The organism is Aquimarina amphilecti, assembly GCF_900109375.1.
GTDB lineage: Bacteria > Bacteroidota > Bacteroidia > Flavobacteriales > Flavobacteriaceae > Aquimarina > Aquimarina amphilecti.
The window spans coordinates 230,685-461,370 of sequence record NZ_FOAB01000004.1 but is presented as its reverse complement, the minus strand read 5'-3'; the positions used below and the strand labels follow the sequence as shown (position 1 = coordinate 461,370).

Annotated in this window: 198 protein-coding genes (2 of these 198 only partly in view); 132 read left to right on the top strand and 66 right to left on the bottom strand. The window is 32.0% G+C overall.

Going from position 1 to position 230,686, the window contains the following annotated elements; genetic code table 11:
• From BMY33_RS12680 to BMY33_RS12670, 3 genes are all read right to left on the bottom strand, one after another.
• Positions 1 to 542 carry the 5' portion of a DUF4159 domain-containing protein gene (locus BMY33_RS12680; RefSeq protein WP_091409014.1) on the bottom strand. It extends 79 nt beyond the left edge of the window, so the window shows 542 of its 621 coding nt (coding positions 1-542); the start codon lies at positions 540 to 542; its stop codon lies beyond the left edge, outside the window.
• A gap of 199 nt (positions 543 to 741) precedes the next feature.
• Positions 742 to 2,058: a TldD/PmbA family protein gene (locus BMY33_RS12675; protein ID WP_091409010.1), complete on the bottom strand. Its 1,317-nt coding sequence runs from the start codon at positions 2,056 to 2,058 to the stop codon at positions 742 to 744.
• 31 nt (positions 2,059 to 2,089) lie between these two features.
• Positions 2,090 to 3,730 carry a TldD/PmbA family protein gene (locus BMY33_RS12670; RefSeq protein WP_091409008.1) on the bottom strand — a complete coding sequence of 547 codons (1,641 nt, stop codon included), beginning with the start codon at positions 3,728 to 3,730 and terminating at the stop codon, positions 2,090 to 2,092.
• 539 nt (positions 3,731 to 4,269) lie between these two features.
• On the opposite strand from BMY33_RS12670, the gene BMY33_RS12665 reads away from it, so the two are divergent.
• Both BMY33_RS12665 and BMY33_RS12660 read left to right on the top strand, forming a co-directional pair.
• A complete protein-coding gene (locus tag BMY33_RS12665) occupies positions 4,270 to 4,845 on the top strand; it encodes a uracil-DNA glycosylase family protein (RefSeq protein WP_091409006.1) in 576 nt (191 codons plus the stop codon).
• Positions 4,846 to 5,195: 350 nt separating this feature from the next.
• A complete protein-coding gene (locus tag BMY33_RS12660) occupies positions 5,196 to 5,450 on the top strand; it encodes a hypothetical protein (protein WP_091409004.1) in 255 nt (84 codons plus the stop codon).
• A gap of 101 nt (positions 5,451 to 5,551) precedes the next feature.
• Here BMY33_RS12660 and BMY33_RS12655 read toward each other — a convergent pair whose 3' ends face one another.
• A complete protein-coding gene (locus BMY33_RS12655) occupies positions 5,552 to 6,073 on the bottom strand; it encodes a DinB family protein (RefSeq protein WP_091409001.1) in 522 nt (173 codons plus the stop codon).
• Between the two features lie 414 nt (positions 6,074 to 6,487).
• Here BMY33_RS12655 and BMY33_RS12650 point away from each other — a divergent pair, with 414 nt between their 5' ends.
• Positions 6,488 to 6,709, top strand: a complete 222-nt coding sequence (locus tag BMY33_RS12650) for a hypothetical protein (protein ID WP_027391981.1) — start codon at positions 6,488 to 6,490, stop codon at positions 6,707 to 6,709.
• A gap of 74 nt (positions 6,710 to 6,783) precedes the next feature.
• Here BMY33_RS12650 and BMY33_RS12645 read toward each other — a convergent pair whose 3' ends face one another.
• The 6 genes from BMY33_RS12645 to BMY33_RS12620 form a co-directional block, all read right to left on the bottom strand.
• A complete protein-coding gene (locus BMY33_RS12645) occupies positions 6,784 to 8,622 on the bottom strand; it encodes a YfiR/HmsC family protein (RefSeq protein WP_091409000.1) in 1,839 nt (612 codons plus the stop codon).
• Complete coding sequence (locus BMY33_RS12640; protein WP_244543013.1) at positions 8,619 to 11,324, bottom strand: TonB-dependent receptor; 2,706 nt, start codon at positions 11,322 to 11,324, stop codon at positions 8,619 to 8,621. Before BMY33_RS12640 ends, BMY33_RS12645 begins: the two co-directional genes overlap by 4 nt.
• 127 nt (positions 11,325 to 11,451) lie before the next feature.
• Positions 11,452 to 11,862, bottom strand: coding sequence for a response regulator (locus tag BMY33_RS12635; protein ID WP_091408998.1), 411 nt, complete (start codon positions 11,860 to 11,862; stop codon positions 11,452 to 11,454).
• Complete coding sequence (locus BMY33_RS12630; protein ID WP_091408997.1) at positions 11,828 to 12,280, bottom strand: response regulator; 453 nt, start codon at positions 12,278 to 12,280, stop codon at positions 11,828 to 11,830. Before BMY33_RS12630 ends, BMY33_RS12635 begins: the two co-directional genes overlap by 35 nt.
• 181 nt (positions 12,281 to 12,461) lie before the next feature.
• Positions 12,462 to 12,863 carry a response regulator transcription factor gene (locus BMY33_RS12625; RefSeq protein WP_091408994.1) on the bottom strand — a complete coding sequence of 134 codons (402 nt, stop codon included), beginning with the start codon at positions 12,861 to 12,863 and terminating at the stop codon, positions 12,462 to 12,464.
• 48 nt (positions 12,864 to 12,911) lie between these two features.
• Complete coding sequence (locus BMY33_RS12620; RefSeq protein WP_091408993.1) at positions 12,912 to 13,337, bottom strand: response regulator; 426 nt, start codon at positions 13,335 to 13,337, stop codon at positions 12,912 to 12,914.
• Between the two features lie 267 nt (positions 13,338 to 13,604).
• Between BMY33_RS12620 and BMY33_RS12615 the strand changes: the two genes are divergently transcribed.
• Positions 13,605 to 14,792, top strand: a complete 1,188-nt coding sequence (locus BMY33_RS12615; RefSeq protein ID WP_091408991.1) for a hypothetical protein — start codon at positions 13,605 to 13,607, stop codon at positions 14,790 to 14,792.
• Positions 14,793 to 14,794: 2 nt separating this feature from the next.
• A complete protein-coding gene (locus BMY33_RS12610) occupies positions 14,795 to 15,808 on the top strand; it encodes a metal-dependent hydrolase (RefSeq protein ID WP_091408988.1) in 1,014 nt (337 codons plus the stop codon).
• 54 nt (positions 15,809 to 15,862) lie between these two features.
• Here BMY33_RS12610 and BMY33_RS12605 read toward each other — a convergent pair whose 3' ends face one another.
• Together BMY33_RS12605 and BMY33_RS12600 are read right to left on the bottom strand one after the other, a co-directional pair.
• Complete coding sequence (locus tag BMY33_RS12605) at positions 15,863 to 16,363, bottom strand: DUF1761 domain-containing protein (protein WP_091408986.1); 501 nt, start codon at positions 16,361 to 16,363, stop codon at positions 15,863 to 15,865.
• A 57-nt stretch (positions 16,364 to 16,420) separates the two neighbouring features.
• Entirely contained in the window at positions 16,421 to 17,020 is a 600-nt protein-coding gene (locus BMY33_RS12600) for a LysE family translocator (protein WP_091408983.1), read from the bottom strand.
• Positions 17,021 to 17,279: 259 nt separating this feature from the next.
• On the opposite strand from BMY33_RS12600, the gene BMY33_RS12595 reads away from it, so the two are divergent.
• The 4 genes from BMY33_RS12595 (at position 17,280) to BMY33_RS12580 (ending at position 21,225) form a co-directional block, all read left to right on the top strand.
• Positions 17,280 to 17,765, top strand: a complete 486-nt coding sequence (locus BMY33_RS12595; RefSeq protein ID WP_091408981.1) for an acyl-CoA carboxylase biotin carboxyl carrier protein subunit — start codon at positions 17,280 to 17,282, stop codon at positions 17,763 to 17,765.
• Between the two features lie 48 nt (positions 17,766 to 17,813).
• Positions 17,814 to 19,256, top strand: coding sequence for an acetyl-CoA carboxylase biotin carboxylase subunit (gene accC / locus BMY33_RS12590; RefSeq protein WP_091408979.1), 1,443 nt, complete (start codon positions 17,814 to 17,816; stop codon positions 19,254 to 19,256).
• Between the two features lie 3 nt (positions 19,257 to 19,259).
• Positions 19,260 to 20,801 carry an acyl-CoA carboxylase subunit beta gene (locus tag BMY33_RS12585; RefSeq protein ID WP_091408976.1) on the top strand — a complete coding sequence of 514 codons (1,542 nt, stop codon included), beginning with the start codon at positions 19,260 to 19,262 and terminating at the stop codon, positions 20,799 to 20,801.
• 67 nt (positions 20,802 to 20,868) lie between these two features.
• The gene (locus BMY33_RS12580) at positions 20,869 to 21,225 is read left to right on the top strand and encodes a hypothetical protein (protein WP_091408974.1); all 357 of its coding nucleotides are present in this window, start codon (positions 20,869 to 20,871) and stop codon (positions 21,223 to 21,225) included.
• Positions 21,226 to 21,227: 2 nt separating this feature from the next.
• On the opposite strand, the gene BMY33_RS12575 is transcribed toward BMY33_RS12580, so the two are convergent.
• Complete coding sequence (locus BMY33_RS12575; protein WP_091408971.1) at positions 21,228 to 22,118, bottom strand: hydroxypyruvate isomerase family protein; 891 nt, start codon at positions 22,116 to 22,118, stop codon at positions 21,228 to 21,230.
• Between the two features lie 334 nt (positions 22,119 to 22,452).
• On the opposite strand from BMY33_RS12575, the gene BMY33_RS12570 reads away from it, so the two are divergent.
• Genes BMY33_RS12570 through BMY33_RS12540 form a run of 7 tightly spaced genes read left to right on the top strand, consistent with a single transcriptional unit; the run spans position 22,453 to position 30,080 of the window.
• Entirely contained in the window at positions 22,453 to 24,144 is a 1,692-nt protein-coding gene (locus tag BMY33_RS12570) for a GMC oxidoreductase (RefSeq protein WP_091408969.1), read from the top strand.
• 10 nt (positions 24,145 to 24,154) lie between these two features.
• Positions 24,155 to 24,793: a gluconate 2-dehydrogenase subunit 3 family protein gene (locus tag BMY33_RS12565; RefSeq protein WP_170837069.1), complete on the top strand. Its 639-nt coding sequence runs from the start codon at positions 24,155 to 24,157 to the stop codon at positions 24,791 to 24,793.
• A gap of 25 nt (positions 24,794 to 24,818) precedes the next feature.
• On the top strand, positions 24,819 to 25,805 hold the full coding sequence (locus tag BMY33_RS12560; RefSeq protein WP_091408965.1) for a sugar phosphate isomerase/epimerase family protein: 987 nt from the start codon (positions 24,819 to 24,821) through the stop codon (positions 25,803 to 25,805).
• Positions 25,806 to 25,818: 13 nt separating this feature from the next.
• Entirely contained in the window at positions 25,819 to 27,051 is a 1,233-nt protein-coding gene (locus BMY33_RS12555) for an MFS transporter (RefSeq protein WP_091408963.1), read from the top strand.
• A gap of 2 nt (positions 27,052 to 27,053) precedes the next feature.
• Positions 27,054 to 28,199 carry a Gfo/Idh/MocA family protein gene (locus BMY33_RS12550; RefSeq protein WP_091408960.1) on the top strand — a complete coding sequence of 382 codons (1,146 nt, stop codon included), beginning with the start codon at positions 27,054 to 27,056 and terminating at the stop codon, positions 28,197 to 28,199.
• Positions 28,200 to 28,204: 5 nt separating this feature from the next.
• Positions 28,205 to 29,257, top strand: a complete 1,053-nt coding sequence (locus BMY33_RS12545) for a sugar phosphate isomerase/epimerase family protein (RefSeq protein ID WP_091408958.1) — start codon at positions 28,205 to 28,207, stop codon at positions 29,255 to 29,257.
• A gap of 16 nt (positions 29,258 to 29,273) precedes the next feature.
• Positions 29,274 to 30,080: a 3-keto-disaccharide hydrolase gene (locus tag BMY33_RS12540; protein ID WP_091408956.1), complete on the top strand. Its 807-nt coding sequence runs from the start codon at positions 29,274 to 29,276 to the stop codon at positions 30,078 to 30,080.
• Here the strand turns inward: BMY33_RS12540 and BMY33_RS12535 are convergent, their stop codons facing one another.
• The 12 genes from BMY33_RS12535 to BMY33_RS12480 all read right to left on the bottom strand — a co-directional run bounded on the left by BMY33_RS12535 (position 30,081) and on the right by BMY33_RS12480 (position 41,909).
• On the bottom strand, positions 30,081 to 30,962 hold the full coding sequence (locus BMY33_RS12535) for a carbohydrate kinase family protein (protein ID WP_091408954.1): 882 nt from the start codon (positions 30,960 to 30,962) through the stop codon (positions 30,081 to 30,083).
• Between the two features lie 177 nt (positions 30,963 to 31,139).
• Positions 31,140 to 32,417 carry an argininosuccinate lyase gene (gene argH / locus BMY33_RS12530; RefSeq protein ID WP_091408951.1) on the bottom strand — a complete coding sequence of 426 codons (1,278 nt, stop codon included), beginning with the start codon at positions 32,415 to 32,417 and terminating at the stop codon, positions 31,140 to 31,142.
• Positions 32,414 to 33,478, bottom strand: coding sequence for a M20 family metallo-hydrolase (locus BMY33_RS12525; RefSeq protein WP_091408949.1), 1,065 nt, complete (start codon positions 33,476 to 33,478; stop codon positions 32,414 to 32,416). The genes argH and BMY33_RS12525 overlap by 4 nt, the downstream gene beginning before the upstream one ends.
• Positions 33,479 to 33,480: 2 nt before the next feature.
• A complete protein-coding gene (gene argB / locus BMY33_RS12520; protein WP_091408947.1) occupies positions 33,481 to 34,263 on the bottom strand; it encodes an acetylglutamate kinase in 783 nt (260 codons plus the stop codon).
• A gap of 2 nt (positions 34,264 to 34,265) precedes the next feature.
• Positions 34,266 to 35,210: an N-acetylornithine carbamoyltransferase gene (locus tag BMY33_RS12515; RefSeq protein ID WP_091408945.1), complete on the bottom strand. Its 945-nt coding sequence runs from the start codon at positions 35,208 to 35,210 to the stop codon at positions 34,266 to 34,268.
• On the bottom strand, positions 35,203 to 35,997 hold the full coding sequence (proB, locus tag BMY33_RS12510) for a glutamate 5-kinase (protein WP_091408943.1): 795 nt from the start codon (positions 35,995 to 35,997) through the stop codon (positions 35,203 to 35,205). Before proB ends, BMY33_RS12515 begins: the two co-directional genes overlap by 8 nt.
• Positions 35,975 to 37,171 (bottom strand): glutamate-5-semialdehyde dehydrogenase, encoded by a 1,197-nt coding sequence (locus tag BMY33_RS12505; RefSeq protein WP_091408940.1) that lies wholly within the window; start codon positions 37,169 to 37,171, stop codon positions 35,975 to 35,977. The genes proB and BMY33_RS12505 overlap by 23 nt, the downstream gene beginning before the upstream one ends.
• A 2-nt stretch (positions 37,172 to 37,173) precedes the next feature.
• Entirely contained in the window at positions 37,174 to 38,313 is a 1,140-nt protein-coding gene (locus BMY33_RS12500; RefSeq protein WP_091408938.1) for an aspartate aminotransferase family protein, read from the bottom strand.
• Positions 38,314 to 38,319: 6 nt separating this feature from the next.
• Positions 38,320 to 39,114, bottom strand: coding sequence for a pyrroline-5-carboxylate reductase (proC, locus tag BMY33_RS12495; RefSeq protein WP_091408935.1), 795 nt, complete (start codon positions 39,112 to 39,114; stop codon positions 38,320 to 38,322).
• Between the two features lies 1 nt (position 39,115).
• Complete coding sequence (argC, locus tag BMY33_RS12490) at positions 39,116 to 40,093, bottom strand: N-acetyl-gamma-glutamyl-phosphate reductase (protein WP_091408933.1); 978 nt, start codon at positions 40,091 to 40,093, stop codon at positions 39,116 to 39,118.
• A complete protein-coding gene (locus BMY33_RS12485; RefSeq protein WP_091408931.1) occupies positions 40,090 to 41,280 on the bottom strand; it encodes an argininosuccinate synthase in 1,191 nt (396 codons plus the stop codon). Before BMY33_RS12485 ends, argC begins: the two co-directional genes overlap by 4 nt.
• The gene (locus BMY33_RS12480) at positions 41,268 to 41,909 is read right to left on the bottom strand and encodes a GNAT family N-acetyltransferase (protein WP_091408928.1); all 642 of its coding nucleotides are present in this window, start codon (positions 41,907 to 41,909) and stop codon (positions 41,268 to 41,270) included. Before BMY33_RS12480 ends, BMY33_RS12485 begins: the two co-directional genes overlap by 13 nt.
• An 877-nt stretch (positions 41,910 to 42,786) precedes the next feature.
• Between BMY33_RS12480 and BMY33_RS12475 the strand changes: the two genes are divergently transcribed.
• The 14 genes from BMY33_RS12475 to BMY33_RS12410 all read left to right on the top strand — a co-directional run bounded on the left by BMY33_RS12475 (position 42,787) and on the right by BMY33_RS12410 (position 62,494).
• Entirely contained in the window at positions 42,787 to 43,500 is a 714-nt protein-coding gene (locus tag BMY33_RS12475; protein ID WP_091408926.1) for a FadR/GntR family transcriptional regulator, read from the top strand.
• A gap of 322 nt (positions 43,501 to 43,822) precedes the next feature.
• A complete protein-coding gene (locus BMY33_RS12470) occupies positions 43,823 to 46,969 on the top strand; it encodes a SusC/RagA family TonB-linked outer membrane protein (RefSeq protein WP_091408924.1) in 3,147 nt (1,048 codons plus the stop codon).
• Positions 46,970 to 47,053: 84 nt separating this feature from the next.
• Entirely contained in the window at positions 47,054 to 48,547 is a 1,494-nt protein-coding gene (locus BMY33_RS12465; protein ID WP_091408921.1) for a RagB/SusD family nutrient uptake outer membrane protein, read from the top strand.
• Positions 48,547 to 50,964, top strand: a complete 2,418-nt coding sequence (locus BMY33_RS12460; RefSeq protein WP_091408919.1) for a chondroitinase-B domain-containing protein — start codon at positions 48,547 to 48,549, stop codon at positions 50,962 to 50,964. The genes BMY33_RS12465 and BMY33_RS12460 overlap by 1 nt, the downstream gene beginning before the upstream one ends.
• Positions 50,965 to 50,982: 18 nt before the next feature.
• A complete protein-coding gene (locus BMY33_RS12455; protein ID WP_091408916.1) occupies positions 50,983 to 52,533 on the top strand; it encodes an IPT/TIG domain-containing protein in 1,551 nt (516 codons plus the stop codon).
• Between the two features lie 38 nt (positions 52,534 to 52,571).
• Positions 52,572 to 54,833 carry an alginate lyase family protein gene (locus BMY33_RS12450; protein ID WP_091408914.1) on the top strand — a complete coding sequence of 754 codons (2,262 nt, stop codon included), beginning with the start codon at positions 52,572 to 52,574 and terminating at the stop codon, positions 54,831 to 54,833.
• A 4-nt stretch (positions 54,834 to 54,837) separates the two neighbouring features.
• The gene (locus BMY33_RS12445; protein WP_091408911.1) at positions 54,838 to 55,206 is read left to right on the top strand and encodes a cupin domain-containing protein; all 369 of its coding nucleotides are present in this window, start codon (positions 54,838 to 54,840) and stop codon (positions 55,204 to 55,206) included.
• A 7-nt stretch (positions 55,207 to 55,213) separates the two neighbouring features.
• Complete coding sequence (locus BMY33_RS12440; RefSeq protein WP_091408910.1) at positions 55,214 to 56,488, top strand: MFS transporter; 1,275 nt, start codon at positions 55,214 to 55,216, stop codon at positions 56,486 to 56,488.
• Between the two features lie 71 nt (positions 56,489 to 56,559).
• The gene (locus BMY33_RS12435) at positions 56,560 to 57,321 is read left to right on the top strand and encodes an SDR family NAD(P)-dependent oxidoreductase (protein ID WP_091408907.1); all 762 of its coding nucleotides are present in this window, start codon (positions 56,560 to 56,562) and stop codon (positions 57,319 to 57,321) included.
• An 18-nt stretch (positions 57,322 to 57,339) separates the two neighbouring features.
• Positions 57,340 to 58,344: a sugar kinase gene (locus BMY33_RS12430; RefSeq protein WP_091408905.1), complete on the top strand. Its 1,005-nt coding sequence runs from the start codon at positions 57,340 to 57,342 to the stop codon at positions 58,342 to 58,344.
• A 1-nt stretch (position 58,345) separates the two neighbouring features.
• Complete coding sequence (locus BMY33_RS12425) at positions 58,346 to 59,026, top strand: bifunctional 4-hydroxy-2-oxoglutarate aldolase/2-dehydro-3-deoxy-phosphogluconate aldolase (protein WP_091408903.1); 681 nt, start codon at positions 58,346 to 58,348, stop codon at positions 59,024 to 59,026.
• Between the two features lie 180 nt (positions 59,027 to 59,206).
• The gene (locus tag BMY33_RS12420) at positions 59,207 to 60,418 is read left to right on the top strand and encodes a T9SS type A sorting domain-containing protein (RefSeq protein ID WP_091408900.1); all 1,212 of its coding nucleotides are present in this window, start codon (positions 59,207 to 59,209) and stop codon (positions 60,416 to 60,418) included.
• A 105-nt stretch (positions 60,419 to 60,523) separates the two neighbouring features.
• On the top strand, positions 60,524 to 61,645 hold the full coding sequence (locus tag BMY33_RS12415; protein WP_091408898.1) for a T9SS type A sorting domain-containing protein: 1,122 nt from the start codon (positions 60,524 to 60,526) through the stop codon (positions 61,643 to 61,645).
• Positions 61,646 to 61,675: 30 nt separating this feature from the next.
• Positions 61,676 to 62,494: a heparin lyase I family protein gene (locus BMY33_RS12410; protein ID WP_091408896.1), complete on the top strand. Its 819-nt coding sequence runs from the start codon at positions 61,676 to 61,678 to the stop codon at positions 62,492 to 62,494.
• Positions 62,495 to 62,511: 17 nt separating this feature from the next.
• Here BMY33_RS12410 and BMY33_RS12405 read toward each other — a convergent pair whose 3' ends face one another.
• A complete protein-coding gene (locus BMY33_RS12405) occupies positions 62,512 to 63,363 on the bottom strand; it encodes a DUF5777 family beta-barrel protein (protein WP_091408891.1) in 852 nt (283 codons plus the stop codon).
• Positions 63,364 to 63,395: 32 nt separating this feature from the next.
• Positions 63,396 to 63,779, bottom strand: a complete 384-nt coding sequence (locus BMY33_RS12400; RefSeq protein ID WP_091408888.1) for an OB-fold protein — start codon at positions 63,777 to 63,779, stop codon at positions 63,396 to 63,398.
• Between the two features lie 128 nt (positions 63,780 to 63,907).
• Here BMY33_RS12400 and BMY33_RS12395 point away from each other — a divergent pair, with 128 nt between their 5' ends.
• The 9 genes from BMY33_RS12395 (at position 63,908) to BMY33_RS12355 (ending at position 73,403) form a co-directional block, all read left to right on the top strand.
• The gene (locus tag BMY33_RS12395) at positions 63,908 to 64,273 is read left to right on the top strand and encodes a hypothetical protein (protein WP_091408887.1); all 366 of its coding nucleotides are present in this window, start codon (positions 63,908 to 63,910) and stop codon (positions 64,271 to 64,273) included.
• Positions 64,274 to 64,287: 14 nt separating this feature from the next.
• The gene (locus BMY33_RS12390; RefSeq protein WP_091408884.1) at positions 64,288 to 64,827 is read left to right on the top strand and encodes a YceI family protein; all 540 of its coding nucleotides are present in this window, start codon (positions 64,288 to 64,290) and stop codon (positions 64,825 to 64,827) included.
• Positions 64,828 to 65,116: 289 nt separating this feature from the next.
• A complete protein-coding gene (locus BMY33_RS12385) occupies positions 65,117 to 66,016 on the top strand; it encodes a nucleotidyltransferase (RefSeq protein ID WP_091409466.1) in 900 nt (299 codons plus the stop codon).
• Entirely contained in the window at positions 66,009 to 67,472 is a 1,464-nt protein-coding gene (locus BMY33_RS12380) for a B12-binding domain-containing radical SAM protein (RefSeq protein WP_091408882.1), read from the top strand. Before BMY33_RS12385 ends, BMY33_RS12380 begins: the two co-directional genes overlap by 8 nt.
• Positions 67,465 to 68,256, top strand: a complete 792-nt coding sequence (locus BMY33_RS12375) for a class I SAM-dependent methyltransferase (protein ID WP_091408878.1) — start codon at positions 67,465 to 67,467, stop codon at positions 68,254 to 68,256. The genes BMY33_RS12380 and BMY33_RS12375 overlap by 8 nt, the downstream gene beginning before the upstream one ends.
• Positions 68,253 to 69,629, top strand: coding sequence for a B12-binding domain-containing radical SAM protein (locus BMY33_RS12370; RefSeq protein WP_091408875.1), 1,377 nt, complete (start codon positions 68,253 to 68,255; stop codon positions 69,627 to 69,629). Before BMY33_RS12375 ends, BMY33_RS12370 begins: the two co-directional genes overlap by 4 nt.
• 27 nt (positions 69,630 to 69,656) lie before the next feature.
• Positions 69,657 to 70,643 (top strand): glycosyltransferase family 2 protein, encoded by a 987-nt coding sequence (locus BMY33_RS12365; RefSeq protein WP_091408872.1) that lies wholly within the window; start codon positions 69,657 to 69,659, stop codon positions 70,641 to 70,643.
• Between the two features lie 28 nt (positions 70,644 to 70,671).
• Positions 70,672 to 72,354 (top strand): ATP-binding cassette domain-containing protein, encoded by a 1,683-nt coding sequence (locus tag BMY33_RS12360; RefSeq protein WP_091408870.1) that lies wholly within the window; start codon positions 70,672 to 70,674, stop codon positions 72,352 to 72,354.
• Positions 72,351 to 73,403 carry a glycosyltransferase family 4 protein gene (locus BMY33_RS12355; protein ID WP_091408868.1) on the top strand — a complete coding sequence of 351 codons (1,053 nt, stop codon included), beginning with the start codon at positions 72,351 to 72,353 and terminating at the stop codon, positions 73,401 to 73,403. The genes BMY33_RS12360 and BMY33_RS12355 overlap by 4 nt, the downstream gene beginning before the upstream one ends.
• On the opposite strand, the gene BMY33_RS12350 is transcribed toward BMY33_RS12355, so the two are convergent.
• Positions 73,376 to 74,479 (bottom strand): glycosyltransferase family 4 protein, encoded by a 1,104-nt coding sequence (locus BMY33_RS12350; protein WP_091408866.1) that lies wholly within the window; start codon positions 74,477 to 74,479, stop codon positions 73,376 to 73,378. The genes BMY33_RS12355 and BMY33_RS12350 overlap by 28 nt on opposite strands.
• 209 nt (positions 74,480 to 74,688) lie before the next feature.
• Here BMY33_RS12350 and BMY33_RS12345 point away from each other — a divergent pair, with 209 nt between their 5' ends.
• Positions 74,689 to 75,819, top strand: coding sequence for an SGNH/GDSL hydrolase family protein (locus BMY33_RS12345; RefSeq protein ID WP_091408863.1), 1,131 nt, complete (start codon positions 74,689 to 74,691; stop codon positions 75,817 to 75,819).
• 33 nt (positions 75,820 to 75,852) lie between these two features.
• Here BMY33_RS12345 and BMY33_RS12340 read toward each other — a convergent pair whose 3' ends face one another.
• From BMY33_RS12340 to rpmH, 9 genes are all read right to left on the bottom strand, one after another.
• Complete coding sequence (locus tag BMY33_RS12340) at positions 75,853 to 76,533, bottom strand: sulfotransferase domain-containing protein (RefSeq protein ID WP_091408862.1); 681 nt, start codon at positions 76,531 to 76,533, stop codon at positions 75,853 to 75,855.
• 64 nt (positions 76,534 to 76,597) lie between these two features.
• Positions 76,598 to 77,131 carry an adenylyl-sulfate kinase gene (gene cysC, locus BMY33_RS12335; protein WP_091408859.1) on the bottom strand — a complete coding sequence of 178 codons (534 nt, stop codon included), beginning with the start codon at positions 77,129 to 77,131 and terminating at the stop codon, positions 76,598 to 76,600.
• A gap of 54 nt (positions 77,132 to 77,185) precedes the next feature.
• On the bottom strand, positions 77,186 to 77,344 hold the full coding sequence (locus tag BMY33_RS23795) for a DUF5989 family protein (protein ID WP_256439425.1): 159 nt from the start codon (positions 77,342 to 77,344) through the stop codon (positions 77,186 to 77,188).
• A gap of 2 nt (positions 77,345 to 77,346) precedes the next feature.
• Positions 77,347 to 77,754 (bottom strand): SxtJ family membrane protein, encoded by a 408-nt coding sequence (locus BMY33_RS12330; RefSeq protein ID WP_091408856.1) that lies wholly within the window; start codon positions 77,752 to 77,754, stop codon positions 77,347 to 77,349.
• Positions 77,741 to 79,492 (bottom strand): carbamoyltransferase family protein, encoded by a 1,752-nt coding sequence (locus tag BMY33_RS12325; protein ID WP_091408855.1) that lies wholly within the window; start codon positions 79,490 to 79,492, stop codon positions 77,741 to 77,743. The genes BMY33_RS12330 and BMY33_RS12325 overlap by 14 nt, the downstream gene beginning before the upstream one ends.
• 3 nt (positions 79,493 to 79,495) lie before the next feature.
• Positions 79,496 to 80,482, bottom strand: coding sequence for a hypothetical protein (locus BMY33_RS12320; protein ID WP_139195648.1), 987 nt, complete (start codon positions 80,480 to 80,482; stop codon positions 79,496 to 79,498).
• Positions 80,483 to 80,559: 77 nt separating this feature from the next.
• Entirely contained in the window at positions 80,560 to 81,066 is a 507-nt protein-coding gene (locus BMY33_RS12315) for a nuclear transport factor 2 family protein (RefSeq protein WP_091408851.1), read from the bottom strand.
• 120 nt (positions 81,067 to 81,186) lie between these two features.
• Positions 81,187 to 84,039, bottom strand: coding sequence for a carbamoyl-phosphate synthase large subunit (carB, locus tag BMY33_RS12310; RefSeq protein WP_091408848.1), 2,853 nt, complete (start codon positions 84,037 to 84,039; stop codon positions 81,187 to 81,189).
• 110 nt (positions 84,040 to 84,149) lie between these two features.
• Positions 84,150 to 84,308 carry a 50S ribosomal protein L34 gene (rpmH, locus tag BMY33_RS12305; protein ID WP_081414554.1) on the bottom strand — a complete coding sequence of 53 codons (159 nt, stop codon included), beginning with the start codon at positions 84,306 to 84,308 and terminating at the stop codon, positions 84,150 to 84,152.
• Between the two features lie 174 nt (positions 84,309 to 84,482).
• On the opposite strand from rpmH, the gene BMY33_RS12300 reads away from it, so the two are divergent.
• Both BMY33_RS12300 and BMY33_RS12295 read left to right on the top strand, forming a co-directional pair.
• A complete protein-coding gene (locus BMY33_RS12300; protein ID WP_091408845.1) occupies positions 84,483 to 84,998 on the top strand; it encodes a hypothetical protein in 516 nt (171 codons plus the stop codon).
• A gap of 149 nt (positions 84,999 to 85,147) precedes the next feature.
• Positions 85,148 to 85,972, top strand: a complete 825-nt coding sequence (locus BMY33_RS12295; protein WP_091408842.1) for a TlpA family protein disulfide reductase — start codon at positions 85,148 to 85,150, stop codon at positions 85,970 to 85,972.
• Between the two features lie 19 nt (positions 85,973 to 85,991).
• On the opposite strand, the gene BMY33_RS12290 is transcribed toward BMY33_RS12295, so the two are convergent.
• The 3 genes from BMY33_RS12290 to BMY33_RS12280 all read right to left on the bottom strand — a co-directional run bounded on the left by BMY33_RS12290 (position 85,992) and on the right by BMY33_RS12280 (position 88,110).
• On the bottom strand, positions 85,992 to 86,360 hold the full coding sequence (locus tag BMY33_RS12290; RefSeq protein WP_091408839.1) for a sulfite exporter TauE/SafE family protein: 369 nt from the start codon (positions 86,358 to 86,360) through the stop codon (positions 85,992 to 85,994).
• Between the two features lie 70 nt (positions 86,361 to 86,430).
• Positions 86,431 to 87,378: a lytic transglycosylase domain-containing protein gene (locus BMY33_RS12285; protein ID WP_091408837.1), complete on the bottom strand. Its 948-nt coding sequence runs from the start codon at positions 87,376 to 87,378 to the stop codon at positions 86,431 to 86,433.
• A gap of 72 nt (positions 87,379 to 87,450) precedes the next feature.
• Entirely contained in the window at positions 87,451 to 88,110 is a 660-nt protein-coding gene (locus tag BMY33_RS12280; protein WP_091408835.1) for an alpha/beta fold hydrolase, read from the bottom strand.
• A 292-nt stretch (positions 88,111 to 88,402) separates the two neighbouring features.
• Here BMY33_RS12280 and BMY33_RS12275 point away from each other — a divergent pair, with 292 nt between their 5' ends.
• Positions 88,403 to 88,705 (top strand): N-acetyltransferase, encoded by a 303-nt coding sequence (locus tag BMY33_RS12275; protein WP_027392050.1) that lies wholly within the window; start codon positions 88,403 to 88,405, stop codon positions 88,703 to 88,705.
• Between the two features lie 114 nt (positions 88,706 to 88,819).
• Here the strand turns inward: BMY33_RS12275 and mtaB are convergent, their stop codons facing one another.
• The gene (gene mtaB, locus BMY33_RS12270) at positions 88,820 to 90,133 is read right to left on the bottom strand and encodes a tRNA (N(6)-L-threonylcarbamoyladenosine(37)-C(2))-methylthiotransferase MtaB (RefSeq protein ID WP_091408833.1); all 1,314 of its coding nucleotides are present in this window, start codon (positions 90,131 to 90,133) and stop codon (positions 88,820 to 88,822) included.
• A gap of 242 nt (positions 90,134 to 90,375) precedes the next feature.
• Here mtaB and BMY33_RS12265 point away from each other — a divergent pair, with 242 nt between their 5' ends.
• Both BMY33_RS12265 and BMY33_RS12260 read left to right on the top strand, forming a co-directional pair.
• Positions 90,376 to 91,896, top strand: a complete 1,521-nt coding sequence (locus BMY33_RS12265) for an ABC transporter substrate-binding protein (protein ID WP_091408830.1) — start codon at positions 90,376 to 90,378, stop codon at positions 91,894 to 91,896.
• Between the two features lie 115 nt (positions 91,897 to 92,011).
• Positions 92,012 to 93,091, top strand: a complete 1,080-nt coding sequence (locus BMY33_RS12260; RefSeq protein WP_091408827.1) for a hypothetical protein — start codon at positions 92,012 to 92,014, stop codon at positions 93,089 to 93,091.
• A 64-nt stretch (positions 93,092 to 93,155) separates the two neighbouring features.
• On the opposite strand, the gene BMY33_RS12255 is transcribed toward BMY33_RS12260, so the two are convergent.
• From BMY33_RS12255 to BMY33_RS12245, 3 genes are all read right to left on the bottom strand, one after another.
• Complete coding sequence (locus BMY33_RS12255) at positions 93,156 to 94,334, bottom strand: GlmU family protein (protein WP_091408824.1); 1,179 nt, start codon at positions 94,332 to 94,334, stop codon at positions 93,156 to 93,158.
• Between the two features lie 107 nt (positions 94,335 to 94,441).
• A complete protein-coding gene (locus tag BMY33_RS12250; RefSeq protein ID WP_027392055.1) occupies positions 94,442 to 94,693 on the bottom strand; it encodes a type B 50S ribosomal protein L31 in 252 nt (83 codons plus the stop codon).
• A 94-nt stretch (positions 94,694 to 94,787) separates the two neighbouring features.
• Positions 94,788 to 95,276 carry a hypothetical protein gene (locus tag BMY33_RS12245; protein WP_091408821.1) on the bottom strand — a complete coding sequence of 163 codons (489 nt, stop codon included), beginning with the start codon at positions 95,274 to 95,276 and terminating at the stop codon, positions 94,788 to 94,790.
• A gap of 234 nt (positions 95,277 to 95,510) precedes the next feature.
• Here BMY33_RS12245 and BMY33_RS12240 point away from each other — a divergent pair, with 234 nt between their 5' ends.
• The 9 genes from BMY33_RS12240 to BMY33_RS12200 all read left to right on the top strand — a co-directional run bounded on the left by BMY33_RS12240 (position 95,511) and on the right by BMY33_RS12200 (position 104,633).
• Positions 95,511 to 96,041, top strand: coding sequence for a DUF4199 domain-containing protein (locus BMY33_RS12240; protein ID WP_091408819.1), 531 nt, complete (start codon positions 95,511 to 95,513; stop codon positions 96,039 to 96,041).
• Positions 96,042 to 96,151: 110 nt separating this feature from the next.
• Positions 96,152 to 96,679, top strand: coding sequence for a DUF4199 domain-containing protein (locus tag BMY33_RS12235; RefSeq protein ID WP_091408817.1), 528 nt, complete (start codon positions 96,152 to 96,154; stop codon positions 96,677 to 96,679).
• A 119-nt stretch (positions 96,680 to 96,798) separates the two neighbouring features.
• On the top strand, positions 96,799 to 97,308 hold the full coding sequence (locus BMY33_RS12230; RefSeq protein ID WP_091408815.1) for a DUF4199 domain-containing protein: 510 nt from the start codon (positions 96,799 to 96,801) through the stop codon (positions 97,306 to 97,308).
• A gap of 1 nt (position 97,309) precedes the next feature.
• Entirely contained in the window at positions 97,310 to 98,257 is a 948-nt protein-coding gene (locus tag BMY33_RS12225; protein ID WP_091408812.1) for a glycosyltransferase family 2 protein, read from the top strand.
• A 143-nt stretch (positions 98,258 to 98,400) separates the two neighbouring features.
• A complete protein-coding gene (locus tag BMY33_RS12220) occupies positions 98,401 to 100,128 on the top strand; it encodes a phospho-sugar mutase (protein WP_091408809.1) in 1,728 nt (575 codons plus the stop codon).
• Positions 100,129 to 100,159: 31 nt separating this feature from the next.
• Entirely contained in the window at positions 100,160 to 101,986 is a 1,827-nt protein-coding gene (locus BMY33_RS12215) for an ABC transporter ATP-binding protein (RefSeq protein WP_091408807.1), read from the top strand.
• A gap of 980 nt (positions 101,987 to 102,966) precedes the next feature.
• The gene (locus tag BMY33_RS12210; RefSeq protein ID WP_425284222.1) at positions 102,967 to 103,506 is read left to right on the top strand and encodes an RNA polymerase sigma factor; all 540 of its coding nucleotides are present in this window, start codon (positions 102,967 to 102,969) and stop codon (positions 103,504 to 103,506) included.
• Between the two features lie 31 nt (positions 103,507 to 103,537).
• Positions 103,538 to 104,179, top strand: a complete 642-nt coding sequence (locus BMY33_RS12205) for a hypothetical protein (protein WP_091408803.1) — start codon at positions 103,538 to 103,540, stop codon at positions 104,177 to 104,179.
• Between the two features lie 10 nt (positions 104,180 to 104,189).
• Positions 104,190 to 104,633, top strand: a complete 444-nt coding sequence (locus BMY33_RS12200; RefSeq protein ID WP_035084715.1) for a hypothetical protein — start codon at positions 104,190 to 104,192, stop codon at positions 104,631 to 104,633.
• A gap of 40 nt (positions 104,634 to 104,673) precedes the next feature.
• Here BMY33_RS12200 and BMY33_RS12195 read toward each other — a convergent pair whose 3' ends face one another.
• On the bottom strand, positions 104,674 to 105,753 hold the full coding sequence (locus BMY33_RS12195) for a sialidase family protein (RefSeq protein WP_091408800.1): 1,080 nt from the start codon (positions 105,751 to 105,753) through the stop codon (positions 104,674 to 104,676).
• 76 nt (positions 105,754 to 105,829) lie between these two features.
• On the opposite strand from BMY33_RS12195, the gene BMY33_RS12190 reads away from it, so the two are divergent.
• The 9 genes from BMY33_RS12190 (at position 105,830) to BMY33_RS12150 (ending at position 123,472) form a co-directional block, all read left to right on the top strand.
• Positions 105,830 to 107,038 carry an RsmB/NOP family class I SAM-dependent RNA methyltransferase gene (locus BMY33_RS12190; RefSeq protein ID WP_091408798.1) on the top strand — a complete coding sequence of 403 codons (1,209 nt, stop codon included), beginning with the start codon at positions 105,830 to 105,832 and terminating at the stop codon, positions 107,036 to 107,038.
• 20 nt (positions 107,039 to 107,058) lie between these two features.
• A complete protein-coding gene (locus tag BMY33_RS12185) occupies positions 107,059 to 108,909 on the top strand; it encodes an endonuclease (protein ID WP_091408795.1) in 1,851 nt (616 codons plus the stop codon).
• 154 nt (positions 108,910 to 109,063) lie between these two features.
• Entirely contained in the window at positions 109,064 to 112,729 is a 3,666-nt protein-coding gene (gene purL, locus BMY33_RS12180; protein WP_091408793.1) for a phosphoribosylformylglycinamidine synthase, read from the top strand.
• Between the two features lie 167 nt (positions 112,730 to 112,896).
• Positions 112,897 to 115,296, top strand: coding sequence for a M14 family metallopeptidase (locus tag BMY33_RS12175; protein ID WP_091408791.1), 2,400 nt, complete (start codon positions 112,897 to 112,899; stop codon positions 115,294 to 115,296).
• A gap of 275 nt (positions 115,297 to 115,571) precedes the next feature.
• Complete coding sequence (locus BMY33_RS12170) at positions 115,572 to 117,344, top strand: AMP-dependent synthetase/ligase (protein ID WP_091408790.1); 1,773 nt, start codon at positions 115,572 to 115,574, stop codon at positions 117,342 to 117,344.
• Positions 117,345 to 117,537: 193 nt separating this feature from the next.
• Positions 117,538 to 117,993, top strand: coding sequence for a MarR family winged helix-turn-helix transcriptional regulator (locus BMY33_RS12165; protein WP_091408787.1), 456 nt, complete (start codon positions 117,538 to 117,540; stop codon positions 117,991 to 117,993).
• An 18-nt stretch (positions 117,994 to 118,011) separates the two neighbouring features.
• Complete coding sequence (locus BMY33_RS12160) at positions 118,012 to 120,417, top strand: 3-hydroxyacyl-CoA dehydrogenase/enoyl-CoA hydratase family protein (RefSeq protein ID WP_091408784.1); 2,406 nt, start codon at positions 118,012 to 118,014, stop codon at positions 120,415 to 120,417.
• A gap of 15 nt (positions 120,418 to 120,432) precedes the next feature.
• Positions 120,433 to 121,623, top strand: coding sequence for an acetyl-CoA C-acyltransferase (locus tag BMY33_RS12155; RefSeq protein WP_091408782.1), 1,191 nt, complete (start codon positions 120,433 to 120,435; stop codon positions 121,621 to 121,623).
• 31 nt (positions 121,624 to 121,654) lie between these two features.
• On the top strand, positions 121,655 to 123,472 hold the full coding sequence (locus BMY33_RS12150) for an acyl-CoA dehydrogenase family protein (RefSeq protein WP_091408779.1): 1,818 nt from the start codon (positions 121,655 to 121,657) through the stop codon (positions 123,470 to 123,472).
• 112 nt (positions 123,473 to 123,584) lie between these two features.
• Here BMY33_RS12150 and BMY33_RS12145 read toward each other — a convergent pair whose 3' ends face one another.
• A complete protein-coding gene (locus BMY33_RS12145; RefSeq protein ID WP_091408778.1) occupies positions 123,585 to 124,376 on the bottom strand; it encodes a DUF8213 domain-containing protein in 792 nt (263 codons plus the stop codon).
• A gap of 767 nt (positions 124,377 to 125,143) precedes the next feature.
• On the opposite strand from BMY33_RS12145, the gene BMY33_RS12140 reads away from it, so the two are divergent.
• Positions 125,144 to 127,438, top strand: coding sequence for a starch-binding protein (locus BMY33_RS12140; RefSeq protein WP_091408776.1), 2,295 nt, complete (start codon positions 125,144 to 125,146; stop codon positions 127,436 to 127,438).
• A 221-nt stretch (positions 127,439 to 127,659) separates the two neighbouring features.
• The gene (locus BMY33_RS12135; protein WP_244543012.1) at positions 127,660 to 128,454 is read left to right on the top strand and encodes a sugar-binding protein; all 795 of its coding nucleotides are present in this window, start codon (positions 127,660 to 127,662) and stop codon (positions 128,452 to 128,454) included.
• Between the two features lie 45 nt (positions 128,455 to 128,499).
• Here BMY33_RS12135 and BMY33_RS12130 read toward each other — a convergent pair whose 3' ends face one another.
• Positions 128,500 to 130,302, bottom strand: a complete 1,803-nt coding sequence (locus BMY33_RS12130) for a glycoside hydrolase family 15 protein (protein ID WP_091408774.1) — start codon at positions 130,300 to 130,302, stop codon at positions 128,500 to 128,502.
• 92 nt (positions 130,303 to 130,394) lie between these two features.
• On the opposite strand from BMY33_RS12130, the gene BMY33_RS12125 reads away from it, so the two are divergent.
• The 17 genes from BMY33_RS12125 to BMY33_RS12045 all read left to right on the top strand — a co-directional run bounded on the left by BMY33_RS12125 (position 130,395) and on the right by BMY33_RS12045 (position 150,327).
• Positions 130,395 to 132,608: a bifunctional alpha,alpha-trehalose-phosphate synthase (UDP-forming)/trehalose-phosphatase gene (locus BMY33_RS12125; protein ID WP_091408772.1), complete on the top strand. Its 2,214-nt coding sequence runs from the start codon at positions 130,395 to 130,397 to the stop codon at positions 132,606 to 132,608.
• Entirely contained in the window at positions 132,595 to 133,782 is a 1,188-nt protein-coding gene (locus BMY33_RS12120; RefSeq protein ID WP_342028435.1) for an MFS transporter, read from the top strand. Before BMY33_RS12125 ends, BMY33_RS12120 begins: the two co-directional genes overlap by 14 nt.
• 61 nt (positions 133,783 to 133,843) lie before the next feature.
• Complete coding sequence (locus BMY33_RS12115) at positions 133,844 to 135,025, top strand: nuclear transport factor 2 family protein (RefSeq protein ID WP_091408766.1); 1,182 nt, start codon at positions 133,844 to 133,846, stop codon at positions 135,023 to 135,025.
• A 142-nt stretch (positions 135,026 to 135,167) separates the two neighbouring features.
• The gene (locus BMY33_RS12110; protein WP_139195647.1) at positions 135,168 to 136,244 is read left to right on the top strand and encodes a helix-turn-helix domain-containing protein; all 1,077 of its coding nucleotides are present in this window, start codon (positions 135,168 to 135,170) and stop codon (positions 136,242 to 136,244) included.
• Between the two features lie 120 nt (positions 136,245 to 136,364).
• The gene (locus tag BMY33_RS12105) at positions 136,365 to 137,834 is read left to right on the top strand and encodes a serine hydrolase (protein ID WP_091408761.1); all 1,470 of its coding nucleotides are present in this window, start codon (positions 136,365 to 136,367) and stop codon (positions 137,832 to 137,834) included.
• Between the two features lie 19 nt (positions 137,835 to 137,853).
• Entirely contained in the window at positions 137,854 to 139,485 is a 1,632-nt protein-coding gene (locus BMY33_RS12100; protein WP_091408759.1) for a serine hydrolase domain-containing protein, read from the top strand.
• Positions 139,486 to 139,533: 48 nt separating this feature from the next.
• The gene (locus BMY33_RS12095; RefSeq protein WP_091408757.1) at positions 139,534 to 139,740 is read left to right on the top strand and encodes a hypothetical protein; all 207 of its coding nucleotides are present in this window, start codon (positions 139,534 to 139,536) and stop codon (positions 139,738 to 139,740) included.
• A 107-nt stretch (positions 139,741 to 139,847) separates the two neighbouring features.
• Complete coding sequence (locus BMY33_RS12090) at positions 139,848 to 140,519, top strand: DUF6624 domain-containing protein (protein ID WP_091408755.1); 672 nt, start codon at positions 139,848 to 139,850, stop codon at positions 140,517 to 140,519.
• A 126-nt stretch (positions 140,520 to 140,645) separates the two neighbouring features.
• Positions 140,646 to 141,578: an NAD-dependent epimerase/dehydratase family protein gene (locus tag BMY33_RS12085; protein WP_091408752.1), complete on the top strand. Its 933-nt coding sequence runs from the start codon at positions 140,646 to 140,648 to the stop codon at positions 141,576 to 141,578.
• A 132-nt stretch (positions 141,579 to 141,710) separates the two neighbouring features.
• Positions 141,711 to 143,249, top strand: a complete 1,539-nt coding sequence (locus tag BMY33_RS12080) for a tetratricopeptide repeat protein (protein ID WP_091408750.1) — start codon at positions 141,711 to 141,713, stop codon at positions 143,247 to 143,249.
• A 72-nt stretch (positions 143,250 to 143,321) separates the two neighbouring features.
• On the top strand, positions 143,322 to 143,657 hold the full coding sequence (locus BMY33_RS12075) for an avidin-fold protein (RefSeq protein ID WP_091408748.1): 336 nt from the start codon (positions 143,322 to 143,324) through the stop codon (positions 143,655 to 143,657).
• A gap of 113 nt (positions 143,658 to 143,770) precedes the next feature.
• Positions 143,771 to 144,331 carry an outer membrane beta-barrel protein gene (locus BMY33_RS12070; protein ID WP_091408745.1) on the top strand — a complete coding sequence of 187 codons (561 nt, stop codon included), beginning with the start codon at positions 143,771 to 143,773 and terminating at the stop codon, positions 144,329 to 144,331.
• A gap of 220 nt (positions 144,332 to 144,551) precedes the next feature.
• Positions 144,552 to 145,322: a toxin-antitoxin system YwqK family antitoxin gene (locus BMY33_RS12065; protein WP_091408743.1), complete on the top strand. Its 771-nt coding sequence runs from the start codon at positions 144,552 to 144,554 to the stop codon at positions 145,320 to 145,322.
• Positions 145,323 to 145,347: 25 nt separating this feature from the next.
• Complete coding sequence (locus tag BMY33_RS12060; RefSeq protein WP_091408741.1) at positions 145,348 to 146,487, top strand: helix-turn-helix domain-containing protein; 1,140 nt, start codon at positions 145,348 to 145,350, stop codon at positions 146,485 to 146,487.
• A 93-nt stretch (positions 146,488 to 146,580) separates the two neighbouring features.
• Positions 146,581 to 148,218 (top strand): serine hydrolase domain-containing protein, encoded by a 1,638-nt coding sequence (locus BMY33_RS12055; RefSeq protein WP_091408738.1) that lies wholly within the window; start codon positions 146,581 to 146,583, stop codon positions 148,216 to 148,218.
• A 258-nt stretch (positions 148,219 to 148,476) separates the two neighbouring features.
• Positions 148,477 to 149,388 carry a DUF6892 domain-containing protein gene (locus BMY33_RS12050; RefSeq protein WP_091408736.1) on the top strand — a complete coding sequence of 304 codons (912 nt, stop codon included), beginning with the start codon at positions 148,477 to 148,479 and terminating at the stop codon, positions 149,386 to 149,388.
• Positions 149,389 to 149,451: 63 nt separating this feature from the next.
• On the top strand, positions 149,452 to 150,327 hold the full coding sequence (locus tag BMY33_RS12045; RefSeq protein WP_091408734.1) for a sulfurtransferase: 876 nt from the start codon (positions 149,452 to 149,454) through the stop codon (positions 150,325 to 150,327).
• A 7-nt stretch (positions 150,328 to 150,334) separates the two neighbouring features.
• Here BMY33_RS12045 and BMY33_RS12040 read toward each other — a convergent pair whose 3' ends face one another.
• Positions 150,335 to 150,745 carry a DUF6326 family protein gene (locus tag BMY33_RS12040; RefSeq protein ID WP_091408731.1) on the bottom strand — a complete coding sequence of 137 codons (411 nt, stop codon included), beginning with the start codon at positions 150,743 to 150,745 and terminating at the stop codon, positions 150,335 to 150,337.
• Positions 150,746 to 151,141: 396 nt separating this feature from the next.
• Between BMY33_RS12040 and BMY33_RS12035 the strand changes: the two genes are divergently transcribed.
• The 8 genes from BMY33_RS12035 (at position 151,142) to BMY33_RS12000 (ending at position 159,316) form a co-directional block, all read left to right on the top strand.
• Positions 151,142 to 151,777 (top strand): DUF6624 domain-containing protein, encoded by a 636-nt coding sequence (locus BMY33_RS12035; protein ID WP_091408728.1) that lies wholly within the window; start codon positions 151,142 to 151,144, stop codon positions 151,775 to 151,777.
• 239 nt (positions 151,778 to 152,016) lie between these two features.
• Positions 152,017 to 153,777, top strand: a complete 1,761-nt coding sequence (locus BMY33_RS12030; protein WP_091408725.1) for a type VI secretion system Vgr family protein — start codon at positions 152,017 to 152,019, stop codon at positions 153,775 to 153,777.
• A gap of 18 nt (positions 153,778 to 153,795) precedes the next feature.
• Positions 153,796 to 154,725 (top strand): hypothetical protein, encoded by a 930-nt coding sequence (locus tag BMY33_RS12025; RefSeq protein WP_091408723.1) that lies wholly within the window; start codon positions 153,796 to 153,798, stop codon positions 154,723 to 154,725.
• A gap of 4 nt (positions 154,726 to 154,729) precedes the next feature.
• Positions 154,730 to 155,293, top strand: coding sequence for a YjgN family protein (locus tag BMY33_RS12020; protein ID WP_091408721.1), 564 nt, complete (start codon positions 154,730 to 154,732; stop codon positions 155,291 to 155,293).
• Positions 155,294 to 155,300: 7 nt separating this feature from the next.
• Positions 155,301 to 156,647, top strand: coding sequence for a DUF4280 domain-containing protein (locus BMY33_RS12015; protein ID WP_091408719.1), 1,347 nt, complete (start codon positions 155,301 to 155,303; stop codon positions 156,645 to 156,647).
• Positions 156,648 to 156,840: 193 nt separating this feature from the next.
• Positions 156,841 to 157,344 carry a hypothetical protein gene (locus tag BMY33_RS12010; RefSeq protein WP_139195646.1) on the top strand — a complete coding sequence of 168 codons (504 nt, stop codon included), beginning with the start codon at positions 156,841 to 156,843 and terminating at the stop codon, positions 157,342 to 157,344.
• The gene (locus BMY33_RS12005) at positions 157,341 to 157,640 is read left to right on the top strand and encodes a hypothetical protein (RefSeq protein ID WP_091408715.1); all 300 of its coding nucleotides are present in this window, start codon (positions 157,341 to 157,343) and stop codon (positions 157,638 to 157,640) included. The genes BMY33_RS12010 and BMY33_RS12005 overlap by 4 nt, the downstream gene beginning before the upstream one ends.
• Positions 157,641 to 158,269: 629 nt before the next feature.
• Positions 158,270 to 159,316 carry a beta/gamma crystallin-related protein gene (locus BMY33_RS12000; protein ID WP_091408712.1) on the top strand — a complete coding sequence of 349 codons (1,047 nt, stop codon included), beginning with the start codon at positions 158,270 to 158,272 and terminating at the stop codon, positions 159,314 to 159,316.
• 119 nt (positions 159,317 to 159,435) lie between these two features.
• Here the strand turns inward: BMY33_RS12000 and BMY33_RS11995 are convergent, their stop codons facing one another.
• Positions 159,436 to 159,816, bottom strand: coding sequence for a Fur family transcriptional regulator (locus BMY33_RS11995; protein ID WP_091408710.1), 381 nt, complete (start codon positions 159,814 to 159,816; stop codon positions 159,436 to 159,438).
• A gap of 133 nt (positions 159,817 to 159,949) precedes the next feature.
• Between BMY33_RS11995 and BMY33_RS11990 the strand changes: the two genes are divergently transcribed.
• The 11 genes from BMY33_RS11990 to BMY33_RS11945 all read left to right on the top strand — a co-directional run bounded on the left by BMY33_RS11990 (position 159,950) and on the right by BMY33_RS11945 (position 170,726).
• Positions 159,950 to 160,858: an NAD(P)/FAD-dependent oxidoreductase gene (locus tag BMY33_RS11990; RefSeq protein ID WP_091408708.1), complete on the top strand. Its 909-nt coding sequence runs from the start codon at positions 159,950 to 159,952 to the stop codon at positions 160,856 to 160,858.
• A gap of 88 nt (positions 160,859 to 160,946) precedes the next feature.
• Positions 160,947 to 162,761 (top strand): T9SS type A sorting domain-containing protein, encoded by a 1,815-nt coding sequence (locus tag BMY33_RS11985; RefSeq protein WP_091408706.1) that lies wholly within the window; start codon positions 160,947 to 160,949, stop codon positions 162,759 to 162,761.
• Between the two features lie 47 nt (positions 162,762 to 162,808).
• Entirely contained in the window at positions 162,809 to 164,149 is a 1,341-nt protein-coding gene (locus BMY33_RS11980) for a M28 family peptidase (protein ID WP_091408704.1), read from the top strand.
• A 44-nt stretch (positions 164,150 to 164,193) separates the two neighbouring features.
• Complete coding sequence (locus tag BMY33_RS11975) at positions 164,194 to 165,132, top strand: alpha/beta hydrolase (protein ID WP_091408702.1); 939 nt, start codon at positions 164,194 to 164,196, stop codon at positions 165,130 to 165,132.
• Between the two features lie 11 nt (positions 165,133 to 165,143).
• Positions 165,144 to 166,784, top strand: coding sequence for a M1 family metallopeptidase (locus BMY33_RS11970; RefSeq protein ID WP_091408699.1), 1,641 nt, complete (start codon positions 165,144 to 165,146; stop codon positions 166,782 to 166,784).
• Complete coding sequence (locus BMY33_RS11965) at positions 166,784 to 167,593, top strand: arginase family protein (protein ID WP_091408697.1); 810 nt, start codon at positions 166,784 to 166,786, stop codon at positions 167,591 to 167,593. Before BMY33_RS11970 ends, BMY33_RS11965 begins: the two co-directional genes overlap by 1 nt.
• A gap of 5 nt (positions 167,594 to 167,598) precedes the next feature.
• On the top strand, positions 167,599 to 167,895 hold the full coding sequence (locus BMY33_RS11960) for an ankyrin repeat domain-containing protein (protein WP_091408695.1): 297 nt from the start codon (positions 167,599 to 167,601) through the stop codon (positions 167,893 to 167,895).
• 72 nt (positions 167,896 to 167,967) lie between these two features.
• Positions 167,968 to 168,693 carry a sulfite exporter TauE/SafE family protein gene (locus tag BMY33_RS11955; protein WP_091408692.1) on the top strand — a complete coding sequence of 242 codons (726 nt, stop codon included), beginning with the start codon at positions 167,968 to 167,970 and terminating at the stop codon, positions 168,691 to 168,693.
• An 85-nt stretch (positions 168,694 to 168,778) separates the two neighbouring features.
• Positions 168,779 to 168,946 carry a Lacal_2735 family protein gene (locus tag BMY33_RS23275; protein WP_139195645.1) on the top strand — a complete coding sequence of 56 codons (168 nt, stop codon included), beginning with the start codon at positions 168,779 to 168,781 and terminating at the stop codon, positions 168,944 to 168,946.
• Positions 168,947 to 168,964: 18 nt separating this feature from the next.
• Positions 168,965 to 169,498, top strand: a complete 534-nt coding sequence (locus BMY33_RS11950; protein ID WP_244543011.1) for a CIA30 family protein — start codon at positions 168,965 to 168,967, stop codon at positions 169,496 to 169,498.
• 97 nt (positions 169,499 to 169,595) lie between these two features.
• Positions 169,596 to 170,726 (top strand): glycoside hydrolase family 26 protein, encoded by a 1,131-nt coding sequence (locus BMY33_RS11945; protein ID WP_091408690.1) that lies wholly within the window; start codon positions 169,596 to 169,598, stop codon positions 170,724 to 170,726.
• Positions 170,727 to 170,754: 28 nt separating this feature from the next.
• Here BMY33_RS11945 and BMY33_RS11940 read toward each other — a convergent pair whose 3' ends face one another.
• Positions 170,755 to 172,392 carry an ABC-F family ATP-binding cassette domain-containing protein gene (locus BMY33_RS11940; RefSeq protein ID WP_091408688.1) on the bottom strand — a complete coding sequence of 546 codons (1,638 nt, stop codon included), beginning with the start codon at positions 172,390 to 172,392 and terminating at the stop codon, positions 170,755 to 170,757.
• Positions 172,393 to 172,759: 367 nt separating this feature from the next.
• Between BMY33_RS11940 and BMY33_RS11935 the strand changes: the two genes are divergently transcribed.
• The 9 genes from BMY33_RS11935 to BMY33_RS11895 all read left to right on the top strand — a co-directional run bounded on the left by BMY33_RS11935 (position 172,760) and on the right by BMY33_RS11895 (position 185,808).
• Complete coding sequence (locus BMY33_RS11935; RefSeq protein WP_091408685.1) at positions 172,760 to 173,629, top strand: hypothetical protein; 870 nt, start codon at positions 172,760 to 172,762, stop codon at positions 173,627 to 173,629.
• 123 nt (positions 173,630 to 173,752) lie between these two features.
• On the top strand, positions 173,753 to 174,331 hold the full coding sequence (locus BMY33_RS11930) for a YdeI/OmpD-associated family protein (RefSeq protein WP_091408684.1): 579 nt from the start codon (positions 173,753 to 173,755) through the stop codon (positions 174,329 to 174,331).
• Between the two features lie 115 nt (positions 174,332 to 174,446).
• Entirely contained in the window at positions 174,447 to 177,743 is a 3,297-nt protein-coding gene (locus tag BMY33_RS11925) for an amidohydrolase family protein (protein ID WP_091408681.1), read from the top strand.
• Positions 177,744 to 177,773: 30 nt separating this feature from the next.
• On the top strand, positions 177,774 to 178,235 hold the full coding sequence (locus BMY33_RS11920; protein ID WP_091408679.1) for a DUF3291 domain-containing protein: 462 nt from the start codon (positions 177,774 to 177,776) through the stop codon (positions 178,233 to 178,235).
• Positions 178,207 to 179,619, top strand: coding sequence for an amidohydrolase family protein (locus tag BMY33_RS11915; protein ID WP_244543010.1), 1,413 nt, complete (start codon positions 178,207 to 178,209; stop codon positions 179,617 to 179,619). Before BMY33_RS11920 ends, BMY33_RS11915 begins: the two co-directional genes overlap by 29 nt.
• A gap of 62 nt (positions 179,620 to 179,681) precedes the next feature.
• Positions 179,682 to 180,698: a pirin family protein gene (locus tag BMY33_RS11910; RefSeq protein ID WP_091408674.1), complete on the top strand. Its 1,017-nt coding sequence runs from the start codon at positions 179,682 to 179,684 to the stop codon at positions 180,696 to 180,698.
• Positions 180,699 to 180,829: 131 nt separating this feature from the next.
• Positions 180,830 to 182,914 (top strand): hybrid sensor histidine kinase/response regulator, encoded by a 2,085-nt coding sequence (locus tag BMY33_RS11905; protein ID WP_091408672.1) that lies wholly within the window; start codon positions 180,830 to 180,832, stop codon positions 182,912 to 182,914.
• A 3-nt stretch (positions 182,915 to 182,917) separates the two neighbouring features.
• A complete protein-coding gene (locus BMY33_RS11900; protein WP_091408669.1) occupies positions 182,918 to 184,978 on the top strand; it encodes a response regulator in 2,061 nt (686 codons plus the stop codon).
• 8 nt (positions 184,979 to 184,986) lie between these two features.
• Entirely contained in the window at positions 184,987 to 185,808 is an 822-nt protein-coding gene (locus tag BMY33_RS11895) for a DUF1853 family protein (RefSeq protein ID WP_170837068.1), read from the top strand.
• Positions 185,809 to 185,813: 5 nt separating this feature from the next.
• Here BMY33_RS11895 and BMY33_RS11890 read toward each other — a convergent pair whose 3' ends face one another.
• Both BMY33_RS11890 and BMY33_RS11885 read right to left on the bottom strand, forming a co-directional pair.
• Positions 185,814 to 187,277, bottom strand: a complete 1,464-nt coding sequence (locus BMY33_RS11890; RefSeq protein ID WP_091408664.1) for a magnesium chelatase — start codon at positions 187,275 to 187,277, stop codon at positions 185,814 to 185,816.
• A gap of 38 nt (positions 187,278 to 187,315) precedes the next feature.
• Positions 187,316 to 188,446 (bottom strand): vWA domain-containing protein, encoded by a 1,131-nt coding sequence (locus tag BMY33_RS11885; RefSeq protein ID WP_091408662.1) that lies wholly within the window; start codon positions 188,444 to 188,446, stop codon positions 187,316 to 187,318.
• A gap of 192 nt (positions 188,447 to 188,638) precedes the next feature.
• Here BMY33_RS11885 and BMY33_RS11880 point away from each other — a divergent pair, with 192 nt between their 5' ends.
• The 3 genes from BMY33_RS11880 to BMY33_RS11870 all read left to right on the top strand — a co-directional run bounded on the left by BMY33_RS11880 (position 188,639) and on the right by BMY33_RS11870 (position 191,895).
• Positions 188,639 to 190,105 (top strand): M28 family peptidase, encoded by a 1,467-nt coding sequence (locus tag BMY33_RS11880; protein WP_091408660.1) that lies wholly within the window; start codon positions 188,639 to 188,641, stop codon positions 190,103 to 190,105.
• Positions 190,106 to 190,129: 24 nt separating this feature from the next.
• Positions 190,130 to 191,275, top strand: a complete 1,146-nt coding sequence (locus tag BMY33_RS11875) for a serine hydrolase (RefSeq protein WP_091408657.1) — start codon at positions 190,130 to 190,132, stop codon at positions 191,273 to 191,275.
• Between the two features lie 266 nt (positions 191,276 to 191,541).
• Positions 191,542 to 191,895 carry a hypothetical protein gene (locus BMY33_RS11870; RefSeq protein WP_091408655.1) on the top strand — a complete coding sequence of 118 codons (354 nt, stop codon included), beginning with the start codon at positions 191,542 to 191,544 and terminating at the stop codon, positions 191,893 to 191,895.
• A gap of 10 nt (positions 191,896 to 191,905) precedes the next feature.
• On the opposite strand, the gene BMY33_RS11865 is transcribed toward BMY33_RS11870, so the two are convergent.
• Positions 191,906 to 192,139, bottom strand: a complete 234-nt coding sequence (locus BMY33_RS11865; protein WP_091408652.1) for a hypothetical protein — start codon at positions 192,137 to 192,139, stop codon at positions 191,906 to 191,908.
• Positions 192,140 to 192,250: 111 nt separating this feature from the next.
• Here BMY33_RS11865 and BMY33_RS11860 point away from each other — a divergent pair, with 111 nt between their 5' ends.
• The 6 genes from BMY33_RS11860 to BMY33_RS11835 all read left to right on the top strand — a co-directional run bounded on the left by BMY33_RS11860 (position 192,251) and on the right by BMY33_RS11835 (position 200,738).
• Positions 192,251 to 193,024 carry an MBL fold metallo-hydrolase gene (locus BMY33_RS11860; protein WP_091408650.1) on the top strand — a complete coding sequence of 258 codons (774 nt, stop codon included), beginning with the start codon at positions 192,251 to 192,253 and terminating at the stop codon, positions 193,022 to 193,024.
• Positions 193,025 to 193,041: 17 nt separating this feature from the next.
• Positions 193,042 to 196,260: a WD40/YVTN/BNR-like repeat-containing protein gene (locus BMY33_RS11855; protein WP_091408648.1), complete on the top strand. Its 3,219-nt coding sequence runs from the start codon at positions 193,042 to 193,044 to the stop codon at positions 196,258 to 196,260.
• A 12-nt stretch (positions 196,261 to 196,272) separates the two neighbouring features.
• Positions 196,273 to 198,225 carry a S9 family peptidase gene (locus tag BMY33_RS11850; protein ID WP_091408646.1) on the top strand — a complete coding sequence of 651 codons (1,953 nt, stop codon included), beginning with the start codon at positions 196,273 to 196,275 and terminating at the stop codon, positions 198,223 to 198,225.
• Between the two features lie 25 nt (positions 198,226 to 198,250).
• The gene (locus tag BMY33_RS11845; protein ID WP_091408643.1) at positions 198,251 to 198,928 is read left to right on the top strand and encodes a DUF2490 domain-containing protein; all 678 of its coding nucleotides are present in this window, start codon (positions 198,251 to 198,253) and stop codon (positions 198,926 to 198,928) included.
• Positions 198,929 to 199,069: 141 nt separating this feature from the next.
• Positions 199,070 to 199,639: a cysteine hydrolase family protein gene (locus BMY33_RS11840; protein ID WP_091408641.1), complete on the top strand. Its 570-nt coding sequence runs from the start codon at positions 199,070 to 199,072 to the stop codon at positions 199,637 to 199,639.
• Positions 199,640 to 200,018: 379 nt separating this feature from the next.
• The gene (locus BMY33_RS11835; RefSeq protein ID WP_091408639.1) at positions 200,019 to 200,738 is read left to right on the top strand and encodes a DUF547 domain-containing protein; all 720 of its coding nucleotides are present in this window, start codon (positions 200,019 to 200,021) and stop codon (positions 200,736 to 200,738) included.
• 81 nt (positions 200,739 to 200,819) lie between these two features.
• Here the strand turns inward: BMY33_RS11835 and BMY33_RS11830 are convergent, their stop codons facing one another.
• From BMY33_RS11830 to BMY33_RS11820, 3 genes are read right to left on the bottom strand one after another with little or no spacing between them, the layout of a single operon-like run.
• Entirely contained in the window at positions 200,820 to 202,613 is a 1,794-nt protein-coding gene (locus BMY33_RS11830; protein ID WP_139195644.1) for an autotransporter outer membrane beta-barrel domain-containing protein, read from the bottom strand.
• 7 nt (positions 202,614 to 202,620) lie between these two features.
• Positions 202,621 to 204,429, bottom strand: a complete 1,809-nt coding sequence (locus BMY33_RS11825; protein ID WP_091408634.1) for a hypothetical protein — start codon at positions 204,427 to 204,429, stop codon at positions 202,621 to 202,623.
• A gap of 4 nt (positions 204,430 to 204,433) precedes the next feature.
• Positions 204,434 to 204,919: a T9SS type A sorting domain-containing protein gene (locus BMY33_RS11820; RefSeq protein WP_091408633.1), complete on the bottom strand. Its 486-nt coding sequence runs from the start codon at positions 204,917 to 204,919 to the stop codon at positions 204,434 to 204,436.
• 200 nt (positions 204,920 to 205,119) lie between these two features.
• Here BMY33_RS11820 and BMY33_RS11815 point away from each other — a divergent pair, with 200 nt between their 5' ends.
• The 4 genes from BMY33_RS11815 to BMY33_RS11800 all read left to right on the top strand — a co-directional run bounded on the left by BMY33_RS11815 (position 205,120) and on the right by BMY33_RS11800 (position 208,817).
• Positions 205,120 to 205,899, top strand: coding sequence for a HipA family kinase (locus tag BMY33_RS11815; RefSeq protein WP_091408630.1), 780 nt, complete (start codon positions 205,120 to 205,122; stop codon positions 205,897 to 205,899).
• The gene (locus tag BMY33_RS11810) at positions 205,889 to 206,272 is read left to right on the top strand and encodes a DUF3037 domain-containing protein (protein WP_091408628.1); all 384 of its coding nucleotides are present in this window, start codon (positions 205,889 to 205,891) and stop codon (positions 206,270 to 206,272) included. Before BMY33_RS11815 ends, BMY33_RS11810 begins: the two co-directional genes overlap by 11 nt.
• A 114-nt stretch (positions 206,273 to 206,386) precedes the next feature.
• Complete coding sequence (locus BMY33_RS11805; RefSeq protein ID WP_091408626.1) at positions 206,387 to 207,496, top strand: serine hydrolase domain-containing protein; 1,110 nt, start codon at positions 206,387 to 206,389, stop codon at positions 207,494 to 207,496.
• Positions 207,497 to 207,605: 109 nt separating this feature from the next.
• On the top strand, positions 207,606 to 208,817 hold the full coding sequence (locus tag BMY33_RS11800) for a bifunctional alpha/beta hydrolase/OsmC family protein (RefSeq protein WP_091408624.1): 1,212 nt from the start codon (positions 207,606 to 207,608) through the stop codon (positions 208,815 to 208,817).
• A gap of 85 nt (positions 208,818 to 208,902) precedes the next feature.
• On the opposite strand, the gene BMY33_RS11795 is transcribed toward BMY33_RS11800, so the two are convergent.
• Together BMY33_RS11795 and BMY33_RS11790 are read right to left on the bottom strand one after the other, a co-directional pair.
• Positions 208,903 to 209,301 carry a hypothetical protein gene (locus tag BMY33_RS11795; protein ID WP_091408622.1) on the bottom strand — a complete coding sequence of 133 codons (399 nt, stop codon included), beginning with the start codon at positions 209,299 to 209,301 and terminating at the stop codon, positions 208,903 to 208,905.
• Between the two features lie 197 nt (positions 209,302 to 209,498).
• Positions 209,499 to 211,772 (bottom strand): fibronectin type III domain-containing protein, encoded by a 2,274-nt coding sequence (locus tag BMY33_RS11790; RefSeq protein ID WP_091408619.1) that lies wholly within the window; start codon positions 211,770 to 211,772, stop codon positions 209,499 to 209,501.
• Positions 211,773 to 211,936: 164 nt separating this feature from the next.
• Here BMY33_RS11790 and BMY33_RS11785 point away from each other — a divergent pair, with 164 nt between their 5' ends.
• A complete protein-coding gene (locus BMY33_RS11785; RefSeq protein ID WP_139195643.1) occupies positions 211,937 to 212,830 on the top strand; it encodes a DoxX-like family protein in 894 nt (297 codons plus the stop codon).
• Between the two features lie 7 nt (positions 212,831 to 212,837).
• On the opposite strand, the gene BMY33_RS11780 is transcribed toward BMY33_RS11785, so the two are convergent.
• The gene (locus BMY33_RS11780; RefSeq protein WP_170837067.1) at positions 212,838 to 216,041 is read right to left on the bottom strand and encodes a M36 family metallopeptidase; all 3,204 of its coding nucleotides are present in this window, start codon (positions 216,039 to 216,041) and stop codon (positions 212,838 to 212,840) included.
• A gap of 499 nt (positions 216,042 to 216,540) precedes the next feature.
• Between BMY33_RS11780 and BMY33_RS11775 the strand changes: the two genes are divergently transcribed.
• The 7 genes from BMY33_RS11775 (at position 216,541) to BMY33_RS11745 (ending at position 222,318) form a co-directional block, all read left to right on the top strand.
• Positions 216,541 to 217,023, top strand: a complete 483-nt coding sequence (locus BMY33_RS11775) for a YdeI/OmpD-associated family protein (protein ID WP_091408613.1) — start codon at positions 216,541 to 216,543, stop codon at positions 217,021 to 217,023.
• A gap of 100 nt (positions 217,024 to 217,123) precedes the next feature.
• Positions 217,124 to 217,648, top strand: coding sequence for a hypothetical protein (locus BMY33_RS11770; protein WP_091408610.1), 525 nt, complete (start codon positions 217,124 to 217,126; stop codon positions 217,646 to 217,648).
• An 11-nt stretch (positions 217,649 to 217,659) separates the two neighbouring features.
• Positions 217,660 to 218,403 (top strand): LVIVD repeat-containing protein, encoded by a 744-nt coding sequence (locus BMY33_RS11765; RefSeq protein WP_244543009.1) that lies wholly within the window; start codon positions 217,660 to 217,662, stop codon positions 218,401 to 218,403.
• Between the two features lie 86 nt (positions 218,404 to 218,489).
• Positions 218,490 to 219,092, top strand: coding sequence for a superoxide dismutase family protein (locus BMY33_RS11760; RefSeq protein WP_091408609.1), 603 nt, complete (start codon positions 218,490 to 218,492; stop codon positions 219,090 to 219,092).
• A gap of 104 nt (positions 219,093 to 219,196) precedes the next feature.
• Positions 219,197 to 219,727 carry an RNA polymerase sigma factor gene (locus BMY33_RS11755; RefSeq protein ID WP_091408606.1) on the top strand — a complete coding sequence of 177 codons (531 nt, stop codon included), beginning with the start codon at positions 219,197 to 219,199 and terminating at the stop codon, positions 219,725 to 219,727.
• 2 nt (positions 219,728 to 219,729) lie between these two features.
• Entirely contained in the window at positions 219,730 to 220,530 is an 801-nt protein-coding gene (locus BMY33_RS11750) for an anti-sigma factor (protein WP_091408605.1), read from the top strand.
• Positions 220,531 to 220,746: 216 nt separating this feature from the next.
• The gene (locus BMY33_RS11745; RefSeq protein ID WP_139195642.1) at positions 220,747 to 222,318 is read left to right on the top strand and encodes a hypothetical protein; all 1,572 of its coding nucleotides are present in this window, start codon (positions 220,747 to 220,749) and stop codon (positions 222,316 to 222,318) included.
• A 78-nt stretch (positions 222,319 to 222,396) separates the two neighbouring features.
• On the opposite strand, the gene BMY33_RS11740 is transcribed toward BMY33_RS11745, so the two are convergent.
• From BMY33_RS11740 to BMY33_RS23915, 6 genes are all read right to left on the bottom strand, one after another.
• Positions 222,397 to 223,398, bottom strand: a complete 1,002-nt coding sequence (locus BMY33_RS11740; protein ID WP_091408600.1) for a hypothetical protein — start codon at positions 223,396 to 223,398, stop codon at positions 222,397 to 222,399.
• A gap of 128 nt (positions 223,399 to 223,526) precedes the next feature.
• Positions 223,527 to 224,063, bottom strand: coding sequence for a GNAT family N-acetyltransferase (locus tag BMY33_RS11735; RefSeq protein WP_091408597.1), 537 nt, complete (start codon positions 224,061 to 224,063; stop codon positions 223,527 to 223,529).
• Positions 224,064 to 224,256: 193 nt separating this feature from the next.
• The gene (locus BMY33_RS11730) at positions 224,257 to 226,488 is read right to left on the bottom strand and encodes a TonB-dependent receptor (RefSeq protein ID WP_091408595.1); all 2,232 of its coding nucleotides are present in this window, start codon (positions 226,486 to 226,488) and stop codon (positions 224,257 to 224,259) included.
• A 33-nt stretch (positions 226,489 to 226,521) separates the two neighbouring features.
• Complete coding sequence (locus tag BMY33_RS11725; RefSeq protein WP_170837066.1) at positions 226,522 to 227,814, bottom strand: tetratricopeptide repeat protein; 1,293 nt, start codon at positions 227,812 to 227,814, stop codon at positions 226,522 to 226,524.
• Between the two features lie 129 nt (positions 227,815 to 227,943).
• Positions 227,944 to 228,558: a DUF4331 family protein gene (locus BMY33_RS23920; protein WP_091408591.1), complete on the bottom strand. Its 615-nt coding sequence runs from the start codon at positions 228,556 to 228,558 to the stop codon at positions 227,944 to 227,946.
• Between the two features lie 26 nt (positions 228,559 to 228,584).
• Positions 228,585 to 229,256, bottom strand: coding sequence for a DUF4331 family protein (locus BMY33_RS23915; RefSeq protein WP_091409458.1), 672 nt, complete (start codon positions 229,254 to 229,256; stop codon positions 228,585 to 228,587).
• A gap of 173 nt (positions 229,257 to 229,429) precedes the next feature.
• Here BMY33_RS23915 and BMY33_RS11710 point away from each other — a divergent pair, with 173 nt between their 5' ends.
• Positions 229,430 to 230,611: an LETM1-related biofilm-associated protein gene (locus BMY33_RS11710; RefSeq protein WP_091408589.1), complete on the top strand. Its 1,182-nt coding sequence runs from the start codon at positions 229,430 to 229,432 to the stop codon at positions 230,609 to 230,611.
• A gap of 35 nt (positions 230,612 to 230,646) precedes the next feature.
• Here the strand turns inward: BMY33_RS11710 and BMY33_RS11705 are convergent, their stop codons facing one another.
• Positions 230,647 to 230,686, bottom strand: partial view of a hypothetical protein gene (locus BMY33_RS11705; protein ID WP_091408588.1) — the end only. Its footprint extends 584 nt past the window's final position; 40 of the gene's 624 nt are visible here — the last part of the coding sequence; its start codon lies off the right edge, out of view — the gene reads right to left on this strand; its stop codon occupies positions 230,647 to 230,649.

The following is a 230,686-nucleotide window of genomic DNA, read 5'->3' as shown; positions in this document are numbered from 1 at the left end:
TCATAATCCCATTCGCAACCATAATCCTTGTTACTGAATAAAACCCCTATCCTACCATTAATCACTATTGCTTTTAAATAATCATGTACGATATCATCTCCCCAACCATTTAATTCCTGAGATGTAGTGGGCGGTCCATCCTCAAACTCAAAAAATACCTTATAAATTTCGTGATCATTCGGTATCTTTTTTAACGCTTGCGGACCGAAAATATCCCCCATCTGCCGAACAAAAGATTTAGAGAATAACCCATCGATATCGTGATTACAATCATCTGCAAAAACAAAACCACCATTGTTTACATACTTCTTAAAGTTTTCTCTTTCCTTTTTAGTGAACTGTACTAACTTATGACCAGAAATATAACAAAATGGGCTTTTGAAAATTTCATCACTACTTAATGAAATAATCTTCTCCTGAGTATCTACCTTTAATGTAGTATACTCCACAAGAGAATTTAACAGGTTAGAAGGCATCCTTTGGTCTACATCCCAATCTCCTGATTCGTATTGTAATCGTGTAAAGAAAAATTTATTGCTCAATATGAAATTAACTAGGTATACTAACGAAACAATATAGATCATTAAATACTAAATGATCTAAAATTAAAGTTAATTAGGATTCTCTTAAATCAATTACTACCATTAGAGCGCAATTAAAAAATATGTGATTTACACTATACATTTTAACTACGCTCTATCTGATAGTTTCTAATTTTTAGTTAAGACAGTACTTATAAGATTATACTGCATCAGAAAGACTGGTAAAGGTAAAGTCTCGTATCTTCATATAAGGCACCAGATTTCCGTCAATCCTAACCTGCTTCCCTAGAGTTTCTAGGTTATTTAGCATAATGATTGGACTCTCGTTAAATCTGAAATTCTTAACTGGATATTTAATCTTTCCGTTTTCTATATAAAAAGTTCCATCTCTGGTTAGTCCTGTGTATAATAATGTTTGTGGATCTACAGTTCTGATATACCATAATCGTGTAACTAAAATACCTTTCTTAGTTCCTTTGATAAGATCTTCTAATGAAGCATCACCGCCCTGCATAATAAATCCGTTAGGAAAAGGAACAGGATCTACTCCTTTTTTCTCTGCCCAATAACGACTATACGCTAAGTTTTTTACTGCTCCATTTTCTATCCAACTCGTCTTTTTTAGTGGTTGTCCTGAACCGTTCCAAGTTCCTGTAGGCACTTCTGGATTTAACGGATCTGACCAAATATTCACTCGCTCATCTACGATCTTTTCTCCCATTTTGGTTCCTCCACCTTCTTTAGACATAAAACTACGTCCTTCATCTGCGGTACGTGCATTAAATGCAAATGCCATATTACCTAAAAGACCAACTGAAGCTGCTGGCTCTAAAATAACCGTATATTTTCCTGGCTCTATTGCCTTGGCTTCCTTAGACATTACAGCTTTGTTGATCGCTACGTTTGAGGCTTCTACCGCATCAAACTTAGAAATATCATTGTAATCTCTTGTCACCCAACCAGATCCAGTACCGTCATTACTACGCATAGTTACTGTAAAACTAGCATCAGTAAATTGGTTGTATGCGAACAAACCACTAGAGTTCATCATTGCGCTAAAACCTGCCGAGTCATTAAAGAACCCCGCCGCAGTAACATCCTTAGCAGCAGCTGGTTCGATACTGCTATTAGCAACTTCTGCACGATATTCTGGTGATACCTTTGCTGTGGCTTCTTTATATGTAATCGATTTATCGTATGTCTGTGGTCCCAGTGGGGCCATGAATTCTGGATTCTCTGGAGAGAGTTTTGCCAGTTCTTCAGCTCTTTTTACCACTTTTTTTAATGACTCATCATCAAATTCATCAATCGTAGCAGTACCCGATTTTTTTCCAAAATTAGATTGTACAACCAAGGTTTGATTCGATCTGTGTCCTGCTGTAGACACTGTATTTCTAGCATAACGGATATTACCACTTTCGCTTCCGCTTAAATTTACTTCACAAGCATCTGCAGTAGAAAAGCTCAATGCCTTTTCCATAATCTGCTTTGCTTCTTCTTTAGAATATATTGCCATGATATTTTTTATTTGTAAATAAGACTGTGATTTAAATTTTTCTACCTGTGTTGATCACATTCACACCATTAAAACGTGTGGTAGAACTTCCATGAGATACAGCACTTACTTGCGAAGGCTGTCCTTTACCATCAAAGAATGATCCGAACATTCGGTAATCATCTTTGTCACATATCTTAGCACAAGAATTCCAGAACTCTTGTGTATTAGATTGATACGCTACATCATCTAGCATACCTACAATTTTTCCATTTTTGATTTCAAAAAATACAGTTCCACCAAATTGGAAATTATATCGTTGTTGATCTATAGAATAAGAACCTCTACCTGCTATGTAGATCCCTTTTTCTACGTCTTTGATCATATCATCTATAGAATACTTCTCTTTTCCTGGTTCTAAGGAAACATTAGGCATACGCTGGAATTGTACATCATTCCAACTCTGAGAATAACAACATCCATGAGATTCTTTTTGATCTATCATGTGAACCTGATCACGTATTGCTTGGTAATTGGTTAATACACCATTACGCACTAAGTCCCATTTCTTTGTTTTTACTCCTTCATCATCATACCCTACAGCTCCTAAGGAACCTACTTGGGTTTTATCTGCCACAAGGTTTACAATATCACTACCGTATTTAAAGTTTTTAGTCTTCCATTTATCTAAGGTAGCAAAACTTGTTCCTGCATAATTAGCTTCATATCCTAAAACTCTATCCAATTCTAATGGATGTCCTACAGATTCGTGAATTGTTAAACCTAAATGATTTGGTTCTAATACTAAATCGTATTTACCAGCTTCAACAGATTTAGCAGTTAATCTTTGCTTCGCTTGCTTAGCAGCTATAGTAGCATCTTCTATGATATCATAACTTCCACGATATAGATTGAGCCCTTCAGGGCCTTTTAGCTTTTCTGAAGCTAATCCATCCATATACTCATACCCCATTCCCATCGGAGCACTCATTGCTTGGCGTGATTTAAATTTACCAGTACCTTTATCAATTGCGGTAACTGTAAATGTTGGCCAGATACGATGTACATCCTGATCAATATATGATCCATCGGTAGATGCAAAATATTTCTGCTCATTTACCATAAAGAGTCCAGAATTCACATAATTAGCTCCGTTCTCTAATGCTGCTGCATTTGCCGATAGTAATAAGTCTACTTTTTCGGAAACTGGTACATCTTTAAAATCCTTTTTAATAGGAGTTTTCCAAGATACTTCTCCATGCGATTTTACAGGAGCCAGCTTTACTTCTTCTTTTTGAAATTTGGAATTTGCTTTTGCAATTGCTACTGCTTGATCTGTAGCTTTCTTAATTCCGTCTTCGGTAACACTATTGGTAGATGCGAATCCCCAAGTACCATTAACAATTACTCGAATTCCGATACCAAATGATTCTGTATTAACCACGTTTTGTACTTTATCTTCTCGAGTAAATACATATTGGTTTAAATACCTACCGATTCTGGCATCGGCATATGTTGCTCCCAATGATTTTGCAGTATTGAGCGCTACATCAGCCATTCGTTTTTTAATGGCTATATCCATTCCCGGATTAAGCAGTGCTTCTGCGGGAATATCATTTCCCAGAAGTAGTGAAGGCATCATTAAAGCACCTGCTCCTAATCCTGTGTATTGAATAAAATCTCTACGTTTCATAAACCTCTTTTTTGATTGAGTGAATATTAAAATAAGTCTGATGAACTTTTTCTTGTAAAAAAGTACTTTAGCTAATCAATTACTAGAAGAGATTCCTAAAGTTTTGTTACAAGACTAACTTCCGTTAGCTTTAAAAGTAGAAAAATAATATCAAACCACCATAGGCCTAGAGACTACCTACATCGGATCTGCATTGCAGGATTCCGCAAAACAAATCTTGTAACAAAAACAACATAAGAGACTGATAAACAATACATTAAAATCATTTTTTAAATTAAATAATTCTCAATAAAACAGTCAAAAAGTGACAAAAAAATCAGTAAAAACACACATGCTTAAATTTTTGTTAAACTTTTAAGTGCTTCTTTATTAAATACTCAAAAAAACGACCAAACCAATAATATTTATTATTATAAACTATGAACTCTCATTTAATATTCGAGAAACTGGATTAAATATATTGTACTTATAACAAGCTTATTATTAAAACAATCTGTTAGAATATTTTGTAATTTAACCTTCTAAATTCCCAACTTTATATGGACACTCTTTTATCTTCAATTTCTAAATGTGACGTATGCGCCAAAAAATTAGAACTAGGTCCTAGGCCTATCGTCTCTGCTAGTACACATAGCAAAATTGTAATTATAGGACAAGCTCCCGGAAGTGTTGTTCATAAATCTGGAATTCCGTGGGATGATAAAAGCGGACAAAACTTAAGGGCTTGGATGGGTATTGATAATGACACTTTTTATAACTCGGAAATTACTGCATTGGTTCCAATGGGTTTTTGTTATCCTGGAAAAGGCAAATCTGGAGATCTCCCTCCTACGAAAGAATGTGCTCCATTGTGGCATCAAAAATTGTTAAGCACTATGAAAGAGGTAGAACTCATCTTACTAATTGGAACGTATGCACAACAATACTACTTAGGAAACAGACTCAAAAGAACACTTACAGAATCTGTGAAAAATTATAAAGAATATCTCCCCAATTATTTTCTATTACCTCATCCATCTCCAAGAAATAACATATGGCAGGCTAAAAACGAATGGTTTAAAAAAGAAATAATCCCCGAATTACAACTTCACATTAAGTCGATTATCGCATCATAATTCATATAACATCTTAAAAAAATAGCTGTCTTTCTGAACACCTATTTTTATTAATGCAACAACTTTTATAAACAATATTAATATTATTACAGAATAGTATATCTCGTTATTCCTGAGCCTCTCTAAGCTATGAAAATAAAATGCTAAATCCTTAAAAAATAGTTAATTATAATCAAAACTATATTAATTCTATCTTATCTTTAAGAAAAAACAAAGCCCCTATATCTTTTTAAAAAGATCATTTACAACTGTATTGTTTATTTTATTTCACTTTTATAAATATGAGACACACTCCCTGAGTGTCTTTTAAATTGTTCAGGGAATTAATCATTTTTAAAATAATTATCATCATGAAAAAAAAGTTATTAAACCTGGGGCGAACACTAGACAGAAATCAGCAAAAAAACATTAAAGGAGGTATGGTTGGGCCTATAGAAGTAGGTGATGAAATAATATCTGATTCATGCTCTAATCGACCATGTGTATTAAATTCTAATGATTGTCCTGCTGGTGAAGTTTGTACATCATTCACTACCAGAAAAGAATTTAGCGGAGGCGGTACCACGGTAGTTTGGTATGAAAATGAAAATCTTTGTGCTTGTTAAAATGTATTTAGTTTGAAACCAGAAGTTTGAAACTTCTGGTTTTTATTTTTTATAAAGACTATGTTAGTCAATATCTCCAAAGCTATATTAGTGAATTAAAGTTATACTAAATATCTTTCTTTAATAATGTCAATATGCCAAATCTCATGACCAATAATTGTAAATGCTGCTGCACGAGCAGACATATCCCCTCCACTAGCATTACCTATGTATGTTAACTGATAATCCGTAACACTATTAATAAAGGAAATAGAACTCTGTCTCACTATTTCGAATTCACTTATCAATTCGGTCATCGATTTTTGATTCGCTCCTGAAGGATCTACATATATATTCTGATCATACCCTGCCAAAGAAGTTTTATCATTTCTAGCAATACGGAAACATCGATACATGAATACACGCTCAGTATCTATTAAATGTTGTAAAATCTCTTTTGGACTCCACTTATTATTATCATACCTATATTCTTGCTTATCTGTAGAAATCGACTCAAAAAAGATTTTTACAGTATTTCGACCTACTTCGAAACCTTCTCTCAAATCTTGTTTTGGAGATACTTTATCAATATATCTACCATAATATCCATCATACTCTTTAGAACTCAAATCTCCGTTATACATTTTTTACATTTTTTAGTATATCTACAATGATATTACTTCTTAAAAAAATATTTGTAGTCCAGTTTTTATATAATGGAGATCCCAGTCCTATTTATTTACAATAAAAATATTATCTATTTATTTTTCTGAAAATAATAGATTATCAAATTATAAAATGGATAAAAACTTAAAAAACAATGTATTTAATTAGTTAAATATTTGAAGTAAACACAACATTTGCTAAAAAAACATCTATTTATCAAAACCAAGTATAATCATCATTTATCATTTCATTTATTTCAGTTATATATAAGAGATGATAAATGTGGTTTTTTTTTATATATTTACCCCAAAAGTGTTAAATTAAAGGCTAAATAGTTTATTTTTTTATCAAATAGTCTAAAACATTTTTATTATTACAATAAATATTGAGTTATGGAATTAATGGAGAAAGCACGTGAGTTTGAGGGCAGAAGTATGAGCAATATGTCCACTAGTGATCGAGTTGAAGCATCTAGAGAAGCAAAAGATCTCGTTTTGAGTCTTAATGAAATCTACAAACAAAATAAAGATCCGGAGATCATGGAAATGATGAAGATCATCACTGCTAAAAAACAAAAAATTGAAAAAAGACTTAAGGGTAGACCTGAAGTTTAAAAAACAATGTATATGATAAGTAAACTATATAGTATAGTTTACTTATCATATATTACTTATTAATTACTTTGTTATTATTCTGGAATCGTAAAGTAAAAGGTTGTTCCTTTTCCTTCTATTGATTCTAACCAAATTTCGCCGTTGTGAGATTCTACAATTTTCTTGCAGTGCGCTAATCCTATTCCAGTACCTTGATATTTTTCTCTGGAATGTAATCTTTGGAAAATTGCAAAGATTCTATCTTGATGAATTTTGGGAATTCCAATTCCATTATCCTTAACTGAAAACTCCCAATATTTTTTGGATGGGTTATCTTTATAATGTTTTTGGACAGCTCCTACTTGAATTTCTGGAATAATATCGTCCTCTATAAATTTGATTCCATTACTTACTAAGTTTTGTAACAATAATCGTAATTCTACAGGATTACCATTTATAATAGGTAATTTTTTTGAATCTATTTTAGCATTAGTCCTTTCCAAAATATTTTTAAAATCTCCTTTTAGTTCTGAAAAGATTTTATTCATATCCACTTTTGTAAAATCCCTCGTTCTACCTAATCTAGAATATTCTAATAAAGAATCTATAAGCTTCTTCATCCGAATACTAGCGTCCTTTATGAAATTAAGGCTTTCCTTTCCGATATCATCAAAACTATCGCCATAATCCTCTGATATTAAACCTATAAAACTGGAAATTGTATTTAAAGGTTCTTGCAAATCGTGACTAGCGATATACGCAAATTGTTCTAGTTCTTTATTTTTTGATTCTAGCACTAATGATTGCTCGTGTATTTCTTTATTCTTTTCCTCTAGGGACGCATTCAATCTTTTTTTATTGAGATAACTTCTATATATAAAAAAACCTCCAATTAGAATTAGAGCGATCAACGCAATTAAGTACCAATTAATCTTTTTTTGATTATCTATCTCTGAACGTTGTTGTTCTAAAATTTCCTCTTTTTTTCTAATCTCTTCATTCTGTTCCTCCAAATACTCTTGTTGCTTTTCAATCTCCTGAATACTCGCTTCAATCTTTTTTTCTTGAGTTTTTATAAATGTAACTTGATCTTGAATATTTCTCTCTAGCTCTTTTTCTATAAGTAATTTTTCTTCGTATTTCTTTTCTTGTATTTTACTTTCACTTGATAGCTTTTCAATCCAATTATTTCTATCTACTATACTCCCTTGGATTGTATCAATAGCCCTTGCTTGATTTGATATTTTTTCTTCTTGTTGCTTTATTTGTTCTTCTTTATCCTTAATAGCAACCTTCTGTTCCTCATTTTCGTCTAAAGCTTTTTCTAAGGATTCTTCTACTGTTTTAAATAAACCTTTCCATTTTTGAGAAGACGTAATTGCGTATTGTTCTAACGAGGGAGCTGTTACAAAACCTTCATTTTTAATTCGATTTACATTAATCTCGTATTCAAAAGAATCGCCAACATTAACCATGTTGATCATAGAAGAATTATAAAAGTAATCTTCTGTAACTAGTAATATATTTTTTTCTGAAATTTTGCCAAGAATATAATTTATATCATAATTATACTTATTATGAACATATAACAACTGAACATCTTTAATACTTTTTACAAATTGAAAACGAACAATTTCTACCGGCTTTCCAAAAATCTTCCTTTTTTGAGCCATTGATTTTAGGTCGATGATTGTTCTATCTGGTCCCAAAACCCCAATTTTAAAAGTATCTATCTCATCTATTTCTGGCCAGCCTACTTGTTGCGCAAAATTATATATGAATATGGCACGTTGTACTCTTTTCACTTCTTCATTAGCTGTCTCCTGAGCAATAAGGTTGTTAGCCCCAAATACGGAAAACCAGGCTAACAATGCGATTAAAACATATTGCCTATTCCATTGAATACATAAAAAAATACACAAATTATTAATCATAACTTTAACAATAACCGAAGATAATAATTAGCACCATTAACTCCGAATTGTTGTACTCTTCTGCTGTAAACAAAATTGCCGTTACTAGTATTTGCTGAATGTTTATGTCTATCTGGATAGACATTAAAAATGTTGTTCCCTCCTAGTGTACATTTCACATAATCATTAATCTGATAAGAAACTGCTAGGTCGGTTGTTAGTTTTGGAGAAAATGTTTGATCACGAGATTCTATATTTCCGGTATAATTATTTAGTACCCAATTTGATTGATCTCCATCATCCGGATGTACGAACTTTACTTCTCCAAATAAAGTATTAACCATTTGTAATCGAAATTTACCAAACTCATACGAAAATAAAGAGTTTACTTTATAATTAGGTTGTGCAGACTCTACTCTTGCAATCTCTTCTCTATTAAAAAGTACGTCCTCTTGACCAATAAGAGAAGGAGATACTTTTATATTTCCTTTTACCTTAGTACTAGTAATATTAGCGCCTAAAGAAGCGCCTAATTTTCCACTACCAAGATCTTCTTTATAATGTATTGCTAGATCTCCTCCTGATGTTTTAGAATCAATAGCATTGGTAAAAAACTGAGCCGCACCTACCCCAAATGGTTCAAGAATTGTTTCATACCCTTCTGCAAATCTACCAGAGAGTACAATTCTGTCATCAATATTAATTAAGTAGTAATCAAAAGTAAAAGTGAAGTTATCATTCAATTTCCCACTTACTCCGGCACTAAAATGCTTGGATAATTCTGGTTTTAATTTATCAATCTGAAATGCTTCTGTTGCTACAGCACTTTCATTATTAAATGTCCCTACCTGAATACTTTCTCCATTTACAAATTGTGTACTAATATTTTGGAAAAATACTTGATGCAATGATGGTGCTCTAAAACCTGTAGAAAATCCTGCTCTAACACTTATACCATCATTAATTCTATATCTACTTGATAGTTTCCAGATAGCTTGTCCTCCAAAATCATTATAGGCTTCATATCTTGCTGCTGCTTTAACCAATAATTTTTCTGATATGTTAGTCTCAACATCAAAATAGGCGGAACTATTTGTTCTAAAACGATTTAGTTCATTTTCTGGTTGAAAACCAGGAAAAACTTGAGCTCCGGCAGCTCTTGGAAGCTCATCTCCAAATTCATCAAAATAGGTACTACCACCTGCTATATATGATGCTTCTTCTCCTGCAATAATTTGATAATTCTCTACTCGCAATTCTGCTCCGAATGCTATATTAACTCCTTTGAGCCAATCAAAAGTTTTAGAAATATCTAGATTCGTAGTATTTTGTTGGTACTCAAACCCGCCGGCATAGAAAGTTCTGGGCGAGGCTACTCCTAACGAAGCATTATTAGAATTATTTACTGTATAATCTAAACTATTGATACCAATAGAGTGACTAAAATCTACATTCCATCCATTCTTGACTCCTCTAATTCCACCTGCCACTACATCATCCTGAATATCTGTTAATATCTGAGGAGAAAAACCATTAGGAAATAACTCTGGAACTACTCTATCCTGATCCTTTGGAAAACGATAAAATCCAGCTGCCATCCCTTCTCTATAATTTCTTCCTCCTTGTAGGTAAAATGTTGCTTTTTCGGACATTTTGATTTCTCCATTAAATGCCAACGTAAGGTTTTGCGTTTCTGCACTTCCAATTTCCATAACTCTATTTCCGGAATAGCCTGTTTGGTCAAAGAAATTATTTTCTTGGATCAACCTCTGATCTTCTACAAGATCTTCAGTATATACAGTACCTGTATAATCTCCAGCCCTATTTATCGACTCTCTATCTCTATATTCGGCAGTTACATTGATATATCCTTCTTTTCCAATTTTTAATCCAAAATTAGCCGCAGAATACGTAGTGAAACCATCTCCTTCTGTCGTAATACCAACCCTATTATCTATATTAATGACCTCTGTTTGTTTCTTTAAAATAATATTTATCACACCTGCTATTGCATCTGATCCATATTGAGAAGTTGCTCCATCACGTAATATTTCTATTCGCTCTATAGATGCTATAGGAATCGCATTAAAATCAGTCCCCACTGTACCCCTACCAACAGTTCCATTTACATTTAACAAAGAGCTATTATGCCTGCGTTTCCCATTCACTAATACTAAGATTTGATCAGGTCCTAAACCACGTAAAGTTGCTGGATCAATATGATCCGTACCATCCGCTATGGTTTGATTAGTAGAGTGAAAAGATGGAACTAAATAATGTAAAATATGGCTTAACTCTATTTGTGAAGAATTAGTAATCTCCTGAGGAGAAATAATATCTACAGGAGCTGTTGTTTTAAGTAAAGATCTTGGTTTTGCTCTGGAACCGACTGAAATGGGTTGATCTATAGAAAACCCCGTTTCTAGAACAAAATCCAACTGGGTAGTTTCTCCCACATTTACGATTGTAGTCTTTGAAACTGAGTTATACATCACAAATCCAGCTGTAAGAACATACTCGCCTTCTTCTACATCAAACGTATAGTTTCCATTTACATCCGTTGTAGTGTTTTGATTAGTCCCTTCTATACTAACTCTTGCTCCCGGTAAACTACCAAATTGATCGGAAACATTCCCAGAGATAGTTGCTCTAGATTGTGATAAAGTTATTTGACAAAAAAAGAATATTGAGGCGATACAGGATATAGTCTGTAATCTAACCATAAAGGTAATTTTAAATTTATTTCCTATTAAAACGTTTGTGTTCTTAAACCGTTTGTGCAATATAAATAATAAAAAACAAAAGTTTCTTAAAACTAATGTTGTTTGATGGATTTAAAGAAAGAATACTTTACTCTACCGGAATTAATTCTTCATTAAAGTATTTAGTTATAATGCCATCTACACTAACTCTAGATAACATTTTACCACTAAATTCTTTAATTTGATCAATAGAACCTGCTAATTCTTTATCTTCTTTTGTCAGTTCTGCTCCAATCATTAAAATGATCGTTGTATTCTTTAAAGAGTTTTCTAAATCTTGAAATTTTGATAAAAATTCCCAACCATCCATTACCGGCATGTTAATATCTAAAAAGATAATCTCTGGAACTATTCCTGATTGAATAATCTGTAAAGCCTCTAAACCATTTTTAGCGATCAATACCTCATCAACATATCCAGTTTTTGAAAGTACGATCTTATTAAAAAAAATGGTTGCATCACTATCATCGACTAAAAGTACTTTTGCTATTGTTTTCATTGGAGTGGGGTTTAAAAAAATGTCTTTTAACTACTTTATTTAAAGTTGGGAATGATAATGGCTTATTAACAAGGTCTTTTACAAAATGGTTTTCTTTAGATTTCTCTACATCGCTAACATCAGAAGATGTGGTAAGTATTATAACCTTAATCCCTTCTATCACTTTTTGATTTAATTTGGAATACTCAATTAAGAATTCCCAACCATTCATCGCAGGCATATTAAGATCAAGAAAGATTAGATTAGGTTTTAATTCAGTTCCTTTTTCGACGTCATTTAGATATTCTAAAGCAGCTTTACCACTCTGTCTTACCATTATGTTATTGAAACTATTATGTTTTGATAAAACTTTGCTATTGAAGTAATTAGTAGGCTTATCATCATCAATCAATAAAACGCAATCAATTGGATTATTCATAATATATTTTCGTTGGTTTCGCACAAAAGAAACACATCTATATTAAAAAACAATCTTCAACAAAATTCTAAACAGCTGATTTACGATTAAAAGCACAAAAAACACGATAAAACGTATTTCACATTAAAAAAAAGTAACTTTCAGGGAAATTTAAGATCATTCCTAAAGATTTACACAGCTATTAACTTACCGAATCTTTAAAATATGTAGAAATAATTTCTAAAACAATCTCTTTGGTTAACATCTTATCCCTAAACTCCATAACTCTTGAAAAAGATGTTAGTTTTTTTTCCTGCTCCGTACTTAACTTAGTACCTAATAATATCACAATTACTGAGTTCTTACAATGTTCTGACAACTCCTCATGTTGTTCTAAAAACTCCCACCCGTTCATTACAGGCATATTTAAATCAAGAAAAATTATATCGGGAACAGAACTCGTCTGGATACTATGTAAAGCTTTTTCGCCATTAGTTGCTAACACGACTTCTTCAACACAATCAGTTTTTAGGATTATTGTTTTATTAAAAAAATTGGTTGCCTTACTATCGTCAACTAAAAGGATCCTTTTTAACTTATTCATTTAGGCAAAAATATAAAAAACACTTAAGCTATCTAAAGAGTGCTAAGCTTAACTTTTCACAATATTAATAGTAAAATGTTTTTCTATAACATTATCTAACAAATCCAATGATAATGGCTTATTTATAAAATCATCTACTGAATGATTTTTTATTGACTCATTAACGTCATCGGGATTAGAAGATGTAGATAATAAAATCACTTTAATCCCTTCTGTAGTAATCTTATTTAGCTTAGCAAATTCTACTAAAAACTCCCAGCCATTCATAGCTGGCATGTTAATATCTAAAAAAATAAGATCTGGTTTCACTGCTTCTTTATTCTCAACTTTGGATAGATACTCTAATGCAGCTTTCCCACTCTGCACCGTATTTACATTATCAAAACTATTATGTTTAGTAACTACCCTTTGATTAAAGAAATTTGTGGCCTTATCATCATCGATTAAAAGCACACAAGTGACTGATTTCCCCATAAAAATTTCCAATTACACTCAAAAAAACTAAACTTATTCGACATACACACCATAAAACCAGACTTTTCGAAACAGTTTTCGTTTAAACACAAGATTTAAACGACAAAACAACATTAAATGTTTACCCATAATGAAATTACGGTATTAAAGCTTTAATAAATCGTAAAATCAAAATTGACAATCGTTTAACAAACTACTATTAAAAATAAATGTAAATTTGAAAAACTATTCGGACAGTAATTTGTCAATAACATTTGTAAGGGATTTATGCTTGACAAAATAAAAAATAGTTGCAAAACAACTACATTAACTTATTCAATATTTAAAAATGCTCAAGATGTTCCTTCTGACGATTGGAATAATATAAATAATGAAAATAATCTTTTTCTTACTTTACATTATCTTACCACATTAGAAAATACTTTATCACAAACCATCGGATTTAGATACATACTATTTTATGATAAAAACACTCCTGTGGGGATCGCTGTTAACCAACTTATTAAGTTTAACACTGAAGATCTGAAATTCCAAGAATTCCCTTGTCGAATAAGTGATACCATCAAAAATACTTTTATAAAAAACATGGATGTAAAAGTACTTGTCTGTGGTAATCTTTTTTCTTGTGGAGAGCACGGTTTTCTATATTCTGATAAAATTAGCGCAAAAAAAGCTTTTGAAAGTTTATCAGATGCATTGCGAGAAATTAGAAAAGCCGAAAAATCAGAGAAACCTTCTTTTATATTATTAAAAGAATTTTGGCCTTCATCATTTAACCAAAGTGACTCTATTAAAAGACAAGATTTTAGAGAGTTTAGTATTGATGTTAATATGGTTTTGAAAATTAAGAGTAACTGGAATAATTTTGATGATTATCTGGATAGCATGAAAACTAAATTCAGAACCAGAACAAAAAAGGTTTTTAAAAAATCTGCTGATATTGTAGTAAAAGATTTTAGTGATGAAGATATTAGTATCTTTCATAAAGAGATTGACACTTTATATCTTTCTGTTTTAGATAAAGCAGATTTTAAAATCGGAAAACTCAATGCACTTACCTTTAGAAATCTTAAAAAATCCCTTAAAGATCTATTTGTATTTAGAGCATACTTCTTAGATGATAAACTAGTAGGCTTCACCACTTCTTTTATTCTCAATACAGTTGTAGAAGCGAACCATATTGGTATTGATTACGCATACAATAAGAGTCACGATATTTATCAAAGAATGTTATACGATTATGTTGATTTAGCAATTTCTAAAAAAGTTAAGGAATTAAGGCTAGGTAGAACAGCGGAGATTATCAAAAGTTGCGTGGGTGCAAAACCTGTTGAGATGAAACTATATGTTCGTCATGGAAATTCCATTTCAAATAAAATATTAAAACCTTTAGTAGATTTTATTTCTCCAAGTGAATATGAAGTAAGGAATCCTTTTAAACTTCAGTTAAGTTAATAATGGATTCACTGACTCAAATTGTATTAGGTGCCGCTGCGGGCGAAGCGGCTATAGGTAGAAAAGTAGGAAATAAGGCGATGCTTTGGGGAGCCATTGCCGGCACAATTCCTGATTTAGATGTTCTGGCTAAACTATTCTTTGATAATGTAACGTCTAATGAATTGCATAGAGGTTTTTCGCATTCCATATTATTTAGCATTCTTATGGCACCAATTCTAGGGTGGCTACTAAGTAAACTTTATAAAAACAAAGAAGCCGATTGGAAAGATTGGACAAAACTTATGTTCCTTGGGTTATTTACTCACCCTATCCTAGATGCTTTTACAACTTGGGGGACACAATTATTCTGGCCTTTAGATCATAAAGTCGCCTTTCACAATATTTTTGTAGCAGATCCTTTATACACAATCCCTTTTTTAGTTTTTGTAATCGTAGCTATGTTTTACAAAAGGACAAATCCTAGAAGAAGATTTTTTAACAATCTAGGATTACTTTGTAGTAGTTTTTACCTATTAGTCACCCTAGTTTTACAACAAATAGCCAAATCTAATTTTATTGTTAACCTAGAAAATCAACATATTACTCATAATGAAATACAAACCCGTCCTACTCCACTAAATAGTATTCTTTGGACAGCCAATATCGAAACCACTGATTCATTTTTGATAGGATATTACTCATTATTGGATGAAGATAAAATTGTAACGTTTTCTGAGTTCCCTAAAAATCATCACTTATTAGGTGAAATGAGCAATGAACCTTTAATCCCAAGACTTATAAAATTATCTGAAGGTTGGTATACTATTGAAAAAAGTAAGGACAAAATATATTTTAATGACCTTAGATTTGGTCAACTAGGAATGGGAAAAGATGCAAGTCGTTTTGTATTTAGCTACGAGTTATACTATGATGATAATGGTAATTTACAAGCTAAAGAACGTGAACGTAATATGGAGGAAGCCTCTCCTATGTTAGAAAAGCTTTTTTCTAGAATACTTGGAAATGAGTTATAAAAAAAGAGTTTATTATCATAAACCCTTTTTCTTTCTTAATATTAGCAAAATATATTATGTAAACTCACAAATAATACCTCCCATTAATGCTAGACATACAGTCCAATAGCCAACATTTACTAATATATATTTAGTTCCTTTTCTTTCGAATAAAGCGTTCGTTCCTAATACAGGTAAAACAAAAAATATTCCAGCCATAGCACCGTGCAAAGCACCATGCTTAAATGTTCTAAAGTTAGCTCCGTACTTATTCATAAAATCTTGTGTATACTGATAGATCTCTGTACCTTCCTTTGTTAAATCCGGTTCATTCATTAAGCTTTGAAAAAAACCATTTTGATGTATCACCATAGTAGGAAGTGAGGAAGCTAACATAAAACTTAGAATGAGAGAAATAACAAATATTATTGCCATATTTCCTCCTTTTAAATCATCTGTAGTAAATCCACAAGCATTCATCCAAGCAGTACCAAACACCTTTGGGTTATACCATATAAATCCTAACACTATGGGGATAAGAGCTGCGATTGCAACTATTAATAAATTAAATTCCATATCGGTTTGTTTTTTAAGTTGTTACTCAAATATAACTAAAATCAAGTTTATCTAAACTTACCAAACTAAATAGACCAAACGGAAAGAAAAAATCAATAATATAACCCCCGTAATCTTAAAAAAGATATTTAATCTATAAGGAGTTATAAATTGTTTAAGCTTAGCTGAAAGAAATACTTTTAACAAATCTGTCGTCAATATGCCAGTTAGCACAGCAATTAAAAATACTAAAAGAGCTATTGTATCTACATATTTTTCCTGTCCATATTTAAATACTCCAATCCAAACAATAAATACAAAAGGATTAAAAAAATTAACACTAAAACCTTTTACAAAAAAAGTGCTCCATTTCTTAGAATTAACAGATACATTCTTAGTAACTGTAGCTTTTTTAAACAGATAATTAACTCCCAATCCAAAGAGTATAGCACTGCCTATAATACCAATCCAAAATTGATTTTGTGATGCTTTCATAAAAGAAGAAAGTCCGTAATAACATAATAAAACACAGATGATATCACTTATTATTATTCCTAGAGCTACTGCTATTCCAGCTTTTGCTCCAAACTGAAAACTACTATTTAGTAATAGAAAAAATACTGGACCAACAAAAATGATCATCGCTATTCCAATAAAAAAACCTTCAATAAATGACATATATTCTAAATAACAACTATGACCATGTATAAGTTGTAAATATAGATATAATCATGTGTTTTTATAACCAATCTTTTAGAAGATAAAAATATATTCATTATTCCCTTTTACAACTCCATTTCATTATTTTTTGTTGATATTTTCATTGAAATAATCATAAAAAATAACGCATTCGAGAAACATATTTTAAAATATTCACAACAAACATCTACGATAAATATAAATACCTATATTTATCCACCAAATTGAATGGTTATTTATGAGTACACACTATAAAGTAAAAGTAAATAAGGATTTTGAGGCTATGATATCTGAAGAAGATATTTCAAAAACCAATATTGTTAAAACTTCCGACTCCACATTTCATATCTTAGAAGAACATCAATCTTATCATACGGAAATAATAACATCTGATTTCAATAGTAAAAAATATACTGTAAAAGTAAATGCCAATACCTATGACGTTGATATATCTAACCAATTAGATATGATGATTTCCGAAATGGGATTTTCTATTGGTGCTTCTAAACAAGTAAACGCTATAAAATCTCCGATGCCAGGTCTTATTATAGATATACAGGTAGCCGTTGGCCAAACAGTAAAGGAAGATGACTATTTACTGGTTCTTGAGGCTATGAAAATGGAGAACATCATTACTTCACCTAGAGAAGGAACCATAAAATCTATTGTCGTCTCTAAAGGAGATGCTGTAGATAAAGGGAAGTTATTAATTGAGTTCGAATAAAACTTATTCAATTTAAATCAAAAGAAATATCATACGTAATCATATACTATGAAAAAAATATTAGTTGCCAATAGAGGTGAAATTGCCATAAGAGTTATGCAAACTGCTCGTAAGATGGGAATTAAAACAGTTGCTATATATTCTACTGTAGACAGAAATGCACCACATGTAAAATTTGCTGATGAAGCAGTCTGTGTAGGTGAAGCACCTTCTAGCGAATCTTATTTATTAGGTTCTAAAATTATTTCGTTTGCCAAAGAACTAAACGTGGATGCAATACATCCAGGTTATGGTTTCTTAAGTGAGAATGCTGATTTTGCGGAAGAAGTTGAAAAAAACGATCTTATATTTATTGGGCCAAAATCCAAAGCCATAAAAGTTATGGGAAGTAAGCTAGCAGCTAAAGATGCTGTTAAGGCTTATGATATCCCAATGGTTCCAGGAATAGATGAGGCTATTACTGATGTAGACAAAGCAAAAACTATCGCCAGGGAGATTGGTTTTCCTATTCTAATAAAAGCATCAGCTGGTGGTGGTGGAAAAGGAATGCGGGTAGTAGAAAAAGAAAGTGATTTAGAATCACAAATGCAACGCGCTATTAGTGAAGCTATCTCTGCTTTTGGTGATGGATCTGTATTTATTGAAAAATATGTCGCTTCTCCAAGACATATTGAAATTCAGGTAATGGCCGATACTCATGGAAATGTTATTCATCTTTTTGAAAGAGAATGCAGTGTACAACGAAGACACCAAAAAGTAGTAGAAGAAGCTCCTTCTGCTGTTTTAACAGCTGATTTACGTTCTAAAATGGGCGAAGCAGCAGTAAAAGTCGCTAAAGCTTGTGATTATGTAGGCGCAGGAACTGTAGAGTTCTTATTAGATGAAAATCACAATTTTTATTTCCTAGAAATGAATACTCGTTTACAAGTAGAACATCCTGTAACAGAATTAATAACAGGAACAGATCTTGTAGAATTACAAATCAAAGTAGCAAGAGGAGAACAACTACCTATTACACAGGAAGATTTAGAAATTAAAGGACACGCATTAGAATTAAGAGTATATGCTGAGGATCCGCTAAATGATTTCTTACCAAGTGTCGGTAATTTAGAGACTTACAGAATTCCTTCTGGAAAAGGTATAAGAGTAGATAATGGTTTTGAAGAAGGTATGGATATCCCTATTTATTATGATCCTATGCTTTCTAAACTAATAACCTATGGAAAAACAAGAGAAGAAGCTATTCAATTAATGATCAATGCCATTGATAATTATATTGTAGAAGGTGTACAAACTACTCTACCTTTTGGAAAATTTGTATGCCAACATGAAGCGTTTACATCTGGAAATTTTGACACTCATTTTGTGAAAAAATATTATACTCCAGATGTATTAAAATTAGAAATGCAGCAAGAAGCAAGAATAGCAGCATTGATAGCTATAAAACAATACCAAGAAGATCAACAAAAATTACGATTACCAATTCGCTAACATATGAACTCTAAAATAAAAACTTTACAAGAAAAAATTGATCTAGCGCATTTAGGTGGTGGTGAACAACGCATAGAAAAACAACATCAAAAGAAAAAACTAACCGCGCGAGAACGTGTAGCTTATTTTCTAGACGAAGGATCTTTTGAAGAAATAGGTATTCTTGTTACTCATAGAACCACCGACTTCGGAATGGAAAAAGAAATCTATTATGGGGATGGTGTAGTTACAGGTTATGGAACTGTTAATGGTCGATTGGTATATGTTTTCGCACAGGATTTCACTGTTTTTGGAGGTGCCTTATCAGAAACACACGCAGAAAAAATCTGTAAAGTAATGGATCTTGCTGTTAATGTTGGAGCTCCAATTATTGGTCTAAATGATTCTGGCGGAGCTAGAATTCAGGAAGGAGTTCGATCATTAGGTGGATATGCAGATATTTTTCATAAAAATGTACAGGCATCTGGTGTTATCCCTCAGATTTCTGCAATTATGGGACCTTGTGCTGGTGGTGCGGTATACTCTCCTGCTATTACAGATTTTACCATCATGGTAGAAGATAGTAGTTATATGTTTGTAACTGGTCCAAATGTTGTAAAAACAGTTACTAACGAAGAAGTCACATCAGAAGAATTAGGAGGTGCGAGCACACACTCTTCGAAATCAGGAGTGGCTCATATTACTTCATCTAATGATATAGAATGTCTAGAAGATGTAAAAAAGCTGTTGAGTTATCTTCCTCAAAATAATCAAGAAACACCAGAAACAATCTCTTATTCGTTGGCAGATGAAAAAAGAGAAATTCTGGCTGATATTATTCCTGATAATCCGAATAAACCGTATGATATGCATGAGGTTATTGAAGGAATAATTGACGAAGATTCTTTTTATGAAATTCATAAAAATTATGCAGAGAATATTATTGTAGGTTTTGCTAGAGTTGGTGGAAGAAGTGTTGGTATTGTAGCCAATCAGCCTATGTTTTTAGCAGGTGTTTTGGATGTAAATAGTTCTAAAAAGGCTGCACGTTTCACACGTTTTTGTGACTGTTTCAACATTCCTTTACTTGTTTTGGTTGATGTACCTGGATTCTTACCTGGGACAGATCAAGAATGGAATGGAATTATAGTACACGGAGCAAAATTATTATATGCCCTTAGTGAAGCAACGGTACCAAAAGTAACAGTGATTACGCGTAAAGCTTATGGTGGTGCTTATGATGTAATGAACTCTAAACATATTGGAGCAGACCTTAATTTTGCTTGGCCAACTGCAGAAATAGCTGTTATGGGAGCAAAAGGTGCAAGTGAAATAATTTTCAGAAAAGAGATCAAAGCTTCGGATAACCCTGAAGCAAAACTTGCAGAAAAGGAAGCTGAATATGCCGATAAATTTGCAAATCCATATAGAGCAGCACAGCGAGGGTTTATAGATGAAGTAATTCTTCCAGAAGATACTAGGAGAAAACTTATTAAAGGGTTTAGCATGTTAGAAAAGAAATCTATTGATCGTCCTAAAAGAAAACACGGTAATATTCCTCTATAATATAATATAGGCAGTATCCATAACATTTTTCTATTTTTACGATATTATAAGAATAGATGTAGTCCCCATGAATAACAAACAACTTACCAAATTTGCAATCTATGCAATTGCTGTACTTTGTGCAGCATTAATTAATGAATTTGTAATTAAATATGTAAAAAAACATATTAACGAACAAGGATATCTACTAGTACTGGTAGATATGCTAATTGTGGTACTAATTTTTGCTCCAGCTTTTGCTTTGGTATCTAAATACACTAAAAAACTGTCTAAAGCCTATTTAAAAACATCTAAAAAAGTATCAAGTAGTAAAAATGGTAATTTGCTGGGTTTTACCGTGGCAATCATTATTTTATTTATTCTTTTTGCCTTTCTAAGGCATAATATCAATGTAATTCAGGACTTAAAAACTATGATCCCTTAAAGTTACACATCACATATTATGATTCCTTCTTTTAGAGATTCTAAACTATCCTCATAGGTAGGAATAAACTCTTGCGCTACATAACCAGTAAATCCATTCGTTACAATAGTTTTCATGATAGCTGGGTAATTAAGTTCTTGGGTGTGATTAATCTCATGCCTGCCAGGGACACCTCCTGTATGATAATGTGCTATATAATCTTTATATTTATTAATAGTAGCAATGATGTCACCCTCCATAATTTGCATATGGTAAATATCATAGAGTAATTTAAAATTGTTAGAACCGATTTTATCAACTAGTTGAACTCCCCAAGGAGTATGATCACATTGATAATCTGTATGATCTACTTTACTGTTAAGTAATTCCATTACTAAAGTAACATCATTCTTTTCTGCATGTTTTACCAAAGGTGCTAATCCTTTAGCGCAATTCTCCAAACCAATAGCATCAGTTATACCATTTCGATTTCCGGAAAACACAATAACCTGCTTAATTCCTGAGTATGATGCTTTCGAAATAAGATTAAAATAATTTTTCTGAAGTTCTGAATGATTTTTTATGCTATTAAATCCTTGTGTAATACTAGCAAAAGTATCTGTCGCTAGAGAACAGTTTAATCCATTTTTTATGACAATTTCCCATTCATTCGGTTTCAAAAGATCAATAGCTTTTATACCTATATCACTTGATTTTTCTGCAAATTCTTCCAATTCTATATTCCTGTAACACCATCTGCACACAGCATGATTTATGTTTCCTTTTAAACCATCCCGAAATGAATTCAAAATATTCTTTGAAACAGACTGAGAAAATACTGTACCTCCAAAACCAATAGCACCTATACCCATTGATAAGTTTCTAATAGCTTTTCTTCTATTTACTTTTGACATTAGGCTTGAATTATTTTTTTAATGAATCACTAATTTAATTAATGATTTGTTAATTGTATTGTTAAAAAGCAAACAAACTTCTTATATTAGAACCGAAATTAGATTTATTCTATTTCTACAACTGTTAATTCATATAATTATAGTTGAAAAAACACCTTTCTTCCAGAACAAGAAGAAAACAGACAAACAAAACTACTATCAGAGCTTACAATAGTGCTTATAAAAGCCTATTCATGTTGTATTAAATTAATAGAACTATAATGAGATTTCTATACTATATAGATATGCTCGTTATCATTTTAATTATAGACTGTCTGTAAACATCAAAAAAAGTATGGAACAAGAACCTCAATATGACGCAATTGTCGTAGGAACAGGAATTAGTGGTGGCTGGGCTGCCAAAGAGCTTTGTGAGAAAGGACTTAAAACTTTGGTATTAGAACGTGGTCGTATGGTCACACATATCGATGATTATACTACTGCCAATGACGATCCTTGGGATTATGAATTAAAAGGTGAACCTTCAAGATCAGAAATTGCTGAACAACCTAAACAACATCGAACAGGTTATGTAACTGATAAGGCGCATCGTCATTTCTTTGTTAATGATCTAAAACATCCTTATAATGAAACAAAACGTTTTGATTGGATAAGAGGCTATCACGTGGGTGGTCGATCTTTGATGTGGGGAAGACAAAGTTATAGACTATGTGATTTTGATTTTGACGCAAATAAAAAAGATGGAATCGCTGTCGATTGGCCAGTACGATATAAGGATATAGCTCCATGGTACGATAAAGTAGAAGAATTTATTGGTGTCAGTGGAGAAAAACTTGGATTAGAACAATTACCGGACGGACAATTTCTACCTCCTATGGAATTAAATTGTGTAGAAGATCACTTAAAAAAGAATATTGCTGAAAATTATGAAGATCGACTTCTAACTATTGGAAGAACTGCACATATTACCGGAACCAAAACATTTGAAGGAAGGATGAATTGCCAGTACCGTAATCGATGTATGAGAGGTTGTCCTTTTGGAGCTTATTTCAGTAGTAACTCCTCTACCCTTCCTGCAGCAGAGAGAACTGGAAATATGACTTTACGTCCTAATTCTATTGTTCATCAAGTTTTATATGATGATAAGACTGGGAAGGCAACTGGCGTAGAAGTAATTGATACACTCACCAAAGAAAAAATGCAATTTACGGCTAAGGTAATTTTCTTATGTGCTTCAGCCATTGCCTCAGCAAGTATTCTAATGCAATCAAAATCTGAGCGTTTTCCAAATGGTATGGGTAATGACTCTGGAGAATTAGGGCATAATATTATGGATCACCACTTTAAAGCAGGAGCTTTTGGAAAATATGACGGCTTTAAAGACAAATATTTTAAAGGACGACGACCTAATGGAATTTATATTCCTCGTTTTAGAAATATTGGAGGAGAAACTGACCAAAAGAATTTTAAACGTGGATATGGCTATCAAGGAGGTGCTAGTCGTTCTAATTGGGAAGAAACTATTGCTGAACTTGGATATGGAAAAGAATTAAAAGAGAAAATCTTAGAACCTGGAGGTTGGCGAGTTGGTCTTATGGGATTTGGAGAATGTCTACCATATCATGAAAACAAAATGAGTTTGGATTATAATACACTGGATGAGTGGGGATTACCAACAATCACATTTGACGCAGAGTTTAAAGAAAATGAGCTCGAAATGCGAAAAGACATGATAAAACAAGCTATGGATATGCTTACTAAAGCAGGGTTTACAGACATACAACCTTGGGATGATATTGGAGCTCCTGGCTTAGGTATTCACGAAATGGGAACTGCGAGAATGGGTAAAGATCCTAAAACATCAGTCCTAAATGCTAATAATCAAGTCCATGCTGTACCAAATGTATATGTTACCGATGGAGCGTTTATGACTTCTGCTAGTTGTGTAAACCCATCATTGACTTATATGGCTTTTACAGCAAGAGCAGCAGATCATGCAGCAAAACAAATTAAAAACAACGCTTAATCTTAGTACTATGAACAGAAGAGAAGCATTAAAAAACATAGGTTTATCAGCTGGATATATCGCTGTTACACCTGCAGTATTAAGTCTATTACAAAGTTGTCAAAAAGAATATGTTTTAGACTGGACACCAGAACTTATATCAATAGATGAAGGGAAAGCCTTAGAACAAATTGTAGATCTTATTCTTCCGGAAACGAATATACCTGGTGCAAAATCATTACATGTACCAATGTTTATTGATAAATTTATCAACCAAAGTGTTGAAGAAGTTGAGGAAGCACAAATGTTTAAATACGGTGCAGGAGTTATCTTAGATGAACTCGGTGTTAATCAAGAAAAAAGTATTGACGATGTAACCCTAGAAGAATATGATGCATTGCTAGCTAAATATTTAAAAATTTCTAAAGAAAAGCGAAAAGAATACTGGGAAGAAATGGCTAAAGTAAAAACTCCAAAAGATTTAGAAAAAGTATCTAAAGAAGCAATATCTTTTACTTTCCTTTCTTCTGTCAGAGATCTATCTATTTATGGATTTAAAACATCAAAAGAGATTGCAGAAAATGTACTTAACTATCTGCCTGTACCGGGAGAATATATTGGCTGCGATTCTGTAGAAAACCTAACCGGTGGAAAAGACTGGGCTTTATAAAAATCACCTAACTAAACTTAAAATTATGTACAAAACCATCTTCAAAGGGCTTTTATGCTTGCTAATCATTAGTTCCTGTAAGAAAACTACTAAAGAAAATACAACAATAGAACAAGAAGAAGAAAAAATCATAGAAGAACCCAAAGAATCAGTACCTTTTTTCGAATTATCGCTAGCACAATGGTCACTTCATAAAGAAATACAATCCGGTAAACTAGATCCAATGGATTTTGCCAAGAAAGCAAAAGAATTAGGTTTTTCTGGAGTAGAATATGTTAGCCAATTATATTCCTACAAGGATGCTAAAGATCCTAAACTAGCCCTACAACAACTTCTGGACTCTTTAAAATCAGAAAGTAATAAACACAATGTACAGAATCTTTTGATTATGGTAGATGGTGAAGGAGATTTGGCAGTTATTGATGAAAAAGAACGAAATCAAACTGTGGAGAATCATCAGAAATGGGTAGATGCTGCTCAATTTTTAGGATGTCACTCGATACGAGTTAATTTATTCGGCACAAATGATCCGGAAAAATGGGTAAAAGTGGCAACAGACGGATTAACTAAATTATCAGAATATGCAGCTACTAAAAGTATCAATGTAATTGTAGAAAATCACGGATATCTTTCTTCTAATGGTTCTTTACTTGCAGAAGTAATGCGAAATGTTAACAAACCAAATTGCGGTACATTACCAGATTTTGGTAATTTTTGTTTAGAACGCGAAGGAGGCGAACGATGGGGTGCTAAATGTGTTAAAGAATATCCTAAATACAAAGGGACAGAAGAATTAATGCCATTTGCAAAAGGGGTAAGTGCCAAATCTTATGATTTTGATGAAAATGGAAATGAAACTACCATAGACTACAAAAAAATGTTAGAGATTGTAAAAGCATCAGGATATCAAGGTTATATTGGAGTAGAATATGAAGGTGACCGATTAAGTGAAATTGATGGAATTATCGCTACACGTGATTTATTAATCAACCTTTCTAAACAACTAAATTAACCAACTATTAACTATGAATAAATTTATTCAGTTTCAGTTATCCTTACTAATGTTCTTAGAATTCTTTATTTGGGGTGGCTGGTTTGTAACCATGGGTATTTATTTACCAAATTCTTTAAATACAAGTGGCGGAGAAATAGCTATGGCATATTCTACACAATCTTGGGGAGCTATTATTGCTCCGTTTATCATTGGGCTTATTGCTGATCGATTTTTTAATGCAGAACGCATCTTAGGAGTATTACATCTTATCGGAGCAGTCTTAATGTATCAAATGGCAAATGCTACGGATTTTTCTGTTTTCTATCCATATGTATTAGGGTATATGATTGCCTATATGCCAACACTTGCTCTAGTAAACTCTGTATCTTTTAATCAAATGACAGATCCGGCAAAGCAGTTTTCATTTGTACGAGTTTTTGGAACTATAGGATGGATCATTGCAGGACTTGTGATTAGCTATGTTTTTCATTGGGATTCTACAGAAGGGGTTGCTAATGGGATGCTGAAAAACACCTTTCTAATGACTGCTATAGCTTCTGCTATCTTGGGTATATTTAGTTTTACTTTACCTAAAACACCTCCTAAAGTTGGTAAAGATCAAAAAGTAACCATTTCTGATATTTTAGGGTTAGATGCAATAAAACTTTTAAAAGATAAAAACTTCTTAATCTTTTTCTTAGCATCTATACTCATATGTATTCCTCTTGCATTTTACTATCAGCATGCTGGACAATTTTTAGGAGAAATAGGTGTGGCAAACCCAGCTGCAAAAATGACGATTGGTCAAATATCTGAAGTTCTTTTCATGCTACTCCTTCCCTTTTTCTTTAAGAAATTTGGGTTCAAAAAAACAATATTAGTAGGAATGTTAGCTTGGACAGTTAGATATTTATTATTTGCCTATGGCAATTCAGGAGAGCTAGCCTTTATGCTTATAGTGGGTATTGCTTTACACGGTATTTGTTATGACTTCTTTTTCGTTTCAGGACAGATTTATACCGATTCTAAAGCTGGAGCAAAGTTCAAAAGTGCTGCACAAGGTCTGATTACTTTAGCAACCTATGGATTAGGGATGTTAATTGGATTTTATGTCGCAGGAAAAATTACAGATACAAACTTAATTTCTGAAGGGCAACATAATTGGAATAGCATTTGGATATTCCCAGCTATTTTTGCTGCTGCAGTAATGATATTATTTGCTGTCTTCTTCAAAAATGAAAAAATAGAATATAAAGAAAGCTAATTATGTCCAAACTTAAAATGGGAATGGTCGGTGGTGGCACCGGATCATTTATTGGTGATGTTCATCGAAAAGCAGCTAGCATTGATGGGATGATTGAATTAGTTTGTGGAGCTTTTTCTTCAAGTAAAGAAAAAAGCCTTATCTCGGGAAAAGAACTAGGAATATCAAATAAAAGAGTATATGGTAATTTTGAAGAAATGATCATTGGAGAAACTAAACTTTCAGAAGAAGAACGAATGGATTTTGTATCCATTGTTACTCCAAATCATATGCACTTTCCACCTACAAAAATGGCTTTAGAACATGGTTTTCATGTAATTTGTGATAAACCTCTTTCTTTAACATTAGATGAAGCTATTGAATTAGAAAAAATAGTAGCCGCTTCAGGGAAAGTATTTGCATTGACTCATAACTATACCGGATACCCAATGGTAAAGCAAGCAAAAACAATGATTACTAAAGGTGATTTAGGAACCATTCGTAAAATCAATGTGCATTACCTACAAGGTTGGCTCTCTACAGCGGTAGAAAAAACAGGTCAAAAGCAAGCGGCTTGGCGTGTTGATCCTAAACGCTCTGGTATTGGTGGAGCTCTTGGCGATATAGGTACTCATGCCGAAAATCTAGTAGAATATATCACCGGAATCCAAATTGAAACTATTGCAGCTGATTTAACTGCTTTTGGAGAAGGTCGAAGTCTGGATGATGATGGCAATATTTTATTACGTTTTGAGAATGGGGCCAAAGGAGTCATGTCATTTTCACAGATAGCGACAGGAGAAGAAAATAATCTTGGAATTAAAATATATGGTACTAAAGGAAGTGTGGAATGGTATCAGGAAAACCCAAATCAACTTACTGTAAAATGGCTGGATCAACCTAAACAAATATATACTCCTGGCGGCAATGGAACTTATCCTGAATCATCAGAATACGTTCGAATTCCCGCAGGACATCCAGAAGGATACTTAGAAGGATTTGCAACAATTTACAGAAGTTTTGCTAAAGAATTAATGAATATCAAGAGTAAAAAGATGATTTCACAAGATCTAGATTTCCCAACAGTAACTGATGGTATTAGAGGAATGAAATTCATATATGCTGCTGTAGAAAGCAGTAAAAATAATGCCAGCTGGACTAAAATTTAAAAAACATGAAAACAATAAAAGGCCCTGCAGTATTTCTAGCTCAGTTTATGGACGACAAAGAACCCTTTAATTCATTAGATGGATTATGTAAATGGGCTTCGGATTTAGGATATAAAGGCATACAAATACCCACTTGGGAAACTAGATTAATAGACCTTAATAAGGCAGCAGAAAGTCAAACTTATTGCGATGAACTGAAAGGGAAAATTGCTGATTATGGATTAGAAATCACAGAACTCTCAACACATCTTCAAGGACAATTAGTTGCAGTTCATCCTGCATATGATTTGATGTTTGATAACTTTGCGCCTGATGATTGCAAAAACAATCCTAAAAAGAGAACAGCATGGGCTGTTAATCAGGTCAAAAATGCAGCAACAGCTAGTAATCGACTAGGAATTAAAGCACACGGTACATTCTCAGGTGCGTTATTATGGCATACCATGCATCCTTGGCCTCAGCGACCTACTGGATTAGTAGAAATGGGCTTTGAAGAATTAGCAAAACGTTGGTTACCTATACTTAATCATTTTGATGAACAAGGCGTAGATGTTTGCTATGAGATTCATCCTGGTGAAGATTTACATGATGGAATAACTTTCGAAAGGTTTCTAGAAGCAACAGGGAATCATAAACGAGTAAATATCCTATACGACCCTAGTCATTTTGTTTTACAACAATTGGATTATCTAGAATATATAGATCATTACCACGAATTTATAAAAGCCTTCCACGTAAAGGATTCTGAATTTAATCCTACAGGTAAGAAAGGCGTTTTTGGAGGATACAGTGATTGGATAGATCGAGCTGGACGCTATCGTTCTCCTGGAGATGGACAAATTGATTTTAAAACAATATTCTCTAAACTCACACAATATGGTTGTGATGTTTGGGCCGTTATGGAATGGGAATGTTGTATCAAATCCCCAGAGCAAGGTGCTAAAGAAGGAGCTCCATTTATTCAAAACCATATCATAGAAGCTACTCAAAAAGCCTTTGATGATTTTGCTGGAGCTGATATCGATAAAGAACAACTAAAAAAAATATTAGGGTTATAACCAACAAAACACCACAATGAAAACAATCATATATCTATTTATTACAATAAGTGTTGTCATTTCTTGTAATGAACAAAAAAAAGAATTGGATGATACTTCCTCAACTAATAGTATCCAAGAGGAACTAACCTCAACTCCAACAGAAAAGGAAATTACAGACCCTAAAGAAACAGAAGTTTGGGAGTCAGAACCTAATGCTATTTCTTTTAATGAAGGTAATGTTCCTTCTGATGCCATAGTTCTTTTTAATGGAAATAAATTAGACCAATGGATTTCTACCAAAGATTCTACAGTAGCAGCATGGACTATCAATACGGATAAAACTATGACTGTAAAACCAGGAACTGGCGATATACAAACAAAGAATAATTTTGGTAGTGTTCAATTACATTTAGAATGGAAAGCTCCTGATATTGTAGAAGGTGAAGGCCAAGGAAGAGGTAATAGTGGGGTGTTTTTTCAAAATAAATACGAAGTACAGATTTTAGATAGTTATAAAAACCGCACCTATTCTAATGGACAAGCTACTTCTGTCTACAAACAACATATACCATTGGTAAATGCTACCAAACCTAACGATCAATGGCAGACCTATGATATCATATTCCATCAACCAGAATTTATAGATGGTAAGAAAGTAAAATCAGGATCATTTACAGTTATTCACAATGGAGTTCTTGTTCAAGACCACGTTGAGATTTTAGGCAGCACGGAATATATTGGTCCTCCTAAAAATGTTCCACATGGTAAAGGTCCAATCAAATTACAGGATCATAGTAATCCTGTCCATTATAGAAATATCTGGGTAAGAGAATTGAATTAATTATTGATTTTTTATAAAATTCCGAACCTCTTTATTATTAAAAATAGGGTTAGCACCTTCGCTACCTGCCACCATTGCGCCAATAGCACAAGCGTAATCTATTGATAATTGAGGTTCATTTCCTTGCAATAACTTAGAAATCAACGTTGCTAAAAAAGAATCTCCTGCTCCCACTGTATCTACCACTTTAATGGTATATCCATCATTATGATAAAAAGATTTTTTATCATATAAAGTAGCACCTTTTCCACCCTTAGTAATACAAATTTGGGGGGTATTAGTATATGAAGCTATTGATTTTATCTGTTCCTCTAGAGTCGATTCTTTTATTCCAAAATGAGTACAAATTTCATCTAATTCTTCATCATTTAGCTTAATAAAATCTGCTCTCTTCATTAACTCAGAAAGTAATTGAGTATCGTAATGAGGTGGTCTAAGATTAACATCTAATATTTTAAATTTAGCTTTATCTAATAACTGAAATAAAGTATTTCTAGAAACATCATTACGACTGGCTAAACTTCCAAAAATGATAGCATCAGATACCGAGACCTCGATAATAGCTTCTTCAGTAGCATTAATAAAATCCCAAGCTACAGGTCGGCTAATTTTGTAAGATGCGGTTCCTTCATTATCAAGAGATACTATAACCTCTCCTGTGTGATGTTGATAGTCTTTTTGGATTGTTTCTAAAGACAAGCCTTGTTGACTTACAAATGAGATTATCTCGTGGCCTAAATCATCAACACCAACTCTTGTAATAATAGAAGAATCGATCCCCATAGAATTTAATCTTAAAGCAACATTCAATGGTGCGCCTCCAATTTTCTTATGATGAGGAAATATATCCCAAAGGACTTCTCCAAAACAAGTTATTTTCATGACTTTCTAAATTTAAACTAAGATATCAATTATTAAATCATACTACGTAAAAAAAACAACCCTCAGTGGTTAACTACTCCTCTGAGGGTCTAGGTTGAAGCCAAAAAAAATTAAACTAACTCAACTTACACTCAATTAACTGCTTCAACTTTTCTTATATATTTTACAATTCATTTTCTAAATGGATTGTAATTTTCTTTTGATATCATCCAAACATAAATTATTAATACTTCCTAGATGACTATGCTTTGTGTTCTTTTCTGGTTTATAATTTCCATTTTCGATATCCAATCCAATTTTCACATAAGCATCTCTAAAAGACATACCTTTCATTACCAATTCATTTAATGTATCTACACTAAATAAATAATCGTACTTATCATCATCTAATATTGCTTGATTAACCTCTACATTTTTTAGAGCATATATTGCCATTTCTAAAGATGCTTTTAAATCTTGAATAGCTGGTACGATCCCTTCTTTTAATAATTGTAAATCTCTATGATACCCACTTGGTAAATTATTAGTTAACAAACTCAATTCATAAGGCAAAGCCTGAATTTTGTTACATTTCCCTCTAATCAATTCAAAAACGTCTGGGTTTTTCTTATGAGGCATGATACTAGAACCTGTTGTAAATTCTGAAGGAATACTCATAAAATCAAAATTCTGACTCATATATAAACAAACATCCATCGCTAGTTTAGATAGTGTTCCCGCTACACTACTCATTGCAAAGGCAGTTGATTTTTCGGATTTCCCTCTACTCATTTGGGCAGCTACAACATTATATTTAAGGGTATCAAAACCAAGCTCTTTTGTAGTAAATTCTCTATCTATAGGAAATGAACTCCCATACCCAGCTGCACTACCTAGTGGATTCTGATCTACAACACTCAATGCTGCATTTACAAAATATAAGTCATCTACAAAACTCTCGGCATATGCAGAAAACCACAATCCAAATGATGATGGCATTGCTATCTGAAGATGGGTATATCCCGGTAATAGTACTTCTTTATACTTCTCTGCAGAACTTAAAAGGTTTTCTGACAATTCTTTTACCTGTGATTTTATTTGTATCAATTCATCTTTTAAATACAAATGCATAGCGACAAGCACTTGATCATTTCTAGATCTAGCCGTATGAATTCTCTTTCCTGTATCTCCAATTTTCGTTGTGAGTTCGAATTCAATTTTAGAATGTACATCCTCAAATTGATCTTCAATTACAAAAGTTCCATTTTTGACTTGTTCCGTTAATACATCTAGTTCTATTTTTATCTCAGAAATTTCTTGATCAGATAACAACCCTATCTTATGTAACATCTTAGTATGCGCTAATGTCGCTTGTATATCATATTTAGCTATTACCAAGTCTAGTTGTCTATCATTACCTACTGTAAACATATCGATCTTTTGATCTGTGGCTAAGCCTTTATCCCAAAGTTTCATACTATTCCTTCTAAAATTTTAATATATAATGATATACCTTCTTTAATTTCCTTAACATATATAAACTCATCAGCAGAATGCGATCTGGTTGAATCTCCTGGTCCTAGCTTTAAAGATGGGCAACTCAATACTGATTGGTCCGAAAGTGTTGGTGAACCATAGGTCGTCCTTCCCAAAGTAATTCCAGATTTTACAATTTCATGATCTCTTGGTATTGAAGAAGAACCTAAATGTAATGATCTGGGTTTTACCTCTACATTATTTGGCATTGCTTGTTTTACTATTTCTAAAACTTCTTCATTTTTATATTTATCATTCACCCTAATATCTACTACTAGATTACAATGAGAAGGGACTACATTATGTTGATTCCCTGCATTGATTTGCGTAACCGTCATTTTCACTTCTCCTAAAGTTTCAGATCCCTTTTCAAACGTATAATTCTTAAACCATTCAACTACTTCTAGCGTATTATAAATAGCATTATCATCATTCGGATGTGCCGCATGACTTGCTGTACCTTTTACAGATACATCTAATACCAACAATCCCTTTTCCGCAATTGCTAACTGCATCAATGTTGGTTCTCCAACAATTGCAAACTCTACATTTTTAAGATATTTTAGAATACTTTTTAAACCTAAAGGACCACTACTCTCTTCTTCAGCAGAAGCTGCTAATACAAAATTATATTTCAAATTATCTCTATCATAGAAATACGTAAATGTGGCAATTAATGAAACCAAACATCCTCCAGCATCATTGCTCCCTAATCCATATAGTTTACCATCCTGTACAAATGCCTTAAAAGGATCATTCGTATAATTACCATTCGGTTTTACTGTATCATGATGAGAATTCAATAAAATAGTAGGTTTAGTATCATCAAAATTTTTATTATAAGCCCAAATATTATTATTCTCTCTTTCAAATGGAATATTATATTCCTTCAACCAACCTTCTATTAACAATGCTGTTCCTTCTTCTTCTGAAGAAAAAGATTGTGTTTCGATCAATTTACATAAAAGCTCTATCGCTTTACTTGTCAGTTCCTGTTCCATCGTTATAGACTTAAAGTCGTATGTTTTATTGTATTATCTTTTATAAAATCTGCATTTGCTATATGCACTTTACGTACATTTTTTTGCAATGCATCGAAACAATTTTTCAACTTTGGCAGCATCCCATCTGAAATAGCTTCAGTATCTCTTAACTCCGTATATCTCTCTAAATCAATACATTCAATAACAGATTCTTTATCATCTATGTTTTCTAAAACTCCTTGCAACTCAAAACAATAAAATAATGACACTTCATAATGTGTACCCATTGCTGAAGCAACTTCTGAAGCAATAGTATCTGCATTAGTATTAAATAATTGACCATTCTTATCGTGTGTTACAGCACAAAAAACTGGTGTTATTCCTAATTCTAAAAACCCTTTGATAGTCTTACCACTCACATTGGTTACATCACCAACATATCCATAATCAACAAATTGCGCAGGTCTTTTATCCGCTACAATTACATTAGCATCTGCACCTGTTAACCCCAACGCATTACAATTATATTTTTGCAAACCAGAAACAATGGTCTTATTCAATAAACCTGCATATGTCATTACTACAATCTCTAAGTTATCTGCAGAAGTAATTCTTCGACCATCAATCATTTCTGTCTTGACTCCTAATCTTGAAGCTAACTTCGTTGCCGATTTACCTCCTCCATGAATTAAAATTTTAGGTCCTTTTGCTTTAGAAAAATCTTTTAAAAATGACTCTAGAGCATTCTTATCTTCTATGATATTACCTCCTATTTTTGCAACTAGTAGTTTTTGTTTCTTCATACCTATGTCGTTTCTAAAATCTTCTTCAGTACTAATTGAGCAGCATATGTTCTATTATTTGCCTGTTCTATCACAATGGAATTATCACTATCAATTACCGCATCATCTATCACGACATTTCTTCTTACGGGCAAACAATGCATGAATTTTGCATTGTTAGTCAATTTCATTTTTTCTTTAGTAATTTTCCAGTTCTGATCTTGAGATGTTTTTCCATACTCCTCATATGAACTCCAATTCTTTACATAAACAAAATCTGCGTCTTTTAATGCATTCTCCTGATTGTAATCAATGGGCACCTCATTAGTAATTTGACTGGCTAACTCAAATCCCACAGGGTGGGTAATTACAAAATCTGCTTCCATTTGCTGCGCCATTTCTACAAAAGAGTTCGCAACTGCCTGCGGTAAGGCTTTCGGATGCGGTGCCCATGATAATACAATCTTTGGTTTATGAATTGGTTTATTTTCTGTAATTGTTATTGCATCTGTTAATGCTTGTAAAGGGTGACCTGTAGCACTTTCCATATTTATTACTGGAATATCAGTATACTTGATAAAGCTCTTTAGTACTTTCTCTTCATAATCATCATCTCTATTCTCCAGTTTAGCAAATGCTCTAATTGCCAATACATCGCAATATTGAGAAACTACTTGAGCTGCTTCTTTTACGTGCTCCGAATTACCCTGGTCCATAACCGCTCCATCACCATACTCTAATGACCAGCCTTCTCCTGTAAAATTCATTACAATTACATTCATCCCTAAGTTCAGAGCAGCTTTTTGCGTACTTAAACGAGTACGTAAGCTAGGATTAAAAAATAATAAGCCAATCGTTTTATCCGCTCCTAATGTTTTATCAGATAATGGGTTTTTCTTTATTTCGATCGCCTCATTCACCCATGTATCAATTGAATCGACATCTTTTATTGAAAAGTAATTATTCATTATAAACTGCTTTAACTATTTTGGTAAATGGGAGTTTTTTTTCCATTGTATTTACCATAAAATTATCTTCTAGACCATTAACGATCCAAGTTTCTATGTTTTCGTTCTGTGCTATACTTGCTGCTTGCACCTTAGATCTCATACCTCCAGTACCATGTGTAGAAGTAGAAGACACAATCTCTCCTGTCAACAACTCTATATCTTCTACCTCATCAATGGTTTTATACGTTTTATTTTCCACAGATTCTTTGGTACATATACCATTAGTATTAGTAGCTATTATCAACAAATCAGCATCTAACAAACAAGCAGTTAAAGCAGCTAGTTTATCATTATCTCCAAATTGAATTTCGTCTGTGGCTACCGTATCATTTTCGTTTATAATTGGTATATAGTTATTATCTACTAAGACATTAATTGTATTTACGATGTTGTTCTTGGACTGTTCTCTTTCAAAATCCGAATAAGACAATAAACATTGAGACGTAAGTAATCCTAAATCTCTAAAACTCTCTTGAAAAATCCTCATTAAATGTGGCTGTCCAATGGAGGCCAATGCTTGTTTTACATTAATCTCTTTTCCATTGCTTTCCAAGTTCACAAACTGTTTAGCCACAGCAATTGCACCAGAACTTACAATAACAAATTCATAGGTATCCTGTAAGGCTACAATTTGTCTACCTATATCTTCTATTTTACCTCTAGAAATATGATCTGTTTCTTTTGTCAAAACATTAGATCCTATCTTAAGTACAACTCTTTTTTTATCTAATCTGTCCATCTCCATGTATAAACCATTTATTCGTCACCAAATGTTGCAAACCTATTGGTCCTCTTTGATGTAATTTATCTGTGCTTATTGCTAATTCTCCCCCCAAGCCTAATTGGAAACCATCCGTAAATCTTGTAGAAGCGTTATGATACACAGCGGCGCAATCTACAGAAGCCATAAAAGCCTCTGCTTCTTTCTGATTTCTGGTAATAATAGCCGCAGAATGTCCACCACTATACTTATTTATTTTTGAAATAGCTTCTGGAGCATTTTCTGCTTCTCCAATAACAATCTTATAGTCCAAAAACTCTTCTTGCCATATATCATCATTAGAAATAGCGTTTACTTCTTCATATTTAGACAAAGAAGCATCACCTAATATTTCTACATTAAAATTTTTAAGCGTAGCAATAAGATTTCTTACAAAATCTTCTTTATTAGGAAGGTTTTTATCTATCAAGACCTTATCTATAGCGTTACAAGCAGAAATCTTATCTGTTTTACCATTGATAATATTATCCAGCGCCAAAGCTCTGTCCGCTTCCTTATGAACATATACAAAGTTATTACCTCGTCCACTAACAATTACAGGGCAAGTTGCGTGCTCCTTTACAAATGCAATTAATTTTTCTCCTCCTCTCGGCACTATTAAATCAACATTTTGAGTTGGTTTTTCAAGAAACGACTGTGTTTCCGTCCTATTATAATTTAGATATGTTATCCAATCTGAAGAAATTCCTTCTTCTTTAAGTGCATAATGCCAAAGTTTTACTATTGCAAGATTAGACTGTAACGATTCCTTTCCTCCTTTTAATAAAATTTTATTACCTGATTTAAATGCAATTCCAGCTGCTTCTATGGTTACATCCGGCCTAGATTCATAAATAATCAATACTGTTCCAAAAGATGCTGTTTTGTTATATACTTGCATTCCATTGTCATGAGTGAATCTAAATCGCTCAACTCCAATTGGATCTTCCTGATTTGCCAATTGCTTAAGCGCAGCAATCATCACTTCTATTTTATGATTATCTACTTTTAAACGGTCATTCATTGCAAGATCATTTCCTTGATAAGATTTAAGATCTTTAAGGTTTGCTTTTAGTATTTCATGTTGATTTTGATCAACTAAAATTGCCATCCTTTGTAATACCGAATTTCTTTGCGATGTATCTAACACTCTACTCATAATCATATCTTTTCTGGTATTAAAACATCTTGTAATGCTTTAATAAATTGATCTATTTCAGATTTTCCGATTGTTAATGGTGGAAGTATTCGTAATAGTTTTTTATTCATTGCACCACCTGTGAAAATATGCTCATCATAGATTAGTTTTTTCCTAAGGTCTCCTACTTCAAAATCAAATTCTAAACCCAACATTAACCCTCTACCTTTTACTTTTTTTACTCCTGGAAGATGAAGGGCTTGAGAAACAAAATAATCACCAGTTAGTCTAGCATTATCTATTAAGTTTTCAAATTCCAATATTTCTAAAACCGAGGATGCTGCGGTACAAGCAAGATGATTTCCACCAAAAGTTGTCCCTAACATTCCATAACTAGGCTTTATATGAGGTGCTATCATAATTCCACCTATAGGAAAACCATTTCCCATACCTTTAGCAATTGAGATAATATCCGGAGTAATTCCATGATGCTGATGTCCAAAAAATTTCCCTGTTCTTCCGAATCCAGCTTGTACTTCATCTAAAATCAGTACAACATTGTTTTCTTTACACAACTCTTCTAATCCTTTAAAGAATTCAGTAGTTCCTTCATCTAAACCTCCTACTCCTTGTATAGGCTCTATAATTACTGCACATACATCTCCTTTTTTTAACTCAGTATTTACCTTTTCTAAATTATTCAATGGTAAAAAAGTAACTTTTTGTTGTTGATTTAAAGGAGCATTGATTTTTTCATTATCCGTTGCAGCAACTGCTGCAGAAGTCCTTCCGTGAAAGCCGTTATAAAATGAAACAACTCTCGATTTCCTTGTGTAAAAAGAAGCCAATTTTAACGCATTTTCATTTGCTTCAGCTCCAGAATTACATAAAAACAATTGATACTCTTTGTATCCGGATAGTTCACCTAGTTTATTTGCCAATTCTGATTGCAAACTATTGTGAACAGCATTCGAATAAAACCCAATTTTTTCTATTTGTTCTTTTAATCTTTTTATATAATGTGGATGTCCATGACCTACTGAAATTACCGCATGACCTCCATATAAATCTAAATATTCTATACCATCTTTATCAATAACAATACTGTCGTGTGCGCTAACAGGCTCCACATCATAAAGTGGGTATACATCAAATAGTTTCATAGCACTTTATTTTATAGTATTAATTTTTTCATAAGAAGCCATTACTCCCTTTATCACTGATGAGCTCAATCCCTGATGCTCCATTTCATTTAATCCCTCGATTGTACAGCCTTGTGGTGTAGTCACTTTATCTATTTCTCGTTCTGGATGGGTACCATTTTCTGCCACCAGAGTTGCTGCTCCAATAGCTGTTTGCACTGCAATAATTTGTGCTTCGTGTGGATGAAATCCCATTTGGATTCCTCCTTGTATCATTGCTCTAAGAAATCTTAAAAAAAAGGCAATTCCACTAGCTCCGAGAACAGTAGCAGCTTGCATTAATCTTTCTTCAATTACTAGGGTCTCACCAATAGTATTGAACATCTTTTCTACAACTAATAATTCTTCTTTAACATTCTCATTAGCAGCAATACAAGTCATCGATAATTTTTTTGATGCTCCCGTGTTAGGCATTACCCTAACTACCTTATTATTAGGAACTACTTCATTAATTTCTTCAATAGAAGTACCTGTAACTGTTGAAATTAATATTTGATCATTATCTAGTACATCTTTAATCTCAAGTAAAACAGTATCCAATTGTCGTGGTTGTACACATAAGATTACCCATTTTACATCCTTTATTGATGATATAACATGCTTTGATGTCGATACTCCTAATTTTTCTTCTACTTCTTTTAAATTATATTTTGATTTATCTACTACAGTAATATTTTTCGCTTCAAATAAATCACTATTTGCTAATCCAGATATTATAGACTTACCTAGATTGCCTCCTCCTATGATTGTTATTTTATTCATTCTAAAACGCACTTGCTTTTAATTCTAAACCTGTTCTTTCTTCTATTCCAAACATTAAATTCATATTATGAATTGCCTGCCCAGAAGCTCCTTTAATCAAATTATCAATCACAGAAGTAATTAATAACATTCCATCTTTTTTAGTAACATGAAGAATACATTTATTTGTATTTACTACTTGCTTCAAATAAATTTCTTGATCTGATACAACGGTAAATTTCGCATCTTTATAAAAAGAGGTATATAGTTCTTTAGCCTCTTCTTCAGATCCATCATAATTAGTATACATTGTAGCATAAATTCCTTTACTAAAATTCCCTCTATTCGGTATAAAAAACATTGGCGACTCAAAGTCATTTTGCAATTGTTCTATACTTTGATTTATTTCATCTAAATGCTGATGTGTAAACACTTTATAACTAGAGAAATTATTATCTCTCCAACTAAAATGTGTAGTGCTCCCAGGCATTACACCAGCACCTGTACTTCCTGTAGTAGCATTTATATGAATCGGAGCTATTAATTTACTCGAAGATGCTAATGGTAATAACCCTAATTGGATGGCTGTTGCAAAACATCCTGGATTTGCTATATGTTTAGCAGATTGTATTTTTTTCTTTTGTAATTCTGGTAAACCATATACAAAATCTTTTCCTTGAAAATTTCGATCATTTTCTAATCTAAAATCATTGCCTAAGTCTATAATCTTAGTATCATTAGAAAAAGTATTCGCTTCTAGAAATGCTCTTGATCTACCGTGTCCAAGACACAGAAATAAAACATCTACATTAGGATTAATAGAATCGGTAAAAGAAAGGTTTATATCTCCTATCAAATCCACATGTTGCTTACTAATTGAAACGCCCGCATTAGTTGTACTAAATACAAAATCTAATACTACATCTGGATGATTAACTAACAATCTTATTAATTCTCCTGCTGTATATCCTGAGCCTCCTATAATTCCAACTTTTATCATGACTCACTAGAATTTACGTTATGATATATTTTATTTGCATTACCATAGATTTTTATAAAACCTTTAGCATCATCTGAGGTCCAAGAATTATTCATCTCGCCATATTGACCAAAATCTGATTTCATCATGTCAAATTCTGATTCAATTCCTTCTAATGTAAAATGATATGGTTTTAAATTTACAATCACATCACCAGTCACTGATTTCTGAGAGTCATCAAGAAACACCTCTATATTTCTCATTACAGGGTCCAAATAGTTACCTTCATGCAATAACATCCCATACCAATTAGCTAATTGTTCTTTCCAATATTGTTGCCATTTAGTTAGCACATGTTTCTCTAATAGATGATGCGCCTTAATTATTACTAATGGTGCAGCAGCTTCAAACCCTACTCGTCCTTTTATTCCTATAATAGTATCTCCTACATGGATATCTCTGCCAATTGCAAAAGCACTCGCTAGTTCTTCTAACTTCTGAATATTCTTAACTGGTGAATCTTTAATTCCATCTAAACCAACTAATTCTCCCTTCTCAAAATTTAAAATAATAGTTTCTTCTTTTTTCTTTTTTAGTTGACTCGGATACGCATCCTCTGGTAAGGAATTATTAGATGTAAGTGTCTCTTTACCTCCAACGCTAGTACCCCAAATACCTTTATTAATAGAATATTGTGCTTTTTCCCAGCTATAGTCTACTTCATGTTTTTTAAGAAACTCTACTTCTTCTTGTCTGGATAATTTTAGATCTCTAATTGGAGTAATAATCTCTATTTCTGGAGCAAGTGTTTGAAAAATAACATCAAATCTAATTTGATCATTACCCGCTCCAGTACTTCCATGAGCTATATATTTTGCTCCAACTTTTTTTGCATAATTAATAACTTCGATAGCTTGAAAAATTCTTTCTGCACTTACAGACAATGGATATGTATTATTTTTTAATACATTCCCAAAAATTAAATACTTAATTGCCTTTTGGTAGAACTCATTTAGTATGGTTTTATTTATATGAGAACTACTTCCTAACTCATAGGCTCTTTTTTCAGTTTGTATCAGTTCTTCTTCAGAAAACCCACCAGTATTTACCAGTATAGTATGAACTTCCAGTCCTTTTTCGTGAATTAAATATTTTACGCAATATGAGGTATCTAAACCTCCACTATATGCCACTACTACTTTTTCCATAACAACAATTGTTTATTGCTTGCTAGCATTGTTTGTTTTATTTTTTTTAATCTTTTTAATACTTTTTTATCGTACCATTTTTCTTTTTTCTTCACTTCGATAGAAGGGTCATACAACATACCCGTACACAAACACATTTTATGTTCTTTAGATTTTAGAATATCATAGTTTGTGCAGGTTTTACATCCAGCCCAAAACTTAGGATCATTGGTTAATTCTGAAAATGTGACTGGTTTATATCCTAAATCTGAGTTTATCTTCATAACAGCTAGACCTGTTGTAATTCCAAAAACTTTAGAATGAGGATATTTTTTTAACGAATAATTAAAAGTGAACTCCTTAATTCTTTTAGCTAATCCTTGATTTCTATAATCTGGATGTACAATCAAACCGGAATGGGCAACGTACTTTTCATGTCCCCAAACTTCTATATAACAGAATCCTGCGAACATTCCTTTACACAAAGCTATAATAGCATTTCCATTTACCATTTTACCCTTGATATAATCAGGTGTTCGCTTTGCGATACCAGTACCTCTCACCTTAGCAGAATCAGATATTACTTCACAAATTTCCTGGGCATAATCTAAATGATTATCAGTTGCTATGATTATTTCTATTTGTTTCATCCGTTAGTTTCTATCAGCCTCATATAAAAGACAGATGTATATATGTATGAATAGCTTTTAGATGAATCTCGAATACACTAAACGGATGAATTCGAAACATCGAAAAGTCGAATACTTAAAGTTTTGAATGGTATATATTCCGAAAGAAATTAGGAGTCAAATTAACAACACATCAATTCTTAAAAGAAGAGTTATTTAACAATTATACTGCTAATATGCAAAAGGAATATTTTAAGGGAAGTAGGGCGCACCTACTTCAAAAGAATTTTAAACCCCCAAGGGGCGACGAAAGCGGCGAACAGGTGTAAACGTATTTACCAATTGGTTCAAGAATTGAACTTTAACTTCTGTAATAATAAATTTTGCCGTTTTCATAATAATAGTAACTCTAAATCGTCGGCCGTAGCCCCTTTCGTTAACTAGATGGTACAATATTACATAAAAATAAGCTCTACTTAAAAATAAAAAAACAAATTACAGAAGAATTATCATTTTCATAAAATGAACATCATAATTTATTCTTAATCACAATAAAACTGCAATAAAATTACATTTTACTCATTATTAAGGATTTATCTTTATTCTGAAGAGAATAAGAATTATTAAAAAAACAAATAAACAATTTGATTAAGTTTAATAAAATCGGGGGTTATTTAAAAAAAATGGATTTCATTAAGCACCGCAATAAGCTATTATATGTATAAAGGTAAAATACCGATTTCACAAAACGAAAACCATATAGAATGTGTTTTTACTTAAAAAACAATGCTTTTTTTAAACTTTCATAAGATTTTTAACATATAAATTTTGTGATAATAAAAAAAAACAATACTTTTGGTTAACCAGATTGGTCAACCAGTTAAATCAAACCCAGTATATGCGATTAAAAATAGAGAAGGAAACGGAGGTTGTATCCAACCCCAAGAAAGGTTCCGAAGATATAATTATTTCTAAAATTAGGGAATTAATTGTTTCTAAGCAACTTGAACCGGGCGATAAGCTTCCTGCAGAAAGAGTTCTTGCCGAAAAGTTAGGTGTAAGTCGAAATCAATTACGCCAGGCAATTCAGCGATTAGAATTCTATGGGTTGGTTAAAAAATATCCTCAAAGTGGAACAAGAGTATCAAATATTGGGGTTACTGCACTTAATGGAATGATGACTGATATTTTACAATTACAAGAACCTGATTTTAAATCTTTGGTAGAAACCAGATTAATATTAGAAACAAATGCAGTAAGGTTAGCTGCTACCAGGAGATCAGATGAGCATTTGCGCCAAATACAAGCCGCACACGAAGCTTATAGTGAAAAAGCCATCAATGGTTTAAATGCTGTAGAAGAGGATTTAATGTTTCACCTTAAATTATCCGAAGCAAGTGGTAATAGTGTTATCAACTCATTAATGTTAGTAATTACGCCAGAAATAATTACTCATTTTGTAGCAAATAAAGTTTGTGACAAAGATGAAAATCACTTATTAATTAAGGAGCACCAGGCTATTATTGATGCTATCATAGATAGAGACCCAGATAGAGCAGTAGCAAAATTAGAAGAGCACTTTAACGATTTATATAAATTCTGTTATGATTAAGAATATTTAAAAAATAAAAGAATTAATTCTAACACAAATCAAATATGTAACACAAACTAAAAACAAAAAAAAGGGACAGCTACCACACTAATCCCTTTATTTTCGAAACTTTACTTAGTTTAAAAAGTAAAATCATGACTATAATTACTTATAGATAGATAAAAACAAAGATACTAAAAATAGGCAAACGTCATTCCGTTTATCTTTTTTTAATGACTTGTTTGTAAATAAGTAGTTACAAAAATTAGGTTTTGCTTTTAAAATCGAAAACAAATCAATTGGTGATTTAAACTAAAGCATTAAAAAACAAAAATAATTACTTATGTATTTCAAAAAGATTATAACAGTCTTCCTGATTGTTCTATCTCATTGTACCCTGCTTGCGCAAGATAGCATTACATTGGAAGGAACGGTAACTTCTCGGGAAGATGGGATTCCGATACCTGGAGTTAATGTATTGATATTGAAATCCAACACGGGGACTACTACAGACTTTGACGGACTTTATCAACTTAAAGTAAAAAAAGGGGATGTAGTTTCATTCTCATTTACTGGAAAGAAAACCATAACGGTGGCAATCGATAATCAAACAAGACTTGACATTGCCCTAGAAGAAGAAGCTTCAGAACTGGAACAAGTTGTTGTTATAGGATATGGAGTTCAAAAAAAATCTAGTTTAACAGCATCCGTATCCAAATTAGAAAACACAAATCTGGATGAATTACCATACTCCGATGTTTCTAATAGTATAAAAGGAAAAATTGCCGGTGTTCAGATTAGAAACACCACTGGTAATGTAGGTGATGAACCAGAAATAATAGTAAGAGGTATTGGATCTATAAGTCTTAGTTCTGCTCCTCTTGTTGTTGTTGATGGATTCCCGTTCGATGATGGTCTTCAATTTATTAATCCAAGTACGATAGAATCTATAGAAGTACTTAAAGATGCTAGTTCTACTGCAATCTATGGATCTAGAGGAGCAAATGGTGTTATTTTAATAACAACTAAAGAAGGAAAGGCTGAAAAGACATCCTTCGAATTTAAGTCTCTTTCAGGTTTCAAACAAGCTGCAAGAAGAATTGATATTCTAGATGCAATTGAATTCTCTGACTTAGACAGAAGTAGAGATCAATTAGTAGAAAATTTTAATGCGCAACAAGAAAATAGGGAACCGAATTTTGTAAACTATGACAACGTTCAAATAGGAAAAAGAACCATTGCTCAAAACATTGGCGGCCCTACTAACTGGCAAGATGAAGCATTAAGAAATCCAGCTAGAATTGAAAATTATCAATTAAACGTATATGGAGGTAGTAGTAGAACAAACTATTTAATATCTGCAAATTATATTTATAATGAAGGACTTAGAAAAGATAATGATTTAGAAAGATTAAATTTATCTGCAAGACTTAAATCGAAACTATCGGATAATTTGAGTTTTGATTTAAAAATAAACCCCTCTTATACACTTACAAGAAGATCTTCTATCAATTTCACTGACACAGGAAGATATGAAACATGGATCCCAGTTAGACATAATCAATATACATCTGATTTAACAGGACAACCGGTAGGAAGTTTTGCTCACGCATTACATTTTAGAAATCTAAATTTTGACTACGTTAATCCGACTACAGGTCTAACAGAAAACACGGGGAATATAGAAAGTCTATGGACTTCATCAAACTTTAATCCTATCTCTAGACAAGAAGCAAGTAGAAGAAATCGTTTCGAGTATAGATTACTAGCTAATGGGTCTGTTAAATGGAAAATAGCACAAGGACTTACTTTAAGATCTTCATTAGGTGGATATGTAAGATATCGTACTGGAGAAGAATATTTTGGATCAGCAGGTGATAGAGATGGAGAAACTGAAGGGATTTTAGCAGATCAACTTACTGTTAAATATATCAACGAAAACACATTAAATTATAATAGAGATTTTAATGGTCATGACTTAGGTATATTATTAGGTATTACCTATGAAAATACGACTGAACGTTTTAGCAATCTTAGAATAACTAATTTCGATGATGAAACCATAACTACGCTTAACGGAGGGACAATTATAGATCTTAATAATACGTTTACTTTAAAGGATAAAACTATATTATCATCATATTTAGGAAGAATAAACTACGCATACAAAGATCGTTATTTAATTTCTGTAGCAGGAAGAGCTGATGGTTTCAATAAGTTTGGTAAAAACAATAAATATGGATTCTTCCCTTCTGTATCAGTTGGATGGAATGTTGCCAATGAAAATTTCTGGAGAAACAGTATCGGTAACACAATTAATAATTTAAAATTAAGATCTAGTTGGGGTATCAGTGGATCCGCTCCTGCCCTATTCGACTTCTTAGCACCTACAATAGTAGATTTTGCAAATTATAGTCTTGGAAACACTGGTGGAGTTACAACCGGACAAGGTGAAGTAGACTTTTTACAAGGAAATCCAGATATTACTTGGGAGACTAATACAGAGTTTAATAATGGTATAGATTTAGGTCTTTTCAATGGAGCGGTAAATCTTACCGTAGATTATTACTATAAATTATCAGAAAAACTTCTTTTAAGACAACAAATTTCTAATTCTACCGGTTTTGACGAACAATGGAATAATATTGGAAAAGTTCAAAACTCTGGTTGGGAATTTGATTTATCTACTAACCTAGGAAAAGGAAAATTAAAATGGCAAGGAAGTGCTAATATATCTTTTAACGAGAATAAACTTATTTCCTTCGGTGGTTCAGAGAGGATAATTAATAACGGAGAGCGAACCGATCAGTATATTACCCGTGTTGGAGAACCATATATTCAATTTTATGGATATCGCACAGATGGTATTTTTCAAAACGCAGATGACTTAGCTAATAGTCCAAGTGGCATTGCAGATGCCGTTGGAGGACTAAAAAGAGTAGATGTAAATGGTGATGGAATCATTAATGAAGATGACAGAACTGTAATTGGTGATCCTTTTCCTGATTTTATTTGGGGATTCACTAATACATTCACTTATGGAAATTTAGATCTAAATTTCTCTTTCCAAGGATCTCAAGGAGGTGAAGTTGTTTGGGGTGAAGCTTTTTATAATGAGGTAGCTCGTTACGGAACAACATATGCCGAAGATCAATGGTTTAACGAAAATATCCCTGCTAGCAGACCTGGAATTAGAATTGGTGTTCCATGGTTAGAAACAGATTATGCTGTTCAAGATGCATCATATATATCATTAAGAGAAGTAGTACTGGGGTACTCTATTCCTACTCATTCAGTAAATAAAATGGGATTAGAAAAAATGAGAATTTACATATCTGGACAAAACTTATGGTATAGTGCTGCAGATGATTATTTAGGTAATAATCCTGAAGGAACTACAGATAGAAATAATGTTTTGATCAGAGGATATCAAAGGGGAGTTACACCAGTGCAAAGACAATTAGCACTTGGATTAGATATCAATTTCTAAAAAGCAATTAATGATAGTCAATTTCATACATAATTAACCTAACTAATTATGACAAATGAAAAAACAGACTAAAAAATATACATAATGAAACATATTTTTAAACTTCAAAATAGATTCATAAATTTCAATATTTATGCATTGTCATTGACATTACTGATGGTGTCTTGTGATCTTGAAGAAGATGTAATTTCCTTTAGAACGGATGACAACTTCTATCAAAACCAAGAAGAACTAAATAGAGGAGTAATTGCTTCATATTCTAGTTTATATGATGTAATGACAGTAGAATGGAATATTACAGAACTTCGTTCTGATAATACATTTACTAATCCTGATAGATCTCCAGAATCAGATGCTCCACGTTTTACATTGGATCGTCTTACTGTTGACACGAATAACTCCTTAAACCAAGCATACTATGCTAATTGCTACAAAACCATCGCCTTAGCAAATAGAATTATAGCGAATCTTGATGTAGCAGAAGATCAAGACTTAAGAAACCAATACGAAGGTGAAGCTAAATTTCTTAGGGCGTTAATGCATTTTAACTTAACGCGATTATATGGTAGTGTAGTAATTGCTGATAGAGTATTAATAGGTGAAGAAGGTTTTGAACTATCGCGTAGACCTCAATCAGAAGTATATCCATTTATTATACAAGACTTAGAAGATGCGATAGCTCTTTTACCTGAAGAATATGATGATTCTGAATTCGGAAGAGCAACAGGAATTGCAGCTAGAACTATATTAGGAAAGGTTCATTTAACAAATCCAAGTAGAGATCTAGAAGCTGCTATTACGCAACTTGAATATGTTAGAGATAGAGGAATTAATGACCTTTTAACAAGTTATGATGATCTTTTCGAACCAGGAAATGAACTAAACAACGAAGTTATTTTTTCGGTTCGTTATGAACAAGGACTTATTGGTTTAGGTTCTCCTTTCCCTAACTTTTTTGCTCCTTTACAGAGTGATGGAAATGTAGTTTTTGGAAATGGAGATGGGCTTAATGTTCCTACTGAAGACGTATCTGATTTATACTTAACAGATGATGCAAGAAAACCTTCATCTATGGCTGATAGTTATATCGCTACCAATGGAACTGAAATCTTTAATAAACATGTAACAAAGTACAACTCGGATTTTAACGCACTAGATGACGGAGATGTAGATTGGCCTATTACAAGATTTGCTGATGTGCTTCTAATGCTTTCTGAAGCTTATGTAGATGCCAGAGGAATTTCTGAAGCTTTAGTAGAAATGAACAAAGTAAGAGCTCGTGCTGGGTTAACTGCGTTAGTTGAGGCTGATGTAAGTTCTAGTTTTGCTTTTAAACTAGCCCTAGAAAGTGAAAGACGCCTTGAATTTGCTTTCGAAAATCACAGATTCTTTGATTTACTTAGAACTAATAGAGCATTAACTGTTATAAACGAGCATTTTACAACTGAATTTGCATACAATAATCCAGATAACCCTGATCTTGATGCAAGTCCTATTTCGGATTTTCAGTTACTGTTACCTATACCTCAAAGAGAAATTGACCTGAACCCTAATTTAGCTCAAAACATAGGTTATTAATGATTATAAATAAACAACATATCATTACTACAATAGTATCCATTCAACTATTTCTTATAGGATGCACTTGTTTTGCTAATGAGATTAGAGTAGCAACTATTGATGAATTCAATAGCGCTATAAAATCTGCAAAAGCAGGAGATCGTATAATATTAAAAAATGGAGAGTGGAAAGATGTTAAACTTGTTGCTAAAGGTGCAGGAACATCAGAAAACCCTATTGTCATTGAAGCAGAAGAATCCGGTAAAGTAATCATTACCGGAGATTCTAGCCTAAAAATAGCTGGAACTCATCTATTAATCAAAGGCTTGTGGTTTAAGAATGGGTATACTTCTGGTAAATCGGTGATTTCATTCAGGGTAAATTCTAAAGAGTTTGCAAGTCATTCTAGACTTACTGATTGCGCGATTACCTATTATAATCCAAGCACTAAAGCAACTGATTACAAATGGGTAAGTGTTTGGGGTAAAAACAACAGAATAGATCACAATTATTTTACTGGAAAAACTAACTCTGGTACTACATTAGTCGTTTGGTTAAAGGGAAAAGAACATATAGATAACAACCATAGAATTGATCATAATTATTTTGGAGAAAGACCTTCTTTAGGTTTTAATGGTGGAGAAACTATTAGAATAGGAACTAGTAAGAATTCCTTATTATCCTCTCGAACAATTGTAGAGGATAATGTTTTCGAAAAATGTAATGGAGAATTAGAAATTATCTCTAATAAATCTTGTGATAATGTATATCGCAACAATCTATTTCTAGAAAGTGAAGGTATCCTAACATTAAGGCATGGAAACAGGTGTCTGATAGAGAGTAATGTATTTATAGGAAATCAAAAACCGCATACTGGTGGAATAAGAGTTATAAATGCTGGTCATGTTGTTAGAAATAATTTGATGATGAACCTTACTGGTGACGGTTTTAGAGGTCCAATCGTAGTAATGAACGGTGTCCCAAATAGTCCCGCGAATAGATACCATCAGGTTAATAACGTAAAAATTCAAAACAATACGATTATAAATTGTTCTCCAATTCAACTTTGTGCTGGTAGCGATGATGAAAGATCATTAGTTCCAATAAATACTATCTTTTCTAACAATCTCATATACAACGATAAGAATGGTGACATTGCAACTATACATGATAAAATAGACGGATTTAATTTCTATGGAAACATTCTTGATACCCAAAAAAACTTTGATCAAGAAGGTTTCACAAAAATGAAAGTAAACTGGGATACATTTGAGGATATTCTTTACATCCCAACTGAAACGAATGAAGAGTTAATTAAAAACTCAAAATTGGAGATCAAATCCCCTAAACTAGATATTACTGGAGCAAAAAGAACTACGTTTATTGCCGGAGCTTATAATCTTGGAAATAAAAAATTCCCAAAAGCATTAGTTCTTAAAAGCGGAACTTCTTGGGACTCTAAAGTAGAACCTCAGAAAACTGTAGTTAATTCAGAAATTATTGAAGTAGCACCTGGTATAGGTACTTTACGCAAAGCATTGAAAAAAGCTTCCGCTAGAAGTATTCTTAAACTAAAATCTGGAGAATACATTTTAGAAAAAGGAATAAAAATTACAACAAGTATTACTATTGAAGGTCTAACTAAAGACAAAAAACCTGTATTAAAAATAAAAGAAGGGATCGAAAAAAAACCAACATATTTCTTTAGAGTAGATGGCGGTAGTACTTTACGATTAAATAATCTAGAAATCTCCGCAAACTCAAAAGAACCTATAAAATATGCAGTAGTTTCTCCTGATAAAAATATTGCAGAATCCTATTCAGTATTCATTAATAATTGTCATATCCACGGTTTTAAAAACAAAAATGGTGGTAGTGTTTATAAAGGATACAAAGGAACTTTTGCTGATACACTAAGTATAGCTAATTCGAGAATTGAAAACGCATACCGAGGAATAAATCTTTCAGAGGAAAAAGAAACTTTCGGAAAATACAGTGCTCAGGTGGTACATATCGATAATACAATTTTTAAAGATATTGAACAGTGGGCTTTAAATTATTACCGAGGTGGAACTGACGAATCTACCTTAGGAGGGAATCTTTCCGTGCAAAACTCTGTATTTAGTAATGTTGGTAATATAGAAAAAGGGACTATACTTAGAACAAAAGGAATCGTAACTGTAAATATCAAAAACTCAGTATTCGAAAAAAGTTATAAAGTAGTTAACCCTGTTAATCTAAAAGGAAATAAAAATACGATGAGTAACTGTGTCGTTTTTGATTGCGGTACTGTGAAAGCAACAAAAGGAGCATCTGTAAAAGATGTGATGTATAAAAACCCTAAATGGGAAGATAAAGAAAAATTCATTCCAAGTGAAAAATCGCCGCTGCGCAAGCAACAACATATTGGATTGAAATGGGATACTAAAAAATAAAATTAACACAATAGAATTATGAAAAATTACGAAGCATCTTTTAAGAGAATCTTAGCAGGTCTATTGGTTTTCTGTTTAATGTTGATATTTGTAATATCCTCGTCTTGCGATGCGGATATCGAAGTGGATCAAACTGTAGAGGAAATAGAATCTGCAACTCCAATAATCTCTAGTTTTTCTCCATCTAGTGCAGAAATACTTGAAGAAGTTCTTGTTGAAGGAGAGTTTCTTCAATTTGTAGATAGAGCAACCATAGGTGGGATACCTACAGAAATTAAAAGTAAGATTAGTGATACTCAAATTTTACTAAAGATTGACCCTGCCGTTATTTCAGGACCAATTGTACTTATTAATGACTTAAGTCGACAAGGTGCAGAAAACTTAGAGTTCACAGCAACATCAACAGAAAGCTTAAGCGTATCATATCCCGTACCATCTGTAACAAGTACAATCCCTGGTGAAGCTACAGCAAATGATTTGCTAATTATAGAAGGTGCTAATCTTGGTGTTGTATCTAGCGTTACATTCGGAGGAGTCGCTGGTGTTATATCTTTTCAAGAAAATGACGTAATTGTTGTAACCGTACCAAACCCTGGAACTTTAGATCCCGTTGCTATCAATTTAACTTACAACAGTAATAGTGGAGAAATAGCACAAGAGTTAAGCTCTTCTTTTTTAGTTAATATACCAACACCAGAACCAGATAATGTACCTAGAATAATGACTAGAGATAATATGGTAACAATTACTGGGGCCAACATTAACTTCACAACATCTGTTACTGTTGATGGTATTGAAGCAACAATTACTACATCCCCAACTGATTTAACTTTTATGGTTCCATCTGGTGTAACAACGGGTATTTCGGAAGTTATCATTACAGATACAGAGATGCGTCAAACAACATTTAACATACCATATATTAACGGGGCATATTATGAGTACTATGACTTTGACACAAAAGCTCTAGAAACTGTAAGAGATAATAAAAATGGTGATCCTACCGAAGTTGTATTATCATTAGGAGAAGAAGAATCAGAACAACCAAGATTTACAGGAATGACTGAATCTTTTGGAAATAGATATTTACACTTAGATTACCCTAAAGCTACAACTAGTACTTTAGCTTCTATTTACGGTTATGATTTTAGTGATGATTTTGGAACAGAAGAAATGGGCGAAGAATCAGCTGCTTTACTAGATCCAGCTGGACGATTTGGAGGGAATCCTGTATTACATTTCTGGATGAGAATAAACGGAGCAAACTGTAGAACAAAAATTTATTTAGGAACTGCAAGTGCTCAACGTAGAGAATCTAATGGGCCTCTTTTAGATACAGGAGGAGAATGGGTATTAGTTGCTGTAAGACTTAATGGTTTTATGGATAGTGCAGCCGATTTTTCTAGATTCCATCTACGTCTTACCGCTGGTAGTTCTTCGGACAATATTCCTAGGTCAGCGGATTATGATTGGATAATTGTAACCGATAGAGTACTGACAGAGTTTGGAGCAGTAGATTATTCTGCCGCCTCTATTACCGATGAAACTAACTGGAAAGATCAAGGTTAAAAAATAATAACGAATAACAAACTTTCATAACATTATAAATGATCCAATCACCTTTATATACTATTCGATTAAGGTTAGGCATTCTTTGCCTAACCCTAATCCTTAGTGTTCTAAGTTTTAGCTGCAATAAAAAGGAACATACGGAGGCCAAAACAGAAATTAAAAATCAAAAACCCACGCTTTCATTGTCTACTTCTGAAGCCAATGAAATAAAAAAATTATTAAGTACAAATGATGTTTTAAAACTCTCATTTGATCAACACAAAGAAAAAGCAGATAAAGCGATAATAAATGGTATTGAGGTTCCAACTCCAAAAGATCCTGGTGGTGGATATACTCACGAAAAACATAAACGTAATTATGGAGAAATGTATGCTGCAGGAATTGCATATATAATTACTGAGGACACGAAATATTCAGAATTTGTAACAAATATGTTATTAGAATATGCAAAAATGTATCCTAGTTTACCATTACATCCAAAAAGCAAAGAAAACCACCCAGCTGGAAAACTTTTCTGGCAAGGATTAAATGAAAGTGTTTGGCTAGTTAATTCAATACAGGCTTATAATCTGGTAAGTGATGCTATCTCTCAAGAAAACAAAACAATAATAGAAGAGAATGTTTTTAAGAAAGTAGCAGAGTTTATTAGTGTTGATTCTAAAAAAACTTTTAATAAAATACATAATCATGGAACCTGGGCAGTAGCGGGCGTTGGTATGACAGGATATGTTCTCAAAGATCAAGATATGGTCGACCGTGCGTTGTACGGAAGTAATAAGGATAAGGAAACTGGCTTTCTAAAACAAATAGAAATGCTTTTTTCTCCAGAAGGGTACTATTCCGAAGGTCCTTATTATCAGCGATATGCTATGATGCCTTTTATGCTTTTCGCTCAAGCTATCCAAATCAATCAACCTGATCTAAAAATCTTCGAATACCGCAATCAATTATTAGGTAAAGCGGTAACCACAGTATTGCAACTAACTGATGAAAATGGAGCTTTTTTTCCTTTTAACGATGCTTTAAAAGAAAAGAACTATTTAACCAGTGAATTGATATTTGCCAGCAATATTGCATACGCCTATTATAAAGATAGTTCGCTACTGCCTATTACTTTAGCACACGAAAAAGTTAGTATCTCAGGTGCCGGACTTGAAGTTGCTAAGGCATTAAAAAACTTTACACCAAAAGCATATGAAAAAAAGCCATTACTAATTACAGATGGAAAAAATGGAAGTGATGGTGGATTAGCATTACTAAGAATGTCTAATGGGAAAAAAGATAAAAAGCTTACTACAGTTTTTAAATTTGCTTCTCAAGGAATGGGGCATGGACATTTTGATAGACTTTCTTTATTCCTATATGATGGAAAACAAGAAATTTTACAAGATTATGGTGCGGCAAGATTTCTAAATGTAGAATCGAAACAAGGAGGAAGATATTTACCGGAGAATAAAACGTGGGCAAAACAAACTATAGCACATAATACGGTAACGGTAGATGAAACATCTCAGTTCGGTGCTAATGTAAAAGCTTCAAGTAAAGTAAGTCCGCAATTACTTTTTTCAAACCTAAAAGATTCTAACCTACAAATTGTTAGTGCGAAAGAAGAAAATGCATACCAAGGAATTATAATGCAAAGGACGCTGGCTTTAGTTAAAAACGAAGCAACAGAAAGACCTCCTTTTATTATTGATGTATATGCTATTACGGCTAAAGAAACACATCAATATGATCTAAATTTCATGTATCAAGGACAAGTAATGGAAACTAATTTTGAGTATCTAAAAGAAAATACATTATCTCCGCTTGGAGTGAAAAATGGATACCAACATTTATGGAAACTTGCAGAAGGTAAGAGTAATCAAAATTTTGCCACTTTAACTTGGTTAAACCAAAATAGCTTCTACTCCATCTCTAGTCTTATAGATAAGGAAAGTAACATGGTTTTTTCTAAACTAGGCGCTAATGACCCTAATTTTAACCTTAGGGATGATGCATCTTATATGTTAAGAGAAAAGAATAAAAAGAATCACGTTTTTGTAAATGTTATAGAGCCGCATGGAAACTTTGACCCCAAACTAGAATCTGTGCAGAACCCTCATTCCGATATTAAGAATATTGAATTGATCTATTCTGATGATGAATATACAATTGTACAAATAGTATTCAAAAATGACGAGCACTATACGTTGACAATCGTCAATCAAGAACACGATCCACATAAACAACATAAAACGACTATTGATAATCAAATATATCAATGGACTGGAAATTATAATTTAAAAACCAACTAAAACAATGAGCTACTCAAAAATAAAGAGTGATGTATTCTTTGTAACCAAAGATAAACCGTGGGAACAAGCAGCAGAAGGTATTACACGTCAGATGATCGGTTATGATGTAAATATCATGATGGTTAAAGTAAATTTTGAAAAAGGGGCAATTGGATATATCCATGACCATTTTCATTCTCAGACTACGTATGTTGAATCTGGAAGTTTTGAAGTTACTATTGGAGATGACAAAAAAGTACTAAATGCTGGCGATGGATTCTTTATTCCTCCAAATGTTCCTCATGGAGCAGTATGTCTAGAAGCAGGAGTTCTTATTGATGTGTTTAGCCCAATCCGTGAAGACTTTTTAGAAATTTCACACGAAAAGAAATAATTAGAAGATGACTAAACTAAAAGGATTACGTTGGTGGATCATTGTATTAATTTTCCTTGCAACGGTTATTAATTATATCGATAGAACTGCATTTGCACTTTTATGGCCTGAAATGGGTAAAGACTTAGGGATGGATAATTCCGATTACGCTCTAATGCTTAACTTCTTTCTAGCTGCATATGCGATCGGTAAATTTGCTTCTGGAAAATTGTATGATGAAATAGGTACACGTTTAGGATTTACAGTTTCTATTATTGTTTGGTCCATAGCTTCTGTTTTTCATGCATTTGCAAGAGGACTTGTTAGTCTCTCTATATTTAGAGTATTACTAGGTTTAGGAGAAGCTGGGAATTGGCCAGGCGCCGTAAAAAGTAATGGAGAGTGGTTCCCTATAAAAGAACGCGCTATTGCTCAAGGTATTTTTAATGCTGGCGCATCTATAGGAAATGTAATTGCTCCATTCATTATTATATTCTTATACACACAATATGGTTGGAAAACTACCTATATTATTTTAGGTTTTGTTGGAATACTATGGGTAATCCCTTGGTTGTTTATCAACAAGGCTAAACCAGAAAAACATCCTTGGATCACAGATGAAGAAAGAGCACTTATTATAAAGGATCGCATAGAAAAAGTAGAAATAGAAAATGAAGTAAAAGAAAAAGGGTTAAGTATTGGCCAAATATTGAGTCATAAAGAATCTTGGGGCGTTCTATTCTGTAGATTTTTTATAGAGCCAATATGGTGGTTTTTTGTGGGATGGATGCCTATTTATCTAGGAGCAAAATTCGGATCTGATATTGAAGAAACCAAGAGCATTTGGATTTCTTATTTGATGGCAGCAGCAGGTAGTATAATAGGTGGAATGTTTACCAAAGCTTTAATGAAAAACTTTTCTGTAGATGTATCAAGAAAAATTACGATTGCATTAGGAGGTATTCTAATTTTAATAGCATTTGTGTCCATTATTAACTTCGTTACAGAAGAGAACTTTATGATGTTTATATATCTAGCTGGATTGGCATTATTTGGATTTCAATTTGCTATTGGAAACATACAAACGATTTCTAGTGATTTATTTAGAGGACCTTCTGTAGGGACACTAGCTGGATTAGCAGGAACTGTAGCTGCAGTGTCACCAATGATTATGAACTGGTTTGTTGGTCAGATCACCACTAGTTCATATACGCCAGCATTTGTAGCAATATGTGTTTCTGTAGTACTTGGGGTCTTATCTATTTTCTTGTTCATCAAAAAAATTGGACCTGTACGAAAGTAACGCACTATTAAAGATTGGTGTAAAATAAAATTAATCAACTATCAATAATTTATAATTAATAAAAAGAAAAAATGAGTTTAAAAGGAAAAGTTGCCATTGTAACTGGTGCAACCGGTGGAATCGGTTTTGAAGTTGCGAAAAGATTAGGTAACGATGGATATACTGTAGTTTTAAATGGTATAGAGGACGATAAAGGAGCTGAAAGAATAAAAGAACTTACAGCTCAAGGAATAACTGCTGAATACTACGGATTCGACGTTACAAACGAGGAAGCGGTTACTTCTAATATAGAAGCTATTGGAGAAAAATATGGTAAAATAGATCTACTGGTAAATAATGCTGGTGGATTAGGAGGAAGATCTAGGTTTGAAGGAATGACAACAGAGTTTTATAGATCTGTAATGGCCTTAAACCTTGACTCTACATTTTTTGCATCTAGAGCAGCTATCCCATTTTTGAAAAAAGGAGAAAATTCCTCAATCATTAACTATACATCTAATGCAGGATGGACTGCAGGAGGTCCTGGAGCAGGAATTTATGGAACATCTAAAGCTGCGGTTAATGCAATTACTAGAGCTTTAGCCAAAGATCTAGCGGAATATGGAATCAGAGTAAATGCAGTATCCCCCGGTACTATTGACACTCCATTTCATGCACAAATTAAATCTACAAAACCTGAAGTTTTCGCATCATGGAAAAATAACATTATGCTAGGAAGATTAGGACAACCGGAAGATGTTGCTTCTGTAGTTTCTTTCTTAGCAAGTGATGATGCTGCTTTCATAACAGCTGAAACTATCCAGATTGGTGGTGGACAAGCATTAGGTATTTAATATAAAGAAAAACGTAAAATGAAAAAAGTAGTAACCTTTGGAGAAGTTTTAATGCGTATCGCTCCTTTAGGGAACAAAAAATTAAAACAATCTAACCAATTAGAATACTACTTTGGTGGAACCGAGGCGAACGTAGCAATATCGCTAGCTCAATTCGGAAACAAAACACAACATATTACAGCAGTATCCAACGATTTTGTTGGTGATGCAGCAAAGAGCTACTTGCAGAAACTGGGAGTAGATACTGGTTTGATTATTGACTCGCGTCATCCTCTAGGGTTATACTTCCTGGAGGTTGGTGCAGTCATGCGATCAAGTACAATAGCGTACAACAGATCTAACTCAGCCTTTTGTAAAATAGATCCTAATAAAATTAATTGGGAAAAAGCTTTGGAAAATTGTGATTGGTTCCACTGGACAGGTATTACTCCTGCTCTATCTCTCAATGCCTTCAAAGCTTTAAAACAAGGCCTAGAAATTGCTAATAAAAAAGGAATTACAATATCTGCAGATCCAGCATATAGAAGTGGTTTATGGAATTATAGTCATGAGGCAAAAGATGTACTTAATGAATTAGTAGCATTGTCCAATGTTTTTATTGGGGGACCAAATGAAATTAATGAGCTATTAGACACTAATTTTTCTTTTGATAATGATGATTTCATCAAAGCAAGTAAACTTTTAATGGAGAAATATAGTAATATCAAAGGAGTCTTTGATAAAACAAGAGTTTCTCTCAATGCAAGTTGGCATAAGATAAAAGCTAGAATGTGGAATGGTAAAGAGTTTTCTGAAACCAATGAATTAGAGATAACACATGTTGTTGATCGAATTGGGACTGGTGATGCTTATGCTGCAGGATTAATTCAAGGTCTATTGCATTATGATGATGTAAAAGCGTTACAATTTGCAAATGCATCTTGCGCTTTAAAACATACTATAGAAGGAGATGCTAATCTAGTAACTGAAGACGACGTATTAGGAATTATTGAAGGTAACATCTCAGGACGAATAAAAAGGTAACATGGCACAATATACACGAATTGAAGTCGCACAAATAATGGGAAGCACAGGAATTGTTCCCCTATTCTATCATAAGGATATTGATATAGTAAAGAAAGTAATCAAGGCAACATATGATGGAGGTGCTAGAGTATTTGAATTCACCAACAGAGGTGATCATGCACAGGACATATTTAGTGAAATATCCAAATGGATAGAAAAAGAGCTACCAGGTATGATTCTAGGTATTGGATCCGTTGTTGATTCAGGCACAGCTTCGCTATTTATACAAAAAGGAGCAAACTTTATTGTTTCCCCTATTCTAAATCCAGATATAGCAAAAGTTTGTAATCGTAGAAAAATTGCTTGGCTTCCAGGATGCGCAACACTTACAGAAATAAATTTTGCAGAAGAATTAGGTGCGGAAATAGTAAAAATATTTCCTGCGGCCCAAATTGGCGGAGCTGATTTTGTAAAAGGCATAAAAGCACCTTGTCCTTGGACTAGTATTATGCCAAGTGGAGGAGTTACTCCCGAAGAAAAAAATTTAGTAGCTTGGTTTAATGCAGGCGTTCACTGTGTCGGAATGGGATCCAAACTTATTGTAAAAGATAAAAATGGAAATTTTGATTACAATAAAATCACTGAATTAACCAAAAACTCTCTAAAGATTGTTGAGAATCTAAAAAATAACAATCTCTAAAAAATCCTTTTACTATTACTTATACTTAAATCTTATTAACAATACGAAATTGTTAATAAATCAAGTAAACCACATGATTTTCAATAAAAATTGTGTTAAATAAAAATAAATTTATATATTTGGTTGACCAATTTGGTTGACCAAATATAAATTTCACTCAATTATCAAAATAAGACCACTATGAAAAATTTTCTACTTATCTGTATAATGTTTACAATGAGCTTTGCATTTGCTCAAATTCCTTCGGGATCTGGGGTATATCTTAACAAACTAATTGTTAGCCCTAACGGAGATGATCTTACTAATGAATACATAGAAATCAGAGGTACTGCTGATGCCATAATCCCATCCGATCTATATCTAATAAATGTCGAAGGTGATGGAGAAGGAGATAGAAATGATTTCGGTCAGGTTGGTGAAGTAATTCAATTAGGTGATGGAACTAGAACTTTTGGTTCTAATGGTTTCTTATCAATTGTAGCTAACTATACAGATGAGAACACAAATGTGGTCACAACAAATCCGTACACTAATGTTATTTCATCAGGAACAACTATTGTAACTATAGAGCTTATTGGAAATGATGTTACAGGTTCTTCTAGTAGTAATGTTTCTTCATTTACACCAGATATTGGTTATGATGGAAATTTTGAAGATTGGAGTGCAACCTATATGTTAATACAGGCTCCAAGCAATCCAAGCGGTATAGACATTGATGCTGATGATGATGGTGTTATTGATGCTACAGGAGACCATACTATGTGGACTCGCTATGATTCTGTTAGCTTTTTAGATGAAGATGACCTACTAGGTAATGTTGATCCTAATGACGGTACTGATTTTGGAGAGTTCGGTTATGGTCAGATAATCGTAGTTAGAGATGCTGCAGAAAATGCTGGTTTGTTTTTCACTGATACTGGAGCAACTGTAATAGAAAATACAGGAAGTAATGTACATTTCTGGGGTAGACAAGGAACTTCGACAGGTTTTTCCGCATCCGATTGGATAGCTGCATCGTTTGATGGGACAGGTCCTAATTGGGAGTTCTCTGATAACACAGCAAGAGTATCACCAGCTGAATTTGCTAGTTATATTATTCCAAGCGAAATATATGGAGCCTTAAACCCTACGGCTGCTTTATTATCTGTAACAGAGCAAGAATTAACTGATGATATTTCTTTTTTCCCAAACCCGACTAACAACGTAATCAATATAAACTCTAAGAATGATATAATATCATCTATTGAAATAGTAGATGTAACAGGTAAAATTTTAGTTCAGAAGAAAAGTGATTTAGATGTTGTTGATTTGACAGCTTTCTCAACTGGTTTGTATTATATGAATGTATATGGCGACGGATCTAAGATTACTAAAGCAATAGTTAAAAATTAAGAATACTTTTTAACAGTTTGATTTTAATTTGAGTTTAGATGATATCCTTGCATATTTTTGCAAGGATATCACTATTAAAACCTAAAATTTAACACCTAATAGATAATGAAACTTTTTACTATATTTTTTATTCTATTTATAAGTTTTAGTAGTAAAGCTCAAGTTACGTTAGACGCTAATGGCCCAGGAAGTACTTATGAACTTATTAATAGCGTTTTTGCTCCGACTAGTGGAAATGTTATAGAAGCACCTGGTGTTACTGGTAGCACTTGTGATAATCATTCTACATATTCTGGAACAGATGGAAATCGTCATATAGATGAGATATTTAATACCGATTTAGGAATTAACGTTTTCCGATTTATTATGCACGTTAATGAAGATATCGACCGTGACAAATGTTCTACCACAGATCGACAACGTAATGAAATAAAAACATATGCCCCCTCTCCAGATAACCTCAAAGGAGTAATAGGAGAAACTGTGGAATACAAATGGAAATTTAAAATAGATGCTAATTTTCAACCTTCTGGAAGTTTTACTCATTTTCATCAATTAAAATCTGTAGGAGCGGATTCCGCTGAAGAAAGTCAGCCGCTGATTACCTTAACTGCTAGAAAGGCAAGTCCGGATCGATTAGAATTAAGGTATGCACCTACTACTTCACAATCTACACTTACTACAGTCGATCTATCTGTATTAAAAGGAAATTGGGTTGAAGTTCTTGAAACTGTTACCTATGGTGAGACAGGAAATGCAGATTACAGTATTATTATAAATAATGTAAATACCGGCGTAGAAATCCTGAACTACGCTTCTTCTTCGCTTAGAATGTGGAAAACAAATGCAGATTTTATTAGACCAAAATGGGGAATCTATAGAAGTTTAAATTCTGCCTCAGATTTAAGAGATGAAGAAGTACTATATGCTAACTTTTCCGTAACTGAAAACCCTACGCTCTCTGTACCGACAATATCAGAAAAAGAATTGTTTGATGTATTTCCGAACCCTACTAAAGCAGTAATAAGTTTTAATTTTTTCGAGAACACAAATGACTACACAATATCAGTTATAGGTGGGTCAGGAAAAATTGTCAAGAAACCACAAGAATTAAAAACTACTGATCAGTTAGATATTAGTGATCTTTCTAATGGAGTCTATTTTATAAAAATTATTGATAAGCAAACTAATACTTTTTCTATAAAGAAAATTGTAAAAATAGATTAATAGAAAGTTTAAAATAAAAAACAACATATTATGAAATTTGCTTTTGTACTATTTGCTCTTTTGACATACATTTCTCCTTATGCTCAGGTTTCAATTACCGCAGATGGCCCAGGAAATACATATGAACTAATTACTTCTAAGTTAGCTCCAGGATATAATCCAATAGAAGCGCCAGGAATGACAAGAAATGACTGTAACAACCATCTTAATTATGGTAAACACATCAGCGAAGTTTTTGATGATGAACTCGCCAAGAATGTATTCAAATTTGTCATCCATGTTAAAGAAGACAATGATCGTTGCAAAACTTTTGATAGACAACGTAACGAAATAAAAAGTTATAAATCATCTCCAGATAACTTAAAAGCTACGATTGGAGAAACCGTAGAATACAAATGGAAATTCAAACTAGATAAAAACTTTAAACCATCTAAGAACTTTACGCACCTTCATCAATTAAAATCTGTAGGAGAAACCGAAAAAGCAAAACCTATTATAACCCTCACAGCCAGAAAAGGAAGTGTCGATAAATTAGAACTTAGACACTCTAGCGGAAAAAATCAAAATACACTTAAAAAAGTAGATTTGGATTTATTAAGAGGTAATTGGGTAATGGTTACAGAAAAAGTTACTTATGGAAACGTAGGTAAAACTTCTTACTACATACATATAACTAATTTAAAAACAGGGAATATAATTTTGAAATACCAGAGTGCTAACCTACAAATATGGAATGCAGGTGCAGAATTTGTTAGACCAAAATGGGGAATCTACAGAAGCCTAAAAAACTCATCTAATCTAAGGGATGAGGAAGTATTATTTGCTGATTTTTCTATCACAGAAAATTAATAATTATTAATTCTTTTCTAAAGATCAAAAACTCTACTTAAGTTAAATCCAAAGAAAAAATCACCATCTCCCCAATCTCCAGATCCTTGACCTAAGAAACCGTTTTCAAACATAGGTTGCGCATTTGTAAAATGAACCTGAAATACGTGCCCGCCAGTTTCTATATCAAAACCTATTGATAATGGATTTTTAAAAGTAGAACTACTACTTCTGTTCAAATGATAACCATAGTCTACATTAAGACTAAAGCGTTTGGTTAATTTATAACGCCCTCCTACTCCCATTATGAACTGAGAATTATCTTGATCATCAAATCTTACAAAGTTTTCATGTAAATAAGAAGGTGCTAATTCCAATGAAAGTCTTTTACTAACTTTTCTAGAAATCAAAACTTGAGATACATAAGACAACCTATTATTAAATTCTAATTTAGGTAATTGATCCTTTTCTAAACCAGTATTAATAGTTAACAAGTTATATCCTACAATGGTAAAAGGGAATCCATTCTTTTTCTGTCTCACTAGTCTATACTTAATATGACCTCCATACGTTTTTTGAAATGAACTACGAGCAACACCTACATTCAAGCCATCGGTAATACCATAAATAAATTTAAGTTGAGTAACAGCCTGATCTAAACCAAAAAGATCATCAATACCATTCTCTACACTACCAAAACGATGAGCAACTACAAAATATAAACTTCTTTTATTAACCAATTTTGTAGATTCGAAGTTAACAACCTTAAGTCCCTTAAAGGTAGATGTAACATAATTGTCTTCTTGTACATCAGACTCTAGCTCATCTAATAAATCATCTTGAGCCAATGTAATGTATGGAATTAAAAAAAGTAATAGGAGTTTTCTCATGAAAATCATTTTAAAATACTAATAAAGACTAATTATTTAATAATTGATGTTTGATCTAATTTAACAACTTCCAGAAGTTCATCATATCCTATACATCTTCCTTTTATGGTATATCTTGAATTTAAATCAGATTCAGAAACGCTGTGATTAGTATCAAAAGTACCGTAAGTAGCATTATTAAGCATTAAAGAGTTCTCTTCGATTTCTGTAAGCTCACCTTTAACAATGATAGTCTTGTTTAGATACTTTTTAGAAGCAGCATCAGGATTCTCTGAAAATTCTTTTGCTAAACTAGTTGCATCTATTGTAAATTCAGCCTTTTCTGTTTGAATATCTCTATGAGATTGATATATATATTTATATCCTATAAATGCTCCAACAATTAGAATTAAAACTAAGATTAGTACCTTTTTCATTCTTAAATTATCTCATTTAAACTTGATTAAAAGTATGAAAATTATCAACCTAATGAAACTTATTTTTGCATATCAATTAAAATTGATCTAATTTTTACCTTCCAAAAATAGAGTTCAATAGGTAATTTATGAAAAAACACTTTTTAAAATTTTTAATTCTTTGTGCGATCTTATTCAATGTAAGTTGCGAAAATGATAGCGAAAAAGATTTAATAGATATTACACCTGTAACATTAGTTACTTATAACAACAATGTAAAAAACATCGTTGATAGTAACTGTACTACTTGTCATAATGACCCTCCAATTAACTTCGCTCCTATGCCACTTTTAACTTTTGATCAAGTAAAAGAAGCTGTTGACAATAGAGAGTTACTGAGTAGAGTATCTTCAGAAGATATAAGTTTTTTAATGCCTTCTGGCGGACCTAGATTACCGCAAGCTACCATTGATGTCATATTACAATGGAATACCGATGGATTATTAGAACAATAAAAATTATCATACCTATGAAGAGTTTCTTATCTTTTTTATTAGTATTTGTTTCAACATCTATTATAGCGCAAGGAAAATTTATTACTAAGAAAGGCTCTATTAGTTTCGAAGCTTCCGTCCCTTCTTTTGAAGAAGTCAAAGCTAAAAACTCTACTGTAACTGCAATTCTAAACACGGATAATGGTGAATTTGCTGCCTTAGCTCTAATAAAAGGATTTCGATTTAAGAATGCATTAATGGAAGAGCATTTTAATGAAAACTATATTGAATCTGACGAGTACCCTAAAGCAACTTTTAAGGGTAAACTTGTAAATTATGACAATACTAATATTCAGAATGAATATATTATTAAAGGAACTTTATCGTTACACGGAAAATCCCAAGAGATTGAGACTAAAGGTATTCTAAATAAAGATAGTAATGACACAATTACCATTACTTCAACCTTTATAACAAAACCTGAAGAATTTGATATTAAGATCCCAAGTATTGTTAGTAAAAAGATAGCTGACGATATTTCGGTGTCATTAAACTTTATACTAAAAAAGAAATAATCTTTTTTAACTCTATTTTTCAACCTGAAATATTCCTTTTTAAATTGGATTTTTTCCTCTTTAAGATGTTTTAATTGAATATATATAACATAACTATGTTTATTAGCACTAATAAACCTTGAATTTAAATCCATTCAAAATCTATTTAAATATTAACTATATATCTAAATCATTAGCCATATTTAATTAATTATAACATAAATACATTTAGATGTAAACACACTAATTAGTTATTAAAAAATGCTTGACATTATTTTCAGATAACAATCTAATTAAAACTCAACTCTCTGTGAAATCTCTTAAAACGTTGTTATATTTTTCAATTTTCAGATACCCCCTTTCAGCCGAAGAGATTTATTTATTTTCTAAAGCTTCTGATCAAAGTGAGATCAAAAACGAATTAGAATATCTCAAAGAAAAAGGTGTCATTTCATTTGATGACAGTTACTATTTTCTTGATGGAAACTTACAATCTGTTTCTCGACGTATCGAAGGAAATAAAATGGCTAAATCTGTTATGCAAAAAGCTATAAAAAAAGGAAATTTAATTGCTAAGTTTCCTTATGTAAAAGCTGTTGGTATTTCTGGAGCTTTATCGAAAAATTATCACGATAAAGATGGTGATGTTGATTTTTTTGTTATTACAAAATCAGATCGTTTATGGGTAGCCAGAACATTATTAATGTTATACAAAAAAATATTTTTATTCAATTCTAGAAAGTTCTTTTGTATCAATTACTTTATTGCAGAAAATTCTTTAGAAATATCTGAAAAGAATATATTCACGGCAACTGAACTATTGACACTAATTCCAGTTTCTGGAGATTTTACTAAATTTTATAGTCAAAACCAATGGGTTTCAGACTTTTTGCCCAATTTAGAGATAGGTAAATCTTCTATTAATAATTTAAAAAATAAGCCTCTGATAACTAAATTCATAGAATCATTCTTAAATACTAAAATCGGAAATGGCTTAGAGAATCTTTTTTTGAAAATGACATTAAAAAAATGGAATACTAAATTCAAAACTTTAAATAAAGATGATTTTGACATAGCAATGAAATCTACAGATGGTGTATCCAAGCATCATCCTAGAAATTTCCAAAAAAAGGTCATTGATAGACTTAATAAAAGATACAACGAATTTCAACTTAAGTATAATATAGAATTAGAAAAAGAGCATGCTTGATATTTTATTTTCACATTCTTATTACTATCCTTTAGATCTTAAACAATGGAAGAACCAAACACCTTACCCTCCATTAGGAACAATATATGCTGCTTCTTTAATGCGAGAAAAAGGTTTTGCAGTTGATCTTTTTGACACTAACCTAAGAGATAATCCATATGATATTGAAAAAGAAATAATTAAAAAGAAACCTAAGTTTCTAGTATTATATGATGATGGCTTTAATTACTTGACAAAAATGTGCCTTACCACTATGCGTGAAGCCGCTTTCGAAATGATGAGAATTGGAAAAAGCCATGATTGTACTATAATTGTCAATAGTTCTGATGCTACAGATCATTATCCAAAATATTTATACAATGGTGCGGATTATATTATCCAAGGAGAAGGAGAATTAGTTTTATTAGAACTTATTTCGGCCCTTAAAAATAATCAACCAATAGAGGGAATTAAAAGCATTGTATACATAAAAGATGAAAATACTGTTACTAATTCAAAGCGGGAAGTATTAAAAAATCTAGATGAATTACCAATGCCTGCGTGGGACCTTATTGATATTGACTCTTATAAAAAAGTATGGCATGATGGAGGCAAAGAATTTACTCTAAATCTTGCTACTACCAGAGGATGCCCATTTAAATGCAACTGGTGCGCTAAACCAATTTATGGAAATAGATATAATACGCATTCTCCAGAATATATAGTAAAACACATACAATATTTACAGAAAAACTATGATGTCGAACGTTTCTGGATGTGTGACGATATTTTTGGCTTAACTCCAGGATGGGTACAGAATTTTAATCAAGAACTAAAAAACACAAATACTAAACTAAAATATTACATTCAAAGTAGAGTTGATTTGTTACTTAAAGAAGATACGATAGATGCTCTTGCTGAATCTGGATTACAAGAAGTTTGGGTTGGAGCAGAAAGTGGTTCTCAATCCATCCTCGATGCTATGGATAAAGGAACTAAAGTAGAAGAAATATACAATGCCACAACGTTACTAAAAGAGAAGAATATACGAGTAGCATTTTTTATTCAATTTGGTTATCTCGGTGAAACCAAAGATGATATTTCTAAAACTATAAAAATGATAAAAGAACTAGTTCCTGATGACTTAGGTATATCCGTATCCTATCCACTTCCAGGAACTAAATTCTATGATAAAGTAAAAGATGATCTTCGATTCAAAGCAAATTGGACAGACTCGGATGATTTAGCAATGATGTTTAAGAGTACTTATAATTCTAAATACTATAAAAAACTGCATAGATATGTACATAAGGAATATAGAAAAAGTCAAGGATTACGATTCCTAAAAGCTACTCTAAAGAGCCCTTCTAAAATTTCTACTAATACGTTAAAACGAATATCTTATTTACTATATTATTTCCCAAGTGCATATATGGATGCTCAGGTTTTAAAAAGAATGGAACATATTAATGAATGAAAGTTTTGACATAGCGGCGATAACCTATGATACTACTTTTACTCATAGTAAAATTGGCAAACTCCAAAGAAATTTGGTGTTTGATCATTTGACAAAAATGCTTCCGCCAAATCAAAAATTAGATATTCTAGAAATTAATTGTGGTACTGGTCATGATGCAATATGGCTAGCTGAACAAGGACATCGTGTTATTGCTACAGATATATCATCAGAAATGATTTCGATCGCTAAATCCAAGCAACATAACCAGATCAAAGATCTAGAGTTTCTACAACTAGATATTAACAAGCTAAGCACATTAAATTCTGAACAGCCTTTTGATTTAATATTTTCAGATTTTGGAGGATTAAATTGTCTTTCTCCAGATCAATTAAAAGAGTTTTTTATAGCCGCTCAGAAAAAATTAAAACCAAATGGTATAATCGTAGGAGTTATTATGCCTAGGCAATGTTTGATGGAGAATATTTATTTCATGATGAAAGGTAAATTCAAACAAGCTTTTAGACGTAATACTGATAATGTAGTGGTAGCAAATGTTGATGGAGTCGATGTAAATACTTGGTACTATAATCCAAAAATGATACAGAAAATATCTAGCAAATTATTTAAAACAAATGAATTAAAACCCATCGGATTATGGATTCCTCCTTCTTATCTTGAGTCGTTTTTTAAGAACAAGTCGGGAATTTTAAAAATCTTATCAAATCTGGATATGTTTTTCCGTCGTTTCGCATTCTTATCAAAATATAGTGATCATTACCTAATCTCTCTCATCAAAAAATGAGTATAGTTCTTACCCACGCATATTATCTAAGTACAGATCCTAAGGAACAAAGGATCATGAAACCCTATCCTCCTCTAGGGCAGCTTTATATTTCTGGATACTTAAAAGAACACGGTTTAGAGAATTATGTTTTTGACACAACATTTAGCTCTAAAAAAGAGCAACTAAGTTTTATAGCATCCAAGAAACCAGATGTAGTAGCCATATATGCAAATCTAATGACTAAAGTAGAAGTCATTAAACTTATTAAAACACTAGTTACAAAAGCTACATACGGTTTCCCAAAAATAGTACTAGGAGGTCCTGATGTTACTTATAACACCGAAAATTACTTAAGATCTGGTGCTCAATATATCGTAATCGGTGAAGGAGAAGAAACGTTATATGAACTCCATCAAGCCATTAAAAACAAAACTGACATACACGCAGTTTCAGGAATTGCATATTTAGATAATGACAAAGTAGTAAAAACCACTGCCAGAATAAAAATGAAAGATTTATCAGTGCTTCCCCTCCCGAACCGAGAAGCGATCGATATGCAAAAATATCTTGATACTTGGAAAAATAACCACGGACAAAGTTCTATGACCATTAGTACTCAGCGTGGTTGCCCATATACTTGTAAATGGTGTAGTACAGCAGTTTATGGACAGAGCTATCGAAGAAGACCTGCTAATCTTGTAGCACAAGAATTAGCAATGCTTAAGCAGAACTATAATCCAGATACAATTTGGTTTGTTGATGATGTATTTACAGTAAGTCATAAATGGTTAGCAGAATTTCATAAAGAAGTGATACAACAAGATGCTATTATTCCTTTTGAATGCATTACCCGAGCAGAACGTTTAAATGATGAAGTTTTACAACAGTTAAAAGAAGCTGGTTGTTATCGGATATGGATTGGTGCAGAAAGTGGTTCACAAAAAATAGTGGATGCAATGGATAGACGCGTAAAAGTTGAAACTGTTAGAGAAGCCATCCAGAAAACTAATCAATTAGGTATCGAAACAGGAACTTTTATTATGGTAGGATATCCTGGTGAAGATGAAAAAGATATCGCAGAAACCATACATCATCTAAAAGTAGCGAACCCTACTCATTTCACAATCACTGTTGCTTATCCAATAAAAGGAACTTCTCTATATAATGAAATCGAAAATGATATCACTATACAACCGGATTGGAATACCTCAACAGATAGAGACATTGATTTTAAAAGAACTTATCATCGTAAATTCTATGATTTTGCTGTAAGAAGAATTGTTAATGAAGTAAACTATTTTAAAAACAGAAATAACCTAAAAGAAAAATTAAAATTAAAAGTAAAATCGATAGCCGCTTTACTACTAATGAAATATTATAAATTGAGATAAAATTCTTTATTTAAAAATGGATGATATATGATTAGTGTTGTAATACCAACCAGAAATAGATTAGAATCTTTAAATAGAGTATTAGATTCTCTATATAAACAGACTCTAAAACCTAAAGAAATAATCATTATTGACTCCAGTGATCAAGCTTTTACAACTAAAGATCTCATTACACCGCCTAATACTATTAATTTAATTTTGGAGCGATCCACTCCTTCAGTTTGTGAACAAAGAAACATCGGTATTAAATTAAGTTCTAACTCTATTATTTTATTAAGTGATGATGATTTAGTCTTCGAAGAAGAATATACATTAACATTATATGACTATCTGAAAAAAAATCCCTCTAAAAAAGCTGCTAGCGGAATAATTTTAGAAAAAAACACAAAAGATGAATGGGCATATGCCAATGAGATTTCTGATATAAAACTAATTTATAATTGGTTCTTTGGGCTTTCCATCTTTTCGGATTTATCTAAAAGTAAAAGAGGCAATATTCTTGTTAACCGAATAAAAACTAAATTATCTAACAAAGGAAACCAAATCTCAAAAGCAGGATGGCCTATTTTCGTAAACTGGAATAAAGATGAAAATGATTTTCCTTTTTTTTCATTAATGGGTGCAATGATAAGAAAACCTGAAGAAGATTTATTTGATCCCGTTTTCATATTTAATGGTATTGGAGATAATTATGATGCTTGTATTAAATTAGGCTTTAATATTACCATTCTAAAAAAGATTAAAGCTTTTCATTACAAGGAAATAACGAATCGAATCAATCCAAAAGAAGGTTTCTATTACCGAACTTCAGCATTACATTATATACTACTTAACAATTCTAATTTCTCAAGTTCAAATCGTTTATTTTTACTTTGGTCTTTGATTGGAGTTTTAATTCCAAACTTTCTTAAAATAGATACAGAAATGATAAAATATAATCTGATACTAATCTTCAGAATATTATTTAAAAAAAATCTATATCAAAAAGAAAATCTTAATAATATCAATACATAATAATGATTAAAACATTTGATTTTAAATTTTGAAAAAATTAATTGAACATATAAAATATCTAATTCCTCAATCTAAAAGGAAAAGACTTCCCTTTTTCTTTTCTATTTCTATTGTCAATTCGATTTTAGATTTCATTTCCATTGCATTTTTAACACCATTTATTCTATTAATAATTGATAAAAAGAAAGTAGATGATTTTTTGGTTTTTCATTTTGGCATTACTTATCAAGAAAAGCATATACTATACGCCCTTATAATTCTAATCGCTTTCTATTTACTAAAAAATTTACTCCAAACTAAAATTGTATCTCGACAATCAAAATACCTCTACTCTATTGGGACTTTATTATCTAAGAAACTCGTGTCTAATTTCACCTATGGAAACTATGAGAAATTTTACCTCATCGATAAAGGGCAACTAATCAGAGATTTTCATAAACTTCCGACTATTTTCGTGACTAATATTCTTATCCCGATTTACCACTTAACATCAGAAATAATTATAGTATCTATGATTATGGTCGCAGGATTTATTCTTAATCCTTTGGCAACTATTTTTTCTATAGTTTTTGTCTCTATTTCTGCACTATTATTATTGTTTTTACGTAAAGGTAAAACACAACACTTTAATGAAATCATTTCTAAATCATATAGAGACACCCTAAATAATTTAATGAATATCTTAAACGGAATCATTGAAATAAAAAGTTCTAAGTCAGAAAGAGATTTCATTAATCGATTTGGTAAATCCTATGAGGAACAAAATGACACGCTAGCATCCTTAAGCACTTTTAAACAAAATAATGTACGATATCTAGAAGTAATGACAATTATTTTTATTTCATTTTCTATTGCTTTTATATTATTAAACTCCAGTTCAATGAAAGATCTGGTATTACTTTCTTTTTATGGAAGTGCCGTTATTAAAATTATTCCGTCATTCAATAAAATCATTAACGCATACATAGATTTAAAAAGTAACAAACATGCTGTTGATATTTTAGCCTCTTACAAATTTGACCAACCTAATGAACTAAATGACAATCTGTTCGAAAATTCTTTACTGTTAGAAAACATTAATTTTAATTACCCTAATAACGATTTAATTATATCTAACTGTAACATAGAAATAAAGAAAGGTGACTTTATTGGAATTATGGGCAAATCTGGTTGCGGAAAAACGACCTTACTACATATTATCTGTAGAATGCTTCCATTTAAATCTGGTAAGATCATATTAGATGAAAATGTTATTACGAATACAGCATCGTTTCCTTTCGTATATATGTTATCGCAACATTCATTTATTTTTCAAGGAACATTGATTGAAAATATAACAATGAATAAAAAAGAAGATGTTGATTATAACTATATAAATCATCTCTTTGATAGTTTTGATCTAAAAGATTGGTTTTTAAATTTAGACGATGGTTTTGATACTGTATTAAACATTGATAGTAAAAGTATTTCAGGTGGACAAAAACAACGTTTAGCTTTGATTAGAGCCTTATATACAAAACCAAAAATTCTATTACTTGATGAAGCTACAAATCAACTAAATGAAGATTTAGAGATAAAAATTATGAAATATTTAAAAAGTAGAACAACAGAAAATGAATTATCGATAGTTGCTGTTTTTCATAATAAAGACCTCTCTAAATTTGCCGAGAAACATTACACATTTCAAAACAGTAATCTCATAAAGGGATGAAGAAAAAGTTGTTATTTATTACGCCACTATTTCCAGGGAACAAAAATGAGGATACTATCGTTCCTTTTATTTATCAATTCTGTAATTACTTAGATACTAATTTTGATGATCTAGAAATAGATATAATTACACTCCGATATCCGATTAAAAAAGAGGAATACAATATTAACTCTATTAAAGTGTATGCAATTGGAGGTGGGTTTAAAACCAAATGGAATAGTATATTGGTGATTAGTAAAGCCTTTATAAAAGGTGCCAAACTTTTTGGTAGAAATGACTATGACGGAATCCTATCTTTCTGGTATAGTGACACCGCTATTGTTGGTAAGTTACTTAGGATATTTTTTAGAGTTAAACATTTTACTTGGTTGCAAGGACAAGATGTAAAATCAAATAACAAATATTTTAAACTCTTCAGGCCATCCGCAGATCGACTTATTGTAGTGGGAAAAAACCATCAAAAGGTTTTAAAAAAACATTGGGGTATTACCGCTAAAAAAATTGCCAATGTAGCTGTAGACACCAATAGCTTTCCGAAACTGAATATTGGATCAAGAACCATTGATATTATTGGTGTAGGAAATTTAGGCGCATTAAAAAATTATTCTTTATTTATTGAAATCATTTTCGAATTAAAAAAAGTGTTGAATACTATAAATGTTGTTATCTGTGGAGATGGAGAAGAAAAAGAAAAGCTTACTACTAAAATTAATGCGCTAGGACTAAGAAAAAATATTACATTAATGGGGTATGTACCCAATAACAAGGTTCGAAATCTTTTAAACAATAGTAAACTGTTACTACATACTTCTCAATTCGAAGGGAATTCCATGGTTGTTCAAGAAGCTCTGTATAGTGGTTGCAAAGTAATTAGTACATTCCCTTTATCAGAAAACATAACGAACTTTTTCTTTGAAGATAATAAAGTAGCTTTAATTAAAAAATCAACGGATTTATTAAATAAAAATCAAGAAATTCAACGGGTTAGGCATTTCAAAATTGAAGATACCGCAGATGTAATTTATTCTTGCTTTTTTGATTCTAAATAATGAAACGTTTGATAAATATCTTCTGCTATTGCTTTATGAGTCAATTTATCTTCTACAAATTGCAACAATTCTGATTGTTTTTTAGAATAATCTATAGTTTTCGTTTCACAAAAAGCTTTCAGTAGTTGTTCTCTATTACCTGGTTCAAACAATAAAGCACAGGCTCCATTATTAGTCATATAATTAAAAGACGGAATACTAGTTACAATCGGAACACAACCACACGTCATTGCCTCTGCAAGTGCAAATCCACTACCCTCATAATGAGACCCCAAAACAAAATACTCATGAGTTTGATATAATAACTCGATTTCTTTTCTATCTAATCTTCCAATGTTATCAACTGCTTGTTTTAAAAGTAAATTTGAATCTAATAATTTATGTACTTCTTCTAATAATTCAAATTCATTATATATCATAGTTAATGTAGCCAAAGGTTCTTTAACCAGGTATTTTTGAAAAGCATTCAAAACAGTAATTGGATCTTTATTCTTATCCAATCTTCCAACCCACAAAAAGGATTCTTTCTTTCTCTTAATCTCTGGGTTGAAAGTAAAATTGGCAGCACCTTCCATTACTTCGAAAACTTTATTGCTATCAAAAACTCCAGATACTACCCAACTTTTCGCATTTTCTTTTCCTGTAAAAAGATATCCATCTATATATTTATCAGCCCATTTATATATTAATTTCTTTAAACCTTTGGGCGCTTCAGCATATCCTTGAACCTGAACTAAAATTATTGCTTTCTTACGTAATTGTTTCCTTAGAAAATAACAATATCTCCCGTAACCCATTCCATGTATTAAAATATAATCTGGTGCTAACTTATTTATGAAATTATGGTACAAAAAAGGAATGTTATATTTTTTCAGTTCCTTCCCTTTATAAAAAACATACTGTACTCCTTCTTTTTTCATGGAAAAATCAACTGCAATCCTATTCAATGAGATTGTTTGTATTTTATCCTTCAAATACCGAAGGTACCCTAAACTATAATTAAACTTTTTAATTAATAAATCCGGTTTTTTTATCTTCTCTGAGTGATAATTTAAATCTAGAAAAACCTTATTCATATACAACAGTTAAAAATTTAATCATACCGGTCTTGCTTTACTAATATCTATGATTCTTAAATATATTTTTTTTAATCCTTAGATATTAAAGATTATGACTAAATTTAATTAAATATCTAATAACAAACTCTTGTGACTGATATTAAATTCTATTTGTCGTTTTTTTATAAAATCAACAATTGTTTGACCTATAATTCTTCTTTACTAGTATGAGAAAAAAAATTAAGGATTTCATTATCATTATCTTCATATCATTCCTTTTATTAGTAATATTAGAAGTCATCCTTGGTTTTTTTTTCGAAAACAGAAAATTTCAACATCAATCTAATAAAATAGACCGTGTCTTAGCATCTAATTCATATTCTGAAAAAGATATTCCTTTTATAAAACAGTTTTACAATGATTACCATAAGTTAACCTATGAATGGGATCCATTTACCGAATACAAACTTAAGTCCTACAAGGGTTCAGCAATAAATATAAACCCACAAGGAAACAGAAAAACTATCAATGAAGACACTATCATAACTGATTCTAGATATACTATCTATTGTTTTGGTGGTTCTACTATGTTTGGCGAAGGAGCTAGAGATATAATGACAATACCGTCATTATTATCCAAAAAATTAAAAGAAAAAGAGCCAACAAAAAAATTTCATATTACCAACTACGGTGTTCCCGCTTATAGCAGATCACAAGAAACTGCACTATTAATAGAAGCATTAAAAAAAGGAAAAAAACCCGATATTGTTGTTTTTTATGATGGTTTTAATGAGGTACTTTTAAAACATCCTAATTATTTAAAAAACGTTCGGGAACCAATAAAACAGTCATATGATGCTATCAAAAAATCTAACAAACAATTCATATTAGCACTTAAATCAAGTAATATTAATACGGGTATTAAAAAACTACAAAACAAATTAAAGCACGTAGAAAAAGAAAAATATGATGTTATCATAAACGACTCTATACTTGATGAAATTATAAAAGGATATAGAAATAATATTAAAATTACGGACGCTATCAGTAATCAATATCGTTTTAATATCTTTAATTACTTACAACCATCTGTTTATACCAAGAAATTAAGAACCGAATATGAAAACCTTCAATATAACAAACATGAGGGTTTAGATAAAGTATTTCATAAGTTATATCAACAATTGACAACTGATTCAATATTACAAAACTCAAATAACTTTATCGATATCAGTAACTGTTTTGACACTAGTAAAGAAAATATATTTATTGACAATTGCCATATTTCTGAATACGGTAATTCTATAATAAGTGAAATTATTGCTAATGATATTATCGAATCTATAATTGGTAATTGATATCGGTTTTATAAACTATACTCTTAATAAAAATCACATATAAACCAATTGATTAAACAACTTATATTCTTCTGGATACTTAGATGTATCAAGATCGATATACTGTGAGTTATTAATAATTTTTCCTTCTTTTATATTAGCACTAGGATCCCCACTGGTACCTGTAAAATTAAATGTTTCATATTCAGATTTAAGTGGTGTAGACATCTCTAAGAACTCACTTATTTTATCTAAAATTACATTTGGTGTACGCACCAACTCATCAGAATTTATAACCAAACATTGATCATCGGGTAACCTTTCCTTTAACTTTATTAGATAAGACATCCGATCAGAATAATATTTTTTTGATTTATCATCTGACCATGGTGTATAATGTTTTTTAGTAAGAGCCATAATACTTGCTACTGATGGATCAGGAGGTCGTGCAAGAATAATCATTTTAAGATTCTTTTTTTGAAAAATCTTTGGATTGGGAGTTTTCGAATTATGGTTTATTTGATCTACATAGATTTTTTCAAAAAAATCAACAGACCTATTCTTTAGTAGGGTCTTAGATTTCATATAAAGTAATTTTAAATTACTCTCATATACTGCGTTACTTTCACCAAGTCCTACCATAGTAGGATGTGACAAAAGAATATGAGTCAACAAAGAAGACCTACTCCTCATATGTCCCATTACGAAAAGATATTCAATCCTTTTACTTGCCATTATAGTGTGTGAGTTTATACCAAGTATATATCATATTCAAAAAAAGTAGCTCTATTTATAATTTTTATTGTTCAGTTTTAATAAAATTATGTTCTATCATTTTTTTTAATGAATTCTGATAATTTACTTTCTCAGTTTGTATATGTAAATCTGCCTGTTTAGGAGATTCGTATGGATCATCAATCCCTGTGAAATTTTTTATTTCTCCTTTTAGTACTTTTTTATATAATCCTTTGGGGTCTCTTTCTATGCAACCTTCAATAGAACAATCGATATAAACTAACTTAAAATCAAAACCTTCATTTTCTATAAGTTTCTTAGCACCTAATCTATGATCATTATATGGAGCTATTAGAGAAACAATAACACTGATTCCTTTTTTTAGATAAGAGAGTGATAACTCGGCCGTTAAGATTAACTGTTTATGTCTATCTTCTTTACTAAAACCTAAATCACAGTGCAATGCCTTGCGCAGATCATCTCCATCTAAATGAAAGACTTTATTTTCTCTACTTGAGTAGTAATTTGTTAAACCTTTCCCCAAAGTAGTTTTTCCACTACCCGACAAACCCGTTAAAAGAATAAAAACTGGTTTCAATTATGTTACTATTTTATTTTAATTATTAAAATGATCCTTCTTTTATATGTGCTTTTAAAATAAAGAATAAACAAAAGGTGATACAACAGAATTCTCTGTAAAAACTAATAAAGCTCCTAATAAAACTAAAACAATAATAATTGGGATCAACCAATATTTTTTTTGATGCATCAAAAACTTCAAAAATTCTAAAAATATCCCTGATTTATTCATTACTAATATAATTTTTCATAATCGATACTTTCTTCTTTATCTATCCATCCAATAGTTGTTTTTTTCTTATTTATAATCCTTAAAACAAACGTAATTGGAAAAAAAAGTAAGTAATAGACTATTCCTAAAATAACAAAAGAACTGATCTCTCCCAAAATATTACCTACAAATAACCAAACGAATAGAAAAGGATAAAACAGCATTGGTAACAAAAGCGTAATTATTGACACTCCCACAAAACCAATGGTCCTATTGATCTGTTTTGCATTAAATATGAATCCATCTTTATATACCGAGACACAAAAAATTAACAATAATAACACTAATAATAATCCTCCAAATTGTCGTTGTTTTCTTTTAGCACTACTATTATCCTGAACAATATCTATCACACCACTAATCCAACTCATACTGTATTTGTTTAGAAAGTGTTTCACTTACATTCCTATTCCTTTCTTTATATATTATATAATTACCTAATACCAATATATCCATTTCTGTCTGAAAAAAACATCTCAACGCATCTAACGGAGACGCAACTATGGGTTCGCCTCTAACATTGAATGATGTATTAATCAATACAGGACAAGACGTTTTATCTTCAAAAGAAGAAATTAATTGATGTAGTAATGGATTTTCTTCTGAAGAGAGCGTTTGAACTCTAGCTGTGCCATCTTCATGAATACAAGAAGGTATTTTTTCTTTCTTATCACTTCTAAATGTAAAAAGCATATATTTAGAAGATATACTATCCAAAAACCAATCTTTAGCCTTTTCTTCTAACACTATAGGAGCAAAAGGTCTAAACCCTTCTCTTTTTTTGATTCGCATATTCACATGCTTTTTCATATCACTATATAACGGACTTGCCAAAATACTGCGATTACCCAAAGCTCTGGGTCCAAACTCCATTTTACCCTGAAACCAACCTATTATCTTTTTATCCTTAAGCTGATCCGAAACCTCCTCACATAACTCCTTATCATTTACCAAACTATAATCAATCTGATGCTCCTTTAAAACCGCTTCTATAGCATCATTACTATAGCCAATTCCTAGATATGCTTGTTCTGGTAATCTATTATCGATATAAGTTCTTTCGTTTTTTAAATAATGATACCACCCCACGAAAGCTGCTCCCATTGCTCCTCCACCATCTCCTGCTGCTGGTTGTACCCATATATTTTTAAATATATCTTTAGTAAGCAACTCTCCATTGGCTTTACAATTTAACGCTACTCCTCCTGATAAACATACATTGTCTGATTTAGTTATTTTCTTTGTATACCTAAGTAATTTTACCAAAAAGTCCTCGGTAACTGACTGTATAGAACTTGCGACATCACAATAAAACGATGTCATTTCTTCACTTGGTTTTCTAGCTAATTGTCCTAAAACGTCGCAAAATGCTTTGTTAATTGTAGTTTTACCTTTATCGAATGAGAAATATTTAAGATCTAAATGTATTTCTGCCTGATCTGTAATTGTAACAAAATGTTTTAGAATTAACTCCTTATAAATCGGTTTGCCATACGGAGCCAATCCCATTAACTTATACTCTCCAGAATTAATTTTAAAACCGCAATACTGGGTAAATGCACTGTATAAAAGCCCAAAAGAATGTGGGTAATGTTGTTCTTTTATAATCTTTACTTCATTATTGTTACCTACGCCTATAGTAGTACAAGCCTTTTCTCCCACTCCATCTATCGTAACAATTGCACTTTCGGAAAAAGGTGAAGAAAAAAAAGCTCCTGCTGCGTGTGCTTCGTGATGTTCAGAAAATAAAACGTTACCTGTAAATGCTAATTCTTTTTTAATAATTGCAGGAATCCAAAGTTTAGTTTTTGTCCAAGATTTGATAGATTTTCTAAAAAAAGAAAAACCAAAAGGTGTGTTAGCTTGAATAGAATTAATAATCCTATCAAATTTTAGAAAAGGTTTCTCATAAAAAACGATTACCTCGATCCATTCTATATCAATCCCTCCTTCTTTTAAACAAAACTCAATTGCTTTTTTAGGAAAAGAAGGATCATGTTTTTTTCGAGTAAAACGTTCTTCTTGAGCCGCAGCTATAATTTTTCCATTTTTAAGCAAGCAAGCTGCCGAATCATGATAAAACGCTGAAATTCCTAAAATATAACTCACACTCTATTCGTTTGATAATAATTCCTCTACTAAAAAAGTGCCTAAAACCTTTTGACCATACTCGTTTAAATGAGGATCGTTAAGATAATAAAGTCTTTTCTCTTTCGTATCTTTTTCTCGTAATTGTTCTAAAGGGTTTAGTAAAGTCACATTTTGATATTGTTGTATATCCAAAGAAGCTTTATCAAAAAAACCATATTCCGTTTTCTTAAATTCAGTTTCATCAGAAAACTTTGCTCCCAATTGACGCATATTATTAAAATAAAAAGAATTTAATTGCGAACAATGTGGGACAAAAACAATAAAGACTTGGACATCAGTTGGGATTCCTTCTATAAATTCTTTTAATTCATCAATCCAGATAGCATATCGGTGTTGAAAACTCCCTTCTGCTGTTACTGATTTATATAAGTATGCTGAATCCGACTTAAAATATAATTTGCTTCGCTGATTATAATCCTTTACACTAAATCTTTGATCATTAAACGTCTTATTAATTGGTGCAACGCTCGATTTAAAATGCCCCAACCGATAATTGACATAAGAACTACTCAGAAACATATCGGATACATCCCAGTATACATTTCTTATCAAGGGTAATTCTTTATAATTGGTCAAGTGATCAACATCTATAAGATCATTCCCAACATATACCTGATAGATAATATTTTTTGGCTGATATTTCTGTATTCGTCGATTTACAAAAGTATTAACCTGCTTCACTCCTATCCCCTGTACGCCAGAATTTATAAATGTTTTATCACTAGAACTTCTTAGGTACTCAATATAATTATCTGTTGTGGCAGAAAAAGAATCTCCAAACACTAAATAATTTATATTCTTAGATTCGATATCATTAGCTTCATTTAGAGAAGTAAACTCTGCTTTATAAAAATCAATAACAGAAAATCGATACGATAGCTCAAAAAGAAAAAACACAATAATCAGAACAATCACTGTTTGATATAACCACCTTAAAACTTTCTTCACACCTTGGAAAATTATCTAATTATCGTTTCTAAATCTCGCATGCTTGTAGCATAATCAGCAGCATAAATTGAAAAACATCAAAATCGTAAAGAGTTCTTTTTCTCAAAATCTTCTTTAGTAATCGGCTTACCATTAATTGTGGTGGTATCCCAATCTTGTGTTATTTTCCATATACCATTGATCTTTTTTAGTACGATATGGAACTGGCCATACAAGTATTGTGTCTTACTATCCGCAGTAATTCCTATTTTATAAAAACCAACTTCGTACGAAGTATCGTCATTGGTATGCCTACTATCAAACCAAAAATCTAATTTTATTTGTGTATTACTTTCTTTAGAAGCTTTTAGACGTTCTACATTCTTACTCTTAAATACATTCTTGGTATCAATCCCTTCTGGCGTAACACGTAATACCTCATCTGCATATATCGCGTTTAATGATACTGCATCTAACGCTTCATACGCTTTCTGGAACGGTTTCCAAACGGTTTGATCGATTTGCTTTTGGGTTTCCGAACTACTCACCTGCCCAATCATAATGCAGTTAAATAACATAAAAACAGCAATGAAAATTCTAATCATAATATATGTATTGGTAAAAGTATAAAGTTAAAACTTTCTTTAGTTTTAAAAACATAATCACTTTGCGAACAAAAAATCCCGCTAAAAAAGCGGGATTTTAAATTATATATTTTATTAAAATTACTTACTTAAGTACATCTTACGTCTTGAATATAGATCGTAAAACTGATCATCTTTAAGATCATCAATAAATAAAATACTTTCTCCAGTACTCTTCATCTCTGGTCCCAGTTTCTTATTTACATTAGGGAACTTATTAAATGAAAACACAGGCTGTTTGATTGCATACCCATCCAAATGTGGTTTAAAATCAAAATCCGTAACCTTCTTCTCTCCTAACATTACCTTAGTAGCATAATTTACATATGGTTCTCCATACGCTTTCGCTATAAAAGGTACCGTTCTAGAGGCTCTTGGATTTGCTTCTATAATGTATACGACATCGTCTTTAATAGCAAACTGTATGTTAATCAATCCAACAGTATTCAATGCCAATGCAATTTTATGCGTATGATCCTTGATTTGTTGCATAACAAATTCTCCAAGGTTAAACGGAGGTAAGGTAGCATTAGAATCTCCCGAGTGTATCCCGCAAGGTTCAATGTGTTCCATGATACCAATGATATACACATTCTCTCCATCACAGATTGCATCTGCTTCGGCCTCTATAGCTCCATCAAGGTAGTGATCTAATAATAATTTATTATTCGGTATTTTGCGTAATAAATCAACTACGTGCTCTTCTAATTCTTGCTTATTGATCACAATTTTCATTCCCTGACCACCAAGTACATAAGATGGACGTACTAATATTGGAAAATCTAAACGATCTGCAACCTCTAGCGCTTCATCAGCAGTTTCTGCAATATCAAACTCTGGATAAGGAATGTTATTTTCTTTTAATAGAGTAGAGAAACTCCCTCTATCTTCTGCTAAATCCAATGATTGATAGGTTGTTCCTATAATTTTGATACCATAGCGATCAAGCTTTTCTGCAAGTTTCAAAGCTGTTTGCCCACCTAACTGAACGATAACACCTTCTGGTTTTTCGTGACGAATGATATCATATATATGCTCCCAGAAAACAGGTTCGAAATATAATTTATCGGCTGTGTCAAAATCTGTAGAAACTGTCTCAGGATTACAGTTAATCATAATCGTTTCATACCCGCATTCTGCTGAAGCCAAGACTCCGTGAACACAACAGTAATCAAACTCAATACCTTGTCCAATACGATTCGGTCCAGATCCTAATACTACTATTTTCTTTTTATCAGTAACAATACTTTCGTTGGATACAGATACTTCCCCATCGGGAGTTTCTATTTCTGCTTCGAAAGTAGAATAGAAATAAGGAGTTTTCGCTTTAAATTCAGCGGCACAAGTATCCACCAATTTATATACTCTATTAACTCCTAGTTCATCTCTTTTGTTATAAACTTCACTTTCATAGCAACCAAGCATATGAGCAATTTGTCTATCTGCAAATCCTTTTTGTTTTGCTTCTAGAATCAAATCCTTAGTCAATGAATGAATTGTATATGTAGAGATTTCTTTTTCTAATAAATGTAATTCTTCATATTGTTTTAAGAACCACATATCTATTTTAGTAATCTCATGGATTCTACTTAATGGAATTCCCATTTGGATAGCATCATAGATTACAAATACTCGATCCCAACTCGCATATGTTAGTTTTTCAATAATCTGATCATAGTCTTTATATCCTTTTCCGTCAGCTCCAAGGCCATTTCTCTTAATTTCTAGAGATTGAGTTGCTTTATGCAAGGCCTCTTGAAATGAACGTCCAATCCCCATTACTTCTCCTACAGATTTCATCTGGAGTCCAAGTCTGCGGTCCGATCCTTCGAATTTGTCGAAATTCCAACGAGGTATCTTTACTATTACATAATCTAAGGTAGGTTCAAATAAAGCTGACGTAGATTTTGTAATTTGATTATCCAATTCATCTAGTGTATAACCGATTGCTAGTTTTGCTGCAATTTTTGCAATCGGATATCCTGTTGCTTTTGAAGCTAATGCAGATGAGCGTGATACACGTGGATTAATCTCTATCGCTATAATTTCTTCATTTTCATCTGGACTTACTGCAAACTGTACATTACATCCACCAGCAAAATCACCAATACTACGCATCATATGGATAGCCATATCACGCATACGTTGGTATGTTTTATCACTTAATGTCATTGCTGGAGCAACCGTAATAGAATCTCCAGTATGAATACCCATTGGATCCATATTTTCGATCGCACATATAATAACTACATTATCATTGGCATCTCTTAACAACTCTAATTCGTATTCTTTCCACCCAATCAAAGCTTTATCAATCATCACCTCATGGATAGGAGAAACTTCTAACCCTCGAGTTAACAACTCATCAAATTCTTCTTCTTTATATACAAAAGAAGCTCCTGCTCCACCTAGAGTATAGGATGCTCGTATTACCAATGGAAAACCAAACTCCTGAGCAATTTCTTTTCCTTTTAGGTAAGAGCCTGCTGTAGCTTGTGGTGCCATTCCAATCCCGATCTTAAGCATTAACTCTCTAAATTGCTCACGATCTTCTGTTATATTAATGGCATCTATATCTACACCTATAATCTCTACATTAAAATCTTTCCAAATTCCTTTTTCATCCGCTTCAATACAAAGATTTAATGCGGTTTGACCTCCCATAGTTGGCAGTACCGCATCTATGTTTGGATGATTTTTAAGGATTTCGATAATAGATTTAGTATTCAATGGTTTCAGATACACATGATCTGCCATTGAAGGATCCGTCATTATAGTTGCAGGATTAGAATTTATCAATATGGTTTCTATTCCATCTTCGCGTAAAGAACGTAAAGCTTGTGATCCGGAATAGTCAAACTCACATGCCTGGCCAATAATGATTGGTCCTGATCCAATGATCAATATACTCTTGAGTTTTTCGTTTTTTGGCATTTTGGTGTTGGTATTGAAATTTTAAAAAATAATTTAGGAATCAACTAGATATAAAAAAAGGCGTTACTCCTAAAAGTAACACCTTAAATATTTTCGTCGCACTACAATCATTAGTGCTTATGTCTTAATTCTGAAGAAACAGATAGCTTCTTTCTGCCTTTAGCTCTTCTACGAGCAAGGACCTTTCTACCATTAGCAGAAGCCATACGCTCTCTAAAACCGTGTTTGTTTTTTCTCTTTCTCTTCGATGGTTGAAACGTTCTTTTCATTGCTATCTATCTTTATATATCTTCTTGAAATCTCTTTTTTGTAAAACTAGTTGGAATCTCATCCCAAAACTGCGGGCAAATATACGAAGAGTTTTTACTTTCACAAACCTAAATATCAAAATATTTATAATTGTTTTTATTACCTTTGCCGCGACAAAAAAAATAATACATTTTATGTACAACAAAAATATTAAATTAGTAATTGCAGCATTAATTGTTGGTACTGCCGTTTGGCAAATGATAGAAGGATATATTGGAAACGGAATTATGCTAATTTTACTAGCTTCTATTTTTGTGTTTTTGTATTTTAAAAATGAATTAATTTTACTTTCATTTTTAAGGTTACGTAAACAAGATTTCCCAGGAGCAAAAAAATGGTTAGATAGAATTAAGGATCCTGAAAGTGCTCTTACCACAAAACAACAAGGTTATTACAACTACCTTTTAGGTATCATGCTATCCCAGACTAACATCACACAAGCAGAAAAATATTTAAAGAAAGCAATTAAGTTAGGATTATCTATGAATCAAGATTTAGCAGTAGCTAAACTTAATCTTGCTGGTATTGCCATGACGAAAAGAAGGAAGAGAGAAGCTCAAAATTTACTTACTGAAGCTAAGAAATTAGACAAACACGGCATGCTAAAGGAGCAAATCACTATGATGAAACAACAAATGAAAAAGATTTAGGCACACTAATTGCTCCTATAATTACGTTATCTAGTAGTTTATAGGGTAAAAATAAGGGTAGTGCTAAATTGACTAAATAATGTTTTAAGATACTAAAACTGTTATTTTTAAAGACTTTATAGTACTTTAGCTCGCGTAATAAAGTTGTAATGAAGAAAATATTAATTCTAGGAATACTTTTTTTATATATAGGAAATGCTTTTGGACAGTTAGAAAGAAAGATTCCTTTTTCAATTGCTGTTGCAGCTCACATCAAAAAATATAATCTAAAAAGTAATGAAGCATATAAAGATCAAGATCTAGAGTATGCCAAATTCTTATTTGATTCACTTGTTCAAAATCATCTGGTAGGAACTTATATGGATGATTTTAAAATGAGTCCATTAAAAGGCGAACCTATCTCTTTTAAAGAAATTGAAAAACCTATATTCCTAATTACATATGCCACTTGGTGTGTTCCTGGTATTGGAGAAATACCAGCACTGAATGACTTATCGGATAAATTTCATGATCAAATAGATTTCATTGTCTTATTCTGGGACACAAAAGAGAGACTGAAGGAAAAAGTTGGTGAGTACAGTGAAAACATTCAACTATTATATGTTAATGAACTTACTAATCAGAATTCCTACATCATTAACAACCTGAAGCATTCTCTTGGATTCCCTATGATGTACTTTATGGATAGCGATAAAAAATTGTTAGATATTCGTAAAATTGTTACTCATCATTCTAGCGAAACTCTCAGTAACTCTTATACAATACATTATAATTCTCTATCTAAAGGGGTTTCTCTTTTAATAGCTGATCTTGATGCCAAAGGTGCATTAGCTGTTCCCGCAGAGGAAGATAAAAAAGAGCTTAAAGTTAAAGGTGACTCAAGAACACAAGAAGAACGCGATATAGATGAAGAATATGAGCGTTATAGACGAGAGAAAGATTCTTTAAACAATCAGAGAGGAAACAATAGATAAGAATTATTTATATTTTTATTTATTTCCCAAAAATCATTTTTAAGGCCACAAGTAAAAGAATCCCACCAAAGATTTTTTTCAAAGTCGCTTGATTTAGAGAAACTGCAAACTTACTTCCCAAATAGCCTCCTATAATAAAAGTAATCGCCATTATAGCGGCGAACTTCCAATTTACGTGACCTTCTTTATAGTAGTTGAAAGCCGCCAATAAAGTTACAGGTACAGAAAGTACCGCAAGACTTGTACCTTGCGCTTGATGCTGTGTAAATCCAACCCATAATATTAACAGAGGTATCATTACTACACTACCACCAATACCCATAGTGCCGCTAAGAAAGCCAGCCAATAGCCCTATAACTACTAATGAAATAACTGTCATTGTATCCATACTACAATTTTACAATAATTGTAGATGTGGCAACATAAAATGTAGAAATAATTTAGATAAGCACTAGATATTATTGTCCTAGTCCAGTTTTATAATACCCTTCTCTCGGAATTTTAATTAAATACTCCTTTCCCGTACCATTATTAAGATGAGTTTCACGCAACCAAGGGTTATGTAATTTCAAAATCTTATAATTGATATTATATTTAGCAGCGAACTCATTAAAATCTACTATTGGTTCATCAACTAAAACATTAAAAGTAGGAATATACTCGTATAAATCATTTTTAGTAAAGTTAAACCCATACTTTTTAGGATTACTTAGGATCTCTTTTACTGCTGTAATTCTAAAAACATACCTCCCTGTTTCCTGACCTAAAAGAAGATCATAATACGTAGTAGCATTTTGTCTTTTTAATTGCTTATTTATTCCTCCAGGACCAGCATTATAAGCTGCTGCTGCCAAAGTCCAGCTTCCAAAACGCTTTTTAGCATTCTTTAAATACTTACAAGCAACTCTTGTTGACTTTTCGATATGGTAACGTTCATCTACATTGTTGTTTACTTCTAAACCATATTCTTTTCCTGTATTTTTCAATATTTGCCAGAAACCTGTAGCTCTAGCAGGTGATACTGCTTGAGTCAAACTACTCTCTATAACTGCCAGATATTTAAAATCATCAGGAACACCTTCTTCTTTCAATATAGGCTCTATGATAGGGAAATATTTATTAGCTCTTTTAAAAAGCAATAACCCATTAGATTGCCAATATGTATTAACCAACAATTCTCTATCCATTCGTTCTCGAATATCAGGATTTTCTACAGGAACTAATTCTCCTGCAAAATTCATGTTATCAGGCATGGGAACTGCGTAAACATTGTAGTCATTAATCAATTTCTCTTCTAAAAGTTCCTGAGCAATTGGTTTCTGAGGTTCTTGTTGTGTAGCATTTACTAGAATACTAAAAGTAAATAGTACACCTAAAAAAACTAGCATTTTTTTTATCATCTTCATCTTTAAGTAGGTTTTATTGGGGAATAAATTCTTAAGTTTCCAAAATAATGTAAAATATTGGAATATTGGCAATTAATTCTCAATTATTTCTGGTAAATGCTTATTAAACCAGCGCGCACGATTAATAATCATCACATGAGTCCCTTTTTCTACGGTTATACAGTTATCAATATAATTAATAGGAAAAACAATATCCTTAGTACCATGGATATGTACAATCCCCTCAATAACCTCTTCTTGATCCCAACAAACTATCTTCTCTATCGCCCAATCCAAATAAGTCTTATCATTTACCGATAAATACTTCTGATACATGGCGGCTCTCTTTTTCGCAAAATCTCCAAAGGCTAATTTTTCCCAATTCTCTATTTTTGAAACTAACGATGTAGGCATCAATTTATAAGCTTTTGTTTTTCTAACAAGTCTCATTCGCTTCGGCAATTCGTGCTTTGTCTTCACACTAGAAATCACAACCAATTTACTAACATTAAGATACTTACTCATTTCCTGAACCATAATTCCTCCAAAAGAAACACCTATAAGAACACATTCTTTATGTTCAATCTCTTCACACATTCGTTTTGCATAGGATTCGATAGATTCATTTTTTTCAGGAATCTTCCAAGAGATGGTATATGTTCTATATTTTTCTTCAGGTAATTTTATATATTCAAAAATAGATACGTCTGCAGCCATACCAGGAACAAAATAAACATGGGTAACTTCCTTCATACTAGGTATTTTAACAATGGTTTATACGTTTAAAGTTCTAATTTTCTTATCTTTGCAGCTCAAAACTATAGTAATACTTTATCAGAAAAAAGTAAAGAGGATATTAAATTATTGTAAAAGGGAAAATTTTAACTAACAAATCTTAGTTAGGCAAAGCTAGTGATACTAAAATTTGATCTTCACAATATCGTAATTTTTTATAAATTTTATCAAATTTCTGTAAACAACAAACTGTATGTTTAGAACCCATTTTAATTTTTATCAATAGTAAATTAAAAAAAATATGGAGAACATGAGCGATGTGGAATTAGAAATAGTAGACAACGAATTTTTAAGACAATTCGAGACTACTATTGAAGGTCAGAAATCAAAGATCGAGTATGCTCAACAAGAGAGAAAAATATTCCTTACAAAACTCGTGATGAGCGAGGAACAGATGGAAAAGGGATATTCTGAAGAATTTATAGTAGCTGTTTTTAATATTATCGAAGAACGTAATATTAGACTTGTTCCTACAAGCCCTATTATCGCAAAATTTATGCGAAAGAATAGAAGAAAATATAAAGACCTTCTTCCTGTTGGAATCAACATATAGAAGTATCTTTTAAAAACATTAAAACCTGCTCTAGAGCAGGTTTTTTTTATATTTTAATTTATCATTCAGATCACATATGATTATTAGAATTACTTTCTAATAGTTAAAAATGTATTATCCTAAAAGCTCAAACCTAACCACGCCATCATCATCAATATCGGTTAGTTGTACACGACATAATGTATTTACATAAGAAGGATCCCAAGGCATCTTTACTTTTACATAGTTCTCTGTAAATCCATGAATATACCCTTCTTTATTTTCCGATTCAAACAACACTGTTCTTTCTGTTGTTAACTGACTTTCATAAAAAGCTCTTCTTTTCTTAACAGATAAACCTCGTAACATCTTACTTCTTTTCTTTCTCACATCTTGCGGCACTACATTTTCTAACGAAGCAGCAACCGTATTCTCCCTCTCAGAATAGGTAAATACGTGTAAGTACGAGATATCTAATTCAGATAAAAAATTGTAAGTATCTAAAAAATGATCATCTGTTTCCCCAGGAAAACCAACAATAACATCTACTCCTATACAAGCATGAGGCATTACTTCTTTTATTTTCCGCACCCGATCTACATATAAATCACTCATGTATCTACGACGCATCAGTTTCAATATCTCGTCATTACCCGATTGTAAAGGAATATGAAAATGAGGTACAAATGTTCTTGATTTTGACACAAAATCAATCGTTTCATTTTTCAAAAGATTTGGTTCTATAGATGAAATACGAAGCCTTTCTATACCATTTACTTCATCAAGAGCTTGTACCAATTCATAAAAAGTATGTTCGTGCTTTTTATTACCAAACTCTCCCTTTCCATAATCACCAATATTAACCCCAGTAAGTACAATTTCTTTAATACCTTTTTCCGAAATCTCTTTCGCATTTTTCAATACATTTTGTAATGTATCACTACGTGAAATACCTCTAGCTAAAGGAATCGTGCAATATGTACACTTATAATCACAACCATCCTGAACCTTTAAAAAAGCTCTAGTGCGATCGCCTATCGAATAACTCCCTACATAAAAATCTGCTTCTTCAATTTCGCAAGAGTGAACTTCTCCAAATTCATTCTTAGATAAGTCATTAATATAATCGGTAATTTTAAATTTCTCGGTAGCGCCTAGCACTAAATCCACTCCATCCACCGCAACCAATTCTTCTGGTTTTAATTGCGCATAGCAACCAACTGCAGCTACAAAAGCATCCGGATTCACCTTTTGAGCCTGCTTTACAATTGTTTTAAATCTTTTATCAGCATTTTCTGTAACAGAGCAAGTATTTATTACATAAATATCAGCGTTTTCAGAAAAATCCACACGATCAAACCCTTCGTTTGTAAAATTTCTGGCAATAGTAGAGGTTTCTGAAAAATTCAGTTTACAACCTAAGGTATAAAAAGCTACTTTCTTTCTCATTAACAATTATGAAGTCATTTCTGCAAAGACAGAAATCTATTTATATTTACACTTGTTTTTAACCAAAAGATCCCGACCTTCGTTAGTATCTTAATTAAAAGCCGTCAAAGATACCAACAATAATCCGTTTACTAAAATTGAAAATCAACCAATTAACTTATATAATTCACTATTTAACAATAGCTTATCTATGCACACTATGCTTTTCTTGCAGTAGCCCTTCTGAAGAAAATGAAGATCATATGGTATTTAGATACAATGAATACTCTAATACACTTACGCTAGACCCCGCGTTTGCACGTAATCCATCTATTATTTGGCCCACCAATCAACTATTTAATAGCCTAATCCAACTTGATGATTCCTTAAACATACAACCAGATATCGCTAAAGATTGGGAAATTTCAGATGATAATCTAACTTATATTTTCATTTTAAGAAACGACGTAAAGTTTCATAAACACGCTGAATTTAAAACCACAGATAGTACACGAATCGTAACTGCTAATGATTTCGAATACAGTTTTGATAGATTAAATGATCCAAAAGTAGCATCTCCCGGAAACTGGGTTTTAAAAAATGTAGACACGTACAAAGCAGTCAATGACACTACATTCCGGATACAATTAAAAAAGCCTTTCCCAGCATTTTTAGGATTAATGAGCATGCGCTATTGTTCCGTTGTCCCAAAAGAAATTGTTGACTTCTACGGAAGTGACTTTAGAGCAAACCCTATTGGTACTGGACCATTTAAATTTAAATTATGGGAAGAGAACGTTAAATTAGTCTTACGTCGTAATGAACTATATTTTGAAAAAGACAAGAACGGGAAACAATTACCATACTTAGAAGCAGTGGCCGTAACTTTCTTGCCAGATAAACAAACCGAATTTTTGCAATTCGCGAAAGGAGAAATTGATTTCTTAAATAGTTTGGATGCATCGTATAAAGATGAATTATTAACTCCAAGCGGAAAACTTAGAGATAAATATAAAGATCAAGTAAACTTATCCAAAGGACCATATCTAAACTCCGAGTATCTTGGATTCTACTTGGATGGAGACAAAGATGAAGTAAAATCCGAACTACTACGCAAAGCTATTAACTATGGTTTTGACAGAGAAAAAATGATTACGTATCTAAAAAATGGTGTTGGAACTCCTGCCACCAATGGTTTTATTCCAAAAGGTTTACCTGGATTTAATAATCAAAAGGGATTTACCTATAACCCAAAAAAATCTCGTAAACTCATTAAAGAATATATCAAACTTACCGGAAACCAAAACCCAACCATTAGCATTGCAACCGATAGTAATTATCAAAGTATTTGTGAATTTATACAACGTGAACTAGAAAAGATCGGACTTAATATTATTGTGGATGTAATGCCTCCATCTACGATAAGAAAAAAGAAATGGAGCGGAGAATTAGATGTATTCCGAGCAAGTTGGATCGCAGATTATCCAGATGCCGAAAATTTCTTATCACCATACTATAGCAAGAATTTTACACCTAACGGTCCTAATTACACACATTTTAAGAATGAAACTTTTGATCGATTGTATGAAGAAAGCTTTTCTATTAAGGATATAAAAATACGGGAAGCGTATTACGCTAAAATGGATTCGATTGTAATTGCCCACGCTCCTATCGTACCTCTGTACTACGATCAAGTAGTTCGTTTTACCCGGAAAAATGTAAAAGGATTAACCAATAATCCGCAAAATTTCTTAGTTCTAAAACGCGTTTGGAAAGAAAAATAACTCTTTTATAATTCCTCCTAACGAAGAACGAAACACTTTATCGACTAAAAAACACACTTAATCGATGTTTTTTACTATATTCGCCATCAATTAATATTATTTTAACCAAAATCTTATGAAAAAAACCTATGTATTTGCATTAGCATCCTTAATGCTAGCAGCAGTATCTTGTAGTGACGATGACTCTAACTCAGGAATCGTAACAGTTACTCCGGATCCAACAGAAGAAATCTCTCTTAATCCTGATGACGTATCTGGAGGTATTATCATTGACAACGGAACGCAAGTTTCTGGAAATGCACCAACACCTACTGGAACACTACCTTTTAGCTTAGACGAAACTTCGCAATCTGGTTTTCAGAAAAATGGTTTCGATATTACTTTTGACGCACCATCTAATTATGCAGGAGCTTATATCCAGGTGCAATCCGAAGATGGAACAACAGCTGATGAATACTGGAATGTTTCTATTCCTGGTAGATCAAATGTAGTTACCAATGAAAAAAGAAAAGGATTATTTAGCGAGCAAACAAACAGATTAAATGATCAAGAAATTGAAATTGATGTAGATTTTGAAGACAACGTATCTGCTGGTACTTTTTGTTACCTAATATGTATTTATGATACTGATGGAAATATTAGTCAGCCAGTAGAAGTATGTGTAGAAGTAGAAGCGTGGGGAGGAAATCCTAACTTAGTTGGTACTTGGAACTACACAAAAAGAACTAGAAATGGAGTTACAGAAGATACTATCGGCGCAGAAGAATGTGATGAAACTACTGTATTTTGTGCAAATGATACAGAATTATTGATAGAAGATGCTTATTGTGATACTCTTTTATCACTTCCTATAACATTTAATGCTGATGGTACTTATACTTATGTAGAGACAACCAATTACACCAATTTGGATTACGAAGCTACAAGAGAAACTTGTACAGCAACTTTTGAAACTGAAGCTGAAGAATTATATAGTTCTAGAGGGAATTGGGCATATGATGAAGAAGAAGGAAAATTAACTTTAGTAGAGTTTGAATATACAGAAACTGTTAATGGAGATCCTTCAACAGGTATCGAAGAAAACGGATATCTTTTATTTGATGGTAAAGCAACTGTAACTGACAGTCTTATTATCGAAGGAGATTATGACGATGACCAGGAGACGTACACTGCAGAATTTCATTTTAATAGATAACATTTCTTTTATCTAAATACTATAAAACTAAAACCCCATCTTTTTTATTAAGATGGGGTTTTTATTACTCATAACTCTTTCGCCATATTTTTGTTTCTTCAAAAATATGTTCTAAGATTTTTTGATCTTCTTCAGTTAATTCAATACTGCGTCGAGACATCACTACTTTTGCTACTTCAAAAGCTTTTTTGGTCAAATACGTAGTAAAACCACTACTTCCTCCCCAACTATAACTAGGCACAAAATTACGCGGAAATCCACTTCCGAATACATTAGCATTTACTCCTACTACAGTTCCCGTATTAAACATTGTATTAATACCACATTTAGAGTGATCTCCCATCATTAATCCACAAAACTGCAGTCCTGTTTTTGCAAAACCTTCAGTTTCATAACTCCATAATCGCACTGGAGCATAATTATTTTTAAGATTTGATGTATTGGTGTCTGCACCAAGATTACACCATTCCCCTAATACTGTATTCCCTATAAAACCATCATGCCCTTTATTAGAATATCCAAACACCACAGAATTACTAACCTCTCCTCCTATTTTAGAATGGGGGCCAATTGTAGTTCCTCCATATATTTTAGCGCCCATTTTTACAGTAGCATGATCACACAACACAAAAGGCCCTCTGATTAAACTCCCCTCCATAATCTCTGCATCCTTACCAATATAAATAGGTCCTGCAGAAGCATTGAGCGTAGTAAACTCTAATTTAGCACCTTCTTCTAAAAAAACTTTTTCCGATGCAATTACATTATTACTTTCTGGTATCGGTTGACTTTCTCTATCCTTAGTCAACAAATCAAAATCTTCTTTAATTGCCCGTTCATTTTTAGAAAAAATATCCCAAGTATATTTAACCGTAAATACATCGTAATTATATTGTATCACTTCATACACATCAAAATTTACCTCTTGATCTTCTTTTGCATAAAAAGCAATTGGCTCATCATCATAAAAAATAGCTTGATCTGGCTCTAAATTTGAAACCATCTTTGCTAAATTTTCTGTTGGCAGAAATGAAGCATTGATCATTACGTTCTCCTCTAATTCTACCATTGGATATTTCTCACTAAGATAATCCTCAGTAATCGTAGAAGTAGCATACCCTAAATGTTTTTCCCATTTCTCTCGAATAGTCAAAATTCCGATTCTGATATCAGCAACAGGTCTGGTATACGTAAAAGGAAGAAGTGAATTTCTGGAAGCTCCATCAAAAAGAATATAATTCATAACTCTAAAAGTGAAAAATTTGTATTGCGAATCAAAAATACGGTAACGTATAAAAACAAAAAAGCCTTTCTGAAAAGAAAGGCTTCTTAAAATCGTTGTGTACTAAATTACTTTTTGAATTTAGCATATTTGTTTTTGAACTTGTCGATACGTCCTGCAGTATCGATAAGTTTAGATTTACCTGTATAGAAAGGATGAGAAGTTCTTGAAATTTCTAATTTCACTAACGGATACTCAACACCATCAACTTCAAGTGTTTCTTTAGTATTCGCAGTAGATTTAGTTAAAAAAACTTCATCATTTGACATATCCTTAAAGGCAACTAGTCTATAATTATCTGGGTGAATATCTTTTCTCATTATATTATATTATCATTTTCGAGGTGCAAATTTAAACATTATTTATAAAATAGCAAGATGAAATGAAATAAATTATTTTGGGAATAAATAGTAATTAGTTATTTCCTGTACTTTCATAATTTGAAATCTCACACAAAATCCTTCCTAATATTGATAAAAAAGAAGTTTGAGGACCATTTTCAGCATTAGTACAATCATCATCACTATCCTTTGAAGCATTAGAATTACTCTTAGTAAAAGAGAAATATGCAATTACAACTTCTCTTAACTCATCTTCTGTTAAATTAAGATTTACAACAAAATAATAAAGTTCCAAAAACTCTTCACTCTGTGTACTTAAGAATTCTTGTTCCATTTGATTTAATTCTTCTTCTGTTAATCCACTGGATGATTTTGTTTGTAAATCATTTATGAATTTGCTGTAACTAGAAGAAGGAACTACATCTTCAACAAATAATTTTACAAGATTTTCCACTTTCAATTCTTTTTCTTGTTCTGATAATTGATCAGTAGTTTCTTCCACAGAACAAGATGTAATTAATACAAGCATAAAACTTGCTAGATAAAGTAATTTTGTTTTCATATTACAATATTTTGGGAGTTAAAAAGCTAAAAAAAGCGGCTAAAGTGCATCTTGACTTTTATTATCTTTGACTTGTAAAAAACAACAAAAACGATGGTTTAACCGTAATTCTATAACGTAAATATAGTCTTTTTTTATCAATCACAAGTCTAAAAAATAGAAAATAACTATCTTGCAACTAACATTTTATTATATTTGACTATTCAAAATGTTAAGAAAATCCAAAATAACTCAATGAAAAGTAAGAGTATTCCTATAAAAAAATATATTTTAAAATACGGAGTTATTTTCGGTATTATAAGTGTCATTTTTAGTCTTACTACGTATTTAAGAGGAAATTATACTAATCAAGGCTTATTTCATTTAATCTTACTTTCATTTATCACAATAGGTAGTATAATGACCGGTTTATTGGTCTTTAAATCAAAAAACAACAACTTTATAAGTTTACTGGAAGCATTAAAAATAGGTGTTGGAATATCAATTTTAGGAGGGATACTATTAACAAGCTGGGAAGTTTTACTAATCCATTACATAGACCCTGAAATCATTACGCAATTGGAAGATGCTCAGATTAAAAAAGTTGCAGAGTCATCAGCCAATTTTACTCAAGAAGAAATTGAAAAAAAAATTAAAATGACTCAGAGAAACACTTCTGCGATGTCTTGGATTCTTCTTGGTTTCATTGAGGATTTAATTGTAGGATTCCTAATATCCCTTGTTTCTGGCCTCATCATAAGAAAAAAGAGAGATCCATTTAAGTAACCCTACTCCACATTTAATTATCCATATCAATATTTTTCTGAGCAAAATGTAACAAATTCGTAAATTTGTGTACTTATGTGTTATATCTAAATAACCAAAACTATATAATTATGGAAAAATCTGTTAAATCTAATGCGATATCTCTTGGAGTTATTTTAGGAGTAGTCCTATCACTTGTAACTGTTCTTGCCTATACTGTATATCAAGGAATGTATACTAATTGGATGGCCGGAATTGGATTATCGCTAATGATCATCGTCTTTGGTATCATATCTGCAGTAAAAAGTAGAAAGTTACTTGGAGGTTTTATAGACTTTAAAAAAGCATTCACTTCGTATCTAATTACCGTTGCAATTGGTACCTTAATAAGTACTGTCGTAACTATTTTAATATATGTTGCAGTTGATCCAGATGCTGCCACTGCGATTAATGAACAGGTTATAGAATCTACCGTTGGTTTTATGGAAAAATTCGGAACACCAGAATCTGAAATTGAGAAAGCAGTAGCTAAAATGGAAGAAGAAAATCAGTTTAGCCTTGTTAATCAAATAAAAGGTTGGTTCTGGGGAATGCTTATATACATCATTATTGGGTTATTAGCTTCTTTAGCAATAAAAAAGAAAGAGCCTTTATACTAGAACATACATAAAGTAAAAAATACAATTGGATTGCCTAAACGGCAATCCAATTTTTTTATGTAATTTTCTATAAATGGAATACCTATATTTGTCAACCAAATCATTTTACTAAATTATCAATGGGGGTTTCTCATAAAAATTTTCTTACTTACATTCTTGGTGTAGCTATATTAACAGGTATTGCCAGAGTAGCGTTGGATTACCTATCAAGAATATTAAACATATCTCCCATCTTATATTATCTTACTTTTTTGATTGCGTTGATATTGGAGATTGTTATCATTATATATGTAATCAAAAAGTATAAAACACATAAAAGTGTATTAAATATTACTGATGCATTAAAAGTTGGGATTATAATAATGGGTATAGTTGGCTTGTGTTACTGTTCTATGGCATATATATATGACGTTTATATAGATCCTGATTTTCAAACCAATATGACATTGCGTTTTACAGAACAGTTTACTCCCGAGCAATTGGATCAGGTGAAACAAAATTTAGAAAATCAAGATAGTAGTAAATCCTATATCGGTGTCATTATGTATACCATATGGTTTATATTTATTGGGACTGTGATATCATTAATTGCAGGTTCCGTTTTCAAAACTAAAGTAGCATCATCATAGTATGGATATTTCTGTAGTCATACCATTGCTTAACGAGCAAGAATCACTTACTGAACTTTATAATTGGATTGTAAAAGTGATGCAATCTAACAAATATACGTATGAAATTCTTTTTATTGACGACGGTAGTACCGATAAGTCTTGGGATACTATTACCTCTTTATCAAAAAAAGATCAAAATGTAAAAGGAATACAATTCCTTAAGAATTATGGTAAATCGCAAGCGTTACATGCTGGTTTTGCAGAAGCGCAAGGAGGTGTAATCATTACTATGGATGCAGATCTACAAGATAATCCAGAGGAGATTCCGGAAATGTATGACATGATCATTAAAGATGGATACGACTTAATATCTGGTTGGAAAAAGAAACGATATGATTCTGTAATTGCCAAAAACTTACCATCTAAACTTTTTAATGCAGCAGCAAGAAAAACATCTGGTTTAAAATTACACGATTTTAATTGTGGATTAAAAGCATATAAAAATCAAGTAGTTAAGCAGGTAGATGTTCATGGAGAAATGCATCGTTACATACCTGTATTAGCAAAAAATGCCGGATTTAATAAAATCGGTGAAAAAGTAGTTCTACATCAAGCTAGAAAATACGGAAAAACTAAATTCGGGATGAACCGTTTCGTAAATGGGTTCTTAGATTTGATCACCATTTGGTTTATGTCTCGTTTTGGGAAACGACCTATGCATTTCTTTGGTCTAATTGGTACAATCCTTTTTATAATAGGTTTTTGTTTTTCATTATATTTAGGGATAGACAAACTCTTTATAGAAAAAACAGGAAGATTGATAGCCTCACGACCAGAATTTTATATCGCTTTGACATCGATGATACTAGGAACACAGTTTTTCTTAGCTGGTTTTCTAGGAGAAATTATGTTAACCAGCAAACGTGATAAGGAGCGATATCATATTTCGGAAAAAATACATTTATAACCCTCTATTGTATGATAAAAATTTAGACAAACACCCCTTTTATCATTACATTATTAAATAACCTAAATTTAACGTGATTCTTCCTTTTTACAGGAATTTTCTAACAAAATTAAATAGTACTTTTATCAACAAAACCTAAACAAATGCAAGTTTCAGAATCCTTAATCCACACTAGAGTCCAAGAATGGTTATCGCCTGTTTTTGACAAACAAACGCAAGAAGAAATTGTAAAACTACAACAACAAGACTCCGAAATATTAAAGGAGAGTTTTTATAAAGACTTAGAGTTTGGAACTGGTGGTATGCGGGGTATCATGGGAGTAGGAACAAATCGCATAAATAAATACACCTTAGGAAAAAGTACACAAGGGTTAAGCAATTATTTACAGAAACAATTCCCTGGTGAACAAGCAAAGGCTGTAATCGCATACGATTGTAGAAATAATAGTGATACACTGGCACAATTGGTAGCGGATGTATTTTCTGCCAATGGAATACAGGTATATTTGTTTTCTAGTTTACGACCTACACCAGAACTTTCGTATGCTGTAAAAGAATTAGGATGTCATTGCGGAATCGTGTTAACTGCTAGTCATAATCCTCCAGAATATAACGGATATAAAGTTTATTGGCAAGATGGAGGACAATTAGTACCACCACAAGATGGCGAAATCATTGCCGAAATAAACACTCTGAATTATGCTGATATTAAGTTTGATGCAAATACAGAACTTATAAAAAAAATAGATAAAGAAATTGATACTCCTTTTATAGAGAATAGTGTAAAAAATGGAAGTTTTGCAGCTACACAAGAAGCAAAAGACAATACAACTATTGTATTTACCTCACTACATGGCACATCCATCACTGCGGTTCCTGAAACTTTGAAGAAGGCAGGATACAACAATGTGCATATTGTAAAAGAACAGGAAGTGCCTGATGGTAATTTCCCAACTGTAAAATCTCCAAATCCAGAAGAGCCAGAAGCACTTGCAATGGCAACAGCACTTGCCGAAAAAGTGAATGCCGATATTGTAATCGGAACAGATCCAGATTGCGACCGATTAGGGATTGCCGTTAGAAATAGTAATGGAGAATTACAATTACTTAACGGAAATCAAACCATGATCGTAATGACTTGGTTTTTATTAAAACATTATAAATCAAAAGGAATAAAAGGAAACGAATTTATTGCCTCTACTATCGTATCCACTCCAATGATGAAAAATCTTGCGGCTGCTTATGAAGTAGAGTATAAAGAAGTACTTACTGGTTTTAAATGGATCGCTAAACTGATCAAAGACTTCCCTGACAAGCACTTTATTGGTGGTGGCGAAGAAAGCTTTGGTTTTATGGTAGGTGACTTCGTTAGAGATAAAGATGCCGTTACCTCTACCCTTTTAGCCTGCGAGATTGTTGCGTACACAAAATCTCATGGAAGTTCATTTTATAAAGAGCTATTAAATTTATACGTTGATCACGGCTTTTACAAAGAAAACCTTGTTTCTCTTGTAAAAAAAGGAATAAAAGGAGCTGAGGAAATCAAGCAAACAATGATCGATTTAAGAAACAATCCTCCTACTGAGATCGCTGAAGAAAAAATTGTATTAATTGAAGATTATCAAACAAGCATAGCAACAAATACTTTAGATAAAACTCAACATTTGATTGAAATCCCAAAATCTAATGTATTGATTTTTTATACTGAAGCAGGAAGTAAAATAGCCGCAAGACCAAGTGGAACTGAACCAAAAATTAAGTTCTATATGAGTGTACAAGAATCTATTGACGATTTGTCAGCTTTTGATACTGTGGAACAAAAACTGAACACTAAAATAGCAGCAATCAAAAAAGATTTACAGTTAACTTAAATGACGGTTATTACCGTTTCTAAAATAATTAATGAATTACTTTAAACAAATCCTTCGCTTTGCGAAACCTTATAAAATATATGCAATATTAAATATCATATCAAATATTTTCTATGCGCTATTCGGAACACTGGCAATGGTATCTTTATTCCCAATGTTAAATGTTCTTTTCGACAAGACTAAAAGAGTTAGTCAAGAGCCTGAATGGAATGGTATTTTAAAAATTAGAGAATACGCGGAAAGTTATCTTAACTATTTTGTTACTCAAAAAGCAGAACAAGGAAATGATGATGTACTCCTATTTATGGTTGTATTAGTCATTACTATGTTTTTTATGAAAAATATCTTTAGCTATTTAGCTATGTATTTCATTACGTTTTTAAGAAATGGAGTATTAAAAGATATTAGAAATGAATTATATCAAAAAACAGTAGATCTTCCTCTTTCTTACTTTTCAGAAAAAAGAAAAGGAGACACTATCGCCAGAATTTCTACAGACGTATTGGAGATTCAACATTCCTTTTTATCTATATTAGAATTGATAGTAAGAGAACCGCTAATGATTATATTCACTATATGTGCGATGTTATTAATTAGTGTGAAGCTAACGATATTTGTTTTTATTTTTATTCCAGTTTCAGGTTTTTTAATTTCCTTAATCGGAAAAAAACTTAAAAAACACTCTGATAAAGTTCAGAAAGAGCAAGGGTACTTTCTATCCATAGTAGAGGAAACGTTAGGAGGATTAAAAGTTATTAAAGGGTTTAATGCCGAGAATATTTTTGGGAAAAAGTTTCAAGAATCTACATTAAGGTTTTACAATTTTTCGAATTCACTATTAAATAGGCAAAACCTAGCATCGCCTACAAGCGAATTTTTAGGAATTACTGTAATAGCTATACTATTATGGTATGGTGGTCAAATGGTACTCGTTGAAAAATCATTAGATCCAGGTCTTTTTATTGTTTATATGGGCCTTGCTTATAATATTCTAACTCCGGCCAAAGCTATTTCTAAAGCAAGTTACGGAGTAAAAAGAGGAAACGCTGCTGCGGAGCGTGTATTAGAAATTCTTAATACAAATTCACCATTACAAGATAAACCAAAAGCTGCAGTAAAAAACGACTTTGCTACAGACATTCGATTAGAAAACATATCATTTAAATATGAAGATGAATATGTTTTAAACGATTTCAATCTTACTGTCCCTAAAGGAAAATCGGTAGCTTTAGTTGGCCAATCCGGTAGTGGTAAATCTACCATAGCTAACTTGGTCACTAGATTTTATGATGTAAATAAAGGTGCTATAAAAATTGATGGAGTTGATATTAAAGATATTACTAAAAATTCTCTTAGAGGCTTAATGGGATTAGTTACACAAGATTCTATTTTGTTTCATGATACTATCAAAAACAATTTACTAATAGGTAAGGAAGATGCAACCGATGAAGAAATTATTAACGCCTTAAAAGTTGCCAATGCTTGGGAATTTGTAAAAGAAAAACCAGAAGGGCTTAATTCAGTAATTGGAGATAGTGGAGACAAGCTAAGTGGAGGTCAAAAACAAAGACTTTCGATCGCAAGAGCTGTATTAAAAAATCCACCTATTATGATTTTGGATGAAGCTACCTCAGCTTTGGATACAGAAAGTGAACGTTTAGTTCAATCTGCCTTAGAAAATATGATGAAAAATAGAACAAGTATCGTTATTGCACATAGGCTATCAACTATACAAAATTCTGATTTAATCGTTGTAATGCAAAAAGGGCGTATTGTAGAGCAAGGAACTCACGAAGAACTTATTGCTAAGAATGGAGCTTATCAAAAACTAGTTACCATGCAATCATTTGACAACTAAATCATATGATTATCAAATATTTATAAAACAAAAAAGAGCGTCTACACGCTCTTTTTCTTCACACAAATCATCTTAATTTAGGGGCTTAATCTAAAATTAAAACTCACTTTTATAAAAACCTTCATTTTGGGGGAAATGAAAGTACTAACTCATTTTCACAGTGTAAATATAGAACTATTTTTGTATAACGCAAACAAAAAATGTATTTTATCTATAAAAACTAACTTTTTAACATTTAAAAACACATAAATCAATAAAAGAGTAAGTAAAAACCTACTTTTAAATTACTTTTCAAATACTTATTATTCAATTATAGTACATGAGGACAGATATACATATAAACAAAAAAGAGCGTCTCCACGCTCTTTTTCTTCACACAAATCATCTTAATTTAGGGGCTTAATCTAAAATTAAAACTCATTTTTATTAAAATCTTTCATCTTGGGGAAAATGAAAGCGTTAACTCTTATTTACAATGTAAAGATACTATAATTTTGTAAACACGCAAACTTTATATGCTTTTTATCTATAAAAAATGTATTAAAACATAAAAATCAAATCAAAAATAACAATAAAGTAGTATTTTTCTTACTTTAAAAATAAAAAAGTAAGAAACTAAAAAAACAATGAAAACAAAAAAAAGAGTGCGGAAACACTCTTTTAATTGAAACAAATCATCTTAATATAGGGGCTTAATATAAAATAAAAACTAAAATTATTTTTTTGAATTCTACATTTTAAAAATGTGAAAGTATCTTTTCTAAATTACAATGTAAAGATAATACATTTTTTTAATAAAACAAATTTATTGTGTATTTTGTCCAAAAAATATATTGTTTTAGCAGAAATAATATATTTATTCCTACAAATTCTTACAAAGAAAATAATTCAATATCATATTAAACCTTTTTTTGTTATTTTAGTCTAATAGTAAACTAGCGTATACTAATCATTACTTAAATCATTATTTACTATTGAATATTCAAGAAGAGGACTTACTTATAGCGTTACAAACAGATAAAGACATAAATAATGCCTTTACTAAGCTTGTATCTATGTATAAGCAACGGTTATATTGGCACATAAGAAATATGATCAAAAATCATGACGACACCGATGATATCCTACAAAATGTCTTTATAAAAGTATATAAAAACATTTCAAAATTTAAAGGAGATAGTAAATTATATTCTTGGATGTATAGAATTGCAACCAATGAGTCAATCACCTTCTTGAATCAAAAAGCAAAAAAGTATAATATTAGTAATGAAGAACTACAACAACAACTTATTGAAAACTTAGAAGCCGATGTATATTTTGAAGGAGATGAAATCCAACTTAAGCTACAAAAAGCAATAGCATTATTACCTCAAAAACAACAACAGGTATTTAATATGAAATATTTTCAAGAATTAAAATATAAAGAAATCTCTGAAATTCTGGAAACTAGTGAAGGAGCACTAAAAGCATCCTATCATTTAGCGTCCAAAAAAATCGAAGAATATTTAAAAACTAATTAAACCTTTTTACATTTACAGCGTCCTAGATATAGTGAAAAATAATAATTTACATAACAACAAAGAAGGATTTAAAGTTCCCAGTGATTATTTCGAAAATTTCGAAGAGAAACTTTTTGAAAAAATTTCTATGGATGATCAAGTCAATTCTGCACTCCCCAATAAAGCTAACTCTGGTTTAAAAGTTCCAGAAAACTATTTTGATAAGCTTGAGCACGATATATTTAAAAACATAAATTCTGAGAATCAGGAATCTTCTATATTAGCTGGTGGTATCAAAACGGGATTAAGCACTCCTGAAAAATACTTTGAAAATGTAGAGAACACTATTCTACAAAAAACAATAAATACCAATCAAGAACCTAAAATAATATCACTTTTATCTCGGAAAAACATTTTATATATCTCTGGTATAGCTGCTATGATAGCTATTATAATTTCTATATCAATAAATAAAGGACAAGATTCTTTTAGTTTTGATTCTGTTGACATAGTAGATATTCAAGAATATTTCGATGAAGGAAATGCAGAATTTAGTGATTCTGAAATTGCAGAATTATTAGACGAAGAAATTAACCTAACAAATACATTTAGCGACGAAGATATTACTGATGAAGAATTAGAAAACTATTTATCAGATGAAGAATTAGAGGATGAAATTATATATGTTGAATAAAAAAGAACACATGAAAAAGATATTATTACTATTTATTATCGTTTTTACTATTAACTTCTCTTTTGGTCAAAGAGGACCTAGAGGAAAAGTAAAAGCTTTAAAAATAGCTTACATAACGGAACAACTAGACTTGAGCAGCAAGGAAGCACAACAATTTTGGCCTATTTATAATGAGCATGAGGAGACTATGGAAGGGTTCAAAAGAAAGGAGCGTAAGTCAATTAAAGCAATAAAAGAGGCAAATGGTTTCGAAAACTTAAGTGAAAAAGAATCAGAAGAATTTTTAAACAACTACATTAAAGCAGAAGAAAAAAAATTCCTTACTCGTAAAAAACTAATTTCAGATTTAAGACAAGTGATTCCGCATAAAAAAATCCTAAAACTGGTAAAAGCAGAAATGGATTTCAATAAACGTCTATTAAAACAATTACGTAATAGGCGGCAAGGAAAGTAATAATAGATCTTACCTATATTGTACAAAAAGTAAATGAACCTTATTGATCATTTACTTTTTTTGTTTTAAAAATTAATTTTGCCATCCTATTTTTTCCAGCAGCAACTGCAATACTATCATTTATAAAACGAATTGTATAAAAGCTTTCTGTACTAATATCTTTCCAAGTGTTTCCCGAATCACTTGAAATAGATATTCCTGTAAAGCCAACCGCTACAATTTCTTTTCCTCCACTATTAGGTACATAACGTACACAACTCTTATATCCAGCTCCCACTCCATCAGCAATTAAACTCCAATTCTTACCTCCATCATTGGTAATGGCTTTGTTTTTTTTGTTTACTTCTGGTTTTGTATAATCTCCTCCGAAAATTATTCCATTACTTTTATCATAAAAATCCAATGAATAAGCTCCCGAAGTCTCGGTTCCCTGAAGTATAGGGGTTGTAGAAACATCCCAACTATTACCTCTATCTGATGAATAAAACACTCTGGATTTTATCCCTCCAGATACAATCCAAACATCATTACCTATTATTCTTATATTTCCATTACTAGCCGCAAACGCAGCTTCACCTTCTGCTGTATTGGGTAATACATCGCAAGAAAGTTTGCTCCAAGTTTCGCCTCCATCTCTGGTAATTATAACAGATAAACATCCGTCTGTTGGATCTCCCATGGCAATTCCTTCAGTATCATCCCAAAACACCATAGCATCATAAAATACTTTATCATGATGTTCTTTATAAACCAATTTCACCTCTCTACTTTCCTTATTTACTTGGTACAATAGCGCTGGAGATTCAATACTCAATACAAAAAAGTTCGTTTTGGTTTGTGCAATAGCTCTAAATTGATTTTTCTTTCCTTCAAAACCTAAGATGGCAATTTTCTTATTATTTATATTAAATTTCTCATCAATATCAAAAGTTCCATATATTCCATTACTTCCAGCAAACATTAATTGATCATCACTTATTTCGATAGCTCTTATGCTTACTGTATCACTATAAAAAGGCATTACTGTTACCGCAGAAAAATCATGTTTAATGATCATACGTTTTTCAGTACTACAACTAAAAAGAAATATTACAACAATTAGTGACAGTAAAAATCTCATACCCAATATTTTTAAACCAAATATAACACTATTCTAAAGCAAAGGATTACCTTTGCAAACCTTAAAAAAATAAAGGATGCGTTTACATAGAAATCTGGTCTTTGCTGTAATTGATGGACTTAATGAAATTTTTAATGAAGGAGCTTATGCAGATAAGGTAGTTCAGAAATTACTAAAACGAGACAAAAGATGGGGCTCACGTGACAGAAGTTTTGTCGCAGAAACTGTATACGACATAGTTAGATGGAAACGTCTCTATTCTGAAATTGCAGACATCTCTGAGCATTATTCAAGAGAAAACCTATGGAAAATATTTGCAGTTTGGGCTACACTTAGAGGAATTACTTTACCAGATTGGAAGCAAATCGCCCCTACTCCAACCAGACGTATTAAAGGTCGTTTTGATGAATTAAGCAAGATTCGAAAATTTAGAGAATCTATACCTGATTGGATGGATGAATTAGGAGAAAAAGAACTTGGATCTAAATGGGAAAAAGAAATTGCTGCTTTAAATGAACAAGCACCAGTTATACTAAGAGCAAATCTATTGAAAATATCTAGAGATAAACTTAGAGGTATTCTCGAAGATGAAAACATTGATACCGAATTTATAAAAGGATATTCTTCGGCGCTTCAACTTACAGAACGAGCCAATGTCTTTTCTACTGAAGCTTTTAAAAAAGGATTTTTCGAGGTACAGGATGCTTCATCACAATTAGTAGCTGAATTTTTAGATGTAAAACCTGGTCAACGAGTAGTAGATACTTGCGCAGGAGCTGGAGGAAAAACATTACACTTGGCAGCATTAATGGAGAATAAAGGTCAAGTCATTGCTATGGATATCTATAGTAACAAACTAAAAGAACTTAAAAGAAGAGCTAGACGTGCAGGTGCTCACAATATCGAACCGAGAACCATCGAAAGCACTAAAGACATAAAGAAACTTCATAACAAAGCTGATCGCGTTTTAATCGACGCTCCTTGTAGCGGGTTAGGTGTATTAAGCAGAAATCCTGATGCTAAATGGAAATTACAACCAGAATTTCTAGATAAAATCAAACAAACGCAATCAGAAATTTTAGAAAGTTATGCTAAAATGGTTAAGCCTGGTGGAAAGCTAGTATACGCAACTTGTTCTATATTACCTTCAGAAAACCAAGATCAAGTTAAAGCTTTCTTAACGAAAGAAATAGGAAAAGATTTCACCTTTGTTAAAGATAAAAAGGTGCTTTCTTCAGAATCTGGATTTGATGGATTTTATATGGCATTATTAGAAAGAAAATAACTCAACACATCACACATATAATGAAAACAAGAATACTTTTTCTCTTATTATTAGGAACATACTTTACCTATAGTCAACAACCTTATTATAATAACGTAGACCTTACTAAAACAGGAATTGAACTTAGAGATGAACTTGCTACTAAAATTCTAGAAACACACGTTAATTTTTTGTCTTATACTCCTGGTATATGGGAGGCAAGTAGAATTACAGATGAAGATCCAAACGATGTAAACAATGTTATATTAATTTATGGATACGAGAATGGTACAGATGGAGATGTTACTAACGATATAAGCAGAGGGAAAAACAATAATGGAGGTGATAACGGTGAATGGAATAGAGAACACACTTACGCCAGATCTTTAGGAACTCCTAATCTTGGTTTAGAGGGTCCTGGAGCAGATGCACATCATCTTAGACCTTCCGATGTTCAAAGAAACAGCAGTCGTAGCAACAGGAAATTCGCTGATGGCAATGGTAACTCAGGGATTACTGCTCAAGGAGATTGGTATCCAGGAGATGAATGGAAAGGAGATATCGCACGAATGATGTTATATATGTACGTGCGCTATGGAGATAGAGCACTTCCATCTAATGTAACGGTTGGTACAATTAATAGCGTAGATTCAAATATGATTGATACACTACTAGAGTGGAACGCAGAAGACCCAGTGTCCAGAATAGAAATTAATCGGAATAATTACCATAACACAACAGATCTGTATGCACAAGGAAACCGAAATCCTTTCATAGACAACCCTAACTTAGCTACTCAAATATGGGGAGGGCCTGTTGCAGAAAATATTTGGAACAATACACCTTCTGATAACGAGATACCTTCTATGCCAACTAATCTTAGCGCAGATGAGATTGAATCTAATGAAATAACAATTTCATGGACTGAAGCCACAGACAATACCGAAGTGATTCGCTATGATATTTTTGTTGATGGAAATTATATTACTAGTGCTATAAATACTATCGCAGATATTACCTCATTAACAGCTGAAACAACATATGACATTCAGGTATTTGCAGTAGACCTTTCCGAAAATATCTCTACAGGAAGTAATTTAATAACTATAACCACATTATCCACTCCGAATTTTTTAATTAATGAAAATTTCAATGATTGTAATACAGTAACCAATAATTTTACCAGTATAAGCGAAACCAGTGATCAAGATTGGACTTGCGATACCGATGCTGGCCAGAATAACTCTGGTGGTTATCAAATGAACGCTTTCAGTGGTGGTAGTACAATACCAAGTATTGATTGGCTAATAACTACTAATCCTATTAACTTTAATGATACTAATAGTGAGCTTTTAAGTTTTTATACAAGATCAGAATTTGGAAACACGGTGTTAGAATTATTAGTTTCATCGGATTACGATGGAAATGGAAACCCATCTAATTTTAATTGGACTTCTGTACCAAATGTTACGATACCAGTACATCCTTCTGGAAATGGAACCTCTGATAGTAATGAATTTTCGAATATTGATCTTTCTACAATAACTGAGCAGGTATATTTTGCTTTCAAATATGATACGGATGGCGGTAATGCTACAAGGTGGACTATAGACAACTTCCAAATTGAAGGCAATAACACCCTTAGTGTCAATGATGAAATTATTGATGATTTTAGCTTATATCCAAACCCTTCAATAGATGGCTCTATAACTATCAGTATTCCTAATGACATCAATAATGAGTTAAATATTTATGACATCACAGGTAAACGAATTATTTCTAAAAAGAATATTGAAGAAACCATTCAGATATCAAACTTGCCGCAAGGAATGCTTCTGCTAGAAATTATTTCAGCTCAAAAAAGCATTACCAAAAAGGTAATTATACGATAAAACGAAAAGCGGCAGTTTAGCCGCTTTTTTTATTTTTGATTATTGTTTAAAATTTAGTGAACAACTCAATCATTCCTATAAAGTTTTATACAATACTTTCTTAAGAAAAGTAGTAAATTTGCGGTTTATTAAAAACAACACAAAGTCTGGGAGCATGATCCACTTCTTCGGAAATCAAAATGAGAAAGTATTTACAGTACAAACTACTGATGAAATCTCAACAGAAAATATCAAAAAATTAGTATGGTTATTTGGCAACCAACCTAAAATCTCAACGGCGTCTATTGACGCTTTTTTTGTTGGTCCGCGGGCCGCAATGATAACACCTTGGAGTACTAATGCAGTAGAAATCACCCAAAATATGGGGATTCAAGGAATTATCAGAATTGAAGAATTCAAAGCCGTTGCAGAAAATTTTGTTGATTTTGACCCTATGCTTTCGCAAAAGTATACGAATCTAAATCAAGATATTTACACCATCGATATTAAACCTGAAGCTATTCTCGAAATTGATGATATCGATGCATATAACAAATCTGAAGGATTAGCACTTAGTACAGAAGAAGTAGCGTATTTAGAAGGGATTTCTAAAAAAATCGGAAGAAAGCTTACCGATTCAGAAGTTTTTGGTTTCTCTCAGGTGAATTCAGAGCATTGTAGACATAAAATATTCAATGGAACTTTTATTATCGATGGAGAAGAACAGCCAACCTCTCTTTTTAAATTAATAAAGAAGACTTCTGAAACAAATCCCAACGATATTGTTTCTGCATATAAAGATAATGTAGCTTTTATAAAAGGTCCTAAGGTAACTCAGTTTGCACCAAAAAGTGCTGACAAACCTGACTTCTATCAAGAAACACCATATGAAAGTGTTATCTCGCTAAAAGCTGAAACACACAATTTCCCTACCACGGTAGAACCATTTAACGGCGCTGCTACAGGTTCTGGTGGAGAAATCAGAGATCGTCTTGCAGGTGGAAAAGGTTCTTTGCCGTTAGCAGGAACTGCTGTATATATGACATCCTATTCTAGATTAGAAGAAAATCGTCCTTGGGAACAATCCGTAGAAGAAAGAAAATGGTTATATCAAACTCCAGTAGATATTCTAATCAAAGCTTCTAATGGAGCTTCCGATTTTGGAAATAAATTTGGACAACCGTTAATCACTGGATCTATATTAACTTTTGAACACGAAGAAGATGCTCGTAAATTAGGTTTTGACAAAGTTATTATGCAAGCTGGTGGTATCGGATATGGTAAAAACGAACAAGCGCTTAAAGATAAACCTGAAACCGGTGATAAAATTGTTATTCTTGGTGGAGAGAATTATCGAATCGGTATGGGTGGAGCTGCAGTATCTTCTGCAGATACTGGCGAGTTTAGTAGTGGTATCGAATTAAATGCCATCCAACGTTCAAATCCAGAAATGCAAAAACGTGCTGCCAATGCTATTCGAGGTATGGTAGAAAGTGAAATAAATACTATTGTTTCTATCCATGATCATGGAGCTGGTGGACATCTAAATTGTCTTTCTGAGTTAGTAGAAGAAACCGGTGGAAAAATTGATCTTGATAAATTACCTGTTGGAGATCCTACCTTATCAGCAAAAGAAATTATTGGTAACGAATCTCAGGAGCGAATGGGATTGGTTATTGGACAAAAAGATATTGATACTTTAGAACGTATAGCTGATCGTGAACGTTCTCCAATGTATCAAGTAGGTGATGTTACAGGTGATGACCGTTTTACTTTTCAGTCTAAAACCAAAGGTGATAAACCAATGGATTTGGCATTAGAAGATATGTTTGGTAGTTCTCCTAAAACTATCATGAATGATAAAACTATTGATCGTAATTATAAAGAGATATCTTATCAAAAAGAAAATATACATCAATATCTTGAACAAGTATTACAATTAGAAGCTGTTGCTTGTAAAGATTGGCTTACTAATAAAGTAGACAGATGTGTAGGAGGAAAAGTTGCCAAACAACAGTGTGCAGGACCATTACAATTACCGCTTAATAATTGTGGAGTAATGGCTTTAGATTATACTTCTAACGAAGGTATTGCTACATCTATTGGACACTCCCCTATTTCAGGACTTATTAATCCCGAAGCAGGAAGTAAAAATTCTATTGCCGAAGCTTTGAGTAACATTATTTGGGCTCCACTTAAAGATGGATTACAATCCATTTCTTTATCAGCTAACTGGATGTGGCCTTGCAAAAATGAAGGTGAAGATGCTAGGTTATATAAAGCAGTAAAAGCTATTTCTGATTTTGCAATTGATTTAGGGATCAATGTACCTACTGGAAAAGATTCTCTTTCTATGAAGCAAAAATACGCTAATGAAGAAGTAATTTCTCCTGGTACTGTAATTATTTCTGCAGCAGCTAATTGTAATGATATTACTAAAGTGGTAGAGCCAGTACTTCAGAAAAATGGCGGAGATATTTATTATATCAATTTATCGCAAGACACTTATGAATTAGGTGGTTCATCTTTTTCACAAATAACAAATAAAATTGGTTCTAAAGCTCCTAATATTAAGGATGCCGAAAGTTTTAAAAACACTTTTAATACTATCCAACAACTAATACGAGAAAGTAAAATAGTAGCTGGACATGATATTGCTTCTGGAGGTTTAATAACTACTTTGCTGGAACTATGCTTTGCAGATATTAATCTAGGAGCAACCTTAGACCTTTCTAAACTTGGAGAACAAGATACTATCAAGTTATTATTTTCGGAAAACGCAGGTATAGTATTTCAAAGCGCAAACAATTCAGATATAGAAGTTATACTTTCTAAAAACAACATACCATTTTTTAATATTGGAAAAGTAACCAATAAAGCTTCTGTAGGAATCAAAAACTTAGATGATTCTTATGATTTTGATATCGAAAAATTAAGAAAAACTTGGTATAAAACTTCGTACCTATTAGATCAGAAACAAACTGCAAATAATCTAGCTAAAGATAGATTTAGTAATTTTGCAAACCAGCCTTTAGAATATACTTTTCCTAAACACTTTACTGGACAACTTCCAGTAATTGATAATGATCAACCAAGACCAAAAGCCGCTATCATTCGTGAAAAAGGAAGTAATTCTGAACGCGAGATGGCAAATGCTATGTATTTAGCTGGCTTTGATGTAAAAGATGTACATATGACGGATCTTATATCCGGTCGGGAAACTTTAGAAGATATTCAATTTATTGGTGCTGTTGGTGGATTCTCCAATAGTGATGTTCTTGGTTCTGCTAAAGGTTGGGCAGGTGCTTTTCTTTATAACGAAAAAGCCAATACTGCTCTTAAAAACTTTTTCAAAAGAGAAGACACTTTATCTGTGGGTATTTGTAATGGTTGTCAATTGTTCATGGAATTAGAAGTAATCAATCCAGATCATAGTGAGCACGGAAAAATGCGCCACAATGATTCTCATAAACATGAAAGCAATTTTACTTCGGTTAAAATCCAAGCGAACAATTCAGTCATGTTATCCACATTAGCAGGAAGTACATTAGGAGTATGGATTTCTCATGGTGAAGGGAAATTTAATCTTCCTCTTTCTGAAGATCAATATAACATAGTTGCTAAGTACGGATATGAAGGATATCCTGCAAATCCTAATGGATCCGATTACAACACTGCGATGATGTGTGACACAACTGGACGTCATTTAGTAATGATGCCTCATATTGAGCGCTCTACATTTCAATGGAATTGGGCTAATTATCCCGAAGGAAGACAAGATGAAGTATCACCTTGGATAGAAGCTTTTGTAAATGCAAGAAAATGGATTAAGAATCAATAATCACATAAATTCATAAATTATTATTCTAATTTATTTAGGGTTAATTATAATCCAGCTGTTATATATCTATAATGGTTGGATATAACAATGGGGTATTATAATTGATTATTTAATCAGTATTTTTATCCAAATACTACAACTATTTTAAAACCTAAATACCAAAGCCCTTGAAAAAAATATTTAGCACTCTAGTTCTATTAGTTTCAACTATAATTATAGCTCAAACAAAACCTTCATATAGTAGAGCTAAAATTACTTATAATACTCCGGAGAACTTCAAAATTCTTATGGATGCTGGAGTACCAATGGATCACGGACAACATAAACGAGGTATTTTTATTATTTCTGATTTTTCTATTGGAGAAATTCAGACCGCAAAAGACCTTGGTTTTGCCGTTGAAATTATAATTGAAGATGCAGAAACCGATTTTATTAAAAGAAATGAAAGGGCAAAAAATCAAAAAGCGATCCTAAATCTTGCATGTCCCTCTGGAAACGGAACCAATAATAGCTACCCTACTCCATCTAACTTTTCTCTTGGATCTATGGGAGGATATTTAACCTATCAAGAAATGTTAGATAATCTTGATGCTATGAGAGCTCAATATCCAACATTAATTTCAGCAAGAGCTGATATTGGAACGTTTGTAACTAATGGTACTCCAGATAATTCTGTTTCTCCATCCATAGGCGGCAATACAATACAATGGGTGCGTATTTCTGACAATCCTGATGTAGATGAAAATGAATCAGAAATATTATATGACGCTATCCATCACGCAAGAGAACCTGCTAGTTTATCACAACTTATTTATTATATGTGGTATCTATTAGAGAATTACAATACTGATCCAGATATTAAACAAATTGTAGATAATACTGAGCTATATTTCGTTCCTGTTATAAATCCAGATGGATATCTTTATAATCAAGTCACAAATCCAAATGGTGGTGGTCTTTGGAGAAAAAACAGATTCAATACACACGGAGTCGATAACAACAGGAATTATGATCACTATCCAAATGGAAATTCCGCAGCAGCTACCTGGGGAGGTCCAGGCTCATCTAATAATACCAACGATCAAACTTACCACGGTACTAGCGCCTTTTCTGAAGTAGAAAATCAAGCAATGAAATGGTTCACAGAACAACACAATTTTATCATTGCATTAAACAATCATACTTTTGGTGAATTATTATATTTCCCGTATTCTTATGCAGCCAATACTCCCACTCCTGATGAAGATATTTTTATTGCCATAGGTGATGAACTCACTTCGGAAAATGGTTACAATCCCCTCAGGGATGCTCCATTTGCCGGTGACAGTGATGATTTCATGTATGGAGGTATATCACAATCTCATAATAAAATATTTTCTTTCACTCCGGAAGTTGGTACTGCCTTCTGGCCGGCCTCAAACCAAATAGATGGTATTTGTAAAGAAATGATGTACCTAAATCTTACAGCAGCAAAAATGACTAACAACTATGCTCAAATAGAAAGCATAGGAAATCTTTTTGTTGGAGAAATAACTTCTTTTAATGCTGAATATACATTAAAGAGATTAGGTATTACCGGAAATGGAGATTTTACAGTAACTATTGTCCCGGTATCCACAAATATAACTAGTGTGGGTAGCCCTAAAAGCTATAGTAATACACAAATTGGAATCGATACCTCTGATAATATACAAATCAATCTCGATAATATGATTGGTGTAGGTGATGATATTTCTTATACTATAAAAATAGATGGAGGTACAATTACTGAATCTATAGATGTTATTAAAAAGTACGGATCGCTTCAAAGCATTGTAAATAATGATGCTAACAGTGTAGGAGACTACACGCAATCTGGATGGTCTACTACAACGGCTACATTTGTTTCTCCAAATGCTTCAATAACAGAATCGCCTACTGGAAATTATGGATCTAATCAGAATAAAACTATAGAACTTACTCAAAGCATAGATCTCAGTACAGCTGCATTTGCTAATATCCAATTCAATGCCAAATGGGATATTGAAAATAATTGGGATTATACTCAGTTCGAAGTTTCCATTGATGATGGAATCTCTTGGATTCCTCAATGCGGAAAGTTCACTAACACAGGAAGCACCAATGCTGGCCAACCAACAGGAGAACCATTATACGATGGAACCCAAACAGATTGGATACTAGAAGAAATTGATCTTAGTGATTATCTTGGAGAAACAATCAAAGTCCGTTTTCAATTTGTATCAGACGGTAATACTGAAGAAGATGGTTTCTTTTTTGATGATTTAATTGTAAATAGTCTCGATCAAAATGTATTAGATATTGAAGAAAATTTGTTTTCGGAATTCAAGGTTTTCCCAAACCCAGCAAAAGATATACTAAAAATTGCGGCAACACCTTCTTCCAATTTCAATCTACATCTTAGAAATATAATAGGACAAGAGATATACGCAAAAAACAAAGTTTCTGGAAATCAAGAATTTGATATCTCAAAATTGACTGCAGGATTATACTTTTTAACTATCGAAATAGGAAAAAACGTTAAAACCTTTAAAATTGTAAAACAATAATTATTCAATTAAATCCCATAAAAATTAAGGAGTTATCAAAAGATAGCTCCTTTTTTTATATATTAGGGTTGTGTATTGTTAGATTTTTTATAATTTGCGAAACTATGCACGCATAGTAGTTTCTTAAAATTCTTTCCAGAATAAAAAGTAGGCGAATTTAAAGAAATTCAAAAAAAATTGTGCAACTTTATAATAACGGTTAGCTGTATTATTTTTCTAAAAAATAGAGTTGACTGAGGGTCTTTTAAAAAGAGTAAAAATATCTGAAACAACGTATGAATACAATTACTAGATTATTTGATTTTCCACATTACCAATTAGAAAAACACAACTTAGACAAAGCTTTAATTACAAAATATAATGGAGAGTGGGTTGCGACTTCGACTAAGGAATATGTAGATAAAGCAAATCAGATCAGTCGCGGTCTTTTACGATTAGGCGTTAAACCTAATGATAAAGTTGCGATTATTTCTTCCAACAACAGAACAGAATGGAATATTGTAGATATTGGAGTTTTACAGATAGCTGCTCAAGATGTACCTATCTACCCTACTATTTCTCAAGAAGATTATGAATATGTCCTAAATCATTCTGAGTCTGTATATTGTTTTGTATCAGATGATGAAGTTTTGCAAAAAGTAAAAAACATACAGGATAATGTTCCTTCTCTTAAAGGAGTATATTCTTTTAATGATATAGAAGGATGTGATAGTTGGAATAAGGTATTAGAGCTTGGAAAAGATGATAGTAATCAAGAAGAAGTAGAAAAAATCATGGCTTCTGTTAAAGAAGATGATTTAGCGACACTAATCTATACTTCTGGAACTACCGGAAGACCTAAAGGTGTTATGCTAAGTCATAAAAATATCGTATCTAATGCCTTACATAGTGCTACTAGATTTGCAGATTTCGGAGGAGAGGTTAAAGCATTGAGTTTTTTACCTGTTTGTCATATTTATGAAAGAATGCTAATGTACTTATACCAATATAGAGGTATTGGTATTTATTTTGCAGAATCTCTAGAAACGATAAGTGACAACCTGAAAGAGATACAGCCGGATATGATGACAGCTGTTCCTAGACTCCTAGAAAAAGTATATGATAAAATTATTGCAAAAGGAGCAGATCTAACAGGTGTAAAAAAGAAATTGTTTTTCTGGGCAGTAGAATTAGGATTACAATATGAACCATATGGAGCTAATGGATGGTGGTACGAAAAGAAATTAGGAATTGCCAGAAAACTAATCTTTAGTAAATGGCAAGAAGCATTAGGAGGAAATCTAAAAGTGATAGCTTCGGGTAGTGCAGCTTTACAGTCCAGACTTGCTAGAGTATTCAATGCCGCTGGCATTAATGTAATGGAAGGTTATGGATTAACAGAAACATCACCTGTAGTTTCTGTGAATGATATTAGAGATAAAGGTTTCAAAATTGGCACTGTAGGAAAAATGCTTCCTGATACAGAAGTTAAAATTGCTGAAGATGGTGAGATTCTTATAAAAGGCCCACAAGTAATGATGGGTTATTATAAAGACGAAGAAAAAAGTAAAGAAGTTCTCAAAAATGGATATTTCCACACTGGAGATATTGGAGAAATAGATAATGAAGGATTCTTACGAATTACCGATCGCAAAAAAGAAATGTTCAAAACTTCTGGAGGTAAATATATTGCCCCTCAAGTAATTGAAAACGCAATGAAACAATCTCGTTTTATTGAACAAATAATGGTGATTGGAGATGGAGAAAAAATGCCAGCCGCATTTATCCAACCTAATTTTGAATTTGTAAAGGACTGGGCAAACCGAAAGAATATTGCCATTGGAGCCACCAATGAAGAGATCGTTAGTAATCAAACTGTAATTGATCGTTTCCAAGAAGAAGTGGATGAACATAATGAGAAATTCGGAAAGTGGGAACGTATCAAACGATTCGAACTTACCGCAGACGAATGGAGTATTGAAGCAGAGCACCTTACTCCTACAATGAAATTAAAAAGAAGAGTGATCAAAGCAAAATACCAAGATTTATACAGTAAAATTTATGGCTAATTCAATTCACTGATTACAAATGTATAGTGTAAAACTTTAACTTTAAATCAGTAAACTCCTCATTTTATGAGGAGTTTTTTTATTAATTCAACAGAAAAACGTACATTACTTACTCTTTTTTTGATTTTTTACCCAATTTATTATGCACGCATAATAAATTTTTCTTACCTTTACTGCATAACAAATTTTCTGAATGAGAGAAAAAACGATTGATTATGCACTTCGTGCAACATGGATGGCAGTTGCCAAAATGTATAATGAAGAAGCAGGTAAAAAAGGTAGCACAATGGCCACAGGATTTGCATTAATAAGCATAGATCCTGAAAACGGAACACCATCTACCTCATTAGGCCCTAAAATGGGTATGGAAGCAACCAGTTTATCAAGAACTTTAAAAACCATGGAGGAAAAAGGATTAATCTTTAGAAAGAAGAATCCTCAAGACGGACGTGGTGTTCTAATTTATCTAACCCCTTTCGGAGTAGAAATGAGAAATTTTTCAAAAGATGTAGTTTTCACATTTGATCATGCAGTAAGAAAGCATGTATCAAAAGAAAAACTTGATACTTTCTTAGAAGTATTTCAATTGATAAATGATCTTATTGCGACGAAAAAAATATACACAAAAAAAGAATCTATAACATCTTAACAACCAGAAGTTAAAAAAATGAAAAGAGTCATTAAAAAAGTTGCAGTAGTTGGGTCAGGAATTATGGGCTCAGGTATTGCATGTCATTTCGCTAATATTGGCGTCGAAGTATTATTATTAGATATAGTACCAAGAGAATTAAACGACAAAGAAAAGGCAAAAGGCCTTACACTAGAAAGTAAAGTGGTTCGCAACAGATTAGTAAATGATTCACTAACCGCTGCTCTTAAATCTAAACCCTCTCCTATTTACAGTCAAAAATTTGCTAATCGTATCACGACAGGAAATTTGGAAGATGATATCGCAAAAGTAGCTGATGTAGATTGGATTATCGAGGTAGTAGTAGAAAGACTAGATATCAAAAAAATAGTTTTTGAAAACCTAGAAAAGCATAGAACACCTGGAACATTGATAACCTCTAATACTTCAGGTATTCCAATAAAATTCATGAATGAAGGAAGAAGCGAAGATTTCCAGAAACATTTCTGTGGAACTCACTTCTTTAATCCTGCACGATACTTAAAATTATTTGAGATCATCCCTGGCCCAGATACTTCTACAGAAGTTCTTGAATTCCTAAATGGATATGGAGAACAATTCTTAGGAAAAACATCTGTAGTAGCTAAAGATACTCCAGCATTTATTGGAAATAGAATTGGTATCTTCAGTATAATGAGCTTATTCCATATGGTAAAAGATATGGGATTAACCATAGAAGAAGTTGATAAATTATCTGGCCCTGTAATCGGACGTCCTAAATCTGCTACTTTTCGTACAGTTGATGTCGTAGGTCTAGACACTTTAGTGCACGTTGCCAATGGTATTGCTGACAATTGCCCAGATGATGAGCGTCACGAATTATTTAAACTTCCTGCCTTCATTAACACAATGATGGAAAATAAATGGTTAGGAAGCAAAACAAAACAAGGTTTTTACAAAAAAAATGTATCGCCAGAAGGGAAAAAGGAAATTCTTTCTTTAGACCTAGATACTCTAGAATATAGAAGTAAAAAAAGAGCTTCATTTGCTACTTTAGAAATGACCAAAACTATTGACAAGGTAGTAGATCGTTTTAAAGTTTTAGTAGCTGGAAAAGATAAGGCTGGAGAATTTTATCGTAAAAGTTTTGCTGCATTATTCGCATATGTATCGAATCGTATTCCTGAAATCACAGATGATCTTTATAAGATTGATGATGCAATGAAAGCTGGATTTGGATGGGAACACGGTCCATTCCAAATATGGGATGCAATTGGTGTAGAAAAAGGAATCGAAATAATGAAAGCAGAAGGACATGAACCTGCTGCTTGGGTTAATGATATGATATCTTCTGGAAACTCTTCTTTTTATACCGTAAAAGATGGAGCAACTAATTATTATGACATTCCAAAAAAGGCACAAGTAAAAGTTCCTGGACAAGATGCATTCATAATTCTTGATAATATCAGAAAATCATCTGAAGTTTTCAAAAATAGCGGCGTAGTTGTAGAAGATCTTGGAGATGGAATTCTTAATGTAGAGTTCCAAAGTAAGATGAATACTATTGGTGGAGATGTACTTGCTGGATTAAATACAGCTATTGATATGGCTGAGAAAAATTTCCAAGGATTAGTAGTTGGTAATCAAGCTGCTAATTTCTCTGTAGGAGCAAATATCGGAATGATCTTTATGATGGCTGTAGAGCAGGAATATGATGAACTGAATATGGCTATTAAATATTTCCAAGATTCTATGATGCGTATGCGTTACTCATCGATTCCTACGATTGTCGCACCACATGGTATGGCATTAGGTGGCGGATGCGAAATTTCACTACACGCTGATAAAGTAGTTGCTGCTGCAGAAACCTATATGGGATTAGTAGAATTCGGTGTTGGTGTTATCCCTGGTGGAGGTGGTTCTAAAGAAATGGCATTAAGAGCCTCTGATCTTTTCAAAAAAGATGATGTAGAGTTAAATGTACTTCAAGAACATTTCTTAACAATAGGTATGGCCAAAGTATCAACTTCTGCTTACGAAGCATTTGATACTAATTTACTTCAAAAAGGAAAAGATATTGTTGTTGTTAATAAAGATCGTCAGATTGCTACTGCAAAAGCATATGCAAAATTAATGGCAGAACAAGGATATACACAACCAGTAAGAAGAAAAGATGTAAAAGTTCTTGGAAAACAAGCACTAGGTATGTTCTTAGTTGGTACGGATTCTATGGAAGCTAGTAAATATATCTCTGAGCACGATCATAAAATTGCTAATAAGCTAGGATATGTTATGGCTGGAGGAGATTTATCAGAACCAACTCTTGTAACTGAGCAATACTTATTAGATCTAGAGCGCGAAGCTTTCTTGTCTTTATGTACAGAACGCAAAACGTTAGAGCGTATAGAACATATGCTTAAAAAAGGTAAACCTTTAAGAAACTAGAAAAAAGAAAAAGAAATGAAAACCGCATATATAGTAAAAGCATATAGAACAGCCGTAGGAAAAGCACCTCGCGGAGTGTTCAGATTTAAAAGAACTGACGAGTTAGCAGCTGAAACTATTCAGCATATGATGAAAGAGCTACCTCAACTAGACAAGAGTCGTATCGATGATGTTATTGTTGGTAATGCAATGCCAGAAGGATCTCAAGGTCTAAATATGGCTCGTTTAATTTCATTAATGGGATTAGAATCAATAGACGTACCTGGTGTTACGGTAAATAGATTTTGTTCTTCAGGAATTGAAACTATCGGTATGGCTACTGCAAAAATACAAGCTGGAATGGCAGATTGTATTATTGCTGGTGGTGCCGAAAGCATGAGTTCTGTTCCTATGACTGGATACAAAACAGAATTAAATTATGATTTAGCAAAATCTGGTCACGAAGATTACTACTGGGGAATGGGTAACACTGCAGAAGCAGTAGCACATCAATTCAATGTATCACGTGAAGATCAAGATGAATTTGCCTATAACTCTCATATGAAAGCGTTAAAAGCGCAAGCAGAAAATCGTTTTCAAGATCAAATCGTTCCTATCAATGTAGAGCAAATTTATGTTGATGAAAACGGAAAAAAAGCCAGTAAATCATATACAGTAACTAAAGATGAAGGGCCTCGTAAAGGAACTAGCAAAGAAGTTTTAGGAAAACTTAGGCCAGTTTTTGAAGCTGGTGGGAGTGTAACTGCTGGTAACTCTTCTCAGATGAGTGATGGTGCAGCTTTTGTAATGGTAATGAGTGAGGATATGGTAAAAGAATTAAATCTAGAACCTATTGCAAGGCTTGTTAACTATGCAGCAGCTGGTGTAGAACCTAGAATTATGGGTATTGGACCTGTAAAAGCAATTCCGAAGGCTTTGAAACAAGCAGGTTTAAAGCAGGACGATATTGAGCTAATAGAACTTAATGAAGCTTTTGCTTCGCAATCATTAGCAGTTATGCGAGAACTAAATATTAATCAAGATATAGTGAACGTAAACGGAGGAGCTATTGCTTTAGGTCACCCACTTGGTTGTACTGGAGCTAAACTTTCTGTTCAGTTATTTGATGAGATGCGTAAGCGAGATATGAAAGGTAAATACGGAATGGTAACCATGTGTGTTGGAACAGGACAAGGTGCTGCGGGTATTTTTGAATTTTTGAACTAAAAAAATAGAATAAAGAAATAACACTAATAAAATGAGTACAGAAACTTTAAATAAAGATATTCTTAGAGGAGGTCAATTCCTTGTTAAAGAAACGAAAGCTGAAGATGTATTTACTCCAGAAGATTTTTCTGAAGAGCAAAAGATGATGCGTGATAGTACCAAAGAATTTGTAGATAGAGAACTTTGGGCACACTGGGAGAAATTCGAATCAAAAGATTATGCTTTTACTGCAGAGTGCATGAAAAAGGCTGGAGAACTTGGTCTTCTTGGTGTTGCTGTACCGGAAGCATATGACGGTCTAGGAATGGGATTTGTTTCTACAATGTTGGTATGTGATTATATATCAGGTGCTACAGGATCATTTAGTACTGCTTTTGGAGCTCATACAGGTATTGGTACTATGCCGATATCATTATATGGTAATGAAGAACAAAAGAAAAAATATGTTTCTAAATTAGCCACTGGAGAGTGGATGGGAGCATACTGTTTGACTGAACCAGGAGCTGGATCTGATGCTAACTCCGGTAAAACGAAAGCTGTTTTATCTGATGATGGTAAGCATTATTCGATTTCTGGTCAAAAAATGTGGATCTCTAATGCAGGATTTTGTAATGTAATGATTGTTTTTGCTCGTATTGAGGATGACAAAAATATTACTGGATTTATTGTAGAATATGATCCTAACAATACCAATGGTATCTCATTAGGTGATGAAGAAAAGAAATTAGGTATCCACTCCTCTTCTACTCGTCAGGTATTCTTTAGTGATACTAAAGTACCTGTAGAGAATATGTTATCAGAAAGAGGTAATGGATTCAAAATAGCAATGAATGCATTAAATGTTGGACGTATCAAATTAGCTGCAGCTTGTTTAGATGCACAACGTAGAGTTATTGGAGAAGCTACTAAATATGCTAATGAGCGTATTCAGTTTAAAACTCCTATTATGAATTTTGGAGCTATCAAATCTAAGATCGCTGAGATGGCTACTAATACCTATGCAGATGAATCTGCAAGTTACCGTGCGGCAAAAAATATCGAAGATAGAATTGCTATTCGTCAAGCGGAAGGTAATACACACCAAGAAGCTGAACTTAAAGGAGTAGAAGAATATGCTATAGAATGTTCTATATTAAAAGTTGCAGTTTCTGAAGATGTGCAGAATACTACTGATGAGGGTATTCAAATATTTGGTGGAATGGGATTCTCTGCAGATACTCCGATGGAATCTGCTTGGAGAGATGCTCGTATTTCTCGTATCTATGAAGGTACTAATGAGATCAACCGTATGTTAGCAGTAGGTATGCTTGTAAAGAAAGCAATGAAAGGTCACGTAGATCTTTTAAACCCTGCTATGAAAGTTGCTGATGAATTAACAGGAATTCCTTCTTTTGACACTCCCGATTACTCTGCATTATTTGCAGAAGAAAAAGAGATCATTGCAAAAATGAAGAAAGTATTCTTAATGGTTGCAGGAGCTGCTATGCAGAAATTTGGTCCACAATTAGAAGAACACCAACAATTATTAATGGCTGCTTCTGATATTCTAATTGAAATTTATATGGCTGAATCTACAATCCTACGTACAGAGAAAAATGCTAAGCGTTTTGGGGAATATTCTCAAGAGATCCAAATTGCAATGTCTCAATTATACTTATATAACGCAGTAGATATCGTTATTAAAAAAGGAAAAGAAGGAATCGTTTCTTTTGCTGAAGGAGATGAGCAACGCATGATGTTAATGGGACTTAAACGTTTCACTAAATATGCGAACCAACCAAATGTGGTTGCATTAAGAACAAAAATTGCTGATAAAGTAGCTGCCGAAAACGGATACTGCTTTTCATAACAATAATAATATATCCGTTCCTAAGGATTAAAACTAGGAAGTTGTTTAATTTTGATTTAAGAAACCGTCTTTCTGTTGGGGAAAGACGGTTTTTTTGTTATCTAAATTTCACCTATCCTCTACATCCGCGTAATACGCCAAAAAGGAAATCATCCGCTGCTTGCGAATATTCATCTCCGCAATTACGATCAAAAGGATTAGTACTACCTCCCAGTACTCTACCGCATTGATCATGATCCAAACAATCTTTAGTCCAAGCGCTTGCAATAGAAAAAACGCCAGGACATCCAGAACCGCAACGCCCTAAGCAACGATCACCATTTACTAATTTACGATCTCTATAAGTCTGCCCTACATTGTCATCATAAACAGCCGTAACATAAGTGTTCTTTCGGATACAGGTTATCCCATCATCATTTCCTTTCGAAAGGTTAGTTTGTTTTCCTTTAAAAATAATTTTTTCATAACTATAATTACTAGGTGATTTAGCCCAATATTCAAGTAATTTTAACAAAGTAAATTCTGCCATTGTAAAATTGTCAACAGATCCATCTTTAAATAAATACTCCGAGATCTGTTCGCCTATCATTAATAATGTTTCTTTTTCTTTATTAGACAACACGACACTTTTACCATCTATTTCAATATATTCAGTGTCATAATCTATTGAAGCTACTAATCGAACATCATTTATAGATACTTTAAGGGTATAATAATTAGATTTTTTGGCAACCTTGTATGCAATTTGGAAGCCGTTAAGTTCTTTTTCACCTTCCAATTGATCCTCTTGGTGAATTTCTAATCCGATAATTTCATCATTAGTAGTACTCTCCTGTTTATCACAAGAGTTTAATAGTACTAAAAATAAAAAGCATAATACTGGAAATCTAAATTGAATTTTCATGGTATAATATATTTAAGTTGGTTCTACTAAAATACTTTACAAATCTAAATTTCTTACTACCAAATGATTATCAAAACATTAATCTAGTTTAACATAAGAAAATGTTTCATACCTCACCATAATCAATCAAAAAAAATCGGAAAACAAAGAATAATCAACTCTAAAATAACAATTAGCATAGCATACAAAAGAATCCTCGAAATTATATAATCACAATAAACAACTGTTAATTATATGTTGTTTTTCAATATATTATGTGAAATATTGAGAATTTATCAACACGAAAACGTTGTAGTAACTCTCTGAAAGACCTAAATTGAATATTTCGTAATAACTTAGAGGAAATTTAACACAAGAAACACTTTTACAAACTAAAACTTATGAATTATGAAATCAATTTCCCCTCCTCCGAAAATTTCGAGATTATTTGAGCTACTTTAATTAAACAAAATAATTCTATTAAATAGTTTAGTCAGAAAACATAGAATTTATTGTAGAAATAAAAAATTTGAAAAAAATTACTTTTTTATAGTCGTCATAATTACTATCAACACAATTAAAGCACATCAAATCTTTGATTTTCTTTTAATTACAGTAAACAAAGTTAGTTTTATTTAACCATTAATTAAAACCGTTACTTTTTACCTGCGCGTCTTTCCTAAGTTATTTATTTCATATTCTTATTCCCTAAGTACGAAAATTCACGAAAAAAAACTTACTCACTTATTACAAACTACTGTTTTTGAACAGAACAAAAAATCTTAAAAATGAAAAGAAAAAACCTCTTAAAAATTTTGGTAAGCTTTTTATGTTGTTTACCTTTTTTACAGTTACAAGCACAAGATGAGGATGTAATGTTTCAGGCTTTTGACTGGAATGTACAAAATCAACCAGCTGGTCAAACTTGGTATAATGTTGTATCCAATGCTAGAACTACTATTAGTGATGCTGGTATTGATTTAATATGGATGCCACCTCCAAGTAATTCTGCAGCACCACAAGGATATTTGCCTAGAGAAATTAATAATTTTGATAGTGCCTATGGTACTACTAACCAACTAAAATCATTAATCGATCAATATCATAATTTAGATATTAAAGTTATTAGTGATATCGTAGTGAATCACCGTGTTGGTACTAACGATGCAGTAACATTTACGAATCCAGCTTGGCCTACATTTTATATCACAGCTGATGATGAAGGAAGAAACTTTGTAAATGGTCCGGTAGAATTTAGTATTAATAATGATTTCGTACCTGGATTTGACTTAAAAGCCGATGGTTCTAGTGGAGGATTTGCAGCTGCTAGAGATCTGGATCACAGAAATCCTGCAGTAAGAGCGGAGATTATTAAATGGATGAAAAAGTTACAAGATGATCTTGGTTTTGATGGCTGGAGATATGATTTTGTTCATGGATATGACCCAATATATAATAAAGAATATAATGATGCTACCAATCCTTATTTTGCAGTAGGAGAGCTATTAGAAAGTAGCAGAGTACAAACTAATAATTTTGTTAATAGAACACAAGGTTCGTCTTCCGCTTTTGATTTTAACACTAAGGTAAGTTTACAAAATGCTTTTAGAGATAATAACTTATCGTATTTAAGAGATGGTCAGGGTAGGCCTTCTGGTATGATGGGTATTAACCCATCTAAATCAGTTACTTTTCTTGATAATCATGATACTGGGTTTGCACAACAATGTTGTGGATCAAACTTCGTTTTCCCTGGTGGAGAGACAAATCTTAGAAAAGGATATGCTTATATTTTAACACACCCAGGAAATCCAATGGTATTCTGGACTCATTTCTTTGATGGAGGAGCTGGAGTACAAAATGCTATTAAAGATCTTATTTCGGCAAGAAAGAGTGTAAGAGTACATTCTGGATCTACTATTAGCATTGATGAAGCAAGAGGAGATTTATATGCCGCCTACATCGATGGAAAATCTGGAACACTAGCAATGAAGTTAGGATCTGGAAATTGGTCTCCTAATGGAAGTGGATGGACATTACAGACTTCCGGTACTGACTACGCTGTGTGGACACAAGGTGAAACAACCGGTGGTGGAGAGACAGTACCTCCATTCACTGTTAATTTTTTCAAACCTTCAGGTTGGGGATCAAATATAAACGCATACGTATTCGATGCTGGTGCAAATGCTACACTTCCTGGAACTAGCGGATGGCCTGGTAATAACATGACAAATATTTCAGGAACTGATTGGTACTCATTTACAATAACGCCTCCAGCCGGTATATCTGCTAATAACATTAGAGTTATTTTCAACGATGAAAACAATCAAACGGATGACCTTTCTAGAAGTACTAGTGGATGGTTTAGAGGAAATACTTGGTCTGACAATTGCCCTAGTGATTGTAGTGGTAATGGATCTGGAACATCTAATGAAGTGACATTAAATTTCCAAAAGCCTGGTGGTGGATGGGGCAACAGCACTAACATGTATCTATACAACAAATCTACTAATCAAACGCTGTCTGGAACTTCGGATTGGCCTGGAACTAGTATGAACAATCTAAGTGGTACATCTTGGTGTAGAAAAACTTTTACATTGCCTAATGGTGTTGCTACGAATAATGTAGGGGTAGTTTTCAATAATGGAAATGGTCAACAAACAATTGATCTAACAAGAGGAACAGATGGATGGTATAGAGTTACGGGAAGTAGTAATGGAAAAAGAACAGGAACTTGGTCTAATAATTGCACCAATAATTGTCCTTCTAATAGAGCTATGGAATTAGCTGATACAGCGGACAAAGAAAATTCTTCGATCATAGAAAAAAGTATTGTTACTCTTTGGCCTAATCCGATTAAAGAAAGAGGAACATTAAGCGTAAATACATCAGAAAATGGTGTTTTAAAAGTTACTATTTCTAATATCTTAGGACAGACCAAAACTGTATATAGTCAAAATACACAAGTTGGAAATCAAACCATAGAAATCAATGCAAATGATATGCGTGAATCTGGCATCTACTTCGGTACGATAACATTAAATGGTAAAAAACTTAAAAGAATCAAAATTATAAAACAATAATTTTTTGCCCTAAATTATATACCAATTATCACAAGTTGATTTGGTAGTCAAAAAGCGGTCGTTATAATAAAACGACCGCTTTTTTTAATATTAAATATACTATGAGACTTATTTTAACTTTACAAAATCTTAACTTTCATTTATCATCTATAAAAAGCGTATAGTTTTTAATATCTTTCCGTTCTTTAAGAATTCATTTTATTAACTATAATACTCATCTTTTGAAAAAAATAACTTTCTTTTTATCTCTAATTATATTGATATCTTGCAAAAACCAAGAACATAACAATTCTGACAAAACAATTGCGGATTCCAAAGAACAAACTGTAATTCCACAAAAAGGAAAAAAAGATCATCAAGTCCGAGATATTAAAAAAGCGGAAATAGCTCCTAATGTCGATGGAGATATGAATGATCCTATATGGAACCAAACTAAATGGTATCCAATGGATCAGAATTGGATTGGTGAATTTCCAGATATCAAAGATTTCTTTGGTAGATATAAAATGACTTGGACACCAGAAGCATTATATATTTTAGTAGAAATAAAAGATGATATTCTATATGATCAATATAAAGATCCCCTTAAATTATGGTGGGATGATGATTGTGTTGAGATCTTTATAGATGCAGATAATTCTGGTGGTGAACATCAATATAACAACAATGCATTTGCGTACCACGTAGCATTAGACGGAAATGTTGTTGATCTAGATGCAGAGAAAAAACCACTACTTTACAATAATCATATAAAAATGAAACGCACAACAAAAGATGATGTTTCTGTGTGGGAATTTGAGCTTACTGTATATGATGATACTTACCAAGAAGGAAAAGCCAATGACCCTGTAGTTTTATCTAATAACCAGAAATTAGGTTTCGCTATCGCTTATAACGACAATGATACAAGTAAAGAAAGAGAGAATTTCATGGGCTCTGTCTTTGTTCCTGGAGAAGACAAAAACCAAGGTTGGATCAATGCTGATATCTTTGGTACAATTACATTAGTCGAATAACATATATATTAACAAGTTATAAAAGGGACTCCTAGTGATCGATTATTATAATATTGTCTCTATGAGTTCTTTTTCTTTTGTTATTCCTTCAGAAAAATTAACTGCGGTTTCGATAAGCGCTAAATGCGAATATGCTTGCGGAAAATTCCCCAATAATCTTTTAGATTTAAAATCTATATCCTCACTAAAAAGACCCAAATGATTACTATAAGATAACAATTGATCAAACATTACTTTTGCTTTTTCCTTCTCTCCTATTTTGTTTAAACTATTAATAAACCAAAAGCTACAAATGGTAAAGGATGAAGATGGCAATCCAAAATCATCTTTATTTTTATAACGATATAATAATCCACCGTTGCATAATTCTTTTTCCGTAGCTTTTACGGTACTTATAAACCTAGAATCCATAGGCTCTATAAAACCATAAGATTCCATCAATAATGTAGAAGCATCTAGATCAGAAGATCCATAAGACTGGGTATATGCCTGCACTTCTTCATTCCAAGCATTCTTATAGATATCATTATAAATTCTATCTCTAAGCTCAATCCATCTAGCGTTATTTTTCGTTTTACCTATCAGTTCTCCTATTTTTATAGCTCTGTCCACAGCAACCCAACATAATAATTTCGAGAACGTAAAATGCCTTTCCTCTGTTCTAAACTCCCATATACCTTTATCAGGTTTTTCCCAGTTTACATTTACGATATGGACAATACTTTTACTAATAGTCCATAAACTCTCACTATCATCAACTGCACAATCAAATTTTACAAATTGTTGATATATTACATTCATCAAAATACCATAAATATCATTTTGTTTTTGATGAAAAGCAGCATTCCCTATACGAACAGGACTAGAATTTTTATAACCACTTAAATGGTCTAGTGTTTTTTCTGTAAGATCTTTTTCTCCATTAATTCCATACATAATCTGGATCTTTTCGTCTTTATCAGGTATAATATCTATGATAAATTGAAGAAAACGCTGCGCTACTCGTTTATGGCCTAAATCAGAAATTACTTTTATTACCATAGAAGCATCTCTAATCCAACAAAAACGATAATCCCAATTACGAACTTCTCCTATAGTTTCTGGTAGAGATGTAGTGGCTGCAGCTAAAACTGCTCCGGATTTTTCATAGCTAAGCAACTTTAGAACTAATGCACTTCTAAGAATTTGATCATTATAAATTGTATATGAAGTCGTTTTTTCACTCCAATTCATCCAATAAACTCTAGTTCTTTGCAGTTTAAGATAACAGAGTTCTAAAGATTGTTTTAGAATTTTCTCGTGATAACTAATCAAAAAATAAGCATTGCCAGAAAGCACAATTTCCTCTGAACTTAAAATAGATTCTAAGTCTAGATCTGAATAAAGGTATAAGGTATCATACTTGTCTTTATCCGTGATACTTTTTATATAATCATCACTCTTTTTAGAATAAGTTTCTTCTTTAGCATACTCTAATTTAGGATTATATTTAACTCTAAAAGACGGTTTTCCAGAAATCAATTTAATATATCGTACAATATCTGCAGGTGTATGATATGTGCCATCTTCATTCTGATATCTCGGCATAAAATCTATACTTTCGAAAACATCATTACCATTATTAAATTCTGTAACGAGAATATTTGTTTTAGCAATATACTTTTGAGAAATAGTGTATTCCTTTGAAACCAAAATTTCAAATGAACCTCCTTTTTTTTCATCTAAAATTTTCGCAAAAACAGAAGAAGAATCAAAATTTGGCAAACAACACCAATCAATTGCTCCTTGTTTAGAAATCAACGCTGCACTTTTACAATTTCCTATAATTCCGTAGTCCAAATTATCCATATAAACTCAAGTTCTTTTAAATAAACGTACCTTTATTCACTGAACCGAAATTTAATCAATCAAAATTATTCAACCAACTTTCACCACCCTTTATGAGCAAAACTATCATAATCTCAAATCGACTACCCTTACAATTAGAAATTGATAATAATTCCATCAAAACTACACCAAGTGTTGGGGGATTAGCAACAGGAATGAAGTCCGTACACTCCGGAAGTGATAGCATTTGGATAGGATGGAGTGGACTAACAGAAGAACAATTAGATACTAAAAAAAGAAATCTAGTTGAAAAAGCTCTAAAAAAACATCAGTGTGTTGGAGTACCTTTAACAGAATTAGAAATAGATGGATTCTATTACGGCTTTAGTAATAATACACTTTGGCCATTATTCCATTACTTCATGGAATATACTGAATTTAACAAAGACAGTTGGGAAATATATCAACATGTAAATCAAAAATTTGCAGATGTAATTATTGAAAACCTTGGTGAAGATGATACAATTTGGGTACATGATTACCAACTACTATTATTACCAGAAATGATTCGCAAAAAGAAACCAAACGTAACGATAGGATTCTTTTTACATATTCCTTTCCCATCTTATGAGGTTTTTAGAACAATTCCTTGTAGAGAAGAATTATTAAAAGGATTATTAGGAGCTGATCTTATTGGTTTCCATACATATGATTATGAACGTCATTTCTTAAGTTCAGCACAAAGAATTTTAGGATTAGAAATTAACTTCAATAATGTTCATATAGATAATAGAATAGTGAAAGTAGATTCTTTTCCCATGGGAATTGATTATGATAAATTTCATAACGCCGCTACTATTCATGATGAAAAAGAGAAAAAAGATCAAACAGAGATACAACAAAAGATCGATGAACATTTAATAAGTGGTGATCGAGCTAAACTTATCTTATCTATTGACAGACTAGATTACACCAAAGGGATTGCCAATAGATTAAGAGCCTTTGAATATTTTTTGGATAAATATCCTCAATTTAAGGGTAAAGCAAGACTTGTAATGCTTGCAGTACCATCCAGATCTAATGTTCCACAATATCAATTACTAAAAAACGAAATTGACCAATTGGTAGGTAGAATTAATGGAAAATTTTCTGAAGTAAGTTGGACCCCTATTTGGTATTTTTATCGTTCTATGCCTTTTGAAAACTTGATTGATTTATACACATCAAGCGAAGTTGCTTTACTAACTCCTATTAGAGATGGGATGAATCTTGTAGCAAAAGAATATATTGCTTCTAGAGTAGATCAAAAAGGAGTTCTAATTTTAAGTGAAATGACGGGAGCTTCAAAAGAAATGAGCGAAGCACTTATTATCAACCCTAATAATTTTGAAGAAATAGCAGACACACTAAAGTTTGCGTTAGAAATGCCGGAGGAAGAACAAATAAAAAGAAATAAAGCATTACAAAAACGATTAAAAAGATATAATGTAGAGAAATGGGCTAATGACTTTATGGAATCTTTAGAAGCTACCAAAACTACTGCTAAGAAATACTCTCTAAAAAAACTAACCCCTACTATTAAGAAGGATTTATTTAATGATTATAATACTTCAAAAAATAGAATTCTGTACATTGATTATGATGGTACTTTAGCTCCTTTCGAAAAAATTCCGGAAAATGCTAAACCTACTCAAGAAATATTTGATATTTTAGATACGTTACAAAGTGATGATCGCACCAAAGTAATTTTAATTACAGGAAGAGATAAATTCACTTTTAACAAGTGGTTTGGTCATAAGGATTATACTTTAATCACTGAGCACGGTGCTTGGTTAAAAGAAAACAATAAAGATTGGGAACTTTTGGAACGAGTTAGTAATGATTGGTTTGAGTCAATCGCCCCAGTTTTAGAATCGTTTACTGATAGAACACCAGGTTCTCTAATAGAAGAAAAAAATTATTCATTAGCATGGCATTTTAGAAATGTAGATCCTGATTTAGGAAAATTAAGATCTATGGAACTTAAAACGACCATACAACATCTAATAGCTAATCACAACCTAGAAATTCTAGAAGGCGATAAAGTATTAGAAATAAAAGTTAGTGGAATTAACAAAGGTAAATCAGCGTGTAAAATGTTGACTGAAAAAAAATATGATTTTATCTTTGCCATTGGAGATGATTGGACAGATGAATACATGTTTAAAGAATTACCTTCTTCTTCATATACAGTTAAAGTTGGACTCAAGAAGACCATCGCTAAATATTATGTAGAAGATACAAATCAAGTTCACGAATTATTAAAAGAGTTCAATCAACAATCATAAGGAAATATCTCTGAAACCTAAATTTTATATACTTCCCGTAATTATCATTGCACAGTTTTTCTGCACATCCTTATGGTTTGCAGGTAATGCTGTTATTGATGACTTTGCAGCTCAATTTAATGCTGGATTTAATATTCTTGGATATCTATTATCCACAGTACAGTTTGGATTTATAGTTGGTACACTAACTTTTGCTTTGTTAACCCTAGTAGATCGGTTCCCTCCTTCTAAAGTATTTATGATATCGGCACTTTTGGGAGCACTTTGTAATATTGCGTTGTTAATACCTAATATTACTGTATTCAATGTATTAACGGCTCGTTTCGGTACAGGTTTCTTTCTTGCAGGAATTTATCCTGTAGGTATGAAAATAGCCTCTGATTATTATAAAGATGGATTAGGAAAAGCCTTAGGATATTTAGTTGGAGCATTAGTTTTAGGAACTGCATTGCCCCATTTACTAAAAGAACTTTCTTGGAATAGTGATTATAAAATAGTGATACAATCTACGAGCCTTTTAGCCGCTATTGGTGGTGTTTTAATTTTCGTTTTCGTTCCTAATGGTCCCTACAGAAAACCTGTTTCTAAGCTTCAATTAGGAGTAATAACAGAGCTTTTTGGAATTATTAGTTTTAGAAAGGCAGCTTTGGGATATTTTGGCCACATGTGGGAACTATATGCATTTTGGGGGTTTGTTCCTATTTTATTAAAAACATATGTAGAACACCACAGAATAGGAATCCCAATATCTTTCTGGTCATTTATCATTATTGGTGTAGGTTTTTTCTCTTGTATCATAGGTGGATATATATCTTTAAAAACAGGAAGTAGAAAAGTAGCTCGATATTCGCTTATCATTTCTGGACTCTTTTGTATAACCTCTCCTCTATTATTTCAATTACAGACAGAAATATTCTTAGGATTACTATGTGTTTGGGGTATGGTGGTTATATCTGACTCCCCGCAATTTTCAACTCTAGTTGCTGCTGCAGCTCCTGCAGAACTTAGAGGAACAGGGCTTACTATAGTTAATTGTATAGGATTTGCAATTACGATCATAAGCATTCAACTACTTTCATATTTAGTAACCAAAATTGATCCTTCATATTTATTTGTGTTATTAGCCGTTGGTCCTGCCATAGGACTATATAGTTCTAGAAAACAACTACTATAAACTCTTAACAAATACTTAAGAAAATACTTGATAATTCAATGTATTTTAGAAAACAAAACCAATGCAAAAACATTTCTTGTTTGTACTACTCTTTTCCGTTTTTGTAGTATCTGCTCAACCAAATACAGAAGTTTATTTATTTGATCTTCTTGCCACTGGTCAAACTTTGGAACTAAAAAATAAACGTAACATTTCTAATAATGAAGGATACGATAATCAGCCATCCTTTTACAACGATAATATTGTACTTTTTGCTTCCATTAGAAATAAACAAACAGACATTGCTAAATATAATATTAGAGATAACAAAGTAGATTGGTTCTCTGAAACAGCAGTAGGTAGTGAATACTCACCTACTAAAATTCCTAATCAAAAAGCAATATCTGCAATTAGATTAGATACCACAGGAACACAATTATTATATAAATATGATTTTAAAAATGGAAAGCCAACGGTTCTTATAAAAGACCTAATCATCGGCTATCACGTTTGGTTTGACAAAAACATACTGGTTTCTTCTGTACTCGAAGATGGAGGCTTATCATTAGTGGTTTCTAATTTAGAGACAAAAGCAAATAAGACTTTTCAGAAAAAAACAGGAAGATCATTACATAAAATTCCTAACAGTAAACTGATTAGTTACATTAGTAAGGAAAATGATGAATGGGAAATAAGATCGCTAAATCCAATTACTGGTGAAACTAAAAAAATAATTAACAGCATTCCTATGGCGGAAGATATGTGTTGGTTGATAAATGGTACTATTCTAATGCCAAAAAATAATATCATATTTAAGTTCAATCCCAAAACTGACACCCAATGGAGTATCTTTCATACATTTCTGGATAAAGAAATTGCTAATATTAGTCGAATTACTACTAATGAAATAGGAACTATGCTTGCTTTGGTGTCTGATGTTTCTCCAGAAAAAATTGTTCAAAAACAACTAGATGCGTATAACAATAGAGATATTCATGGTTTTGTTGACACATATTCGAATAACATAAAAGTGTATAATTATCCAAATGAATTGATATATGAAGGTAAAGAAAAATTAAAAAAAGGGTATGCTTCTTTTTTTGAACAAACTCCAGATTTACATTGCGAAATTAAAAATCGAATTGTGTATGGAAATAAAGTAATTGATGAGGAATTTCTGATTATGAACGGAAAGAAAATGAAAGCTGTTGCCATTTATGAAGTTGAAAATGGTAAAATTGCTAAAGTCACTTTTATACAGTAAAATCAATTGAATTAGAATTGTATCTAACCTTTATGATCATTAAACAAAACTAGGAAGTCAATCAAATCAAAAAAGACCTAACTGGTTTATTATGATTATTTTCTTAATATTTATTGATAATAATTTATAAAGCTAATCATTATTGGAGAACAAAATAGAACTCATAGAAAGTATTGGAAAAATAGTTGTTTTTTTAATGCTATTACTTTCCATTTTCCTATTTACTGTCAAAACAAAAAACAAATTATCTAATAGACTATTTGGCATATATTTATTAGTAATCGCATTCGATCTTACAGGATTATTTTCAAATAAAATTTTAGAGTATCCAAATCTCAATATTTTAAAAGTATCTTCTAGTCTATCGCAACTACCTTTATTTTATCTTTATGTACTTTCCGCTTGTTATACTAACTTTAGAATAAAGAAAAAGCATAGTATACACGCCTCTCTATTCATTCTATTTTTATTGCTCTTTAAAATAACAGGGTTTTCCGATCAAAGTTTAATGATTTTTGAAATAATTGGTGAACTACAATTCATTGGTTACATCATCATTGTATTTATAGTTCTCAAAAAATATAAAACCGTTTATCTTGAAAATTATTCTAGCACAAATTACGTGGTCTATAAATGGCTATTTAATATCACAGCTTTTTCTTGTTTTGCACATAGCTTTGTAATTTTAAGATGGTATTTATCTAACTCCACTTTTCAGGGATATATAGTAAATATAAATGTATTGATTAGTATTATGGTATTAATCATTACCATATATTTTGTATTAAGTGCTTTATATCGTCCAGAACTTTTTACCGGTATAAACATGAATCTGAAACCGCTAACTTCGAATTCCCTAAGTGAGTTATCAGAAAAAACCACTCCTATTGAAGATGAACATTTAAAGAGATTACATTCATTTATGGAAAGTGATAAACCTTATTTAGATTTTGAACTTACACTACAGAAATTGGCGGTCCAAATAGATATTTCAGAAAAAAACTTATCTCTTCTAATCAACAGACATTTAAATAAACATTTCTTTGATTTTATAAATGCTTATAGAATTGAAGAAGCTAAAAAATTATTAAAAGATACTTCATTAAATATTCAACAGATTATGTATCAAGTGGGATTTAATTCCAAATCTTCGTTTAATACTGCCTTCAAAAAACATACATCAAACACACCTTCAAGCTACCGTAAATCAACAACTTAGGAACGTTCGATTTAAAGTCGAACCTTTTTATATGGTAAAAAAAGGTTCGACTTCTTATACCCGTACCATTTCATCTTTTTGAATACTCACTTTTGTGTAGAAATCAAAAAACAAGTAAAGATGAAATCAATTTATGTAATCACTCTCTTCATATTCTTTCAATATTCTTTTAGTCAAAAAAGCACCTCTGAGTTAAACGGAATTGAAGATGACATAAAGCTATGGATCGAAAAATATCAAGCAGTTGGATTATCTGTAGCGGTAGTAAAGGATAATGAAATTATATACTCAAAAGGCTTTGGATATAGAAATCTAAAAGAACAATTACCCGTAACAGAAAACACTGTTTTCCCAATTGGTTCGACAACCAAAGCATTTACTGGTTCACTTTTGGGCATCCTAGCATCCCAAAACAAAGTTTCATTTAAAGATAAACCTGCTAAGTACATTCCAGATTTTGAATTCTACAATGATAAGATGAATAATTTAATTGCTATTGAAGACTTACTAAGCCATAAAAGTGGGATTGGAAATCAAGGTACATCAGAAGTGTTTTTCCCTGAAAAAAACAAACTCAAAGTAGTCCAACGATTAAAGTATCTAAAACCAGAAGGTGAAATTAAAAACAGTTTCGAGTACAGTAATATGGGATATACGTTAGCTGGGACAATAGTTGAACAGATAACAAAGAAAAGTTGGGATACCAATATCCACGAAATGATATTCAAACCTTTATCTATGAATAATTCATACACCAAACTCGAAGAAATCAGTAAATCTGATAATTATTCCTTACCCTATGGTTTATATAATAAAAACATAGAGCAAGTAAAGTTCGAGATATACAATTCTATCAGTCCAGCTGGAGCAATAAAAAGTACCGTAAGCGATCTATCAAACTGGATGTTAACTTGGATAAACAATGGAACTTTTGAAAACAATGAAGTTATCCCAAAAGCTTATGTTAAGCAGGCAACAAGGCTTCAAAACATCAAAAATGGAGATTATGAAAGTGATTCTTTTTTACACGGAGATGGATTTGGATGGCGTCTAAAATCTAGCTATGGTCATTATAGAATAGACCATGGTGGTAATACATTTGGGTTTAGTTCTTCCTTAGTAATGTTTCCTTTTGAAAAAATAGGCATCGTAGTGCTTAGTAATCAAGATAATTCTTTGTTACCGCACCTTATAGCGGATATCATTACAAGAAAATTATTTAACATCGATCCTGAGTCAGCATACCCAGTGAAAATAAAAGAAATTTTCAAACCACTTCCCTATCAATCATTTAATAAAGAGAAAATGCCGACCCACCCTTTGGATAATTTTTGTGGAATATTTGAAGCAAAAGGATATGGACGTATTAAAGTTATCATAGAAAATGAAAAATTATACGCGGTATTACCTAAATATAAATTCCAGTTACAGCATACACATCACAACTCATTCTTTTTTAAACCGACCAAAAATTTTAAAGACGTTTTTAGTCCTCAATTCGATTTAAAGTTTATCGATGATCTGAACGGAGATATCTCCGGTTTACAATTATTCTCGCAAAAAGAACCTATTACATTTAAAAAGCACTAAAATCATAAATTAAAATCTTATGAAAACCATATATATAAAATGTATTCTTATAATAATACTACTAATACAACCAATATTAATAAATGCACAGTCCATACGAGCCATAGATTCAGAAAAAATAACATCTATTTTAGAATCTCATTTCGATAAAAAAAATCCAGGTGGAGCTTTTGCTATAATACAAAAGGGTAAAGTTACATTCAAAAAAACAATGGGATTGGCTAATGTAGAATATCAAATACCTATTGCGGATACAACAGTTTTTAATATTGCTTCCAATTCTAAGCAAATGACCTCATTATTAACTTTAATCTTACAAGGAGAAGGAAAGTTATCCATTAATGATGACATCCGAGATTATTTACCAGAACTTAAAGAGCTTCCTTATAAAGTTACCATTAAACAATTAATGAATCATACACACGGATTGCCTAATGTTGATGAACTTGCCCAAATAAAAGGAATCAAAAAAATGACCTATGAAGAGGTTATAACTATGTTATTTAATATAAGACAATTTAATTTTAAGCCAGGAAATGATTATCAGTATAACAACACAGGTTTTGTTTTACTTTCGAAAATCATTACCAATGTAGGCGAAAAAACGTTTCAAGAACAGCTCAAAGAAAAAGTATTTGATCCATTTGGAATGGATTATAGCCAAGCTGTAGACAACTACAATCAGGTAATTCCACATAAAGCATATTCTTATACTTCTATAGAAAATAATATTATAAATAATTCTGTAAAAATTAGCACGATAGGATCTTCTGGAGTATATGCTAGCTTAAATGATTTAATAGTTTGGGCTAAAAATTTTACAAGAAAAAATTCTAAATATCAAAAACATTTCAAACGAATGCAGAAAGAAACTATTCTAAATAACAATAGAGTTATAGAATATGGTCTAGGAATTCAGTTTGAAAATTATAAAGGCATTGATATTGTATTCCATGGCGGAGGAACGGAAGGTTATAGATCTTATATTTTACACGCTCCAAAACATGATTTATCATTAATCTTCTTATCCAATGCTGGAGGATTATCAGGGTATGAAATCATATATGATTCCTTAGAAATACTACTAAAAGATAATTTAATAAATAAAAAAGAGCCATCATACAAGGGTGACTTATCCTCTTATGAAGGAATTTATGAATTAAATGCTAGTACATATTATAATATTTGGGAAGAGGATAATTCATTATACTTTGGAACTCATGGAACATCCGAAAAAATAATGCTCCCTAAAACAGGAAAAAACGTGTTTGATTTTGTTTTACCTTATTCTAAATTGATCTTTAATGAGGATAGTTTAGACTTGCGTTTCCTAGATTTTTCTTTCAGGGCTAAAAAAGTAGATCTTCCAACCATAGATAACTCTAATATTGATCTTACCAAATACATAGGCATCTACAAAAACAAAGATCATAATGCAATCTATGAACTTACGATTATTGATAACAAACTAATTGTAAAACACACTATAAACGGAACCTTTTCACTCAACATATATTCTGAATCTATGATGAATGTAATAAATAGCTACTTTGGTAAAATCGACTTTATCTTTAATTCTGAAGGAGAAGTTCTTGGATTTAATTTATCAAGGCAAAACCTAGTCGGGCAATTTTTTGAAAAAAAAGACTGATCATTGCTAACACTGTACTTCTTTACATTCAATTACAAAAACTAAAACATGAGACATCTATTTTCTATATTCTTACTAATACTCTTTTCTTGTAATAATGCAACAGATACATCTACTAACACTATCCCAAAAAACGAAGTATCTAAAATTCATAAGGACACTACACTAAAGAGAAAATTAGAATTAATTGGAATTGAAGATCAAACACTAAGACTCATCCTTCCGGATATAACAAAAAAATTTGATGTTTTATAAATTCTTCTCAATTACTAAAATATAAACTTAAATAAAACTAGAGTCTAAAATCTGTAACTAAAGATTTCATCTAAAGTCTTTAGTTATATCCATAATTCCGATAAACTATGAGAAAAATAATTTCATTACTCGTTATAACCATAGCACTTACAAGTTGTACAAATAACAAAAACATCTCTGAGGAAGATAAAAAACAGATCATATCAGAACTAAATGAAATTGAAATACTTGACCAAAAATACGCTGGTATACCTCCGGCTGATTTAAGAGAATTGCACGGCTACAAAAAGGCTTGGGAGATTTTTGAACACCAAAGAGATAGTGTTGCGATAATAAATCAACAAAAAATTAAAACACTATTTAAAAAATATGGCTATCTCGGAGAGCGAAAAGTTGGACAAGAAGCTTCAACAAGTTTTTGGCTTCCAATTCAGCACGCAGACAACGATGTCCAGTTTCAACAAAAAATGCTGAAAGCGATGGAGAAAGAAATTAAAAACGGAAGTAATGACAAATATTGTTATGCGATGTTAGAAGATAGGATTCAAGTTAATTTAAACAAACCTCAACGTTTTGGCACTCAACTAACATACAATAAAAATGGACAAGCGATACCAAAAAATGGTTTGCTAGATTCTACAAATATAGATAGCCTAAGAAAAGAATATGCTCTTCCTGCTTTTAAGGAATATTATAATGAAATGACAAAGTCACATTTTGAAATGAACAAACAAATGTTTCTTGACAAAGGAATTACAACACCTCAGTTATATAAATAAAACGTAACGATATGCAATAATAGTAGTTCAATGATGATTATCAAATCTTGTAGAAACATTACTTATTTCAACAATTAACATTTTAAAGAGTATATTACAAAGTGTTGAACATGAATTAATACTATAATGCAGGTAATCTTAGGTGCAAATGGAATAATTGGAGAGGAATTAGCCAAAGAATTACGATCGAATTATACAAAAGAAATTAAACTTGTTGGACGAAATCCTAAAAAGGTACACACCAATGACATCTTATTCAAAGGTGACTTGTTAAAAGAAAAAGATGTTGATAAAGCTTTAGAAAATGCTAAAACTGCTTATTTAACTGTAGGACTTCCTTATCAATCTAAAATTTGGTTAAGAGATTGGCCTATAATCATGAAGAATGTAATAGCAGCTTGCAAAACAAATAACTGTAAACTTGTCTACTTCGATAACACATATGCATATCCGCAAGACAGCAAAATTCAAAAAGAAAACACTCCTCTACAACCAAAAGGTAAAAAAGGAGAAGCAAAAAAAATAGCAGTAGAATTTTTATTAAATGCAATTAAGAAAAAAGAAGTTAATGCGGTAATATGCAGAGCACCTGAGTTTTATGGCCCAAATAAAACAAAAGGAATAACGAATACACTTATTTTTGATGCATTAAAAGCTAATAAAACACCTAAAGTATTTCTAAAAGATAATGTCTTAAGAACTTTAATTTATACCCCTGATGCCAGTAAGGCAATGGCTTTAATTGGAAATACTCCAGAAACATATGGTCAGACTTGGCATCTTCCTTGCGATGATAATCGACTAACATATAAAGGAATTATTGAACAAATCTCGATACAACTAGATAGAAAAATTGAGTATAATGTCTTAGGGTCCCTAATTTTAAACATAGGATCAATTTTTAATCAAAACATAAGAGAAACTAAGGAATTATTACCTCGTTATAAGATTGATAATATTTTTGATTCCTCTAAATTCAAAAATAGATTTCCTGATTTCAAAATAACTTCTTATCAAAAAGGTATTAGCACAATAATTGAAGATTATAAAATCAAATAATGTTTAGTTTACTATAAAACATAAAGCTTATTTTCCTATTAGATTAATTTATTAAATGTTAATTGTAAATCTAAAGTGTAACATTCTTTAAGTTACTAAATCTTTAAAAATGAACACTTAATATCTAACTCAATGAGAATAACTACTGTCATAATTTTAATATTTTTGCAATTATATTCTATAAATGCACAGACGTCTTTAAAAGAAATCAACTTAGATCAAGGTCAATATAAAGTAGGTTTTAAACATTATATAACTACTGATAGTACAAGAACATACCAAATCAAAAATGAGTTCAATAACCAGTTTACGCATAGACCAATCCATATTAGCATGTGGTATCCAGCTAGCATTGATAACAAAAACTCAAAACAATTATCTGTTTTAAATTATTTAGAAATTCTAAAGGAAGAGGAAGAATGGAATAATTTACCAAACTCGTTTTTGTTGGATTGGTTTTCTTACTTATCGAATACGCCACAAAACCAAGCCCATCTTTCAGAAAAAGTAAATGCCTTCACCAATACCCGTTCTTTAAAAGAAATAGTTCCGGTTATTATTTATGCTCCTAGTTATGAAGCCTCTTCTATCGAAAACTTTACATTATTCGAATATCTAGCAAGCAATGGTTTTGTTGTAATATCAAGCCCATCAAGAGGAACAGATACTAGATTGTTAGAAGGAGGAACTACAAAAGACTTGGAAACACAATCAAAAGATGTAGAATTCCTTTTAAAAGAAATACATAAATATGAAAATATTGACCCTGATAAGATAGCGCTTATGGGCTTTAGTTTTGGTGGATTATCCAATGTGATAACAGCTATGAAAAACAGGAACATTAAAGCAGTAGTTAGTCTAGATGGTACTGAAAGATATCGGTACACTGTTCTAGAAAAATCTCCATATTTTAATTTAGATAAATTTGATATTCCCTATATACATTTTGCTCAAAAAGAAATTCCTGAAAAAGTTCTTATTAGCGATAAAATCCCAGCCGAATTGAATTATGAATTTCAATTATATGATTCCCTTAAATATAGTCCTCGCTATAGGTATAAATTTCATGACCTTTCTCATTCTTATTTTAGTTCCTTTGGAGTATTATTTACCAATAGAGATAAAAGGCAAGATAAAAATGATAAAAAAATCATGTATTCTTATAAATTACTATCAGAACAAACACTACTTTTTTTAAATGCTACTTTAAAAAACAATCCGGACGCGAAAATATTGATTGAAGAAGATTTTACTAAAAATAGCAGCTCGAAAAATCTGATTTCAAGAAAAAAGAAAAAACCTATCCAGAAAGTATTTGACTATATGAATTTTAATGATATAGCACTCCACAATGATTATCGAAACCTAATTTCACTTTATAAAAAAACAATAATAAAACATCCAAAACTTAAGCTAGAAGAAGGTATGCTAAATACACTAGGACTTAAGTTATCATTTAATCCTATAAAAATAGAACAAGGTATAAACTTGTTTTTATTAGCGCTGTACTTATATCCAACATCCGCTAATTTATATGATAGCTTAGCAGAAGCTTATCTTTATAAAAAAGATTACAAAAATGCTATTGCAAGTTTTAAAAAATCATTAGAACTGAATCCCGAAAATCAAAATGCAATCGATAAACTGAAACAATTAGAAAATGAAGAATAATAAATCCAAACGAAACTATTCTTAAGTAAAAATAGTGCGACAAACGATTAATATAAAAAGTAACTTAAAAAAATGAATTACAATAATAAATCATTTCGTCCTATACAAAACTCTAAAAATGCAGAAACAACAAAAGAGACTATTTTCGAATACAAACAGAAAGGTAAAGTTCTGACCTCAGAATATAGTGGAGGTCAAATTCGAAAAGGACATCTAATAGGCTTAGTTGATGAAAATGGAAATATTGAAATGCGTTATCATCAAATAAACAATAAAGGAGAACTAATGACTGGAATCTGTTTTTCTAAACCTGAAATATTAGCAAATGGAAAAATCCGTCTTCACGAAACTTGGGAATGGACATCTGGGGATAAATCTAAAGGGAAATCAACTTTAGAAGAAATCTAAAAATATCAAAATATGATCTACTTATAATAAATCTGATTTTTTATTATAAATACACAAAAACAAGGTAACATTTTCCTCTATAAAGATACTTATAGTAAACCTTGTAATATCCCATGAAAAAAACAATCATATTATTGACCATCGTTCTAACTTCTGGCTTAACTCAAGCGCAGTTTATAAAACAAAAATCTATCAATGCCCAAATTGGTTACGGACTGAGTGCACCCTATAACAGTGTTGATCAAGTCGTTAATAATGGTTTTTTTATACAAGGAGAATTTGTATTAAAAATTACTTCTTGGGTTGAGCTCAAACCTTATGCAGGTTTTATTTCGACGAACTCAGATGGAAAAGATTTAAATGATAATCCAACTGATGAAAAAGCTGAAACAAAAGCCTTCTTACTTGGAGGAAAAGCAAGATTAAGAGCACCAATTCCTTGGGTAGCTCCCTATGCTGAGATTGGAATAGGAACTTCGATTGGAAAATTTGAAACAATAACAGCATTTGATAACATTGATAAAAGCGGTATTATTTATCACATCCCGTTTTCTTTTGGATTAGAATTAGGAAAAAATCATAATATTGATCTCGGGTTTGCTTATTATTTTCAGCCAACTGTCCAACAATATGTTGGAGCACTAAGCCTTGGAATTACGTTTCCTCTAAACTAAAAAGAACAGTAAATCATTATTAATAATTGATTACTTTTTTTAAAATATTTAGAAGTTTACTAATCCTTTGTGTTTGCAAGGTTAAAAATTAATCCATCGAGATTAGGATAAAAAAGGTATTAGAATAGTTTACATATTATCTAAACCTTAAAAAAAACATATCCTGTAAGGATTTATCATAATTAAAATAATAAACGTAATTTTCCTGAAAAGATATAATATGAATGCCCGAATTAAGCTAGTTTCCCTAGCTCTTATAACTACGTTTTCTCTTACTCAGTGCACTCTCAATAATAAAAAAAACACTAATGAAAATGTTAAAATTTCGGTCACTGACACTATAAAAATTGAAAAATTCAAAAACTATTATGCCTCAGGGAACCTTAAATCCGAAGGACAACTTATTAATAAAGAAAAAACCGGAGAGTGGATTTCATACTATGAAAATGGAGAACAAGAGTCTATAAGAAATTACAAAAACGATCTACTAGATGGATATCAAAAAATTGATTATTCGCAGGTTTTATATATGGAAGGATCTTATAAAGAAGGTATAAAAATTGGGGAATGGAAAAGTTATTTTAAGAAAAATAAGAAGCTAAAATATCTAAGACATTTTGATAATAAAGGAAGAGCGACTGGAGAATGGAAAAACTATTATGATAGCGGTGAACTTATAAATATTGAAAATTATTCGAACGGTTCACAAAATGGGAAACAAGTTGAATATTTCAAAAATGGAAATATAAGTAAGGTTGGAGAAAAACAAAATGGTAAAGAAAATGGAGTCTGGAAATATTACTACGATAATGGAACACTACGATGCGAGAGAGAATTTAAAAATGGTGTGGACCACGGAAAGTACGTTGAATACTTTAAAAATAGTAAGATTTATAAAATAGGCGCTAAACAAAATTTTAAAAAAGTTGGAACGTGGAAGACCTATGACAAACAAGGAGATTTAGTGGAAACTGTTTCTTACAATAATTAATATTACATATACCGAATACAAATTAATGTGTGAATTCAATTTAAATCTTTTTAATCTTATTATAATAGCTTCTGTATTTATAGGAACTACATTTGGACTATTATTAATTCTTACAAGACGCATAAACAAAAAAGCCAATGTATTACTTGGAATACTAACCTTTATAATCGTTTTATGGAATATTTGGATATTAAGTTTAGATTTTCAAATAACTAATTACATACCATATTTTTATTTAATACCACTGAATTATTCTTTAGCTCTTGGGCCATTATTATATCTATATGTAAAAAAAACAACGAACTTTAGTTATCATATTTCTAAAAAAGATATCCTTCATTTTTTACCTTTAGTAATAGAACTTGCAGTACACCTTATGATTAGTCGTGATGCACTTGCTAATAATATTATTGGTGTAGAGACTAATACATACCTTCAATTGATGCCTGTTATACAATTTTTTGCTATTGTATCTATTATAACTTACTCTATATATGCGCTAAAAAAAATTAAAAGGTATCACACGTGGTTAAACAAAAATTACAGCAATAATGATGCATATAGCTTAAGGTGGCTATATCGATTAATTATCATATTTGCCATACTTTGGTTCTTATGGACACCTTACACTATTATAGATTATGTACTATTTAATTTCCAGTTAGGACTAGCTGATTATTATCCAATTTACGTGTTATTATCAATTGTTACTATTTGGATTAGTGCTGAAGCTTTTTTAAGACCAGAAGTAATTTTATTGGAAACCAATAGGAATAATAATAATGAGAAAGAAAAGCCATCCGAAGAAATCTTAAAAAAAGCATCTTGGTTAAAAGAGCAAATGATAACCAATCGTTTTTACCTTAATTCAGAATTGACATTAAAATCCTTAGCTGAAAATCTGGATATGCATCCCAATATTTTATCTAAAGTGATCAATGATGGTTTAGATAAAAATTTCTCCGATTTTATAAATGAATATCGTGTAAACGCTATCATAAAAAAAATGAATAGTGATGACTATGATCACATAACGTTATTAGGTTTATCTTTTGAATGTGGCTTTAATTCAAAAACAACTTTTAATAGAGTATTTAAAAATATCAAAGGAGTTACCCCACTACAGTATAAGAAATCAATAAAAAACAATGCTGGTCATTCTTAAATGAGTCCCAATATATAATATGGAGCTTTTGGAAGTCCCGATAAGTCTATGTTTGTGGAATAATTCAATTATCAATCAAATATAAAATCAAAAATGAAATCAAATTATTTAGTACTTATTATTTGCTTACTAATAGCTTGTAATACTAGTAAAAGTTCGACCCTAGAAAATTCTCAAACAAGAGAAAGTGAAAGCCTACATTTTTCTAAAGTTGACTTCAAAAAAAGTAACCTTACATCGAATAACTATGTCAATAGTTTTACTCTAAACAAGGATGCTTTTCTGAACATCCACTTTACTTTAGAACAACCTCTTATAGAGAGCCTCAAATTATTGGCTCCTAACCTATCTCAAGATCAATTATTAAACAATGGGAATTTTCAATTTTCATTCTTAGTCGATGGTAAAAAAGTTCACGTAGAAAATCTAAATAAAGGTGCAGGAACTCTAGATGCTAAAACGACCAAACTTAAATATATGGTTCCTTTACTCTATCCTGAACAGATTGATTTTTGGGGTTGGTTCATGTGGTTAAGGTTCATGAAATTAAGTGGTGGACAAGATATATTGACAGAAGGCAATCATTCCTTAACAATCGAAGTTAGACCCTATTTAAAACAAGAAACAGTAAAAGTAGGTGCTGTTTTAGCTAAAGGGACTATTTCCATCAAAGTAGCTAAAATCCAAGTAGATGAAAACCTAATACCTGTTCAAAAAATCCAATCAAATAGTGGTTGGGAAGTATCGAAAGATAGTTTCGATAATCGCAAAATAGAAGCGTTAAATAGAAAAATCGCTGAAAAAAGATTTGAAAACATTAATGGGATCATAGTTATAAAAGAAAATAAACTTCTAATAGAAGAATATTTTAATGGCGAACATAGAAATAGTCTACACGATTCTAGGTCTGTAGGAAAATCATTTGCTTCTACAATGTTAGGAATTGCTATACAGGATGATTTCATAAACAATGAGAAGGTTTTTCTAAAAGATTTTTACAATTTAAAATCCTTTAAAAATTATAGCAAAAAGAAAGATTCAGTAACCCTAAAATCTCTTCTAACAATGAGTTCAGGATTTCTTGGAGATGATAACGATTATAGTAGTCCAGGAAATGAAGAAAACATGTATCCAACAGATAACTGGGTTAAATTCTCATTAGATTTACCGATGAAAAAAAGCAAAAAAATAGAAACAGATTTCACTTATTTTACCGCAGGAGTAGTTATTTTAGGTGATATTATTCATAAATCTGTTCCTGATGGATTAGTTTCTTATGCGGATAAAAAACTTTTTAAACCACTTAATATCACTAATTATAAATGGCAACATACTCCTCAAAAAGTTGGTAATACCGCGGGAGGAATACAACTAAGAGCCATTGACTTTGCAAAATATGGACAACTATACAAAAACAAGGGTACATGGAATGGTAAACAAATTATAACCAAAAAGTGGGTAGAGAAAAGTTTATCAAAACAAGTGTCACAAGCAGCTGCAGGTATAAAAGATGGGTATTATGGATACCTTTTCTGGAATAAAACATATAATGTTAATGGAAAAGACTATGAGGTTTCTTTTTGTAGTGGTAGAGGCGGAAACAAAATTTTTATATGTAAAGACATTCCTTATGTAATAGTTATAACTTCTTCTGCATATAACAATCCTAACGCGCATCCTAATGCAGACAAAATAATGAAAGAATATATATTACCAGCGATAATTAATTAATAAATAACAGAATTAATTATTGACAATATATAAGAACATAAGACGGTTTATTATAAGTCCTTAAGTCTTTAATAATCCACTAAGTTAACTTACTTCTAATGGTCATTAATGAAAAATAACCTATTATATTTATAGTTAACTTAGTGCCGAGTTAAAGTAACATATATGTCACCGTCTTATGCTTCATTAAAAAAATCGAATTTAAACTGAGACAATAAATTTTAGCTACACAGCATTAATTATATTTACATCAGGAATATGATCCAACTATTTCGCAAAAAAAATAAAAAACCAGATGTAGTCATTGAAATTCGAAAAGATCAATTATTGATCAATGAACATATAGTTACATTACCAATCGATTGGAAGACGTTAGCTACTTATTTTAATGTCGAATATGTAATGAAAGGAAATGAAATCTACTGGAAGGACTTTGGCATTAGTACAAATCCACATAAAAACGGGAGAACCAATCATATTTCTCTACATACCGGTTATAATCCTATGGAGACTAGTTCCAAATCAGAACAAAAACCTTTTTTTAAAGGTAAAATTATTGTGGACGGTGTAGAGATTAATAAAAGGAATTTCAAAAAAATTGAAATGCGGAAATATGAGGTGAAAAGTTTCACATATACTGGCAAAAAAAATCCTTGTTTAATCAGTATTTCATACAATCAAATATTTGATAAAGAATATGTAAAACCTGTACTCACAAAAGACTCGTATATCATAAAACCATTACAAGAAAAACAGATTGAATTTAGCGATTTTGGTTTCAAATTATCGATTATTCAAGAGTTAATGTATACTAAAGAATTACTAACTCCCAAATTTGATCTTTACGATTTTGTCAATTGGTATGATAAAAGAGAAATTGACATAGAAGAAGAAGGTTACGAACCAATAACTGAAGTCACTCAATATTTTAAAGACTTACCGATTCCAAAAACTATGGCATCTAAAATAACGGAGATATATCAAGATGGTGGAAATGACATTTATCTACAATTACTAAGGTTTGGTGAAGGTTGGGAAGAATATTGGGATATCGAAACAGCAATAGATGCAAAACAGTTCCCTAACTTAAAAAAAGCAGTGCTATGTTATGCTAAAGAACCTGTATTAGAAGAACTAAACAATATGGGAATCAAGGCAGAATGGATATAATTAATGTAGCTTTAATCCGTTCATTGAAAACCTCAAGATTATTATTATATAATACTACTTTTAATGGAAAAAAAACATCGTGTAAATAAAACTAGTAGTGATGAATTATTCCCACCACTGATTTCAGCAAAAGAATTGAGTACAATTTTGGGGCAAGATAACATCAAAGTTTTTGATGTAAGAGGAATTTGGGGAACAAACCCTAAGCCTTTATTTGATGAATATAAAGTTGAACATATTCCTACAGCAAGTTTTCTCGACTGGAGAAAAGAGTTTATAGAAACGGACATTGTACCTAGTCTAGCACAAATATCCTCTTTTACAGAGGCTAAACAATCTTTTATAGACCTAGGAATTAATAAAAGAGACACAGTAATCCTTTATGATAACTACAATCACATGTTTGCCGGTAGAATTTGGTGGGCTATGCGTTATTGGGGTTTCGATAATGTTCGTGTTTTAAATGGAGGTTTTAAAAATTGGAAAATTAAAAACCTACCAGTTTCACAAGAAATACCAAATACACTAAAAGGTACATTTGAACCAATAGCTCAAGAACACTTAAGGAGGTCTCTAGAAGATTTTATAGTTGACAAAGAGTATTCTTGTGTTTTGGATGGACGTGGTATTAACGGATATAACGGAAAACCAGAAGATCCGCGTACAGGTCATATTCCTGGAGCTATTAGTGCCTCGTATGATTCATTTATAGACAAAAACACAGGACTTTTTATTCGACCAGAAGAAATTAAAACACTATTAAATAAGACGGTTCCAAACTGGCAAACTGAGAAAATAATTTGTTCTTGCGGAGCTGGTTATTCGGGTACCGTAGCAATGTTGGCGTTGGCGCAAATAGGAGTTGAATCTAGTTTATTTGATGGATCATTTAATGTATGGAAACAAGATCCTGATAGACCTATAGTACAATCTTTTTAAGAATATACTACACTTGTTGCTCACGTGGCCATTTCCATGCATACCAAACAATCAGGATGGTAATTATACTTTCTAAAAACGCAAGAAAAACATAAAAACTAGACCATTCAGTTAAAGAACCCAGTCCTATTACTATCATCATTAATGAAAACAGTATCCCGAAGAAAATATTTAGTATTCGATTTATTTTTGCGTTCAAGATGATTGAACCAGCTACCATAACCGAAGGAACTGCCAATATTATAGAAGCTATTAATAATTTATTGGGGCTATCTAGAACATTTTTACCCGTAATTAAACTATCTATTTTACCAGGAGTATATAGTTCAAAATAATCTCCATACAAGTAGCAAAAAGTTACTGAAGCCCATAAAGCAGCGAGTTTAATTTTAATGTCTATTTTTTTATCTTCTAACATATCTATTTACGTTTTATCATTCTTATTAAAGTACCTTTATTAAATAAGACGTAAATTTTATCCAAATGGTTGCCTCAGCTTTTTAAACATCCATTTTTAAGATACTGATTAACATCTAACATCTAATTGCAAGTATTTACGTGTTGTTCTAAATCTCAGTCTCCCCTATTTATAGGTATATTATTTTATTATTCTTAAGATTTACCAACGCAAAAAGATATCACTACCCAAAACAAGTACCTTATAACTTTACAAAAAACAGATTAGCAGCGTATACTTAGTCAATAATTAAAATGAATTTATTGATATATTCTCAAGCAACATAAGTTTTGAACTAAAAAAATAGTTCAAACTAAATAATTAGTTCTATATTTGAATTCATTTAATTTATGAAAGATGAAATATCTAAACCTAATTTTAAGCCTTTTTGTTACTATCTCTTTATTCTCACAAACAAACTCAGAGTATCAAACACCTTCTAAACAGCAGTTAGACTCATTAAAAACCAAATTAGAGATCATATTTATGAAAGATCAAACTTTCAGACGTATTTATATTGAAGCAGAAAATAAACTTGGAAAAGATTCTGATGCATATGAGTATTTCTGGGAAGTGGTTGAGGCTCAGGATAAGGTTCTTGAAAAAGAAGTTACAAATATCATAGATAATTATGGGTGGTTAGGGATTTCCCAAGTTGGTAGATTAGCTAATGGCACACAATGGAGTGTTTTACAGCATGGTTCTATTTCTTCTAAAGAAAAATATGCACCATTACTTAAAGCTTCTATATTAAAAAAAGAATCTCAGCCCGCTCACTATGCCAGACTGATAGATAGAATGCTTATAAATTCTAATAAACCTCAAATTTATGGAACTCAAATAGATTACAATTCGGAAAAGGGTCCCACCTTCTTTCCTATAGAAAAACCAGAATATATTAATCAGAAAAGAAAAGAAATCGGATTAGAAAAGATCCAGAGTTTTGCTAAAAAGAAAGGTGTCGAATGGAATATCAATCAAAAAGAAAAATAATTAGTATCTACTACGAAATAAGAAACTTCTACAACCAAACTCTATAATTCTAAAATAATATTCCAAATTTTATAAACGACATCTAATTTGTAGGGAAAAAAGTAAGACGGTATGCTATTAAACGAAAATTAAAGCAACTTATCGAAAATACAGAATAATATGGAAAAAATACAGTTATTTAGGTAACAATAACACTCGTAAAAGCACTAATCTATAGAACCTAAAATCAACCATTGCTTATGGCACTTCAATCAAAATTAGATATCTATATCGGAGATACGCCTATCACTTCATTCAAAACATTTTCTCTTAAACAAAAAATTACAGAACACCATGATTTCGAATTGGTGTGTAGAACAGATGTCTTAGAACAACTATCTGGAGAAATGGTATCTCAGACTAAGAATTTCTTAGGAGAATCATTTGTGGTACAGATAAAAGCTTTAGGATTTGTAGGTGGGTATAAAGAATTAGCATTCAAGGGAATTGTGACTTCTGTAAATAGTACCAAAGGATTTCAAAACAGTACTGGTGACAGTGTCGTAATTTCTGGTAAAAGTAGTTCTATCATAGCGGATGATGGCCCACATTATGCATCTCATAATGATGTTCCTCTATCTGATATTTTACAGAAAACATTTCAGGGATACGACACATCCATGTTAACTCTTTCTTTTGATCCTACCAAAACAGATGCATTGCATTATAGCGTACAACAAAATGAAAGTTCTTATGAATATGCAACTCGTCTTGCCGCCCAATACAGTGAATGGTTTTATTATAATGGGAGTACATTGGTTTTTGGGAAAACTAAATATGATACAGTTCCATTATCCTACGGAGTAGACTTACAGGAATTTTCTTTAGAATTGGCTCCAAAACCTAATAAGTATAAATACTTTACCAATGATTATTTAACAGATGAACAACATGAGAAATCCACGGTAGATGTAGATACAGGTGTTAATGGATATAATCAGTTTACCAATGATAAAAGCGAAAGTATATTTTCTAAAGAAACTGCGGTTTACATTAACTCTTATGACGACGCAAAACTAAAACAACGTCTCGATACTCATGTTATCCAACAGAAAAAGGCTGCCGTAGTAAACCAAGTAATTATAAAGGGAAAAAGTGATAATCCTGGTGTTAATTTAGGAGATGTAGTAACAATACAAGATGATATGACAGGGTATGGTTCATTTAGAATCATTAAAGTTACGCACGCTGCCTCAGAAAACGGAAAATATTATAATGAATTCGAAGGAATTACTGCAGAGTTAGATGTATATCCTAATACAGATATGATGGCGTTTCCAAAAAGTGAAACTCAAGTTGCTACAGTAATGGAAAATGTTGATCCAGATGGATTGAGTAGAATTCGTGTTCAGTTTCCTTGGCAAAAACCGTATGGAGAACTAACACCATGGTTACGCGTTGTTTCTCCGCATGCGGGTGGTGAAAAAGGATTCCATTTTATCCCTGAAAAAGGAGAAGAGGTTCTTATTGGTTTCGAAGGAGGAAATGCAGAACGACCATATGTAATGGGTAGTATGTATACTGGTTCAGCACAACCAGGAGCTTTTCAGAGTGATGCAAATGATATTAAGGCAATTCAATCTAGAAGTGGTACAAAATTAGTATTAGATGATAAAGAAGGTTCTACAACCATTACAGATCAAGGAACCGCTGGCATAAAACTAGATGGAAAAGGAGTCGCAGTAACAAATGCACAAGAAAGGAATGAAGTTAATATAGGAGACAAATCATCTCTTTTTATTATGGATAAAGATGGAAACATTGTTTTTGAAGGTAAAAAACAATTCCAAATTATAATAGGTGAAAGTTCTTTGATTATGGACAAAGAAGGAAACATCGCTATTAATGGTAAAAATATTATTATTAATGGTAAAGAAAGTCTGGATAATAGATCCAGTGGTAGTCAGGTACTGTTAAATGACAATGCTAAAGTAACAGGAAGTAAAGTAGATATTAATTAATTTTTAGCGTTTATTGCTATGTCAGCACCTAAAAAAAGAAGAAGCTTTTTGCTTGCCGATGAAGAAACTAAATCATCAGCCATTACAAATAAAAAAGTCAAATTATCAGGAGAACGACTTAAATATAGAACTGTTCAGACAAATTCTACTAAGATAGAAGATGAAATTAGAAGTCACTCAGAATTAAAAAAGCAGTATAATATAGACCTAAACCTTCCTGAAAATCGAGTAGCAGTACTTCTTAATGATCTACACTATGAGTTTATGCCACCGGTAATGGATAAGGTCTATGAATTTGTTTCTAAAACAGAACATATCAGAAATAATATACAGTTTAGTTTAGATACCAATGGTAGATTGGATAAAATACTTAATCGAGAAAAGGTATTTCAGAATTGGACTGATCTAAAAGAGAATGGTCTTAAAGACATTGATTTTATTAAAAGTCTAAAAAAAGATAATCCAGCTCAATATAAAAATATTCTTAGCGAGGGTGATCAACAATTCGCCACTACTAATAATAAACTAGAACTGGATTATCATAGAGATTTATTGTATTTAGTTTTATTTGACAAGCATATTAAAGCTGTTGATCTAAGTAACATTCCTTCAGAAGAGTATATATATACTTCTCAGTTATTTCCACAAATTCAAGTACCGATGGAAATCAGGTACGATGTAATAGAAGAAAATAATAAATCGATTACCATAAGAAAAGTAGCTGACAGTATACTTGATGATACTTTATTAAAGAAGATAGAAGAGCAATATAATATATTACATAAACCTTTAATAAAATATAGTTTTACAGAATATAAACTTACGTTTAGAACGCGTTATACTGTTGATAAAAAAACTAGAGTTATTAATGATGCCGAATTAACAATCATAGAAGATGTAGAACATAATATCCAGAGCACGTGTAAATATGGTATAAGAAAATTGTAACTAAATGGAACAAAAAGAATTTGAATTTAAAGCATTTATAATTGAAAACTACTATAAAATGTGGTTGATTTTCGCAGTGTTATTACTTGTTATAATTGTTGTTCCAGGTTTTTTATTAGCAGATTATTTTTTACCTGAAAATACTGCAAACACATCATTAATTTCTCAGTTATTAGTTCTTGCAATGATAGGAATTCCCTTAATGATATTATTATTTACTATTATAAATGGTATATTTTTTAAGAAGCTACATATTTCTTTAGGAAAAGGAATCAAAATAAAAAGAAATAAAAAAGTTCTATATCAACTTAACAAAGATGAAATAACCAAAATTATAATAAAAAGTAATGATGATAAAACACTCCAGAACAGGTTTAGAACTTTAGAAATCAATACGAATCAAGATAAAAAAATTAAAATTATAAGTAGAGATAAAAATCAAGAAGGTGTTTTTAATGATTTTTTAAAGTCATATATCTTGTATTATAATTTGAATAAAGATCACGCCCAAAAAGTATCTATAAATACTTTAGGTGACTATAAATTAATTTTTGATCTTAAAAATTAGTTGAACTATGAGTAGTTATTTACCACAAAAAACTTTTGCAGTTTGTACTATGCAAATGAGTCCAACAAAAGGACAACTTTTAGCAGATGAGGGAGCAAGAAAATTATCTGTTATTCATTCTAAAAAAGATGCTGTTCTATTAACAAAAGTAGATTTAGTATTAATGAACGATTTTGGTTGCCAAAATAAATGGCAAGGACCTGCGGTAAAAGCTGGTTTCTTCGCAGGGTTAGTTGCAGGAATAGCTATAGCAGCAGCAGTTGCTTTTAGTGTTTGTACTTTTGGTGTGGGTGCAATAATAATTGGTGCTTGTGCAGTTGCCGCTGCTGCATACACTTATTCAGCTGCTAAATCAAATAGTACAAAATGTAATAGTTTATTAACAGCCTGGCAAAATCCTCACCCTACTGTCAAGTTTGATCAAATAGAAGCTGTAACCCAAACTTCTTTCATTACTTGTGGTGCCGGCGGAATGATTCAACCTTTTATTAGTCAATCGGCAGCAAATTCTGCAGCTAAGAGAATAGCTTGGGCTAATCGAGGAGAGGTTGGTCTATCTGGTGTTATTTCTTTTATGTTTGGTACTGCAATTGGATACGCCGGCGCTTCTACAGGAATTGGCGCATTTGCAGGAGGATCTTCTATGTTAGGCGCTACAGGGTCTGGATTGTTAGCTGTTGGAAAAGAAGCATTAATAGGAATGGGAGGTGCTTACTTAGTTTACGCTCCAATAGCCCATGGTGAAAAAAAAGGTATGCGTAATTGGTTTAAAAGTGATACAGGAGACACTACCTACGATCGACTTATAGCAAATCAAGAAAGTATAGAGCAACCAGATTGGTTCGAGTTTACTTATAATTCGGCGGATGATGATTATAACCCTACGGCACTTGGCAAACCTGCAGGAGAAACATTTGATAGATCGATAGAACTATTCAGAATAAATCAAAATGATAGATATATAGAGCGTATGATGAATGTGGAGGGTACAAAAGCAGAACAGCGCGCAGCAAGAGAAGCAATTGCTAAAGAAATGTCAAAAACCAAATCTGGAGCAGAAGCCGTAAGAGAAATGCGAAGAAAAGGTAGTGGAGAAATTTTACCAAGAACAAAAACACAAACAAAAGGAAATAGAGCCACTTCAGCTCATAGAAGCAATGCCCGAACAGCAAGATCTCAGGCAATATGGGGAACAAAAAACAAAGGATATTCTAATGGAATGGCTTTTAATGGTGTTGCTTTAATGTTACCCTTATTGGTAACTCCTTTAGATGAATATACAATAAAAGCAGCAGCAGATTTTGCCGAGGAAGATATTGCCAATGGTAGTTCTATATCTTCAACCACTCATTAGATATGTAAATATTTAATTTGATGCCTATTTAATGTTTACAAAAAACAATCTAAATTCACTTATTAAGATAGGATATGGTTGTAGTACTCTAATAGGAAGTTTATTATTAATACTAGTTCTTATATCCATCTTTTCTGACAGCCTCAACTTTAACTTTAAGCTGCTTTATCTTATAATTCCAATGATAATATATATGGTATACCTAAAGGTTATCGTCGAAAAGTATTATATCAAATTAGTAAATAAAGAAATCTCTAGTTGGCAAGAAATCTCTTTAAAAATAGATAAAGTGATAACTACGGAAGTTCTTAAAAAAGTTTTTAACTATTATGGTATGGGTGCAAATGTTTATGAATACTATATCACTTTTTTCAACGAAGAACTTGCTAAACACATAACAATTAGCTCCATAGGCTACAAGCCTACATATGATATCATATCTAACTGGAAAAACAGAAAGATTACTGTTTTTATGAACACCGAAAATATACATAAGAAATATAATTATAATGAAAAGAAGAAAATAAGCAATGTAAAAATTTTCAGGTTTGTAAGAGACCGCCATAACTTAGAAACAACATACACACAAAGTGTTCACGAGTTTGTTGCTAATAAAAGGCAATTAGAAGGTCTTTTGATAATTTTCGCACCACTATTTATAAGTTTTTTCTTTATCTATCTAATAATTCAATTATGAAAACGATACGATTACTAATTTTAAGTTTAACTTTTTTTATTACCAGTTGCTCAGAATCTATAACTACTACTGTAGCCATACAAGCCTGCCAATGCATTGAAAGTAATTCTAATAAAGATGCTAAAGTTTGTACTAATGAAGTTATTACAGCTAATAAAGAAGCTCTAGAAAATGAATATCAAGATCAAGGCTTTCCAGTATTAAATAAAAAAAATGAAGTTCATCCGTTTTATTTTCAGTTGATATATATGACAATGCTACAAGATGAATGTCCTGAACTAACTACTGGTAAATAAAAACTTATCCTAAATGTTATATGATATTAAAGGCTAACAATAAGGAGAGTCAAACAAAACCTAGATAAAATATCAGGAATTATATATCATATAAAATCTATGAGGAATATTCATAAAAACGAACTCAATATATATTAGTCGATACTCTTTTAAAAAGAATTTTCAAAAGTAATTAAACTAATTTGGTATACTTTTTATGCTCTACACATCAGAATTAACCTATATATCCCCTACTCTACTATTATAAGATCAAATCATCAGTTTATGATGTTTTTTGATAAAAATATTCAAAAATTTATTCAAAAAAAATAAGCACAAAACCCCACAAAAAAGCTATTCAACTAATTTTTGGCGGATCTTTACCACCCGCTTAATCCAATCAAATTTCCCTGTCGGGAAGATATAATCATTTGCCGGTTTTATAATAGTGCGAGTTCCTATTTCTTCACATTTTTGAATCAACAAATAACAATATTTTTTAACCAAAGTAATGAGAAGGTAATATCGGATTGTTCAAAGATATCCTAGTATAATATTTCGTGATATAAGAAACAAAATGTTTGTACCAATGAGACTTAGTTAACAATCATAGAATATTTCTCTTCTCATTACTTAAAACACAAATAATTATGTCTGTAACAGTTTATGAACACAAAAATTTTAAAGGAAATCAAGCCAAGCTTAAAGCAGGTAAATATCCTGTCATCCCTATTGGTATCGACAAATTAAGTTCTGTAAAAGTGGAACCTGGATCTTATGCTGTATTTTTCATTACCAGAGGTTTCAGAGATGGATCATTTACTCTTTTCCCAGGAGAATATCCGAATTTTGGTTCTATGGATAATAAGATTGACTCTGTAAAGGTATTTGATCACGACTCAAGTATTTTTCCTATTATCAGCTTCTATACAAATACTCACTTTAAAGGGATTCAACAAAATTTAGCAGGAACAGGACAGGTTACGAACTTTGATTCTCCTTTTATTAAACACGATGTTTTTTCATCAGTTAAAGTCCCTGAAGGAGTGACTTTAACAATTTTCAAACATTCGAATCGCCAGGGTCCTTCTCTTACTCTAGATGCTGGAGAGTACAAAGACCTAGGAATTTTTGGATTTAATGATGTCGCTTCTAGCGTGCAAATCGTACAAAATAATTTAGAAGTAACTAATATTAAATACACCAATTCGGTAACCAGAGATGGAGAACCTATTATCATAGACAGTATTGCTCAAAACGGATCGAGTTTAGAACAGCAGGTTAATCTAACATTAGAAACTGCATATGAAGAGACTTTTACTAGATCGTTTAGTAATTCTACTCTTTTTGGACTTGAAATAAGTACAACTGCCAATGTAGGAGTAGAACTTGGTCCATTGAGTGCTAGTGTAGAACAAACAGTAACAACAACATTTGAGAATACCTTTACTTTTGGTAAAGAAGAATCCAAAACAAAAACTATCAATATTTCTAAAGAACTTAATGTGAGTGTTCCGCCAGAAAATATTGCAAAAGCCGTTATGACTCTTACTCCTCAACAAGTAACAATCGATGCAATCTATACGTTAAGACTAAAAGGAACCGATCTGACAACTAAACAAAATGTAACTATTGAGAGCAAAAGTGCTGCTGTAGGGATGGTAATTGTTGAAAAATTTACGCCAATAGCTCAGTAAATCAAAAAGAGATAAATCACCTAAACTAAATAGATCTCATTTATAATACATCCCTTGGACTCTGATTGAAATATTTTAATTAAAGTTCAAGGGATAATAATAACCATTCGAGAATAATGTTAAGATGTAGAGCAATCTTTACAAACTCCTGTAAGAATACAATTAACTTTTTCTACTATATAATCATTTGATAATGAAAAATTAACTGGCTCGGGTAAACATGAGATTGTCTCACATTTTTCACAACGAAAATGAAAATGATGCAATGACTTACGGTCTTCATCACATTCTAAACAAATGGCAAAATATTGTCTCCCATCATCTGCGACAATTCTATGTAAAATACCATCTTCACAATAATTATTTAACACTCGGTAAATAGTTGCTCTGTTAATATCTACATTAATTTTCTTTTCAATGGCACTTTGACTCATTGCCTTACCAGATGCATTCAACACAGAGAGAACTGCTTCTTTGGTAGCCGTATTTCTTCTTTTCATTACAAAAAATATTTATTGCGACACTCTTGCAATAATACAAAACATTTATATATTTGCTTTAATTAATGCGACATATTTGCATTAAATAAAATCATCATTAAGATTATATAAATAACTTTAAACATATTATAGAATGAATATTCCAAAAAAACTCGATGTAATAATAATAGGAGGAAGCTACTCAGGCTTATCAGCTGCTATGGCATTGGGGCGATCATTACGTAATGTTTTAATTATTGATACCAGCAAGCCTTGTAACCAACAGACACCTCATTCACATAATTTTATCACTCAAGATGGTGCAACACCAAATGAAATTTCGCAAAAAGCGAAATCACAAGTTCTAAAATACAATACCGTACATTTTATCAATGACAGGGCCATCAAAGGAATGAAAACAAACAATACTTTTCATATTCTGACTGATTCAGGAAAAGAATTTGAAGCTAAAAAATTGATTTTTGCTACTGGTATAAAAGATATAATGCCAACCATTACAGGATTTTCTGATTGTTGGGGTATTTCAGTTGTCCATTGCCCTTATTGTCATGGATACGAAATAAGAAGTAAGAAAACAGGAATTATCGCAAATGGAGAAAAAGCTTTTCACTTAGCTCCTCTAATAAGTAATCTTACCAACGATATTAGTATATTAACTAGAGGAAAAACTGGTTTTAATCCTGAACAACTATCAAAATTAAAAAAGAACAACATAAAAATCGTTGAAAAAGAAATTTCAGAAATCGAACACGAACAAGGAAATATTAAGAATGTGATTTTTAATGATGGTAGTAAAGAATCATTTGAAGCTACGTATGCTGTACTTCAATTTAAACAAAGCTCCGACATACCAGAATTAATAGGGTGCGAACTTAACGAACAAGGATATATAACAGTAGATCAGATGCATAAAACAACAATAGAAGGTGTATTTGCTTGTGGAGATAACTGTTCACCAATGCGTTCTGTAGCGAATGCAGTTGCCTCAGGAAACATAGCCGGTGCAGTAATAAATCGTGAATTAGCCAACGAACAATTTTAAAATTATGAGAATTTAATGTATCTAAGATAACATATACTTTTTCCTCTTTTTCTAACGTTATGGGTATAATCCACATTCCCAAATCATTATGAAAAACTATCTCCTACTACTCTTTTCAATTTCATACTATATGGTTACTGCTCAAAACACATATTATGTATCCAACAGATCCGGAAACAATAATAATGATGGATCACAAGAATCTCAATGGGAAACTATACAATATGGAGTAGATCAATTAGAACCCGGTGACATCCTAAATGTAGAAGCAGGAACTTATACAGAGATTGTAACATTTAATGGAAATAAAGATTCAGGAACTTCTAGCAATCCAATTAAAGTACAAGCTATAGGAAATGTAATTATAGATGCAAGCTCAATCATACCGACAGGAAGAAAAGGATTAATTACAATTTCTGGAGCTAGTAATCTTATCATAGATGGTTTTGAACTACAAAATTACCAAACACCCAATCCAGTAAACAATGATAATAGTACACCTATTGGTATCTTGGTGGCAGGTAGCTGTACTAATTTGGTGATACGAAACAATAAAATCCACGATATAAATAATTTCTCCTCCTGTACGCAGAATAGTGGATGTGGTCCTGGAGCCAATGGAATAGCTGTATATGGTGATACCATTTCTGGAATTCAAGATATAGAATTAATAGGCAATGAAGTATATAAATGTGTGACCTCATCGAGTGAATCATTTACCTTAAACGGAAACATAAACGGTTTTAAAGTAATCAATAACTATGTGCATGATAATAACAATATAGGATTTGACTTTATCGGTTTTGAAGATGATGTTTGTGCAGCTTGTGGTGATAAAAATCAAGTCAGAAATGGCATTGTAAAAGGCAATCGTTCTATTCGTAACACCATTTTTGGTAATCCATCTCTAGGCGTTCCTGAAAACCCTTGGTATCAATCTGAAATTAATAATAATGAAGGAAACGCAGGTGGTTTCTATGTAGATGGAGGGCGTAATATTATATTTGACGGTAATTTATCAGCGGAAAATGATCTCGGTTTTGAGTTTGGAAGTGAAAATCAATTTAGAGAAACATCCGATATTCTTATGATTAATAATTACGTATACAACAATAAAGAAAATGGAGTTATTACTGGAGGATATTCTTCTACAGAAGATGATCCTGATGGCGGAGGTGGTGATGCGGTTAGAATATATATTTATAATAATTCTTTCTATAAAAATAAAGGTTGGGGAAGCGAAGTGGTATTTCAGAATCGAGTAAAAGATAGTCATGTCGCCAATAATATTTTTTTTGGTGAAACTTCTACATCTGATTGTCATGAAAATTTTAACCCTAGTTCTAATACTAATAATAACTGGGGAACTAATCTTTGGTGGGGAAGTTCCGTTTCTGGATCTGTTCCTGGGTCATCAATTACACAGAATCCTAATTTTATAGATCCAGATAGCGGTAATTTAGATATCCTAACATCTTCTTCTGCTGCTATCGATGCCGGTAGTATCCAAAACGATATTACCACGTGGACTGATCTTTTCTGGGACACCAATTTCCCTACTAACGGTTCAATATCCGCACATGGATCTATGGATTATAATGGTAATAACAGATTTGTAAACATAATTGATCTGGGCGCATCTGAATTTAGTAACACTTTAGGAATAGAGACCGTAGAAGAAAAACCTGTACCTATGACCTACCCAAACCCGGTAAAAGATGTTATCCATTTCTCCACATCTAACGGAGATTATTCATATACTATCTACGATCTTACAGGTAAGAAACTAACACAAGGAATAGCTTCTGAGAAAATCATGATTTCGAATCTACGTGCAGGACTCTATGTTTTATCCCTTAAAGATGCAACTAGTGTATGGTCTTATAAATTTGTTAAGGAATAGCTTCTAATGATCCCTTTTACTTAAATTAGGCGATCAAATTAACACAGATGAAGACATTTTTTACTACAACACTCTTTTTATTTTCTATCGTTTTAACTGCACAAACCGACCAACGGATATATGATATCATTGATGCGATTTCTTCAGAAAGAATTGAAACTGACATAAAAAAACTAGCTGGTTTCGGCACTAGACATACTCTAAGTGATACAGTTTCTACAACCAGAGGAATTGGTGCAGCTAGAAGATGGATTAAATCAGAGTTTGATAATATCTCCAAAAGTTGCAACAATTGTCTTGAGGTATTTTATCAAAAAGATTTGGTAAAAAAAGGTGCTAATCAGCGTATCATAAAAGATGTAATGGTAGTTAATGTAGTAGCGATACAGCGGGGAACCAAATACCCTAATCGATTTATTATGATGAGTGGTGATATTGATTCGCGTATCACTGACCCAACTAATTTCACCGACGATTCTCCTGGAGCTAATGATAATGCTACTGGTATGGCTGGTGCTATAGAGGCAGCAAGAGTTTTATCAAAATATAAATTCGAAAATAGTATAGTATATGTTGGATTATCTGGGGAAGAGCAAGGACTTTTTGGAGGAAAAGGATTAGCAAACTACGCAAAAACGAAAAATTGGGAAATCATTGGAGTAATGAACAATGATATGATCGGAAATATCAAAGGAGTAGATGGCGTTATAGATAATAGAACATTCAGAATTTTCTCGGAGCCTACCAATCTTACAGATGATAAAAAAACAGTAGAAAGAAGACGTTTTTATGGAGGAGAAATAGATGGAATCTCTCGTCAATTAGCTCGATACATTCATAAAACTACTAAAACATATATGCCAGAGATGAATCCTATGATGGTGTATCGTCTAGACCGTTTTGGTCGTGGTGGTCATCACCGTCCTTTTAACGACGCAGGTTTTGCTGGAATTCGTATTATGGAAGCACACGAAAACTATACACAGCAGCATCAAGATATCAGAGAAGAAAATGGGATCAAATATGGAGATGTAGTCGAACATGTAAATTTTGAATACGCTGCAAAATTAACCGCAGTAAATGCAATAAATATGGCAAGTATTGGGTGGGCACCTCCTACTCCAACTGAAGTGAAAATCGGAGGAATTGTGGAACCGTCAGCTAAATTTAAATGGAAAAAAGTAAACGATCCAAATATCAAAGGGTATAAAATTTATTGGAGAGATACCACTTCTCCAACTTGGGATCACAGCCGATTTGTTGGCAATGTAGATAACTTTACACTTGATGGCATTGTTATTGACAATTACTTTTTTGGTATAGCGGCAGTTGGAAAAAACGGACATGAAAGTCCAGTAGTGTTCCCTTCTGGTATATTTAGAAAATAAACTTTTTACAGCATATTAACCATATTTACCTAACCACATAATTCATGAAAATCTTAAAACTTATAGCCATCCTTTCTCTTCTTTGCACAATCTCCTGTAAACAAGAATCAGACAAAAAGAAACCATTAGTTTCAACTGATATTGCTGCGGTACTACCTGCCGATACAAAAGGAAAAGTTATAATACATGAAAATTTTAAATCAGAACACGTAATCCCGAGAAATGTAGAAGTATTTCTCCCAGACGGATATGATACAAATTCAAAAAAGAAATATAATGTATTATACATGCATGACGGACAAAATGTTTTTAACTCAAAAACTTCTTATACCGGTATTGATTGGGGAGTAGATGAAGCTATAGATAGTTTAATTAAACTAAAAAAAATAAAAAATACTATTGTTGTGGCTCCTTGGAATACGGTAAAAAAACGTTTTTCTGAATACATGCCAGAAGCTCCAGCTGAAGCAACCAGTAGTGCAGAAGTGAAAGCTGCTTTAAAACAAAACACAGGGTTTGATGATTTATATTCTGATGAATATTTGAAATTTTTAGTAGAAGAATTAAAACCATTTATTGATAAAACCTATAATGTATATACCACAGTAGAAAACACGGCTATTATGGGATCTTCCATGGGTGGATTGATATCTCTTTATGCAATCTGCAAATATCCGAAAGTATTTGGAGCTGCTGGTTGTGTTTCTACTCATTGGCCAGTTCCTGTACTAGGAGAAGCATATATGAAAACACTACCTTCTACCCTTCCCGACCCAAAAACTCACAAAATATATTTTGATTTCGGAACAGAAACGCTAGACGCACAGTATGAGCCTTATCAAAAGCAAGTAGATCAAATGATGCTAGACAAAGGATATAAAAAAGGAGTAAATTGGATCACTAAAAAATTTGAAGGTGCATCTCATGATGAAAAGAGTTGGAATGAAAGAATACATATTCCACTAGAATTTTTATTGCAATAAATTAAACAAAAATGAATAAATTTTTCTCAATCGTATGCTTTATTTGTGGACTATCTCCAATGTGTGCACAGACCTCTCTTTTTGATGAACATCAAAAATTCACAAGACAAGATTCTTTAAGAGGTTCTATAACTCCGGAGAGAGCTTGGTGGGATCTTACTTATTATCATTTAGATATATCTGTAGATCCAGATGAGAAATCGATAAAAGGAAAAAACACCATTCATTATAAGGTATTAGAAAACGAAAATGTGCTACAGATAGACCTTCAGCCACCATTAGTTATAGAAAAAGTAATACAAGATGGAAAGAAACTAAAAGTAATCTCTGAAGAGAATGCTCATTTTGTCACGCTTACCAAAAAACAAAAAAAAGGAAGTATCAATTCAATAGAAGTTTATTATAGTGGTAACCCACGTGAAGCAGTTCGTGCGCCTTGGGATGGAGGGATTTCTTGGAAAAAAGACATTAATGGAAAACATTTCGTTGCTTCATCTTGTCAAGGTTTAGGAGCTAGTGTATGGTGGCCCAATAAAGATCATATGTATGATGAAGTAGACAGTATGCTTGTTAGTGTTACTGTTCCCAAAGGTTTAATGAATGTTTCTAATGGTAGACTTCGGAAAGTTGAGGAGAAAAAGCCAAATACCAAAACATATCATTGGTTCGTCCAAAATCCAATAAATAATTATGGTGTTAATATTAATATAGGCGATTATGTACATTTTGGGGAGCAGTATGATGGTGAAAAAGGAAATCTTGACATGGATTATTATGTGTTAAGAGATAATCTAGAAGCTGCAAAAAAACAGTTTAAAGATGCTCCTAAAATGATGAAAGCCTTCGAGCATTGGTTTGGTCCTTATCCTTTTTATGAGGATAGTTTTAAACTTGTAGAAGTGCCATATCTAGGGATGGAGCATCAGAGTTCTGTCACCTACGGAAATAAATACGTAAACGGATATTTAGGGAATGATTTATCCGGTACTGGATGGGGATTAAAATTTGATTTTATCATTATTCATGAATCAGGTCATGAGTGGTTTGCTAATAATATTACCTATAAGGATATTGCTGATATGTGGATACATGAAAGTTTCACAGCATATTCGGAGAATATATTTTTAGACTATTACTACGGAAAAAAAGCTTCTTCGGAATATGTTATTGGTACCCGTCAAGGAATTAGAAATGACAAGCCAATTATTGGTCAATATGATGTAAATCATGAAGGATCTGGTGATATGTATTATAAAGGTGCTAATATGCTACACACCTTGCGTCAACTTATAGAAGATGATGAGAAATGGAGAACTATCTTAAGAGAGTTAAATAAAGAATTTTACCATAAGACAGTTACTACTAAACAGATCGAAGACTTCCTTAGTAAAAAAACCAACATTGATCTAACTGCGTTTTTTAATCAATACTTAAGAGATACCAGAGTACCTACCTTAGAGTATGGATTTGATGATACTGGGTTAAGATATAGATACATTGATATTGTAGAAGATTTCGATATGCCTATACGTTTAAAAGTAGATGGAAAAAACAAATGGATACAACCTAATAAAAATTGGCAAGTACTAAAGGTAAAAGTAAATCAAGTTGATATTGATCCGAATTTTTATATAAATGCTAAATCTATTTAATGAAAATATATTTCCCTCAGTGGCAAGGATCTGGAACTGGCAAAAGCATAGAAGATGGAGCTAGAACTATCTTAGACTACTTAGATGATCCAGAATTTGTTCATATTCCATTATCAAAAATAACAGCCGGAAAAAATGGAGAAAAGAAACATCATATTAATAATTATGATGCAATCAATGAACAATTAACTCGCTTAAAAACAAGCATTAGTCAAAAACAACCTAAAACAATCAAAACCATTGGTGGAGATTGCGGGTTAGAAATCATTCCTGTTTCTTATCTAAATCAAAAATATACCAATCTCGGTGTTATTTGGTTTGATGCACACGCAGATATTAATAAACCTTGTGACTCTCCTAGTTGTAATTTTCATGGTATGCCATTGAGAACCTTATTAGGTGAAGGTTCAGAACACATGAACAATCTACTGTTCTCTACTATTGAAGCTTCACAGATACATTATATTGGGGTTAGAGATATAGATGACACAGAACAAAACAGAATTGATACTGGGGAAATTTATGCCCCTAAAAAAACCAATATTATTGATTTGATAAACACATTACAGTCAAAAAAGATAACAAACCTATATCTACATTTTGATTTTGATTGTCTAGAACCCAATGACTATAATAAGACTTATTATCAAGTAACCGATGGTGTTACTATTCCTGAAGCTGAAACTTGTATCAAAGCATTACAACAAAACTTCTCTATAGTTGGCAGTAGTGCTCTGGAATCGATAACCACAGAGATTTCCGAATTACACCCTATAAAAGGAATTATTGAATTATTAATTAACAAATAAACGTTATGTCAGGAGGTAACTGGAAAGATATGTTATTAGCATCACAAACTGGTGATTTAGAATTGGTAAAATACTATGTTAAAACTGGTGTTGACATTAATTATCAACACCCAGAAGCAATGACAACTCCTCTTATTGAAAGTTTTCGATTTGGAAATATAGACATTGCCAAATTTCTATTAAAGAATGGCGCCGATGTGCATGCCAAAGAAGGTTTTAGCGGAGATACAGCGTTATCAGTAGCAACTGAAAAACAAAATCAAGAAGCTTTAAAATTATTAAATCTTTACCTAAAGTCATAAACAAAAATACATTTGAACAACATTAGTTTTTGACAAAAACAGAGATTAAACATAGAAATTGAAGAACAATAAATGACCGCTTACATCATCTCTTTTATAGCTGCCATCATACTGGGTATGTCCAAATCTGGTTTAAAAGGAATGGGAGTTCTTATCGTTACATTAATGGTACTAGTACACGGAGCTAAAGCTTCTACAGGTATTGTATTACCGCTCTTAATTTTTGCAGATATACTCGCAGTGATATATTATAATAGACATGCACAATGGAAATACTTAATTAAATTTCTTCCTTGGATGATAGCAGGAGTATTGGTCGCTGTTTTCGTTGGAAAAGATCTTAGTGAAGAAGTTTTTAAAAAAGGAATGGCAGTCATTATAATTGTGAGTGTAATAATTATGTTTCTTTGGGAGCGCTATGAAAAGAAAAACATTCCAAATGCTATTTGGTTTGCTGGGTCAACTGGTTTCTTAGCAGGATTCACCACCATGATTGGAAACTTGGCCGGCGCGTTCTCTAATATATTTTTCCTTGCAATGCGCATACCAAAAAATGAATTTATAGGAACTGCTGCTTGGTTATTCTTTATTATCAATTTAATCAAATTACCTTTTCATATTTTTAGTTGGAAAACAATCACCCAACAATCAATACTTACGGACTTATATTTAATTCCAGGAGTACTACTGGGATTTATAATAGGGTTAAGAGTTGTTAAATTATTTGAAGATCAACAATATAGAAAGTTCATTCTAATTATGACAGCTATTGGAGGAATTGTAATTTTATTCCGATAGTTTAAATCCTATATTAATGTTATTTAAGATAACTTTCTCATCTGTTTAAAGCCTTATGCTTTACCTTTATAAGAAAAGGTTAGTTATGTTTACATTATTTAAGAAAAAATCAGAGAAAGAACAACTTCAAAAAAAGTATCGCTCGTTAATGGAGGAATCCTATAAACTCTCCCATACAAATCGCAAAGCTAGTGATAACAAACAAGCTGAAGCTGAAGAAATTTTAAAAAAGATAGAACAACTACCTGAATAATTCTCAATTACCAATTAAATGAGCAATTATATAACATCATATATCTTTATTATGCTAATGACACCTTCTTTAGTAATTTTTGACTTTGACGCAAACAGTAATTTATCCAATTGGAATGTTGTTAATGATGGAGTTATGGGTGGGATATCCAAAGCAAAATTAGAAATCAACCAAGATGGAAATGCTATTTTTAAAGGCACTGTTTCTTTAGAAAACAACGGTGGATTTGCATCTTTGAGGTACCGTTTTAACACTAAAGAAGTTGGAGAATATACTAAAGTTATAATCCGGTTGAAAGGAGATAAAACGACTTACCAATTTAGGACAAAAACTAATGCCTATGATCGGCATTCTTACATAGCACTTTTTGAAACCACTGGTGAGTGGCAAACTATTGAAATCTCATTATCCGAAATGTATCCTGCATTTAGAGGAAGAAAACTAAGTATTCCAAATTATCCATCAGAACAGATGCAAGAAATTGCCTTTTTGATCGGAAATAAGAAAGCTGAAAATTTTAAATTAGAAATTGATAAAATATCCCTACAATAAGTAATTGTATTAGAACCTCATGGGACTCTTTTTATTTAACTTTAAAAGAACTCATCTGTAATGATATCTCTATTTATTCGACTGAGAAATAAAAATCATGAATAAAGGCTTTGGGATACTTTTTTTGAGCATTCTGATATTCCTAGGTTGTTCTACAGATGATCAAAGCTTATATGACCCAAATGCCGAAAGAATTCCTCCTACAATTTCTCATGATGGTATTTTTGCAGACCCTAATATATGTCAAGAAGCAAAAGATTTATACACTAGATTAATTTCATCTACACAAAAAGGTATTGCTTTTGGACGACAAGAAGCTTTTGGTACAGGAAATAACTTTCCCATGCCCGATAAACTTGATAATGATTTTTATGAAGTTGCTAATGATCATCCTGCGATTGCCGGTTTTGATTTAGAACTTATATCACTTCAAAATACCTTAGTTATTGACAATTTTATAGAAAAGTTCTCTAATTCGGTAATAGAAGCACACGAAAACGGAAGTATTATTACTATGACCTGGCACGCAGTAAATCCTAGTCATATACAAGGTTTTGAAAGAAGAGATAATGTAGTGGCTGATATGCTAGAAGGTGGAGAGTTTAGAGATCTTTTTTTAGAGTCGTTAGGAAAAATAGCTACTCTTTTTAAAAATTTAAAAGATTCAGAAGGAAAACCAATACCTATACTATTTAGACCTTGGCACGAAATGAATGGCGACTTTTTTTATTGGGGAGAAGGTTTTAGAACTACTGATGAGTATATTCAATTATACAGAGATACAATTACAATTTTATCTGAAGATTTGGACGTACATAACTTGATTTATATATATTCCCCTAATTGGGTTTCTGATGCTTCTGAATATATGAGAAATTATCCTGGTGATTCCTATGTGGATATGTTCGGTGTTGATGTATATGACTTTATGAATGGAAGATTTTTACAAAATGCACTAAATAATTTACAAATAGTAGAAAGTATTGCTACTGATAAAAACAGACTTTTTGCACTTACCGAAACTGGTTTAACGAATGTAACTCGGAACGATTGGTGGACAGAAAGCCTTTATAAAGCAATCAGAAGCAGTAGTATATCATATGCCATGGTTTGGCGTAATGATACTCCTTCTTTTTTCCATGTTCCTTTTTTAAATCATCCTTCAGTTGAAAACTTTAGAGGTTTTTTAGAAAAAGGTACGATCTTATTAAGCAGCGATACGCAGTAAAAACCATAATTTATAGGGTTAAAAATAACTACGCTTTTAAATCCATTTCTTTTAGACTTTCCATTCTGTTTCTTTCTAAAAATGCATCAATAGTTTCGAAATGCTCTATTACTCTTTTATTTTTAAATTCGAATACCTTATTGGATAATCCTCTTAAAAAATCTCGATCGTGTGAAACTAATATTAATGTCCCATCAAAATTCAATAATGCCTCTTTCAAAACATCTTTAGATCGAATATCAAGATGATTTGTTGGCTCATCAAGAATAAGAACATTTACAGGTTCTAAAAGTAATTTTACCATTGCTAGACGTGTTCTTTCTCCTCCAGAGAGCACGCCAACCTTTTTATCGATATGATCACCGCTAAACATAAACTGTCCTAATATATTTTTAATCTGTGTCCTCACATCTCCTTTTGCTACCTCATCAACGGTCTGAAAAACAGTGAGATTTGGATCCAGTAAAGCAGCTTGATTTTGAGCAAAATAACCAACTTTAGCATTATGTCCAAGGTCGCATTGACCTTCAAAATCAATCTCTCCCATAATTGCTTTGATCATGGTGGATTTACCTTCTCCATTTCTACCAACAAAAGAGACTTTTTCTCCTCGTCCTATAGACATATTAGCTTCTTTAAAAACTACGTGTTCATCATATTTTTTTGATAAATCTTTTGCAATAACCGGATAATCACCAGAGCGAGCCGATGGAGGAAATCGTAACTTTAAAGAAGATGTATCTACTTCATCGATTTCTATAATATCTAGTTTTTCTAGCATACGTTCTCTAGAGTTTACTTGATTCGTTTTGGAATATGTGCCCTTAAATCTTTCTATAAACTGTTTGGTATCTGCAATGAACTTTTGTTGTTCTTGATATGCTTTTAATTGATGAGAACGTCTCTCTTCTCTTAGTTGAAGATAATGTGTGTAATTAGCCTTGTAATCATAGATTCTTCCCATAGTTACCTCAATGGTTCTATTAGTAATATTATCTATAAATGCTTTATCATGAGAAATTACAATAACGGCCTTCGCCTTATTTAACAAGAAATCTTCTAACCATATTACAGATTCTATATCTACATGGTTCGTAGGCTCATCTAATAAAATTAAATCAGGTTTTTGTAATAATATTTTAGCAAGTTCAATACGCATTCTCCAACCACCACTAAACTCACTAGTCGGTCTTGTAAAATCTTCTCGCCTAAACCCTAATCCTTGTAAAGCTTTTTCTACCTCTGCGTCATAGTTTACCTCTTCTATAGCATAAAACTTTTCTCCAAGATCCGTTACCTTCTGAATGATTCCCATGTACTCATCCGAATCATAATCCGTACGAGTTTCTAATTCCTTATTCAATCGATCCATTTCTTGTTGCATCTCATGAATTTGACCAAACGCTTTAGATGCCTCTTCAAATACAGTACAATCATCATCCGTTAACAAGTGCTGAGGTAAATATGCAATCACAGCTTCTTTAGGACAACGTACATTTCCTCTAGAAGCTTTCTGTACACCGGCAATAATCTTCATCATTGTAGATTTACCAGCTCCATTCTTACCCATTAAGGCAATCTTATCATTTTCATTAATCACAAAAGAGACATTGCTAAATAATGTTTCTCCACTAAACTCTACTGCAATTCCATCTACAGAAATCATATTATTTTATTTTAAAGTGCAAAACTATAAAAAAGCGGATCACTACAAAGGAATTAAAAGATATAAAAAGAGAATTAACTGAACATCATTTTATAACTATTAGGGTTATATGTAAACATTATTCTAAAAGGAATAGAAATATTGATACACAATCAATCTTAATCGCTAAACATATTATTAACATCCATTATATTCTCGCTACAGACTATATCAACAAGGGAAAAAAACCCTAATAATATCGGTGTTACAACTATACAAAAACCGTTATTTACTGATTGTATTACAGACACTTACGTAATAAATTTGTTCTCAGAAAGGCAATTCCGGAAGACCTTTATTAATTACATACTTTTAAAACCTTTTAATTATGAAAAAATCAATTTTCAAAACACTTACCATTGCATTCATCCTTGGTATTGTTTTAGTAGCTTGTGAAAAAAATGAAGAAGAGCTACAAGATGAACAATTACAGGAGTTACAGGAAACTCCAACTAAAAATGCAAAATATGTAGATGAACTAGATCAGACTTCATATGAAGTTGCAAAAATTCAAAAAGATGGTCACGAATATCATTTTATTGCATTAGGCGACGAAGATGAGATGATTGTGGCAGAAACATTATACGGGAATGCTTCTAAAAATGCTGAAGAAAGTTTACATAGCATAGAGCAGTCACCTTTTAATCTTTTTATCGCTTTAACATCGAATTCTGTATCCATCCCTGAACGAGTTGCTAAAACAGCTAAAGGTTCAGAACTACAGCAATCTGGAAGAAATATTGAAACCAGCGGAGTTTTATTAGAAATCAAAGATCCTAATTATTCAGAATCAATTGATCAAAAAGCTTGTTATGATATCGGTTCCACAGACTTTAGAAACATTTACTGTGGTGGAGTACCAGTTACCTCTACTCCTACAGATATTCGTTACTGTGATGATGGATTATGGTATTCTTTAACCAGAAGCTCTATTTATGGTGGAGATTGGAAAGAACTTGATGACACCTATACTCGTACAAATGTAGTTTGTGGATTAACTAGATTACAATTCTACGCTTGGGAAAATACTGCTTCTTGGCCTTTTAGCGACTGGAAATGGGTATTAAAATATCAGGTAGATCTACCTAATGGATACTGGTACTACTATTACTATACTTCTACAAATACAGAACGACAAGTAAAAAGAACTCGACCAACTAGTAGTGGATCTTTTAGAGCCTACACTAGATTCTATTAGAAGAACATATTACACAAATAATAAGATCCACCATACATTTACACAAATGTGTGGTGGATTATTTATTTCACTAAAATTAGTAACTTCATCATTAAAATATAAAAACATATTTAAATCATCTTTATGATCACTAAACCTGAGTTATACTTCAAAAATGATCAAGAATGGCGTATTTGGCTTCATGAGAATCATACGAATTCTGAAGGAGTGTATTTGATTTTTTATAAAGTAGAAAGTAAAGAACCTAGTATGCGTTGGGAAGAAGCTGTAAAGGTAGCACTCTGTTATGGATGGATAGATTCCACTGTAAAAAGATTAGATGATAAACGAAGAAGGCAATATTTCTGTCCACGAAAACCAAAAAGTGTTTGGAGCAAAGTAAATAAAACTTATATAGCAGACTTGGTCAAGAATAATTTAATGCAAAAAAGTGGTTTAAAATCGATAACTACAGCCAAAGAAAATGGGTCTTGGGGAGCTTTAGACAATGTAGAAAACGGTATTCTTCCGGAGGATTTACAAAAAGCTTTTAATACAAGTAAAATAGCATACACTAATTATAAAAATTTCTCACGAAGTTATCGAAAAAGCTATTTATACTGGCTAAACCAGGCCAAACGTCAAGAAACAAGAGACAAAAGAATTTCAGAAATCATAAGACTTTGCAAAGCTAATATCAAAACAAGAGATAATGGTAGATAACTTGAACAAAAAGAAATACTAATTTTAATATTAGAGAACAAACATTTCCATTAACAACACTTTAAGACATTTTGTTGTGTAATTCATTATTTTCGATTTTAATAAATCATATACAATGCACAAACACATCATCACTACCCTATTCCTAGGGTTGTTTCTAGTATTTAATACCCAAGCGCAAAAAGACAAAAAGAACTCTGCATGGGATGTTTCTAATCCCAATGGTCAATTTAACTATAAGGATCATACCTTTACTACAGATGAAGGAACCTGGATGAATCTCGATGTTAGTCCAGATGGAAAAACTATTGTTTTTGATCTTATGGGAGATATTTATAGCATTCCCGTAACAGGAGGAAAAGCCAAAACCTTACGTACAGGAATTCCTTTTGAAGTTCAACCACGTTTTAGTCCAGATGGATCAAAAATCTCTTTTACGAGTGATGCTGGTGGCGGAGATAATATTTGGTTAATGAATATCGACGGAAGCAATGCTAAACAAATAACTAAAGAAAAATTTAGATTATTAAACAATGCAACTTGGATGCCAGATGGAAATTATCTTATTGCTAGAAAACACTTTACATCTCAGCGTTCATTAGGAGCTGGAGAAATGTGGCAATATCATATTACTGGAGGCTCAGGAGTACAACTTACAAAAAGAAAAAATGATCAACAAGATGTAAACGAACCTAGTATTTCACCTGATGGAAAATATATGTACTATAGTGAAGATGTTTATCCTGGTGGTTTTTTTCAATACAACAAGGATCCAAATAAACAGATTTATGTAATCAAACGATACGATTTTGAAACCGGAGAAACTACAAGAATAACTGGAGGTCCTGGAGGTGCTGCAAGACCCCAAATATCTAAAGATGGTAAAAAACTAGCGTTTGTAAAACGTGTACGCACAAAAACAGTATTATATATCCACGATCTAGAAACTGGAGAAGAATGGCCAATTTATGATCAATTAAATAAAGATCAGCAAGAGGCTTGGGCAATCTTTGGAGTATATCCTAATTATAGCTGGATGCCAAACAATAATGAAATCGTATTTTGGTCTTCAGGAAAAATTAATAAAATTAATATAAAAGATTCTAGCGTTACCAACATCGAATTTACGGTAGATGCTACTCTAAAGATAGCAGAAACCGTTCATTTTAATACAGCTGTTGCCCCAAAAGAGTTTACAGCTAAAGTTATTCGTCATGCAGTAACTTCTCCTGACGGAACAACATTAGTTTTTAGTGCTTTAGGGAATCTATGGAGTAAAAAATTACCTAAAGGTAAACCTAAACGATTGACTACTCAGAACTCAGATTTTGAATTTGAACCAAGTTTCTCTCCAGATGGACAACATGTAGTTTTTGTAACTTGGAACGATGAAACATTTGGTTCTATTTGTAAAATCCCTGTATTAGGAGGAACTCCTATAAAACTGACCTCAGAAAAAGGCATATACCGAACACCTTCTTATAACCCTTCTGGTAACTTGATTACGTATCGAAAAGAAGGTGGAAATAATGACCAAGGAAGAAGTTTTAGTAAAAAAACTGGTATTTATACCATGTCTTCTTCCGGAAATAATCCAAAACTAGTTTTAAGGGAAGGAGAATATCCAAATTTTACGAAAGATGGGAAACGTATTTTCTATCAAACAGGAGGAACTTACTTTGGAAGTCTAACTAAAGAATTGAAATCAGCAGATCTTAATGGACAAGACAAAAAATCGCATATAAAATCAAAATACGCAAACCGATTAGTACCGAGTCCTGATAATAAATGGATCGCTTTTACCCATTTACACAAAGCCTATATAGCTCCCCTAATTATTAATGGAAAAACAATTGATTTAGATAATAAATCTACATTAGTTCCTGTCTCTCAAATTTCTAAAGACGCTGGTATTAACTTACACTGGTCCAAAAATAGCAAACAAGTATTCTGGACGCTTGGGAATCAGTATTTCTCAAATAAAATCGAAGATAGGTTTACATTCTTACCTAATTCTCCCGAAAAAGTAGGAGAAGTAACTGATAAAGGAATTTCTATTAATTTAATTACAGAAACAGATATACCAACAGGAAAAATTGTATTCACTAATGCGCGTATCATCACCATGGAAGGTGACAATGTAATTGAAGAGGGAACTATTATCATAAATGGAAACACGATAGAAAAGATTGGAAAAACAAGTGATATTAGCATTCCACAAAATGCAAAAGTATTCGACGTTAAAGGAAAAACAATTATGCCCGGTATCGTAGATGCACACGCACACGTTGGAGCATTTAGATATGGATTAACGACACAGAAGCATTGGCAACTATATGCTAATTTAGCTTTTGGGGTAACAACTGCTCATGACCCTTCTGCAAATACGGAAACTGTTTTCAGTATTTCGGAACTACTAAAAAGTGGAAAAATGGTGGGACCTAGACTTTATTCTACTGGTTTTATATTATACGGTGCGGACGGAGATTTTAAAGCAGTTGTAAATAATCTCGAAGATGCTAGATCTTCCATTCGTCGAACAAAAGCATTTGGCGCTAAATCAGTAAAAAGTTATAATCAACCGAGAAGGGATCAGAGGCAGCAGGTTATGCAAGCTGCTCGCGAATTAGAAATTAATGTCGTTCCCGAAGGAGGTTCTACTTTTTACCACAATATGAGTATGATCATGGATGGACATACAGGTGTAGAGCACAATATACCAGTAGCACCAGTTTATAAAGATGTATACGAGTTATGGAAAACTAGTAAAACAGGATATACACCCACATTAATTGTAAACTACGGAGGAATGAATGGAGAATATTTCTTCTACCAAAAAGATAATATTTGGGAAAATGAAAAATTATTAAAATACACGCCAAGATCTATCGTTGATGCTAGATCTCGTCATAGAACAATGGTTCCCGATGAAGAATATGAAAATGGACATATTTTGGTTTCTAAAACTGCGACAAAATTGACCAATGAAGGTGTCAAAGTTAATTTAGGAGCTCACGGTCAATTACAAGGTCTTGGAGCTCATTGGGAACTATGGATGCTTCAACAAGGTGGTATGACCAATATGCAAGCATTGCAAGCTGCAACCATAAATGGTGCTAATTATATCGGTGCGGGTAATGATATAGGATCGCTTAAAGAAGGAAAACTAGCGGATTTAATCGTTCTGGATAAAAACCCTTTAGAAAATATTCGAAATACAGAAACAGTAAAATATACTATGGTTAATGGCCGATTGTATGATACTGCAACCATGAATGAAATTGGGAATACTACAAAAGAAAGATCAAAGTTTTGGTGGGAAAATTCTAAATCTAACAAAGCTTTTCCTTGGCACGAAACGGCTCAGAGTTTTATGAAACCAGGTTGCGGGTGTCATCTAGGTCATAATTAAAAAGAAATTAGACAATCAAAAACAAAAAATATGCAATTAGCACAGGTAAATATTGCTGAAATGTTAGCCCCCATTAATGATCCTATTATGGCTGATTTTGTAAACAATTTAGATCGTATCAATGAATTGGCAGAAAAAAGTGATGGTTTTGTATGGAGACTAAAAGGAGATGAAGGAAATGCCACAGCAATGACTGTTTTTGACAACCTTTTTTTGATAATCAATATGTCCGTTTGGGAAAATATGGATGCACTATTTAACTTTACTTATAAAACGGTCCACGTAGAAATTTTAAAGCGTAAAAAAGAATGGTTTCATAAAATGCCTCGAATGCATATGGCATTTTGGTTTGTAGAAAATGGTCATGAACCTTCTCCGGAAGAAGCTAAAGAAAGACTATACTATCTGCAAGAACATGGAGAAACTCCTTATGCATTCTCATTTAAAAGTAAATTCTCGAAAGATGATGCTATTAATTATCAAAAACTATAAAGTAGTACTATTTATAGTTGTACTTCTTAGTACGGTAAGCTGTTCTAAAAAAGAAAAGGAACACTACGATATTGTAATTTCGGATATCAATTTAATCGAGATTGAAAATGGAAATATTACAACCAAAACGGTATATGTTAATGATGGGAAAATCACAAAAATTGAAGCATATGATAGTATTGACAACTATGTTACTAAAAATAAAATAGACGGAACGAATAAATACCTTCTTCCGGGTTTTTGGGATAATCATATTCATCTTAGAGGTGGAAAATCCTTGATAGAAGAAAATCGTAATCTACTTCCTCTTTTTATTGCTAATGGAATAACAACTGTAAGAGATGCAGGAGGAGACTTAACATTAGAAATTTTAAAATGGAGAAAGGAAATAAATGATAACACATTGGTCGGACCAACTATATATACCTCTGGTCCTAAGCTAGATGGAACAAATGCTACTTGGGCAGGTTCTTTACCTATAGAATCATCAGAAGATATTACCAAAGCATTAGATTCTTTAGAAAAAATCCCTTCAGATTTTGTAAAAATATACGATAGTAGAATATCTAGAGAAAATTACTTAGAAATATTAAAACAAGCCACAGATAGAAAAATGATTTCCTCAGGTCATATGCCATTTACAGTAGAACTTAACGAAGCACTAGATTATGGTATTGGAGCAATTGAACATTTGTATTATGTGTTGAAAGGTTGTTCTACCAAAGAATCAGAAATCACACAAGCAATTATCCAAAAAGAATTGGGTTTCTGGGATGCTATGGATGATCTAATTATTAGTTACAACGATTCTACGGCTCAGAATACTTTTCAAAATCTTAAAAAAACAAATACTTATGTTGTTCCAACATTACACATTGGTAATATTTTAAGCTATCTAGACGAGGTTGATCATACTCAAGATCCTTATTTAAAAATTATTGGAAAAGGAATCATTAAAACATATGAGGGTCGAATTAAACGTGCTTTAAATGCCTCGGAGAAAGCTAAAAAAACAAGAAAAGAATTAAATACTTTTTTTAAAACCCTTACAAAATCTTTACACGATGCAGATGTAAGGTTGTTAGCCGGATCAGATAGCGGAGCTTACAACTCTTATACATACTCTGGCATTTCATTACATCAAGAACTTGAAGCATTAGTGTCAACCGGGTTATCACCTTTAGAAGCTATACAAACCTCCGCATACAATGGATCGAAATTTCTTAAAAAAGATGAGATATCTGGCACTATAAAAATTGGAAAAAATTCTGATTTAGTTATCCTTAACAGTAATCCAATTGAACGTATTAAAAATACTCAAGATATTTACAAAGTAATTAAAGGAAGTCAGGTTTATGATCCTAAAAAAATGCAAATTGATTAACTTATTTTTTGACATATATCAACTGTTATTTTTTATCTTAATTAAAAATTAAAATAATAGTTATGAGTGTAATTATTAAAGTTAGACGTTTAGGTTTTACTTGGGAAACTCCTGACCCATTTTTATTCTGTGCATATCATGAAGATCAATATCCTAAAGGGAATGAAGAATTAGGCCCCGATGCACCTCTTGAAGGAAGAAACATAGGGCAAGATTTTATAAGTAAAGATGGCTGGAGAATGTACCACGGGAATAAAGTACCAGGTTTTCCAGCTCATCCTCATCGTGGGTTTGAAACTATAACTATTGTACAAAAAGGACTTGTGGATCATTCGGACTCTTTAGGTGCTGCTGGTCGTTTCGGTAATGGCGATGTGCAATGGATGACTGCTGGTAGAGGTGTGCAACATTCTGAAATGTTTCCACTATTAAATTCTGAAGAAGAAAACCCTTTTTTACTATTCCAAATTTGGCTTAATCTTCCTAAAAGTAAAAAAATGGTAGCCCCACATTTTAAAATGCTTTGGAGTGAAGAAATACCCAAGATCACTATCACTGACCAACAAGGAAAACTAATAGAAATTACATTAATTGCTGGAACGTTACAAAATCAAAAGGCTGAAACTCCAGCTCCAGATTCTTGGGCATCCAATTCAGAAAACGAAGTTTTAATAGCTACTATAAAAATGGCACCGAATGCCCAATACACATTTAAGAAGGCATCAGAAGGAATAAATCGTTCTATTTTCTTTTTTAAAGGAAATGAAATTGAAAGTGATGGATATAAAATCCCAGTAAATCATGAACTAATTACTGTAGCACATAAAGAATTAACAATTAAAAATGGTGACAAAGAATCTCATTTCCTACTTCTTCAGGGAAAACCAATTAATGAATCTGTAGTACAACAAGGACCATTTGTAATGAATACTCAACAAGAAATTAGAGAAGCTATTCTAGAATATCAACACAATCAATTTGGTAAATGGCCCTGGCCTACTTATGATCATGTACACGATAAATCAAAAGGTCGTTTTGCACTATACCCAGATGGAAACGAAATCACCAAAGATCAATAAAAAGCTAATAAACAATAGCTTAAGCATTACACATTATAGTTTTAAAAGTAACATCCTTTCAAAACTACTATTAAAATACTATCTTTATTAAAGGGAATAAAAAAAGTAAAGTATTTAAACTGTAAATCTATATGCTAAAAAAAGTACTATACTTCTTCCCAATCTTCCTGTTATTTTTATCAACATTATCTTGCTCAAAAGAAACTGTAATCACTGATTCGGAAAGAGAATGGTTATCAGAAAATGATAGTATTACTGTCGCTATATACCCTTATTACCCACCTTATCAATTTGTCAATGAACAGAATGAAATTGATGGTATTTTCATAGATTATTTAAAATTAATTGAGCAAAAAATTGGATACAAATTCAAAAAAAAACGTTACAACCATTGGCCCCAATTAATACAAGATGTAAAAAATAATGATGTTCAATGCATATTAGAAATCCAAGAAACTAAAGAACGAAAATCATACTTAAACTTTTACACTCCTCTTTTTAAATCTCCTCACGTAATCGTCACCAGATCAAACGCTAATTTTGGAATCAATTTTAATAGTCTAACTAACAAAACTATTGTTCTACCAGAAGACTATGCCATAACAGAAATTTTAAAACGTACATATCCCAATTTTAATATTGTAACCGAAAAAGATGAACAAACATGTTTAATAAAATTGAATTCTGGAGAGTACGACGCTTACATAGGTCCTAAAGCCTTGGTTAATTATTATATAAGGATAAAAAAACTAAATGATATAAAAATAACCTCAGATACGACCTTAGAATATGAACCCGGAGTTGCTGTAAATAATAGTAATACTATTCTACACAATATTTTTTCTAAAGTACTTTCTAATATTACAAAAGAAGAAAAAGAATCAATACTAAATAATTGGTATTACAGTAATGTTACTCCTTTTTATCAAACTCCTAATTTTTGGATAATGGTATTCTTAACCACACTATTATTATTCATTCTAGGAGCATCTTTTAATACCTATCTTAAATATAAAATTAAACAGAAAACGGAAGAATTAATAATTGCTAGAGATATTGCCGAAGAAAGTAATCGTTTAAAAACAAATTTTATTTATAATATTCCACAGGAAATAAGAACTCCAATGAATGGAATTATTGGACTTTCGGAGTTTTTGACTGATGAGGATTTAAGTTCAAAAGAGAGACAGAAATATACTCAAATGATTATTGGAAATAGTAAAGAATTATTATCTATTATTGATAATATCCTTGAAATTTCTCAATTACAAACCAAAAGATTCACCCTAAGGTTAATTGAAATCAATCTTCGAGACGTTTTCAAAGCACTAATTTCTCAACATCAAGTAAAAGCAGAAGAGAAAAACATTAAAATTAGTATTAAAAACAAACTCACAAATTCCGAAAACTTAGTTTTGATGGATCGTCCTAAACTAAATAAAATATTAAATGTTTTTATGGATAACGCTATAAAACATACTAATAATGGAACTATAGCTATTTTATGTTCTGCAATAAATGGGGAGTTATCTATTTCTATAAAAGATACTGGGATTGGGATTGGAGATACAAAAAAAAGTAAAATAATTACTAACCTAAATATTACAAACAATACAACAAATACAATAGAAAAATATGATGGAATAGGATTAGGGCTTACTATTGCCAAAAAAAATGCTGATTTTATTGGAGGACAGATTACATTAATAAGTCAGAAAGATGAAGGAAGTACTTTTACCCTAAAAATCCCGCATAATCAAGTTCAAAATAACAACTCACATACAAAAGGAAATACTGAAAAAAGCTCTTTAAAAACAGAAAAAAATATCATTTTAATCGCTGAAGACGGTGAAACTAATTTTTTATTTCTTAAAACAATTCTTACAAAAATGAATGATTATGATTTCACAATCTATAGAGCAAAAAATGGGCAGGAAGCAGTAACTATTTGCGAAGAAAATAAAAGTATTGATTTAGTTCTTATGGATATTAAAATGCCAATCATGAATGGGTATGATGCTACAGCATATATAAAAAAAATGAGACCTAATTTACCGATAATCGCACAAACGGCTTACTCTATAGAGGAAGATGTGCAAAAGGCGTTAGATGCCGGATGCGATGATTTTGTTTCTAAACCGGTAGACAAAAAGATCTTAAAACCAATGTTAAGTAAATACTTTCCTGTATTTAAGAACAGAAATAAGACCAGCTAGTATATGAAAAAAAAGATCGCTTATGTGTTTATTTTCTTCTACTTAATAGTGGGAGTTACATCTTGTTCTAATCAGGATATTCTCTCAGAGTCTCAAAGAGATTGGCTTCTAAAACAAGATGCCATTACTGTAGCGGTATATGCATATTATCCTCCTTATCAGTTTATAAACAAAAAAGATAGTATTGATGGTATTCTAGTAGACCATTTTGGCCTTATTGAAAAAAAGATTGATTACCGTTTTCGAAAAAAATACTATACCAATTGGTCTAACCTAATAAAGGACGCTCAAAATAACAAAATTGATATTGTATTAGAAATGCAGGAAACTGCGGGAAGAGAAAAATATCTAAATTTTTACACTAAATTTTTCGAAACGCCATTTGTTTTGGTAGTTAGAGAAGAAACTGATAGCACACTAAAATTCAATAATTTTCTGGATAAGAGGATTACTGTACCAAAAGGATATTCTATAGATGATCATCTTAAAGAAAATTATTCTAATTTAAATATTAAAAACTATCCTGACGACATTACCTGTTTACTTAAGTTACAATCCGGAGAAGCAGATGCATATATTGGTGGTAAGGCATTAGTAAATTATTTAATAAAATCAGAAGGAATCACAGGCTTAAAAGTAATTACAGAAATTGATTATAGTTATATCCCTAGTATAGCAGTTAGCAAGGAAAATAAAACTTTAAACGAAATTATTGCAAAAGCTACGCGTAACATTACCGATAAAGAAAAACAGGAAATTCTCGATAATTGGCTTTTTGATGTCGTAAAACCTTTTTACAAAAAACCAAAATTCTGGTTCATTTCATCCATTATATTTTTCACAGCTTTAGCAAGTATTATTTTAATTCACTTTTATTTAAAATTTAAAATCAAGCAAAAAACCCAAGAACTCCAAATTGCAAAGGATAAAGCCGAAGAAAGTAATAGAATAAAAACCAATTTTATTCAAAATATATCTCATGAAATTAGAACTCCTATGAATGGAATTATGGGATTCTCAGAGTTATTGAAATCCGATGTTATTACAGAAGAAGAAAGACAAGAATATACGGAAATCATTATAGCGAGTGGTAAAGATTTAATTACTTCTGTGGATAATATTCTAGAAATTTCCGTGTTAGAAACAAAACAAAGTAAAGTACGATTTACCCCAACAAATTTAGAAGAATTGTTTTCGCAATTAATATCTGAACATTCACCTAAAGCTAATGAGAAGAATCTTATTATAAAATTAGAAAACAAAATTCCAAAGGAAGAAAATATAATCATTACAGACCATCCTAAACTTTATAAAATATTAAGTAGTCTAATTGATAATGGTATAAAATTCACTCATTCTGGTTCAATAATAATCTTTTCTTATATTGTGGAAGATTATGTTGCTATATCAATAAAGGATACAGGAATAGGAATTAAACAAAAAGATCGAGATATTATTTTTAAAAGTTTCTCTCAATCAGAAAAAGAGATTTCTAAAAATTTTGGAGGTCTTGGTTTAGGTCTAGCCATTGCAAAAGAATACACCAACTTAATCGGAGGAAATATTTCCTTTATAAGTAAAGAGCAAGAAGGTAGTGCCTTCTTACTAAAAATTCCATACACCCCAATGCAGAATAACGCAGAACTATCTACTAAAAAAAAGGGAGAAATAATTCCAGAAAAACATGTCGTACTAATTGCTGAAGATGGTGAAGTCAATTTCTTATTTTTAAAAACAGTCTTAACGAAAATGATTGATTTCGAGTTTATCATTTATCGTGCTAAGAATGGAAAGGAAGCTGTAGAAATATGCCAAGAAAACGAAAAGATTGATTTAGTTTTAATGGATATCAAAATGCCAATTATGGATGGTTATGATGCAACTAAACGCATTAAAAAAATGCGCCCTGATCTTCCTGTTGTGGCGCAAACAGCATATTCTACAGAAGAAGATATTGAAAAAGCTTTGGAAGCAGGATGTGATGACTTCCTTGCCAAACCAGTAGATAGAAAAATATTAAAACCAATATTAGACAAATACATTTCTATATTCAAAAATAAATAATAAGTATCGTGTCTCTAGAACATCAATATGCTGGTTTTTTAGACAGTAAACTATTATGGAAAGATAATAGTCTTTTTGAACTTTCACAGTTTAAACTACACCACTCTAATATTGATACCTCCAAAGAGCTTTCTATTAATATTCCTCATAATGAAGTACTGGGAAAAAGAATTGAACACTTTTTTGAGCATTATATAAATAATTCAAGTCATTATAAGTTAATACTAAAAAGTCTTCAAATATTTCGAAATAAAATAACTATTGGTGAATTAGATTTCATAATAGAAGATCTACACAATAAAGATATTTTACATATTGAATTGATTTATAAGTTCTACTTATACAATCCAGAAAAAAGCAACATTGTTTTAGAAAGATGGATCGGACCTAATCAGAACGATAGTTTACTAGAAAAAGTTACTAAACTAAAAGAAAAACAATTGCCACTACTCTATCGTAGCGAAACCATTAAAAAATTAAATGAACTAAATATACAAGCAAATAACATAAATCAAAAAGTCTGTTTTTTCGGAAATCTATTTATCCCTTTATCTTATCAAAACAAAAAAATTCCACATCTAAATAATGATTGTATTCAAGGGTTTTGGATCCATAAAAAAGATTTCGTGTCGGATAAATATGGCTCTTTAGAATATTTTATACCTCAGAAAAAAAATTGGATCATACATCCAAAACATAATAAGATCTGGTACACGTACACATCAATACTGGAGCAACTTCAGACACAACTTCATAAAAAAAAATCTCCATTACTCTGGATAAAAAGTAATGAAGATTCTTTCTCTAAGTGTTTTATTGTTTGGTGGTAGTTGATCTACAAATCATTTATGTAACTACCATATAAATCTTTAAATCTAAATCCTTCGGATAATCTATATTTACTTAACTTTTTATGTTCTACTAATCCCCATAACAAGAATTCTTTCATAAAATAGCTGTCTTTTTTATCTACACCATCTTGATATTTTTCGATAAGGTGACTTAATGGTTTAATTTCGTCCAATTTTTTCTTGTATTCATCTTCTGGGATTTCATCTAAAAGTTCAAAACCACTTTGCTCAAAAAACCAATCGATCAGTTCTTGATATGGGCTTCTCTCACTTTCTTTTTCTAACTTCTCTATTTTTGGAAAAAACTCGGAAAATAATGTTTTAACAGCATCTGAAATTAATGTATGGGCTACAGAAGCCGCTCCTTCTTGCTCACCTTCATAAACTAATTCTACCTTACCAGTTATTGCAGGAACTACTCCCATAAAGTCACTAAGTCTCAATAACGTATGCTCATCTCCAGATTTAAGAGCTCTATATTCTGCCGTACTCAATAAATTCTCATATGCAGTAATACTCATTCTGGCACTTACTCCACTTTTAGAATCAATGAACTCGCTTTCTCTAGCCTGAAAACTAATTTGTTCTAATAAGTCCTTTGCCAAATCAGGTACATAAACGAGTGTGCTTTGTCTAGAGTCTAATTGAGCTTCTTGCTGCGTTATAGTTTTAGCAATCTCTATAGTTTCGGGATAATGCGTTAGTATCTGAGAACCAATTCTATCTTTAAGAGGAGTAACTATACTACCTCTGTTCGTATAATCCTCTGGATTTGCTGTAAATACAAATTGCATGTCTAACGGTAATCGAAGTTTAAAACCTCTTATCTGAATATCCCCTTCTTGAAGAATATTAAACAATGCAACCTGAATACGAGCTTGTAAATCAGGTAGTTCATTAATTACAAAAATACAACGATTAGCTCTTGGAATCATTCCGAAATGGATAACTCTATCATCTGCATAACTTAACTTTAGATTTGCAGCTTTGATAGGATCTACATCACCAATAATATCAGCCACTGTTACATCAGGAGTAGCTAATTTTTCAGCAAAACGATCATTTCTATGCATCCAAGATATAGGTGTTTCATCTCCTTTTTCTTTAATTAATGTAACTGCATATCTTGATATTGGATGAAATGGATCATCATTGATCTCAGATCCTTCGACAACAGGAATCCATTCATCTAATAAATTAATCATTTGTCTTGCTAAACGAGTCTTTGCCTGACCTCTTAAACCTAATAAATTGATATTATGTCTAGATAATATAGCTCTTTCTAATTCAGGAATAACGGTATTCTCATATCCGTAGATTCCGGTAAAAGTATCCTCTTTATTACCAATCTTAATTCTTAAATTATCTCTAAGTTCATCTTTTATACTTCTACTACTATATCCTGATGCCTTTAGTTCTCCAAATGTTTTTATATTCTTTAAATCCATATTTTCTTTTCCGAAATAGTCTTTATTTATAATTTCTTTTATCCTTTAATTCTTTTTTTTCTATTAGTTTCATAATCTTCAAAAATCATCTCTCCAAGTCCTTTTAACCCTGTATAAAAAGCTTTACCTTGATTAGCATGGGTAAATTCTCTAACAAATTGCATTAAATAAGGATCTTGTGCGATCATAAAAGTAGTTATGGGTATATGTAACTTTCTAGCTTGTTGCGCCATCATATAACATTTGTTTACAATATTGCGATCTAAACCATTACTATTTTTATAATATTGACCATCTGGCATCCTTAGACAACTAGGTTTCCCATCAGTGATCATAAAAATTTGCTTATTTGTATTACGTTTTCTTCGCAACATATCCATTGCAAGTTGCAGTCCTGCAACAGTATTAGTATGATAAGGTCCAACTTGTAGATACGGTAAATCTTTAATTGCTATTGGCCAAGCATCATTTCCAAATACAAGTATATCCAAAGTATCCTTAGGATATCTTGTAGTAATAAGTTCTGCTAAAGCCATTGCTACCTTTTTAGCCGGAGTAATTCGATCTTCTCCATACAGTATCATACTATGACTAATATCAATCATCAATACTGTACTCATCTGAGCCTTGTACTGTGTCTCTTCTACAACTAGATCATCCTCAGTCAAGTTTAATTCTCCAATACCATGATTTATTTGCGCATTTTTCAAACTTTCTGTGATGGATATTCTCTCAAGACCATCACCATATTGATAATTTCTATATTCTCCAGCATGCTCATCACCTCTTCCAGTATATTTAGTTCTATGATTTCCAGACCCACTTCGTTTTAAGTTTCCAAAAATTTGATCCAAGGCTCTCTTTCTAATAGCTCGTTCGGTTTTGGCGGTAATCGACATCCCTCCTTTTCCATCAGGTTTAATTTCTTCTCGGATATATCCTTTTTTCTTCAGATCTTCAATAAAATCATCTAGTGTATATTCTTCAGTTGTAAGCTTATATTCTTTATCTAATTCTCTCATCCAATCTAAAGCTTCATCTAAATCTCCAGAAGTATGAGTAATAATCTCCTGAAAAATATCAAAAAGTTTGTCAAATGGAGATTGTTCAGGTGCTTCATAATTTTTAAAAGCAAATCCTTTTTTTAAAAATCCCTTTTTCTCTTTCATTATATAAATTTAGCACATTTTACAAAAGATATGAACCGAACAAGATGCTAATCATACGGAATTAACAAATGTTTTGGAATTGTCTTGGCTAAGAAGCTCAATTCATCCTAAATAATAAACTCTATACAATTCTTATCTTTGAGAAATCAGATATAATTTTCAGAATAATCAAAAAAATATCTTATTCAGTTTATGAAAAATTCATTCCTACTCTTACTCATATTTTTTCCATTTATAAATTATGCTCAGGACGACATCCAAAAAGTAAAATCTACAATTTCTAAAAGTGAGATTGAAGGACATATTTATTTCCTCGCATCAGATGAATTGAAAGGAAGGCAAACTGGTAGTCCTGAAAATAAGATAGCAGCTCAGTACTTAGCTAATATGCTAAGATCTTACGGAGTAAAACCTGTAAAAGAAAGTAAAAACTACTTTCAGAAAGTTACGCTTAATACCACATCTCAATTTGAACGAGCAGAATTGAAAATAGGAAAATTTAGCACTTCCAAAATTATAACAATCAACAAAGCGAACACTTCCTTTTCCGGACCATTTGTATTTGTAAATTATGGTCTGAAAGAAGATTATATCAATATTAATGTAAAAGATAAAATAGTTATAGCATACTCCGGAACAAAGGAAAATAGTAACCCAAGATTTGCATTTTCCAAAATACAAGAGAAAACTGATATTGCTAAGGAAAAAGGAGCTATTGGTATTATTGAGGTAAATTCAATAAATAACCGAATTTGGTCTCAATTAGATCATAGGTTTAACGGAGAAAAAATGAATGTTTCTGAAGAAGACACACCAAATAACTTCACTTATTTATGGGTAAATGATGAGAAAGAAGAAATCAGTAAATTCTTTACAGATAAAAACGAGGTGAATGGGTCAATTAATATTCAAGGTATTAAAAAAGGCAAAGTGGTTTCTCAAAATGTTGTTGGAATGGTAGAAGGTACAGATCCAAAATTAAAAGATGAATATGTAATCTACTCTGCTCATTATGACCATGTAGGTATAGGAAAAGCTGTTAATAATGATTCTATTTATAACGGAGCAAGAGATAATGCTGTAGGGACAGTTACCGTATTATCTGCTGCAGAAAACATTGCCAAATACCCAACTAAAAGATCTGCCCTATTTATATTATTTACAGGAGAAGAAAAAGGATTACTAGGTAGTAAATGGTATGTAGAACACCCTATGATCCCTTTACATAAGATAGTATACTGCTTTAATAGTGATAATGGTGGTTATAATGATACCAGCATCGCTACAATAGTTGGTTTAGAAAGAACAACTGCATCAGAAGATATTAAAAAAGCTGCAACCCCTTTTGGACTGAAGGCCATTGATGACCCAGCACCAGAACAAGGTTTGTTTGACAGATCTGATAATGTACATTTTGCAGCCAAGGGCATCCCAGCTCCAACATTTAGTATGGGATTTACTGCTTTTGATGAAGAGATAACAAAATATTATCATCAAGTAACTGACAACCCTGACACCTTGGATTATGAATATCTTCTAAAATTCTTTCAATCCTATGTATTAGCATGCAGAAATATTGCAAATAACCCTAAAACACCATTCTGGGTAAAAGGCGATAAATATTATGATGCTGGCATAAAACTATATAACAAAAAATAGATTTTTATTTTATCTTCTATCATTATGAAACCTATTGTATTAATTAGCTTTATATGCTTATTCATGATATCGTGTAAAAAACAAAATCCATTAGAAAAAATAATAAGCTCTGATGCTCCACAAATAGTAAATGTGGTTAAAAATATCGAAAAACATGAAGTTCAGATTTTATATAGTCAGATAGATCGTAATAAAAAAGGGCAAGTAATTTTTACAGATTACGAATTCAATGTTTCTGATAGCACTTATTTTTATCCAGCAAGCTCCGTTAAACTCCCTATTGCTTTACTTGCTTTAGAAAAATTAAATGAATTGCAAAAAAAAAGTATTCCTATCTATAAAGAGACTAATTTTAGCACCGAACAAGATTCGACATATACCACTATAGAAAAAGAAATCACTAAAATCTTTGCAGTAAGTGATAATCAAGGGTACAATCGATTATTCGAATTTCTCGGGCAGAATTACATAAATCAAACATTAAACTCCAAAAATATAGATAGTAGAATATCTCATAGATTATCAATAGATAACGCCGACAATATCAAATCCCAATCTTTAGTTTTCAAAAAAAACATTCGCGATAGTATTCATCTATATAAACAAGCGAGTATTAAAAATCAACCAATTACAAAACTATCCTTAGAAAAAACGTTAAAAGGTAAAGGCTATATTCATAATGACTCATTAATACAACATCCAAAGGATTTTTCTAAAAAAAATTATCTCCCTCTAAGATCTCTACATGAAATAATGAAACGGATTCAATTTCCTGAAGTTTACAGTTCGAAAGAGTGTTTTAATATCCTGAAAAAAGATCACGATTTTGTATTAGAAGCTATGAAAACGCTTCCATTCGAAGTAGGCTATGACAAAAAAGAATACTACGATGGGTATGTAAAGTTTTTTATGTTTGGTGACACAAAAGAAGACATTCCAAAACATATAGAAATCTATAATAAAGTTGGATATGCTTATGGTTACCTTACGGATTGCGCTTATATCAAAGACACAAAAAACAATGTAGAATTCATCCTTTCGGCGACAATACACGTAAATGTGAATGAAATTTTTAACGATAACAACTATGAATATGATGCTATTGGAATTCCATTTCTAGCAGAATTAGGGCGAAAAATCTACGATTTAGAAAAACGAAGAAGCAACTAATATGACTTAAAAAAAATACTTTTCTAAACAATTCTTCAAAATAAATCGCTAATTACCTCTTAAAATACGACGTTTTAAGAATTATTGATCTTTTTTTAACAAAATTATATATTTAAAAGAATTCTAATGAATTAATTTTATAATCCCTTAGTTTTAAGAACGTTTAAGTTTAGTACAAAGAACAACAAAATATGGTTACACATTTTATAATCGAGTAATTATATATTATGTAGTTAGCATAGTATATAGTTTTAAAATAACAACTTATGAAACAATATATACTATTCTTATTATTATTTTCTTTTGGTACACTATATCCGAAAAACATTTCTCTGCGATCAAATCCCTCCATAACAATTCAAAATCAGATAGATAGAAAATTATCCGAAGAGGAAGAAAAAAAACGTGGATTAGATTTATTAGCTACAGAAATTATTGAACAAATTGATGAAATTGATTTAAGAAAAATGGCACGATCCGCTATTTTCGAAACTTCCTATGGATTTAGGTGGAAAATGGTTAATCTACATACAGGAAATATCATTATCATAAAGGTTGATAAGAATTTCAAACTAATTTCAGCCAGGAATAGTAAGAAAAAAAAAATAATGACACCTTAAAATAAAAACATTAAGCAAGTATTGTTTTTAAATTTTCGTAATCCTCTAAATACTCCCAATAAATAATTCTATCAAACGCATATTGGATCAAAATATATTTCTCACTTATAGATAGAATTCGATCTACTGATACTAGTTTCTTCGAAGGAGATTTTACGATTACTTCTTCAACTATTTCTTGATTTCTAGCATCAAAACCATGTACGATAGTATGATTCTGTAAAGTAAGTTCTATAAATTTCATATTATTATTTTGATCCTTCAAATGTACCTATTTTTCACCTTAACACCCCTTTAAGAGTTTCGCATTTTCATTTTCTTAACTTTAGCTTCTTAATTAGATAATCAATCAAAAATGTTAAAAAGATTTTTCCTTTTAACTCTTGTATTTTTTAGTATTTCTGGTTTTTCTCAAAAAAAAATATCTGTAATCTATACTGGAAATATGGGCGTCTATATTTCTAATGGACAATCTTCAGTATTAATTGATGGTTTACACGCTAAATATGGTGATGATTATCTGTTTCCTTCAGATTCTTTAGTAGACAAAATATATAAAGAACTACAACCAGACGCAATTCTATTTACACACTCTCACGGAGATCATTTCAATCCATTACTCTCTAAAAACTACCTAACTTCTAATAAAAAAGCAGTTTTATTCGGTCCGAGTCAGGTAACAGAAAAAATTACATCTTTAAACGATCGATTGTTTACTGTAGCAACTAAAGATTATAATAAACAAACAATACCTTTTAAAGATTTTAAAATTACCGGGGTAAAAATAAATCATGCAGGAAAAAGACATATTTCTATTGAAAATATTGGTTACATCATTGATTTTGGAACAAAAAAAATTCTGCATGTTGGTGATACCAATTGGATGCAAGAAATCAATTTATTTACTAAATTAAAATTGATAAATGAAGATATTGATATTGCAATTCTACCGTATTGGATGTTATTAGAAAATAATGCTAATAATCTAATTAAAGAGCACATTAATGCTAAACAAATTATCGCAACACATATTTCACCAAGAATAAAGAAACAAGAACTACTGCATATAAAGAAAAGATATCCCGATATACATTTTTTAACAACATTAGAACAACAAATTCAATTATAACTAACTCACTCTATAAAATGAAAAGATTACTATTTCTATTATCTCTTATCCTAATATCCTCTGCTTCTGCACAAGAGTTTTCTATGGATTATGTAAAAAAAATACATCCGCGTAATATTGGTCCTGGTGGGATGAGTGGACGTGTAACTTCTATCGACGTTGTTACTTCTGATCCAGATATTATGTATGCAGGAACAGCTTCTGGAGGATTATGGAAGTCCACATCTGGTGGAATTAAATGGAAACCCGTCTTTGACAAGGAAGTTACTTCTTCGATTGGTGCTGTTGCTATTCAACAATCAAATCCTTCTGTAGTTTGGGTTGGAACGGGAGAAGGTAATCCAAGAAATAGTCTTAATGGAGGTTACGGTATTTATAAATCCTTAGATGGTGGTAAAAACTGGAAGTTGATGGGATTAGAAAAAACTCGTCATATTCATCGAGTAGTAATCGATCCTACTAATCCAAACATTGTATATGTTGCGGCTATCGGTTCTCCTTGGGGAATACATCCTGAAAGAGGAATTTTTAAAACAACTGATGGAGGAGAAACCTGGAACAAAGTTCTTTTTGCAAATAATAAAACAGGAGCTGCAGATCTAGTAATGGATCCTACCAATCCTAATAAATTAATTGCTGCTTTATGGGAACACAAACGTGACCCTTGGTTTTTTAAATCAGGAGGTGAAGGTTCTGGATTATATATTACTCATGATGGAGGAAAAACTTGGCAAGAAAGAACAGATAAAGATGGATTACCAAAAGGTGATCTAGGAAGAATTGGAATTGCTATATCTAGGAATAAACCTAATATTATTTACGCATTAATTGAAGCAAAGAAAAATGCTCTATATAAATCTGAAGATGGAGGATTTAACTGGAAAAAAATTAATGATAAAAATGACATTGGTAATCGTCCTTTCTATTATTCAGAAATATATGTAGACCCTCAGAATGAAAACAGAGTATATTCAGTATTTACATATGTAAATGTATCAGAAGATGGAGGAAAAAATTTCAAACAATTAATGCCTGCTTATGGTGTTGATAATGGAGTGCATCCAGATCACCATGCATGGTGGATACATCCTCAAGATGGTAATTTTATGATCGATGGTAATGATGGAGGTTTAAATATTACACGAGACGGAGGAAAAACTTGGAGATTTATAGGAAATTTACCTGTTGCTCAATTTTATCACATTAATGTAGACAACGAATATCCGTATAATGTATATGGAGGTATGCAAGATAATGGTAGTTGGAGAGGTCCCGCTTATGTATGGAAAGCTCAAGGAATTAGAAATTCTTATTGGCAAGAAATATCTTTTGGAGATGGTTTTGATGTAGTACCAGATAAAGATGACTCCAGATATGGATGGTCTATGAGTCAACAAGGGTTTGTAAGTCGTTATGATTGGATGACGGGTAATAATTATACAGTTAAACCAACTCATTCAGATCCTGAAGTAAAATTACGTTTTAATTGGAATGCTGCTATCAATATTGATCCTTTCGATAATAACACATTATATTTTGGAAGTCAGTTTGTTCATAAGAGTAAGGACAAAGGATTAACATGGGAAGTAATCTCTCCTGATTTATCCACGAATGATCCAGAAAAACTAAAACAAGCAGAAAGCGGCGGTTTAACAATGGATGCTACTGGAGCAGAAAATCATTGTACCGTTTTAGTAATAGAACCTTCACCTTTAGAGCAAAATATGCTTTGGGCAGCAACAGATGATGGTCGTGTTCATATTACTCAAAATGGTGGCGCAAACTGGACTGATATTTCTAAAAATATAAAAGGATTGCCAAGTGGTAGTTGGATCGTTCAAATTAAAGCTTCTAATAAGAAAAAAGGAGAAGCTCTCTTGGTAGCTAACGATTATAGAAGATTTAATTACACTCCTTATGCATATAGAACCGTAGACTATGGGAAAACTTGGGAACGTATAGTAGATAGTGGAGATGTAAAAAGTTATGCTTTGAGTATTGTAGAAGATCCTATTGAGAAAAACTTACTTTTCTTAGGAACAGATGACGGATTATATATTTCTCTAAATGCAGGTAACAAATGGACAAAATGGACATCTGGTTTCCCTACAGTTTCTGTAAAAGATTTGGTAATACAACCTAGAGAACACGATCTGATAATAGGAACTTTTGGTAGAGCTGCATGGGTTTTAGATGATATTAGACCTTTACGTGCACTAGCAAAGAATAAAAATATTCTTAATCAAAAACTACAATTATTTAACCCTCCAACTGCATATCAAGCAGCTTATCAACAACCTACAGGAAGTCGTTTTGGTGCTGATGCTGTCTATAACGGGGAGAATCGTGATTTTGGTGCCCATATTTCCTTTTTTGTAACCGTAGAACAAAAAGAAGCGTCTAAAAAAGAGAAGAGTTCGAAAGATGAAAAAGAAAACAATGAAGAAGAGGTGGATGAAAACAAAGAAAAAAAGGTGAAATGGGATTCTATACATTTAAAAATATATGATGGTGATAGACTAATCAGAACACTTAAACAGAAAACTCCGGATTCTACTGGAATTCATAAAATGCGTTGGTTTATGGATGAAAAAGGTGTAGACAGACCATCTAGAAAGATTCAGAAATCTAAAAGAGAACCTGGTGGAGTTAGTGTTAAACCTGGTACTTATAAATTACTAATGGAATATGGTGATCAAAAATCTGAAACTAGTATAGAAATTAAGTCAGATCCTAGATTACAGGTTTCTCAGCAAAACATAAATGAAATATATGCTGCTTCTAAAAACTTGGAATCTATGAGGCAAACAGTCGCTGATGCGGTTAAGCAACTAGTAGAAAGCAAAGAAGTAGCTTCTAAATATCAAAAAGAGCTTAAAAAACTAGATAAAAAGAAGTTTAAAGATCAAATTAAGTCTTCTAAAGATATTATTAAAAAAATTGATTCTACCATAGCTATTTATCTAGGTAAAGAAGATAAAAGGCAAGGAATTACTCGTAACCCAGAAATAACTGTAATGCAACGCCTTGGTACTGCTGGATGGTATACAGGTAGTAGACAAAATGGCTTAACAGTTACCGAAAAAACTTTGATAAAACATGCAAATAATGCATTAAAAGAAGCTTTAGATAAAACAAATACTTTCTTTACTAAAGATTGGAAACCATACCAAGAAGCAATAGAGAAATTAGAAACATCTCCGTTTAAGGAGATAAAAACTTTCACAATCAAATAAACATTTTAAATCATGAAAAAACTCATTATCCTAGGAATTGGAGTGCTACTACTCTACTCCTGTAAAAAAGAAAAGAAAGAAGCAATTGTTGTTCCACCCATTGCAATTGAAGAATACTCAATTGAACAATTTATGGACAATGAAAATGCATTTTCAAATGGATTCTCTAATGATAAGTCTAAAGTACTTATGACCAGCAACCGTTCTGGAATTTACAACATGTATACCACTTCGGTTAAAGGTGGTGAACTCATTCCAGTTACAAAATCAGATAGTTCTTCCATTTTTGGGATTTCTTATTTCCCTGAGGACGATAGAATACTATTTAGAATGGACGGTAATGGGGATGAGATATATAAAATCTTTCTTAAAGATAGTTCTGGTATTACACGATTAACACCAGAAAAAAATGTGAGAGCTTTATTTAGAGGCTGGTCAAAAGATGGAAAAAGTTTCTTTTATGGAAGTAATGAACGAGATCCCAAGTATATGGATCATTATGAAATGAATATTGCTGATTTTACTTCTAAAATGATTTATCAGAATAACGATGGGATGGATTTTGGCGGTATGTCTGAAGACCGAAAATACATTGCCCTAACCAAGGCGGTTACAACAAACGATGTCGATCTGTATATAATGAATACGGCAACCAATGAGAAAATTAAAATTAATGAGAATATAAGTGGTAACCAACCGCAAGATTTTTCTCCTGATAATGCTTCATTCTACTTTACTACTGATGACAATGCAGAGTTTAGCTATTTAATGAAATACAATCTTATAGATGGTACAAAAGAAAAAATAGCAGAAAAAAAATGGGATATTAATTCATTTTATTTTACCCGAAATGGAAAATATCAGGTGATGTTTACCAATGAAGATGCAAAAACTGTAATGGATGTAAAAGAAGCTGCTACTGGTAAAGCGATAGAGTTCCCTTCATTTGAAAACAAAGAAATTTCAAGTGCTAGTTTTTCTAGAGATGAAACTATGGCTTTTTTAAATGTCTCTGGATCGAGTACTCCAAGAAATGTATATTCTTATAATGTGGCTTCTAAAGAGTATTATCAACTAACAGATGTATTGAATAAAGATATTAATGAGGATGATCTAGTCGCATCAGAAGTAGTACGTTTTAAATCCTTTGATGGATTAGAAATCCCTGCAATATACTATAAACCAAAGCAGGCAACTGCTGATAATAAGGTACCTGCGTTAGTATGGGTACACGGTGGTCCTGGAGGACAATCCAGACAAGGCTTTAGTTCACAAATTCAATATTATGTAAATCACGGATATGCAATTCTAGCAGTAAATAACCGAGGAAGTAGTGGTTACGGAAAAACATTTTACAAAATGGACGACCAGAATCATGGAGATAAAGATCTAAAAGATTGTGTAGCTGGAAAAGATTGGTTAGCGCAACAAGATATTATCGACGCTAATAAAATAGGAATTATTGGTGGTTCCTATGGAGGATATATGACTATGGCAGCGCTGACTTATACTCCTGAAGACTTCAAAGTGGGCGTTAATATATTCGGAGTTACTAACTGGTTAAGAACACTAAAAAGTATTCCGCCATGGTGGGAATCTTTTAAAGATGCTTTATATACAGAGATGGGAGATCCTAATACGGCTGATTCAGTAAGATTACGTCAAATTTCACCATTATTTCATACTGAAAAAGTAACAAAACCTTTAATTGTTTTACAAGGAGCTAAAGATCCTAGAGTTCTAAAGGTAGAATCAGATGAAATAGTCGCAGGAGTTAAGAAAAATGGTGTTCCTGTAGAATATGTATTATTTGAAGATGAAGGACATGGGTTTGTAAAAAAGGAAAATCAAATTGAAGCCTACGGAAGAATCCTAAAATTCTTAGATAAATATCTAAAAGAACCTGGATCAGAAATCATTAATGACGGAAAATCTGAAACAAAAACTGTAGAATCAGAATCTTAATAACATACTATTGCCAAATATATTTATGAAAAAAACAATTGTGTTCCTAACGGTGCTAATGACTATTACATATGCTAATGCCCAAGATACTGGAGAAGATGACTTCGGCGCTTGGTATATGTATTTTGGAACGAATCGAATAACAGATAAATTAAGTATTCATTCAGAAGCTCAATTTCGTTTCTACGAGGTCGCTAATACTTTTAATCAATTACTATTGCGAACTGGTTTAAATTATCATCTTACTGAAAATGCGATAGCAACTATCGGATATGGTTATATCAATACTGATGGAACCTTTGCGGATATTCCTGATGAAGAAAATAGCAATGAGCATCGAATATTTGAGCAATTTATTCTTAAAAATAAAGTTGGAAAAGTAAAATTCGAACATCGATATAGGTTAGAGCAACGATTTATTAGTACGCAAGTTGATGATTTCACCGAACATCGGGCTAGATATAGATTACAACTGACCTATCCTTTTAATGACAAGTGGTTCATAAATGTTTACGATGAAGTTTTTATTAATTTGCAGGAACCTATTTTTGGGCAAAATCGTTTATATGGAGCGGTTGGATATAATGTAAAGTCAAACTTCAGTATTCAATTTGGGTATTTAAAGAATCATTTTACGGGTATCAATTTTGATCGATTACAGTTAGGAATTATCTACAATACCGACTTTAGAAAAAAGGAATAAATAATAAAAAAATTATATCTTAAAATAGATTGATATCAAATAGGGTCTGTCGATATTTTTTTGAATTAAAAATTTAAAAAAATTGACAGACTCATTTTGATAATAAGACTTTCAGTTTTCCAAAGGTTAAAAAACAAAACTATGACACTTACAAAAAAAGATAATCCAGCATTACTACTTATCGATGTACAAAGGGGTATTAACAATCCTGGATATTATGGAACAGAACGTAATAACCCTAATGCAGAAAAAAACATAGAGGCGTTATTGAAAAAATGGAGAATAGATGGATTACCAATCTATCACATAAAACATTGTTCTTCCAATCCTGAATCTCCATTAGCTAAAGGAAAACCTGGTAATGATTTTCAAGATTTTATTATTCCACAAGATCATGAACCAATCATCGAAAAAGATGTAAACAGTGCATTTATAGGTACAGATCTGAAAACACAGTTAGAAAATGCTAATATTAAGAATGTGGTTATTGCTGGATTAACTACAGAGCACTGCGTATCTACTAGCACCAGAATGGCTTCTAATTATGGGTTTAACACTTTTTTAATTGAAGATGCTGTAGCTGCATTTGATAAAATCGGTTTTAATGATAAAAGATATAGTGCTCAAACGGTTCATGATATCGAAATTGCAAATCTTAAAGATGAATTTGCAACCATTGTGCAAACAGAGGAAATTATTAAACTTTCATAGTTCAATTCTTTGAACAATAAAAATCTCTTTTGTTTTAATATATTAATAGTATAAGACTATTACATCAAACTTACATCTCTAATCCGTAATAAATTTTGTGTTTAATTTCATCATGTTTAAACAGTTTAAAAATCTATAGCAACACTAAAAACAGTTGTTCAAACAGCACAAAGCAACATTTAATCGATATTATTTGCTTTTTAGCGTTAAAAATATTACATTTACGGTAAAGCCGTAATTTAAAATAAAGGTGAATTTTCCCTTAATCTAATTATTAAAATGCGGTTAGAACTACTGAAAATTAAAATAATATATCTCGGATGTTTTGGGTAATATTAGTTGATAGATTAAAAACAATTCTAATAGTTAAGTCATTAACATGAAAAAGAAATATTTATTACTGGCAATAATAGCCATATTAAGCTTTGTCTCTAATTTAGAAGCACAAAACAATCATATAGATCATATGGTTTGGGATCAGCTTTTATTACTAAATGTATCTAATGATGGTAAAGTAGATTATAAAGGTTTTATTAGAGATAAATTTTTATTTGATAAATATTTTAAATCCTTATCCACTAATTATCCATCAGAAAACTCTGACGACACCGAAAAACTTGCTTACTGGGTAAATTTATATAATGCTATTGTAATGAAAATGATTATTGATCATTATCCTGTTAAATCAATAAATGATCTTAAAAATCCCTGGAAGAAAAAATCAATTGAAATAAATAATATAAAATATAGTCTAGATGATATTGAGCACACCATTTTAAGAAAAATGGATGAACCTAGAATTCACTTCTTACTTAATTGTGCTGCAACTTCTTCTCCAAAACTATGGAATAGAGCCTATACTAATAGAAACATTACTAAAGCCTTAGAAGAAAGGACTATTGAATATATTAATGACCCTTCTAAAAATATCATCACCAATAATGAAGTGAACATTTCAAAAGTATTTGATTGGTACGCTAAAGATTTTGATAATGGAGATATTAAAAGTTACATCAATAGATATTCAAAAGTAAAAATCGATAAGTCATCAAAAATGAATTACTTGGAATATGACTGGAGTTTAAATGAGAGAGAATAACTTTTCCTAACTTATACGTAACAAAAAGCCCTTTATTAAAAACAAAGGGCTTTTCTAATTTCTATCTAAAATATTTTAAAACTAAGGAGTACCTACAAAATCAGTAACGATCCAATTAGATCCATTATATATAAGACTTATACTTTCGTTTTGATTCAAGACAGGATTACCCAAAGATGCGGGTAAAAGAACCTGACTTGGAAATATCGTTATGGTAGTAGTAGGATGAATATTAATCAAATGTACCTTTTGCCCAGTTACTCCTCCAATAAATCCAAAAACAGTAACACTAGAACCATTATTTATAAGTACAATAGATTTATTTGTTAAATCATACCCTGTAAAATTACCAACGCTTGTTTCTGTAAATACAGGAGTTTGTACAGCCCCCCCTACAGAGAGAGTTTGCGCAGTCAAATCGGTAAAATTGGCATCTCCATTAATACTCAAAAGGTTTGAAACGTCTGCAATTCCATTATTTATCGATCCATCATTTTCAATACGAAACTTAGTGTTTTGTTCAGTTTCGAAAATAATACTACCATTCGTATCTACATCATTATCTGCTCCAATAGTAGTACTTCCTATATTAGATGTAGTTGCTGTACCTACTCCAGTAAGATTAGTAAGGTTTGCTCCACTACCAACAAAAGAAGTAGCTGCAACACTACCGCCTACTTCGATTTTTTCAGTAGGAATCAGATTACCAATATTGATATTCCCGTTAGCATTAATCTCTAAAGATTGATTAGGTGCTCCTGCCATAATCTTAAAAGGAGTTCTACCGCCATCAATATCATTTATTGCAAAATAATTTTCCCCATTATCAGCTATATCGTTGATTTGTATAGACCAATCAATACTTGGAAAACTTGCACTAGTACTAGTATCGAAAAACCGAATACCTATAGTATCATCTGATAAAATCATATCATTTTCTCCAAAATCCATTCCGGTCATTACATCATCGCCTATGGCTACTCGGTTTTTAACAATAGATTCTTCAATAAAAACATTATTTCTTGTATTAAAAGTAATTTCATCAGTTCCTAAGGATTTTAATGCTCCTGTATTATCGTAATAAAACATAAAACCCTTTGCACTGCTTTCATAAAAAAGAGAACCAGGAGTTGCTTGTGCCACTACATCATTCGTATTACTTAAGATCATTCCATCTTTAACTCCCAAAACAGCACTACCAAAAGTAATAGCATCGGTAAAACCAATACCAACTTTTGCAGTATCATAATACACATGATCTCCTATTTTCGACCATATAATATCAAATGCTGTTCCTGTAGTATTTCCAAATCCTGGAAAAGAAGTTTTAGCTGTATTAGCAGATACTGCTGTCAAAACCTGATTTAAATCTGCAGCGGATGTAATACTTAAGAAATTTACTTTATCAATTTGTCCCGTCGTTATTGTCGCAGGTGTATTAGTCAAATTATTGTAATCTAAACTCAAGGCTCTATCTGTATTTTTACTGGTCAGTCCAAAAGATGTACTTATTAATTGAGCTGTACCTATAATATCATAATTAGTTCCTCCGGTAGGATCGGTTTCCGTTCTAATATAGTAAGAGTCACTTCCCCAATCGATTCCATTTAATGATCCTGAAATAATAGTACCATCTCCTATCAACAAACTTACTACTCCTGCAAAATTAGTCATGGAATTATGAGTTTCACTATATACCGTAGTACCAGTTACGCTACCTTCTACAATACTAAGACGTACGGATATATTAGTAGCAATAACTAATGCATCAGATGCATCTCGTATAATTGCCTGATAACTAAATTTTTCTGGTGCCTGTGCATGTATACTTGTTGTAATCATTAACAAGCATAGGCTTATAAATATCTTTTTCATATTCTTATTAGTTGTTAAGTCCTACACAATACCAATTAGTACCATCGTAAACAAATGTGGCACTACTATTTGCAGTTAGTATGATATTAGCATTTCCTGCTAATTGAAAATTCTGTGCTGCTGTTCCTGCATTATGTTCTAATGTAATTGTAGACGTTAAAGCTGTAACAATTATTGATTGTCCTGTTATTCCTCCTGAAAATGCTTGAATTGAAGAAGCTGCTTGACCATCAAGGGTAACAAAACTTTTATCCGTTACATCATAAGTTGTAGGAAAAGTTGTAGCCGATGTTTCTACATTAGGAGTAATCACAATGCTTTGAACCGAAGCATTACCATTAAGGGTCATATTATCTACTTTGGCATCACCAATTACATCTAAAGCTACTGATGGGGTTGTTGTTCCAATACCAATAAACCCAGTATTACTAACAGTCATTCGAGTTATATTTTGCGTCTGAAAAGCAATTTCTCCAACAGTATCTGCATCATTATCTGCTGCAATAGTTGTATCCCCAGCATTAGTAACACCACCGGTACCTGTAGCAATTCCAGTTATTCCAGAGCCATCTCCTATAAAAGAATCGGCTTTAATAGCTCCTACAACCTCTAATTTATTGGTTGGATTATTTGTTCCTAGTCCAACATTACCATTAGTTGCCACAAATAAAGAGTGTTCAGCTGCTCCAGCAAGAATTTTAAAAGGAGTTGTTGCTCCTGTGACATCAACGATCGCAAAATGAGAAGTTCCACCGTTGGCAGTTTCATTTATTTCTATCTGCCAATCATTAGCAGGCAATGTACCAGAAATATCGTCGCTATCATCAAATAATATTCTCAAGTTATTTTCTGCAAGAAGGAGTGTGTTAAATCCAAAATCAACACCTGTTGATATATCCTGACCTACACCAAGACTATTTTGAATAAACACATCATTACTAATAACAGCATCTCCATTCTCTATGCTCCATAATCCACCCGCATACGTCACTGCTCCTGTATTGATAGTTACATCTGTATTTGTATTGTCTATATAATGAAAGCTTCCACTACCTGTGTTATCATAATACAAACTTCCTGGTACCGTTGCTGCCGGAGTTCCATCAAACAAAATAGGACCTCCTACGTGCAACTTAGATCCACTAAAACTACTGGATTCATCAACTCCAATTCCGACGTTACCAGCGTTATAAAAAATATCATCGGTCATCGATTTAGTCCATATCACATTATCTCCTTCTAAAGCTGTACCAGGCACAGTTCCAAATCCAGGAAATGTAACTTTGGCATTATTGGCAGTTACATCTGTTTGTAATTGATCTATATTTACTGCTGATGTAACAGTGATAAAATCAATTTTAGCAGCTTGTGCTGGGGTTATTATTGTCGGCAAATTTGTTAAAGAATTATAATTCGCTGTTGCTGCAACATCTGCTGTAGCCGAATGCAATGCATAGGGAACACTTAAAAGTTGATTAACTGTTGATAATGTATAACTTGTTCCTCCTGCAGGATCTATCTCTATTCTTATGAAATAAGGTCCAGCAGACCAATCAATAGAATCAAAACCAGCAGCATTACCAATAACTAAACTAGCAAGACCATTAATGTTAGTCGTCACACTCTGATTCTCCGAATACACAGAAGTACCCGAAGCAGATGTTTGTAGAATATTGATTTGTACTCCTACATTGGTATCTCCTACTACTATATTACCAGCATCTCTAACAACAGCCTGATAATTAATTCTGTATGAATTTTGTGCTGTAATACTTATAGTACACACAAAAATTAAAAAAGTAATTATTTTATTCATCGGTTTATTTTTTTATGATTTTGAAAGTTTTTAAAGGGGTGTTTTGCATCTTCATTGTTAAGATATAAATTCCAGAAGCATAGGAACTCATTTCGATAACATTCGTATTACTATCAATAGCTTTACTAATAACTAATCTTCCATGAACATCATGAATTTCGAAACTTGTATTCTTAACATCAATTTCTTCTACAGAAAGAATTAATCTATCAGTAGTAGGATTGGGATACGTCTTCACCCCAAGTTTTACTAATTCGAATTCAGGGTTACTCAATGTTTCAATTTCAAAGGCTTGTTGCACTCCTTCCGACAATGAACCATTAGCATTCTGCGTGGTAGTATAAAAAGTTTGTCCAACAGAAAAACTAGATGTTCCACTTGCTCCAGTTGCATTGTCACTAGAAGACACAAAATTCTCTTGTGCAATCATCGATGTGATTCCAAAAGAAAAAAGCATCAAAACCATAAAGGGTATGTAATTATGTTTCATATATAAATGTTTTAATATTTTAAAACTACATAAATTAAATGCCAATTAGACCAAAAAGAATCATTAGTTACATAGGTATTTATACCTGTTTTTTCATCTAACCATCTTTAAAAAAAGGTTTTTTCCCCGATATTATTATCATAAAAAATCTACCCTTTACTTGATATAATGGTTGCATCTTTTTATTATATTAGATCCCTATGAATACTATTGATATTAGGACTGTAGATGTCGTACAATATATACAACCATTACGAGAAGGTGGTTCTCTACCAGCTATTGTAAAAGCGGATGATGAATTTCTATACGTATTAAAGTTTAGAGGTGCTGGTCAAGGTAAAAAGGTTTTAATTTCTGAACTCATCGGTGGCGAACTAGCAAGATCTATCGGGTTAAAAGTTCCGGAATTAGTGTTCATGAATCTAGATGATTCCTTCAATAAAACTGAACCAGATGAAGAAATTCAGGATTTACTTAAGTTTAGTGTTGGACTTAATCTAGGATTGCATTTCTTATCAGAAGCTATCATGTACGATCCATTAGTCTCTATTGCAGATGGAATGACTGCATCAAAAGTAGTATTATTAGATAGCATCATTAGTAATATTGATAGAACTGCAAAAAACACAAATTTACTTAATTGGAAAAAAGAATTATGGCTTATCGATCACGGTGCTAGCTTTTATTTTCATCACAATTGGAAACAGTGGCGAAATCATCTAGAGAGAACGTTTCCTATTATAAAAGATCATGTATTACTGGAACGTGCTGATAAACTACCACAAGCAGCCAAAGAGATTACATTACATATGACTCACGAAAAGATCAATGAAATTATTACCAAAATACCGGAAGATTGGTTAATCGATGAGTCTGAGGACTTAAGTCCAAATGATATGAGGGCTGCATATATAGAATTTATTCATAGTAGACTTTCTAAAATTGATGAATTGGTAAAAGAAGCTGAAGATGCAAGATAGATGTACATTTGAATACGCAATTATACGATTCGTTCCCAAAGTGGAGCGTGAAGAATTCTTTAATGTAGGGGTCATTCTATTCTCTAAAAGAAAAAAATTTCTTAAAGTCAAATATCATATTGACCCAAATAAATTAAAAGCTTTTTCAAGTGAAGTAACCTTGGAACATTTAGAGGAATATCTTAAATCTTGGGAATTAATTAGCATTGGAACTCCTTCTGGTGGTGCAATCGGAAAATTAGAATTATCCGATCGGTTCCGTTGGCTAACTGCTTGCAGAAGTACAATTATTCAGAGCTCTAAAACACATCCTGGAATATGTAATGATCCTCAGAAAGAATTAGATCTTCTTTTTAAAAACTATGTGCTATAATGTTTATGTTCTGCCTATAATTCTCTTTTGGCAATAAACTAGAATTAAAAAATATAGTAACGAAAAAATCTATTTTCATACTTATAGTATATACTATAAAGATCGTTATTATATATGAAAAAAGTAATACTATATATTTTTCTAATAGGTATAACTGCTGTAATTGGATTTGTAATTTGGTTTTTTGTATTTTATTTACAAGTTCCTGAATTAAAAATTCCTAAAGATGCTGGTCAAACTGAAAAAGTTGAACATATAGATAAATGGTTAGTGGAGCTTCATAATGACAGAAAATTCAATGGAGGCATTTTAATTACAAAAGAAGGCATCCCTCTACTTGCAAAAACCTATGGATTTACAGATGTTTCAAGAAATATAAAACTAACCAGTAAATCCTCATTTAGATTAGCATCAGTTTCTAAACAATTTACTGCTAGCGGTATTATGCTACTAAAAGAGAGAAAACAATTAGATTATGACGATCTAGTGACCACATATATCCCAAATTTTCCATATCAAAAAGTAACTATTCGACACTTATTAAATCAAACTTCAGGAGTTCCGGATGCATATATGAGTCTTGCAGAAAAGAATAAAGATAGTATTGATATTCTCACTAATCAAATAGCTATAGATCTGTTAGTTCAAAATCACCCAAAAATTAATTTCGAACCTAATGAGAAGTACCAATACTCTAATACAAATTATATTTTGCTTGCTCGAATTATAGAAATCATTTCTAATCAATCTTTTGAAGATTTTATGAGTGAACGAATTTTTACTCCATTAGGAATGAAAAACACCAGAGTTTGGAATTTACTATCCAAGGATACAACATTTAAACATAAAACTGATGGTTTTGAAGATATGGCAGGAGAGGTTAGAGAGATTAAACCCACATTTATTGACGGCGTTGCAGGAGATGGTGCTGTTTTTAGTAGTATAGAAGATTTTGTTATTTGGGATAAATTCTGGTATCAAAATGATCTTATCAGTGAAGAAAACTTGAAAGAAGCTTTTAAAAAGCCTACTTTAAATAATGGTAAAAAATCGAACTATGGATTTGGTTGGGTGATTCTAAACGAAGATACTGTAATGCACAATGGAGTTTGGTTAGCGGCTAATTCTTATTTTGTAAGAAACACTAAAAAGAAAACAAGTTTTGTTCTTCTAGATAATTCTTCAAATTTATTTTTTAATAAAATCATTAAGAATTTAAAATAAAGAACCTCCACTAAAAAATAGCTAAATCAAAAACGTTAACACATTTTTAACCCCTATAGAAAGTTAGAAAAGCTCAAAAAAAACGACATTTAATAAAAACAACAATCACATGAGCCTTTCTAAAATTTCTTTTACTAATGCAGAAGGTCAGACACTTTCTGGTCGTTTAGAATTACCTGCAGATCAACACCCTCATAACTTTGCTTTATTTGCGCATTGTTTTACATGTAATAAAAACTTAGGAGCGGTAAGAAATATTAGCAGAGCTCTTACCTCACAAGGATTTGGCGTATTACATTTTGATTTCACAGGTTTAGGAGAAAGTGAAGGAGATTTTGCAGATACTAATTTCTCTGGCAATGTAGAAGATTTAATAGCTGCAGCGGATTTTTTAGCAAAAGAATACCAAGCGCCTTCCCTATTAATCGGACATTCTCTTGGTGGTGCTGCCGCAATTTTTGCTGCTGCAAAAATTGATTCTATAAAAGCTGTGGCTACAATAGGTGCTCCTTCTGACCCTACTCACGTACAACATCTATTAAGAAGTGGTCTTGAAGAAATTGAAACAAATGGTAAGGCAATCGTAAACCTAAGTGGAAGAGATTTTACCATTAAAAAGCAATTCCTTGATGATCTTGAAACAAAATCATTACCAGCAGTAGCTAAAAACCTGGATAAAGCTCTGTTAGTAATGCATTCTCCACAAGATACTACCGTAGGAATTAGAAATGCTGAAGAAATATATCATGCTGCCAAACATCCAAAAAGTTTTGTAACCTTAGATGGGGCTGATCATTTATTAATGAGAAAAGAAGATTCTTTATATGCTGGAAAAGTAATAGCAGGTTGGTCTACTAGATATGTTGATATCCCTGAAGAACCTAGACTAAAAAGTCAACACCATGTAGTGGCTAGTCTTGGAAATGATGAAGGATATACTACACAAATGAAAGTCGGAAATCATTATATAGTAGCTGATGAACCTGAAAGTGTTGGCGGACACGACTTTGGACCTTCTCCTTATGAATTTGTTTCTGCTGGATTATCAGCATGTACAGCTATGACAATTAAGATGTATGTAGCAAGAAAAGGATGGGACCTGCAAAATGTAGAAGTACATACAAGTTATGATAAAAGGCATATGGAGGATTGTGAAAATTGTGAAGATCCAATGGCAAAAATAGACACATTCGACAGAGAAATAAAGTTAACCGGTAATTTAGATGAAAAGCAAATTACAAGAATATTACAAATCGCGGATAAATGTCCTGTTCACAAAACATTACATTCTGAAACACAGATTTTAACTAAATTAATTTAATCCACAAAATATCAAAAAGGGAAGCTATACAGGACTCACGCTTCCCTTTTATCATTATGAAAAGTATAAAAATTGTTGGTCTTTCCTATTCCGACCAATATCTTAAAGTTACTTCAACCCATCCTTCTGGTGTTTCGTTTTCTGTACTTACCTCAACAATTGCCGAAGATGCTCCATCGAAATAACCGTCTCGAGCATCAAACCTATACCTCCCAACTGGAAGACTTTCGAAAAGTCCCACTTCGTATCGAGAATCAAAATAAATAACCCCTGTTTCTAAATTGGTAGCTCCATATCCTGGTAAAGTTCCAGCAGGAATTTCCTGACCAGACCATTCATCTACTAACTTGATAATTACATCAAATCTTACTTCACTTTTTTCTTCAATTACTGATGTAGTTTCTTCTAAGTTATTAGTTTCTGTTTCACAAGAAGAAAAGAAACATAATACAACTAGAAATATCATCATATTGGTCAATTTCATAATACTATTGGTTTTAAGAATTATAATTTAAATTTCGGAATTAAAGCAAGAAATTCGTTTACCACAAGATTATCAAAACGTTACCTATTATTTTTTCACAAATAGATATTACTCTTCATAGTATCAAATAAAAAACACTAACCCATTATGAGTTAGTGTTTTCACAGTCTTTTTATCGAAAATATTCTAATAGATTTTTATTTTCTTATTAATCGTTTTGTTTTAATAGTCTTACCATTACTATCTTCTATCGATAAAAGATATACTCCAGACTTCTGTATTCCCGACAATAAAATGGTAGTTTTACCAGAGTTAGATTGTTCTAACTTATCATACACAACTTTACCTTCTAAATTGTAAATTAAAACTTTATAATTCCCTTTTAACCTCGAAGAAATAGTAATATTCAATTCATCACTAAAAGGATTAGGATATATATCTAGAACCATAGTTTTATCTAACTCTTCTAAAGGTGGAGATTGTATTTTAGAAAGATTTGAAGCAATTCTTAATGTTCCGCAAGCTCCCAAATTAGTCCAACTAGATGATGTTCTTTCGAATAAATAACCTTGATAAGTTACTTTATCCCCAACCCCATAACTTACGCCACTTTGCCAAGGTGAAATACCTAAACAAATATCTACTGGATCGGAATCTGTAGTATAATCTACAACTAATCGGGCCGCTTTACTTGAACCTCCTTCATAAGAATCCGCTACTCTTTTCGCCGAGGTACTTGTTAAACTTACACCTCTTCCTCTTATAATAAAAGAAGCATTATTACCTGGGGTCCAATTACTATTATTTACGAGTAGTTGAACCATATTTTTTAAATCTGGAGTACGTTGTCCAGAGCCATTCTGACCACTTGACCAAGAATTAGGCTTCCAAATAACTTTACTAGAAAACACTGATCTGCTAGACACATTATTTGCATCTGTAGTAAATGCTGATGAATTACTACTATTGTGTAAAGCTATTTCTAATTCTGCATTAGCACTATTACTTTCATCAGCGGTAAATTGTATATAAGCATTTGTGATTGTCGCATTCTGAGGTAATGCTAAAGACCTAAATCTCAAACCTATTACTTGATTCCCAGCCTCACTATGACTATCATATACTAATTCCAAGTCACTACTATTTGTATACACATCTCCATTTTGTCTCTCTTCTACATCATCACTACCAGTGTTAATAGCTACCTCTATAGTGCCACTATCTGGATCTGGATCCACAGTAGTGCCTTTAATAATTGTAACTACACTTCCATTAGAAGGGTTCCATATATCTAGATTAGAAGGGATCTGAAATACATTGTTATTAGAAACAGTACCTACTTGTGAGGCATTATCTACTCGTATAGTTCTAGTCTCAATTTTATCTTCATCAACAAAAATCCACTTAAACTGATTGAATCTTGCAGAATTTCTAGTCCAGTTTTTATTGTCATCATTAGATCTTAAGGGAGCTCCCCAACACCCTTCGCCGGCATATACTGTTCCATTCTGATCGTCTCTTACAAAACCTTCATCACTTCCTGATCCTGTGGATGGTTTTACAGGCCAAGTAGTTTTTACTGTATGTGCATCGCACTCGATAACAAGTTTTACTCCTTTATCATAAAATAATTGAGCCCAATTATTATACTGACTATTCCCCTCTGATTTATAAGATACATGAGGACGCATTGGTTTATGGTATTGTGCCATTTTCCAAATTACATTGGTGCTAGCATTTAGATCATTTCGTAACCAAGTTGTTTGATTACCAGAAATGGAAATTTCAGTATTTAATGTATATGTTCTAACAAGGTTATCGCCAAAAGTTAATGCATAATATACACTAGATGATGGCGTATCAAACAAGTTGTAAACACTATTATTACTATCCTCATGATTTCCTCTTGTTGCTACAATTGGGAACATTCTACCATCCGACGCAATTGTTAATTGCCAATCATTAAACCAAGTTTGCCATTGACTATTAGTATCATCATCTGTCATATCCCCTCCAAACAATACTGCGTGAGGTTTTAATTTAGAAACCAAACGATTGGCATTTTGTCTCGGAGTTCTATTGTTTCTAGAATCTCCTCCCGCTATAAAAGATAATCTACTCTTATCAGCTGGAGCTGTTTTAAACCAAAAACGTTCACTTGTGCCTTGGCTATCTCTAATCACAAAATAATAAGCAGTATTGGGTTGTAATCCCGTTAGTCTAGCAAAAGTATTATTCATTCCTTTATATGAGACTGTTCTATCTGGTGATTTAGAGTTTGGATAATTATTATAAGCTGTTCCATAATCTGTAGTACCATAATAAACTGTTGCATTACTGCCTGATGATTGATTCCATCCAACAACAATTGAAGTTGCAGGATTACCTCTTAAGGTAAGTCGATATTTATCATTAGATGCTTGCACCTGAAGCCCTAATATTATTAAAGTTAATGTAATAAATTGTTTCATTTAGTATGAAGATTAAGTTAGTTTTTTCAAATTTAGGATATCAAATAATTAAAAAATTCTAATTCCAGATTCTTAATTAATACTTAATTTTAACAGTTCAAGATTAGAAAAAGTATAACCCTTAGTTTACAATCTATTAACATGTTACTATGTTACTTTGTGCAATGAAAAGCAAACAAATAGAATTACTGCTTAAAATTAGTGTCTTCTTAATTTTCTTAGGTAGATCATTACAACATTTGTTTTGGGATGCTCCCTATCGTACCTTTTTCTGGGATGAATCGATATTACAACCCATAGTCGAGGGTATTTTTAATACCTCTTGGCAAGATTATGCTACTAGTAACAAAACAGATAGCGCTATACAAAATGGAATAAAAATTAATGGCCTCTTATATCTTATTGCTGCAATCTCTGCTCTTGTAATAAAAAAAACGAATATAAAATGGTTTCGGATTCCTATTACACTGGGTGGGATTAGTTTGGTATTACTAACCCTATTAATGACAAAGGAAAAATTTTATCATTTTGCTCAATTTTTTGAGCACAGTATTCAATTTGGATTGCCATTCGTTTTGTTATATCAATATAATAAAAAGAGTAGCACTATTCGATTAATTTTCATCCTAAATATTCTAATTGCACTTACATTTTTCTCGCATGGATTATATGCTTTTGGATTTTATCCAGTTCCAGGAAAGTTTGTAGATATGGTTATACAAATTTTCGGCTTTTCTGAAGAAACAGCTATTACATTTTTATACATCGCTGGAATTTTAGATTTTATAATTGCTATTCTAATTTTTATTCCTAAACTCAGGGTTTATGCACTATGGTATGCCTTTTTATGGGGATTACTTACTGCTTTTGCTAGAATAGTTGCTAATTTTTATTGGGATTTTCCTATACAGTCGATTCATCAAAATTTATATCAAGTATTGTATAGAATTCCACATGGGTTGACTCCTCTCTTAGTGATCCTAATACTTAAAAAGTACTATTATGAAATAAAGAAGACCGCCTTTTCAGACGGCCTTCTTAAAAAACTTAAGATTTAAATTAAATCTATTTGATTATAAATCGTTTAGTCTCTCCTTGAACTTTTAGTAAATACATACCTGTCTCAAGGTTACCAACACTAATAGTTTTACTACTACTTAAGGTACCTTGTCCAACAATTTGTCCAACCATATTCATAATTGAATATGTATTATTAGTACTCTTAGTATCCTTCATTGCAATCTGTAATACTCCACCTCTCTGTAGTGGATTAGGTGCAATTGTGAAAGTAGATATTCCTTCTTCATCTTCGGTTCCAATAATTGGAGTTGTTGGTCCGAAATCTGCCACTACAGCAGCCGATCCATTACAAGATCCTTCATAGATCTTAACATTAGAGAAGATTGAATTATTTCCTGATCCTGCATCATTATCATTAATGAACACTAATCTATCCATACTTCCTGTATAGAAATTACCTACTGGGATTACATATGTAGTTGTTCCACTAGAATAATTATCAAAATTAGTCACTCCATAATTCTGAGTACCGTGAACTTTGAAGTACCTAGTCGAAGTTAATGTATTATCATTTTCAAAACCTACTCCGTGAATTTCTCCTTGAGAAGTACTACTAAAATCAAACTCGATAACTGTATTAGCAGTTACTGTGTAATTTAGTGGTATATACTTCCAAGTGTTATTAGACATTGATAGTCCAGCTCCACCATTTACAATAGAGAAGTCACCTGCTGAATCCTGATTAGAGAAAGGAGTAATTGAGAAATCATTAAAGTTAATTGAGTCACAAGTTGGTCCTGGATCAGTTGTACCATTAGTAATGCTTAAACCATCTATAGTAACATCACCTTGCCAGCTAGATCCTGTAACTGTATTAAGACGCAATTGTACACTAGCATTTCCTGCATATGCAGAAAGATCAACGCTAGCAGTATTCCAATCAGTTCCTTGAGCTCCAGATCTATTAAATACACTTGTCCAATCTCCTGTATTATCTGTTCTTGCTTCTACATCAAAAGTTCCTATTGCACTACCGACCATATGATACTGGAAACTTAATGTTGGAGAAGTCAATCCACTAAAGTCTAAACAAGGTGAATTTAGGATTGCTCTTTTATTAGGGAATCCTGTTCCATTTCCAGAAGCTTCTACATAAATATAAGAAGTACCATCTACAGCACCACTAGGTCCAGTTCCGTTAGAAGGAGTTCCATTAGAATCTACTGTCCAGTCTAAATCATCACCTGAAGCTTGAGACCAATCTCCAATATTTCCTTCGAAACTTTCATTATATGGGAATGATGCTATATCTCCAGTACACTCATCACCACCTGGTCCAGGTCCACCACCGTCACAAGGATTAACGAATGATACCGTTTGATCTGTTTGTCCGTTAGTTCCTCCGTTATTATTCTCATTAGCATCTTGACCTACACCACGATCAGCAAAGGCTTTCCAAATAATACACTCATATTGACCACCATATAAATCTTGATCAGCCTGAAGTATACCATCTCTACCAGAAACGAATCCTGGATTATTCGCTGTATTTTTTAATCCTTCTATTACTAAAGCCATAGCGATATTGTTACCACCAGTCCCGTTATAAAAATCTGAGTCAAATCCTTCAGCATCAATTAGACCCCAAGTCATATCCCATAGTATTGTAGCAAAGGCATATCCAACTCCGTGTGGTCTTGCTAATCCTCCTATATCTGCATAATCTGTATTATTTACAGATCTATCTATAGAATATGGAGTTGGTCGAATTCCATCTCCAGTTGTTGGTTGATTTAACGCATATGTTCCGATTCCTCTAGAATCTGTACCAGAATCACCAGCTTTCATGGTAAGCATTAATCCGAACCAGTCAGACCATCCTTCTCCCATTTGTTCAGAACCTCCTAAGTTATTAGAAGCTGGTCCTCCTACTAATCTAATAGAAATACCATGCCCATATTCGTGAGCGATAATTCCATTATCTAAATCTCCATCCCTATCAGGATTTGGACTTGTCCAAAGAAACATCTGCATTCTAGGATTTCCTCCATCACCAGGAGTTGAGAAATTCGCATTATTGCTTCCACTTCCATCTTGTGCATCTGCATTTACAGAATCACTTCCTGCACCACCATTTCCATAATTATTTTCTTGGAAGTTTCCACTAGCTTCATCAAAACCATATTGATAGAATACATCATGCATAATGTTATTCCAGTAGAAAAGATTTGTTATTGCTGCATCATCATACGTGGTTGGTCCTTGACTAAGATCAATTGGAAAATTAAAATCTAAACTAGCTCCTCCATCAGGAGAAAAACCTGTTCCATTATTACCATTTCTATCTTCTTGAGCCCAAACATTATTACCTCTAGTAATTGTAAACTCTGCTCCGGCACTACCGTTTGTATCGTGCCATCCAAATGGAGATGCATTAGTATCAGCAGGATCAGTTACTATAGAACGATTACCATGACTAGGACTTTCTACAGGCATTGCATATACATTGTATGAATCAGGAGCAAGTGCCGCTGTAGCTTCAGCCTTAGTTGGAACTGTAGGAACATCTTTATCAAATAAAATAGATTCTCCATGATTATGATTTTCGTGATCTGGAGTTCCAAAGTTACACGTAATCACCCAATCTTCTGTATATAGAACTTTACCTGAAGCTGCATCTACATTAGCATTCCACCAATGTTGACCATCTTTCTGGTATAAACTAACATGCCATGTCAATATTAATTGATCATCTTGTTTAATATACACTTGTTTCGCCTGTATAGGCTCTAGAGTAATTCCAGAGTTTTCATAAACCAGAGCGTCATTCGTTTTGCTTTTTGATCTTACTAATTGAGGAGATCCTAAATTATGCGCTCTTGCTACATTCATAATGGCTGTCTCAGGAGAAAGAGAAGCCTTTGCAGAAGTAACTTTAGATTTTACATCTTTCACGAATTGATCAATCGTCCAAGTTACCTGATCATTGTTCTTAACAGTAAGCTTATATGTTGCGTACTGTATTGGAATTCCTTGATAAAACTGTTGTACATAAACGTGCTGTATAGCAGGGTTTAAAGAAGGAACGACATTTGTTACTTTCCACTCTGATACATCTTCTGCTGTCAGAGGCGATTTAGCTGTTGTGCTGTTCAGATGGTTTTTAACAATACCATCCATGATGTTTTGTGCAAACATTGCCTGACCTATCAACATAGTTAATAAGACAAACGAGTACAATTTTCTCATATGTATAAAATTTGAATTTGTGTTAACTAAAATTAACAAAATCAAAAACATCTTATACACAAATACGATATCACTGAATAAAGTTTAACAATTTCACATTTTTACTAAATTTTCCCTAAAACAAAAACACACTCATATATTTAAACTAACAATTGGTAGTTAACCTACATAAATACTAGAGTTTTGAAAATATTTTTAACACATTGTTTTACAAGTTCTCACAATCAGAATAATAACTATCCCTTTTTTTAATTACGGGATATCTGTAGATATTTTTTTTTCTTTTTTTATTAAAACAACGTTTTAAAAGCTATTTTGAGTCAATTTGACTAACGAAACAAAAAAAAGATTAAACAACTTATTCTGACATAGAAATATTTCGACTTAAAATATTTACATATTTTTGAATAAAGCAAATACAAATCATCGTAGTTTTCTTTTAAATACAAGTTGATTTCGATACTGATATTTTATTACATCAAATGATAAACACCTATAAATGAAAAGTTTAATTTTTGATACTTCCCTACAATCATCGCATACTTTATTGATCCCTTTTGAAATTGCTGAGCCATTTATTATTAATAATCAAAAAAGAGTTATTGTTAAAGTAAGTTTTAAGGATACGTATATTGAATTTCATGCAGCTTTAATAAAAAGAAACGATCAATTTTTTGTTATGTTTAGTCAAAAAAAACAAAAGCAACTAGGTATTCTCCCTAACGATTCCTTTAAAGTGCAATTATTTGAAGATAATTCTAAATATGGAGTAGAAATGCCCGAAGAACTAGATGCTGTATTGCAAAGTGATCCTGAAGCTTCTGATATATTTGAATCATTTACTGATGGTATGAAAAGAAGTTTAATTTATTATGTTTTACAATTTAAAAACTCTCAAACCCGAATTGATAAATCCTTAATAATCACAGAAAATTTAAAACTTGGAATACGAGACAAAAGACAATTAATTAAAAAATTATAGTGAAGAATAGTTTTACAAAAAATACTATTTCTTTTCTAAGTTCTTTTTATCAACGCAACCTTTCTAAATTCTTTTCATCTTTTAATCAAACAATCAAAAGATGAAAAAAACAAAATTAATTATGGTAGGTATACTTATAATATGCCTACAAAGTTGTTGCCCTTTTTTGGCAGATTGCGAAAATAACGATGATGATTTTCCGATAGATCCTAGTTTTTCACAATATGAACCTGTCTTGCTAGATCGTAATGATTTCGAGAACTCTGTCTCATTAAAAGAGCCTATTTCCATTAGTACTTCAGGAAAAATTTATAGTAAGGATAATTTACTTTTCATTAATGAAGTTCATAAGGGTTTTCATATTTATGATAACACGGATCCTACATCTCCCACTCCTTTAAAATTTCTTGAAGCTCCAGGATCAACCGATCTAGCAATCCGAGACAATATGATATATATCAATCAAGCTACGGATCTAATTGCTGTAGAATACAATAATGCTAATGGTATTACGCTCACCAAAAGAGTGATCAATGTATTTCCTGAATTACGATCTCCAGATGGTTTTTTACCTTTTGATATACCAGAAAACAACGTAGTAATCGGATGGACTTTAAGCAACTAACACAAAACATTATGAAAAAATATATCTATATGATACTTACCTCTTTTATTATATTCAGTTGTGACTCTGACTCATCAGGTGACTCATCATCTCCAATTGCTGATGGTATTGGAGGATCCTTAGCAACTTTTACTTTAAAAGGAGATTACCTATACACTGTAGATAATACTGATCTTACGGTATTTAATATTACTGACATTAAAGATCCAGTACAAGTTAACACCTTACCTATCGGATTTAATATCGAAACACTTTTTAGTTATAAGGATTATCTATATATAGGTTCTAGAAACGGAATGTTTATCTATGGATTAACAAATCCGGAGTTTCCAGAAAAACTTTCGCAAGTAGAACATTTTACCGCTTGTGATCCTGTTATTGCAAATGATACGCACGCATTTGTTACTTTACACTCAGATACATTTTGTGGCAATAACCTTAATGTATTGCAAATCTATGATGTTGCCACAATAACAGAACCTATCCTTATCAACTCTAGAAACCTTGTTTTCCCCAGAGGATTAGGACTTTATGAGAATTTTTTGATTGTTTGTGACGATGAAATTAAAGTTTTTGATATTTCCAATCCATCGGAATCGAATCTAATTACATCCATTAATAAAAGTGCATTTGATGTTATTATATCCGGTGACTTATTGATTGCCATTGGCGAAACTGGGTTATATCAGTATAGACTTTCTCCAGATGTCAATTCGGGTGTAAGTATAACTGAATTAAGTACAATTAACATTTAACAAAATCTAAAAACCTCTTAAATCCTTTGCTATAAGCTAAAACAGTCCTATATTAGTTTACTCTAAACGTAACAAATCATTAAATTATGAAAACTCTAAATCTAGTGGTAATTGCTTTTCTATCCACTATTATTCTTGGCTGTAAGGGAGATAAGAAGGAAGGAAAGGAATATGAACAAAAAGTAAACGAAGAAATTACTGAAGAAACTAACGAGGAAAAAGAAGAAATAAGCAACGTAAAGACATTAGCTATTTCTTTAACCCCAAAAAGTGATAGTAAGGTATCTGGTAATATTACTTTTACCGAAGAAAGTGGAATGGTAACTATGGTTGCTTATTTAAAAGGATTATCAGAAGGTGAACATGCAATTCATATTCATGAAAAAGCAGACTGTTCTTCTGAAGATGGTAAATCTACAGGCGGCCATTGGAATCCAACTATGGAACCTCACGGAAAATGGGGAGCCTCTGAAGGTTATCACAAAGGCGATATCGGTAATTTTAATGCTGCTAATGATGGTAAAGGTTCTATCACTTTCGCTACAAACGAATGGTGCATTGGATGCGAAGACAAGAAAAAAGATATTGTAGGTAAAGCTATAATAGTGCATCAAGGTATAGATGATTATGCATCTCAGCCTTCAGGTGCAGCTGGAAGTAGAGTAAGTTGTGGAGGAATCATACAATAAAAAAATAAACTATATATATTTATAAAGAGTATATCACAAGATGATATACTCTTTTCTTTTTTTAAAGAAAAACAGTACATTAGTAATATACGAACTGACTTTACATGCAGCCTAAAGAATTAATCAATCAATTACAACAAAAAAACGAAAGAGCATTTCAACGTATTTATGAAATGTATTCTGAAAATGTTTTAGGCGTCATTTATAATATTTTAAAAGATGAAACTTTATCAGAAGAAGTACTTCAAGATGTATTTGTAAAGGTTTGGAATAAGGCAGATACATATTCAGAAAAAAAAGGACGCTTTTTTACTTGGATACTTAATATTGCTCGTAATGCTGCTATTGATAAAACAAGATCTACTGCTTTTAAAAATTCTAAACAAAACCAAAACGCAGATTTTTTCGTAGATATATTAGAAGAAAAAAGTAATTTTTCAAGTAAGGTAGATGCTATAGGTATAAAAAAGTATATAGAAATACTCGAACCTATTTGCAAAAAAGTTATTGATTTATTGTTTTTTAAAGGGTTCACACAAAAAGAGGCTTCAGAAGAATTAGACATTCCAATTGGAACGATTAAAACTCGGAACAGAATTTGTATTAATAAATTAAGAGAAGCCTTGGCAGTATAATTATGGATATAGAACAATACATATCATCTGGAATATTAGAACTCTATGTATATGGTGCATTATCTGAAAAAGAAAATGCTGAAGTATATAAAGTACTAAAAGAACATCCAGAAATTGAGCAAGAGGTAAAAGAGATTGAAAAGTCTCTTATGCAACTTTCTGCATCAGCTGCTCCGTATAATCCAGAATCTGTTTTTAATCGTATTAAAGAAAAATTAAGTCTTACAGATAAAGAAACAGATGTAATACCTATTACTCGTAAATCAACAAATTGGACGACATATATAGGTTGGGCCGCTTCGATAGCTTTATTAATAGGATTATTTATTCAGTTTAATAAGAATAAAGCGTTACGACAACAAGTCGTACAATCACAAGTAGAACAACAGTTACTTAAAGGAAAGATTAATGTAGCTGAAGAAGATTTATCTAAAGTAAAAACACTTTTAAGTGTGTTACGTGATAAAGATGTTCTTCAGATTCCTTTACAAGCTCAAAAAATTGATCCTACAGCGTATGCGGCTGTATATTGGGATAAAGAAAAACAAACCACGTATATAGATGTTGCGGGATTACCTACTCCGCCTCCAGGAAAAGTATATCAGGTTTGGTCCCTAAAACTAGACCCACTTACTCCTACTAGTTTAGGTGTTTTAGACAAATTTACAGAGGATGGGACAAAGATTTTCTCCTTTACTAACACGAATGATTCAGAGGCTTTCGGTATTACTCTCGAACCAGAAGGAGGAAGTGAATCTCCTACCCTTGAACAACTATATACTCTTGGTGTAGTAGAATCATAAAACATATCATTTTCTTTACCAAAACAAACGTTTAGCACATTAGCAAAATATACTTTTGCTTACATCATCATTGTCTTTTTTTGAAATTCATTTTATCAAAAAACACGTATAAATACGCTGTTTTAGCATTTTTTTTTGGGGTAATTTTAGTCTAAAATATCAAAAAAAAGATTAATTGTCTTTTGCCTAAACAAATACTAACTAAATAACTAACAAATGAAAAAATCATCTTTCAGCGCTGTAACCCTACTACTCATAATGGTAGTCACTTTTATTTCTTGTAACAAAAAAGAAAAGAAAGAATATGTTACAGATTCTCCAAATGACAAAACAGAGACACTAATCGCAGCAGTAACTCCAATTAATTCTAAACTTCCTACTGATGTTTTAGAATCTTGTGTTGTAGATGCTTCCAACTTTAGTTCTTGGTTTAAATCCAATAGTGTTTCTAAAAATGGTATTGTAACACCAGCAAATAGTGTAACATTTAAACATCAAAACAATTGTGATTTTTATAAGTGGTCTGAACGAATGTTTCTCTGGATGACATCTCCTGTAAAAGAAGGTGATTATAGCAATGGTACTCTAATAGAAACACCAGCCTTTTATACAGTCTCTCCAGTTGTAGATAAAAAAAGAACATTGATTCCTCATGTACCAGGACAATTGATTAGTGCCGTTGCAAATACTCAAAAAAATGACCCTCTCATTGATACCGAAGAAGGTCAGGCTACCGATGATGTGTTATTAGCACAAAATGGATCTCTTTTATATTATATTACTATGGTTAATGATGTATATGCTCAATTTTTGACAGGTGCCAAAACAGGGAAACTATATGATAACGAATTCCCTACAACTCAAACTACATTAGATAGTATTAAAGCTTTTGCTAAAAGTCAAGGAGTAAAATTAAAAGATCCTGAAACTCTGGCTATAGAAATAAAAACCTCATGGGTAGAAGCTGATAGTATTTCTAAATCAGATATCGAATCGTATATCACTATGGATGCTATCATTCCAACTTATACCAAAACAGATACAAAATGGACTCCAAACGGAACTAAAACAGCAAAACTTGCTCTTATAGGTGTTCATATCGTAGGTAGTACGGCTGGTCATCCAGAAATGGTTTGGGCAACTTTTGAACATCTTAATAATGCGCCTAATCTGTCCTATACATATTTGAATAATTCTACTCCTTCCGATACTATAACCGTTGCGGCCGATACTGGAAATGATTGGTTACTAAATAGTAATACTGCGAGTGATACCTACAATAAATCTCATATGACTTATGATAAAGGAGATATCATTGCAAACACAAAAACAAGTCCAACACAAACCATTACTCCTAGTAATACTAAGATGACAAAGCCTTGGGGAGTTGCAAATGCAGGCGTTCCAAATCCTGAAAATAAATCAGTCGCAGCCTCTAATAGTCAAATTATATCTACCAATAATAGCGTTCTAGGACAATTAACAAGTGGAGATATGCGTAAAAATTACATCTTTATTGGCGCTACTTGGACAAACGATGGTGCTGCACCAACCGGAAAAAGTTATTCCGAAACCTTAACAACTAATGGAGTTGCTATTGGAACAAGTCAATTAGCTAATAGTACAATGGAAACCTACGCCCAAAACGGAGCCGCATACAGTGAATATGGTAGTTGCTTTTCCTGTCATTCGAATTCAAAAACACCAGGACTAAAGCCAACAGACTTAAGTCATGTATATCAAGCTATACAGGCAATAAATGAAAGTAAAACTGTAAATACACCTTAAAAATTCAATAACAGACTATACCCTATCATTCTTGCTTTGAATGATAGGGTATTATATACGCTGCCATAATAATAATTTTTAATCATCAAAATCTCCACCTCCACCTGTAGGAAGCGAGTTTAGAAAATCATCAAAATCCGAAATTTCATCAAAATCTCCAGATGGTATAGAAATATCTATATTAGTTAATGTTCTTATGGAAAACTCTGAAACATCTGTAGTAATATGAATGTTTAGATCTACTCCTTTTTTAAGAATTTGTAGTCCCATATTGAGCCATTTATTTTTAGATAACTTTTCTAAATCTGTTTCTTTTTTGATCGTAGAATCTTTTTTACGTAATATGTTTCTTGCTAATTGATCAATAGCCTTCGTTTGTTTTCCTTTTATGATCGAATCATTACTAATTTCAGAAAAAGTGGTTTTTACATCTGATTTTAAAGGGAAATTAATCTCATCAGGAAGGTTTAAAAATACCATATCTAATAATTCCCGTTTTACCTTTATTTCTTTAGAATCAAATATATCCTGTTTTAGAAAATCTGTACCATCATGATATCGCGTAAAATCACAACTAAACTCTTTAATTATTGTAGAATCTTTTATTTGCTCAATAAATCTATACTCTGGTAATAGTTTAAAAGTATGATCTACAGGAGATGGTATACCACTTGGCATCACTTTATTTTCTAGCTGCGATTTATAATCTTTAATACTAAGTGTATGTTTATTTCTTTTGTCACTGAATTTATCAGCATAATACATCACTACACTGTCTTTTTTTAGATCAATAATGATACCTGCATAATTATCCAACATACTATAAACACCTCCCCACCTTTGCTCTCTTTTTATCTTATACTCTGATATAAAATAAGTAGTATGCACCTTTGTTAAATCACCATATAATCCTCTAGATTCTGATAGTTTAATTTCACCTTCAAAATAAGGTCTATTATCTTCTTCCGTATTATCTATGTTCTCGGAATTACCTTCCTTATTACTACTTAAAAAATTACACGAATTAAGTACCAAGGATAAAAAGATAAAACTATAGATGATTATTGTAGGTCTCTTCATTAGATAGTTTTGATTGTCTGATTTATGGAAATATTATAACCAAAGATATGCTTAATTGTAAACGCACTTCCCATTTTCAATAAATTAATTATATAAGATCTAAACATGATATTCTTATTATCATCTCTTTACTTATTCTTTATCCATTCCGTCTTTTTAATTTTATACCAATTATGAGATACTCCTTCATAATCAAATCTGTCGACAAATCTTAAACCGATTTTCTTTAAGATACTATTAGATGCTAGATGATTTATATCTGCAGCAGCTCCAATTTCCTCTAAATCAAGTTTATCAAATCCATATTTGAGCGATTCTATTGCTGTTTCTGTTGCAATTCCAATTCCCCAGTATTTTTTTCTAAGTCTATAACCTAAATCATAATAATTAAATTCTTTTCGTAAACCTTGTTCATATTTTAATCCAGCCCAACCAATAAAATCTTTAGTTTCCTTATCAATAATTGCCCAGCGCCCAATTCCATTTTCTTTATATTGAGTTCTTATAAATTTTATTACTTGTCTTGCTTCTTCAATTGTTTTTATAGGTTTTTTTCCTAAAAACTCATGGACTTCAGGATCCGAATCAAGTTCAAAAATTCCTTCTACGTCATATTCCTCCAGATCCCTTAGAATTAATCGTTCTGTTTCTATATGGACTTTCATTTATTATATCAGTTTTTTAAATAATTCGTAACCATTTTTATATAAGTAATATTAAGAATATTTCACCAATATATCCATACTAAGAAGAAAGAGCCTGTTTCCCCTACAAACAAGCTCTTTCTAACAACATCAAAAAACAAAACCAATTAACTCAATTATCTTTTCGATACTTTATTCTATTCATCATTATATTCTAAAACCTATATGTTATTCCTGCTTTTGCAAAAAATGGTGTGCCAGGTGTAAAGTGAATTTCTTCTTCTGATTGAGTTTCGTTTGCTAACCTAGATTCTGTAGCAAATTGTGTTTCGTTCCACTTCGTATCAAAAAGATTTTCAACACTTAAAGAAAAATCAAATTGTTTCCATCGATAATTTAATGACACGTCGATCACTGTATATCCTTCTGCTACAATATTATTATCTTCTGTTGCTGGGCGATCTCCTAAATACCTGTAGCGTATTCCTCCAGAGAGATTATGTAAATTCTCTATGCTTATTCCTCCTGCCGCAGTAAATTTTGGTGCTAAAGGAATATAATCATTACCATTTTCCTCTTCTATACTTCTGGCATACGTATAGGTCGCATCCGAGTCTAAAAACAACCAATCATTTACTTGATATCTTCCACTAATATCAATTCCGGTTCTTCTAGTTTTCCCACTAGGTTCAACTACTCCTTCATCACCTACATATACAAACTCTTGTTGCAATCCTAAATACCAAAGTGTCGTATTCAAAAATACTCTTGAGAAAGGTTTCCAATTCATTCCAAAATCTACACCATATGATTTAGGTAAAATTTCTTCTCCATTTCGGGCAGTTACTACTCTAGTGTCATTACCGTGAAATCCAATTCCTGATTTTGCAAAAAAATGTAAGTTATTAGTTGGATCATAAGAAATTCTCAATTTAGGTGATATAATAGATTTTGTCTCAGATAGAACAGTAAAAGGAGTCAATAATGCATCCTCATAGACATATTTAAAATAATCCAAACGAACAGCAGGTGTTATTTTTAGCTTCCCAAAATCAAAAGTAACATCTGCAAAAGCATATGCATTTGTTTCATTTACATCTCCTAAACTTACATTTTCGAGGGTTTCATTCCTATTAGCTGTTCTGGATAATTCATTATCATCAATCGCATCATTCCGAATTCCGATTCCTCCATTAAATTCTATTTCGAACTGATTCAAATATTTTATAGAACTAAAAACACTGTTAAAACCAAACAGTTTTCTACTTTCTTTTTGTCTTATCTGATCTCCATTAACGGGGTCATTTAAGAAAAATGTGAAATTAGAATACAATTCAAAATCATACATTGTATAAAATACATTGGTTTTAAACGTCGAATTATCTGTAATAAATTTGTCATATATTATATTAAAGTTAGTTCTAGATGTAGTTCCACCTTCTGTATCATCAATGGCCCCAAATCTAGAAATAATCCCTTGATCAACAGCTCTATTGGGTATTTGTCCCGAGGCATCCCATCGACTCGTAAAATGCGAAGCAGCAACAGATACTTTATTGTTATCTGATAATTGCTTAGTATACTTACCAACTACATTAATTCTATTAAAATTCTGAGGAGATTCAAATGGCCCATCACTCTCCACATATTCTAAGGCTAGCGTACCATTTTCCTTAGGAGAAGCACCTAAAAGATTAAACAACCCTACTGTACGTAATGTATTAAAATCCCCAACTTCTACTTTAATCTTATTATCAGTAAAACTTTCTTTTGTCTTAAATGCTACATATCCAGCGGTATTAAAATTCCCTTGATCAACAGTATAAGAACCTTTACCAAATCGTATTTTATTAATAGTTTCGGGAATTACAAAATGTAAATCTGCATATCCTTGCCCATGAGCATGAGATACCATATTTACAGGCATACCATCAACAGAAATAGATATATCGGTTCCATGATCAACATCAAATCCTCTAAGAAAAATCTGCTCTGCCTTACCACCACCTGCATGTTGACCTATAAATAGGCCTGGGACTTTTTGTAACAACTCTTGAGAAGAGCTTACCGGATTTACTTTCATATCTATTTTATTAATCAGCTGTAATGGATTAACCTCCTGTTTTAAAACCAACTCATCCAACTGAAAAATTTTACTTTCTAACATTATTTCAATCCCGTTATCAAAATCGACTTGTTTAATGATTAAGTTTTTCGTTTCAAAACCTAATAAGCGTATGGTTAATGTATCATCAATTGCTACTTTAGGAAGTAAAAAAGTTCCATTTTCTAAAGTGTGGGTATGGCTCTCAGCTTGAATATTATATACATACGCTTCGGAGAGAGCCGTATCAAATGCATCAACAACTTTTCCTTTTAAAGTTTGATTTTGAGCGTACCCGTTTATGCCGAATATCAGCAAAAGTGTAACCAGTATATTTTTCATGGTATTTTTTAATAATTTAAAAGAAAGTAATTTTTACAGATTCATTAATTCCTTAGAAATAACAGGTCCTAACTCATAACTACTTTCCTTCAATTCTTCAATTATTGGACTTACTTTTTCTGATAAATTATTTGTTTTATAAATTTGAGCAATATGAAGATTCGCTAGAGGTTCAAATGTCTTATGAACTATATAATTTTCGGCAATTGATAATGCTTCTTTATGATCTCCTTTTAGATTTAATATATATGCTTTTAAATCATAAGATTGTGGGGTTGGACGATTCTGTATTTCTTGTTCCGCTATAGCTAGTGCTTTATCGTATTCATCATATTCCTCCGCAAGTAATATTGCTTTATGTGTATTGTACATAAGGCCATATCGATCGTCCTTTATTGAATTACGAAATTTTATAAGGTTAATTTTTCTAGCTATATCATTTTTTTGAAACTCCGCTATCTCAGCTTTTAATAAAAAATAGTCCGGGCTTTGATAATCAGACATAACCGCATCAAGAATTTTTAATGCTTCTTCTGGTTTATGTTCATAAGAATACACGATCCAAGCAATTCCTTTTTTTGCATATGCATTAGAAGGATCAATTGCCAAGGCTTTTAAATAATGATCATAAGATTCTCTTATCTTACCTGCATGACCATAATAATCAGCTAAATTTGTATAAGACCATAATTGTAGGTCATTGTTCTTACTGCTTTCTGCGATTTTTAGTGCTTTTTCCATATTTCTTATGGTAGCATCCAGATTTCCTTTATAATCGTTCCATTTAGCTAAACGAATTAGAAAGTTATAATCACTCTGATTTACGAATTTTTCTAAATACTTCTCTGCATTGTCATATTCTCCTAATTCCATAGAAACATCAAATAGTACCATTTCCGAAGCCTTACTATCTGTTTTTAAAAGATAAGCCCCTTGCGCAGCTTTTTTTGCTTCAATAAATCTATGTTGTGATATATAATTGTGAGCTAATGCCAAAAGATGTCCTGATTTTCCAACTGCGGCTATCTCTGTGGATTTTGTTAATGCTTTCTCTGCTAATTTTAAATAGACTATATCTCCGGTAGATTGGAATAATTTGGTATATGTCGCTGCAGCAGGTCCTAAAGCCGTTAACTGAAGACTGTCTTTCTTTATTCTGGAATTCCAAAACTGTAATCTTTCTTTCGCTTCTTCGGCTATTTGACTATGATCTTCCTTAAGATACATAGTATAATCTTCTGGATTCGTAATCGTAGTTTCTTCTTTTTGACAGGAAATAATAAGCACTCCTACAATGAAACCTATTATGTTATTTGATATTTTCATATGTTTTGTTTTTTGAGTTATTACCATCATTCTGAGTCTATCGTATTTACCTGCATTAAGGAGAACAAAATCACTTGAGGGCTGATTTAATTATAGACAGACTCAGTTTGACAGTAAGTATTTAATTATTTATGATCCATGTGGAGATTCTAAATACGGAAATGTATTTGATGGTGTCTCTCCGGCATTACTAACTCCATCAGTAACAAGTATTGGCAAATCTGGAGTTCCATCATTATCTAAATCCTGACCATTAAAACGGTCTCCAGTTTGTCCACCAAACAATAATATTAAAGAGACATCTATTACATCATCTGTTAATCTTCTTCCAGTTAATACATTTGTTCCATCAAAATATGTCGTTGGAACTCCTGGTGCTACTTGTAAGACATCTGATGCTAAAACTGTAGTCAACGTTGTAATATCTAATCCCAAAATATTATTCTCATAAGTTGCTCCAAAAGCATTATGAAGTCCCGCTAATTGAGTTTCAAATAATGATTGGAAAGCCGCTCCCTGCTCAGATGGGATGGTAACATTAAAGCTATTTTCAATATCCGGTGTTGCACTGAATACGGTATTAATTCCTGGACGCCCCATTTGATCTTCTTGTATGAAGGTTCCCGAGAAATCTAAAGCTACAGGTGGATCAACTACAATTACATCATCATCACTGCTACAACTCACAAGCCCAACAAGTACTACCAAAGCAGCTGATATATTTTTAAATTTATTTAGTTTCATAATATCTATTATTTAAAAATTCTTAATTATTGTTTTCTTTTTGCTTCCGCCCAAGTATTAAATACTTCAACTCCTGTTCCGGCTGGATGACTAAATGTTCCTCCTAAAAATGAATTAGGCACTTCTACAACTAATGATAATACATTAGTGCCATCAAAATCATCATTCCCAGGATTATTGAAACCTCCAGAAGCCATTCCACCAATGATTGCATTGAATTGATTGGAATCGAAAAAGAAAGGATCTTCTCTTAGGCCTGCGAAATAAGAAATTCCGTTTATTTCTGATGTAATCGCATTAGATCCGTTACTTATAGCAACCTGTCCTAAATATTGTGTATCATCATCAATAGTGCTATTCAATCCAGTTTGTGAAGGTTGATAAGGACCAAAAAAATACATCACACCATCTCTAGGTATAGCCTGGATAACAAGATCTTCTACTAAATCACCATCATTATCAATATTGATTTCTACTAGTACATTTTCATCAAAAGTAGCTAAGCTTCCGGGTGTTAATAATCCCTGAACATTTGCTACAAATACAGTATTATCAGGATTTGCTCCTTCAAAAGCATAAAGGTCAGTAATGTCAGCTGTACTCCCTACAACCGCAGGAGCATCAATATGATCTGCCGCCATAAATACTACTCCTAGGCCCAAAAGACCACCTAGAATGAATAAATTTGTTTTTCTAATTTTGTTCATTTTATTTAATTTTAAATGTTTACGCTATTACATACGAGGATAAAAAGAACACGGTTTTGAGGTATGTGTTAAAAATTTGTTAACTATTATTTTATACATCTAGATTATAGTTGAACGTCGTTACATGAAAAATAAATTTAACTTTGCGATAAACCTATAAACCTATGAACCCATCAACTGCTGGTTGGATAGATAAATTTTTAAGAGATTTTGACATAGACTCTCTTTCTTTATCTTCACTAGATGAATTATATCTAGAGCTACGGAACGTAGGTTTTATATATGGTACCTCTGTAGAAATAGCATTATCATACGATTCGGAAATCACATATTCTGAAGAAGAAAAAACTAAAATAAACCTTTTTACTGCCTTGGTAGTTACTTACTATGAGACTATTGATAATGGTGACTCTAAAGACTGTATTAAAGCTTTAATAGAATTCTACGAATATTTAGATACCAAAAAATCTTTTTTCTCCTTTGTCAATGCGCTGACTAACAGTAAAAGTGAGAAATTAGAAAAAATAATTAATACCCGTATTCAAACGAATGAATCTATTTTCAAAAAGAATTTTAGTCATTTACTAACAAACGCTTTGTTGTTTATTGATGTTCTTGCTTTCGAGCATTTCTTAATTCACGATAAAAATCCAATAGAATATGCGGCCACTTTAGAGGAAGCATTAACAAATATTGTTTTTCTTGCTCTAAACTCGAAAATAGAAAAGGATAATTATTATGAATTATTGGTAAAACTTTTTGCTTCATCGGTAAGATATACGAAAGTTAATACGGATGAAGATGCTAGTTTTGATCAAATAGAATTGGAATCTTATACTGATGAGTTAGAGAAAAGATATATTCTAGACCTAACGAGTTTGGCTGTATGGAATGATAAAGAAGTTGATTTAGGAGAGCAAGATTTCATGCGTGCTTTAGGAGCAGAACTTATTATACCTAATCAATGGGTAAAAGAATCCCTGCATTCTGTACAACTTTTTGTAAAAGAGCACAAAGAAGAAATATCATTTTTTAATTACTCAAACCCTGCTCATCATTTTTATAAACAAACTTCTAGAACCGTAAGTATCCTAATCCTTAGAAATAAGAAAAGATTAATTAAAGAGATTTCCGAAAGTAAAGATTTAATGATTTTATTGGGTCAATCGGCAATTAGAGATTTATCTAAAGAGGAAAAACAACAAATGAAACAACAGCTACTAGATGTTTGTAAAACCATTCCTTCTCTAGCCATTTTTATTCTACCTGGCGGTAGTTTATTATTGCCTTTATTAGTGAAATTTATCCCGCAATTATTGCCCTCTGCATTTAACGAAAATAAATAAAAAATCCTGATTAAATCAGGATTTTTTATTTATTCTTATACTTCTAATTTCTGTAATTCTTTATAATTTCTTTTT

Bases quoted from the DNA above. Each gene is read 5' to 3' on its own strand.
- BMY33_RS12675 (WP_091409010.1), bottom strand. From the start codon at position 2,058: ATGGCAATATATTCTAAAGAAGAAGCAAAGCAGATTATGGAAAAGGCA.
- BMY33_RS12670 (WP_091409008.1), bottom strand. From the start codon at position 3,730: ATGAAACGTAGAGATTTTATTCAATACACAGGATTAGGAGCAGGTGCT.
- BMY33_RS12665 (WP_091409006.1), top strand. From the start codon at position 4,270: ATGGACACTCTTTTATCTTCAATTTCTAAATGTGACGTATGCGCCAAA.
- BMY33_RS12660 (WP_091409004.1), top strand. From the start codon at position 5,196: ATGAAAAAAAAGTTATTAAACCTGGGGCGAACACTAGACAGAAATCAG.
- BMY33_RS12655 (WP_091409001.1), bottom strand. From the start codon at position 6,073: ATGTATAACGGAGATTTGAGTTCTAAAGAGTATGATGGATATTATGGT.
- BMY33_RS12650 (WP_027391981.1), top strand. From the start codon at position 6,488: ATGGAATTAATGGAGAAAGCACGTGAGTTTGAGGGCAGAAGTATGAGC.
- BMY33_RS12645 (WP_091409000.1), bottom strand. From the start codon at position 8,622: ATGATTAATAATTTGTGTATTTTTTTATGTATTCAATGGAATAGGCAA.
- BMY33_RS12640 (WP_244543013.1), bottom strand. From the start codon at position 11,324: ATGGTTAGATTACAGACTATATCCTGTATCGCCTCAATATTCTTTTTT.
- BMY33_RS12635 (WP_091408998.1), bottom strand. From the start codon at position 11,862: ATGAAAACAATAGCAAAAGTACTTTTAGTCGATGATAGTGATGCAACC.
- BMY33_RS12630 (WP_091408997.1), bottom strand. From the start codon at position 12,280: ATGAATAATCCAATTGATTGCGTTTTATTGATTGATGATGATAAGCCT.
- BMY33_RS12625 (WP_091408994.1), bottom strand. From the start codon at position 12,863: ATGAATAAGTTAAAAAGGATCCTTTTAGTTGACGATAGTAAGGCAACC.
- BMY33_RS12620 (WP_091408993.1), bottom strand. From the start codon at position 13,337: ATGGGGAAATCAGTCACTTGTGTGCTTTTAATCGATGATGATAAGGCC.
- BMY33_RS12615 (WP_091408991.1), top strand. From the start codon at position 13,605: ATGCTTGACAAAATAAAAAATAGTTGCAAAACAACTACATTAACTTAT.
- BMY33_RS12610 (WP_091408988.1), top strand. From the start codon at position 14,795: ATGGATTCACTGACTCAAATTGTATTAGGTGCCGCTGCGGGCGAAGCG.
- BMY33_RS12605 (WP_091408986.1), bottom strand. From the start codon at position 16,363: ATGGAATTTAATTTATTAATAGTTGCAATCGCAGCTCTTATCCCCATA.
- BMY33_RS12600 (WP_091408983.1), bottom strand. From the start codon at position 17,020: ATGTCATTTATTGAAGGTTTTTTTATTGGAATAGCGATGATCATTTTT.
- BMY33_RS12595 (WP_091408981.1), top strand. From the start codon at position 17,280: ATGAGTACACACTATAAAGTAAAAGTAAATAAGGATTTTGAGGCTATG.
- accC (WP_091408979.1), top strand. From the start codon at position 17,814: ATGAAAAAAATATTAGTTGCCAATAGAGGTGAAATTGCCATAAGAGTT.
- BMY33_RS12585 (WP_091408976.1), top strand. From the start codon at position 19,260: ATGAACTCTAAAATAAAAACTTTACAAGAAAAAATTGATCTAGCGCAT.
- BMY33_RS12580 (WP_091408974.1), top strand. From the start codon at position 20,869: ATGAATAACAAACAACTTACCAAATTTGCAATCTATGCAATTGCTGTA.
- BMY33_RS12575 (WP_091408971.1), bottom strand. From the start codon at position 22,118: ATGTCAAAAGTAAATAGAAGAAAAGCTATTAGAAACTTATCAATGGGT.
- BMY33_RS12570 (WP_091408969.1), top strand. From the start codon at position 22,453: ATGGAACAAGAACCTCAATATGACGCAATTGTCGTAGGAACAGGAATT.
- BMY33_RS12565 (WP_170837069.1), top strand. From the start codon at position 24,155: ATGAACAGAAGAGAAGCATTAAAAAACATAGGTTTATCAGCTGGATAT.
- BMY33_RS12560 (WP_091408965.1), top strand. From the start codon at position 24,819: ATGTACAAAACCATCTTCAAAGGGCTTTTATGCTTGCTAATCATTAGT.
- BMY33_RS12555 (WP_091408963.1), top strand. From the start codon at position 25,819: ATGAATAAATTTATTCAGTTTCAGTTATCCTTACTAATGTTCTTAGAA.
- BMY33_RS12550 (WP_091408960.1), top strand. From the start codon at position 27,054: ATGTCCAAACTTAAAATGGGAATGGTCGGTGGTGGCACCGGATCATTT.
- BMY33_RS12545 (WP_091408958.1), top strand. From the start codon at position 28,205: ATGAAAACAATAAAAGGCCCTGCAGTATTTCTAGCTCAGTTTATGGAC.
- BMY33_RS12540 (WP_091408956.1), top strand. From the start codon at position 29,274: ATGAAAACAATCATATATCTATTTATTACAATAAGTGTTGTCATTTCT.
- BMY33_RS12535 (WP_091408954.1), bottom strand. From the start codon at position 30,962: ATGAAAATAACTTGTTTTGGAGAAGTCCTTTGGGATATATTTCCTCAT.
- argH (WP_091408951.1), bottom strand. From the start codon at position 32,417: ATGAAACTTTGGGATAAAGGCTTAGCCACAGATCAAAAGATCGATATG.
- BMY33_RS12525 (WP_091408949.1), bottom strand. From the start codon at position 33,478: ATGGAACAGGAACTGACAAGTAAAGCGATAGAGCTTTTATGTAAATTG.
- argB (WP_091408947.1), bottom strand. From the start codon at position 34,263: ATGAAGAAACAAAAACTACTAGTTGCAAAAATAGGAGGTAATATCATA.
- BMY33_RS12515 (WP_091408945.1), bottom strand. From the start codon at position 35,210: ATGAATAATTACTTTTCAATAAAAGATGTCGATTCAATTGATACATGG.
- proB (WP_091408943.1), bottom strand. From the start codon at position 35,997: ATGGAGATGGACAGATTAGATAAAAAAAGAGTTGTACTTAAGATAGGA.
- BMY33_RS12505 (WP_091408940.1), bottom strand. From the start codon at position 37,171: ATGAGTAGAGTGTTAGATACATCGCAAAGAAATTCGGTATTACAAAGG.
- BMY33_RS12500 (WP_091408938.1), bottom strand. From the start codon at position 38,313: ATGAAACTATTTGATGTATACCCACTTTATGATGTGGAGCCTGTTAGC.
- proC (WP_091408935.1), bottom strand. From the start codon at position 39,114: ATGAATAAAATAACAATCATAGGAGGAGGCAATCTAGGTAAGTCTATA.
- argC (WP_091408933.1), bottom strand. From the start codon at position 40,093: ATGATAAAAGTTGGAATTATAGGAGGCTCAGGATATACAGCAGGAGAA.
- BMY33_RS12485 (WP_091408931.1), bottom strand. From the start codon at position 41,280: ATGGAAAAAGTAGTAGTGGCATATAGTGGAGGTTTAGATACCTCATAT.
- BMY33_RS12480 (WP_091408928.1), bottom strand. From the start codon at position 41,909: ATGAAACAAATAGAAATAATCATAGCAACTGATAATCATTTAGATTAT.
- BMY33_RS12475 (WP_091408926.1), top strand. From the start codon at position 42,787: ATGCGATTAAAAATAGAGAAGGAAACGGAGGTTGTATCCAACCCCAAG.
- BMY33_RS12470 (WP_091408924.1), top strand. From the start codon at position 43,823: ATGTATTTCAAAAAGATTATAACAGTCTTCCTGATTGTTCTATCTCAT.
- BMY33_RS12465 (WP_091408921.1), top strand. From the start codon at position 47,054: ATGAAACATATTTTTAAACTTCAAAATAGATTCATAAATTTCAATATT.
- BMY33_RS12460 (WP_091408919.1), top strand. From the start codon at position 48,547: ATGATTATAAATAAACAACATATCATTACTACAATAGTATCCATTCAA.
- BMY33_RS12455 (WP_091408916.1), top strand. From the start codon at position 50,983: ATGAAAAATTACGAAGCATCTTTTAAGAGAATCTTAGCAGGTCTATTG.
- BMY33_RS12450 (WP_091408914.1), top strand. From the start codon at position 52,572: ATGATCCAATCACCTTTATATACTATTCGATTAAGGTTAGGCATTCTT.
- BMY33_RS12445 (WP_091408911.1), top strand. From the start codon at position 54,838: ATGAGCTACTCAAAAATAAAGAGTGATGTATTCTTTGTAACCAAAGAT.
- BMY33_RS12440 (WP_091408910.1), top strand. From the start codon at position 55,214: ATGACTAAACTAAAAGGATTACGTTGGTGGATCATTGTATTAATTTTC.
- BMY33_RS12435 (WP_091408907.1), top strand. From the start codon at position 56,560: ATGAGTTTAAAAGGAAAAGTTGCCATTGTAACTGGTGCAACCGGTGGA.
- BMY33_RS12430 (WP_091408905.1), top strand. From the start codon at position 57,340: ATGAAAAAAGTAGTAACCTTTGGAGAAGTTTTAATGCGTATCGCTCCT.
- BMY33_RS12425 (WP_091408903.1), top strand. From the start codon at position 58,346: ATGGCACAATATACACGAATTGAAGTCGCACAAATAATGGGAAGCACA.
- BMY33_RS12420 (WP_091408900.1), top strand. From the start codon at position 59,207: ATGAAAAATTTTCTACTTATCTGTATAATGTTTACAATGAGCTTTGCA.
- BMY33_RS12415 (WP_091408898.1), top strand. From the start codon at position 60,524: ATGAAACTTTTTACTATATTTTTTATTCTATTTATAAGTTTTAGTAGT.
- BMY33_RS12410 (WP_091408896.1), top strand. From the start codon at position 61,676: ATGAAATTTGCTTTTGTACTATTTGCTCTTTTGACATACATTTCTCCT.
- BMY33_RS12405 (WP_091408891.1), bottom strand. From the start codon at position 63,363: ATGAGAAAACTCCTATTACTTTTTTTAATTCCATACATTACATTGGCT.
- BMY33_RS12400 (WP_091408888.1), bottom strand. From the start codon at position 63,779: ATGAAAAAGGTACTAATCTTAGTTTTAATTCTAATTGTTGGAGCATTT.
- BMY33_RS12395 (WP_091408887.1), top strand. From the start codon at position 63,908: ATGAAAAAACACTTTTTAAAATTTTTAATTCTTTGTGCGATCTTATTC.
- BMY33_RS12390 (WP_091408884.1), top strand. From the start codon at position 64,288: ATGAAGAGTTTCTTATCTTTTTTATTAGTATTTGTTTCAACATCTATT.
- BMY33_RS12380 (WP_091408882.1), top strand. From the start codon at position 66,009: ATGCTTGATATTTTATTTTCACATTCTTATTACTATCCTTTAGATCTT.
- BMY33_RS12375 (WP_091408878.1), top strand. From the start codon at position 67,465: ATGAATGAAAGTTTTGACATAGCGGCGATAACCTATGATACTACTTTT.
- BMY33_RS12370 (WP_091408875.1), top strand. From the start codon at position 68,253: ATGAGTATAGTTCTTACCCACGCATATTATCTAAGTACAGATCCTAAG.
- BMY33_RS12365 (WP_091408872.1), top strand. From the start codon at position 69,657: ATGATTAGTGTTGTAATACCAACCAGAAATAGATTAGAATCTTTAAAT.
- BMY33_RS12355 (WP_091408868.1), top strand. From the start codon at position 72,351: ATGAAGAAAAAGTTGTTATTTATTACGCCACTATTTCCAGGGAACAAA.
- BMY33_RS12350 (WP_091408866.1), bottom strand. From the start codon at position 74,479: ATGAATAAGGTTTTTCTAGATTTAAATTATCACTCAGAGAAGATAAAA.
- BMY33_RS12345 (WP_091408863.1), top strand. From the start codon at position 74,689: ATGAGAAAAAAAATTAAGGATTTCATTATCATTATCTTCATATCATTC.
- BMY33_RS12340 (WP_091408862.1), bottom strand. From the start codon at position 76,533: ATGGCAAGTAAAAGGATTGAATATCTTTTCGTAATGGGACATATGAGG.
- BMY33_RS23795 (WP_256439425.1), bottom strand. From the start codon at position 77,344: ATGAATAAATCAGGGATATTTTTAGAATTTTTGAAGTTTTTGATGCAT.
- BMY33_RS12330 (WP_091408856.1), bottom strand. From the start codon at position 77,754: ATGAGTTGGATTAGTGGTGTGATAGATATTGTTCAGGATAATAGTAGT.
- BMY33_RS12315 (WP_091408851.1), bottom strand. From the start codon at position 81,066: ATGATTAGAATTTTCATTGCTGTTTTTATGTTATTTAACTGCATTATG.
- carB (WP_091408848.1), bottom strand. From the start codon at position 84,039: ATGCCAAAAAACGAAAAACTCAAGAGTATATTGATCATTGGATCAGGA.
- rpmH (WP_081414554.1), bottom strand. From the start codon at position 84,308: ATGAAAAGAACGTTTCAACCATCGAAGAGAAAGAGAAAAAACAAACAC.
- BMY33_RS12300 (WP_091408845.1), top strand. From the start codon at position 84,483: ATGTACAACAAAAATATTAAATTAGTAATTGCAGCATTAATTGTTGGT.
- BMY33_RS12295 (WP_091408842.1), top strand. From the start codon at position 85,148: ATGAAGAAAATATTAATTCTAGGAATACTTTTTTTATATATAGGAAAT.
- BMY33_RS12290 (WP_091408839.1), bottom strand. From the start codon at position 86,360: ATGGATACAATGACAGTTATTTCATTAGTAGTTATAGGGCTATTGGCT.
- BMY33_RS12285 (WP_091408837.1), bottom strand. From the start codon at position 87,378: ATGAAGATGATAAAAAAAATGCTAGTTTTTTTAGGTGTACTATTTACT.
- BMY33_RS12280 (WP_091408835.1), bottom strand. From the start codon at position 88,110: ATGAAGGAAGTTACCCATGTTTATTTTGTTCCTGGTATGGCTGCAGAC.
- BMY33_RS12275 (WP_027392050.1), top strand. From the start codon at position 88,403: ATGAGCGATGTGGAATTAGAAATAGTAGACAACGAATTTTTAAGACAA.
- mtaB (WP_091408833.1), bottom strand. From the start codon at position 90,133: ATGAGAAAGAAAGTAGCTTTTTATACCTTAGGTTGTAAACTGAATTTT.
- BMY33_RS12265 (WP_091408830.1), top strand. From the start codon at position 90,376: ATGGTATTTAGATACAATGAATACTCTAATACACTTACGCTAGACCCC.
- BMY33_RS12260 (WP_091408827.1), top strand. From the start codon at position 92,012: ATGAAAAAAACCTATGTATTTGCATTAGCATCCTTAATGCTAGCAGCA.
- BMY33_RS12255 (WP_091408824.1), bottom strand. From the start codon at position 94,334: ATGAATTATATTCTTTTTGATGGAGCTTCCAGAAATTCACTTCTTCCT.
- BMY33_RS12250 (WP_027392055.1), bottom strand. From the start codon at position 94,693: ATGAGAAAAGATATTCACCCAGATAATTATAGACTAGTTGCCTTTAAG.
- BMY33_RS12245 (WP_091408821.1), bottom strand. From the start codon at position 95,276: ATGAAAACAAAATTACTTTATCTAGCAAGTTTTATGCTTGTATTAATT.
- BMY33_RS12240 (WP_091408819.1), top strand. From the start codon at position 95,511: ATGAAAAGTAAGAGTATTCCTATAAAAAAATATATTTTAAAATACGGA.
- BMY33_RS12235 (WP_091408817.1), top strand. From the start codon at position 96,152: ATGGAAAAATCTGTTAAATCTAATGCGATATCTCTTGGAGTTATTTTA.
- BMY33_RS12230 (WP_091408815.1), top strand. From the start codon at position 96,799: ATGGGGGTTTCTCATAAAAATTTTCTTACTTACATTCTTGGTGTAGCT.
- BMY33_RS12225 (WP_091408812.1), top strand. From the start codon at position 97,310: ATGGATATTTCTGTAGTCATACCATTGCTTAACGAGCAAGAATCACTT.
- BMY33_RS12220 (WP_091408809.1), top strand. From the start codon at position 98,401: ATGCAAGTTTCAGAATCCTTAATCCACACTAGAGTCCAAGAATGGTTA.
- BMY33_RS12215 (WP_091408807.1), top strand. From the start codon at position 100,160: ATGAATTACTTTAAACAAATCCTTCGCTTTGCGAAACCTTATAAAATA.
- BMY33_RS12200 (WP_035084715.1), top strand. From the start codon at position 104,190: ATGAAAAAGATATTATTACTATTTATTATCGTTTTTACTATTAACTTC.
- BMY33_RS12195 (WP_091408800.1), bottom strand. From the start codon at position 105,753: ATGAGATTTTTACTGTCACTAATTGTTGTAATATTTCTTTTTAGTTGT.
- BMY33_RS12190 (WP_091408798.1), top strand. From the start codon at position 105,830: ATGCGTTTACATAGAAATCTGGTCTTTGCTGTAATTGATGGACTTAAT.
- BMY33_RS12185 (WP_091408795.1), top strand. From the start codon at position 107,059: ATGAAAACAAGAATACTTTTTCTCTTATTATTAGGAACATACTTTACC.
- purL (WP_091408793.1), top strand. From the start codon at position 109,064: ATGATCCACTTCTTCGGAAATCAAAATGAGAAAGTATTTACAGTACAA.
- BMY33_RS12170 (WP_091408790.1), top strand. From the start codon at position 115,572: ATGAATACAATTACTAGATTATTTGATTTTCCACATTACCAATTAGAA.
- BMY33_RS12165 (WP_091408787.1), top strand. From the start codon at position 117,538: ATGAGAGAAAAAACGATTGATTATGCACTTCGTGCAACATGGATGGCA.
- BMY33_RS12160 (WP_091408784.1), top strand. From the start codon at position 118,012: ATGAAAAGAGTCATTAAAAAAGTTGCAGTAGTTGGGTCAGGAATTATG.
- BMY33_RS12155 (WP_091408782.1), top strand. From the start codon at position 120,433: ATGAAAACCGCATATATAGTAAAAGCATATAGAACAGCCGTAGGAAAA.
- BMY33_RS12150 (WP_091408779.1), top strand. From the start codon at position 121,655: ATGAGTACAGAAACTTTAAATAAAGATATTCTTAGAGGAGGTCAATTC.
- BMY33_RS12145 (WP_091408778.1), bottom strand. From the start codon at position 124,376: ATGAAAATTCAATTTAGATTTCCAGTATTATGCTTTTTATTTTTAGTA.
- BMY33_RS12140 (WP_091408776.1), top strand. From the start codon at position 125,144: ATGAAAAGAAAAAACCTCTTAAAAATTTTGGTAAGCTTTTTATGTTGT.
- BMY33_RS12130 (WP_091408774.1), bottom strand. From the start codon at position 130,302: ATGGATAATTTGGACTACGGAATTATAGGAAATTGTAAAAGTGCAGCG.
- BMY33_RS12125 (WP_091408772.1), top strand. From the start codon at position 130,395: ATGAGCAAAACTATCATAATCTCAAATCGACTACCCTTACAATTAGAA.
- BMY33_RS12115 (WP_091408766.1), top strand. From the start codon at position 133,844: ATGCAAAAACATTTCTTGTTTGTACTACTCTTTTCCGTTTTTGTAGTA.
- BMY33_RS12105 (WP_091408761.1), top strand. From the start codon at position 136,365: ATGAAATCAATTTATGTAATCACTCTCTTCATATTCTTTCAATATTCT.
- BMY33_RS12100 (WP_091408759.1), top strand. From the start codon at position 137,854: ATGAAAACCATATATATAAAATGTATTCTTATAATAATACTACTAATA.
- BMY33_RS12095 (WP_091408757.1), top strand. From the start codon at position 139,534: ATGAGACATCTATTTTCTATATTCTTACTAATACTCTTTTCTTGTAAT.
- BMY33_RS12090 (WP_091408755.1), top strand. From the start codon at position 139,848: ATGAGAAAAATAATTTCATTACTCGTTATAACCATAGCACTTACAAGT.
- BMY33_RS12085 (WP_091408752.1), top strand. From the start codon at position 140,646: ATGCAGGTAATCTTAGGTGCAAATGGAATAATTGGAGAGGAATTAGCC.
- BMY33_RS12080 (WP_091408750.1), top strand. From the start codon at position 141,711: ATGAGAATAACTACTGTCATAATTTTAATATTTTTGCAATTATATTCT.
- BMY33_RS12075 (WP_091408748.1), top strand. From the start codon at position 143,322: ATGAATTACAATAATAAATCATTTCGTCCTATACAAAACTCTAAAAAT.
- BMY33_RS12070 (WP_091408745.1), top strand. From the start codon at position 143,771: ATGAAAAAAACAATCATATTATTGACCATCGTTCTAACTTCTGGCTTA.
- BMY33_RS12065 (WP_091408743.1), top strand. From the start codon at position 144,552: ATGAATGCCCGAATTAAGCTAGTTTCCCTAGCTCTTATAACTACGTTT.
- BMY33_RS12060 (WP_091408741.1), top strand. From the start codon at position 145,348: ATGTGTGAATTCAATTTAAATCTTTTTAATCTTATTATAATAGCTTCT.
- BMY33_RS12055 (WP_091408738.1), top strand. From the start codon at position 146,581: ATGAAATCAAATTATTTAGTACTTATTATTTGCTTACTAATAGCTTGT.
- BMY33_RS12050 (WP_091408736.1), top strand. From the start codon at position 148,477: ATGATCCAACTATTTCGCAAAAAAAATAAAAAACCAGATGTAGTCATT.
- BMY33_RS12045 (WP_091408734.1), top strand. From the start codon at position 149,452: ATGGAAAAAAAACATCGTGTAAATAAAACTAGTAGTGATGAATTATTC.
- BMY33_RS12040 (WP_091408731.1), bottom strand. From the start codon at position 150,745: ATGTTAGAAGATAAAAAAATAGACATTAAAATTAAACTCGCTGCTTTA.
- BMY33_RS12035 (WP_091408728.1), top strand. From the start codon at position 151,142: ATGAAATATCTAAACCTAATTTTAAGCCTTTTTGTTACTATCTCTTTA.
- BMY33_RS12030 (WP_091408725.1), top strand. From the start codon at position 152,017: ATGGCACTTCAATCAAAATTAGATATCTATATCGGAGATACGCCTATC.
- BMY33_RS12025 (WP_091408723.1), top strand. From the start codon at position 153,796: ATGTCAGCACCTAAAAAAAGAAGAAGCTTTTTGCTTGCCGATGAAGAA.
- BMY33_RS12020 (WP_091408721.1), top strand. From the start codon at position 154,730: ATGGAACAAAAAGAATTTGAATTTAAAGCATTTATAATTGAAAACTAC.
- BMY33_RS12015 (WP_091408719.1), top strand. From the start codon at position 155,301: ATGAGTAGTTATTTACCACAAAAAACTTTTGCAGTTTGTACTATGCAA.
- BMY33_RS12010 (WP_139195646.1), top strand. From the start codon at position 156,841: ATGGTATACCTAAAGGTTATCGTCGAAAAGTATTATATCAAATTAGTA.
- BMY33_RS12005 (WP_091408715.1), top strand. From the start codon at position 157,341: ATGAAAACGATACGATTACTAATTTTAAGTTTAACTTTTTTTATTACC.
- BMY33_RS12000 (WP_091408712.1), top strand. From the start codon at position 158,270: ATGTCTGTAACAGTTTATGAACACAAAAATTTTAAAGGAAATCAAGCC.
- BMY33_RS11995 (WP_091408710.1), bottom strand. From the start codon at position 159,816: ATGAAAAGAAGAAATACGGCTACCAAAGAAGCAGTTCTCTCTGTGTTG.
- BMY33_RS11990 (WP_091408708.1), top strand. From the start codon at position 159,950: ATGAATATTCCAAAAAAACTCGATGTAATAATAATAGGAGGAAGCTAC.
- BMY33_RS11985 (WP_091408706.1), top strand. From the start codon at position 160,947: ATGAAAAACTATCTCCTACTACTCTTTTCAATTTCATACTATATGGTT.
- BMY33_RS11980 (WP_091408704.1), top strand. From the start codon at position 162,809: ATGAAGACATTTTTTACTACAACACTCTTTTTATTTTCTATCGTTTTA.
- BMY33_RS11975 (WP_091408702.1), top strand. From the start codon at position 164,194: ATGAAAATCTTAAAACTTATAGCCATCCTTTCTCTTCTTTGCACAATC.
- BMY33_RS11970 (WP_091408699.1), top strand. From the start codon at position 165,144: ATGAATAAATTTTTCTCAATCGTATGCTTTATTTGTGGACTATCTCCA.
- BMY33_RS11965 (WP_091408697.1), top strand. From the start codon at position 166,784: ATGAAAATATATTTCCCTCAGTGGCAAGGATCTGGAACTGGCAAAAGC.
- BMY33_RS11960 (WP_091408695.1), top strand. From the start codon at position 167,599: ATGTCAGGAGGTAACTGGAAAGATATGTTATTAGCATCACAAACTGGT.
- BMY33_RS11955 (WP_091408692.1), top strand. From the start codon at position 167,968: ATGACCGCTTACATCATCTCTTTTATAGCTGCCATCATACTGGGTATG.
- BMY33_RS23275 (WP_139195645.1), top strand. From the start codon at position 168,779: ATGTTTACATTATTTAAGAAAAAATCAGAGAAAGAACAACTTCAAAAA.
- BMY33_RS11950 (WP_244543011.1), top strand. From the start codon at position 168,965: ATGAGCAATTATATAACATCATATATCTTTATTATGCTAATGACACCT.
- BMY33_RS11945 (WP_091408690.1), top strand. From the start codon at position 169,596: ATGAATAAAGGCTTTGGGATACTTTTTTTGAGCATTCTGATATTCCTA.
- BMY33_RS11940 (WP_091408688.1), bottom strand. From the start codon at position 172,392: ATGATTTCTGTAGATGGAATTGCAGTAGAGTTTAGTGGAGAAACATTA.
- BMY33_RS11935 (WP_091408685.1), top strand. From the start codon at position 172,760: ATGAAAAAATCAATTTTCAAAACACTTACCATTGCATTCATCCTTGGT.
- BMY33_RS11930 (WP_091408684.1), top strand. From the start codon at position 173,753: ATGATCACTAAACCTGAGTTATACTTCAAAAATGATCAAGAATGGCGT.
- BMY33_RS11925 (WP_091408681.1), top strand. From the start codon at position 174,447: ATGCACAAACACATCATCACTACCCTATTCCTAGGGTTGTTTCTAGTA.
- BMY33_RS11920 (WP_091408679.1), top strand. From the start codon at position 177,774: ATGCAATTAGCACAGGTAAATATTGCTGAAATGTTAGCCCCCATTAAT.
- BMY33_RS11915 (WP_244543010.1), top strand. From the start codon at position 178,207: ATGATGCTATTAATTATCAAAAACTATAAAGTAGTACTATTTATAGTT.
- BMY33_RS11910 (WP_091408674.1), top strand. From the start codon at position 179,682: ATGAGTGTAATTATTAAAGTTAGACGTTTAGGTTTTACTTGGGAAACT.
- BMY33_RS11905 (WP_091408672.1), top strand. From the start codon at position 180,830: ATGCTAAAAAAAGTACTATACTTCTTCCCAATCTTCCTGTTATTTTTA.
- BMY33_RS11900 (WP_091408669.1), top strand. From the start codon at position 182,918: ATGAAAAAAAAGATCGCTTATGTGTTTATTTTCTTCTACTTAATAGTG.
- BMY33_RS11890 (WP_091408664.1), bottom strand. From the start codon at position 187,277: ATGGATTTAAAGAATATAAAAACATTTGGAGAACTAAAGGCATCAGGA.
- BMY33_RS11885 (WP_091408662.1), bottom strand. From the start codon at position 188,446: ATGAAAGAGAAAAAGGGATTTTTAAAAAAAGGATTTGCTTTTAAAAAT.
- BMY33_RS11880 (WP_091408660.1), top strand. From the start codon at position 188,639: ATGAAAAATTCATTCCTACTCTTACTCATATTTTTTCCATTTATAAAT.
- BMY33_RS11875 (WP_091408657.1), top strand. From the start codon at position 190,130: ATGAAACCTATTGTATTAATTAGCTTTATATGCTTATTCATGATATCG.
- BMY33_RS11870 (WP_091408655.1), top strand. From the start codon at position 191,542: ATGAAACAATATATACTATTCTTATTATTATTTTCTTTTGGTACACTA.
- BMY33_RS11865 (WP_091408652.1), bottom strand. From the start codon at position 192,139: ATGAAATTTATAGAACTTACTTTACAGAATCATACTATCGTACATGGT.
- BMY33_RS11860 (WP_091408650.1), top strand. From the start codon at position 192,251: ATGTTAAAAAGATTTTTCCTTTTAACTCTTGTATTTTTTAGTATTTCT.
- BMY33_RS11855 (WP_091408648.1), top strand. From the start codon at position 193,042: ATGAAAAGATTACTATTTCTATTATCTCTTATCCTAATATCCTCTGCT.
- BMY33_RS11850 (WP_091408646.1), top strand. From the start codon at position 196,273: ATGAAAAAACTCATTATCCTAGGAATTGGAGTGCTACTACTCTACTCC.
- BMY33_RS11845 (WP_091408643.1), top strand. From the start codon at position 198,251: ATGAAAAAAACAATTGTGTTCCTAACGGTGCTAATGACTATTACATAT.
- BMY33_RS11840 (WP_091408641.1), top strand. From the start codon at position 199,070: ATGACACTTACAAAAAAAGATAATCCAGCATTACTACTTATCGATGTA.
- BMY33_RS11835 (WP_091408639.1), top strand. From the start codon at position 200,019: ATGAAAAAGAAATATTTATTACTGGCAATAATAGCCATATTAAGCTTT.
- BMY33_RS11830 (WP_139195644.1), bottom strand. From the start codon at position 202,613: ATGAAAAAGATATTTATAAGCCTATGCTTGTTAATGATTACAACAAGT.
- BMY33_RS11825 (WP_091408634.1), bottom strand. From the start codon at position 204,429: ATGAATAAAATAATTACTTTTTTAATTTTTGTGTGTACTATAAGTATT.
- BMY33_RS11820 (WP_091408633.1), bottom strand. From the start codon at position 204,919: ATGAAACATAATTACATACCCTTTATGGTTTTGATGCTTTTTTCTTTT.
- BMY33_RS11815 (WP_091408630.1), top strand. From the start codon at position 205,120: ATGAATACTATTGATATTAGGACTGTAGATGTCGTACAATATATACAA.
- BMY33_RS11810 (WP_091408628.1), top strand. From the start codon at position 205,889: ATGCAAGATAGATGTACATTTGAATACGCAATTATACGATTCGTTCCC.
- BMY33_RS11805 (WP_091408626.1), top strand. From the start codon at position 206,387: ATGAAAAAAGTAATACTATATATTTTTCTAATAGGTATAACTGCTGTA.
- BMY33_RS11800 (WP_091408624.1), top strand. From the start codon at position 207,606: ATGAGCCTTTCTAAAATTTCTTTTACTAATGCAGAAGGTCAGACACTT.
- BMY33_RS11795 (WP_091408622.1), bottom strand. From the start codon at position 209,301: ATGAAATTGACCAATATGATGATATTTCTAGTTGTATTATGTTTCTTT.
- BMY33_RS11790 (WP_091408619.1), bottom strand. From the start codon at position 211,772: ATGAAACAATTTATTACATTAACTTTAATAATATTAGGGCTTCAGGTG.
- BMY33_RS11785 (WP_139195643.1), top strand. From the start codon at position 211,937: ATGAAAAGCAAACAAATAGAATTACTGCTTAAAATTAGTGTCTTCTTA.
- BMY33_RS11780 (WP_170837067.1), bottom strand. From the start codon at position 216,041: ATGAGAAAATTGTACTCGTTTGTCTTATTAACTATGTTGATAGGTCAG.
- BMY33_RS11775 (WP_091408613.1), top strand. From the start codon at position 216,541: ATGAAAAGTTTAATTTTTGATACTTCCCTACAATCATCGCATACTTTA.
- BMY33_RS11770 (WP_091408610.1), top strand. From the start codon at position 217,124: ATGAAAAAAACAAAATTAATTATGGTAGGTATACTTATAATATGCCTA.
- BMY33_RS11765 (WP_244543009.1), top strand. From the start codon at position 217,660: ATGAAAAAATATATCTATATGATACTTACCTCTTTTATTATATTCAGT.
- BMY33_RS11760 (WP_091408609.1), top strand. From the start codon at position 218,490: ATGAAAACTCTAAATCTAGTGGTAATTGCTTTTCTATCCACTATTATT.
- BMY33_RS11755 (WP_091408606.1), top strand. From the start codon at position 219,197: ATGCAGCCTAAAGAATTAATCAATCAATTACAACAAAAAAACGAAAGA.
- BMY33_RS11750 (WP_091408605.1), top strand. From the start codon at position 219,730: ATGGATATAGAACAATACATATCATCTGGAATATTAGAACTCTATGTA.
- BMY33_RS11745 (WP_139195642.1), top strand. From the start codon at position 220,747: ATGAAAAAATCATCTTTCAGCGCTGTAACCCTACTACTCATAATGGTA.
- BMY33_RS11740 (WP_091408600.1), bottom strand. From the start codon at position 223,398: ATGAAGAGACCTACAATAATCATCTATAGTTTTATCTTTTTATCCTTG.
- BMY33_RS11735 (WP_091408597.1), bottom strand. From the start codon at position 224,063: ATGAAAGTCCATATAGAAACAGAACGATTAATTCTAAGGGATCTGGAG.
- BMY33_RS11730 (WP_091408595.1), bottom strand. From the start codon at position 226,488: ATGAAAAATATACTGGTTACACTTTTGCTGATATTCGGCATAAACGGG.
- BMY33_RS11725 (WP_170837066.1), bottom strand. From the start codon at position 227,814: ATGAAAATATCAAATAACATAATAGGTTTCATTGTAGGAGTGCTTATT.
- BMY33_RS23920 (WP_091408591.1), bottom strand. From the start codon at position 228,558: ATGAAACTAAATAAATTTAAAAATATATCAGCTGCTTTGGTAGTACTT.
- BMY33_RS11710 (WP_091408589.1), top strand. From the start codon at position 229,430: ATGAACCCATCAACTGCTGGTTGGATAGATAAATTTTTAAGAGATTTT.